The sequence below is a fragment of the Staphylococcus sp. SM3655 genome, from assembly GCF_016917315.1.
Taxonomy (GTDB): Bacteria; Bacillota; Bacilli; order Staphylococcales; family Staphylococcaceae; genus Staphylococcus; species Staphylococcus aureus.
Genome location: NZ_CP070305.1, coordinates 1,614,799 through 1,845,484, shown reverse-complemented (window position 1 = coordinate 1,845,484; position 230,686 = coordinate 1,614,799). Strand labels below are relative to the sequence as shown.

227 protein-coding genes, 2 tRNA genes, 1 other RNA gene, 5 pseudogenes and 3 riboswitches (2 of these 238 running past the window's edge) are annotated in these 230,686 nt (G+C 32.1%); of the genes and pseudogenes, 77 read left to right on the top strand and 158 right to left on the bottom strand.

The window, feature by feature from the left end; all coding sequences use genetic code 11:
* The 3 genes from JQN76_RS09070 to JQN76_RS09060 all read right to left on the bottom strand — a co-directional run.
* Positions 1 to 814: the 5' portion of an alpha-ketoacid dehydrogenase subunit beta gene (locus JQN76_RS09070; protein ID WP_000068176.1), read on the bottom strand. The gene continues 164 nt to the left of window position 1, outside the view; 814 of the gene's 978 nt are visible here — the first part of the coding sequence; its start codon is at positions 812 to 814; its stop codon lies beyond the left edge, outside the window.
* Positions 815 to 817: 3 nt separating this feature from the next.
* The gene (gene pdhA, locus JQN76_RS09065) at positions 818 to 1,930 is read right to left on the bottom strand and encodes a pyruvate dehydrogenase (acetyl-transferring) E1 component subunit alpha (protein WP_205397768.1); all 1,113 of its coding nucleotides are present in this window, start codon (positions 1,928 to 1,930) and stop codon (positions 818 to 820) included.
* 170 nt (positions 1,931 to 2,100) lie between these two features.
* On the bottom strand, positions 2,101 to 2,727 hold the full coding sequence (locus tag JQN76_RS09060; RefSeq protein ID WP_000668339.1) for a YkyA family protein: 627 nt from the start codon (positions 2,725 to 2,727) through the stop codon (positions 2,101 to 2,103).
* 364 nt (positions 2,728 to 3,091) lie between these two features.
* Between JQN76_RS09060 and def the strand changes: the two genes are divergently transcribed.
* The 5 genes from def to rnjA all read left to right on the top strand — a co-directional run bounded on the left by def (position 3,092) and on the right by rnjA (position 7,560).
* Positions 3,092 to 3,643, top strand: coding sequence for a peptide deformylase (gene def / locus JQN76_RS09055; protein ID WP_000957036.1), 552 nt, complete (start codon positions 3,092 to 3,094; stop codon positions 3,641 to 3,643).
* A gap of 177 nt (positions 3,644 to 3,820) precedes the next feature.
* Positions 3,821 to 5,140: an ISL3-like element IS1181 family transposase gene (locus tag JQN76_RS09050; RefSeq protein ID WP_047210372.1), complete on the top strand. Its 1,320-nt coding sequence runs from the start codon at positions 3,821 to 3,823 to the stop codon at positions 5,138 to 5,140.
* 353 nt (positions 5,141 to 5,493) lie between these two features.
* A complete protein-coding gene (locus JQN76_RS09045) occupies positions 5,494 to 5,616 on the top strand; it encodes a hypothetical protein (RefSeq protein WP_001792047.1) in 123 nt (40 codons plus the stop codon).
* Positions 5,617 to 5,644: 28 nt separating this feature from the next.
* On the top strand, positions 5,645 to 5,863 hold the full coding sequence (locus tag JQN76_RS09040; RefSeq protein WP_000257888.1) for a DNA-dependent RNA polymerase subunit epsilon: 219 nt from the start codon (positions 5,645 to 5,647) through the stop codon (positions 5,861 to 5,863).
* Entirely contained in the window at positions 5,863 to 7,560 is a 1,698-nt protein-coding gene (gene rnjA / locus JQN76_RS09035; protein WP_000811375.1) for a ribonuclease J1, read from the top strand. The genes JQN76_RS09040 and rnjA overlap by 1 nt, the downstream gene beginning before the upstream one ends.
* Before the next feature lie 245 nt (positions 7,561 to 7,805).
* On the opposite strand, the gene JQN76_RS09030 is transcribed toward rnjA, so the two are convergent.
* The 3 genes from JQN76_RS09030 to JQN76_RS09020 form a co-directional block, all read right to left on the bottom strand.
* Positions 7,806 to 8,468, bottom strand: a complete 663-nt coding sequence (locus tag JQN76_RS09030; RefSeq protein ID WP_000514290.1) for a potassium channel family protein — start codon at positions 8,466 to 8,468, stop codon at positions 7,806 to 7,808.
* A 132-nt stretch (positions 8,469 to 8,600) separates the two neighbouring features.
* Positions 8,601 to 9,620, bottom strand: coding sequence for a cytochrome d ubiquinol oxidase subunit II (locus JQN76_RS09025; RefSeq protein WP_000638456.1), 1,020 nt, complete (start codon positions 9,618 to 9,620; stop codon positions 8,601 to 8,603).
* Entirely contained in the window at positions 9,617 to 10,978 is a 1,362-nt protein-coding gene (locus JQN76_RS09020) for a cytochrome ubiquinol oxidase subunit I (RefSeq protein ID WP_001836785.1), read from the bottom strand. Before JQN76_RS09020 ends, JQN76_RS09025 begins: the two co-directional genes overlap by 4 nt.
* A gap of 198 nt (positions 10,979 to 11,176) precedes the next feature.
* On the opposite strand from JQN76_RS09020, the gene nrdH reads away from it, so the two are divergent.
* On the top strand, positions 11,177 to 11,410 hold the full coding sequence (gene nrdH, locus JQN76_RS09015; RefSeq protein WP_001289618.1) for a glutaredoxin-like protein NrdH: 234 nt from the start codon (positions 11,177 to 11,179) through the stop codon (positions 11,408 to 11,410).
* 236 nt (positions 11,411 to 11,646) lie between these two features.
* Here the strand turns inward: nrdH and ptsP are convergent, their stop codons facing one another.
* The 5 genes from ptsP to auxA all read right to left on the bottom strand — a co-directional run bounded on the left by ptsP (position 11,647) and on the right by auxA (position 17,276).
* Positions 11,647 to 13,365 carry a phosphoenolpyruvate--protein phosphotransferase gene (gene ptsP / locus JQN76_RS09010; protein WP_000040058.1) on the bottom strand — a complete coding sequence of 573 codons (1,719 nt, stop codon included), beginning with the start codon at positions 13,363 to 13,365 and terminating at the stop codon, positions 11,647 to 11,649.
* A 2-nt stretch (positions 13,366 to 13,367) separates the two neighbouring features.
* Positions 13,368 to 13,634, bottom strand: coding sequence for a phosphocarrier protein HPr (locus JQN76_RS09005; RefSeq protein ID WP_000437472.1), 267 nt, complete (start codon positions 13,632 to 13,634; stop codon positions 13,368 to 13,370).
* Between the two features lie 153 nt (positions 13,635 to 13,787).
* Positions 13,788 to 14,330, bottom strand: coding sequence for a hypothetical protein (locus JQN76_RS09000; protein WP_000505966.1), 543 nt, complete (start codon positions 14,328 to 14,330; stop codon positions 13,788 to 13,790).
* A gap of 53 nt (positions 14,331 to 14,383) precedes the next feature.
* Positions 14,384 to 15,556, bottom strand: a complete 1,173-nt coding sequence (locus tag JQN76_RS08995; protein ID WP_000685070.1) for a class I SAM-dependent rRNA methyltransferase — start codon at positions 15,554 to 15,556, stop codon at positions 14,384 to 14,386.
* Positions 15,557 to 15,980: 424 nt separating this feature from the next.
* A complete protein-coding gene (gene auxA / locus JQN76_RS08990) occupies positions 15,981 to 17,276 on the bottom strand; it encodes a lipoteichoic acid stability factor AuxA (RefSeq protein WP_000009069.1) in 1,296 nt (431 codons plus the stop codon).
* Positions 17,277 to 17,427: 151 nt separating this feature from the next.
* Here auxA and graF point away from each other — a divergent pair, with 151 nt between their 5' ends.
* From graF to JQN76_RS08970, 4 genes are all read left to right on the top strand, one after another.
* Positions 17,428 to 17,562, top strand: coding sequence for a glycopeptide resistance-associated protein GraF (graF, locus tag JQN76_RS08985; protein ID WP_000064214.1), 135 nt, complete (start codon positions 17,428 to 17,430; stop codon positions 17,560 to 17,562).
* A gap of 469 nt (positions 17,563 to 18,031) precedes the next feature.
* A riboswitch (TPP riboswitch) is annotated at positions 18,032 to 18,132 on the top strand.
* Between the two features lie 76 nt (positions 18,133 to 18,208).
* Entirely contained in the window at positions 18,209 to 18,784 is a 576-nt protein-coding gene (locus tag JQN76_RS08980; RefSeq protein WP_000033477.1) for an ECF transporter S component, read from the top strand.
* A 14-nt stretch (positions 18,785 to 18,798) separates the two neighbouring features.
* Positions 18,799 to 20,199 (top strand): ABC transporter ATP-binding protein, encoded by a 1,401-nt coding sequence (locus JQN76_RS08975; RefSeq protein ID WP_000921973.1) that lies wholly within the window; start codon positions 18,799 to 18,801, stop codon positions 20,197 to 20,199.
* Positions 20,192 to 20,998: an energy-coupling factor transporter transmembrane component T family protein gene (locus JQN76_RS08970; protein WP_000273253.1), complete on the top strand. Its 807-nt coding sequence runs from the start codon at positions 20,192 to 20,194 to the stop codon at positions 20,996 to 20,998. The genes JQN76_RS08975 and JQN76_RS08970 overlap by 8 nt, the downstream gene beginning before the upstream one ends.
* A gap of 266 nt (positions 20,999 to 21,264) precedes the next feature.
* Here the strand turns inward: JQN76_RS08970 and purD are convergent, their stop codons facing one another.
* Genes purD through purE form a run of 11 tightly spaced genes read right to left on the bottom strand, consistent with a single transcriptional unit; the run spans position 21,265 to position 32,499 of the window.
* Positions 21,265 to 22,512, bottom strand: coding sequence for a phosphoribosylamine--glycine ligase (gene purD, locus JQN76_RS08965; protein WP_001101924.1), 1,248 nt, complete (start codon positions 22,510 to 22,512; stop codon positions 21,265 to 21,267).
* Positions 22,513 to 22,533: 21 nt separating this feature from the next.
* The gene (gene purH, locus JQN76_RS08960; RefSeq protein WP_001836783.1) at positions 22,534 to 24,012 is read right to left on the bottom strand and encodes a bifunctional phosphoribosylaminoimidazolecarboxamide formyltransferase/IMP cyclohydrolase; all 1,479 of its coding nucleotides are present in this window, start codon (positions 24,010 to 24,012) and stop codon (positions 22,534 to 22,536) included.
* A 14-nt stretch (positions 24,013 to 24,026) separates the two neighbouring features.
* Positions 24,027 to 24,593 carry a phosphoribosylglycinamide formyltransferase gene (gene purN / locus JQN76_RS08955; protein ID WP_000238669.1) on the bottom strand — a complete coding sequence of 189 codons (567 nt, stop codon included), beginning with the start codon at positions 24,591 to 24,593 and terminating at the stop codon, positions 24,027 to 24,029.
* 2 nt (positions 24,594 to 24,595) lie between these two features.
* The gene (purM, locus tag JQN76_RS08950) at positions 24,596 to 25,624 is read right to left on the bottom strand and encodes a phosphoribosylformylglycinamidine cyclo-ligase (RefSeq protein WP_000030811.1); all 1,029 of its coding nucleotides are present in this window, start codon (positions 25,622 to 25,624) and stop codon (positions 24,596 to 24,598) included.
* The gene (gene purF / locus JQN76_RS08945) at positions 25,617 to 27,101 is read right to left on the bottom strand and encodes an amidophosphoribosyltransferase (protein WP_000483720.1); all 1,485 of its coding nucleotides are present in this window, start codon (positions 27,099 to 27,101) and stop codon (positions 25,617 to 25,619) included. Before purF ends, purM begins: the two co-directional genes overlap by 8 nt.
* Complete coding sequence (gene purL / locus JQN76_RS08940; RefSeq protein WP_000032740.1) at positions 27,080 to 29,269, bottom strand: phosphoribosylformylglycinamidine synthase subunit PurL; 2,190 nt, start codon at positions 29,267 to 29,269, stop codon at positions 27,080 to 27,082. Before purL ends, purF begins: the two co-directional genes overlap by 22 nt.
* Complete coding sequence (gene purQ, locus JQN76_RS08935; protein ID WP_000666806.1) at positions 29,262 to 29,933, bottom strand: phosphoribosylformylglycinamidine synthase I; 672 nt, start codon at positions 29,931 to 29,933, stop codon at positions 29,262 to 29,264. Before purQ ends, purL begins: the two co-directional genes overlap by 8 nt.
* 1 nt (position 29,934) lies before the next feature.
* Entirely contained in the window at positions 29,935 to 30,198 is a 264-nt protein-coding gene (gene purS / locus JQN76_RS08930; protein WP_000848350.1) for a phosphoribosylformylglycinamidine synthase subunit PurS, read from the bottom strand.
* Positions 30,198 to 30,902, bottom strand: coding sequence for a phosphoribosylaminoimidazolesuccinocarboxamide synthase (gene purC, locus JQN76_RS08925; protein ID WP_000174053.1), 705 nt, complete (start codon positions 30,900 to 30,902; stop codon positions 30,198 to 30,200). The genes purS and purC overlap by 1 nt, the downstream gene beginning before the upstream one ends.
* 3 nt (positions 30,903 to 30,905) lie before the next feature.
* Complete coding sequence (purK, locus tag JQN76_RS08920; RefSeq protein ID WP_001010407.1) at positions 30,906 to 32,030, bottom strand: 5-(carboxyamino)imidazole ribonucleotide synthase; 1,125 nt, start codon at positions 32,028 to 32,030, stop codon at positions 30,906 to 30,908.
* Positions 32,017 to 32,499, bottom strand: coding sequence for a 5-(carboxyamino)imidazole ribonucleotide mutase (purE, locus tag JQN76_RS08915; protein ID WP_000861572.1), 483 nt, complete (start codon positions 32,497 to 32,499; stop codon positions 32,017 to 32,019). Before purE ends, purK begins: the two co-directional genes overlap by 14 nt.
* 200 nt (positions 32,500 to 32,699) lie before the next feature.
* Between purE and folD the strand changes: the two genes are divergently transcribed.
* On the top strand, positions 32,700 to 33,560 hold the full coding sequence (gene folD, locus JQN76_RS08910; RefSeq protein ID WP_205397767.1) for a bifunctional methylenetetrahydrofolate dehydrogenase/methenyltetrahydrofolate cyclohydrolase FolD: 861 nt from the start codon (positions 32,700 to 32,702) through the stop codon (positions 33,558 to 33,560).
* Positions 33,561 to 34,423: 863 nt separating this feature from the next.
* Entirely contained in the window at positions 34,424 to 34,741 is a 318-nt protein-coding gene (locus JQN76_RS08905) for a DUF5011 domain-containing protein (RefSeq protein ID WP_001037831.1), read from the top strand.
* A 147-nt stretch (positions 34,742 to 34,888) separates the two neighbouring features.
* Here JQN76_RS08905 and JQN76_RS08900 read toward each other — a convergent pair whose 3' ends face one another.
* Positions 34,889 to 35,011, bottom strand: a complete 123-nt coding sequence (locus tag JQN76_RS08900; protein ID WP_001790624.1) for a hypothetical protein — start codon at positions 35,009 to 35,011, stop codon at positions 34,889 to 34,891.
* 301 nt (positions 35,012 to 35,312) lie between these two features.
* On the opposite strand from JQN76_RS08900, the gene qoxA reads away from it, so the two are divergent.
* Genes qoxA through qoxD form a run of 4 tightly spaced genes read left to right on the top strand, consistent with a single transcriptional unit; the run spans position 35,313 to position 39,283 of the window.
* On the top strand, positions 35,313 to 36,413 hold the full coding sequence (qoxA, locus tag JQN76_RS08895; RefSeq protein WP_000032836.1) for a cytochrome aa3 quinol oxidase subunit II: 1,101 nt from the start codon (positions 35,313 to 35,315) through the stop codon (positions 36,411 to 36,413).
* Positions 36,413 to 38,401 carry a cytochrome aa3 quinol oxidase subunit I gene (gene qoxB, locus JQN76_RS08890; RefSeq protein ID WP_001010762.1) on the top strand — a complete coding sequence of 663 codons (1,989 nt, stop codon included), beginning with the start codon at positions 36,413 to 36,415 and terminating at the stop codon, positions 38,399 to 38,401. Before qoxA ends, qoxB begins: the two co-directional genes overlap by 1 nt.
* Positions 38,391 to 38,996, top strand: a complete 606-nt coding sequence (gene qoxC, locus JQN76_RS08885) for a cytochrome aa3 quinol oxidase subunit III (protein WP_000017736.1) — start codon at positions 38,391 to 38,393, stop codon at positions 38,994 to 38,996. Before qoxB ends, qoxC begins: the two co-directional genes overlap by 11 nt.
* An 8-nt stretch (positions 38,997 to 39,004) precedes the next feature.
* Entirely contained in the window at positions 39,005 to 39,283 is a 279-nt protein-coding gene (gene qoxD, locus JQN76_RS08880) for a cytochrome aa3 quinol oxidase subunit IV (protein ID WP_001797236.1), read from the top strand.
* Between the two features lie 536 nt (positions 39,284 to 39,819).
* Here the strand turns inward: qoxD and fmtA are convergent.
* Positions 39,820 to 41,013, bottom strand: coding sequence for a teichoic acid D-Ala esterase FmtA (gene fmtA, locus JQN76_RS08875; RefSeq protein ID WP_000671243.1), 1,194 nt, complete (start codon positions 41,011 to 41,013; stop codon positions 39,820 to 39,822).
* A gap of 450 nt (positions 41,014 to 41,463) precedes the next feature.
* Here fmtA and JQN76_RS08870 point away from each other — a divergent pair, with 450 nt between their 5' ends.
* From JQN76_RS08870 to atl, 4 genes are all read left to right on the top strand, one after another.
* Entirely contained in the window at positions 41,464 to 42,681 is a 1,218-nt protein-coding gene (locus JQN76_RS08870) for a polyisoprenyl-teichoic acid--peptidoglycan teichoic acid transferase (protein WP_001031975.1), read from the top strand.
* 47 nt (positions 42,682 to 42,728) lie between these two features.
* Positions 42,729 to 43,199: an osmotic stress response protein gene (locus JQN76_RS08865; protein ID WP_000088431.1), complete on the top strand. Its 471-nt coding sequence runs from the start codon at positions 42,729 to 42,731 to the stop codon at positions 43,197 to 43,199.
* 154 nt (positions 43,200 to 43,353) lie between these two features.
* Positions 43,354 to 43,788, top strand: coding sequence for a GNAT family N-acetyltransferase (locus JQN76_RS08860; protein WP_000491986.1), 435 nt, complete (start codon positions 43,354 to 43,356; stop codon positions 43,786 to 43,788).
* A 227-nt stretch (positions 43,789 to 44,015) separates the two neighbouring features.
* Positions 44,016 to 47,786 (top strand): bifunctional autolysin, encoded by a 3,771-nt coding sequence (gene atl, locus JQN76_RS08855; protein WP_001836773.1) that lies wholly within the window; start codon positions 44,016 to 44,018, stop codon positions 47,784 to 47,786.
* Positions 47,787 to 47,854: 68 nt separating this feature from the next.
* Here the strand turns inward: atl and JQN76_RS08850 are convergent, their stop codons facing one another.
* Together JQN76_RS08850 and JQN76_RS08845 are read right to left on the bottom strand one after the other, a co-directional pair.
* A complete protein-coding gene (locus JQN76_RS08850) occupies positions 47,855 to 47,965 on the bottom strand; it encodes a hypothetical protein (protein WP_001788579.1) in 111 nt (36 codons plus the stop codon).
* Positions 47,966 to 47,991: 26 nt separating this feature from the next.
* Positions 47,992 to 48,411 (bottom strand): MarR family transcriptional regulator, encoded by a 420-nt coding sequence (locus JQN76_RS08845; RefSeq protein WP_000278015.1) that lies wholly within the window; start codon positions 48,409 to 48,411, stop codon positions 47,992 to 47,994.
* Positions 48,412 to 48,563: 152 nt separating this feature from the next.
* On the opposite strand from JQN76_RS08845, the gene JQN76_RS08840 reads away from it, so the two are divergent.
* From JQN76_RS08840 to sspC, 5 genes are all read left to right on the top strand, one after another.
* Positions 48,564 to 49,574, top strand: a complete 1,011-nt coding sequence (locus tag JQN76_RS08840) for an acyltransferase family protein (RefSeq protein ID WP_000202433.1) — start codon at positions 48,564 to 48,566, stop codon at positions 49,572 to 49,574.
* A 195-nt stretch (positions 49,575 to 49,769) separates the two neighbouring features.
* The gene (locus JQN76_RS08835) at positions 49,770 to 50,924 is read left to right on the top strand and encodes an aminotransferase class I/II-fold pyridoxal phosphate-dependent enzyme (protein ID WP_000777581.1); all 1,155 of its coding nucleotides are present in this window, start codon (positions 49,770 to 49,772) and stop codon (positions 50,922 to 50,924) included.
* A gap of 527 nt (positions 50,925 to 51,451) precedes the next feature.
* Positions 51,452 to 52,462 carry a Glu-specific serine endopeptidase SspA gene (gene sspA / locus JQN76_RS08830; RefSeq protein ID WP_000676548.1) on the top strand — a complete coding sequence of 337 codons (1,011 nt, stop codon included), beginning with the start codon at positions 51,452 to 51,454 and terminating at the stop codon, positions 52,460 to 52,462.
* 81 nt (positions 52,463 to 52,543) lie between these two features.
* Complete coding sequence (sspB, locus tag JQN76_RS08825; RefSeq protein WP_001089094.1) at positions 52,544 to 53,725, top strand: cysteine protease staphopain B; 1,182 nt, start codon at positions 52,544 to 52,546, stop codon at positions 53,723 to 53,725.
* 37 nt (positions 53,726 to 53,762) lie between these two features.
* Positions 53,763 to 54,092 (top strand): staphostatin B, encoded by a 330-nt coding sequence (gene sspC, locus JQN76_RS08820; protein ID WP_000284458.1) that lies wholly within the window; start codon positions 53,763 to 53,765, stop codon positions 54,090 to 54,092.
* 237 nt (positions 54,093 to 54,329) lie between these two features.
* Here sspC and menB read toward each other — a convergent pair whose 3' ends face one another.
* Genes menB through JQN76_RS14210 form a run of 5 tightly spaced genes read right to left on the bottom strand, consistent with a single transcriptional unit; the run spans position 54,330 to position 58,986 of the window.
* Positions 54,330 to 55,151, bottom strand: a complete 822-nt coding sequence (gene menB / locus JQN76_RS08815) for a 1,4-dihydroxy-2-naphthoyl-CoA synthase (protein WP_000184945.1) — start codon at positions 55,149 to 55,151, stop codon at positions 54,330 to 54,332.
* The gene (gene menH, locus JQN76_RS08810; protein ID WP_000150197.1) at positions 55,144 to 55,947 is read right to left on the bottom strand and encodes a 2-succinyl-6-hydroxy-2,4-cyclohexadiene-1-carboxylate synthase; all 804 of its coding nucleotides are present in this window, start codon (positions 55,945 to 55,947) and stop codon (positions 55,144 to 55,146) included. The genes menB and menH overlap by 8 nt, the downstream gene beginning before the upstream one ends.
* The gene (gene menD, locus JQN76_RS08805; protein WP_000526694.1) at positions 55,934 to 57,607 is read right to left on the bottom strand and encodes a 2-succinyl-5-enolpyruvyl-6-hydroxy-3-cyclohexene-1-carboxylic-acid synthase; all 1,674 of its coding nucleotides are present in this window, start codon (positions 57,605 to 57,607) and stop codon (positions 55,934 to 55,936) included. The genes menH and menD overlap by 14 nt, the downstream gene beginning before the upstream one ends.
* A complete protein-coding gene (locus JQN76_RS08800; protein WP_223197981.1) occupies positions 57,594 to 58,916 on the bottom strand; it encodes an isochorismate synthase in 1,323 nt (440 codons plus the stop codon). The genes menD and JQN76_RS08800 overlap by 14 nt, the downstream gene beginning before the upstream one ends.
* Entirely contained in the window at positions 58,882 to 58,986 is a 105-nt protein-coding gene (locus JQN76_RS14210; protein ID WP_001791731.1) for a hypothetical protein, read from the bottom strand. The genes JQN76_RS08800 and JQN76_RS14210 overlap by 35 nt, the downstream gene beginning before the upstream one ends.
* A 150-nt stretch (positions 58,987 to 59,136) precedes the next feature.
* Between JQN76_RS14210 and JQN76_RS08795 the strand changes: the two genes are divergently transcribed.
* Entirely contained in the window at positions 59,137 to 60,075 is a 939-nt protein-coding gene (locus tag JQN76_RS08795) for a 1,4-dihydroxy-2-naphthoate polyprenyltransferase (RefSeq protein WP_000070966.1), read from the top strand.
* A gap of 51 nt (positions 60,076 to 60,126) precedes the next feature.
* Here JQN76_RS08795 and JQN76_RS08790 read toward each other — a convergent pair whose 3' ends face one another.
* Positions 60,127 to 60,678, bottom strand: coding sequence for a GNAT family N-acetyltransferase (locus tag JQN76_RS08790; protein ID WP_000620949.1), 552 nt, complete (start codon positions 60,676 to 60,678; stop codon positions 60,127 to 60,129).
* Between the two features lie 164 nt (positions 60,679 to 60,842).
* Here JQN76_RS08790 and JQN76_RS08785 point away from each other — a divergent pair, with 164 nt between their 5' ends.
* Both JQN76_RS08785 and JQN76_RS08780 read left to right on the top strand, forming a co-directional pair.
* Entirely contained in the window at positions 60,843 to 61,058 is a 216-nt protein-coding gene (locus JQN76_RS08785; protein ID WP_000867357.1) for a TM2 domain-containing protein, read from the top strand.
* Positions 61,059 to 61,121: 63 nt separating this feature from the next.
* Positions 61,122 to 61,253 carry an SAR1012 family small protein gene (locus tag JQN76_RS08780; protein ID WP_001790177.1) on the top strand — a complete coding sequence of 44 codons (132 nt, stop codon included), beginning with the start codon at positions 61,122 to 61,124 and terminating at the stop codon, positions 61,251 to 61,253.
* A 45-nt stretch (positions 61,254 to 61,298) separates the two neighbouring features.
* Here JQN76_RS08780 and JQN76_RS08775 read toward each other — a convergent pair whose 3' ends face one another.
* Positions 61,299 to 62,258, bottom strand: coding sequence for an ABC transporter substrate-binding protein (locus JQN76_RS08775; protein ID WP_001081351.1), 960 nt, complete (start codon positions 62,256 to 62,258; stop codon positions 61,299 to 61,301).
* 487 nt (positions 62,259 to 62,745) lie between these two features.
* Here JQN76_RS08775 and JQN76_RS08770 point away from each other — a divergent pair, with 487 nt between their 5' ends.
* Positions 62,746 to 63,102, top strand: a complete 357-nt coding sequence (locus tag JQN76_RS08770) for a DoxX family protein (protein WP_000766009.1) — start codon at positions 62,746 to 62,748, stop codon at positions 63,100 to 63,102.
* An 88-nt stretch (positions 63,103 to 63,190) separates the two neighbouring features.
* Here the strand turns inward: JQN76_RS08770 and JQN76_RS08765 are convergent, their stop codons facing one another.
* Entirely contained in the window at positions 63,191 to 63,328 is a 138-nt protein-coding gene (locus JQN76_RS08765) for a hypothetical protein (RefSeq protein ID WP_001836769.1), read from the bottom strand.
* Positions 63,329 to 63,468: 140 nt separating this feature from the next.
* Here JQN76_RS08765 and JQN76_RS08760 point away from each other — a divergent pair, with 140 nt between their 5' ends.
* Positions 63,469 to 63,759 carry a hypothetical protein gene (locus JQN76_RS08760; RefSeq protein WP_001795266.1) on the top strand — a complete coding sequence of 97 codons (291 nt, stop codon included), beginning with the start codon at positions 63,469 to 63,471 and terminating at the stop codon, positions 63,757 to 63,759.
* Between the two features lie 87 nt (positions 63,760 to 63,846).
* On the opposite strand, the gene JQN76_RS08755 is transcribed toward JQN76_RS08760, so the two are convergent.
* The 8 genes from JQN76_RS08755 to JQN76_RS08720 all read right to left on the bottom strand — a co-directional run bounded on the left by JQN76_RS08755 (position 63,847) and on the right by JQN76_RS08720 (position 68,907).
* On the bottom strand, positions 63,847 to 64,488 hold the full coding sequence (locus JQN76_RS08755) for an ABC transporter ATP-binding protein (protein WP_000571167.1): 642 nt from the start codon (positions 64,486 to 64,488) through the stop codon (positions 63,847 to 63,849).
* Positions 64,485 to 64,805, bottom strand: a complete 321-nt coding sequence (locus tag JQN76_RS08750; protein WP_000668627.1) for a YxeA family protein — start codon at positions 64,803 to 64,805, stop codon at positions 64,485 to 64,487. Before JQN76_RS08750 ends, JQN76_RS08755 begins: the two co-directional genes overlap by 4 nt.
* A gap of 2 nt (positions 64,806 to 64,807) precedes the next feature.
* Positions 64,808 to 66,772, bottom strand: a complete 1,965-nt coding sequence (locus tag JQN76_RS08745; RefSeq protein WP_000870827.1) for a bacteriocin-associated integral membrane family protein — start codon at positions 66,770 to 66,772, stop codon at positions 64,808 to 64,810.
* A gap of 43 nt (positions 66,773 to 66,815) precedes the next feature.
* The gene (locus JQN76_RS08740; RefSeq protein WP_001797239.1) at positions 66,816 to 67,088 is read right to left on the bottom strand and encodes a lactococcin 972 family bacteriocin; all 273 of its coding nucleotides are present in this window, start codon (positions 67,086 to 67,088) and stop codon (positions 66,816 to 66,818) included.
* A 9-nt stretch (positions 67,089 to 67,097) separates the two neighbouring features.
* On the bottom strand, positions 67,098 to 67,199 hold the full coding sequence (locus tag JQN76_RS08735; RefSeq protein WP_031763719.1) for a hypothetical protein: 102 nt from the start codon (positions 67,197 to 67,199) through the stop codon (positions 67,098 to 67,100).
* 513 nt (positions 67,200 to 67,712) lie between these two features.
* A complete protein-coding gene (locus tag JQN76_RS14205; RefSeq protein WP_228764813.1) occupies positions 67,713 to 67,799 on the bottom strand; it encodes a putative holin-like toxin in 87 nt (28 codons plus the stop codon).
* 314 nt (positions 67,800 to 68,113) lie between these two features.
* The gene (locus tag JQN76_RS08725; RefSeq protein ID WP_001033865.1) at positions 68,114 to 68,716 is read right to left on the bottom strand and encodes a CPBP family glutamic-type intramembrane protease; all 603 of its coding nucleotides are present in this window, start codon (positions 68,714 to 68,716) and stop codon (positions 68,114 to 68,116) included.
* A gap of 14 nt (positions 68,717 to 68,730) precedes the next feature.
* Positions 68,731 to 68,907 carry a YkvS family protein gene (locus tag JQN76_RS08720; protein ID WP_000214898.1) on the bottom strand — a complete coding sequence of 59 codons (177 nt, stop codon included), beginning with the start codon at positions 68,905 to 68,907 and terminating at the stop codon, positions 68,731 to 68,733.
* A 198-nt stretch (positions 68,908 to 69,105) separates the two neighbouring features.
* Here JQN76_RS08720 and lplA point away from each other — a divergent pair, with 198 nt between their 5' ends.
* Positions 69,106 to 70,092, top strand: coding sequence for a lipoate--protein ligase (gene lplA / locus JQN76_RS08715; protein ID WP_000668818.1), 987 nt, complete (start codon positions 69,106 to 69,108; stop codon positions 70,090 to 70,092).
* 80 nt (positions 70,093 to 70,172) lie between these two features.
* On the opposite strand, the gene JQN76_RS08710 is transcribed toward lplA, so the two are convergent.
* Positions 70,173 to 70,391 carry an IDEAL domain-containing protein gene (locus JQN76_RS08710; protein ID WP_000876826.1) on the bottom strand — a complete coding sequence of 73 codons (219 nt, stop codon included), beginning with the start codon at positions 70,389 to 70,391 and terminating at the stop codon, positions 70,173 to 70,175.
* A gap of 209 nt (positions 70,392 to 70,600) precedes the next feature.
* On the opposite strand from JQN76_RS08710, the gene JQN76_RS08705 reads away from it, so the two are divergent.
* The 3 genes from JQN76_RS08705 to JQN76_RS08695 all read left to right on the top strand — a co-directional run bounded on the left by JQN76_RS08705 (position 70,601) and on the right by JQN76_RS08695 (position 71,477).
* Complete coding sequence (locus JQN76_RS08705; RefSeq protein WP_000287265.1) at positions 70,601 to 71,170, top strand: competence protein ComK; 570 nt, start codon at positions 70,601 to 70,603, stop codon at positions 71,168 to 71,170.
* Positions 71,171 to 71,311: 141 nt separating this feature from the next.
* Positions 71,312 to 71,386: transfer RNA gene (locus JQN76_RS08700), tRNA-Asn, on the top strand.
* Between the two features lie 2 nt (positions 71,387 to 71,388).
* Positions 71,389 to 71,477, top strand: a tRNA-Ser gene (locus tag JQN76_RS08695).
* A gap of 179 nt (positions 71,478 to 71,656) precedes the next feature.
* On the opposite strand, the gene JQN76_RS08690 is transcribed toward JQN76_RS08695, so the two are convergent.
* From JQN76_RS08690 to JQN76_RS08660, 7 genes are all read right to left on the bottom strand, one after another.
* Positions 71,657 to 73,168, bottom strand: coding sequence for a bifunctional metallophosphatase/5'-nucleotidase (locus tag JQN76_RS08690; protein WP_000414165.1), 1,512 nt, complete (start codon positions 73,166 to 73,168; stop codon positions 71,657 to 71,659).
* 138 nt (positions 73,169 to 73,306) lie between these two features.
* The gene (locus tag JQN76_RS08685) at positions 73,307 to 74,665 is read right to left on the bottom strand and encodes a TrkH family potassium uptake protein (RefSeq protein ID WP_000021865.1); all 1,359 of its coding nucleotides are present in this window, start codon (positions 74,663 to 74,665) and stop codon (positions 73,307 to 73,309) included.
* A 16-nt stretch (positions 74,666 to 74,681) separates the two neighbouring features.
* On the bottom strand, positions 74,682 to 77,006 hold the full coding sequence (locus JQN76_RS08680; RefSeq protein WP_001795272.1) for a S1C family serine protease: 2,325 nt from the start codon (positions 77,004 to 77,006) through the stop codon (positions 74,682 to 74,684).
* A 218-nt stretch (positions 77,007 to 77,224) separates the two neighbouring features.
* Entirely contained in the window at positions 77,225 to 78,028 is an 804-nt protein-coding gene (locus JQN76_RS08675) for a TerC family protein (protein WP_000928413.1), read from the bottom strand.
* Positions 78,029 to 78,102: 74 nt separating this feature from the next.
* A riboswitch (yybP-ykoY riboswitch) is annotated at positions 78,103 to 78,210 on the bottom strand.
* 119 nt (positions 78,211 to 78,329) lie between these two features.
* Positions 78,330 to 79,892 (bottom strand): peptide chain release factor 3, encoded by a 1,563-nt coding sequence (locus tag JQN76_RS08670; protein WP_001049951.1) that lies wholly within the window; start codon positions 79,890 to 79,892, stop codon positions 78,330 to 78,332.
* Positions 79,892 to 80,143, bottom strand: coding sequence for a YueH family protein (locus tag JQN76_RS08665; RefSeq protein ID WP_000608862.1), 252 nt, complete (start codon positions 80,141 to 80,143; stop codon positions 79,892 to 79,894). The genes JQN76_RS08670 and JQN76_RS08665 overlap by 1 nt, the downstream gene beginning before the upstream one ends.
* Positions 80,133 to 81,617 carry a UDP-N-acetylmuramoyl-L-alanyl-D-glutamate--L-lysine ligase gene (locus JQN76_RS08660; RefSeq protein ID WP_000340119.1) on the bottom strand — a complete coding sequence of 495 codons (1,485 nt, stop codon included), beginning with the start codon at positions 81,615 to 81,617 and terminating at the stop codon, positions 80,133 to 80,135. Before JQN76_RS08660 ends, JQN76_RS08665 begins: the two co-directional genes overlap by 11 nt.
* 432 nt (positions 81,618 to 82,049) lie before the next feature.
* On the opposite strand from JQN76_RS08660, the gene JQN76_RS08655 reads away from it, so the two are divergent.
* Entirely contained in the window at positions 82,050 to 83,225 is a 1,176-nt protein-coding gene (locus tag JQN76_RS08655) for a diglucosyl diacylglycerol synthase (RefSeq protein ID WP_000258645.1), read from the top strand.
* Positions 83,203 to 84,393, top strand: coding sequence for a lipoteichoic acid biosynthesis MFS flippase LtaA (gene ltaA, locus JQN76_RS08650; RefSeq protein ID WP_001154224.1), 1,191 nt, complete (start codon positions 83,203 to 83,205; stop codon positions 84,391 to 84,393). Before JQN76_RS08655 ends, ltaA begins: the two co-directional genes overlap by 23 nt.
* 112 nt (positions 84,394 to 84,505) lie before the next feature.
* On the opposite strand, the gene JQN76_RS08645 is transcribed toward ltaA, so the two are convergent.
* The 3 genes and pseudogenes from JQN76_RS08645 to JQN76_RS08635 form a co-directional block, all read right to left on the bottom strand.
* The gene (locus tag JQN76_RS08645; protein ID WP_001836771.1) at positions 84,506 to 85,015 is read right to left on the bottom strand and encodes a YjcG family protein; all 510 of its coding nucleotides are present in this window, start codon (positions 85,013 to 85,015) and stop codon (positions 84,506 to 84,508) included.
* Between the two features lie 193 nt (positions 85,016 to 85,208).
* Positions 85,209 to 85,967 carry an esterase family protein gene (locus tag JQN76_RS08640; protein ID WP_001836770.1) on the bottom strand — a complete coding sequence of 253 codons (759 nt, stop codon included), beginning with the start codon at positions 85,965 to 85,967 and terminating at the stop codon, positions 85,209 to 85,211.
* Positions 85,968 to 86,111: 144 nt separating this feature from the next.
* Positions 86,112 to 87,098: pseudogene (locus tag JQN76_RS08635) on the bottom strand (alanine:cation symporter family protein); the annotation flags it as partial.
* A 120-nt stretch (positions 87,099 to 87,218) separates the two neighbouring features.
* Between JQN76_RS08635 and JQN76_RS08630 the strand changes: the two are divergent.
* Positions 87,219 to 88,538 (top strand): ISL3-like element IS1181 family transposase, encoded by a 1,320-nt coding sequence (locus JQN76_RS08630; RefSeq protein WP_001808146.1) that lies wholly within the window; start codon positions 87,219 to 87,221, stop codon positions 88,536 to 88,538.
* A gap of 72 nt (positions 88,539 to 88,610) precedes the next feature.
* Here the strand turns inward: JQN76_RS08630 and JQN76_RS08625 are convergent.
* Positions 88,611 to 89,201, bottom strand: a pseudogene (locus tag JQN76_RS08625) (alanine:cation symporter family protein); the annotation flags it as partial.
* Between the two features lie 341 nt (positions 89,202 to 89,542).
* Between JQN76_RS08625 and cozEa the strand changes: the two are divergent.
* Positions 89,543 to 90,628, top strand: a complete 1,086-nt coding sequence (gene cozEa / locus JQN76_RS08620) for a lipoteichoic acid biosynthesis protein CozEa (protein WP_000933105.1) — start codon at positions 89,543 to 89,545, stop codon at positions 90,626 to 90,628.
* 196 nt (positions 90,629 to 90,824) lie between these two features.
* Here the strand turns inward: cozEa and fabI are convergent, their stop codons facing one another.
* From fabI to JQN76_RS08585, 7 genes are all read right to left on the bottom strand, one after another.
* A complete protein-coding gene (gene fabI / locus JQN76_RS08615) occupies positions 90,825 to 91,595 on the bottom strand; it encodes an enoyl-ACP reductase FabI (RefSeq protein ID WP_000933195.1) in 771 nt (256 codons plus the stop codon).
* Positions 91,596 to 91,872: 277 nt separating this feature from the next.
* Positions 91,873 to 93,717: a monovalent cation:proton antiporter family protein gene (locus JQN76_RS08610; RefSeq protein WP_000395153.1), complete on the bottom strand. Its 1,845-nt coding sequence runs from the start codon at positions 93,715 to 93,717 to the stop codon at positions 91,873 to 91,875.
* A 9-nt stretch (positions 93,718 to 93,726) separates the two neighbouring features.
* Complete coding sequence (gene mgtE, locus JQN76_RS08605; RefSeq protein ID WP_000062407.1) at positions 93,727 to 95,112, bottom strand: magnesium transporter; 1,386 nt, start codon at positions 95,110 to 95,112, stop codon at positions 93,727 to 93,729.
* A gap of 20 nt (positions 95,113 to 95,132) precedes the next feature.
* Complete coding sequence (locus JQN76_RS08600; RefSeq protein WP_000669934.1) at positions 95,133 to 95,987, bottom strand: RluA family pseudouridine synthase; 855 nt, start codon at positions 95,985 to 95,987, stop codon at positions 95,133 to 95,135.
* Positions 95,984 to 96,793 (bottom strand): NAD kinase, encoded by an 810-nt coding sequence (locus JQN76_RS08595; protein ID WP_001270834.1) that lies wholly within the window; start codon positions 96,791 to 96,793, stop codon positions 95,984 to 95,986. The genes JQN76_RS08600 and JQN76_RS08595 overlap by 4 nt, the downstream gene beginning before the upstream one ends.
* Before the next feature lie 16 nt (positions 96,794 to 96,809).
* The gene (yjbM, locus tag JQN76_RS08590; protein WP_001077683.1) at positions 96,810 to 97,445 is read right to left on the bottom strand and encodes a GTP diphosphokinase; all 636 of its coding nucleotides are present in this window, start codon (positions 97,443 to 97,445) and stop codon (positions 96,810 to 96,812) included.
* Between the two features lie 16 nt (positions 97,446 to 97,461).
* Positions 97,462 to 97,809 carry a UPF0738 family protein gene (locus JQN76_RS08585; RefSeq protein ID WP_001242102.1) on the bottom strand — a complete coding sequence of 116 codons (348 nt, stop codon included), beginning with the start codon at positions 97,807 to 97,809 and terminating at the stop codon, positions 97,462 to 97,464.
* A gap of 185 nt (positions 97,810 to 97,994) precedes the next feature.
* Between JQN76_RS08585 and JQN76_RS08580 the strand changes: the two genes are divergently transcribed.
* From JQN76_RS08580 to yjbH, 3 genes are all read left to right on the top strand, one after another.
* Positions 97,995 to 98,588: a CYTH domain-containing protein gene (locus JQN76_RS08580; protein WP_000224612.1), complete on the top strand. Its 594-nt coding sequence runs from the start codon at positions 97,995 to 97,997 to the stop codon at positions 98,586 to 98,588.
* Between the two features lie 103 nt (positions 98,589 to 98,691).
* Positions 98,692 to 99,057 carry a truncated hemoglobin YjbI gene (locus JQN76_RS08575; RefSeq protein ID WP_000214070.1) on the top strand — a complete coding sequence of 122 codons (366 nt, stop codon included), beginning with the start codon at positions 98,692 to 98,694 and terminating at the stop codon, positions 99,055 to 99,057.
* Positions 99,058 to 99,079: 22 nt separating this feature from the next.
* A complete protein-coding gene (gene yjbH / locus JQN76_RS08570) occupies positions 99,080 to 99,886 on the top strand; it encodes a protease adaptor protein YjbH (protein WP_000896697.1) in 807 nt (268 codons plus the stop codon).
* A 459-nt stretch (positions 99,887 to 100,345) separates the two neighbouring features.
* Here the strand turns inward: yjbH and pepF are convergent, their stop codons facing one another.
* The 4 genes from pepF to spxA form a co-directional block, all read right to left on the bottom strand.
* A complete protein-coding gene (pepF, locus tag JQN76_RS08565) occupies positions 100,346 to 102,154 on the bottom strand; it encodes an oligoendopeptidase F (protein ID WP_000082725.1) in 1,809 nt (602 codons plus the stop codon).
* A gap of 47 nt (positions 102,155 to 102,201) precedes the next feature.
* Positions 102,202 to 103,188 carry a competence protein CoiA gene (locus JQN76_RS08560; protein WP_000959292.1) on the bottom strand — a complete coding sequence of 329 codons (987 nt, stop codon included), beginning with the start codon at positions 103,186 to 103,188 and terminating at the stop codon, positions 102,202 to 102,204.
* Positions 103,189 to 103,308: 120 nt separating this feature from the next.
* Positions 103,309 to 104,028 carry an adaptor protein MecA gene (gene mecA / locus JQN76_RS08555; RefSeq protein ID WP_001217728.1) on the bottom strand — a complete coding sequence of 240 codons (720 nt, stop codon included), beginning with the start codon at positions 104,026 to 104,028 and terminating at the stop codon, positions 103,309 to 103,311.
* 370 nt (positions 104,029 to 104,398) lie between these two features.
* A complete protein-coding gene (spxA, locus tag JQN76_RS08550) occupies positions 104,399 to 104,794 on the bottom strand; it encodes a transcriptional regulator SpxA (protein WP_000258003.1) in 396 nt (131 codons plus the stop codon).
* Between the two features lie 294 nt (positions 104,795 to 105,088).
* Between spxA and trpS the strand changes: the two genes are divergently transcribed.
* Positions 105,089 to 106,078, top strand: a complete 990-nt coding sequence (gene trpS, locus JQN76_RS08545; RefSeq protein WP_000448943.1) for a tryptophan--tRNA ligase — start codon at positions 105,089 to 105,091, stop codon at positions 106,076 to 106,078.
* Between the two features lie 41 nt (positions 106,079 to 106,119).
* Here trpS and opp4C read toward each other — a convergent pair whose 3' ends face one another.
* From opp4C to opp3b, 10 genes are all read right to left on the bottom strand, one after another.
* Positions 106,120 to 107,001 (bottom strand): oligopeptide ABC transporter permease, encoded by an 882-nt coding sequence (opp4C, locus tag JQN76_RS08540; RefSeq protein ID WP_001180280.1) that lies wholly within the window; start codon positions 106,999 to 107,001, stop codon positions 106,120 to 106,122.
* An 11-nt stretch (positions 107,002 to 107,012) separates the two neighbouring features.
* Positions 107,013 to 107,975, bottom strand: coding sequence for an oligopeptide ABC transporter permease (gene opp4B, locus JQN76_RS08535; RefSeq protein ID WP_000239820.1), 963 nt, complete (start codon positions 107,973 to 107,975; stop codon positions 107,013 to 107,015).
* Positions 107,968 to 108,948: an ABC transporter ATP-binding protein gene (locus JQN76_RS08530; protein WP_000427769.1), complete on the bottom strand. Its 981-nt coding sequence runs from the start codon at positions 108,946 to 108,948 to the stop codon at positions 107,968 to 107,970. Before JQN76_RS08530 ends, opp4B begins: the two co-directional genes overlap by 8 nt.
* 2 nt (positions 108,949 to 108,950) lie before the next feature.
* A complete protein-coding gene (locus JQN76_RS08525; protein ID WP_001067040.1) occupies positions 108,951 to 109,937 on the bottom strand; it encodes an ABC transporter ATP-binding protein in 987 nt (328 codons plus the stop codon).
* A gap of 51 nt (positions 109,938 to 109,988) precedes the next feature.
* A complete protein-coding gene (gene opp4A / locus JQN76_RS08520; protein ID WP_000517161.1) occupies positions 109,989 to 111,704 on the bottom strand; it encodes an oligopeptide ABC transporter substrate-binding protein in 1,716 nt (571 codons plus the stop codon).
* A gap of 211 nt (positions 111,705 to 111,915) precedes the next feature.
* On the bottom strand, positions 111,916 to 113,571 hold the full coding sequence (locus JQN76_RS08515; RefSeq protein WP_205397766.1) for a peptide ABC transporter substrate-binding protein: 1,656 nt from the start codon (positions 113,569 to 113,571) through the stop codon (positions 111,916 to 111,918).
* Between the two features lie 18 nt (positions 113,572 to 113,589).
* Positions 113,590 to 114,531 carry an ABC transporter ATP-binding protein gene (locus JQN76_RS08510; protein WP_000786736.1) on the bottom strand — a complete coding sequence of 314 codons (942 nt, stop codon included), beginning with the start codon at positions 114,529 to 114,531 and terminating at the stop codon, positions 113,590 to 113,592.
* Positions 114,521 to 115,603, bottom strand: a complete 1,083-nt coding sequence (locus JQN76_RS08505; protein ID WP_205397765.1) for an ABC transporter ATP-binding protein — start codon at positions 115,601 to 115,603, stop codon at positions 114,521 to 114,523. The genes JQN76_RS08510 and JQN76_RS08505 overlap by 11 nt, the downstream gene beginning before the upstream one ends.
* 15 nt (positions 115,604 to 115,618) lie before the next feature.
* Positions 115,619 to 116,689, bottom strand: a complete 1,071-nt coding sequence (gene opp3C / locus JQN76_RS08500) for an oligopeptide ABC transporter permease (RefSeq protein ID WP_000829628.1) — start codon at positions 116,687 to 116,689, stop codon at positions 115,619 to 115,621.
* Entirely contained in the window at positions 116,689 to 117,615 is a 927-nt protein-coding gene (gene opp3b / locus JQN76_RS08495; RefSeq protein ID WP_000521533.1) for an oligopeptide ABC transporter permease, read from the bottom strand. The genes opp3C and opp3b overlap by 1 nt, the downstream gene beginning before the upstream one ends.
* 242 nt (positions 117,616 to 117,857) lie before the next feature.
* Between opp3b and JQN76_RS08490 the strand changes: the two genes are divergently transcribed.
* Positions 117,858 to 118,229 carry a DUF3899 domain-containing protein gene (locus JQN76_RS08490; RefSeq protein ID WP_001836776.1) on the top strand — a complete coding sequence of 124 codons (372 nt, stop codon included), beginning with the start codon at positions 117,858 to 117,860 and terminating at the stop codon, positions 118,227 to 118,229.
* Positions 118,230 to 118,283: 54 nt separating this feature from the next.
* Here JQN76_RS08490 and fabF read toward each other — a convergent pair whose 3' ends face one another.
* Both fabF and JQN76_RS08480 read right to left on the bottom strand, forming a co-directional pair.
* Positions 118,284 to 119,528 carry a beta-ketoacyl-ACP synthase II gene (gene fabF / locus JQN76_RS08485; RefSeq protein WP_000081240.1) on the bottom strand — a complete coding sequence of 415 codons (1,245 nt, stop codon included), beginning with the start codon at positions 119,526 to 119,528 and terminating at the stop codon, positions 118,284 to 118,286.
* Positions 119,529 to 119,539: 11 nt separating this feature from the next.
* Positions 119,540 to 120,481: a beta-ketoacyl-ACP synthase III gene (locus JQN76_RS08480; RefSeq protein ID WP_001100526.1), complete on the bottom strand. Its 942-nt coding sequence runs from the start codon at positions 120,479 to 120,481 to the stop codon at positions 119,540 to 119,542.
* A gap of 294 nt (positions 120,482 to 120,775) precedes the next feature.
* On the opposite strand from JQN76_RS08480, the gene JQN76_RS08475 reads away from it, so the two are divergent.
* Positions 120,776 to 120,961 carry a YjzD family protein gene (locus JQN76_RS08475; protein WP_000682089.1) on the top strand — a complete coding sequence of 62 codons (186 nt, stop codon included), beginning with the start codon at positions 120,776 to 120,778 and terminating at the stop codon, positions 120,959 to 120,961.
* 256 nt (positions 120,962 to 121,217) lie between these two features.
* Here JQN76_RS08475 and JQN76_RS08470 read toward each other — a convergent pair whose 3' ends face one another.
* From JQN76_RS08470 to JQN76_RS08450, 5 genes are all read right to left on the bottom strand, one after another.
* On the bottom strand, positions 121,218 to 121,652 hold the full coding sequence (locus JQN76_RS08470; RefSeq protein WP_000769689.1) for an MAP domain-containing protein: 435 nt from the start codon (positions 121,650 to 121,652) through the stop codon (positions 121,218 to 121,220).
* 310 nt (positions 121,653 to 121,962) lie between these two features.
* Positions 121,963 to 122,478, bottom strand: coding sequence for a YbhB/YbcL family Raf kinase inhibitor-like protein (locus JQN76_RS08465; RefSeq protein ID WP_000695342.1), 516 nt, complete (start codon positions 122,476 to 122,478; stop codon positions 121,963 to 121,965).
* Positions 122,462 to 123,580, bottom strand: coding sequence for an MFS transporter (locus tag JQN76_RS08460; protein ID WP_001037436.1), 1,119 nt, complete (start codon positions 123,578 to 123,580; stop codon positions 122,462 to 122,464). Before JQN76_RS08460 ends, JQN76_RS08465 begins: the two co-directional genes overlap by 17 nt.
* Positions 123,573 to 124,214 (bottom strand): L-threonylcarbamoyladenylate synthase, encoded by a 642-nt coding sequence (locus JQN76_RS08455; protein ID WP_000404422.1) that lies wholly within the window; start codon positions 124,212 to 124,214, stop codon positions 123,573 to 123,575. The genes JQN76_RS08460 and JQN76_RS08455 overlap by 8 nt, the downstream gene beginning before the upstream one ends.
* Positions 124,198 to 125,343, bottom strand: coding sequence for a LeuA family protein (locus JQN76_RS08450; protein ID WP_000619360.1), 1,146 nt, complete (start codon positions 125,341 to 125,343; stop codon positions 124,198 to 124,200). Before JQN76_RS08450 ends, JQN76_RS08455 begins: the two co-directional genes overlap by 17 nt.
* Before the next feature lie 109 nt (positions 125,344 to 125,452).
* On the opposite strand from JQN76_RS08450, the gene JQN76_RS08445 reads away from it, so the two are divergent.
* Positions 125,453 to 126,322, top strand: coding sequence for a LysR family transcriptional regulator (locus JQN76_RS08445; protein ID WP_001047069.1), 870 nt, complete (start codon positions 125,453 to 125,455; stop codon positions 126,320 to 126,322).
* Positions 126,323 to 126,380: 58 nt separating this feature from the next.
* Here the strand turns inward: JQN76_RS08445 and clpB are convergent, their stop codons facing one another.
* From clpB to JQN76_RS08430, 3 genes are all read right to left on the bottom strand, one after another.
* A complete protein-coding gene (clpB, locus tag JQN76_RS08440) occupies positions 126,381 to 128,990 on the bottom strand; it encodes an ATP-dependent chaperone ClpB (protein ID WP_000353954.1) in 2,610 nt (869 codons plus the stop codon).
* A 202-nt stretch (positions 128,991 to 129,192) separates the two neighbouring features.
* On the bottom strand, positions 129,193 to 131,007 hold the full coding sequence (locus JQN76_RS08435) for an acyltransferase family protein (RefSeq protein WP_205397764.1): 1,815 nt from the start codon (positions 131,005 to 131,007) through the stop codon (positions 129,193 to 129,195).
* Between the two features lie 547 nt (positions 131,008 to 131,554).
* Entirely contained in the window at positions 131,555 to 131,863 is a 309-nt protein-coding gene (locus tag JQN76_RS08430; RefSeq protein ID WP_000390575.1) for a metal-sulfur cluster assembly factor, read from the bottom strand.
* Positions 131,864 to 131,976: 113 nt separating this feature from the next.
* Here JQN76_RS08430 and JQN76_RS08425 point away from each other — a divergent pair, with 113 nt between their 5' ends.
* Positions 131,977 to 132,801, top strand: coding sequence for a Cof-type HAD-IIB family hydrolase (locus tag JQN76_RS08425; RefSeq protein ID WP_001182436.1), 825 nt, complete (start codon positions 131,977 to 131,979; stop codon positions 132,799 to 132,801).
* 51 nt (positions 132,802 to 132,852) lie between these two features.
* Positions 132,853 to 134,169 (top strand): CoA-disulfide reductase, encoded by a 1,317-nt coding sequence (locus JQN76_RS08420; protein ID WP_001124511.1) that lies wholly within the window; start codon positions 132,853 to 132,855, stop codon positions 134,167 to 134,169.
* Positions 134,170 to 134,339: 170 nt separating this feature from the next.
* Here the strand turns inward: JQN76_RS08420 and JQN76_RS08415 are convergent, their stop codons facing one another.
* From JQN76_RS08415 to JQN76_RS08375, 9 genes and pseudogenes are all read right to left on the bottom strand, one after another.
* On the bottom strand, positions 134,340 to 134,729 hold the full coding sequence (locus JQN76_RS08415) for a YisL family protein (RefSeq protein WP_000902811.1): 390 nt from the start codon (positions 134,727 to 134,729) through the stop codon (positions 134,340 to 134,342).
* 314 nt (positions 134,730 to 135,043) lie between these two features.
* Positions 135,044 to 135,325 (bottom strand): annotated as a pseudogene (locus JQN76_RS08410) (transposase); the annotation flags it as partial.
* A 224-nt stretch (positions 135,326 to 135,549) separates the two neighbouring features.
* Positions 135,550 to 136,452: a fumarylacetoacetate hydrolase family protein gene (locus JQN76_RS08405; protein ID WP_000670752.1), complete on the bottom strand. Its 903-nt coding sequence runs from the start codon at positions 136,450 to 136,452 to the stop codon at positions 135,550 to 135,552.
* Between the two features lie 165 nt (positions 136,453 to 136,617).
* The gene (gene addA / locus JQN76_RS08400; protein WP_000154930.1) at positions 136,618 to 140,271 is read right to left on the bottom strand and encodes a helicase-exonuclease AddAB subunit AddA; all 3,654 of its coding nucleotides are present in this window, start codon (positions 140,269 to 140,271) and stop codon (positions 136,618 to 136,620) included.
* The gene (gene addB / locus JQN76_RS08395) at positions 140,272 to 143,748 is read right to left on the bottom strand and encodes a helicase-exonuclease AddAB subunit AddB (RefSeq protein WP_000172340.1); all 3,477 of its coding nucleotides are present in this window, start codon (positions 143,746 to 143,748) and stop codon (positions 140,272 to 140,274) included.
* 159 nt (positions 143,749 to 143,907) lie between these two features.
* Positions 143,908 to 144,483: a signal peptidase I gene (gene lepB, locus JQN76_RS08390; RefSeq protein WP_000711896.1), complete on the bottom strand. Its 576-nt coding sequence runs from the start codon at positions 144,481 to 144,483 to the stop codon at positions 143,908 to 143,910.
* 15 nt (positions 144,484 to 144,498) lie between these two features.
* Positions 144,499 to 145,023 carry a signal peptidase I gene (gene lepB / locus JQN76_RS08385; protein ID WP_000758204.1) on the bottom strand — a complete coding sequence of 175 codons (525 nt, stop codon included), beginning with the start codon at positions 145,021 to 145,023 and terminating at the stop codon, positions 144,499 to 144,501.
* A gap of 4 nt (positions 145,024 to 145,027) precedes the next feature.
* Complete coding sequence (locus JQN76_RS08380) at positions 145,028 to 145,603, bottom strand: TVP38/TMEM64 family protein (RefSeq protein WP_000007972.1); 576 nt, start codon at positions 145,601 to 145,603, stop codon at positions 145,028 to 145,030.
* A gap of 324 nt (positions 145,604 to 145,927) precedes the next feature.
* Positions 145,928 to 147,259, bottom strand: coding sequence for a glucose-6-phosphate isomerase (locus JQN76_RS08375; protein WP_000148852.1), 1,332 nt, complete (start codon positions 147,257 to 147,259; stop codon positions 145,928 to 145,930).
* A gap of 350 nt (positions 147,260 to 147,609) precedes the next feature.
* Between JQN76_RS08375 and JQN76_RS08370 the strand changes: the two genes are divergently transcribed.
* The 3 genes from JQN76_RS08370 (at position 147,610) to JQN76_RS08360 (ending at position 151,355) form a co-directional block, all read left to right on the top strand.
* On the top strand, positions 147,610 to 148,815 hold the full coding sequence (locus JQN76_RS08370; protein WP_000660045.1) for an argininosuccinate synthase: 1,206 nt from the start codon (positions 147,610 to 147,612) through the stop codon (positions 148,813 to 148,815).
* Positions 148,805 to 150,184, top strand: a complete 1,380-nt coding sequence (gene argH / locus JQN76_RS08365; RefSeq protein WP_000066053.1) for an argininosuccinate lyase — start codon at positions 148,805 to 148,807, stop codon at positions 150,182 to 150,184. Before JQN76_RS08370 ends, argH begins: the two co-directional genes overlap by 11 nt.
* A gap of 241 nt (positions 150,185 to 150,425) precedes the next feature.
* A complete protein-coding gene (locus JQN76_RS08360; RefSeq protein ID WP_000185319.1) occupies positions 150,426 to 151,355 on the top strand; it encodes a glycerophosphodiester phosphodiesterase in 930 nt (309 codons plus the stop codon).
* 521 nt (positions 151,356 to 151,876) lie between these two features.
* On the opposite strand, the gene JQN76_RS08355 is transcribed toward JQN76_RS08360, so the two are convergent.
* From JQN76_RS08355 to JQN76_RS08335, 5 genes are all read right to left on the bottom strand, one after another.
* Positions 151,877 to 153,121: a Glu/Leu/Phe/Val family dehydrogenase gene (locus tag JQN76_RS08355; protein WP_000138487.1), complete on the bottom strand. Its 1,245-nt coding sequence runs from the start codon at positions 153,119 to 153,121 to the stop codon at positions 151,877 to 151,879.
* Between the two features lie 108 nt (positions 153,122 to 153,229).
* Positions 153,230 to 154,420 carry an ornithine--oxo-acid transaminase gene (locus JQN76_RS08350; protein WP_000167314.1) on the bottom strand — a complete coding sequence of 397 codons (1,191 nt, stop codon included), beginning with the start codon at positions 154,418 to 154,420 and terminating at the stop codon, positions 153,230 to 153,232.
* Between the two features lie 307 nt (positions 154,421 to 154,727).
* A complete protein-coding gene (locus JQN76_RS08345) occupies positions 154,728 to 155,855 on the bottom strand; it encodes an NADH-dependent flavin oxidoreductase (protein ID WP_000838034.1) in 1,128 nt (375 codons plus the stop codon).
* 361 nt (positions 155,856 to 156,216) lie between these two features.
* Positions 156,217 to 156,594: a S1 domain-containing post-transcriptional regulator Ygs gene (ygs, locus tag JQN76_RS08340; protein WP_001067294.1), complete on the bottom strand. Its 378-nt coding sequence runs from the start codon at positions 156,592 to 156,594 to the stop codon at positions 156,217 to 156,219.
* Between the two features lie 414 nt (positions 156,595 to 157,008).
* A complete protein-coding gene (locus JQN76_RS08335) occupies positions 157,009 to 157,602 on the bottom strand; it encodes a peptidylprolyl isomerase (RefSeq protein ID WP_000035058.1) in 594 nt (197 codons plus the stop codon).
* Positions 157,603 to 157,665: 63 nt separating this feature from the next.
* On the opposite strand from JQN76_RS08335, the gene JQN76_RS08330 reads away from it, so the two are divergent.
* The 9 genes from JQN76_RS08330 to JQN76_RS08290 all read left to right on the top strand — a co-directional run bounded on the left by JQN76_RS08330 (position 157,666) and on the right by JQN76_RS08290 (position 165,347).
* The gene (locus JQN76_RS08330) at positions 157,666 to 158,049 is read left to right on the top strand and encodes a kinase-associated lipoprotein B (protein WP_000781162.1); all 384 of its coding nucleotides are present in this window, start codon (positions 157,666 to 157,668) and stop codon (positions 158,047 to 158,049) included.
* A gap of 130 nt (positions 158,050 to 158,179) precedes the next feature.
* Entirely contained in the window at positions 158,180 to 160,585 is a 2,406-nt protein-coding gene (gene mnhA1, locus JQN76_RS08325; RefSeq protein ID WP_000054609.1) for a Na+/H+ antiporter Mnh1 subunit A, read from the top strand.
* Positions 160,578 to 161,006, top strand: coding sequence for a Na+/H+ antiporter Mnh1 subunit B (gene mnhB1 / locus JQN76_RS08320; protein WP_001081626.1), 429 nt, complete (start codon positions 160,578 to 160,580; stop codon positions 161,004 to 161,006). The genes mnhA1 and mnhB1 overlap by 8 nt, the downstream gene beginning before the upstream one ends.
* Positions 161,006 to 161,347, top strand: coding sequence for a Na+/H+ antiporter Mnh1 subunit C (mnhC1, locus tag JQN76_RS08315; RefSeq protein ID WP_000402803.1), 342 nt, complete (start codon positions 161,006 to 161,008; stop codon positions 161,345 to 161,347). The genes mnhB1 and mnhC1 overlap by 1 nt, the downstream gene beginning before the upstream one ends.
* The gene (gene mnhD1, locus JQN76_RS08310) at positions 161,340 to 162,836 is read left to right on the top strand and encodes a Na+/H+ antiporter Mnh1 subunit D (RefSeq protein ID WP_000573077.1); all 1,497 of its coding nucleotides are present in this window, start codon (positions 161,340 to 161,342) and stop codon (positions 162,834 to 162,836) included. Before mnhC1 ends, mnhD1 begins: the two co-directional genes overlap by 8 nt.
* A 1-nt stretch (position 162,837) precedes the next feature.
* Positions 162,838 to 163,317 carry a Na+/H+ antiporter Mnh1 subunit E gene (mnhE1, locus tag JQN76_RS08305; protein WP_000290674.1) on the top strand — a complete coding sequence of 160 codons (480 nt, stop codon included), beginning with the start codon at positions 162,838 to 162,840 and terminating at the stop codon, positions 163,315 to 163,317.
* Complete coding sequence (gene mnhF1, locus JQN76_RS08300; RefSeq protein WP_001016306.1) at positions 163,317 to 163,610, top strand: Na+/H+ antiporter Mnh1 subunit F; 294 nt, start codon at positions 163,317 to 163,319, stop codon at positions 163,608 to 163,610. Before mnhE1 ends, mnhF1 begins: the two co-directional genes overlap by 1 nt.
* Entirely contained in the window at positions 163,588 to 163,944 is a 357-nt protein-coding gene (gene mnhG1 / locus JQN76_RS08295) for a Na+/H+ antiporter Mnh1 subunit G (protein ID WP_000590451.1), read from the top strand. The genes mnhF1 and mnhG1 overlap by 23 nt, the downstream gene beginning before the upstream one ends.
* A gap of 248 nt (positions 163,945 to 164,192) precedes the next feature.
* On the top strand, positions 164,193 to 165,347 hold the full coding sequence (locus JQN76_RS08290) for an FAD/NAD(P)-binding protein (RefSeq protein ID WP_000558769.1): 1,155 nt from the start codon (positions 164,193 to 164,195) through the stop codon (positions 165,345 to 165,347).
* 55 nt (positions 165,348 to 165,402) lie between these two features.
* Here the strand turns inward: JQN76_RS08290 and JQN76_RS08285 are convergent, their stop codons facing one another.
* The 6 genes from JQN76_RS08285 to JQN76_RS08260 form a co-directional block, all read right to left on the bottom strand.
* A complete protein-coding gene (locus JQN76_RS08285) occupies positions 165,403 to 165,777 on the bottom strand; it encodes a PaaI family thioesterase (protein WP_000149295.1) in 375 nt (124 codons plus the stop codon).
* Positions 165,778 to 165,795: 18 nt separating this feature from the next.
* Entirely contained in the window at positions 165,796 to 167,112 is a 1,317-nt protein-coding gene (locus JQN76_RS08280) for a Na+/H+ antiporter family protein (RefSeq protein ID WP_000606334.1), read from the bottom strand.
* 410 nt (positions 167,113 to 167,522) lie between these two features.
* A complete protein-coding gene (locus tag JQN76_RS08275) occupies positions 167,523 to 168,998 on the bottom strand; it encodes a M17 family metallopeptidase (RefSeq protein WP_001009688.1) in 1,476 nt (491 codons plus the stop codon).
* Between the two features lie 130 nt (positions 168,999 to 169,128).
* Complete coding sequence (locus tag JQN76_RS08270) at positions 169,129 to 170,337, bottom strand: NAD(P)/FAD-dependent oxidoreductase (protein WP_000046076.1); 1,209 nt, start codon at positions 170,335 to 170,337, stop codon at positions 169,129 to 169,131.
* Between the two features lie 453 nt (positions 170,338 to 170,790).
* Entirely contained in the window at positions 170,791 to 171,150 is a 360-nt protein-coding gene (locus JQN76_RS08265; protein WP_001143495.1) for a HesB/IscA family protein, read from the bottom strand.
* A 12-nt stretch (positions 171,151 to 171,162) separates the two neighbouring features.
* Positions 171,163 to 171,399, bottom strand: a complete 237-nt coding sequence (locus JQN76_RS08260; protein ID WP_001068337.1) for a YuzB family protein — start codon at positions 171,397 to 171,399, stop codon at positions 171,163 to 171,165.
* A gap of 316 nt (positions 171,400 to 171,715) precedes the next feature.
* Here JQN76_RS08260 and JQN76_RS08255 point away from each other — a divergent pair, with 316 nt between their 5' ends.
* Entirely contained in the window at positions 171,716 to 172,780 is a 1,065-nt protein-coding gene (locus JQN76_RS08255) for an NAD(P)/FAD-dependent oxidoreductase (protein ID WP_000794020.1), read from the top strand.
* A 58-nt stretch (positions 172,781 to 172,838) separates the two neighbouring features.
* On the opposite strand, the gene JQN76_RS08250 is transcribed toward JQN76_RS08255, so the two are convergent.
* Positions 172,839 to 173,162, bottom strand: a complete 324-nt coding sequence (locus JQN76_RS08250) for a YuzD family protein (RefSeq protein ID WP_000401414.1) — start codon at positions 173,160 to 173,162, stop codon at positions 172,839 to 172,841.
* A 100-nt stretch (positions 173,163 to 173,262) separates the two neighbouring features.
* Between JQN76_RS08250 and JQN76_RS08245 the strand changes: the two genes are divergently transcribed.
* Entirely contained in the window at positions 173,263 to 173,505 is a 243-nt protein-coding gene (locus tag JQN76_RS08245) for a NifU family protein (protein WP_001141883.1), read from the top strand.
* 262 nt (positions 173,506 to 173,767) lie between these two features.
* Here JQN76_RS08245 and dltD read toward each other — a convergent pair whose 3' ends face one another.
* From dltD to JQN76_RS08200, 9 genes are all read right to left on the bottom strand, one after another.
* Positions 173,768 to 174,943, bottom strand: a complete 1,176-nt coding sequence (dltD, locus tag JQN76_RS08240) for a D-alanyl-lipoteichoic acid biosynthesis protein DltD (RefSeq protein ID WP_001836920.1) — start codon at positions 174,941 to 174,943, stop codon at positions 173,768 to 173,770.
* Positions 174,940 to 175,176, bottom strand: coding sequence for a D-alanine--poly(phosphoribitol) ligase subunit 2 (dltC, locus tag JQN76_RS08235; protein ID WP_000395692.1), 237 nt, complete (start codon positions 175,174 to 175,176; stop codon positions 174,940 to 174,942). Before dltC ends, dltD begins: the two co-directional genes overlap by 4 nt.
* Before the next feature lie 17 nt (positions 175,177 to 175,193).
* Positions 175,194 to 176,408, bottom strand: coding sequence for a PG:teichoic acid D-alanyltransferase DltB (dltB, locus tag JQN76_RS08230; protein ID WP_000613541.1), 1,215 nt, complete (start codon positions 176,406 to 176,408; stop codon positions 175,194 to 175,196).
* Positions 176,405 to 177,862 (bottom strand): D-alanine--poly(phosphoribitol) ligase subunit DltA, encoded by a 1,458-nt coding sequence (gene dltA, locus JQN76_RS08225; RefSeq protein WP_000129653.1) that lies wholly within the window; start codon positions 177,860 to 177,862, stop codon positions 176,405 to 176,407. The genes dltB and dltA overlap by 4 nt, the downstream gene beginning before the upstream one ends.
* Positions 177,863 to 177,877: 15 nt before the next feature.
* Positions 177,878 to 178,030: a teichoic acid D-Ala incorporation-associated protein DltX gene (locus JQN76_RS08220; RefSeq protein WP_000837752.1), complete on the bottom strand. Its 153-nt coding sequence runs from the start codon at positions 178,028 to 178,030 to the stop codon at positions 177,878 to 177,880.
* 47 nt (positions 178,031 to 178,077) lie between these two features.
* Complete coding sequence (locus JQN76_RS08215; RefSeq protein ID WP_001790652.1) at positions 178,078 to 178,188, bottom strand: hypothetical protein; 111 nt, start codon at positions 178,186 to 178,188, stop codon at positions 178,078 to 178,080.
* Positions 178,189 to 178,441: 253 nt separating this feature from the next.
* Positions 178,442 to 179,401, bottom strand: coding sequence for a 2-hydroxyacid dehydrogenase (locus tag JQN76_RS08210; protein WP_000239131.1), 960 nt, complete (start codon positions 179,399 to 179,401; stop codon positions 178,442 to 178,444).
* A gap of 32 nt (positions 179,402 to 179,433) precedes the next feature.
* The gene (locus tag JQN76_RS08205; RefSeq protein WP_000816184.1) at positions 179,434 to 180,213 is read right to left on the bottom strand and encodes a TIGR01457 family HAD-type hydrolase; all 780 of its coding nucleotides are present in this window, start codon (positions 180,211 to 180,213) and stop codon (positions 179,434 to 179,436) included.
* Positions 180,213 to 180,647, bottom strand: a complete 435-nt coding sequence (locus tag JQN76_RS08200; protein WP_000273981.1) for a DUF86 domain-containing protein — start codon at positions 180,645 to 180,647, stop codon at positions 180,213 to 180,215. Before JQN76_RS08200 ends, JQN76_RS08205 begins: the two co-directional genes overlap by 1 nt.
* Positions 180,648 to 180,744: 97 nt before the next feature.
* Here JQN76_RS08200 and JQN76_RS08195 point away from each other — a divergent pair, with 97 nt between their 5' ends.
* On the top strand, positions 180,745 to 181,011 hold the full coding sequence (locus JQN76_RS08195; RefSeq protein ID WP_000566649.1) for a DUF3055 domain-containing protein: 267 nt from the start codon (positions 180,745 to 180,747) through the stop codon (positions 181,009 to 181,011).
* 78 nt (positions 181,012 to 181,089) lie between these two features.
* On the opposite strand, the gene JQN76_RS08190 is transcribed toward JQN76_RS08195, so the two are convergent.
* The 7 genes from JQN76_RS08190 to JQN76_RS08160 all read right to left on the bottom strand — a co-directional run bounded on the left by JQN76_RS08190 (position 181,090) and on the right by JQN76_RS08160 (position 187,973).
* Positions 181,090 to 181,473, bottom strand: coding sequence for a YutD family protein (locus tag JQN76_RS08190; RefSeq protein WP_000598444.1), 384 nt, complete (start codon positions 181,471 to 181,473; stop codon positions 181,090 to 181,092).
* A gap of 129 nt (positions 181,474 to 181,602) precedes the next feature.
* Complete coding sequence (gene lipA, locus JQN76_RS08185) at positions 181,603 to 182,520, bottom strand: lipoyl synthase (RefSeq protein ID WP_000201875.1); 918 nt, start codon at positions 182,518 to 182,520, stop codon at positions 181,603 to 181,605.
* A gap of 83 nt (positions 182,521 to 182,603) precedes the next feature.
* Positions 182,604 to 183,923, bottom strand: a complete 1,320-nt coding sequence (locus tag JQN76_RS08180) for a bifunctional metallophosphatase/5'-nucleotidase (RefSeq protein ID WP_001241236.1) — start codon at positions 183,921 to 183,923, stop codon at positions 182,604 to 182,606.
* 26 nt (positions 183,924 to 183,949) lie between these two features.
* Complete coding sequence (locus JQN76_RS08175) at positions 183,950 to 184,777, bottom strand: sulfite exporter TauE/SafE family protein (protein ID WP_000927632.1); 828 nt, start codon at positions 184,775 to 184,777, stop codon at positions 183,950 to 183,952.
* Between the two features lie 12 nt (positions 184,778 to 184,789).
* Positions 184,790 to 185,638, bottom strand: a complete 849-nt coding sequence (locus JQN76_RS08170) for a DUF72 domain-containing protein (RefSeq protein WP_000608129.1) — start codon at positions 185,636 to 185,638, stop codon at positions 184,790 to 184,792.
* A gap of 213 nt (positions 185,639 to 185,851) precedes the next feature.
* The gene (locus JQN76_RS08165) at positions 185,852 to 186,919 is read right to left on the bottom strand and encodes an NAD(P)H-dependent flavin oxidoreductase (protein WP_000267235.1); all 1,068 of its coding nucleotides are present in this window, start codon (positions 186,917 to 186,919) and stop codon (positions 185,852 to 185,854) included.
* Positions 186,920 to 186,932: 13 nt separating this feature from the next.
* The gene (locus JQN76_RS08160) at positions 186,933 to 187,973 is read right to left on the bottom strand and encodes a hemolysin family protein (protein WP_000582338.1); all 1,041 of its coding nucleotides are present in this window, start codon (positions 187,971 to 187,973) and stop codon (positions 186,933 to 186,935) included.
* Between the two features lie 364 nt (positions 187,974 to 188,337).
* Between JQN76_RS08160 and JQN76_RS08155 the strand changes: the two genes are divergently transcribed.
* A complete protein-coding gene (locus JQN76_RS08155; protein WP_000274036.1) occupies positions 188,338 to 188,652 on the top strand; it encodes a hypothetical protein in 315 nt (104 codons plus the stop codon).
* A 5-nt stretch (positions 188,653 to 188,657) separates the two neighbouring features.
* Here the strand turns inward: JQN76_RS08155 and JQN76_RS08150 are convergent.
* The 6 genes and pseudogenes from JQN76_RS08150 to sufC all read right to left on the bottom strand — a co-directional run bounded on the left by JQN76_RS08150 (position 188,658) and on the right by sufC (position 194,508).
* Positions 188,658 to 188,797, bottom strand: a pseudogene (locus tag JQN76_RS08150) (hypothetical protein).
* 185 nt (positions 188,798 to 188,982) lie between these two features.
* Complete coding sequence (gene sufB / locus JQN76_RS08145) at positions 188,983 to 190,380, bottom strand: Fe-S cluster assembly protein SufB (RefSeq protein WP_001074405.1); 1,398 nt, start codon at positions 190,378 to 190,380, stop codon at positions 188,983 to 188,985.
* Positions 190,381 to 190,530: 150 nt separating this feature from the next.
* Positions 190,531 to 190,995: a Fe-S cluster assembly sulfur transfer protein SufU gene (sufU, locus tag JQN76_RS08140; protein ID WP_001010508.1), complete on the bottom strand. Its 465-nt coding sequence runs from the start codon at positions 190,993 to 190,995 to the stop codon at positions 190,531 to 190,533.
* Positions 190,985 to 192,235 carry a cysteine desulfurase gene (locus JQN76_RS08135; protein WP_001006453.1) on the bottom strand — a complete coding sequence of 417 codons (1,251 nt, stop codon included), beginning with the start codon at positions 192,233 to 192,235 and terminating at the stop codon, positions 190,985 to 190,987. The genes sufU and JQN76_RS08135 overlap by 11 nt, the downstream gene beginning before the upstream one ends.
* Before the next feature lie 105 nt (positions 192,236 to 192,340).
* Positions 192,341 to 193,648 carry a Fe-S cluster assembly protein SufD gene (gene sufD / locus JQN76_RS08130; RefSeq protein ID WP_000205579.1) on the bottom strand — a complete coding sequence of 436 codons (1,308 nt, stop codon included), beginning with the start codon at positions 193,646 to 193,648 and terminating at the stop codon, positions 192,341 to 192,343.
* A 98-nt stretch (positions 193,649 to 193,746) separates the two neighbouring features.
* Positions 193,747 to 194,508: a Fe-S cluster assembly ATPase SufC gene (gene sufC, locus JQN76_RS08125; RefSeq protein WP_000168845.1), complete on the bottom strand. Its 762-nt coding sequence runs from the start codon at positions 194,506 to 194,508 to the stop codon at positions 193,747 to 193,749.
* Between the two features lie 327 nt (positions 194,509 to 194,835).
* On the opposite strand from sufC, the gene popT reads away from it, so the two are divergent.
* Positions 194,836 to 195,687 (top strand): polyprenyl-phosphate transporter PopT, encoded by an 852-nt coding sequence (gene popT / locus JQN76_RS08120; protein WP_001183858.1) that lies wholly within the window; start codon positions 194,836 to 194,838, stop codon positions 195,685 to 195,687.
* A gap of 233 nt (positions 195,688 to 195,920) precedes the next feature.
* Here popT and JQN76_RS08115 read toward each other — a convergent pair whose 3' ends face one another.
* The 9 genes and pseudogenes from JQN76_RS08115 to JQN76_RS08075 all read right to left on the bottom strand — a co-directional run bounded on the left by JQN76_RS08115 (position 195,921) and on the right by JQN76_RS08075 (position 202,801).
* Positions 195,921 to 196,115: a CsbD family protein gene (locus JQN76_RS08115; RefSeq protein WP_000752917.1), complete on the bottom strand. Its 195-nt coding sequence runs from the start codon at positions 196,113 to 196,115 to the stop codon at positions 195,921 to 195,923.
* A gap of 353 nt (positions 196,116 to 196,468) precedes the next feature.
* Complete coding sequence (locus JQN76_RS08110; protein WP_000732326.1) at positions 196,469 to 197,290, bottom strand: MetQ/NlpA family ABC transporter substrate-binding protein; 822 nt, start codon at positions 197,288 to 197,290, stop codon at positions 196,469 to 196,471.
* A 17-nt stretch (positions 197,291 to 197,307) separates the two neighbouring features.
* Positions 197,308 to 198,003 carry a methionine ABC transporter permease gene (locus tag JQN76_RS08105; protein WP_000520233.1) on the bottom strand — a complete coding sequence of 232 codons (696 nt, stop codon included), beginning with the start codon at positions 198,001 to 198,003 and terminating at the stop codon, positions 197,308 to 197,310.
* Positions 197,996 to 199,021, bottom strand: coding sequence for a methionine ABC transporter ATP-binding protein (locus tag JQN76_RS08100; RefSeq protein WP_000571218.1), 1,026 nt, complete (start codon positions 199,019 to 199,021; stop codon positions 197,996 to 197,998). Before JQN76_RS08100 ends, JQN76_RS08105 begins: the two co-directional genes overlap by 8 nt.
* 88 nt (positions 199,022 to 199,109) lie before the next feature.
* A riboswitch (SAM riboswitch) is annotated at positions 199,110 to 199,213 on the bottom strand.
* Between the two features lie 57 nt (positions 199,214 to 199,270).
* A complete protein-coding gene (locus JQN76_RS08095) occupies positions 199,271 to 199,567 on the bottom strand; it encodes a thioredoxin family protein (protein WP_001065801.1) in 297 nt (98 codons plus the stop codon).
* On the bottom strand, positions 199,560 to 199,946 hold the full coding sequence (locus JQN76_RS08090) for a toprim domain-containing protein (protein WP_001018962.1): 387 nt from the start codon (positions 199,944 to 199,946) through the stop codon (positions 199,560 to 199,562). The genes JQN76_RS08095 and JQN76_RS08090 overlap by 8 nt, the downstream gene beginning before the upstream one ends.
* A gap of 908 nt (positions 199,947 to 200,854) precedes the next feature.
* The gene (locus JQN76_RS08085; protein ID WP_000932212.1) at positions 200,855 to 201,733 is read right to left on the bottom strand and encodes a YwqG family protein; all 879 of its coding nucleotides are present in this window, start codon (positions 201,731 to 201,733) and stop codon (positions 200,855 to 200,857) included.
* Positions 201,734 to 201,911: 178 nt separating this feature from the next.
* The gene (gcvH, locus tag JQN76_RS08080) at positions 201,912 to 202,292 is read right to left on the bottom strand and encodes a glycine cleavage system protein GcvH (RefSeq protein WP_000290490.1); all 381 of its coding nucleotides are present in this window, start codon (positions 202,290 to 202,292) and stop codon (positions 201,912 to 201,914) included.
* A gap of 157 nt (positions 202,293 to 202,449) precedes the next feature.
* Positions 202,450 to 202,801 (bottom strand): annotated as a pseudogene (locus JQN76_RS08075) (arsenate reductase family protein).
* A gap of 143 nt (positions 202,802 to 202,944) precedes the next feature.
* Here JQN76_RS08075 and JQN76_RS08070 point away from each other — a divergent pair.
* On the top strand, positions 202,945 to 203,265 hold the full coding sequence (locus JQN76_RS08070) for a thioredoxin family protein (protein ID WP_001190695.1): 321 nt from the start codon (positions 202,945 to 202,947) through the stop codon (positions 203,263 to 203,265).
* A gap of 149 nt (positions 203,266 to 203,414) precedes the next feature.
* On the opposite strand, the gene JQN76_RS08065 is transcribed toward JQN76_RS08070, so the two are convergent.
* Together JQN76_RS08065 and aroD are read right to left on the bottom strand one after the other, a co-directional pair.
* A complete protein-coding gene (locus JQN76_RS08065; RefSeq protein ID WP_000422908.1) occupies positions 203,415 to 203,954 on the bottom strand; it encodes a nitroreductase family protein in 540 nt (179 codons plus the stop codon).
* An 82-nt stretch (positions 203,955 to 204,036) separates the two neighbouring features.
* Positions 204,037 to 204,753, bottom strand: a complete 717-nt coding sequence (gene aroD / locus JQN76_RS08060) for a type I 3-dehydroquinate dehydratase (RefSeq protein WP_000150013.1) — start codon at positions 204,751 to 204,753, stop codon at positions 204,037 to 204,039.
* A 147-nt stretch (positions 204,754 to 204,900) separates the two neighbouring features.
* Here aroD and JQN76_RS08055 point away from each other — a divergent pair, with 147 nt between their 5' ends.
* The 3 genes from JQN76_RS08055 to JQN76_RS08045 all read left to right on the top strand — a co-directional run bounded on the left by JQN76_RS08055 (position 204,901) and on the right by JQN76_RS08045 (position 206,988).
* On the top strand, positions 204,901 to 205,323 hold the full coding sequence (locus JQN76_RS08055; protein ID WP_000974460.1) for an organic hydroperoxide resistance protein: 423 nt from the start codon (positions 204,901 to 204,903) through the stop codon (positions 205,321 to 205,323).
* A gap of 398 nt (positions 205,324 to 205,721) precedes the next feature.
* The gene (locus JQN76_RS08050) at positions 205,722 to 206,216 is read left to right on the top strand and encodes a GNAT family N-acetyltransferase (RefSeq protein ID WP_000569884.1); all 495 of its coding nucleotides are present in this window, start codon (positions 205,722 to 205,724) and stop codon (positions 206,214 to 206,216) included.
* Between the two features lie 154 nt (positions 206,217 to 206,370).
* Positions 206,371 to 206,988, top strand: coding sequence for a LysE/ArgO family amino acid transporter (locus JQN76_RS08045; RefSeq protein WP_000255553.1), 618 nt, complete (start codon positions 206,371 to 206,373; stop codon positions 206,986 to 206,988).
* A 72-nt stretch (positions 206,989 to 207,060) separates the two neighbouring features.
* Here JQN76_RS08045 and JQN76_RS08040 read toward each other — a convergent pair whose 3' ends face one another.
* Entirely contained in the window at positions 207,061 to 207,642 is a 582-nt protein-coding gene (locus JQN76_RS08040) for a histidine phosphatase family protein (RefSeq protein ID WP_001140697.1), read from the bottom strand.
* A 224-nt stretch (positions 207,643 to 207,866) separates the two neighbouring features.
* On the opposite strand from JQN76_RS08040, the gene JQN76_RS08035 reads away from it, so the two are divergent.
* On the top strand, positions 207,867 to 208,103 hold the full coding sequence (locus tag JQN76_RS08035) for a hypothetical protein (protein WP_000368687.1): 237 nt from the start codon (positions 207,867 to 207,869) through the stop codon (positions 208,101 to 208,103).
* On the opposite strand, the gene JQN76_RS08030 is transcribed toward JQN76_RS08035, so the two are convergent.
* Positions 208,100 to 208,303, bottom strand: coding sequence for a sterile alpha motif-like domain-containing protein (locus JQN76_RS08030; RefSeq protein WP_000145163.1), 204 nt, complete (start codon positions 208,301 to 208,303; stop codon positions 208,100 to 208,102). The genes JQN76_RS08035 and JQN76_RS08030 overlap by 4 nt on opposite strands.
* Positions 208,304 to 208,643: 340 nt before the next feature.
* Between JQN76_RS08030 and tsaA the strand changes: the two genes are divergently transcribed.
* From tsaA to JQN76_RS08005, 5 genes are all read left to right on the top strand, one after another.
* Positions 208,644 to 208,904: a type II toxin-antitoxin system antitoxin TsaA gene (tsaA, locus tag JQN76_RS08025; RefSeq protein WP_001059690.1), complete on the top strand. Its 261-nt coding sequence runs from the start codon at positions 208,644 to 208,646 to the stop codon at positions 208,902 to 208,904.
* A 28-nt stretch (positions 208,905 to 208,932) separates the two neighbouring features.
* Positions 208,933 to 209,121 carry a type II toxin-antitoxin system toxin TsaT gene (gene tsaT / locus JQN76_RS08020; protein WP_000052076.1) on the top strand — a complete coding sequence of 63 codons (189 nt, stop codon included), beginning with the start codon at positions 208,933 to 208,935 and terminating at the stop codon, positions 209,119 to 209,121.
* Positions 209,122 to 209,308: 187 nt separating this feature from the next.
* Positions 209,309 to 209,878: a lipoprotein N-acylation protein LnsA gene (gene lnsA, locus JQN76_RS08015; protein ID WP_001106653.1), complete on the top strand. Its 570-nt coding sequence runs from the start codon at positions 209,309 to 209,311 to the stop codon at positions 209,876 to 209,878.
* Between the two features lie 87 nt (positions 209,879 to 209,965).
* A complete protein-coding gene (locus JQN76_RS08010) occupies positions 209,966 to 210,250 on the top strand; it encodes a hypothetical protein (RefSeq protein ID WP_001004394.1) in 285 nt (94 codons plus the stop codon).
* Positions 210,251 to 210,311: 61 nt separating this feature from the next.
* Complete coding sequence (locus JQN76_RS08005; RefSeq protein WP_000005884.1) at positions 210,312 to 210,530, top strand: hypothetical protein; 219 nt, start codon at positions 210,312 to 210,314, stop codon at positions 210,528 to 210,530.
* 494 nt (positions 210,531 to 211,024) lie between these two features.
* Here JQN76_RS08005 and JQN76_RS08000 read toward each other — a convergent pair whose 3' ends face one another.
* From JQN76_RS08000 to JQN76_RS07960, 9 genes are all read right to left on the bottom strand, one after another.
* Positions 211,025 to 211,225 carry a cold-shock protein gene (locus JQN76_RS08000; protein WP_001059082.1) on the bottom strand — a complete coding sequence of 67 codons (201 nt, stop codon included), beginning with the start codon at positions 211,223 to 211,225 and terminating at the stop codon, positions 211,025 to 211,027.
* Positions 211,226 to 211,581: 356 nt separating this feature from the next.
* Complete coding sequence (locus JQN76_RS07995) at positions 211,582 to 212,268, bottom strand: thermonuclease family protein (protein WP_001548082.1); 687 nt, start codon at positions 212,266 to 212,268, stop codon at positions 211,582 to 211,584.
* Between the two features lie 340 nt (positions 212,269 to 212,608).
* The gene (locus JQN76_RS07990) at positions 212,609 to 213,079 is read right to left on the bottom strand and encodes a hypothetical protein (protein WP_000824472.1); all 471 of its coding nucleotides are present in this window, start codon (positions 213,077 to 213,079) and stop codon (positions 212,609 to 212,611) included.
* A 334-nt stretch (positions 213,080 to 213,413) separates the two neighbouring features.
* Positions 213,414 to 214,436 carry an extracellular matrix protein-binding adhesin Emp gene (emp, locus tag JQN76_RS07985; protein WP_000728066.1) on the bottom strand — a complete coding sequence of 341 codons (1,023 nt, stop codon included), beginning with the start codon at positions 214,434 to 214,436 and terminating at the stop codon, positions 213,414 to 213,416.
* Between the two features lie 350 nt (positions 214,437 to 214,786).
* The gene (gene vwb, locus JQN76_RS07980) at positions 214,787 to 216,286 is read right to left on the bottom strand and encodes a von Willebrand factor binding protein Vwb (RefSeq protein ID WP_001836973.1); all 1,500 of its coding nucleotides are present in this window, start codon (positions 216,284 to 216,286) and stop codon (positions 214,787 to 214,789) included.
* A 220-nt stretch (positions 216,287 to 216,506) separates the two neighbouring features.
* Complete coding sequence (gene clfA, locus JQN76_RS07975) at positions 216,507 to 219,344, bottom strand: MSCRAMM family adhesin clumping factor ClfA (protein ID WP_001836967.1); 2,838 nt, start codon at positions 219,342 to 219,344, stop codon at positions 216,507 to 216,509.
* A gap of 262 nt (positions 219,345 to 219,606) precedes the next feature.
* The gene (locus JQN76_RS07970; RefSeq protein ID WP_001167175.1) at positions 219,607 to 220,137 is read right to left on the bottom strand and encodes a GNAT family N-acetyltransferase; all 531 of its coding nucleotides are present in this window, start codon (positions 220,135 to 220,137) and stop codon (positions 219,607 to 219,609) included.
* A gap of 138 nt (positions 220,138 to 220,275) precedes the next feature.
* The gene (locus tag JQN76_RS07965; RefSeq protein ID WP_000608179.1) at positions 220,276 to 220,797 is read right to left on the bottom strand and encodes a hypothetical protein; all 522 of its coding nucleotides are present in this window, start codon (positions 220,795 to 220,797) and stop codon (positions 220,276 to 220,278) included.
* A 7-nt stretch (positions 220,798 to 220,804) separates the two neighbouring features.
* Positions 220,805 to 220,960 (bottom strand): hypothetical protein, encoded by a 156-nt coding sequence (locus tag JQN76_RS07960; protein WP_001790158.1) that lies wholly within the window; start codon positions 220,958 to 220,960, stop codon positions 220,805 to 220,807.
* Between the two features lie 434 nt (positions 220,961 to 221,394).
* Here JQN76_RS07960 and JQN76_RS07955 point away from each other — a divergent pair, with 434 nt between their 5' ends.
* The 3 genes from JQN76_RS07955 (at position 221,395) to JQN76_RS07945 (ending at position 222,799) form a co-directional block, all read left to right on the top strand.
* On the top strand, positions 221,395 to 222,123 hold the full coding sequence (locus JQN76_RS07955; RefSeq protein WP_000757406.1) for a DUF5067 domain-containing protein: 729 nt from the start codon (positions 221,395 to 221,397) through the stop codon (positions 222,121 to 222,123).
* A gap of 118 nt (positions 222,124 to 222,241) precedes the next feature.
* Positions 222,242 to 222,460, top strand: a complete 219-nt coding sequence (locus JQN76_RS07950) for a hypothetical protein (protein WP_001668901.1) — start codon at positions 222,242 to 222,244, stop codon at positions 222,458 to 222,460.
* 15 nt (positions 222,461 to 222,475) lie between these two features.
* Positions 222,476 to 222,799, top strand: a complete 324-nt coding sequence (locus JQN76_RS07945) for a hypothetical protein (protein WP_001058299.1) — start codon at positions 222,476 to 222,478, stop codon at positions 222,797 to 222,799.
* An 869-nt stretch (positions 222,800 to 223,668) separates the two neighbouring features.
* Here JQN76_RS07945 and ssrA read toward each other — a convergent pair.
* The 8 genes from ssrA to gpmI all read right to left on the bottom strand — a co-directional run.
* Positions 223,669 to 224,030, bottom strand: a transfer-messenger RNA (tmRNA) gene (gene ssrA / locus JQN76_RS07940).
* A gap of 90 nt (positions 224,031 to 224,120) precedes the next feature.
* A complete protein-coding gene (smpB, locus tag JQN76_RS07935; protein ID WP_001085185.1) occupies positions 224,121 to 224,585 on the bottom strand; it encodes an SsrA-binding protein SmpB in 465 nt (154 codons plus the stop codon).
* 21 nt (positions 224,586 to 224,606) lie between these two features.
* Complete coding sequence (rnr, locus tag JQN76_RS07930; protein WP_001050063.1) at positions 224,607 to 226,979, bottom strand: ribonuclease R; 2,373 nt, start codon at positions 226,977 to 226,979, stop codon at positions 224,607 to 224,609.
* Positions 226,980 to 227,012: 33 nt separating this feature from the next.
* Positions 227,013 to 227,753, bottom strand: a complete 741-nt coding sequence (locus JQN76_RS07925; RefSeq protein WP_001165962.1) for an alpha/beta hydrolase — start codon at positions 227,751 to 227,753, stop codon at positions 227,013 to 227,015.
* A gap of 115 nt (positions 227,754 to 227,868) precedes the next feature.
* Positions 227,869 to 228,102: a preprotein translocase subunit SecG gene (gene secG / locus JQN76_RS07920; RefSeq protein ID WP_000556760.1), complete on the bottom strand. Its 234-nt coding sequence runs from the start codon at positions 228,100 to 228,102 to the stop codon at positions 227,869 to 227,871.
* Between the two features lie 66 nt (positions 228,103 to 228,168).
* The gene (locus JQN76_RS07915; RefSeq protein ID WP_000785252.1) at positions 228,169 to 228,627 is read right to left on the bottom strand and encodes a hypothetical protein; all 459 of its coding nucleotides are present in this window, start codon (positions 228,625 to 228,627) and stop codon (positions 228,169 to 228,171) included.
* Between the two features lie 350 nt (positions 228,628 to 228,977).
* Positions 228,978 to 230,282, bottom strand: a complete 1,305-nt coding sequence (eno, locus tag JQN76_RS07910) for a surface-displayed alpha-enolase (protein WP_001121760.1) — start codon at positions 230,280 to 230,282, stop codon at positions 228,978 to 228,980.
* 129 nt (positions 230,283 to 230,411) lie between these two features.
* A protein-coding gene (gene gpmI, locus JQN76_RS07905; protein ID WP_001836968.1) for a 2,3-bisphosphoglycerate-independent phosphoglycerate mutase crosses the window boundary here: on the bottom strand, positions 230,412 to 230,686 show its final stretch. Its footprint extends 1,243 nt past the window's final position; only the last 275 of its 1,518 coding nucleotides appear in the window; its start codon lies off the right edge, out of view — the gene reads right to left on this strand; it ends in the stop codon at positions 230,412 to 230,414.

Here is a 230,686-nt window from a genome sequence, read left to right as displayed (position 1 = left end):
CTGCACCAACACCAGCTTGACGTTGTGCTTCTTGAACTACAACTGCACGACCAGTTTTTTCAACTGAAGCTACAATTGTGTCAACATCGATTGGTTGAACAGTACGTAAGTCAATTACTTCAACAGAATAACCATCTTTTTCAAGTTCTTCTGCAGCTTTCATTGATTCTTGAACCATTGCACCGTATGTGATGATTGAAATGTCATTACCTTCTTTTTTCACATTAGCCTTACCAATGTCAATTGTATATTCTTCTTCAGGTACTTCTTCACGGAATGAACGATACAATTTCATATGCTCTAAGTATACGACTGGGTCATTACTTCTAATAGAAGAAATTAATAAACCTTTCGCATCGTATGGGCCTGAAGGAATAACAACCTTTAGACCTGGAGATTGAGCTAAAATACCTTCTAAGTTATCTGCGTGTAATTCTGGTGTGTGTACGCCACCACCAAATGGGCTACGAATTGTTACAGGTGCAGTTTTAGTACCGCCTGAACGGAAACGAGTACGTGCAATTTGTCCAGCAATCGCATCAAATACTTCGAATACGAAACCTAAGAATTGTACTTCCATAACCGGACGGAATCCTTCAACTGCAAGACCCATCGCTAAACCACCAATACCTGATTCAGCTAAAGGTGTATCGAATACTCTATCTTCACCAAATTCTTTTTGTAGTCCTTCAGTAACACGGAAAACACCGCCGTTAACACCAACGTCTTCACCAAAAATTAAAACATCTTGGTCATTTTTAAGTTCAGTTTTAAGCGCATCATTAATCGCTTGAACCATTGTCATTTGTGCCATGGCTTACTTCGACTCCTTCTCTTTGTAAATTTCATATTGTTCTGCTAAGTTTTGAGGCATATCTTCATACATAATTTCCATTAGAGAAGTAACAGTTTGTTTTTCAGTGTTATCAGCCTCTTTAATTGCTGCTTTAATATCAGCTTTTGCACGTTCAATAACTTCATTTTCTTTGTCTTCATTCCATAAACCTTTGTTTTCAAGGAATTTACGGAAACGTACTAATGGGTCTTTTTTCTCCCATTCAGCATCTTCGTCTGAAGTTCTGTAACGAGTTGGATCGTCACCAGCCATTGTATGAGGACCATAACGATATGTCATAGTTTCAATTAATGTTGGACCTTCACCTGCAACTGCGCGGTCACGTGCTTCTTTAGTTGCTTGATATACAGCTAACGCATCCATACCATCAACTTGGATACCAGGAATACCTACAGCAATTGCTTTTTGAGCTAATGTTTCAGCAGCAGTTTGCTTGCTTCTTGGTGTTGAAATTGCATAGTTATTGTTTTGAATAACGAAAATTGCAGGTGCTTTATAAGCTGCTGCAAAGTTAATACCTTCGTAGAAATCACCTTGTGAAGAACCACCGTCACCAATGTAAGTGATTGCAACTGCATTTTTACCACGTTTTTTAAGTGCAAATGCAACACCAGCAGCTTGAATGTATTGTGCACCGATAATAATTTGTGGGCTTAATGCATTAACGCCTTCAGGGAATTGATTTCCTTTGAAGTGACCTCTTGAGAATAAGAAAGCTTCAGTTAATGGTAAACCATGCCAAATAATTTGAGGAACATCTCTGTATCCCGGTAAAATGTAATCTTCTTTTTCTAAAGCGTATTGTGACACTAATTGTGATGCTTCTTGACCAGCAGTTGGTGCATAGAAACCTAAACGTCCTTGTCTGTTTAATGAGATAGAACGTTGATCAAGGATACGAGTCCATACCATTCTTTCCATTAATTCCACTAATTGTTCATCCGTAAGATCAGGTACTAAGTCTTCATTTACGACGTTACCATTCTCATCCAAAATTTGAACCATTTCAAATTTCGATTGAGTATCATTTAAAACTTTTACTGCATCGAATTGGGCTTGTAACTTAGGAGCCATTCAATTCACCATACCTTTCCCATAATTGTATAGAAATTCATTTTATCCTTACTAATTGTACCACAAATAAATGGGACTGTTAAACCATTTGAAAAAGTTCTGTTTTAATAAAAAAAGATACAGATAATAGGAACTGTATTAGTTGTTTCCTACCATCTGTATTATATTAATTATTTAAATTGATCAACGTCTTGCTTTTCTTTACCAACCTTATTTAGTACTTTTGTATACTTATCTGATACTTCTTTTAACTTTTTATAGTTCTGTTCTATTGCTTTTGATTTTTCGTTAACACCTTGTTGTGTCGCGTCATTTTGATTTAAATATTTAAATAATGTTTTCTCTGAGTTTACAGCCTTTTTATATGCTTTCGCGTAATCACTGTGTAACTTATATTTTTCTTTTAATACATCATCTAATTGTTTTACTTCTTTACGTTTAACATCATTATCAATGTTATCAACGTGACTTTTTGCTTTCTTAAAGTCTTGTTCAGACTTCTTAATTGCGTCTTCTTCTTTTTCAAATTCCTTTAGACGATCATCGGCATTTTTAATTAAATCCTTTACTGCTTTACCGCGAACTGCTGTATCTTTACTATTGACATCTTCAGTTAATTTTTTCTTTTTCTCATCTAATTCAGCAATTTTCTTACCAACAGTTTTAATTGGTTCTTCATCATCTTTAATTTTATCCACTTGCTTTAAATATGCCTTAATTTCTTTTTTATCCGTAGTACATCCTGCAAGCAAGACACTAGATGCTAATACTACTGCGATTGTTTTTCCAAATTTCATTACTTGTACCTCCACTTGCTATTTAAATTAAATGATAAATAAAATCTGCTTGGAAATCAATTTTAAACAATTACATTACACATCTTCATTACTAAGTATATCTGTTGACAGTTACGTCATTTATAATATAATTTTTAAAGTCAAGATGATAAATAAATTTCTAAAGTATCATTGCTTGAAACCAACACTTTAATCATTTTTTAAGCAATTAGCATATCTGAAAATTTACATATACTATCTAAAATAAACATTGGCAGTAGTTGGTTAACTTTGTAGATATTTACACATAAAAATGTATGAGTATCTTAACAACCTTTTTACTGTCATTCAACTAAAACAAATTAAAATAAGGAAGGTGCAATATATGTTAACAATGAAAGACATCATTAGAGATGGTCATCCAACTTTGCGTCAAAAAGCAGCTGAGTTAGAATTACCATTAACTAAAGAAGAAAAAGAAACATTAATCGCCATGAGAGAGTTTTTAGTAAATAGTCAAGATGAGGAAATCGCGAAACGATATGGTTTACGTTCAGGCGTTGGTTTGGCTGCACCTCAAATTAATATTTCTAAACGTATGATTGCTGTTTTAATACCAGATGATGGCAGTGGCAAATCTTATGACTATATGCTTGTGAACCCAAAAATTGTAAGTCATAGCGTTCAAGAAGCTTATTTACCAACTGGTGAAGGTTGCCTTAGTGTCGATGATAATGTTGCTGGTCTAGTTCACCGTCATAATAGAATTACAATTAAAGCCAAAGACATCGAAGGTAATGATATACAATTACGTCTAAAAGGATATCCAGCAATTGTTTTCCAACATGAAATTGACCATTTAAATGGTGTAATGTTCTATGATCACATTGACAAAGATCACCCATTACAACCACATACAGATGCTGTAGAAGTTTAAAGCACATTTTTACTAATTATCAAAGCTTAGGATAAATATGATGTCCTAAGCTTTTTCTGGTTCTTCATCTTTTATGGTGGGAAGGTAAAACTTCCTGCTTTTTTTAATACACAAAAAGCGCAATTGCCTCTATAATTTAAAGTGACCAAACCCAAACTAAAGGAGACAAGTGCGCCTATGTGTAATGATACCTTAGAATTACTAAGAATAAAAGATGAAAATATAAAATATATAAACCAAGAAATTGACGTCATTATCAAAGGAAAAAAAGCAACAGTGGTTAATGCTGTACTAACGTATAAGCCTTCGGCCTGTTATTGTTGTGGAGTTAAAAATGAAGGACAAATTCATAAACATGGTAAGCGTGTTTCTCGTATTACTTTACTTAAAACTCAAGGGTATAACACATACCTCAACTTAGCTAAACAACGTTTTAAATGCTTAGAATGCAATGGCACTTTTACTGCTAAAACATCAATTGTTGATGAGTCGTGTTTTATCTCAAGATGTGTTACTCAAAAAGTTATAGAAGAAGCTACTAAAGTTAAAACAGAGATTGATACTGCAGAAGATAACTGTATCTCTCCATCTACTGTAAGACGTATTAGAACTAAAGCGGCTAATTCATTACGAATTAAACCGTTTAATTGTTTGCCAGAAAACATCGCTATGGATGAATTTAAAAGCGTTAAAAATGTAACTGGATCAATGAGTTTCATTTTTATAGATAATGATACTCATGATGTTATAGATATTTTAGAAAATAGAACTACAAGATTCTTGCGTGCCTATTTCGAGCGATTCGATTTAAAAAATCGACAACAAGTTAAGACGGTTACTATTGACATGTATGAACCCTATGTCCGATTATTTCGCGACCTATTTCCTAATGCAGCTATTATTTTTGACAGATTCCATATCGTTCAACATTTAAATAGAGAACTTAATAAGTATCGTGTACAAGTTATGAATGAATACCGTAATAAAAAAGGACCTAATTATACAATTTTTAAGAATAACTGGAAAGTTCTATTGATGGATACTAGTAAAACCATATTTAGTAAATACAGATGGAATAAATCTTTTAAGGCTTATAAACGCTCATCTGACATTGTAGAATTCATGCTTTCAAAAGACGATATACTACGACACTCCTACGAACTTGTCCAAGGATTACGAAAAGACCTAAGGTTATGTAATTGGCCTAAATTTATTAATCGTTTAAATTCAGTTAGTAAAAAGTCTGTGAGTAAGGGTGTATGGAAAGTGGTTAAATATTATAGAAAACATCAAAGGATGTTAAGAAATACAATTTATTACCCAGCATTTAATAATGGTGCTATAGAAGGAATTAATAATAAGATAAAATTAATCAAGCGAATTTCTTTTGGTTACAGAAATTTCAACAACTTTAAAGCACGTATAATGATGATTTTCAGCTTATACAAAGGAGAAAAAAAGAAGACAACCAAGCCCAATAATGGACTGGCCGCCTAATAATAAAAACTCTAAAAGTTGTAATTTAAAATAGTTCTTTAAATTATATACCCACCACATTTGGTGGAGAACCCTTTTTCTTGTACAACTTTTTCGAATAAACAACAGTTAAATATATTCACCTTTCTACCAAACTTTTTATCCCCTCATTTAAATTTTACCGTTTCATATAAAATCCTTTAATTCTTTCTTAACATTAATTTATAATCTCTACATTTATTTTAATAAATAGAACTGCACATTTATTCGAAATACTTAGATTTCTAGTGAGATAAACTGCTTTATTTATTATCATTCATCATGTAAAATAAGATTTAACTGAAATTTTAGTGTTATTTCACTAATTTTTTAAAATGAACGACATGATGAACCTAGTTATTAACCAAATCGTTATTAAGTTAAATTATAGAGATGATTGGAATGAATTTATCGATATATACTCCAATACGATTTTACTAGGGTTAACAATAAATTAAACAAATATTCTTAGGAGGAATTTTTAACATGGCAGTATTTAAAGTTTTTTATCAACATAACAGAGACGAGGTAATTGTGCGTGAAAATACACAATCACTTTATGTTGAAGCTCAAACAGAAGAACAAGTACGTCGTTACTTGAAAGATCGTAATTTTAATATCGAATTTATCACTAAATTAGAGGGCGCACATTTAGATTACGAAAAAGAAAACTCAGAACACTTTAATGTGGAGATTGCTAAATAATGAAACAATTACATCCAAATGAAGTAGGTGTATATGCACTTGGAGGTCTAGGTGAAATCGGTAAAAATACTTATGCAGTTGAGTATAAAGACGAAATTGTCATTATCGATGCAGGTATCAAATTCCCTGATGATAACTTATTAGGGATTGATTATGTTATACCTGACTACACATATCTAGTTCAAAACCAAGATAAAATTGTTGGCCTATTTATAACACATGGTCACGAAGACCATATAGGCGGTGTGCCCTTCCTATTAAAACAACTTAATATACCTATTTATGGTGGTCCTTTAGCATTAGGTTTAATCCGTAATAAACTTGAAGAACATCATTTATTACGTACTGCTAAACTAAATGAAATCAATGAGGACAGTGTGATTAAATCTAAGCACTTTACGATTTCTTTCTACTTAACTACGCATAGTATTCCTGAAACTTATGGCGTCATCGTAGATACACCTGAAGGAAAAGTAGTTCATACCGGTGACTTTAAATTTGATTTTACACCTGTAGGCAAACCAGCAAACATTGCTAAAATGGCTCAATTAGGCGAAGAAGGCGTTCTATGTTTACTTTCAGACTCAACAAATTCACTTGTGCCTGATTTTACTTTAAGCGAACGTGAAGTTGGTCAAAACGTAGATAAGATCTTCCGTAATTGTAAAGGTCGTATTATATTTGCTACCTTCGCTTCTAATATTTACCGAGTTCAACAAGCAGTTGAAGCTGCTATCAAAAATAACCGTAAAATTGTTACGTTCGGTCGTTCGATGGAAAACAATATTAAAATCGGTATGGAACTTGGTTATATTAAAGCACCACCTGAAACATTTATTGAACCTAATAAAATTAATACCGTACCGAAGCATGAGTTATTGATACTATGTACTGGTTCTCAAGGTGAACCAATGGCAGCATTATCTAGAATTGCTAATGGTACTCATAAGCAAATTAAAATTATACCTGAAGATACCGTTGTATTTAGTTCATCACCTATCCCAGGTAATACAAAAAGTATTAACAGAACTATTAATTCCTTGTATAAAGCTGGTGCAGATGTTATCCATAGCAAGATTTCTAACATCCATACTTCAGGGCATGGTTCTCAAGGTGATCAACAATTAATGCTTCGATTAATCAAGCCGAAATATTTCTTACCTATTCATGGTGAATACCGTATGTTAAAAGCACATGGTGAGACTGGTGTTGAATGTGGCGTTGAAGAAGATAATGTCTTCATCTTTGATATTGGAGATGTCTTAGCTTTAACACACGATTCAGCACGTAAAGCTGGTCGCATTCCATCTGGTAATGTACTTGTTGATGGTAGTGGTATCGGCGATATCGGTAATGTTGTAATAAGAGACCGTAAGCTATTATCTGAAGAAGGTTTAGTTATCGTTGTTGTTAGTATTGATTTTAATACAAATAAATTACTTTCTGGTCCAGACATTATTTCTCGAGGATTTGTATATATGAGAGAATCAGGTCAATTAATTTATGATGCACAACGCAAAATCAAAACTGATGTTATTAGTAAGTTAAATCAAAATAAAGATATTCAATGGCATCAGATTAAATCTTCTATCATTGAAACATTACAACCTTATTTATTTGAAAAAACAGCTAGAAAACCAATGATTTTACCAGTCATTATGAAGGTAAACGAACAAAAAGAATCAAACAATAAATAATCAAAAAGCTACTAACTTTGAAGTGAAGTTTTAATTAAACTCACCACACATTGTTAGTAGCTTTTTCTTTATATATGATGAGCTTGAGACATAAATCAATGTTCAATGCTCTACAAAGTTATATTGGCAGTAGTTGACTGAACGAAAATGCGCTTGTAACAAGCTTTTTTCAATTCTAGTCAACCTTGCCGGGGTGGGACGACGAAATAAATTTTGAGAAAATATCATTTCTGTCCCACTCCCGATTATCTCGTCGCAATATTTTTTTCAAAGCGATTTAAATCATTATCATGTCCAATCATGATTAAAATATCACCTATTTCTAAATTAATATTTGGATTTGGTGAAATGATGAACTCTTTGCCTCGTTTAATTGCAATAATGTTAATTCCATATTGTGCTCTTATATCTAAATCAATGATAGACTGCCCCGCCATCTTTTCAGTTGCTTTCAATTCTACAATAGAATGCTCGTCTGCCAACTCAAGATAATCAAGTACACTTGCACTCGCAACATTATGCGCAATACGTCTACCCATATCACGCTCAGGGTGCACAACCGTATCTGCTCCAATTTTATTTAAAATCTTTGCATGATAATCATTTTGTGCTTTAGCAGTTACTTTTTTTACACCTAACTCTTTTAAAATTAAAGTCGTCAACGTACTTGATTGAATATTTTCACCAATTGCCACAATGACATGATCAAAGTTACGGATACCTAAACTTTTCATAACTGCTTCATCTGTTGTGTCTGCAACAACCGCATGAGTAGCGATATCACTATATTCATTCACTCTATTTTCATCATGGTCGATGGCCATTACATCCATGTCTAATGCATTCAACTCACGAACGATACTACCTCCAAAACGACCTAGACCGATGACTACATATTCTTTACCCATACTCGCCCTCCATTAAATGATTTTCATCAATTCATTGAAAATATAAATTTAAAATTATTATAAATGAGTACCCCAACTAAATTATCTAAATGCAGTAATGCAAGTAAATGAAAGTTGGGGTATCGTCTCAACTTATGATTTCTTTCCTTCAACATATTCTTTGTCGAAAACAAATAATCTTAATAATAATATTAACGATGGAAGTAATAAAAGTAAACCTAAAATAAAGACAATCACTAATGTCCAGCCCATTTCTGGATTAACATATGCATCTGTAATTTTTACAAACGGATATAAAAGGTATGGCAATTTACTAATTCCATAGCCAAAGAACGCGAACATCATTTGTAAAATAACAAATACAAAAGCCAAACCATGTTTTTTCTTAAAGAATGTTAACAATGAAGCTAATGCAAAGAATAAGAAACTTATACCAAACATCCACCAATAGTCAAAAACAGCTGAATAAAAATGTTCAGAATTTTGAATGCGTAATGATAGAAATACGAATAAACAAATGATAATCATCGGCGGCCCTAAAAATATGTGCCATTGTCTTGTTAAATTATATGCTGGTTCGTCATTTGCTTTTTTAGCATAATATGTCAAAAATCCTGATGAAATATATAAAACTGAAATAATTGCCAAGAATACTACAGACCAAGCAAATGGGCTTAATAGTAACTGCACCCAATCTAGATCGATAACATTGTTTCGAACATTAATATAGCCACCTTCTGTAATAGTTAAAGCAGTAGATAATGAAGCTGGAATTAATAATCCACTTACCCCATACATGATCATCCATGCTAATTTTGTATCTTGACCATAATTTTCAAATGCATAAAAACTGTTTCTCAATGATATCATAATCAGTGCTATTGAACCTGGTATTAACAATACCGTGCCTAAATATTTGATTGACTCTGGAAAGAAACCTACGAATCCTACGAAGAAGAAAACAAAGAATACATTCGTAACTTCCCAAACTGGGTTCAAATAACGTGAAATTAAGTGATTAATTTTCTTTTCATCACCAGTTAACTTTGAATGCAATGCGAAGAAACCTGCCCCAAAATCTATAGAAGCAATAATGATATAGCAAAATAAAAACAACCATAACACTGTTATACCTATAAATGCATAAATCATTTTTCTATTTCTCCTCCTTGCTTCTTGGCTAAACGATTTACATCTTCATACGCCGGTTTATTTTTAAACATACGAATTAATACGTATGCACATGTATACATTAAAATGATGTACAATATGCCAAATAAAATTGTAACGAAGGTTATTCCGCCTGCTTGTGTTGCTGCTTCTGCCACGCGCATATAACCACGAACAATCCAAGGCTGTCTACCCATCTCTGTTAAGAACCATCCAAATTCTATAGCTAGCATTGAAGCTGGTCCTGTTAATAATATTCCGTAAAGCATCCATTTATGAGTAGAAAATTTTCTAAGCTTTTTAAACATTAAAGTTAAGACATAAACACCTGAAATGACAAAACATAAAATTCCCATTGTTACCATTAAATCAAAGAAATAATGGACGATCATAGGCGGATGTAAACTTTTTGGAAAATCATTTAACCCTTGCACTTTAGTTTTGACACTATTATCTGCTAAGAAACTCAATAGTCCAGGTAATTCAATCGCACCTTTAACTTGCTGAGTCTTTTCATCTAACACACCAAATAATAATAATTTAGCATGGGAAGATGTATCGAAATGCCATTCATAAGCTGCTAATTTTTCAGGTTGGAATTTATGCAAAAATTTTGCAGATAAATCCCCTGCCAACATAGAAAGTAAAGTTGAAAAGAATCCAACAATCATAGACATTTTCAAAGCTTTCTTATGGTAGACAGTATCTTTAGGTTGACGATTACGCAATAATTTAAAAGCTGCTATTGATGCAATAACAAATGCCATCGTCATACCGGCTGTAGTAATTACGTGAAATGATCGAACTATAAACGATGGGTTAAACATCGCTTCTATAGGTTGAACATTGACCATCTTTCCATTCTTCAACTCAAAACCTGCAGGCGTATTCATAAATGAATTCACTGAAGTAATGAAGAAGGCTGAGAAAGAGCCACCAATAATTACTGGTATACTAATTAAGAAATGTGTCCATTTATTTTTAAAACGATCCCAAGTATATAAATATATACTTAAGAAAATAGCTTCAAAGAAGAACGCAAATGTTTCCATAAATAATGGAAGTGCAATAACGTGTCCACCCATTTCCATAAATGTAGGCCAAATCAATGATAATTGAAGTCCTATAATTGTACCTGTAACAACTCCCACTGCTACAGTAATTGTATAAGCTTTAGCCCATCTTTTGGCCATAGCTATATATTGAAGATCATTTTTGCGAATACCTAAAAATTCTGCAATTGCGAACATTAAAGGCATACCAACACCAATCGTTGCAAAAATGATATGAACTGATAAAGTCATAGCTGTCAAAAACCGACTGATTTCAACTGTATCCATTTAAAAACATCACCTTTTTCTTTTTTTTGATGACAACACAATGAACTTAATTATAATTGCTATAATGTGTATTTTTAAAACATTATGCGCTATGAAATTGTGTATAATTTATGTCAGTTCACAATGTGTTCACAAATTTGAATTTCAATGTATAATTGTGTATATTACATTAGAATAAAGCACGAAGGAGCATGATACATGTCAGAAATAATCGTTTATACGCAGAATGATTGTCCACCTTGTACATTTGTAAAAAATTATCTAAATGAGCATCAAATTGATTTTGAAGAGAGAAATATCAACAATCAACAATATCGAAACGAAATGATAGATTTTGATGCTTTTTCAACTCCGTTTATTTTGTTGAATGGCAATCCAATGTACCATGTTGATCTTGATGAAATCAACAAAGTATTAAATATCCAAGATTAATTTTCATCTAAATCAACTTCATCATTTATAGCTATCATAAATTAAATATCGATTTTTAAATTAACTAACATTAATTAAAGAACAACATTTTGTTAATGACACATAGTTGTTTAATTAGTTAGCAACAACATTCCATTGAAATTAACATAAATCATAAAAAAGAACCCGAAGTATTCATAATTACTCACAATGAATACTTCGGGTTTATTTATAATTCTGTCTTTCGAAAGAATTAATTATTTTACGTAGTTGTTAACTAATTCAATAACTTCTTCTTGCGTTGCACAGTCGACTGCACGGTTAGCAAGTTCAGTCATTTCATTTTTACTTAAACCATTAATTTGTCTTCTTGCTTTCAGAATAGACGTTGCACTCATAGAGAACTCATCTAAACCTAAACCAAGCAATAATGGAATAGCTGTTTCATCTCCAGCCATTTCACCACACATACCTGTCCATTTACCTTCTTTATGTGACGCTTCAATAACTTGTTTAACTAAACGTAAGATTGAAGGGTTATATGGTTGGTATAGATATGATACACGCTCTGACATACGGTCAGCAGCTAATGTGTATTGAATTAAATCATTTGTACCGATACTGAAGAAATCTACTTCTTTAGCAAAGACATCAGCTAATGCTGCTGTTGCAGGTATCTCTACCATGATTCCTAATTCTATATCATCCGAAATGTCATGACCTTCATTTTTAAGGTTTTCTTTTTCTTCTAATAATATAGCTTTTGCTTCTCTAAATTCGTTAATTGTTGCAACCATTGGGAACATGATATTTAACTTACCATAAACTGATGCACGTAATAATGCACGTAGCTGTGGTCTGAAAATATCTTGTTGCGCAAGGCATAAACGAATCGCACGGTAACCTAAGAATGGATTCATTTCTTCAGGCAAGTTTAAGTATGATAATTCTTTATCTCCACCTATATCTAAAGTACGTACAACAACACGTTTACCGTCCATTGCTTCTAATACTTCTTTATAAGCTTCAAATTGTTCTCCTTCTGTAGGCATTTGGTCACGACCCATATATAAAAACTCAGTTCTATATAAGCCGATACCTTGTGCACCATTTTCAATAACACCTGGCAAATCATTAGGTGTACCAATATTTGCAGCAAGCTCTGCGTGAACACCATCAACTGTAACAGTATCAGCATCACGTAGTTTTTGTAATTCTTTCTTGTCAGCAAAATAACGCTCACGTTTATCTTGATAAGCGATTAACTCATCTTCAGTTGGATTAACGATTACATCACCATTTAATCCATCTACGATAATCATGTCGCCTTGTTTAACTTCTTGAGTAATTGATTTTGTACCAACAATTGCTGGAATTTCTAAAGAACGACTCATAATTGCAGAGTGACTTGTTCTTCCGCCAATGTTTGTAGCAAAACCTTGTACGAATTCTTTATTTAATTGAGCAGTATCAGATGGCGTTAAGTCATTCCCTACAATAACAACGCTTTCATCAATCATACTCGGATTCGGTAATTCTACACCTAAAATATGTGATAACACACGTTTAGAAACGTCGCGAATATCAGCCGCACGTTCTTTCATGTATTCGTTATCCATAGATTCAAAAATTGTAACAAATTGTGTTGTTACATCCGTTAATGCTGTAGCAGCATTAGCGTTTTCATTTTTAATCTTATCTTGGATTGGTTGAATTAATTCAGGGTCATCTAAAACTAATAAATGTGCATCAAAGATAGCAGCTTTATCAGCACCTAGTTGAACCTCTGCATTATTTCTAATTTTAGTTAACTCAACTTTAGAAGCTTCGATAGCGCTATTGAACTTTGCAACTTCTCCTTCAACATCAGTGACTTTTTCATTTTTGTCGAATGTTAAGTCTGGCTCAACTAATAAATAAGCTTTAGCAATTGCGACACCATCAGATGCAGCAATACCTTTAATTAATTTAGACATGATTATTTAGTCAATCCTTCTTTTGATAAGACGTCACTGATTGCTTGAATGGCGTCAGATTCATCACTACCGTCAGCATAAATTGTAATTTCAGCATCTTTACCAACACCAAGGCTCATAACACCCATGATTGATTTTAAGTTTACTTTCTTACCGTTATATTCTAATTGAATATCAGAATCGAATTTTGAAGCTGTTTGTACTAACATTGTTGCTGGTCTAGCGTGAATACCAGTCTCGTCGATGATTACATATGAATTTTGTTCCATAATTACATTTCTCCTTCGTATAGTTAGAATCTTCAATATTATTACAATACTAACTTAGTTTTATACATTAACTTTACCAAAACCATGCTTTAAATTCAATTCGTTTAAAACCGGTTTCAGTAAAATTTGCAAATTGCAAAACTATTATAGCACCTACATGACATTTTTAATAACATTTTCGCATTTTTGAATGTGATCTTTTCCAATTTTATTCATAAAATAGTAACTAATAGATGCAGACACAGCTTGTCCTACAACAGGAAACCATTTTGTTTGTTTTGCAGCAGTACGTTTAGCTACATCTCTAATAACTATTTTTAAAAATGCACTTGAAATTCTTTTACCAATAAATTGACTACCTTGAATTGCTGCTGCAGACATAATTCTTTCTTTCACATCATCCCCAAGGCTATTAACTTGCTTATGATCTAATCCGTATATTTTATTTACATCTTCGATAATATCTTTCATTAATTTTAAATCAACACCAAAATCTAAACCCGGAATTGGAACAACGCTCATTGTTGATGACATTAAAGACTTTCTCTTTACAATTGCTTCAGCACGTTGTCGTCTTTCTCTCAATTCTTGAATCGTCGTTGGCATTGCACCTTTTCCGTCAACATTTTCTATTTTAAAGACTGAATTACCAATTTTATTTGTTAAATTTGATGTTAAATTGTTTTTGAATCCCATAATATTATCACCCTTCTTTTTCTCAATAAGTTACTATACCCCTTTTTATCAAATTAATGTCTAATATTTACAAAAACAGCTTTTAAATATTTAGATGGCTTATAATGTGGATGCGTTTTAAAATCTTTTGGTAAACCCATAACTTCAGTTAATTCATAATCAACGCCACTCTCTTCAAGCGTCTTTTTAATAGTATTTTTAAATTGCTTTAATGGATATACACTTGCATTTGTACATAACAATAATGTTCCTTCAGATGATAAAATATTTAAGGCGCCATTAATTAATTTGTCATAATCTTTTTGCACTGAAAATGTACGTTTTTTGTTGCGTGCAAAGCTAGGTGGATCAATCACGATCGTGTCATAACTATGTCCATGTCGTGCAGCATATTTATAGAAATCAAAAGTGTCCATGACATAAATATATTGGGATTTAGGATCAATAGCATTTAATCCAAAATTTTCTTCAGTTAAACTACGAGAACGATTAGCCAAATCTACACTTGTTGTTGAAGATGCCTCACTTGCTGCTATTACAGAAAAAGCACCTGTATAACTAAATAAGTTTAAAACATGGCGTTCTTTGGCATATTGACCCCTTAATTTCTTGCGCACTTCTTTTTGATCTAAAAAGATACCTGTCATCAAACCATCTTCAAGGTCTACATTATAAAATGTGAAGTTTTCTTCGATAACAATTGGAAACTCAGGTGCATCGCCTTCAACAAAACCACCACTATATTCGCTGTCTTTAAATCTTACTTTTTCGTAAATAGATTTATAATCAAATACTTTTCTAACCGCTTCAAGAATGGCATATTTAAATTTATAAATACCTTTTGAGTACCATTGAATCAACAAATGACCATCGTAATTGTCGATTGTTAATCCCCCAACACCATCACCTTCAGCATTAAATAATCTAAAAGTATTTGTTCCATCTATATTAAAATAATAATCACGTTCTGCTAATGCAGTATTAAACAATTTCACAAAGAAAGCTGTGTTGATTTCTTGAGCTTTATCGTATGTTAGAACCCAACCTAATCCTTTATGTTGGCGACCAACATAAGCCGTTGCAACATATTGTGATTTATCAGTCACAATTTGAAAAATATCTCCTTCTTTTAAATGATCTTGTGAATAGATATCCTCTTCTTCAATTAAAGGATATCCATTAAAATATTTTGTTTCTTTGCCTTTGTTCAGAGTTGCTATTTTCATCTGACAACTTCCTTTCTGTGTTTCGTTGTAGTTTTATATAGATTAAATTGTTTGCCAAATTTCAATATCATCTACTTCTAATCTTACTGTTGATTTTAACAAATTAGTAATTCGAATGATATATGTTAAATTTCTACAAAGGAAATACTATATATCGTTTCGCAAATTCCATATGTCGCTTCAACTATTTACTAGTTTTCTTGATTTTACAAATGGATAACTTTTCAACTATTTTATTTGCACTAAAACTTTGTATACAATTTTCAATACTTAATTCACATCACCTGAATCAATCAAATCTAGTTACAAAAAAAGTACTATCCATAAACTTCATTGACCTGTATCTAAATAAGTTAGAGATATATCTAACTTATAGCGTACACATCAAAATGTTTAATAGATAGTACTTTTATAATGCTTTTAATTATGGTCGCTCTCGTAATTGTAACGAATAAGAAATGATGATTGCCAATAACATTAATAGTAATGTTGGCGTAATGAACACTGAAAGTAGTAGTCCATGAATCATTATATTTATAAATTCCGTTAACAATTTAAAGAATAAAATGCTCCCCATAAATAGTTGTAAATAATAAAACTTACCTTTCAAGTGGAAAGTTAACGTTGTAGCGATATATGCGATAATAATGAATAACAGAATTAATAATGTAACCCATTCAATAACATATTGTGTCTGTGATAATTTCCAATCACCAGATACAAATAATGCATTACGATTATTAAATTCTAAAAATGTGAATAAAAAGATGACGACACCACAAAATAGTTCGACATACATTGGTTTAACCCATTTCGGTTTTCTCATCCAATCAGGAATATCGTCTTCTTGAATATCGATAATATCATTAACTTTCTTTTTGAATTTATCTCTTTTAGCTCTAATTTTATCTAAATCGACACTTCTTCTTGTCTTACGTGCATATTCTGTAGTCTTATCTTGGAGTTGTTTCAAGTGAATTTTAGTTTGATTCGTGACATTCCCTTTACTTGTTCTTGATAATTCTGGCTCCTCTTCACCTAATTCTTGCTTTGTTAAAGGTAAAGCTCGGCGCAAGAACAAGAAATTCCAAATAGCCATTTGACCAAGTAACCACATAATTATAAAGAAAGCATTGACACTTAAGATATCAATTGACTCTATTTCATTAGCATCAATTCTGCCATACAATGCAATTTGTGTAATTAAGTAACTTATACCATAACTCACAATTATCCACATGAAATGATTTTTTACATTTTCCTGATTCAATTCATCTTTATAGACGATATATCCTATATGAATTGTAAATGGAATAATGAAAATCACTGCAAAGAATCCATAAACTTGAGTCATTAATATAAGAGTAATAATAAAGTACATGATACCGATAACTAAGAAAAAGATAGAAATATCATAGTCATACTTAATAGTTCTAAGTAATGTATGACCAATCAACATAACTAAAATACCGAATATAATTATCACAATTGCACTAACTATAGGGAAATTACCTATAAATCGACTCATTACTTTAATAATTTCACTGAAAAATGCATTCAGAAATTCCCACACATTATGAACATGTGTATCAACTTTTTTACCACCATTTAATTGTTTAATTAATGGCAAGTTAATTAAAATAATGAGACCAGTGAAGAGTGAAACGATACCGATTAAATAGCTAAAAATAATTTCGGCGTGTTTCCTAAGAAAAGACATTATGTTCACCTCAAAATCATTATATATTAATCTAATGTTGTTGTCTTTAGATAAATGAATAAATAGTGCTATAGACTTAGAAAAGTTTAACGAAAGTACAACCGGGTAAGATTTATATATAAATAATTATCCAATTTGGGAGGAATTAATCATGTCTAATGAAAATCAAAATAAAAAAGCAGCAGAAAAAGCTAAAGAAGTTGAAGAAAAATTAAAAGATAAAAAAGAAGAAAAAACAGAAGATATTAATCAAACAAAACAAGATATCCAAGATACACTAAATTAATTTAAAGCCCCTTACAACCTTTAGTTGTTAGGGGCTTTTTTGCTTGCGCTCGGTGCATGTATCCCTCTTTTACCTTACAACTTTTAGTTGTTAGGGGATTTTATGCATGTGCTCGGTGCATGTATCCCTCTTTTACCTTACAACTTTTAGTTGTTAGGGGCTTTTTTGCATGTGCTCGGCGCATGTATCCCTCTTTTACCCTACAAACTATAATTCGTAAGCCATTATGCACGGGTTCTTCACTGTTGTTAAAGAGGTATGATTGATAAGTATCCCTCTTCATTTATCAGCTCAATCTTATTACATGTCACATATTTTTATATCTTTAATTACTAACATTCCTACTACATCTTCAATTTAAATCCAATGCTAATATTATAAATTTTAAATCGAATTAAACGAAATTTCATGAAGACAACCTATTGACATAAGTTTACAAACGTCTTACAATATAATTAATTAAATAAATCGCACACACTAGGGGTGTTTTATACTGAGATGAGGCTTGCCCTCAAACCCTTTGAACCTGATCTAGCTTGAACTAGCGTAGGAAAGTGTTACTATACATATGTTTTACTAATATATATTGTGAACGCATAACTTTCCTATGGATGGTTGTGCGTTTTTTTATTAGGAGGATGTAAAAATGTCAAAAGGTTTAAAGCTATCTGAAATACTAGTAACCGTACTTATTTCAGTAGTATTCGCAGTTATTTACAATTTATGGTGGTTTGTTTACAATGGTGTGCAAGCTACAGGCCTTCACCTCGAACAATTAACAAACGGGGTTTGGTTCATGGCAGCGATTGTCTGCTATCTAATTATTCCAAAACCAGGTATTGCTTTACTGGCTGAATTTGCTGCAGGTGCCGGCGAAACTATCATTATGGGTCGTTTCGATATTCCGACAATCGTTTACGCTTTCATACAAGGTTTAGCGTGTGAACTTGTCTTTGCAATTTTTAAATATCAATCTCGTTCAGTTATGGTAGCTATGTTAGCAGGTTTTTGTACAGCAATCGCGGCTTTCCCTATAGATTATTTCTATGGTTATTTAAATGAAGTTGCAGGTTGGAACTTAACATTATTCATCGTATTTAGATTAATTAGTGGTGCAGTAGTCGCCGGCGTCCTATCTTACCTTTTAGTAAAAGCTTTAGATAAGACAGGCGTAACAAAATTATTTAGACCAGCTGCTAAAGAAGATTACGACAACTTATAAGAGGAGCATTCAGAGTGTTAAAAGTAAGTGATTTACGATTAAAATATCCAAGTGGTCAGCGTAAAATTTTCGATCATTTAAATATCACTATTCAAGACAAAGAAAAAGTACTTTTACTCGGTCCTTCTGGTTGCGGTAAAAGTACACTTCTGAATGTATTAAGTGGTATTGTTCCTAATTTAATTGAATTACCTATGAAATATGATGAACTAATCGTTGACCCATTAAGTGGCGTTATTTTCCAAGACCCTGATAGCCAGTTTTGTATGCCAAAAGTATACGAAGAACTTGCATTCGTTTTAGAAAATAGACAAGTACCACGTGAAGACATGGATGCGTTAATTATCAATGCTTTAAATATGGTCAATTTAAATGTTACCCCTGAAACGTATATCAAAGATTTAAGTGGCGGGATGAAACAGAAATTGGCAATTGTTGAAACCATTCTTCAACAATCAAAAACATTGTTTTTAGATGAACCGACAGCAATGTTAGATGTTCAAGCAACAGAAGATTTATGGACTAAACTAATTGAACTTTGGGAAGATCAAACTGTTGTAATCGTTGAACATAAAGTTAAACACATCTGGAATCATGTCGACCGCGTCATTTTGATGGATTATAACGGAAATATCATTGCCGATGAATGTCCTGAAATCATATTACAGAAGTATGTTCATTTACTCAGTGAATATGGTGTGTGGCATCCACGTGCATGGGAATTCGCACCAAGTCGTGTTGACTTTCCAACAACAAACTCACACTTATTACAATTTAAAAATGGACGTATTATTCGCGGTAAATCAACCTTGCTCTCATTCTCAGATTTAGAAATTGGTCTAGGTGAGTGGATTACAATTACAGGGGCAAATGGTAGTGGTAAAACAACCTTGCTTGAATCAATTATGCAATTGATTAAATATCAAGGTGATGTTTATTTTGAAAATCAGCGTTTAACAAAAATTAAACATGCAGCAAAACACATGTACCTAGTTTATCAAAACCCAGAATTACAATTTATAACAAATTCGGTTTATGATGAAATTAACATTCATTTTAATCACCTTTCTAAAGATCAAAGTGATGATGAAACGATACAACTTTTAAAACTTTTAGATTTACAAAATGTAAAAGATCAACATCCTTATGAGTTGTCTATTGGTCAAAAACGACGCCTTAGCGTAGCTACCGCACTAAGTTCTAAAGCTGATATTATCTTTTTAGATGAACCGACATTTGGACTTGATAGCCATAATACATTCCAGTTGATCAAACTTTTCCAAAAGCGAATTAATTTGGGACAAAGTATTGTCATGGTTACACATGACGATGAAATAATTGAACGTTATCCATCAAGAAGACTTAAAATTTCAGATGGTGCGTTACTAGATTGTGATGGTGATACGAATGTATGAGCAATGGAAAGTTCGGCAATCATTTGTTGATGATGTCAACATTATAACGAAACTATTTCTTGGAATTATACTATTTTTCTTTATTATATTTGTGCATAATTTCGATTTTATGCTTTATATCACTATCTTAATGTTAGTTTTCTTATTGATGTTTAATGGTACTCAGTTTAAAATTACAGCAATTTTTATAACTATAAGTATTGGCTTTGCATTACTCTCTTCCCTGTTCATGATTTTATACGGGAATGGTAGCCATACAATTTTGAAATTCGGATTTATCCATATTACAACAGAAAGTTTAGTTCGTGGTTTACATGTATCATTAAGAACCATTGCTATTTCATTTTTCGGTATCTTAATCGCACTTACATCTCAGGTTGTCATGATATTTTATAGTTTAATGCAACATTTAAAGGTTAAATCAAAAGTTGCTTATGCATTCATGGCTGCCATTCGTATGATACCTTTAATGATTAGTTCTTTAATACAGCTTCGCAGATCTTTAAAAATGCGCTATCAGATGATAGACGCAGCAAATTATAGAGGGTTAAAGCGATTTAAGCATTTAATTATACCTCTATTAAGCCAAAATATTAGAAAGGCACATCAATTATCAGTTGCGATGGAGTCGAAAGGATTTAGAGATGGTCCTCGTACTTACTATTACAACGTACCTTTCTCATATAAAGATATAATCTTTATTATAGTTTTAATTGCCATTATTACTATGGCATATTATTGTTCAATCACCTTACCCATCACGGGCATAGATGATGTTCGTCTTGGTCGTGTAGGTTAAATTTTATCCATAATTGTATAGATACTAAATTAGAAATTCATTGTATAGAAAAAGAAAACCATTTATTCCATACTAAACAAAAGAGGTGCCACAAACATGTTATTTTGTTCATCCAAACATGTTGTGGCGCCTCTTTTGTATTACATATGCATAATCACAAATTTGGTACAGAAATCAATGTCCTAGACTCTACAACTAAAAAAGCTATGAAAAAAACTATCGTTATAGATTTCTTCATAGCTAATCTTAGTATTTTTTAAATATACTTATTTAAGTTGTAGTGCTTTATTCGCAATGTCATGACGATAGAATAAATGGTCACTTTGTATTTGAGATACTTTTTCGTATGCGTCTCGCTGTGCATCTTGTACATTGTCACCTTTTCCGATGGCAAGTATAACTCTACCACCTGAAGTAACAAAGGTATCACCTTGCTTCTTTAATCCACTAACAAAATAGTTTTCATTTAAATCAAAGCCACTTACTTTATGCCCTTTTTCATATGCATCAGGATATCCTTTTGATGCCAACATGACCCCTACAATAGATTCATTTTTCCATTTGAATTCAGTACGTTTTCCTTCATCTAAATCAATAATATGCTGCATTAAATCACTTTCCATGCGACTTAATAATACTTGAGCTTCAGGATCACCAAAACGGGCATTAAATTCTATTACTTTTGGACCATCTTTAGTTAAAATAGCACCAATGTATAATACACCGAAGAATTGATAACCTTCATTAAGCATTGCCTTTGCAATGGGTTGTGCAATTGTTTCATTTGTAAGTTTTAAAACATCGTCACTAATATGTGGTACTGGACAATAAGCCCCCATACCACCAGTATTTGGTCCTTCATCATGATCAAATGCGCGTTTATGATCTTGTGCAATACAGTCGAAAGGTACTGCTAAATCACCATTAACAAATGTCATTAGCGAGAACTCTTCACCTTCTAAAAACGTTTCAAATACAACAGTACCTTCTTCTTCATCACCATACATAATCTCAATAGCACTTCTGGCTGCTTCAATAGTATCTGCAATAATAACGCCTTTCCCAGCAGCTAACCCATCTTTCTTGACAACAACGGGCAATTCACAGTTTTCAATATATGTTAAAGCATCCTTTTTTCGCTCAACTTCTTTATAATCAGCAGTTGGAATATTATATTTTTTCATTATCTTTTTAGCAAATAATTTTGAGCCTTCGATTTGAGCTGCTTGCTTATTTGGACCAAACACTTTGAAACCATTCGCTCGTAAAATGTCTGCTAATCCATCAATTAGCGGCTGTTCTGGACCTATAACTACCCAATCAACATTTTGCTGTTTAGCAAAATCTAGTATCCCTTGATGATTAGATTCTGAAATTTCAGTGTGTACTTCAGCTATAGGTGTCATTGCCTCATTACCTGGAATGACAAACACTTGTTTAACTAGATTCGATTGATTAAGTTTATATGCAAGTGCATGTTCTCGTCCACCAGCACCAATTACTAATACATTCATTTATGTTACGCCCCTTTAAAATTAGTGTTTAAAATGTCGAGTGCCTGTGACTACCATTGCAATACCATGTTTATTAGCCATATCAATTGAATCTTGATCTTTAATCGAACCACCCGGTTGGATAATTGCCTTTATACCATGTTGTGCTGCAAGTTCAACTGTATCTCCCATAGGGAAAAATCCATCAGATACTAACGCTACATGATCATTGATTTCAATAGCTCTCTCTAACGCAATTTTAGCAGCACCGACACGATTCATTTGTCCAGCACCTATACCTACAGTTTGTTTATTATTACTTAAAATAATTGCATTACTTTTTACTGATGGTACAACTTTCCATCCTAATAACATTGCTTCCCATTGTTCATCAGTAGGTGCTACTTCTGTAACAACTTTCATTTCTTCTTTTGGCACGACATAATTGTCTTTATCTTGAACTAAATATCCGCCAGATACTGAAACAAACTCTTCTTCGTTACTGTCTATAGTCATATCAATTTCTAATAATCTTACATTCTTCTTTTGTTTTAAAATATCTAATGCTTCATCTGTAAATTTTGGTGCAATAATGACTTCCAAAAAGATACTATGCAATTGCTCTGCTAACTCAGGTGTTACAGCTCGGTTTAATGCAACAATTCCACCAAATATTGATTGACTATCCGCTTCATACGCATGTTGAAATGCTTGTTCAATCGTGTCACCGATACCAACACCACATGGATTCATGTGTTTAACCGCAACTGCAGCAGGTGTATCAAACTTTTTAACTAAAGCTAGTGTAGCATCTGCATCTTTAATATTGTTATAGCTTAATTGTTTCCCATGTAATTGTTTAGCGCCTGCAATCGTGTGCTTAGCATTCGAAGTTCTCACAAAATACGCTGATTGTTGTGGATTTTCTCCATATCTTAAAGTTTCTTTATCCCCTTTAAAGAAACGTACAATCGCTTCATCATATTCTGCAGTATGCTCAAAAACTTTAATCATTAATGGTTGTCTATATGACTCATCTAACGAATCGTTTCTTAATCGCGTCAATACTTCATGATAATCTGCCGGATGTACAATTGTTGTTACATGTTTATAGTTTTTAGCTGCAGCACGTAACATTGTTGGACCACCAATATCAATATTTTCAATTGCTTCGTCCATCGTCACATCAGGGTTTGCAACAGTTTGTTGGAATGGATATAAATTAACTACTACCATATCAATTAAATCTATATGTTGTTCTGATAATTCATTTAAATGCTGCGGTTTATTTCGATCAGCTAAAATGCCACCATGAACAGCCGGATGTAATGTTTTAACACGGCCATCCATTATTTCTGGAAAATGTGTTAAGTCTGAAACAGAACGAACTGGTACATTTGCTTCATCTAATATACGTTTAGTACCACCAGTTGAATATAATTCATAATTTAATTGCGTTAACGCTTTAGCAAACTCTACAATACCTGTTTTATTTGATACGCTCAAAATAGCTTTCTTCATCACATACATACTCCTTATTTTACAATTTTAGCAATAACACTTGGATATAACTCATATTCCAATTTTTTTACTTTCTCTTCTAATTGTTCTTTTGAATCGTCCGGTCTAATATCACATTGTCTCTGTTCAATAATTTCTCCCGTATCCATACCACAATCAACATAATGTACTGTCGAACCAGTAATAGTATCGCCACTATGATATGCTTGGCCTATTGCGTCAATCCCCTTATATTTCGGCAATAGAGATGGATGTATATTCAATATTTTACCTTCAAATGAAGCTAATAAATCTGGACCAATTAGACGCATGTAGCCAGCTAAAATAATCCACTCTACCTTATCTTTATTTAATAATGTTACTAAATGTTGTTCATACGCTGCTTTTGAATCAAATTGTTTTGGTTCATTAATATAAACAGGAATATCGTGCTTTTTTGCTCTATCTATACAAAACGCATTTTGATGATCCGTATATAGCGCCGTAACTTCAATATTTTCAAGTTTTCCTGATTCAACATGCTCAACTATATTTTCAAAGTTACTTCCTGAACCTGATGCAAAAATCGCAATTTTAACCATTGTTATACCCCCAACAATTCAATTGCAGTTGACTCATTTTTCACAATATGACCAATTTGATAAGCTTCCACATTTTGTTCTGCTAAAATCTTCAAAGCGCGTGATGCATCTTTTTCATCAACGATAACCGTATAGCCAATACCCATGTTAAAAATGTTATACATTTCATTTGTGTCTATATTGCCTTGTTGTTGTAACCAATCAAATATTTTTGGCGTTGGAAATGATGTAGTATCAATTCTAGCAGCATATCCGGCTGGCAATGCACGTGGAATATTTTCATAAAAACCTCCACCAGTAATATGATTCATTGCCTTAATAGAAACTTCTTTTTTTAAAGCAAGTACAGGTTTGACATATAATTTAGTTGGTTCTAAAAAGACATCTATAAATGGACGATTATCGAAGTTTGATGCCAAATCAATGCCTGATTCATTAATTAATTTGCGCACTAAACTGTATCCATTTGAATGAATGCCACTTGACGCAAGTCCTATAACAACTTGTCCCTCTTTCACTTCTGAACCATCTACATAGTCATCCTTTTCAACTGCTCCAACAGCAAATCCGGCTACATCATATTCACCTTCGTGATACATTTCACCCATTTCAGCAGTCTCTCCACCGATAAGTGCAGTATTCGTTTCAACGCATGCATCACTAATACCTTTAACAATTTGTTCAATAACTTCAGGAACAACTTTATTTGTAGCGATGTAATCTAAAAAATACAATGGTTCTGCACCTGTCGTTAAAATATCATTAACACACATTGCAACTGCATCGATACCTATCGAATCATGTTTCCCATAGTCGATAGCTAGTTTTAATTTCGTACCTACTCCGTCTGTTCCAGAAACTAAAACTGGCGCTGTCATATTTAATTGTGATAAATCAAATGTAGCACCGAATCCACCTAAACCACCGATAACTTCTTTACGCATCGTACGTTTAACATGACTAGACATTCTTTCTACAGCTTCATAACCAGCATGAATATTTACACCAGATTGTTCATATGCTTTAGACATTTAAATTTCCCTCGCTATCAAAAAAGTGTTTGTTTTTAGAAATATATTGCTTTTGTCGATGACTTAAATGTGCTTTATAATTTGCTTCATAATCATATAACCCTGCAGGATAATCTCCAGTGAAACTTTCTACACATAAGCCACTATATGGCGCGTCATAATCTAAACCAATTGATTCAATTAACCCATCTACAGATAGATATGCTAATGAATCAGCGCCAATATAATCTTTAATTTCTTCAGGTGATTTGCTTGCAGAAATTAATTCTGCCGTAGTTGAAACATCGATTCCATAAAAACTTGGGAACATAAATTCCGGTGATGCTATACGCACATGCACTTTATTTGCACCAGAATCTTTTAACATTTTCACAATGCGTCGAATTGTCGTACCGCGAACAATGGAATCATCAACAAGAATGATATTTTTCCCATCTACTATATCTTTTACCGCAGATAACTTCACTCTCACACCTTGCTCACGTAATTCTTGAGTTGGTTGAATAAATGTTCTTGCAACATATTGATTTTTAACTAGTCCCATTTCATATGGCAAACCTATTTCTTCAGCATAACCACTCGCAGCTGATAGCGATGAATTGGGTACACCGATGACCATATCAGCATTTACAGGGCTTTCTTGGGCTAATTTTTTACCAGAAGCTTTACGTACTGCATGGACATTTTTACCAGCTATTGTTGAGTCTGGTCTAGCAAAATAAATATATTCCATCGCAGAAATTGCAGTTGTCGTATGATGTGTATAAGATTTAACTGTAATACCTTTATCGTTAATCACGACATATTCACCTGCATGAATATCTTGAACAAATTCTGCACCTAACACATCTATTGCACATGTTTCACTTGCAAGGATGTATGTACCATCTTTCATTTTACCTACAACAAGTGGTCTGATAGCATTTGGATCTACTGCGCCATATAACGCATCTTTAGTTAATATCGCAAATGTAAAACCGCCTTTAACTTTTCGCAAACTTTCTTTCAACGCTTCCTCAAAAGTAGGAGCTTTACTTCGACGTATCAAATGCATAATGACTTCAGTATCTGAAGACGAATGGAAGATAGCACCTTGTTTTTCTAAATTCTGACGCAATGATTTAGCATTAATGAGGTTACCATTATGACAAATACCTACACTCATATCATAAAAGTGATACAGAAACGGTTGAATATTTTCAATACCTTTATTACCTGAAGTAGCATAACGGACGTGACCAATTGCATGTTGATATCCTTTTAATCGTTCCATTTGATCATCGTTAATCGCTTCAGTTAGTAAGCCTAATCCTCGCTCGCCTTTTAATTCATTTTGATCAGAAACAACTATACCTGCACCTTCTTGACCACGATGTTGCAAACTATGAAGTCCCATATATGTTAGTTGCGCTGCTTCAGGATGATTCCAAATACCAAACACGCCACATTCTTCGTTTAATCCTGAGTAGTTAAACATTGAGCAATTGCCCCTTCCCATATTTGTTTAATATCTGAAACATTTTCACTAATCTCTGTATATGGTGTTGTTACTTTGAAATTATCACTATCTGTTAAAAGTCCAATTTCTATTGCATTATCAATATTTAAAGTTTTACCTGATTTAACAGAAACAACATATCGGCCTTGTGTCTCACTAAACAATTGTGCATTTGTTATATCTATTGAAGATTTTAATCCTAAACCGTAATGCGCACTTAGTTTAGCTAAGGTAATCAGTAAGCCACCTTTACCAACTGTTTGAACATGTGATAATAGTCCTTCACGAATAGCGGTCTTGATTGATTCACCTTTTTCAACTTCTGAACTCAAATCTAATGACTCAAATTCATGATTAACTTTGCCATAAATTAACTTTTCAAGTTGACTACCACCAAAGTCGTCCTTAGTATCACCGATTAAATATAATTTATCTCCAACTTGAGGTTCAAAATCATTTAAATAATTTACATTTTCAATCAAACCTACCATTCCAACAACTGGTGTTGGGAAAATAGAAGTACCTTTCGTTTCGTTATATAAAGATACATTTCCAGAAACTACTGGTGTCTTAAGAATGTCGCATGCTTCTGCCATACCTTTCGTTGAATCTATCAACTGTTGATAGATTTCTTTCTTTTCAGGAGAACCATAATTTAAACAATCTGTCATTGCTAATGGTGTTGCACCCACGGCAATTAAATTTCGATAAGCTTCAGCTACTACCATCTTTCCACCTTCATATGGATTGTTATATACATAACGCGCTTCACCATCAATTGTTGAAGCAATTGCCTTATTTGTGCCTTCCACACGTACTACCGATGCTTGAAGTCCTGGCTTAATTATCGTATTGGCACCAACTTGTTGGTCGTATTGATCATATAAATAGTGTTTAGATGCTATAGTCGGATGCTTAAGTAATTTAAAGAAAGTATCTTTAACATCGATGTGTGTATAATCATTTTTAGAAGTATTATAATCTTTTTCTTCTCCTTCTAAAATATATACAGGTGCTTCATCAGCTAGTGGTTCAACTGGAATGTCAGCATAAACTTCATCATCATATGTTAAAACAAAACGATTTGTATCTGTAACTTCACCTATAACAGCACTATCCAATTCGTGCTTATCAAATAAATCTAAGAATTTTTGTTCATTACCTTTTTCAACAACTAGTAACATACGTTCTTGAGTTTCTGAAAGCATCATTTCATAAGGAGAAATACCTGGCTCACGTGTTGGCACTTGTTCTAATCTCAAATGTAACCCACTACCACCTTTTGCCGCCATTTCAGACGATGAAGATGTTAAACCAGCAGCACCCATATCTTGAATACCAACTAATTCATCAAATGTAATTGCTTCAAGTGTTGCTTCCATTAATTTTTTACCTACAAATGGATCACCGATTTGTACAGAAGGTCGTTTACTTTCGCTTTCTTCCGTCAATTCTTCAGATGCAAAAGTAGCACCATGAATACCATCTCGACCAGTTTTCAAACCAACATAAATGACCGAATTACCTACACCTTTTGCTGTGCCTTTTTGAATCATGTCGTGATTGATAACACCAACACACATTGCATTAACAAGTGGATTGCCATCATAACGTTCATCAAATTCGATTTCACCAGCAGTTGTTGGAATACCAATGCAGTTACCATAACCTCCGATACCCTTTACAACCCCTTTAAGTAATCTTTGGTTTTGTTTATTATCTAATTCTCCAAATCTAAGACTGTTTAACAAATTAATAGGTCTAGCCCCAATAGAAACAATGTCACGAATGATTCCACCAACGCCTGTAGCAGCCCCTTGATATGGTTCAATTGCTGATGGATGATTGTGAGACTCTACTTTAAATACTACGGCTTGATTATCACCTATATCGACTACCCCTGCACCTTCACCTGGACCCATAAGCACATGCTCACCTGACGTAGGAAATTGCTTTAAAAACGGTTTAGAATGTTTATAAGAGCAATGTTCACTCCACATAACAGAAAAGATACCTGTTTCTGTAAAGTTAGGTTGTCTGCCTAAAATATCGCAAACTTTTTCATATTCTTGATCACTTAATCCCATATCTTGATATACTTTTTCAAGTTTAATTTCTTCAACGCTTGGTTCGATAAATTTAGACATGTTGTTCCCTCCAACTTTTTACCATCGCTTCAAATAATTTCACACCACTATCAGTACCTAACAACGTTTCTAAAGCTCTTTCAGGATGTGGCATCATGCCACATACATTGCCTTTTTCGTTAACAATTCCTGCAATATCATCATATGAACCGTTCGGATTATTCACATATTTCAGAATAATTTGATTGTTAGCTTTTAATTGTTGATATATTTCATCAGTACAATAATAATGACCTTCACCGTGAGCTACAGGATATATAACTTTTTCACCTTGCTCATAAAGATTTGTAAATGCCGTTTGATTATTCACTATTTCTAACTCTTCATTTCTACTAATAAATAAATGTGAATCGTTATGCAATAATGCACCAGGTAATAAGCCTATTTCAGTTAAAATTTGAAACCCATTACAAACACCTAATACTGGCTTACCTTCAGTTGCAAGACGTTTAACTTCCGAAATAATCGGCGCTACACTAGCCATTGCCCCAGATCTTAAGTAATCCCCGAATGAAAATCCACCAGGAATAAGTACGCCATCAAATCCACTTAGTGATGTTTCTCTATAATCTACATATTCCGCTTCAACACCACTTTTAATAGCAGCATTAAACATGTCTCTATCACAATTCGAACCTGGAAAAACAAGAACCGCAAATTTCATTTTATGCATTCTCCTTTTCATCATCTAACACTTTATAGCTATATTCTTCAATCACTGTATTTGCAAACAATTTTTCACTTAGAGTTGTAATAATGTTGTGTACCTTTTCATCACTAACCTCATCCACTGTCATATATAATACTTTTCCTACACGAATATCATTCACTTGTGCATAACCTAAGTCATGTACAGCTCGAGTAAGCGTTTGTCCTTGCGTATCTAATACTTGTGGTTGTAATGTGATATGTAGTTCAATTGTTTTCATTATTTTAAATCCTCCAATTTGTTTAAAAATATTTGATATGTTTCAATCAGTGATCCAGTGTTATTTCTATATACATCTTTATCAAAGTTTGCATTGGTAGCTTTATCCCAAATTCGACATGTATCTGGAGATATTTCATCCGCTAACAAAATTTGACCAGTCTCAGTCTTTCCAAATTCGATTTTAAAATCTACTAATTTTAAATTCATAGCATCCATTAATTGTTTCAACACATTATTAATCTTTAATGCTTTGGATTTTAGTATTTCAATATCTTCATCTGATGCTATATTGAGCAATTTAACATGGTCATCCGTTATCAACGGATCATTTAACGCATCATTTTTATAGAAAAATTCTACAAGTGGTTCTCTAAAAACTTCACCATTTTCAAAACCTAAACGCTTTGTAATAGATCCACTAGCAATATTACGAACAACTACTTCTAATGGAATTATTTTCACAGGCTTAACTAATTGTTCTGTTTCAGATAATTGTTTAATAAAGTGACTTTCTATTCCATTTTCTTGTAAATATTTAAATATAATAGAAGTAATTTGATTATTTAATCGCCCCTTACCTGCCATTGTGTCTTTCTTAGCCCCGTTTCCAGCAGTAACTTCATCTTTATATTCAACTCTTAATTCATTTTCTTGATTTGTTGAGAAAATGCGCTTCGCTTTTCCTTCATATAATAATGTCATGCTTTAATTACTCCCCTCAAATTTAGCGTACATATCTTGTTCAGTTTGGTTTACATCATTCGTTAGTACAGTCATATGCCCCATTTTTCTGCTATCTTTACGCCCAGACTTACCATAAATATGTAAGTGCCACTCTGGATGTTCATTAAATTCATTTTCCAATAAATCTAAGTCTTTACCTAGTAAGTTCATCATGACTGCAGGCTTTAATAATTCAATTGAATTTGGTAATGATTGTCCGGTAACTGCTAAAATATGAGTATCAAATTGTGAATAATCACATGCTTCAATTGAATAATGTCCTGAATTGTGAGGCCTTGGTGCAATCTCGTTCACATACAATTGGTTGTTACTATCTATAAAAAATTCCACTGTAAATGTTCCAATGAAATGAATCGATTGGATAATTTTATTAACTTGCTCTTTCGCCTCAGCTGTTTTATCTATTCTCGCTGGAACAATTGTTTTGAAAAGTATTTGATTTCTATGCTCATTTTCTTGTAATGGGAAAAAAGTGATTTGATTGTTGTTTCCTCTTGTAACAGTAAGAGATACTTCTTTCTTGATATTCAAATATTTTTCAGCTACGCATTCACTAGTTTCAATTAATTTAAAACCTTCTTGTAAGTCTTTTTCGTTGTTAATTAAAACTTGACCTTTGCCATCGTAGCCACCAAATCTAGTTTTTACAATAAAAGGATATCCTAATGTTTCAATTGCTTTGTCAATATCTGTAGATTCTTTTACTGAAATGAACGGGACAACTTTGGTACCAGCACTTTTTAATGTTTCTTTTTCAGTTAAGCGGTCTTGTAATAACTGTATAGCTTGGTAACCTTGCGGAATATTGTACTTTTCACATAATAGTTTTAATTGTTGGGCTGAAATGTTTTCAAATTCATAAGTAATCACATCACATTTTTGTCCTAATTGATTGAGTGCCTTTTCATCGTCATACTTGGCTTGTATAAATTCGTGTGCAACGTATCTACATGGACAATCTTCAGCAGGATCCAATACAACCACTTTATAACCCATTTTTTGAGCTGATTGTGCCATCATCTTTCCAAGCTGACCACCACCAATAATGCCAATAGTCGCACCAAACTTTAATTTATTGAAGTTCATTTTGCATGTCCTCCACTTTTTGAATTAACGAAGATTCATACTGATTTAGTTTTTCAACTAAAGAAGGATTTTGAATACTTAACATTCTTGCTGCAAGTATACCTGCGTTTTTAGCACCTGCTGCACCAATTGCAGTCGTTGCAACCGGAATACCTCCTGGCATTTGAACAATTGATAATAAAGAATCTATACCCTTTAAACTTTTTGTTTCAATCGGCACTCCAATAACTGGTAGCGTCGTTAATGATGCAACCATACCTGGTAAATGTGCCGCACCGCCAGCGCCTGCAATGATAATGTTTATACCTCTTTCTCTCGCTTCAGAAGCAAATTGAACCATCATTTTTGGCGTACGATGTGCGGATACTACTTGTTTTTCGTACGGAATTTCAAAATAATCCAACATGTTACAACTCTCTTGCATAATTTTCCAATCGGAAGAACTGCCCATAATGACTGCTACTTTCACTTTGTACACCCTTTCAAAAGTTTGAATTGTGAATTACTTTAGTTGTATATTATAGATATAGCATAACAAGCAATTTCTGCTTTTTCAATCAAAAATCGAACTTTATTTTTATTTTTTGTTTGAATTTACGTCTTTTGCTATGTAAATTAGTTTTATGAACTAACAAAGTTAGGATATTGACAATAGGAGGAGAAGTTTTTATGGTTGCTAAAATTTTAGATGGTAAACAAATTGCCAAAGACTACAGACAGGGGTTACAAGATCAAGTTGAAGCGCTAAAAGAAAAGGGTTTTACACCTAAATTATCCGTTATATTAGTTGGTAATGATGGCGCTAGTCAAAGTTATGTTAGATCAAAAAAGAAAGCAGCTGAAAAAATTGGTATGATTTCAGAAATCGTACATTTGGAAGAAACAGCTACTGAAGAAGAAGTATTAAACGAACTAAATAGACTAAATAATGATGATTCTGTAAGTGGTATTTTGGTACAAGTACCATTACCAAAACAAGTTAGCGAACAGAAAATATTAGAAGCAATCAATCCTGAAAAAGATGTGGACGGTTTTCATCCAATAAATATAGGGAAATTATATATCGATGAACAAACTTTTGTACCTTGCACACCGCTCGGCATCATGGAAATATTAAAACATGCTGATATTGATTTAGAAGGTAAAAATGCATTTGTAATTGGACGAAGTCATATTGTCGGACAACCAGTTTCTAAGTTACTACTTCAAAAAAATGCATCAGTAACAATCTTACATTCTCGTTCAAAAGATATGGCATCATATTTAAAAGATGCTGATGTCATTGTCAGTGCAGTTGGTAAGCCTGGTTTAGTAACAAAAGATGTGGTCAAAGAAGGAGCAGTAATTATCGATGTTGGCAATACGCCAGATGAAAATGGCAAATTAAAAGGTGACGTTGATTATGATGCGGTTAAAGAAATTGCTGGAGCTATTACACCAGTTCCTGGTGGCGTTGGTCCATTAACAATTACTATGGTATTAAATAATACTTTGCTTGCAGAAAAAATGCGTCGAGGTATTGATTCGTAAAGAGCCTGAGACATAAATCAATGTTCTATGCTCTACAAAGTTATAATGGCAGTAGTTGACTGAACGAAAATTCGCTTGTAACAAGCTTTTTTCAATTCTAGTCAACCTTGCCGGGGTGGGACGACGAAATAAATTTTACGAAAATATCATTTCTGTCCCACTCCCTAATAACTGAGTTTTAATGAACTCTTTTAACCCACATTAAATATTATTTTGCAATTGCAATGAATAACAAGAAAAACCTGGGACATTAATCGATCAAATGCTCCCTTCAAAGTAGACATTGAATAAATGAAGGCTTTGAAGGGAGCATTTCACTTTGTTCTTGGCTCAACAATTTTATATAGACAGTAGTTAATTGAATGAAAATAAGCTTGTAACAAGTTTTCAATTCTAGTCAGGGGCCCCAACAAAGAAGCTGACGAAAAGTCAGCTTACAATAATGTGCAAGTTGGGGAGGGGTCCCAACACAGAGAATTTCGAAAAGAAATTCTACAGGCAATGCGAGTTGGGGTGGGGGCCCCATCACAGAAGCTGTGACTATGATAAAGTACTACTACATAGTTAATCATTAGTGGTTCTTTATCATTTTCGCCTCCCTTTTCTTATTGTTTTGAAACACAAAAATTTAAGTTCAAACTGTCGAATAAAGTTATATTTGATTTCAAATTATCCCTAAATTATTAATTTTACAATTGTGGCAGATTTTCAAAATAATAATTATTTCCTCATTATTTATAAATTTATATTTAAATTTCATTCTTTATAGGGTAAGATTAGGACTATAGTATGATGTGTAAATAATATAAATTAAGGTATAGTAAAGCTAACTCAGAAATGACTTATCATTCGGAGGTTACATTATGAATAAACTATTACAGTCATTATCAGCCCTCGGTGTTTCTGCTACACTAGTAACACCAAATTTAAATGCAGATGCAACGACGAATACTACACCACAAATTAAAGGCGCTAATGATATCGTTATTAAGAAAGGTCAAGATTATAACCTTCTAAACGGCATAAGTGCATTTGATAAAGAAGATGGAGATTTAACCGATAAAATTAAAGTCGATGGCCAAATTGATACATCTAAATCTGGTAAATATCAAATTAAATATCATGTCACTGATTCAGATGGTGCAATTAAAATTTCCACTAGGTATATTGAGGTTAAATAGCCCTCATCACTATACTGCAAATAAAATGGTAGCAAACGAACATGTTTTGCTACCATTTTATTTGTTATTCTAACTTCATCTGCAACTTTAACCCAAATATTGTATTTTTTCTGTATACCAAAGGACTACCTATCAAATTATTAAAACTTAACTGCTCTTTTTAAAAAAATGTTTTGATTTTGAACAAACAAATTTCCACTTTTCATTGTTTAACGATAAATTACTTTTGGCAAATTCCTTATTAAAATGTTTGCGCTTCCTTTCAATCAACTAGCCATCATTTTCAATTTATTAGACAATTTCAAACTTTTTTTATTTTCATTCAATTAACCTTTAATTGAAAGCTATTCTCAACTTTCCTTTTAAATATGAAGCAATTTTTTCAAAAACGCTATTAGTCACAAAATGTACACATAATTTTAACAAATGTGTGAACCCACGTCACACCTTGATTTATCAACATTTTTGATACAATTTTATTAATTTTTTTTCCATAAGCCCTTGTAAATATTGTGTAATAACTTAAAATTAATGTTAAGCCCTACATTTGTAGTATTAGGAGGTCAAAAAAGTGTCAAAATTTAAGTCTTTGCTTCTATTATTTGGCACACTAATTTTACTTAGTGGTTGTTCAAATATAGAAATTTTCAACGCAAAAGGGCCAGTAGCAAGTAGTCAGAAGTTCTTGATTCTTTATTCAATCGTCTTCATGCTTGTTATTTGTTTCGTTGTACTTGGCATGTTCGCCATTTTTATTTACAAGTATAGTTATAATAAGAATGCCGAATCTGGTAAGATGCACCATAATGCCATCATTGAAACAATATGGTTTGTAATACCTATCATAATCGTTGCTGCTTTAGCTATTCCTACAGTTAAAACTTTATACGATTACGAAAAACCACCGAAGAGTGAGAAAGATCCAATGGTTGTATATGCAGTAAGTGCAGGATACAAATGGTTCTTTGCTTATCCAGATGAACATATAGAGACTGTTAACACATTAACAATCCCTAAAGATCGTCCTGTTGTATTTAAGCTTCAAGCTATGGATACAATGACAAGTTTCTGGATTCCACAATTAGGTGGTCAAAAATATGCCATGACTGGCATGACAATGAATTGGACGTTAGAAGCATCTCAAACTGGTACGTTCAGAGGTCGTAACTCTAACTTCAATGGTGAAGGATTCTCACGTCAAACATTTAAAGTAAATGCCGTTAGTCAAAAAGACTACGACAAATGGGTGAAAGAAGTTAAAGGTAAGAAAACGTTAGATCAAGATACATTTGATAAACAATTATTACCAAGCACACCTAATAAAGCTTTAGAATTTAATGGTACACATATGGCGTTTGTTGATCCAGCAGCCGATCCAGAATACATCTTCTATGCATATAAACGTTTCAATTTCGAATTGAAAGATCCAAACTTCACTAGTGAAGAAAATATGTTTAAAGATGTATCAGACAAACCATTAATACCTGCTCGTAAAGCTCAAATTACAAATGCGAACTATAAACGACATGGTATGAAGTTGATGATTCTTGGAAATGACGAACCATATAACAATGAGTTCAAGAAAGATGAATCGAAAAATGCGAAAGAAATGAAGAAAATTTCAAAAGATGCGCAAGATCAAGACAATGATGATCATGGAGGTGGACATTAATGAATTTTCCATGGGATCAATTACTAGTTAAAGGTAACTGGATGATTACAATGGCACAAATTGGTGCCCCATTCTTAGTTATTGGTTTAATCGCAGTAATTACTTACTTTAAATTATGGAAATATCTTTACAAAGAATGGTTCACATCTGTAGACCATAAGAAAATCGGTATTATGTATTTAATCTGTGCCGTATTAATGTTCGTCCGTGGTGGTATTGATGCGTTACTTATTCGTGCGCAATTAACAGTACCTGATAACAAATTTTTAGAATCTAACCACTATAACGAAATTTTTAGTACACATGGTGTAATCATGATTATCTTCATGGCAATGCCATTTATCTTTGGTTTATGGAATATCGTTGTTCCATTACAAATTGGAGCACGTGATGTTGCATTCCCAGTATTAAACAACGTAAGTTTCTGGCTATTCTTTGCAGGTATGATTTTATTCAACCTGTCATTTATTATTGGTGGTTCACCAGCAGCTGGTTGGACAAACTATGCGCCACTAGCAGGTGAATTCAGTCCTGGTCCGGGTGTTAACTATTACTTAATAGCTATACAAATTTCAGGGCTTGGTACCTTAGCTACAGGTATCAACTTCTTTGTAACAATTTTAAGATGTAAAACACCAACTATGAAGTTTATGCAAATGCCAATGTTTACAGTAACAACATTTATTACTACATTAATTGTTATTCTTGCTTTCCCTCCTTTAACAGTAGCGTTAGCATTAATGACAACTGATAGAATATTTGACACAGCATTCTTCACAGTTGCACATGGCGGTATGCCAATGCTTTGGGCTAACTTCTTCTGGGTATGGGGGCACCCTGAAGTTTATATCGTTATCCTTCCAGCATTTGGTATTTACTCAGAAATTATCCCGACATTCGCTCGTAAGCGTTTATTCGGACATCAAAGTATGGTATGGGCAACTGCCGGTATCGCGTTCCTTAGTTTCTTAGTTTGGGTTCACCATTTCTTCACAATGGGTAATGGTGCGTTAATCAACTCATTCTTCTCAATTTCAACAATGCTGATTGGTATTCCAACTGGTGTGAAATTGTTTAACTGGTTATTAACATTATATAAAGGACGTATTACATTTGAGTCACCAATGCTATTCTCATTAGCATTTATCCCTAACTTCCTTTTAGGTGGTGTTACGGGTGTAATGTTAGCAATGGCATCAGCTGACTATCAATATCACAATACGTACTTCTTAGTAGCTCACTTCCACTATACATTGGTTACTGGTGTTGTATTTGCCTGCTTAGCTGGTTTAATCTTCTGGTATCCAAAGATGATGGGTTACAAATTAAACGAAACATTAAACAAATGGTGCTTCTGGTTCTTCATGATCGGATTTAACGTTTGTTTCTTACCACAATTCATTCTTGGATTAGATGGTATGCCACGTCGTTTATACACTTATATGCCATCAGATGGTTGGTTCTTATTAAACTTAATTTCAACTATCGGTGCATTATTAATGGCAATCGGATTCTTATTCCTTGTTGTTAGTATCGTATACAGTCACTTCAAATCTCCACGTGAAGCAACTGGAGATAACTGGGATGGCCTTGGTCGTACTCTAGAGTGGACTACTGCATCAGCAATTCCACCTAAATACAACTTTGCCATTACACCAGATTGGAATGACTACGACACATTTGTTGATATGAAAGAACATGGTCGTCATTACTTAGACAACCATAATTACAAAGACATTCATATGCCAAACAATACTCCTGTTGGATTCTGGATTGGTATCTTTATGACTATCGGCGGTTTCTTCTTAATTTTCGAAACTGTAATTCCAGCATTAATTTGTTTATTCGGTATTTTTGGTACTATGATTTATCGCAGTTTCCAAATCGATCACGGATATCATATCCCTGCTGCTGAAGTTGCTGAAACTGAAGCTAGATTAAGAGAAGCGCGTATTAAAGAAAGGGAGGCTGTAAGTCATGAGTCATGATACAAACACTATTGATTCACGCACACATGAAGGCGAATTAAATAAGCTTGGCTTTTGGATTTTCATTACAGCCGAATTTGCGTTATTCGGTACCCTATTTGCGACACTATTAACTTTGCAACATGGTGGCGATTATGCAGGTAAAATGACTACTGAGTTATTTGAATTGCCTCTTGTTTTAATAATGACGTTTGCATTATTATTCAGTTCTTACACATGTGGTATTGCTATTTACTACATGCGCCAAGAAAAACAAAAGTTAATGATGTTTTGGATGATTATTACGTTACTTTTAGGTTTAGTCTTTGTTGGATTCGAAATTTATGAATTCGCACACTATGCATCAGAAGGCGTTAACCCAACAATTGGTTCTTACTGGTCTAGTTTCTTTATCCTATTAGGAACGCATGGTTGTCACGTATCGCTAGGTATCGTTTGGGCCATTTGTTTATTAATCCAAATCCAACGACGCGGATTAGACAAATATAATGCGCCAAAATTATTTATAGTAAGTTTATACTGGCACTTCTTAGATGTTGTTTGGGTTTTCATCTTTACTGCCGTATATATGATAGGGATGGTGTATAGCGGATGAGTACAATAATGAAACATACTGTAGGATTTATCGCATCTATCGTATTAACGCTTTTAGCAGTTTACGTAACACTATACACGTCATTAACATTCCACGCGAAGTTGACAATTATCTTTGGCTTTGCATTCGTCCAAGCAGGACTTCAATTATTAATGTTCATGCATTTAACTGAAGGTAAAGATGGACGTTTACAAACATTCAAAGTTATCTTTGCTCTTGTAATTACACTTTGTTTCGTTGTCGGAACATATTGGGTTATGCAAGGCGGTCACTCTTCACACTTATAAACAACATTTTAATAATGTAAAGTTTAACCAGCTAACACTTTTGTTAGCTGGTTTTTATTTTCCTTCAATTTTTAAATGGTTAAGTCCCCTTCTATATCTTATAAGACAATCATTATAATCAATTCAATTAATACATTAACAACCACAACTAATAAATATAGTAACTTCAAAATCCATATTTATGTCTAAAGATAATCTCAATGTTGTTCACGTCAATAAAATTATCCCTAGGTTTTTAAAAATTGTACATGTTTAAACAATCAAAAGTGTACATTATTAAATTATCATTTCCAGTTAGATTTAGAAAACATTCACACCACGCATGGACCAACGTATTCGTCTTCATTCATTTTAGTCTGATGCCAACTCACCAAATGATTTCCCCTTTTATCAGTTAACACATATTTTTAAACTCATCCTTCTTCAACCTTATACTTTAAACTTTTTACCACTATAAAAAAGAAGATATAACTCGTATACTGGTCAGATAAGGTCGATGCCTTAATGCCATATACATGTTATATCTTCTATATTAATTATTGAACAATAACACCCTTCGTATTGTAAGGTTTATTTTGTTTTAAAATATCATTATAAATATGTTTGATTCGAACTTCATTGTTTCCTTTTACATTTAATGCAAGTACAACTACATACTTATCATTATAGTAAACAGTAAAGACTTGTCCAAAGAATCCCCCGTTAAGTCTATTCAATGTTGGCTTAGCATAGAAACCATATCGATATTCATCTGGATACTTTTTCGTACCAAACTCATGTAATAATGGATTGGTTATTTTAGGACTGAATAATTTATATTGTTGTATTTGAGTAATTAATTTACCCATATCTGTTGGTGTCATATATAAATTACCTGCACCATAGTATTGGTCCAAAATATTAGGTCTTAAGAATGAAAGTCCTGTACTATTATAAGCATAACCTTTTGCTAGATATTTTTTAAAAGGTTGTTCATCATAAAATGCTGTGTGCTGAAGTTTTAAAGGATCTCCTATTTTTGTATAATAATTCTCAGCATAAGATTTACCTGTAACTTCTTCAATTACTTTCGCAAGTACTAAATAATTCCCATCGTTATACATATGCTTTTTGTATTTCTTAGGATCAATACCACGTTTTTGAATCGCTTTAACTGCTTGATCTAAATTTTTATAATCTTTTGAGGATTTATATTTATATAATCCACTTTGATGCAACATTAAATCTTTCAATGGGATAGGCTTAGATGTTTTAAACCATGGAAGGTATTTACTTACTGGATCATTGATATTTATTTTATGTTCTTCTTCTAACTGTTTTAACAGTAACCCTGTTGAAAATTTTTGAGCTGAACCTATTAAAAACATCGTATTCGGTGTGTTTTTAATACCTTTTTCAAAATCTTGATATCCATAACCTTTACTCATTTTCAATTTGCCATTTTCATATATAGCTACTGAACCGTTAAATAATGAACTTTGTAAATACTTGTCAATTTTCTTATATTTAGGATCCTTGCTATTATATACCTCTTTTAGTTTAGACGGCGCAACCTTTTCCTTATTACGATCCACTAAATATTTTTCATTGTCTGATAATTTTGTTTCCTTATGTATTGGGTCTATAGAATGTGTCTTCGTCTGTAATCGATGAAAAATTAACGCTATAGAAATAATGATAAATAATAGTACACACGCATGAATAACTAGTTTTACTTTATTAAATTTCATTTGATAATTGCCTCACAATGTATTCATTTTATATATTTAAATCGTTAAAAATTTGAACCTAGATGCCTAATAATACAACTTACAAAAATTAACTTATCATTCATTTATGCTTTACGCTACATAGTAATAAGTTTTTCTAATATGTTATCTATACAACAAAATTAATTATACCTTATCACTTTGTATAAATCACTCGAATTTATATTACGCCTTTAAATTTTTTAAGACATCATACTAAAGTCGCATTATATTTTTAAAAATGCTTTTTGATTTTAACAAAACATTCAAATTACAAGGAACTTTGACATAACATTTGTATTTTTTACTATAAAGTACTACAATTTAAGGCTATAATGTATTAGTAATGAAGTTGTATAAATATCGTTCAACTAATTATATTTTAAAATTATGATTATGATTTAACAAAAATTTAATATAGGAGCATCAATCATGAATAAATTTTTAAAATACTTTTTGATCCTTCTAGCATTGGTTCTCATTGTTGTTCCAATAGTCTTCGCTACGTTACTTTTTAAAACGTCCCAAGATGCATTCGAATCTTCTCAAGACAGCAAAAATGCTAATCGTCAATCCAACTTAAGAGATAATAAAGTCAATCCCGAAGAACAACCTATCTCTATTCTTTTCTTAGGTATCGATGATAACGATGGAAGAAGAAAAAAAGGACAGGATGCTGAACACTCTAGATCAGACGCTATGATTTTAACTACTTTTAATCAATCAAAACATCAAATTAGAATGCTTAGTATTCCACGTGATACTATCAGCTACATTCCTAAAGTTGGCTATTACGATAAGATTACCCATGCACATGCATATGGTGGTCCAATTGCCGCAATGGATTCGGTAGAAGCTACCATGAATGTACCTGTTGATTATTATGTGAGAGTCAATATGAAAGCATTTGTCGAGGCTGTAAATGAGCTTGGTGGCATATACTATGATGTGCCATACGACTTAAATGAACCTAACACAGATGATACTGGTAAGATTAAAATTAAAAAAGGGTACCAAAAATTAAATGGTGATGAGGCTTTAGCAGTTGCTAGAACTAGACATCATGATTCAGACTTAAAACGTGGACAACGTCAAATGGAATTAATTAAGATTTTATTCCAAAAAGCACAGGAAGTTGATTCTATTGATAAACTTGATAACGTGATTCAAATTGTAGGTAAAAATGCAAAGCATAATTTAACTAACTCTGAAATTAAAGCTTTAGCAAAAATGTACTTAACAAATGATGTTGAAATTAAAACTGCGCAATTAAAAGGTAAAGATGATATGTTAAATGGTATTTACTATTATCATCCAAGTGTTGAAAGCATTCAAAAATATGCAAACTTACTTCGTAAAGACTTAGAATTATCACCTATTAATGATAAAAATGATTTCTTAGATCAACGTGTCATTAATCATTATGGTTCATTAATACCATTAACGCCTTTAGATAATAGTTTATTGAGAAAAGAACAAAATGATACGACAGATAAAGATAAGACATCTAACGAGAACAGTGATTCAACTAATAACAGTGATTCCAGCAATCAACAACAACCTGCTACAGATCAAAACTCAAATCAAAATCAAGGTGGCACACAACAAGCGCCACAAGCTTCAAATAACCAAAATGGTGTTGTAAATTAATATTATATGACGATTAACATTTACTATTTATGAAAGGAGCATCATACATGAGTAGAAAAACATACGAAAAGATTGCAAATATAAATGGCATGTTTAATATGTTAGAACAACAAATCATTCATAGCCAAGATATGGCTCATTTTAGAAGTGAATTTTTTTACGTCAATCATGAGCATCGAGAAAACTATGAAGCACTCCTAATTTATTACAAAAATAGTATCGACAATCCTATTGTAGATGGTGCATGTTATATTTTAGCCCTACCTGAAATTTTCAATAGTGTTGATGTTTTCGAATCAGAGTTACCATTTTCATGGGTATATGATGAAAATGGCATTACCGAAACAATGAAATCACTTAGCATTCCATTACAATATTTAGTTGCAGCAGCTTTAGAAGTAACTGATGTGAATATATTTAAGCCTTCAGGATTTACAATGGGAATGAATAATTGGAATATTGCTCAAATGCGAATCTTTTGGCAATATACAGCAATTATTAGAAAAGAAGCACTATAACATTAATAATTAATTAGCTATAAAGATGATTCACAACAATCATCTTTATAGCTTTTTTATGTCTAATTATTTTTGAGGAAAATAACAATCGTTATTCTATGTTATTATTAGTAAATTAAATGTAAATGATTTTGTTAGGATGTGGAGGAATTTTATGTTTTCAAAAGTAAACAATCAAAAGATGTTAGAAGATTGCTTCTATATAAGAAAGAAAGTGTTTGTAGAAGAACAAGGCGTCCCTGAGGAAAGTGAAATTGATGAATATGAATCTGAATCTATTCACCTCATTGGATATGATAATGGACAGCCAGTTGCCACTGCTCGAATACGCCCTATTAATGAAACAACTGTCAAAATAGAACGAGTAGCTGTGATGAAATCACATCGTGGACAAGGAATGGGTAGAATGCTTATGCAAGCTGTAGAATCATTAGCTAAAGATGAAGGTTTTTACGTAGCTACTATGAATGCCCAATGTCATGCTATCCCATTTTATGAAAGTTTAAACTTTAAAATGAGAGGTAATATATTTCTTGAGGAAGGCATCGAGCATATTGAAATGACAAAAAAGTTAACCTCGCTTAATTAAAAAAAGTTGTATCTATTTTAGAAACATTTGTAATAAACCAATTCTTAAATTGACATCAATTCTATTTGATTTGTCACGTCACCATTGAGATTCAAAATTTTTTTCATTTTTTTACAGTGAAAATGTAAATTAAGAGTATATTACAAATTGGTTAAATACGCACAGGTATATAAAACAGGTACTATAATGTTAGTAATAATTAATAAATGTTAGGAGTAATAAATAGAATGGCGAAAAAATTCAATTACAAACTACCATCAATGGTTGCATTAACGCTTGTAGGTTCAGCAGTCACTGCACATCAAGTTCAAGCAGCTGAGACGACACAAGATCAAACTGCTAATAAAAACGTTTTAGATAGTAATAAAGTTAAAGCAACTACTGAACAAGCAAAAGCTGAGGTAAAAAATCCAACGCAAAACATTTCTGGCACTCAAGTATATCAAGACCCTGCTATTGTCCAACCAAAAACAGCAAATAACAAAACAGGCAATGCTCAAGTAAGTCAAAAAGTTGATACTGCACAAGTAAATGGTGACACTCGTGCTAATCAATCAGCGACTACAAATAATACGCAGCCTGTTGCAAAGTCAACAAGCACTACAGCACCTAAAACTAACACTAATGTTACAAATGCTGGTTATAGTTTAGTTGATGATGAAGATGATAATTCAGAAAATCAAATTAATCCAGAATTAATTAAATCAGCTGCTAAACCTGCAGCTCTTGAAACGCAATATAAAACCGCAGCACCTAAAGCTGCAACTACATCAGCACCTAAAGCTAAAACTGAAGCGACACCTAAAGTAACTACTTTTAGCGCTTCAGCACAACCAAGATCAGTTGCTGCAACACCAAAAACGAGTTTGCCAAAATATAAACCACAAGTAAACTCTTCAATTAACGATTACATTCGTAAAAATAACTTAAAAGCACCTAAAATTGAAGAAGATTATACATCTTACTTCCCTAAATACGCATACCGTAACGGCGTAGGTCGTCCTGAAGGTATCGTAGTTCATGATACAGCTAATGATCGTTCGACGATAAATGGTGAAATTAGTTATATGAAAAATAACTATCAAAACGCATTCGTACATGCATTTGTTGATGGGGATCGTATAATCGAAACAGCACCAACGGATTACTTATCTTGGGGTGTCGGTGCAGTCGGTAACCCTAGATTCATCAATGTTGAAATCGTACACACACACGACTATGCTTTATTTGCACGTTCAATGAATAACTATGCTGACTATGCAGCTACACAATTACAATATTATGGTTTAAAACCAGACAGTGCTGAGTATGATGGAAATGGTACAGTATGGACTCACTACGCTGTAAGTAAATATTTAGGTGGTACTGACCATGCCGATCCACATGGATATTTAAGAAGTCATAATTATAGTTATGATCAATTATATGACTTAATTAATGAAAAATATTTAATAAAAATGGGTAAAGTGGCGCCATGGGGTACGCAATCTACAACTACCCCTACTACACCATCAAAACCAACAACACCGTCGAAACCATCAACTGGTAAATTAACAGTTGCTGCAAACAATGGTGTCGCACAAATCAAACCAACAAATAGTGGTTTATATACTACTGTATACGACAAAACTGGTAAAGCAACTAATGAAGTTCAAAAAACATTTGCTGTATCTAAAACAGCTACATTAGGTAATCAAAAATTCTATCTTGTTCAAGATTACAATTCTGGTAATAAATTTGGTTGGGTTAAAGAAGGCGATGTGGTTTACAACACAGCTAAATCACCTGTAAATGTAAATCAATCATATTCAATCAAACCTGGTACGAAACTTTATACAGTACCTTGGGGTACATCTAAACAAGTTGCTGGTAGTGTGTCTGGCTCTGGAAACCAAACATTTAAGGCTTCAAAGCAACAACAAATTGATAAATCAATTTATTTATATGGCTCTGTGAATGGTAAATCTGGTTGGGTAAGTAAAGCATATTTAGTTGATACTGCTAAACCTACGCCTACACCAACACCTAAGCCATCAACACCTACAACAAATAATAAATTAACAGTTTCATCATTAAACGGTGTTGCTCAAATTAATGCTAAAAACAATGGCTTATTCACTACAGTTTATGACAAAACTGGTAAGCCAACGAAAGAAGTTCAAAAAACATTTGCTGTAACAAAAGAAGCAAGTCTAGGTGGAAACAAATTCTACTTAGTTAAAGATTACAATAGTCCAACTTTAATTGGTTGGGTTAAACAAGGTGACGTTATTTATAACAATGCAAAATCACCTGTAAATGTAATGCAAACATATACAGTAAAACCAGGCACTAAATTATATTCAGTACCTTGGGGCACTTATAAACAAGAAGCTGGTGCGGTTTCTGGTACAGGTAACCAAACTTTTAAAGCGACTAAGCAACAACAAATTGATAAATCTATCTATTTATTTGGAACTGTAAATGGTAAATCTGGTTGGGTAAGTAAAGCATATTTAGCTGTACCTGCTGCACCTAAAAAAGCAGTAGCACAACCAAAAACAGCTGTAAAAGCTTATACTGTTACTAAACCACAAACGACTCAAACAGTTAGCAAAATTGCTCAAGTTAAACCAAACAACACTGGTATTCGTGCTTCTGTTTATGAAAAAACAGCGAAAAACGGTGCGAAATATGCAGACCGTACGTTCTATGTAACAAAAGAGCGTGCTCATGGTAATGAAACGTATGTATTATTAAACAATACAAGCCATAACATCCCATTAGGTTGGTTCAATGTAAAAGACTTAAATGTTCAAAACTTAGGCAAAGAAGTTAAAACGACTCAAAAATATACTGTTAATAAATCAAATAACGGCTTATCAATGGTTCCTTGGGGTACTAAAAACCAAGTCATTTTAACAGGCAATAACATTGCTCAAGGTACATTTAATGCAACGAAACAAGTATCTGTAGGCAAAGATGTTTATTTATACGGTACTATTAATAACCGCACTGGTTGGGTAAATGCAAAAGATTTAACTGCACCAACTGCTGTGAAACCAACTACATCAGCTGCCAAAGATTATAACTACACTTATGTAATTAAAAATGGTAATGGTTATTACTATGTAACACCAAATTCTGATACAGCTAAATTCTCATTAAAAGCATTTAATGAACAACCATTCGCAGTTGTTAAAGAACAAGTCATTAATGGACAAACTTGGTACTATGGTAAATTATCTAACGGTAAATTAGCATGGATTAAATCAACTGATTTAGCTAAAGAATTAATTAAGTATAATCAAACAGGTATGACATTAAACCAAGTTGCTCAAATACAAGCTGGTTTACAATATAAACCACAAGTACAACGTGTACCAGGTAAGTGGACAGATGCTAACTTTAATGATGTTAAGCATGCAATGGATACGAAGCGTTTAGCTCAAGATCCAGCATTAAAATATCAATTCTTACGCTTAGACCAACCACAAAATATTTCTATTGATAAAATCAATCAATTCTTAAAAGGTAAAGGTGTATTAGAAAACCAAGGTGCTGCATTTAACAAAGCTGCTCAAATGTATGGCATTAATGAAGTTTATCTTATCTCACATGCCCTATTAGAAACAGGTAACGGTACTTCTCAATTAGCGAAAGGTGCAGATGTAGTGAACAACAAAGTTGTAACTAACTCAAACACGAAATACCATAACGTATTTGGTATTGCTGCATATGATAACGATCCTTTACGTGAAGGTATTAAATATGCTAAACAAGCTGGTTGGGACACAGTATCAAAAGCAATCGTTGGTGGTGCTAAATTCATCGGCAACTCATATGTAAAAGCTGGTCAAAATACACTTTACAAAATGAGATGGAATCCTGCACATCCAGGAACACACCAATATGCTACAGATGTAGATTGGGCTAACATCAATGCTAAAATCATCAAAGGCTACTATGATAAAATTGGCGAAGTCGGCAAATACTTCGACATTCCACAATATAAATAAGCAACATGAACATAGGATCAAAAGTCATCCCCCACTATCAATCATGGGGGATGACCTTTGATCCTTTTTTATACATACACAAGCAAAAATAGCGGTGATTGTTTACCATCAATTTTAACAATCACCGCTACTTTTGCTTGTAATTCATGATTCAATTTTTGTTGTGTGCACAATGACACTAAATTATGTGTTTGCTATTGTCATGTTACAACGATATGCGTCGTTGATTTAACTTATCAAGTAATTGATTTAAATTGTCTAATTCGACTTCCGATAAACATTGACATCTTGCTTCAATCAATTCGCAACGTGCATTATTTATTTGTGAAATTAATGTACGTGCTTGATCAGTCAAAATTAATTCTTTACATCTTAAATCTTCGCTAGATTGTTGACTTGTGATGTACCCTTTCAAAACTAATTTCTTAATCCACCTTGAAACTATAGATTGTTCCCTGCTAATCTTCATCGTCAAATCATACTGTGATAAGCGATCGTAATTAAATAAAATACGGAGAAGTTCTAGCTGTTCAGATGTGATATCCGTGCGTTGTCCAAATCTTCTATTCACTAAGTTTAAGTCATTGTTAGTCAGTGTAATAAGTTTTTCAAGTTGTTTATACATGTTGTTCTACTCCACTACATATTATTTATAATATTATATGCTTTTTTTATAATTTTTACAATACTATTCGACACAATAGACAAATTTGTTGCATAACTAATACAAAATATAATAAATTAGTAAGAGTCTTATGGACATAAAGGAGATAAAATATGACTTCATTAAAAGAGAGAGATTATTTTTTTGACAACGCAAGAGCAATTTTAATATTATTAGTCGTATTTGGACATATGTTACAACCCTACACTAGTGGCGATAAATATTTATCAGCATTATACCTAGTTATTTATAGTTTCCATATGCCAACATTTTTGTTTATATCTGGTTATTTCGCGAAAAATATTGATAAACCATACTATTTAGAAAAAATTTCAAAACGTTTGATAGTACCTTATATGATATTTTTTGCATTCTTTTCAATTTATTATTTCTTAACAGGTAAAAGTGACGAATTACAACTTGATCCTTTTAACCCAGTATTTGCGTTATGGTTTTTGATCACGCTATTTTTCTTTCATGTCATTTTAGTAATAGTTAGAAGATTTAATCCATATAAAGTGCTATCAGTTTCAATTATTATATCTATTGGAGCAGGTTTTTCAGATAACATCGATAGCTACTTGAGCATTTCAAGGACAATCGTATTTTTCCCAATATTTTACCTAGGTTACATTTTCACCAAAAAACATACGGCTATTTTTAAAAATAAAAAACTAATACCAGTATCTATCATTACCTTTATTTTGTTTTTTATCATTTACGTGATTCATCCTATCAATGCAGATTGGTTATTGGGAAGTTCACCATATACTTCACTTGAAAATGAAGGACAGAGTATATTCAGTCCTTTTAAACGACTTATATTATATGGAATTATATTAATCGCAATGACTGCGTTTCTAAATTTAATGTCAACAAAGAAAAAATTATATACTTATATTGGTAGTCGTACGCTATACGTATATTTATTACATGGTTTAATTATTGGCATTGTTAGAGGATTTGAATGGTACCCATTCGATAATCCTATATCATTAATGACTTATCTTTATTTAATAAGTATATCTGTAATCATCGTATATGTATTATCTACAAACTTTGTTTGTAAATGGACAAATCCAATAATTAATTTACAAAGACCATCACAGTTTAAAGATTCATAATTTTATACTGTCTAAGTACATTAACTGTAACCACTTTATTCATTTTGAAAAGTAGTTACTACAGTGTATTTAGACATTTTTCGTTTTTCAAATAAAGCTTAAGTAATTTACCCTTTTTTGCTTTAAAAGTATGTTATGATATTATTAATTTCTAAATTTTTAGACAATATTTGATTTATATTTGAGGTGTCACAAATGAAACTTTCTTTAAATTCTAATTCTAAATATTTAAGAGCACCAAGTATTCGCCAATTTTCAAATCGTATGAATAATTTGGATGATTGTGTTAATTTAACTATTGGCCAACCAGACTTCCCGATGCCTGATGTTGTGAAAAAGGCATATATTGATGCTATTAACAATGACAAGACATCATACTCTCACAATAAAGGGTTATTAGAAACTCGCGAAGCAATTAGTCAATACTTCAAAAATCGTTATCATTTTTCCTATGATCCTGAAGAAATTATTGTGACAAATGGAGCAAGTGAAGCAATAGACACAACGTTACGTTCTATCATAGAGCCTGGAGATGAAATTATAATACCGGGACCAATTTATGCAGGCTACATACCACTCATCGAAGTACTAGGTGGTAAACCAATTTATATTGATACAACAGCAACACAATTTAAAATTACACCTGATGCATTAGAAAGTCATATTTCTCCAAAGACAAAAGCTGTCTTGTTAAATTATCCGACTAATCCAACTGGCGTAGTTTTAAAAAGAAATGAAGTTTTAAATATCGTAAATGTATTAAAAAAATATCCGTTATTTATTATTAGCGATGAGATTTATGCTGAAAATACATTTAGTGGTAAACATGTATCCTTCGCTGAATTTGAAGACATTCGTGATCAATTAATATTAATTGGTGGTTTAAGTAAATCACACTCAGCAACCGGAATAAGAATTGGTTTTCTATTAGGACCTCAATATTTGATTGATAAATTAACATTTATGCACGCCTATAATTGTATTTGTGCCAATGTTCCAGCTCAAATAGCATGTATAACAGCACTTAACGAAGGATTAGAAGCTCCTAAATATATGAACGAAGCTTATGTAGAACGAAGAAATTATTTAGTATCTGAATTAACTAAATTAGGTTTTGAGATTACCGCTCAACCTGAAGGCGCGTTTTATATTTTCCCAAGTATTAAACATATCACCGATGACGATTTCGAATTTTGTGTCGATTTACTTGAATCAACACATTTAGCAATCGTTCCAGGCTCATCCTTTACAGAATTCGGTAAAGGATTTGTAAGGATTTCCTATGCTTATGAAATGGATGTTTTAAAAGAAGGTATGAAGAGACTTGCTAAATATTTAAATACTAAATAAAAATGATATGTTGAACTGGACGTCGTGAACTAAATTCATAGTACGTTCAGTTTTTTATATTCTATAAGTTTTAAATAATACTCTATAGAGACTGTAAATACTACCGAGTTATATTCCTCTCCTTTAAACACCTCACTCAAAATGATTCTATCAAAAGGTTTTAATATGCTAACTTATAATTGTTCTTCGAAACTTAAGCACTCAAATAATATATCACCATTCATATTAATCTACCTTTGGCCAAACAATTATTATTCAAAAGTTACTATTTATTATTATAAACAAATACTTTCCATTCGCTCTCAATTCCTTTCTTATTTATTCTTTTAGATAAATGCAAACAATTGACGATCTTATCAATTTAACTCAATTGAATAAAGTATAATACAATTCAATTTTAATTCCCTTAATGTTTTTGTAAACTCTAATCTTTACAAAAACATTTTAATTTATTTATATATTCTTATTGACTTAAAAATTTTTAGTGTTATATTTAACTTGTAAATAAATTTTTTGGAGGTTTTTAGATGAAAGGTAAATTTTTAAAAGTTAGTTCTTTATTCGTTGCAACTTTGACAACAGCGACACTTGTGAGTTCTCCAGCAGCAAACGCGTTATCTTCAAAGGCTATGGACAATCATCCACAACAAACGCAGTCAAGCAAACAGCAAACACCTAAGATTCAAAAAGGCGGTAACCTTAAACCATTAGAACAACGTGAACACGCAAATGTTATATTACCAAATAACGATCGTCACCAAATCACAGATACAACGAATGGTCATTATGCACCCGTAACTTATATTCAAGTTGAAGCACCTACTGGTACATTTATTGCTTCCGGTGTAGTTGTAGGTAAAGATACTCTTTTAACAAATAAACACGTCGTAGATGCTACGCACGGTGATCCTCATGCTTTAAAAGCATTCCCTTCTGCAATTAACCAAGACAATTATCCAAATGGTGGTTTCACTGCTGAACAAATCACTAAATATTCAGGCGAAGGTGATTTAGCAATAGTTAAATTCTCCCCTAATGAGCAAAACAAACATATTGGTGAAGTAGTTAAACCAGCAACAATGAGTAATAATGCTGAAACACAAGTTAACCAAAATATTACTGTAACAGGATATCCTGGTGATAAACCTGTAGCAACAATGTGGGAAAGTAAAGGAAAAATCACTTACCTCAAAGGCGAAGCTATGCAATATGATTTAAGTACAACTGGTGGTAATTCAGGTTCACCTGTATTTAATGAAAAAAATGAAGTGATCGGAATTCATTGGGGCGGTGTACCAAATGAATTTAATGGTGCGGTATTTATTAATGAAAATGTACGCAACTTCTTAAAACAAAATATTGAAGATATCCATTTTGCCAACGATGACCAACCTAATAACCCAGATAATCCTGATAACCCTAACAATCCTGATAACCCTAACAACCCAGATGAACCAAATAACCCTGACAACCCTAACAACCCTGATAATCCAGACAATGGCGATAACAATAATTCAGACAATCCTGACGCTGCATAAACTTCATCTTAATTTAGATTTAGTAAATAGAAGCAAAGTCTTAGCAACGCAAAATATTTTGATTTAAATGGAGGGTATTATATGAATAGTTCATATAAATCTAGAGTATTCAATATTATAAGCATCATAATGGTTTCAATGCTTATTTTATCACTAGGCGCATTTGCTAATAACAATAAAGCCAAAGCCGATTCACACTCTAAACAGCTAGAAATTAATGTTAAGAGTGACAAAGTACCTCAAAAAGTAAAAGATCTAGCACAACAACAATTTGCTGGTTATGCTAAAGCATTAGATAAACAAAGTAATGCAAAAACTGGTAAATATGAACTTGGCGAAGCTTTTAAAATTTATAAATTTAATGGTGAAGAAGATAATAGTTACTATTATCCAGTTATAAAAGACGGTAAAATTGTTTATACTTTAACACTTAGCCCTAAAAATAAAGATGATTTAAACAAATCAAAAGAAGACATGAATTACAGTGTTAAAATTTCAAACTTCATCGCTAAAGATTTAGACCAAATTAAAGATAAAAATTCAAATATCACTGTTCTTACTGATGAAAAAGGGTTTTATTTTGAAGAAGATGGCAAAGTTAGATTAGTAAAAGCTACGCCACTACCTGGTAATGTAAAAGAAAAAGAAAGTGCTAAAACAGTTTCAGCAAAATTGAAACAAGAGTTAAAAAATACAGTAACACCTACTAAAGTTGAAGAAAACGAAGCGATACAAGAAGATCAAGTTCAATATGAAAATACATTAAAAAACTTCAAAATTAGAGAACAACAATTCGATAACTCATGGTGTGCAGGATTTAGTATGGCAGCATTATTAAATGCAACTAAAAATACAGACACTTATAATGCACATGATATTATGCGTACATTATACCCTGAAGTAAGTGAGCAAGACCTTCCTAATTGCTCAACATTCCCTAATCAAATGATTGAATACGGTAAATCACAAGGCAGAGATATTCATTATCAAGAAGGCGTACCATCATATGAACAAGTTGATCAACTTACAAAAGATAATGTAGGAATTATGATTCTTGCACAAAGTGTATCTCAAAACCCTAATGATCCACATTTAGGACATGCCCTAGCAGTTGTTGGTAATGCTAAAATTAATGACCAAGAAAAACTTATTTACTGGAATCCTTGGGATACAGAATTATCAATCCAAGATGCAGATTCAAGCCTATTACATTTATCATTCAATCGTGATTATAACTGGTATGGTTCAATGATAGGTTACTAAAAAGTAATATAGATATTGATTAAAGGCAGGTAAAACTATGTATCAACTACAATTTATAAATTTAGTTTACGACACAACCAAACTCACACATCTAGAACAAACCAATATCAATTTATTCATTGGTAATTGGAGTAATCATCAATTACAAAAATCAATTTGTATACGTCATGGCGATGATACAAGTCACAATCAATATCATATTCTTTTTATAGATACGGCACATCAACGCATTAAATTTTCATCTATTGATAATGAAGAAATCACTTATATTCTTGATTATGATGATACACAGCATATCCTCATGCAAACGTCATCCAAACAAGGTATTGGCACTTCGCGCCCAATCGTTTATGAGCGCTTAGTATAACTAATTTAAATGATTTCACTTCATAAAGCGGGTTGGCGAGAATTCAATTTCTCACCAGCTCGTTTTTTCATTGTAATAATAATCTTTAACATTTATTCTTTCTCTATTAATTTACTCAAACCATCTTATCTTTATGATAATTAATTAAAATTCTCTTTTAAATTCTTATAAAATAAAAAAGCCACCTATCGTCGCTAATAAACGACGCAAGTGACTTAATATCATATTCAAAATAACTTATGGGAATTTAGGGAATTGATCGAAGTCAGGATCACGTTTTTCTTTAAACGCATCACGGCCTTCTTTCGCTTCATCAGTTGTGTAATAAAGCAATGTTGCATCCCCAGCCATTTGTTGTAAACCAGCTAAACCATCTGTGTCAGCATTCATAGCTGCTTTAAGGAATCGTAAAGCTGTTGGTGAGTGTTTCATAATCTCTTTACACCATTGCACAGTTTCATCTTCAACTTTATCTAAAGGTACCACTGTATTTACTAGGCCCATATCTAAAGCTTCTTGTGCATTGTATTGACGACATAAGTACCAGATTTCACGTGCTTTCTTATGTCCAACGATACGTGCTAAATATCCTGAACCATAACCTGCATCAAATGAACCTACTTTAGGACCAGTTTGTCCAAAAATAGCATTATCAGCAGCAATCGTTAAGTCACAAACAACATTTAGTACATTACCGCCACCTACAGCATAACCTTTTACCATCGCGATAACCGGTTTTGGAATAATACGAATTAAACGCTGTAAATCTAATACATTTAAGCGAGGGATTTGGTCTTCACCTACATAACCACCATGTCCACGTTTCTTCTGGTCACCACCAGAACAGAATGCTAAATCACCTTCACCAGTTAATACGATAACTGAAACGTTTTGATCATCACGTGCACGTGAAAATGCGTCAATCATTTCAGCAACTGTTTTAGGTGTAAACGCATTGCGTACTTCAGGGCGATTTATTGTTACCTTAGCAATCCCTTCGTAAAATTCATATTTGATTTCATCATATTCTCTAAGTGTTTCCCATTGTCTGTTAGTCATTTTGCTCCTCCTTTAAAAATCCTAATATCATTGTATCAAATTCATCACTATCTTCCACATGAATTGTATGACCTGTAGCAGAAATTAATTTACATTTACTATTAGGAATTAAATTTGCCATTTTTTTCGCAATCTGTACAAATTTTTCATCATATTCTCCAGCTAATATTAATGTTGGTACTTTAATTTCTTTCAGGCGCGGCCATAAGTTTGGCATTTGACCTGTACCATAATCTCTTAATGCTTTGGCCATTTTCTGTGGCGATTGAGACAATCGTTGTAGTCTTATTTGATGTTGTATTTCAACTGGTAATTCTAGTTGCGATTGAAATAATGGCAACTTTTCCCAATCATTAACAAATAATTCAATACCTGCTATGTCTAATACTTTAGCACGTGCATCATCAACAAGACGGCGTTCCAATTGATTTGCTTCTTCTTTAATACCTGGTGACGTACTTTCTAATATCAAATTAGATATAGGGATGTGACCATTAATTGCATAATATAATGCAACACGCCCACCCATTGAATATCCAAACAATGTTATTGATTTATCTTTATATTTATCTAAAATTCGGTCTAACAACGTCGTAATATAATCAAAATTCCACGTTTCATCCATTGAAGACTGATCTTCGCCATGGCCTGGTAAGTCTATAGTGATGACATGACAGATATCAGTATATTTATCGATGTGATTATAATAAGTACGACTGTCGCTAAGAAAACCATGCAGTAATACTAAAACTTGATTGGTCTCAACGTTTGCTTCATAGTATTTATAATGTGTCATGAATCATTTCACTCAATTTCTGATATAAAATTTGATGCTGTTTAAAGTTATCTTCGCGATTCGTTATCAATTCATAAATCGTCGAAGTTTCAGATAACAATGTGGCATTTTTAAATTCTGAAACACTGTTAAAACGTTTAAAATCGAATTGATATAACTTAGCTGTATACTCGAAATCCAATCCCGTCGGTGTGCCAAACAACCGTTCAAAATAGTCAGTTGCACTTTCTTTTTGTGGTAAATATGAAAAAATACCGCCACCATCGTTGTTCAATAATACAATATTCATCTGAATATTATTTAATTTTGACATTAATAGTCCATTCATATCATGATAAAATGACAAATCACCTATCAATAATGTTATTCGTTTATGCACAGCCATACCCAGTGCAGTTGAAACGATACCATCAATACCATTCGCACCACGATTCGCATAGACATCTATATTTTTATTCAATAACAAGTTATCTACATCTCTGATAGGCATACTATTACTAATAAATAATGCATCTTTTTCAGATGTTTTCTTAATCAATTCACCAACGAATGCACTCTCATCTGTAGCTTGTTCCAAATAACATTTAATTTCTTTACGCCCTTTTTTCTCTAAGCATTGCCATTTTTCTAACCAACTTACGCGATTGATGGTCGTGTCTTCCATTAATGATCTAAAGAAATCATTTGCAGAAATCTCATATGAAATATCTGGCGCTATAGGAAAGACATCAATCTTATCATTGTTTTGCACTAATATTTGAAATGCATCAGTTTTCTTTAACCATTGATTCAACTTTTTAGAAATCACTGGTTTCCCAACACGAATTACGAAATCCACATTTAAGTCTAAGCCGCTTCTAAACAGCAAATCATATGTACAGATAACATTCGGATGATCAAATTTTCTTAAATGACTTAAAGGATCAGCTAAAATAGGCAAATCATATATCGTTGAATACGTTAGTATTTGATCAACTTCTTGGTGCTGCATATCCCCTACAATAATTAAACCTTTTTTCTTATTTAAAATGTGTCTTAATGCCGATGCATCTATACTTTTTTGATAGTGCGGTAAAATCTTCATCTCAGAAGTTAACAATTCTGTTGCATTCAAATCAGGTGTTAACGGATCTCTAAATGGCAAGTTAAAATGAATTGGCCCTTTATGTGGTCCATATAAATATTGACTAGCAATTTGCATTTGATAATAAATTGCATTAATGGTCTCTTTACTATCATCCGCAATAGGCATATCGAACTCATAACTTACATAATTATTAAACATATTTACTTGATTAATCGCTTGTGGTGCGCCTACACTTCTTAATTCATGCGGACGGTCACTTGTTAAAACGATTAATGGAATTCTACTAATTTGGCTTTCAGCAATTGCAGGCGTATAATTCGCTGCTGCTGTACCTGACGTACATAATATAGCGACAGGTCTTTCACTGCCTTTAATTAACCCAACTGCAAAAAATGCTGCACTTCGCTCATCGGGGTGTATCCATGTTTTAATATTTGGATGTGCTTCAAATGCAAGTGCAAGTGGCGTTGAGCGTGATCCCGGACTGATAACTACTTCCCTTACGCCGTACGCATATAACTCAGATGCAAATGTAAAAACTTGCTTCGTTAAAGCTGCTTTATGATTTCCCATTCATATCGACTCCTAATGCATTCATCATAGGTGTGAACTTAAGGTTCGTTTCTGCCAATTCACTATCTGGATCAGAATCTTTAACAATGCCACACCCAGCAAATAAAGTTGCTTGTGCTTTCTTAATAAGCATCGAACGAATTGCAACAATAAATTCACAATCATCATATATATCTATATAGCCAACCGGCGCACCATATAATCCTCGTGTACCAAATTCTTTCTGTTCAATAAAATCCATCGCAAATTCTTTTGGATAGCCACCTAAAGCAGGTGTTGGATGTAAATGATCAATTAAACTAATATACGAATCATCCTTCAGTGGCGCCTTTATTTCAGTGTACAAGTGATATAAATGATCATTTTTTAGAATTTTAGGCGTCTTATCATAATGTAATTCAGTGATATAAGGTTTAATATCATGTAAAATACTGTCAACAACAAATCGATGTTCGATTAAGTTTTTATTATCTTTTAAAAATGCTTCAACATTTTTTGTATCTTCGTCCTCATCTTGTGAACGTTTAATTGTACCTGCTACAGCTTTAGTCGATAGTATTTTATTATTGACCTTTATTAATTGTTCAGGTGTTTGTGAAAAGAAAATAGAATCTTGTGATTCTAACAAGAATATATAACTGTTTTTTTCTTTAGAATATGCTTGCTTTAGAATATATGGAATACTGATATCTTTATCGAACTTTATTAACCGTCTACGTGCTAGTACAATTTTTTCTTCATTATTAATAGATTCTATAGCTTCTACTACAAGTTGACGCCAGTCATCTTTATAAATATCTTCATTTCTAGTAATTTCCCCAATTTGCTCGTCCACATCTATATCCGATATATTGTTGAACAAATCCATTAAATCGTTCAATGCCTCAACAGTAAAACTTTCCCTTTTAACTGTATAAGTTAAAAATGTCCCATTATTATCAGTTGAAATTAAAACTTCAGGTAATACAAAATGATTTAGTCCAAACTCTCGCCATTCATCATCTGATTTATGACTTGAAAATTGAAACCCTCCAACAACTCGAAGATGATGTTTCTCAGATTGCGGATGTATAAATGTGATGTTATGTTTTAATTTTTCCCAGTCTTTAAAAATAGATTGTTTATTTTTAGAATTATTTTTGAATAATTGAATTGCTTTGTAGCCAAAATATGACGTTCGATTATCATTCAAACGCATATAAAAGCGATCTCCTGCCTCATTGTCAGTGAGATGAAATAATGTGCTCGGGTCTAGTGACTGTGATAATTTCACTTCAACTGAAACCCATTCCTTTGAGCTGCCATATATCTCTTTGACAATATCGTCCTCTAATACGCCCGTAGCCATCCATTTCACTTCTTTCTTCGTCTTTTTTCACTCATTATTATATTGTATCATTTTTGGATAATTGTGTTACAAGAATTGCTTAAACTTATCTTGCAATTTTTCACGTCAATTGACCTTTATGCTACTTTCTATTAAAATATCTTTGTTATAAAAAATATGATTTAAAGAGGTTTTGTATTCAATGAGTAATCAATATCAGCAATATTCTACAGTTAAGAAATATTGGCATTTAATGCGTCCTCATACATTAACTGCTTCCGTAGTACCCGTTTTAGTTGGTACAGCAGCATCTAAAATATATTTTCTTGGTAGCGAAGATCATATTAAAATCAGCCTATTCATTGCCATGTTACTAGCATGCTTACTTATTCAAGCAGCAACTAATATGTTTAATGAATACTATGATTATAAAAAAGGCCTTGATGATCATGAATCTGTAGGCATTGGTGGTGCCATTGTTCGCAACGGTATGAGCCCAGAGCTTGTGCTACGATTAGCCATTGCATTTTACATCTTAGCAGCAATATTAGGTTTGTTTTTAGCTGCTAACTCTTCATTTTGGTTATTACCAGTTGGATTAGTATGTATGGCTGTTGGTTACCTATATACAGGTGGCCCTTTCCCTATTTCATGGACGCCTTTCGGTGAATTATTCTCAGGCGTATTTATGGGTATGTTTATTATCGTTATTGCATTCTTTATTCAAACTGGCAATATTCAAAGTTATGTAATTTGGTTAAGTGTACCTATAGTAATCACTATCGGTTTAATTAATATGGCTAACAATATTCGCGACCGTGTCAAAGATAAAGCAAGTGGTCGCAAAACTTTACCCATTCTATTAGGTAAAAATGCTTCTTTAACATTTATGGCAATCATGTACTTTATCGCTTATGCCTTTATTGTACTTACGATCATTATTAAACCTGGTGGCTCATTATTTTACTTACTTGCGTTGTTATCATTCCCAATGCCTGTTAAAGTTATCAGACGTTTCAAGAAGAATGATACACCGCCTACAATGATGCCAGCAATGGCTGCTGCTGGTAAAACAAATACATTTTTCGGTTTATTATATGCATTAGGTATTTATATTAGTGCATTATTTGCAGGCATTTAATAGAAAATGATACTACTCGGCAATCGACTTACATCGAACTGTCGAGTTTTTTTATTTAACAATTAAATGATGATACATGTGCTTGTATAATTCAATCTGTCCATCAGATATAAAGCCTACTTTTTTATATAACTTTAATGCTGCTTCATTATTAATATCGCAATTCAAACTCCATTTAACATGTGTATTTGATTCAAGTAATGACGTTAATAACTTTGTCGCGATGCCTCTACCTCTATATGCTGCAAATGTCGCAATTGTTTCTATATAATACTCATCGTCTTTAGCTTCTTTTACAGGTAATGGCGTGCCATATTGTTTTATTTCTTCTGGCAAGTCAAGTAGTTCCCATGCTTTTTCGTATTTCAATTCATTTTCACCACTATAGCTAATAATACAACCTGCTACTTTATTTTCTACTTCATAAACTAAAATATGCTGATAAAAAGTTCGATATGTTGCATCAACACAGCTTTTTTCAATTGCATCTAATACCATGTCTTTAGGTAGATGCTTTACCAATTCTAATTCCATATCATCCCAAACCATATAAACTAACTTCGCAATATCAAATCGGTCCTCTGGACGTGCTTGACGTATCACTATGTCATCATTCCCTTTTACGTTATTAACATTTATTATATAGAAATTCTAGCTTATTTTAAAAAGATATACTTATAATTTTAGAAAGTTTGAAAATTCTAAAGTTAGAAATATTGGTTTTCACAACGAATTTAAGTAGAATTATAGTTAAGGAGGATTTACAAATGAAAGTCAATAAAGCCATTTATGTTATTGTTGCATTATTTCTTGGAGGTTTAGGTATTCATAAATTTTATGCTGATAAATTTGGACAAGGTCTTTTTCACTTATTATTTTTCTGGACAGGTATCCCTACCATCATCTCAATAATACATGCAATTTTTGTCATTTTTACTAAAAAAGCAGATAAAGATGGTTATATTATATTCCCTAAAAATTAAATTGTGACAATGACGTTTAAAAAGCATATATGAATGGGTATATAGTTCGTAAGATATAGAGAAATGAGGTATGTAACGATGCGCCAATTCATTAAAAGAACTGTTAAAACAATCCTTGTCGGTTATGTAATTAAATTTATTCGAAATAAACTTTCAGGTAAATCATCACATCCGACAGATAATAAACATAATTAAAAATACAGCGCCACTCTTATATGATTTACGAGTAGCGCTGTATTTTTATTTTGCTTTTTCTGCAATTTTTTCTAAATCTTCTGCCATACTTTCACTTGCGATAATCCCCCTTGATTTCAACCACTTATTTCGGTCAACGTCATAAACTTTGTTATCTTTCACAGCTTTTAATGATTTCCAAACTGCAGGATCAATGAATTTCGTTCTATTTTTGTCCGTTTTTCCGTCAGTGGCTAAAATCATAACTTTTGGATTGATATTGGCAAGTTCTTCATTATTTAAATATATATAAGGACCACCCTTGCGTTCACCAACATGCGTAGTTTTGTCTTTTGTGACTTCAGGTTGAATACCCATTTTAATTAAGAATTGTCCCATAAATGTATCTTCATTATTAATAAACATACCTGCTCTTGAGATACCGAATGCAAATGCAGATTTTAACGTACTCTGTTCAATTTTCTTTCTAATCTCCGCTAATATTTTATCATGCTTTTCCAGACGCTTCTCGCCTTCTTTCTCTTTGCCTACTGCTTTAGCGACTGTTTTAAATGCTTCAATATTTGCATTATAATCTCCCGTACCGCTAACTAACATGATTGTCGGAGCAATTTTGCTCAATTCTGATTTGATTTTCTTATGTCTGCTAACATCTGCAATGATCAAATCCGGTTTTAATTTACTTATCACTTCCATATTCGGTTGCGGTCTAGATCCAACCGATTCATATGCCCCAATCTTATCTCTTACTGACTTTGTTATATTTTTAGTGCTGCCATCATCTGCAATACCAACAGGTTTCATATCTAATGCTGCTAAATAATCAGCAAAACTATATTCTAATACAACAACACGTTTAGGATTTTTCTTAATTTTTTCAGTTCCTAATTCATCTTTTATTGTCGTCATTTCAGTTTTCTCTTCAGTATCTTTTTGACCACAACCCGCTACTGCTACAACTAAGATTAGCATAAACACAACTAATTTAACGATATTCCTATTCACATATTTACCTCCAAACAACTTTAATAGAAAACTGCATTATTATTTTATCATTTAATTTGTTTATGATATATTTGGTATGCTATTATTTTTTCTTATCATAGTTTATTATCAAATCTTCTTATTATAAACAGCAAATGGCCTCTAATTTTGAAGATGACGCACTGGTTAATAATACTCATTTATCTCAAACCATCATTCTAATTATCCATACTACTCTCGCAATTTCATAATAGTGTTTACGATTCATAAATAGCGATGCAATAGTTAATTCATTTCCCTATAATCTTTGCACTATGCTGTACTAATCTTTATTTATAAATACAAAAAGTAACTGATGACTTAAACATCTTTCTACAACAATTGTTCAATACAATAGAATATTTAATAAATATTTAATAATTAATCTTATAAAAAATCTTTACTTTCCACATGTTTACAAATATAATTTGGACTATGTTTTAAAAATATGAATGTTGGAGGTGACATGATGAAATTAGGTATGCTTTTAATTAGATGGATGTTAGCAACATCATTCTTAGTGCATGGTACTTTGAAATTTGTTGATTTAGATGGAACAATTCACTTCTTAGGCTCTTTAGGTTTACCACCTACCATCGCAGTATTGATGTCAATTGGTGAAGTTGTTGGAGGTTTAGCACTTATTATCGGCTTTTTAACGCCTTATGTTAATGTTTTTTATATTTGTGTTATGTTAGGCTCAATCTTCACACTTAAACTTACAAGAGGATATGTAAGTGGTTATGAATTTGAAATCATACATATCGTAATGAACTTAGCTTGTATTAGTAGTTACAGCTGGAAGAAATGGCTACAATTTTATTAACTATTATTTGAGAGGACTATCCTCTCTTTTTTTGTATATATCATGCGTAAAAATCCTAGGTACTCATGAATACCTAGGATTTTTTCATTTAGCTATTGAAAAGATTAAACCATTTTTCTAATATTGATTCCGTTGAATATTTTTCTATAATGTTTTCTCTCGCTTTCGAACCAAACTCCTCTGCTAAAACATCATTATTAACAAGCTTTAGTATTTTATCAGCCATGTCTTTAATATTATGTTTTTCTATTAAATAACCATTTTTATTAACTTCTATAAAATCACCTTTTAATCAAGCCAATTCAATTTAATTTCAAATTCTTCTACCGCACAATTTAATTTTATTGTATGATGTATTTAAAATGATTGTTTTACGCATGTCATTTTAAAATGAAAATTGGAGGTGTAATTTTGACTAGAACTTATAATATTATTGGTATCCTTTCTTGTCTTATATCTTTTATTATTATGGCGTTACCAATGATTTGGTACACAGCTTCAGCATTATGGTTCTTCCCAGGTGCAATCATGATATTGTTGTTATCTTTAGTCATTGTTTTTTGCTATATTAAAACGAAAAATCAATTACATTTATTACTAATCGTATTAAATATTATTATATTGCTTTTTTTCAGTTTACCGTTGTTACTTTCATAACTTAGTAACACATTATAAAAGCCAATCAAACGGAGTGTTGAAGTCAACATTTCCCATTGATTGGCTTTTAATTTTATCTTTTGGATATCACATAGATGCTACTTTACTATACTGTTCTAAATCTATTATTTCGTCACATTGATTTGCAATAGCCATATCATGTGTTGCTAAAATCAGCACTTTATTTTCATCGACCAAATCAAATAATGATTGAATAATCATCTGTCCTGTTTTAGGATCTAACGCACCCGTTGGTTCATCAGCTAACATAACAATCGGATCTTTTAACATCATTCTAATTAAAGCGACACGTTGTTGTTCACCTCCACTTAGCGTATGAACTTTTCTTTTTAAACTGTTTGACAGACCAAACTGTTCTATATAACGTATCTTTAATTGTTCTTTTTCTTTCTTACTTATTTTTTTATATGCTAATCCAATATCTAAATTTTCATTTACTGTCAAATTATCGATTAATCCATAATTTTGAAATAAATATCCTAATTTATCTCTGTAAAAATTAGATTTAAATTGTTCTAATTGACCATTAAAATAGACATATTGTTTCCCCGTTTTTTCAAGTCCAGCAATAGTATTTAATAATGTAGATTTACCGCATCCACTTTTACCAATAAGTGCATATGATTTTCCACATTGAAATTTCAAATTAAGTTTCTTCAAAATATGTATATTACCTTTTTGTATGGTTAAATCTTTTAATTCTATCATTCTTGTCTTACCTCTTTTGGTATATCCTCTTTTTCAACATATGTGATCGATATGACATATTGCCCTTTATGCTTTATTTCGACATACGTTCTACTAGGTGAAAATCCATTAAATGTTAATTTATAATCAAGCTTTTCCCCTCTTTCACTATAAGCCGTAATATTAACATATTGTTGCGTACCTTTTGGCACTTTGGCATAACTATACTCCGTTTTTAAGAAAGGATTAAAACGATCAAGTATAGGATGATGTATGATTGTAAAAGCAATAGTAATGGATACGATTAATCCTAATAATATTGCAATGATAAATTTCATAGTTAAAACTCCTTGATAACTTCATTAAAACGTCGGCCATGATAGTATAGGCTGCAAATCTGCAATAATATTTGAACGACAAGAATCGTTGCAAATATCATCATTATATACTGAGAGTGTAAAATTACATTCGTCAATATTCCAATAAAAACAACAACTATATTATTTATTAATAAGTATTGGTAATTGGCTCTTAATGTTGAATAACCATATAGCTTTTTGATTACGAGTAATTTTCGATGCTGTTCAAAATAATATTTCACATCAAATAAAATAATAATTATTAAAATGATTGCGATAATGATTTGTGAAAAGTTGAGTACTGTTAATTTCAAATTGTTTTCATGATACATTTCCATCACGCTATCTTTATAATTGGTTATTCCACTGATTTCCCCATCAAGATGATACTTTTCAATATTTTTTACTAGCGCGTCATAATTTTTGAATAAATACCCGCCTTGACTGATCATGGCATAATAAAAATCATTCGATAAATCTGATGCCTGAACATTCACAATGATTGGCGCCTCTATAAATGACAAATGGCGACTATCTCGTGCATCAAATGAAAAAATTCGATAATCATTTTTGTTGATAAACTGTATAGATAACTTATTCTCTTTATTATTTTTATTTTGTACAAATTCAAACCATGAATGATATGCTTGATTGATTTCATTACGCATTGCATGAAACTTTTGTGGAATAATTACTTCGACATTATTTTTTTGATTTTTTATCGGAATATCAGGTTGAAACTGCTTGTAATAAATCGACCAGAACTGATTATTTACTAATATTACATTCCCCTCATCAGGCGAAAAGTTGTCATTGTCAACGGAGTCACCCTTTGGTTTGAATAAAATCGCATTATTTTCTGCTTCACTAGCCTTTACTAATTGTTCTGATCGCAGCATATTATCAATCAAACTTTGTTTCGTTTCGTGATAAGGTGCAAATTCAATCGTGTAATAATCATCTAATACATTCCAATATTTCTCAGTTTCCTTTATTTTATTCAAATCTTTAATAACACTAGTATTTTCTATCATTACACTAGCTATTAGTACTAAGAGAATACTTTTACAAACTGTATTAATAAAACGAATTGTTTTAAAGTGCTGCTTACCTTTAATCATATTAGCAATATTTAAATTTAGTAACATTAAGAAAGTCCATAAATTAATAACACTAATCGTTAAAATGAAAAGACATGAAAGCAGAACTAATCTTAATATGAATAAATCTAAATTACCCGTGTAATTTAATATCCAAAGTACACTTGTAGTTAAAAGAATTTGACTTATGATTAACGTTACCCAATACGTGCATTTTTTTGAAAAATTTTCAAAAATTATTTTTCTTAATGTAAAACCATTTAAATACTTAATCGCATACGCTTTGAAATTAATGTTCTTTTCGAAAATATAATAAATAAAATAAACGATTAAAAGTGCGGATAACGGAACTTCTATATTCATTTGTTTAATGACACCAACGGCAATCATCATATGATCTATTTTGTATGATTCAGCAGTAACACCATATTCTTTTAAAAAATTTATGAATTTAGACACGTCAAAATTTTTGTCTTTTACAAAATAACTTCCTTTGATATCTTTTTTTAATAATTCGTCGTCACTTAAATAATGAATGTTATATTTAGCGTTAAAAGGAGTGATAGTTGTTGCTTTTGATTTATTAAATACATATATATCTTTATCTACGTTTTTGTTTGTATAATTTGAAGTTGATTTATAGATTGCTACGTTCTCATTTTTAGCGAATTGATTTATACGTTTATAAATCTCATTTTTACTATATTTTTTATTCCAGTCAGTTACCGCTATAGGGTATTTAGTATCAGGCAATATTTCTTCGTTTTCTTTATATGTATAAACAAATAACAATATAGCAATCAGAATGAAGGTTGTAACATCAAGTATTAATTTGAACCATTTCATGTTGTACCTCTTGCGTTGTTTATTTTCTATGATTTTTTAGTATTTAATAAATGTTATAATACGCTCTATTGACCCAGCAATTATGTTTAGTAGCTGATGCTTTTGCTTTTACACCAGCTCTTGTATAACCACTAAATGATCTATATTTTCCAATAGCTGTTGCACCATGTCCTTTATGACCATGATAATAATAAGACCAAACATACTTACTGCCGACACCGTGACTCCAAGTGCCTCCTTCTGCGTATTCTGTAGATGCATAAGCTGCTGTTGATAATCCAAGTGCTAAAGTTAAATATAATATAGTGCCAAAAATTTTATTCTTCTATAAAAACACCTCTTCATATTTAATCCATATCTCTTTTTCGTTATTTATACAGAATTTTCTGAAAATAGTCAAGGTTAATTTATTTGCTACAAATTTCAACCACTTTATGTTAAATGGACATCAAAGTATAATTGTATTATTGTTAAATTGCGCAGTGCATAAATAGACGACATGCAGGAACATGTCCCCTATTGAACCCGTTAAAAAGACGGTGACTAAATGAGATTTTCTTTAACCATCATTCGTTGTCAAAGTTTTGAAATGATGGTTGTTTTTTATTGTTTAAATTAATCATTGCGACTTCTATATCAATGAAAGTTATATTAATATATGAACTTCATTACATATTCAATAGAAATCACTTATTTATAAGTACTACCATATAATCATAATTGATTTCTACCACAGTATGATTTTCCTTTCAAATCTGACATGTTTAGCAGGCAATATACGGAAAATACTTCAAAATTTTGTTACACATCTAATAAAAATAGACAATTAAATAAAAGATATGTTACTATAAAAATGTAAAAAGACGACATGCAGGAACATGTCGCCTAATGAGCCCGTTAAAAAGACGGTGACTAAATGAGATTTTCTTTAACCATCATTCTATGTCAAAGTTTTGAAATGATGGTATTTTTTATTGCTTAAATTTATTATTGCTACTACTATACCAATGAAAGTGACGATAAACATACCGAAACTTAACATTAAATGTAATGCGTTTGCAATAGATATCACAATAGGCTTTTCCTTTCAAAAGTGTTAAGTAATGCCATAGGCACCACCCCCCTTTACTCAGATAGCCACCATCAATTCAACTTGCCCACAAAATATTATACTATTTTTATAAAATATTTAGTAATAAAAACTGACTAAAATATAACCTCAATAATAACTGCTTGCCGTTAAAAATGTATACACTATAATAAAGCATGCCTTGAATCTTCGTATTGCTTTTCTAAAGCAAAAAGCTTTTCTTAGAACACAGACGTCTAAGAAAAGCTTATTTAAGCATTAAAAATTAATAACAATATAATAGCAACAATTTGCGCAACGGATGTTGTTGCTATGCGTCGAGTATACTCATAACTTAATGATAATATCACTTGTGCAACAAATATAAATGTTACTATCCACCAATTATCTAAATAAATAAATAATGAACTAGAACAAATTGCAGTTATTAATATAGCTATCCATTTCGGTATTGAAAAATGTGTTAATTCTTTTTGTAAAACAGTTCTCATATATAACTCGTGACATGGAATGACAAAAAGTAAAGTTACTAACATTTGCCACTTCCAATTGACACCTGTTCTTGCTAATTCTTTAATTAATGAACTATAACTTAAATTAGAAGTTATAAGTGAGAATAAAAGTTGAAGCATAATTAAAATAATTGCCGTAATAATACCAACACCAATTGATGTAAGCAACCGCTTAGATTCAATATCTCTTTGATAAAATACATAACTGATACCAGCAATTAGCATTATACCTGTATATAAATACCAGTATTCTTGGTGTTCGCCCCACATAATAAATAATATGAGATGAAATATAATGAAACTTATAATAAACCAAGTTAAAGCCTTCGAGATTTTATTCATTATAACTTACCTTCTTATTCAACAATCTTATATCGTTTATGATTGATAACAGTTTTTTCCGGTAAATCAAGGTCATTAAAATTTTCCATAATTGTTAAGTCAACAATAACAGAGTTATCGTTGATTTTTTCAACACGACCTCTTAATCCATCCATAAACTCAACAATGTTACCCACTTCTGCAACAGTCATTTTAAGTCCTCCTTAAATCATAACTAAATTATATTGTACTAAAATTCACTTAACAAATAAACTATTAACAATCAAAAATAATAAAATGTAACTTTAAGCCGATATTTAGAATGATTTGTGAGTATATAATTGGCATTTTGAGCAAAGTTAAGGCATAAATAAGTAGAGAATATATATAGATATAAGGGAGAGATTGTAATGAAATTCATTAGTAATAATAATATTACAGATCCAACTTTAAACTTAGCAATGGAAGAATATGTTTTAAAAAATTTACCAGCAGAAGAAAGTTACTTTTTATTTTACATAAATAGACCATCTATCATTGTTGGAAAGAATCAAAATACGATAGAGGAAGTAAATCAGACATATATAGATGCTCATAACATCGATGTAGTTAGAAGAATTTCTGGTGGTGGCGCTGTTTATCATGATACTGGCAATTTAAACTTTAGTTTTATAACAGATGATGATGGTAACAGTTTCCACAATTTCCAAAAATTCACTGAACCAATTGTTCAAGCATTACAATCTTTAGGCGTAAATGCTGAATTAACTGGTCGTAACGATATTCAAGTTGGACAAGCGAAAATCTCAGGGAATGCTATGGTTAAAGTTAAAAATAGAATGTTTAGTCATGGTACGTTGATGTTAAATAGTGATTTAGACGAAGTTCAGAATGCACTAAAAGTTAATCCAGCTAAGATTAAATCAAAAGGTATTAAATCTGTTCGTAAACGAGTAGCAAACATTCAAGAATTTTTAAATGACCCTTTAGAAATTGAAGAATTTAAAAAAATCATCTTGAAAACTATCTTTGGAGAAACTGAAGTAGAAGAATATAAATTAACGGATGAAGATTGGGAAAATATTGAAAAGTTAAGTAACGACAAATATAGAACTTGGGCATGGAATTATGGTAGAAACCCTAAATATAACTTTGAACGCGAGGAAAAATTTGAAAAAGGATTTGTACAAATTAAGTTTGATGTTAAACGAGGTAAAATCGAACATGCAAAAATTTTCGGTGATTTCTTTGGTGTCGGAGATGTCACTGATCTTGAAAATGCATTAGTTGGCTGTCTACACGACTTTGAGCACATAGAAGAAGCACTATCAGAATATGATTTATATCATTATTTCGGTGACATAGATAGACATGAATTAATTAGATTAATGTCATAAACGATTAAAGGACTATTCTTACATGTATGAGATGTTAAGAATAGTCCTTTTATGATTGCGTTATGGAATTCGAATCAATGTTATTCACCGAGAAATGCCTCCAAATTTTTGTATTCTGCCGTATATTGATTAAATGCTGCTTCATCTTTATTGACGAGTGCGTCATCTATAAGTTCTATGAGCTGTCGTTTTCTTACCTCTCGAAGTGCTTCATTGATAATTAATTCAATACCCAAATCATTGACAGTTGTGACAAACGCTTCTAAAGTTGTATGTTTAACATTAGTATTGTATTTCATAGAAACCACTACCTTTCTTTAATTTATAATAAGTATACATTTTTCTAATTTTGAAATCAATGAATATTCTGACTATTAGTTAAAAATTATTGTACATTTTCACCAAAATAATAACTTGACAACTCAGAATTTTATTATAAAATATCTTTATATCATTAATTGTATTTTTATATTAATGGTTTAAAACTTAATAAAGCGAGGTTTTGCTTATGTATTCTCAAAATATTTATGTGATACGCAAAGGAGACATGGTTATTCGACCAGCATTTGATGATGACGATCAAAGAAACGGTAGTGAAATAATTCGGTTTGACAAAACGCGTATTCAAAATCCTTTTAAAGTCCAGAAAATCATTGAACGCTCTTGCAAATTTTATGGTAATACTTATCTTGGCAAGAAAGCAGAGACAAACCGCATTACTGGCATTTCTAGTAAACCACCTATTTTACTAACACCATTATTTCCAACTTATTTTTTCCCAACACATTCTGACAGACAAAATGAAAATATTTGGTTAAATATGCATTATATCGAAAGTATTAAAGAATTAAAAAATCGTAAATGTAAAGTGACATTTATTAATAATGAATCTATCATTCTTCATGTTTCATACCACAGTTTATGGCATCAATATAACAATTCCATTTTTTACTATTACATGGTAGATAAACAATCTCGCATGATATCAAAAAATCCCGACCAACCAATAGATTATAATAAAGCCACATTGAATGTGTTTGAAGCATTGACACGCTATTCTTTATTTGAAGATAAATAAATTGTTTATTTTTAAAATATGCGGAATGTTTTATAAATATAGTGTAAATGTTCTGCATATTTTTTTAAGGTATCTATTGCAAATTAACTTAATCTTGTTATAATAATATTTGTGCTTGATATTCAAACACATACAAATTAATCCACAGTAGCTCAGTGGTAGAGCTATCGGCTGTTAACCGATCGGTCGTAGGTTCGAGTCCTACCTGTGGAGCCATTGGAAACGTACTCAAGTTGGCTGAAGAGGCGCCCCTGCTAAGGGTGTAGGTCGCGAAAGCGGCGCGAGGGTTCGAATCCCTCCGTTTCCGTTACTTGCTAAAATGGTATATACCATTTTAGCTTTTTTGTTTACTTATATATAATGAATGAGAATTTCACTGTTCTTTTATATCAATTTTAAAATTCTAAAAACCTTTCCTAGATAATCTTCTCTAAGAAAGGTTTTTATACTTGTTGAACTTATAATTAATTTATTACATAGCAATATTTACCTGTTTTTAACTACAAAATTATCACTACATGAAATACGATAATTCGGATCTCTTAACTTCTCTGCAATTAATGTACTCATTGTTTCATCGTACGATTCATGTATAATAGCATTTTTTAAATAATTCTTGTAGTTACGATAACAATAGTCAGTCATTGTAACTCTATAACTCTTAGTCAAATCAATTTGATCTAACATTACTCGTTGCCCAGGTTCTTGATTCATATCAATCTCATAATTGAATCCTTGCCACATTGTACATAACGTTTCATCAATAATTGTTAAGCTTAATTGCTCGTTAACAAAATCTAAATGTGAATAACTATACTCCAATATATCTTTGATATTTTGACCACTAATTGTCATATCCATTGGCTTATCTGGATATGGGTATGCATGATACAAATCTTCATTTCGAATCTGTCCACTCAACCCCTTCTCTCCGTTCATAGGCACGTGGACACATGTTATATCATTATCAAATGCAAGCTGAATTGCATCATGTAATAATTGCGAAAATGGATGTGTTTGACAGACTAAATCTTGTAACCCATTCACTGATAACATCAAACCTTTATCACTTATGATTTCCTGTGACCAATAAGCCACTGCTTTTCTATCATAGAATGTTAAATCTAATAATTCTTGATCCTCTTCATACTCATTTAAGTCAATCACTTTAGAATCAATGCTTTCAACATCATAAGTTGTTGTTCTCTTTTTAAAATTAATCGAAAGATGTACAAGCTCTTTGGCATCCTGACCAGCCTGAACATAATACGTTTCATGATCTTGACCTACTATTGTTTGATGCTGATGAGCTGTAATCATTAAATCTATAACACCGAGTTCTTCCATTAATTTTTCAGCTTCATTCGAACTTGCCTTTTTATTTTTCGTACTATTACTAATTTTATTCAATCCACCATGATAAATTACAATCAAAAAATCTGGCTCTTCAACTTCATGGATATATCTAATCCAACGTTTTGATGCCACTAATGTCTTTTCAATAGATACATCTTGCTCCATTTCAGAATACTCATTTTCCATTAAACCATCTGCTGTGACGCCTACGATAGCAATTTTTAAGTCACCAAAATGTTTAATACAATATGGAGTTGAAAAATAAGGCTCCTTAGTAACATTGTATTCAATATTTGCTGATAACCATGGAAAACGTGCCAAAGCAATTGAACGAGTTAAAAATGATAAACCAAACTTGAATTCACTTGGACTCACACCGCTAGCATCATAATGCATTCTGTTCATTAACTTTATCATTGGATGTCGTTTATAAGGTGCAACAATAGCATAATAATAGGCCGCTAACGAGCCAGCTAAACTTCCGCCACTATCTAATAAAATGACGCGATGATTTTGTGCTCTTATTTGGTTAACATAAGTACCAGCTCTATAAATATTTGAACCATAATCACCATTTAAGAAATGACTATGCATATCTGACGTAGTTAAAATCTCTACATTAATGTTTTCATTTTTTTCCATCATGTTACACCTCTCATTGTTACTAGTTTACCATTTTGAAAACCAATCGTCTTATAAAATAAGTTAAAAATACAAACTAAAAAAGCAATCTAAGTTCCAGTTAAAATCTATATTAACTAAACTTAGATTGCTATTATATTATCCTATTTGAATACGTTCTTTTGGATAATGGAATTTATCTGGTTCTCGACGTCCTGCTATCATAATGATAAATGATATTAAGCCAACACGTCCTATAAACATGAGTACCATTAGTACGACCTTAGAAATATCACTAATATCACTTGTGACACCAAGCGATAGTCCACAAGTTCCAAATGCAGACATGACTTCAAAAAATACTTGTAAAAATGTAAGCTTACCATTTTCAGTAGCTGATATAATTAGCATTCCTAAAAATGTTAAAATTGTCGCCATTGTAAATACTGCAAATGAACGTTGAATATCCATAATGTGTACTTCTCTATTGTAAACTTTAATGGATGTTTTATCGGCATTATTACTAAAGTTAATTAAAAACAAAATTAAAATAGCGAAAGTTGTTGTACGAATACCGCCACCAACCGAACTTGGCGAAGATCCTATAAACATTAAAATACCCATGATAATATTAGTGGGGTCACTTAGTGTTGTCACATCAATTGTTTGAAGACCCGCACTTCTTGTAGTCGCTGATTGAAACAGCGAATAGAATAACGATTGATGCCAACTTAAACCTTTGAACGCATGGTTATGTTCAAATAATAGAATGGCTAATACCCCAACAATAAATAGGAATAAATATGTTGATGTCGTAATTTTAGTAAATAATGAAAATCTAAAATTAGTAACCCTATTTTGAATATAAGCTTTAACTTCTAATAATACTGGGAAGCCGATTGATCCTAAAATTATTAAAAATATAACTATCGCTTGTACAAAATAATCATGTGCATAAGGAATTAATGACTTACCTGTAATATCTAATCCACCATTGGTAGTGGCAGAAATAGAAACAAAAACACCTTGCATGATTGCATATTTTAAATCTGGATTATCTCGATAAAAGTAAAATGCTAATAACATGGCTCCTACGAGTTCGATTACAAATATTGATTTTACAATATCAATAATCAATTTGACGGTACCACTCATTGTGTTTTTGTTATTATCTAACATAATTAACTGACGTTCTCTAATTCCAATATGTTTACCTAGTACCACCCATAACATCGTACCAATTGCCATGACGCCAATTCCACCAATATTTAATATCACGAGGATAATTAATTGTCCAAATGTAGAATAGGTATCGACAATACTTATCGGAGACAATCCAGTAACACTAATTCCGGATACGGCAACAAATAATGTGTCAATTGGATTTACTTCTACACCTGGTTTATGAACATACGGTAAGTTTAATAATAAAAATGCAATGACAATTGCGACGATATAGTACAATACAATACCTTGTTGAGGGCTTGATCTTTTTAAAAACTGGCTAAAAATTGACACGTTGTTCACCTCAACATTATTTTAGTTTAATATTAATTTCTTTCTCTTTACCATCTCTATAAATCTTCGCTGTAATTGATTTCAAGTCATCTTTATGACTAAATATAATCTGCCTAAAGCGTAAATCATCTTCTAAAAGTTTGCCATCTAATTCAGTAATTACATCACCTTTTTTCAGACCAGATTGATCTGCTAAACCATTGTTGTCAACTTGATCTACAACAACACCGTTCTTAACTTTTCCTGGCAATTTAACTGCTTGTCTTTCAAAACTATTTAGACTGGCAATATTCTTCATTTTAACACCTACATCGGGATAGTCAATTTTACCTTTTGTTTCTAAATCTTTTACAATCTTTTGTACTTCATTAACAGGTATTGCAAATGACATATTTTCAACGTTTGGCATACTAATTTTAGCTGCAACTACACCTATTAATTTTCCTTCTCTATTGACGACAGCACCACCCGAGTTACCTGGATTTACTGATGCATCAATTTGGAAAGCTTTCATCAACATATCATATTTATTATCTTTATCGAAATCAATAGGAACATTTCTGTTCAGACCTGAAATAATACCTTCTGTCACAGTGCCTTTAAAGTCTACACCAAGTGGATTACCTACGACTAATATTGGCTCTCCTAACACTAAATTATTTGAATCTCCAATAGCTATCTCTTTCACTGAACTGTCTGAAGAAGTTGCTTTAACAACAGCTAAATCTGACCATTTATCTTTACCAAGCACTTTCCCAACAACACTTTTATTATTCGAGAAAGTTATTTTTTGATTTTCTTTATCACCGACAACGTGTGCATTCGTAACAATATATAACGTATCTCCAGATTTTTTATATACAACACCTGATCCCACTTCGTCTTGAGATGCTTTATCTTTAGGTAATGATGAATCTTTTGATGTTTCATTTTCAACTGTAACGACCGATTTAACTGTGTTATTGGCATTTTTCATCGTTGTCGTATATTTTTGAGCATCTGCATCATTATTATCATTCATGCGATCATTTTTGTTCACATTATTAAAAATGGCATTCAAAATAACAATTAGAATAATAATACCCATTAGAATAACTAATTTAGGCCAATACATCATCCAAAACTTTTTCAAAATGTCACTATAATTATTATTCGTAGCGCGCCCTTTGTTCAATTTTGATGTAGCCTTTTTTTGATTATTATTTGCCGATGTCTTTGTATTTGTTTTTTGACCGTTTAATTTATCATGGTCATTAATAGAAATATTTCTTTTTTCAGTGCTACGATGAGATGCAGTTGACTGACTTTGATATCCCACCGTTTCAGACGAGTCTGCATTTTGTTTATGTTTATCTTCAACATGAATTTTTTCATCAAGTTTTCGATCGTCATCTATTTTTGATAATGATAGTGTATTGATATCATTATCAGGATTATCGTCAACAATATGATTTTCTCTCATAACGTTATCTTTATCATCACTTATCGATGGTGTATGATGACTTAAATCATTTTCATGATTAGACTTGTCATTTTGTTCGCTATCACCATATGTATAGGTTTTTGTTTGCTCATTTTGACTTTGCTGTCTTTTCAATTTCTGTTCTTCCGGTAAAGTTAATGGCTTCTGATTATTTACTTCATCATCAGATTCCGACAATTTTGGTACTGTATTTGATTTGTCTGATATTACTTCAGATTTCAGATTACTACTTTTATTTCCATCTGAACTGTCTTTTTTTATTTTCTCTGTCTGCATCGAGCTGTCTGAATCAGTTCTTGAAGACTCAGAATCAATTCTAGTCTCTTTATCATGTTCTGAAGGTTTAGAAAGTACATGTTGCTCTTCATGACCAACTTTGTTTTTATCTGAACTTAGCTTTCTCATTTCAGTTGATTCTACTTTATCGGTTGATTTAGTTGATAAAGTCGCTTCAGAATTTTGCTCATAATATTTTGATTTCTCTGTATCTTGGTCCACTGAATCTAATGAATTTTGTTTTTTAGATACATCGTCTGTTAAATAATGATCTCTGTTATATGCTGACTTACTATCCTGATTACTTTTACTTTCTTCAGCTTTATTCTCATTAACATCACGGTTTCTCTGTTCTAAATGCGATGATAAACTATTTTTAAAACGTTCGTGCTTATCAATTGAATCTTTATGTATTTGCTTATCTGCTTTTTTTGATGTTGTATTATCTATATTTTGTTTATCTTGATGTTGATTTAAATTTTCTTCTCTGTCTTCGTTGTGGAAGAATTCACGACGCTTACGTCGGTACTGACTTTTAGGAATTACATGTTTTTTACCAATATCCACTAATGTCCACTCCATTCAATAAAATCACTTATCATTATGACACATTAACACCTAATTTGCTTTAAAATCTATATAATTTCTATTGAAAAAATGCTAAATATAAAAGGCACATTTTCTTAATACTATATCGCATCTTTTGATTCACATTCTTCAAAATCCATTTTTCATAAATCACTCAATTAAATGAAAAAGGACAACCTTAAACTAAATTAAGATTGTCCGCTTCACATCAATTATTTATGCGATTTTTTATTTTTAACAACTGAACCTAACCAACCGATAATTACTAATCCAATTAGTACTGTCCAGAAAATAGATTGCCATAATACGCCATGTGGGAAGTGCTCAGGCAATACAGCGATGTCTGGGTGCGCTAATACCATGACAACTAATTTAACACCTACCCAACCAACGATCGCGAAGGCTGCACCTTCAAGTCCTGGATATTTGTTTAATAGCTCTACAAACCATGTTGCTGCATAACGCATTAGAATAACACCAATCATTCCACCTAGGAACATGACTACGAACTGACCTAAGTCCATACCACCAAAGTGAATACCAACTTTAGGAAGTGTTACAGCAATAGCTAAAGCAGCAAGCATAGAATCAATGGCAAATGCGATATCTGCAAATTCTATTTTCAACACAGTTCCCCAGAATGATTTGTTACTTGCTTTAATCTCTTCACCAGATTCATCATAATGATGATCATCTCCAGCTTCAGGACTTTCAATTTCTGGGTGTTTAAAGAACTGCCACAGATTTTTGATTGACATATAAATTAAGTAAACCGCTCCTGCAGCTTGAATAAACCAAAAGTTCGCGATAATACTAATTAAGAATAATGCTAAAAATCTAAATACAAATGCACCTAACAAACCGTAAAACAAAGCTTTTTTACGTTGTTCGGGTGGTAAGTGCTTAACCATTACAGCCATAACAATCGCGTTATCTGCTGCTAATAAGCCTTCTAAAAATACTAAAACGACAAGTACCCATAAATAAGGTAAGATCAAACTTGGATCCATTAACATGTACAACTCCTTTAAATAAATAAGTTAAGTACAAACAAAAAGACCTATGCTAAATAAATAGCAAAGGTCTCACTAAGCAATTTAAATTGCCCACTTTACCGGAAGATATCTTCGTAATGACGATAAAGTGTCGAATCATTTATACGGTCATGATTCTTAAGTTACTCCCCTCTGACAAAATGCCATAGGTTATTCATTTGATACATCATAGTATACCTTTTTCTTTTAAAATATACAATTTATTTTTCTTCAACGAAACAATTATTTTTAATGTAACAAATTCGATTATACAATTGAGCTGTTAAAGTAAACTATACAATTTAATTTCAGGGAATTTCTCTTCAAACCATCTTGTTGCAAATTCATTTTCAAATAAGAATACTAAATCGTCATATCTATCTTTCACTAAAATCGATCTTGATGTGTTCATCTTATCTGTAATTTGGTCTTCATTTTCAATCCAACGTGCAATTTTACGGCCTACTGGCTCCATAACAACATCAACATTATATTCGTTTTTCATTCTATGTTCGAAAACTTCAAATTGTAACTGACCAACAGCACCTAAAATAATTTGGTTTGTGTGTAATGTTTTATAGTATTGAATCGCACCTTCTTGTACTAATTGTTCAATACCTTTATGGAAATGCTTCTGTTTCATGACGTTTTTAGCAGAAACTTTCATAAAAATTTCTGGCGTAAATTGTGGTAAATCTTGGAAACTGTAGGTTTGTTTTCCACCAACTAAAGTATCTCCAATTTGATAATTACCAGTATCATATAGTCCAATGATATCGCCTGCTACAGCATGATTCACAGTTTCTTTATCGTCTGCCATAAATGACGTTGAACGTGTGATCTTTTGCTTTTTATTAGTACGTTGCAAAGTAACATCCATACCACGTTCAAATGCACCACTAACGACACGCATAAAGGCAATTCTATCACGGTGTTTAGGGTCCATGTTGGCTTGAATTTTAAAGATAAATCCTGAAAATGAATCATCAAACGGGCTTACTTCAACGTCTTCTTTTGTTTGTCTCGCATTTGGCATTGGCGCAAAATCAACATATGCATTTAAGAAATTTTGTACACCAAAGTTAGCTAAAGCTGAACCGAAAAATACAGGTGTTAAGTCTCCACTCAACAGCGCGTCATTATCAAAGGCTTCACCCGCTTCTTCAACCAACATTAATTCTTCAATCGCTTGTTCAAAAGCACTATCATTTGTAATTGCATGATCTTCTTCCAACTCAAAATCATCATTCAAATGTAATATATTTTCTTCATCTCTAAATGGTTCAATTGTTTTAGACTTTCTATCAATGATGCCAAAGAAACTTTGTCCCATACCAATTGGCCAATTCATAGGGTATGTTTCAATATTTAATGTCTCTTCGATTTCATCTAATAATTCAAATGGTTCTTTACCTACTCGGTCTAATTTATTAATGAATGTAAAGATTGGAATACCACGCATTTTACAAACTTTAAATAACTTCAATGTTTGTGGTTCAATACCTTTTGCACAGTCTATGACCATGACAGCACTGTCAACTGCCATTAATGTTCTATACGTATCTTCTGAAAAGTCTTCATGTCCTGGTGTATCTAAGATATTGATTTTATAATCATCGTAATCAAATTGCATTACTGAACTAGTTACAGAAATACCACGCTCTTGTTCAACTTTCATCCAGTCACTTGTCGCAAATTTACCAGTCTTCTTCCCTTTAACTGTACCCGCTTCACGAATAGCACCACTGAAGTACAATAGTTTTTCAGTTAACGTTGTTTTCCCTGCATCGGGATGTGAAATAATCGCAAAAGTCTTTCTAGACTCAACTTCTTGCTTTAAGTTCATTAGTCTTTCTCCTTTTTATATGTTTCTATCCAATCTGTTAGTTGTGATGCAATCGATTCTGCCTCTTCCTCTTCTTTAAAAACAAACAATTGCATGAGTATTGCTTCAAAACAAGTTTCTTCATCTAATGTCATTGCCATCTGATATGACCAAAACCAATCTGGTATAGCAATGATTATCTGGTTATTTAATGCTTCGAATAAATAAACATCAATAGTTTTACCTTCATCAATAAATCTTTTATTGATCAACAGGGCCACCACCGAACTTTTTGTAAGCTGCTTCAAGGCCAATTAAATCATCTCGATGTGGCACCTTAATATGCCCTGGCATGATTTGATATGGTTCTCTTCCTTTTGATGCTAAAACGACAGTATCCCCAGGCTCAGCTATGTCAATTGCATGTTTTATCCCTTCTGCACGATCATCAAATTCAATATAGTTTTGATGTGTTGCACCTTTGGCTAATTCTGCCGTTAACATTTTCGGGTCATCATTTGCCGGATTATCCGGTGTGAAAATGACATAATCTGCACGACAGGCAACTCGCCCCATTTCAGGCGTTTTAGTTAAATCACGTTCGCCTGCCATACCAACTAAAAATATCAACTTTTGCTTTACAAAAGGCTGTACTGCATCGATTAATTTGTTCATACCATCAGCTGTATGTGCATAATCGATAATTAAATCAATAGGTAACGAAGGATCTAAAACTTCTAATCGCCCTTCAACAGGTTCTAAATTTTCAACAGCTTTAATAATCGTTTCTAAAGATGTACCTTTACTCCACACCGCAATCATTGCCGCCATAATATTAGAAATATTAAACTTACCAACATAAGGCGATTTTACTGGGTAAGTTCCAAAAGGCGTTACAAAATCAAAGCTGACACCTTGTAAAGATTCTTGAATATTTTTAGCCATAAATTGGGCTTCCTCATCAATTCCATAACTAAATACTTCATAAGGCGTCACTGTTCTTAAATACTCAGAAAATGAATCGTCATTGTTTAACACGACATACTTTTCTTTCGACAAATCTTCACCTAATTGACTAAACAATAAAGACTTCGCGTGTCCGTATGCTTCCATTGTGCCATGAAAATCTAAATGGTCTTGTGTTAAATTTGAAAATATTGCAACGTCAAATTCAACGCCTCGCAGTCGTCCTAATACTAAGCCATGGCTTGATACTTCTAATGTCATAGATTCAGCGCCTGCATCAACTGCTTCTTTAATTTTCTTAGTTAAAGAAACTGTTTCTGGTGTCGTATTTGCACCTTTTGTCTTTGTTTCATTAATTTGGAAACCATTAGTTCCTAAATATGCACTATTTTTTTGTAACTTTCTTTGAATTAAATGAATCATCGTCGCAATAGAAGTTTTACCATTTGTACCCGTTACACCAAATGTCACTAACTGATGACTCGGATAATCATATAATGTGTGTGCTAGAATACTAGCTACTCTTAATGTGTCCGGCACAACCACTTGTGTTACGTTAGCTGGTAATGATTGTTCTTTATTGACCACTACCAACTTACACCCTTGATCAGCTACATTTTGACAGAACTTATGACTGTCTACAGTATATCCAACTGAAGCGACAAAAATGCTACCTTCTCTCGCTGTACGTGAATCAGTAGTGATATCATCTATTTGTTGTTCTAAAGAACCCAATACACGCTTTACTTTTACTTTCTTAAACAACGTACTTGCATCCAAACTGAACCGCTCCTTTTTCTACAATATGTTTATTATACACGTTTTGTTGATGTTAATAAATTTATAATTTCACTGTTATATCCTACTAATCAGCATTTTCTAATTTCTACTATTAAAAATAAAACATACGGTATTATGAATTAGTTTTACAATTATGGCTCATCTTAAATTATTAAAACCATCTTGTAACATGGTATAATATCATAATTGTTTCCAAAAATATGCTATAATTGTATACTGGATAATTTTAAATATACAAATAAAACATAGAACAATAAATTGCTTTATAAAATAACGTTTTATTTTGTATCAATTCATCTATTGATTAAAATTGCTATAAATGTAACGACTTTGCGTCTTTATTTCTTTTATAATGCCGTAAAATAAGTTACACTTAAATAAAATTTTCAAACTAACGGAGGGTGGCTATTAATGGTTACTCAAAATAAAAAGATATTGATTATTACTGGCTCATTCGGTAACGGTCATATGCAAGTTACACAGAGTATCGTTAATCAACTTAATGATATGAATCTAGACCATTTAAGCGTCATTGAGCACGATTTATTTATGGAAGCTCATCCAATTTTGACTTCTATTTGTAAAAAATGGTATATCAATAGCTTTAAATATTTTAGAAATATGTACAAAGGGTTTTATTACAGCCGCCCAGATAAACTAGACAAATGTTTTTACAAATACTATGGACTTAATAAGTTAATTAATTTATTGATAAAAGAAAAGCCAGATTTAATATTATTAACGTTTCCTACACCAGTTATGTCGGTACTAACTGAGCAATTTAACATTAATATTCCAGTTGCTACAGTGATGACAGACTATCGCTTACATAAAAACTGGATTACGCCGTATTCAACAAGATATTATGTGGCAACAAAAGAAACGAAACAAGACTTCATAGACGTAGGTATTGATCCTTCAACAGTTAAAGTGACAGGTATTCCTATTGATAACAAATTTGAAACGCCTATTAATCAAAAGCAGTGGTTAATAGACAACAACTTAGATCCAGATAAGCAAACTATTTTAATGTCAGCTGGTGCATTTGGTGTATCTAAAGGTTTTGACACGATGATTACTGATATATTAGCGAAAAGTGCAAATGCACAAGTAGTTATGATTTGTGGTAAGAGCAAAGAGCTAAAGCGTTCTTTAATAGCTAAGTTTAAATCTAACGAGAATGTATTGATTCTAGGTTATACCAAACACATGAATGAATGGATGGCATCAAGTCAACTTATGATTACGAAACCTGGTGGTATCACAATAACTGAAGGTTTCGCCCGTTGTATTCCAATGATTTTCCTAAATCCTGCACCTGGTCAAGAGCTTGAAAATGCCCTTTACTTTGAAGAAAAAGGTTTTGGTAAAATCGCTGATACTCCAGAAGAAGCAATAAAAATTGTAGCAAGTTTAACGAACGGTAATGAGCAATTAACTAACATGATTAGTACAATGGAACAAGATAAAATTAAGTATGCTACACAGACAATATGTCGAGACTTACTTGATTTAATCGGTCATTCATCACAACCACAAGAGATTTATGGAAAGGTTCCTTTATATGCAAGATTCTTCGTTAAATAATTACGCTAATCATAAAAATTTCATTTTAATGCTTATTATCTTATTTTTAATGGAATTTGCGAGAGGCATGTATATCCTAAGCTATATTAATTTCTTGCCAACAGTTACATCCATTGCTGTAGCAATAACGTCTCTAGCATTTTCAATACATTTTATTGCTGATGCATCTACAAACTTTGTTATAGGATTTTTACTGAAAAAATTCGGCACAAAAATCGTTTTAACGACTGGATTTATTTTAGCATTTACAAGTTTATTTTTAGTTATTTGGTTTCCAGCATCACCTTTTGTAATCATATTTAGTGCTATGATGCTCGGTATTGCAGTTAGTCCTATTTGGGTCATTATGTTATCCAGTGTTGAAGAAGATAAACGTGGCAAACAAATGGGCTATGTTTATTTTTCATGGTTGTTAGGCCTATTGGTAGGTATGGTTTTTATGAATCTACTTATCAAAGTGCACCCAACACGCTTTGCCTTCATGATGTCTTTAGTCGTTTTAATTGCATGGATATTATATTATTTTGTCGATGTAAAGTTAACAAATTATAATACTCGTCCAGTTAAAGCTCAATTGAGACAAATTGTTGATGTGACAAAGCGCCATTTATTGTTGTTCCCTGGTATTCTTTTACAAGGTGCCGCAATTGCTGCCCTAGTTCCTATATTACCAACATATGCTACTAAGGTTATTAACGTAAGCACAATTGAATATACTGTTGCAATCATTATTGGTGGTATCGGCTGTGCAGTTTCGATGCTATTTTTATCGAAACTAATAGATAACCGCAGCAGAAACTTTATGTATGGTGTTATTCTAAGCGGATTTATTTTATACATGATATTAATTTTTACTCTATCTATGATTGTTAATATTCACATCGTGTGGATTATCGCTTTAGCTATCGGTCTAATGTATGGCATCTTATTACCAGCATGGAATACCTTTATGGCACGATTTATCAAATCAGATGAACAAGAAGAAACTTGGGGTGTTTTTAATAGTATCCAAGGATTCGGCTCAATGATAGGGCCATTATTTGGCGGATTAATTACACAATTTACCAACAATTTAAACAATACATTTTATTTCTCGGCATTAATCTTTTTAGTCTTAGCTGTATTTTATGGAAGCTACTTTATAGCAAATAGAGAAAAAGCTAAGTAAGGTTAAAACGTATTTTAAAATAAAGAAAATGGTCATTTTTATTACATTCAATAAAAATGACCATTTTCTTATTAATTCAAACATACTACGATTAACAATACTATTATGTTACTTAAGCTAATTTAAACGTTTCAATAACTTTCCATTTATCTTCGTCATCGTCAAAACGTAACAAAGTTAATTCATCGATAATTTCTTTATGGTCTACCCCAGTTAATGCTACTTGACCAAAAATATCTTCGAATTCTTGGCTAGATAGTCCTTGTGCTATTGTAAAGTGTGGCACAAAAACATGTTCAGCTTCTCCATAGAAATCTTCTCCATTAAAGCGATTAAACAATTCTTCTAAGTCGTCCGTCTTCGCAACTTTAAAGTAAATCACATTGTTCGTTGGTTTGAAGCTAGAAGCTTTTGTAGCATGAACTTCTACTGCTGGTATACCATTAATACGAGCTCTAACCTGTTCAATGACAGAATCTAAATCACCATCTTCAATTTCAAATGGCGCTTTAATTGTCACATGTGGTTTAATTCGTGAATACTGTTTATCATATCTTTTACGGTAAGAATCCACCGCTTCTTGAAATGACTTTGATGGAATTAATGCTAATCCTAAAATCATCTGAATTCCTCCTTTGTTTAACCTATTGCTATTATATCAAATTTCTTTGAAAACCGTTACATTAAAAATAATTCATTATACATCTTTTGCAATTTCGACAAATTTAAATTAAATCAAACAGTAAAATCTTTTATAAATTATATTATAGACCAAACTATATGAAGACAATTCATACTAAATCTACTAATGTAAATTACTCATAATGTTGATCATCTGTGTTTTTACGTAAAAAATACAATAATATATCTGACAGCAATGGTTTCCAATCTTTCCATTGGTGACCACCTTCAAATTCATCGTAATAATAAGTTATATTATATTTCTTAATTTGTTCAGCTAATTCTCTATTCGGTGTTAAGAAATCGGCACGCTTACCATTTGTTGGTAAAGTAAAATCTTTTTCATCTAGACCAATGACATGCCAAATTGTCAATTGTTCTTTATTAGCACATTGATTTAGCTTATCTAATACTTTGTCATCTGAATGTGGACTTAACATTGCTACACGACTAAAAATCGTTGGATAGGTCAACGCCGTTAATAAGACAATACTACCCGCTAAACTATCCCCTACTAATAACCTTGCATTACCTACTTTCAGTGTAGAAAACGTCGAGTCAATAAATGGCAATATTTCTTTACCGACTGATTGAATAGTTAAATGAGAACGACTTCCTTGTGGATGAAATTCCTCTCTACGCTTATCAACGTCTTCATAATGGAATCCAACAATGATCGCATCATCAATACGCGCTTCTTTGATTAACGATTCATATGTACGTTGTATTCTCCCGAAACGTAAAAAATCTAATCCGTCAAAGCAAAGAATGACATTATATTTAACAAGTTGATTATAAGATTCTGGTAAATAAATACTTATCGTGACATCTCTATTTAAAATATTACTATATAAAACATGTTTATTAATCTTACCAGTTTTAAATTCTGACATAAAAAAGTGCCCCCTAGTAGTTGTATTGTTATTGTACCAAGAGACACTATATTTTTAAAATTCAAATTTCTGAGCACCTAAAATTATCAATGCTGTTTCTTTTTTTATCAAATGATCACTACATATACTATAAACAAAAGTAGATTACTTTTTGGCACGTGCTTGTTTTAAACGTTCTGGATATGTCTTCAACCAAAAGACAGCATTAGGTAATTTATTCGGATCAGGTTGATAAACTGCATTATAACCGTTTCCTAAACGTTTCTTTTGAATTTCATAATCTTTTAAAGCATTTACGGCAGGCTTATGTAAAATCCAAATCGCAATGATATTTAACCAAGCCATTAGACCTACACCTAAATCACCGAATGCCCATGCTACATCAGCTGTTTTAACTGCACCGTAAAATGTAGCGAACAAAATAATCACACGAGCAATATTAATAAATATCGATGAAACTTGATTATTTTGATTACGCGTTAAATAAGCAACATTTGTTTCTGTAATGTAGTAGTACGACAAAATTGTAGTAAATGCAAAGAAGAATAAAGCAAATGCAATAAAGTACGAACCTACGCCAGAGAAAGTAGGATCAAATTGATAACCACTGCCATGGAACGCTTTATCAATGCCGGCTTGTGCATACATCGCAGTACCTGAATAATCTTTACCTGTTGCATTTTCAACATAAATACCGCCATCTTTAATTAAATGCGGTGTGCCATTCGCATTAACCGTACCATCAGTCACATTATATGTACCAGAAATAAGTATAATCAGAGCAGTTGCAGTACATACAAATAATGTATCAATATAAACTGAAAATGCTTGTACTAGACCTTGTTTACTTGGATGTGATACTTCTGCTGCCGCTGCTGCGTGTGGACCTGTACCTTGACCAGCCTCATTTGAGTATAATCCACGTTTAACACCAATCTCTATCATTGCGCCAACGATACCACCAAAAGCAGATTGTAATCCAAATGCTGATTTGAAAATTAATGCAAATAACGCTGGCACTTCTTGTATATTGATACAAATGATAATGACAGCCATCAGTATGTAAATAATTGCCATAAATGGTACAACGGCTGTTGCAACATTGGCAATACTACGTACACCACCAAAAATAGGTTCTTCATCTTTTATGGTGGGAAGGTAAAACTTCCTGCTTTTTTTAATACACAAAAAGCGCAATTGCCTCTATAATTTAAAGTGACCAAACCCAAACTAAAGGAGACAAGTGCGCCTATGTGTAATGATACCTTAGAATTACTAAGAATAAAAGATGAAAATATAAAATATATAAACCAAGAAATTGACGTCATTATCAAAGGAAAAAAAGCAACAGTGGTTAATGCTGTACTAACGTATAAGCCTTCGGCCTGTTATTGTTGTGGAGTTAAAAATGAAGGACAAATTCATAAACATGGTAAGCGTGTTTCTCGTATTACTTTACTTAAAACTCAAGGGTATAACACATACCTCAACTTAGCTAAACAACGTTTTAAATGCTTAGAATGCAATGGCACTTTTACTGCTAAAACGTCAATTGTTGATGAGTCGTGTTTTATCTCAAGATGTGTTACTCAAAAAGTTATAGAAGAAGCTACTAAAGTTAAAACAGAGATTGATACTGCAGAAGATAACTGTATCTCTCCATCTACTGTAAGTCGTATTAGAACTAAAGCGGCTAATTCATTACGAATTAAACCCTTTAATTGTTTGCCAGAACACATCGCTATGGATGAATTTAAAAGCGTTAAAAATGTAACTGGATCAATGAGTTTCATTTTTATAGATAATGATACTCATGATGTTATAGATATTTTAGAAAATAGAACTACAAGATTCTTGCGTGCCTATTTCGAGCGATTCGATTTAAAAAATCGACAACAAGTTAAGACGGTTACTATTGACATGTATGAACCCTATGTCCGATTATTTCGCGACCTATTTCCTAATGCAGCTATTATTTTTGACAGATTCCATATCGTTCAACATTTAAATAGAGAACTTAATAAGTATCGTGTACAAGTTATGAATGAATACCGTAATAAAAAAGGACCTGATTATACAATTTTTAAGAATAACTGGAAAGTCCTATTGATGGATACTAGTAAAACCATATTTAGTAAATACAGATGGAATAAATCTTTTAAGGCTTATAAACGCTCATCTGACATTGTAGAATTCATGCTTTCAAAAGACGATATACTACGACACTCCTACGAACTTGTCCAAGGATTACGAAAAGACCTAAGGTTATGTAATTGGCCTAAATTTATTAATCGTTTAAATTCAGTTAGTAAAAAGTCTGTGAGTAAGGGTGTATGGAAAGCGGTTAAATATTATAGAAAACATCAAAGGATGTTAAGAAATACAATTTATTACCCAGCATTTAATAATGGTGCTATAGAAGGAATTAATAATAAGATAAAATTAATCAAGCGAATTTCTTTTGGTTACAGAAATTTCAACAACTTTAAAGCACGTATAATGATGATTTTCAGCTTGTACAAAGGAGAAAAAAAGAAGACAACCAAGCCCAATAATGGACTGGCCGCCTAATAATAAAAACTCTAAAAGTTGTATTTTAAAAATAGTTCTTTAAATTATATACCCACCACATTTGGTGGAGAACCCAAAAATAATTAATCCCAAAATAACTACAACAATAGCACCCATTAACCATTGTGGAACATGAATCGCATTATGCATAGAACTTGCTATAGCGTTAGATTGCACACCAGGAAGCAATAGACCTACTGAGATAATCGTAACAATAGCAAAGATAATTCCGTAAATTTTACCAAATTTACCACCAATACCATATTCAATATAATACGCTGGTCCACCACGGTATTCATTATTTTCAACTCTCTTGAATATTTGACCAAGTGTAGATTCAATAAAAGCACTACTTGCACCTAAAAACGCAGTAATCCACATCCAAAATACTGCACCAGGTCCTCCTATAAATATTGCAGTAGATACACCGACAATATTACCTGTACCAACCCTGCCTGCTAAAGACATGGCTATCGCTTGAAAACTTGAAATACCATTAGGAGACTTCTCTCCTTGAAACATTAATCGAATCATTTCTTTAAAATGTCTAACTTGAAAAAATCGCATACGCAATGTAAATAGCACACCAGTAATTAGCAAACCATAAACTAATGGCTTACTCCAAACAACCTCATTTAAAAAGGTTACTAATTTTTCAATCATAAGATTCCCCCTATTGTTTAAACATAAAAATATTATACGATTAAGCACGAGACACTTCAATATATTTTTCAGAATATTCTTATAAATATTAATATGATCATTTCATTATTTAAACACGTTTAATATTAAAATAAGTTATTCATATAAACTGGTGCTGTTTGATCCAATTGCAGACTTACGAGTCATTGAAAAGTCTCACAAACTATTGAAAGTAAATATCTTAAAATAGAAAGTGAATGGTTAATTTAAGTATATTTAAAAAATATTAACCTTTTTAAGCACTGCTATTTAGGATATACTAAATAATAACTAAGTTTAGAAAAATAGGAGGAACATCGTTTATGTTAAACAAGGTTTGGTTCCGAACTGGCATCGCTCTGATTATGCTGTTCATTCTCATCAAACTATTTATGGAAGTGCACGAAGTATTTACTCCAATAGCTACAATCATCGGTTCTGTATTTCTTCCATTTTTAATTAGTGGTTTTTTATTTTATATCTGTCTACCTTTTCAAAACTTACTTGAAAAAGTCGGTTTTCCAAGATGGGCTAGTATAACAACAATCATGTTAGCTTTGTTTGCTATTATCGGCTTAATTGTTGCGTTTGTTGCACCAATCATCATTTCAAATATCAACAATTTAATTAGTCAGACACCTGCCCTACAAAAAGAAGCAGAGCAAATTATTAAATTCGCACTAGCTCAAATGGATAAATTACCTGAAGATGTAACAAGTAGAATTACAAATATGGTTAAATCAATGGGTGATGGCGTTACTAATATTTTATCTAATTCATTACAGTACATTACATCATTAATTTCAACCATCTTCTTATTGATTATGGTTCCATTCTTCTTAATTTATATGTTAAAAGACCATGAAAAATTTATCCCAGCTGTTGCTAAATTTTTCAAAGGTGAACGTAAAGTATTTTTCGTAGATTTATTAACTGATTTAAACTTTACATTAAAATCTTACATTCAAGGTCAAGTAACTGTCAGTGTTATTTTAGGTATATTCTTATATATCGGTTATTCAATTATTGACTTACCATATATTCCTTTATTAGTTCTATTTGCTGGTGTCGCAAACTTAATTCCTTTCTTAGGTTCATGGTTATCATTTGCACCTGCAGCAATACTCGGTATTATAGATAGTCCTACTACATTTATATGGGTTTGTATCATTACATTAATTGCACACCAACTTGAAGGTAATATCATTACGCCAAATGTAATGGGTAAATCTTTAAGTATCCATCCTTTAACAATTATCGTTGTTATTTTAGCAGCAGGAGATTTAGGTGGCTTTACATTAGTTCTGATTGCAGTGCCATTATATGCTGTACTTAAAACGGTTGTTAGTAATATTTTCAAATACCGCCAACGCATTATTGATAAAGCAAACAGTAATGTTAAGGACTAATTCTGTGGATGTCTTTTAAGAATATAAGATACTATCTCCTCAAAAGTTGAAACTACAGCTTTTGAGGAGATTTTTTTGTGCATAAAAAAAATCAGTCAGATGAAATATCAAATAATTTTCCATCAGTCCGATTATTATAAAAGCAAAAAAGCTTTGCTCACATATATGATAACGTGAACAAAGCTGTTGAATGATATTATTTAATTGCGTGGAATCCGCTATCTACATGAATATTTTCACCTGTAACGCCACTTGATAAGTCACTTAATAAGTAAGCCGCTGTTTTACCTACTTCTACTTGATCAACGTTACGTTTTAAAGGTGCACGCTCTTCGATTTCTTTAAGAATTGTATTGAAACCACCCACACCTTTTGCACTTAATGTACGGATTGGACCAGCTGAAATTGCATTAACGCGAATATTATCAGGACCTAAGTCTAATGCTAAATATTTAACATTTGCTTCTAAGCTCGCTTTAGCAACACCCATCACATTATAATTTTGAACTGCGAATTCGCCACCTAAATATGTTGTTGCAACAATGCTACCACCTTCTGGCATTAATTTTTTAGCTTCATGAGCCACAATTGTTAATGAGTAAGAACTAATGTCTTGAGCTAACAAGAAGCCTTCACGTGAAGTTTCAGAAAAGCGTCCGCGTAAGTCTTCCATATTAGCAAATGCGATTGAATGATATACACCATCAATATTGCCAACATCTTTACCAATTTGCTCAAAACCATTAATAACCTCTTCATCGCTTTGAACATCAATTTGATATAAGTGCGCTTCTGGTTGATTTAATTGTTCTAATAATTTTTCAAGCTCTTTACGGCTACGTTCTTTACGGTAAGTAAATACTAATTTAGCACCTAATTGATCTAAAACTTTAGCGACACCAAAAGCAATACTACGCTTATTAGCGATTCCCATGATGACATATGTTTTGTTTTCAAGATTTAACATGTAAGATAACTCCTTATAATAATTAATTTAACGGATAGAATATCTAATCCCAGTTTTAACTAACTTTTTATTCGTCAATACATTTTAACACTATTATGACTTTTTAATAAAGTTATTTAAACGTATTACAACGATAAATGTTTGATTTAGTCCTTTCTGTATCAAACTTGATTTACGTAAAAAGCATTTATTTATCAAAATCATATACATACTAGCATTTTAAAATCATTAATTTTACGTCGTACTAAAATACGTCTGCATTTTAATATCATTATTGTTAAAAATAAAATTCTAACTCTTGCTTCAATTCATCAACGTATTCTTTAGCACCGGTAACAATTAAGCGATCTCCATATCGCAATTGTGTATCTCCATGCGGAACAATCGACTCATTATTACGGATAATACGCACGAAGATGATGTCTCCTCCGAATGGGAAATTACGTAATTGAATATTTTCATATTTATAATTTAACATTTGAATTTCATATAGTGACGTTTCAACATTACTTAATAAATTCAACATGTTAGGTGTTTCAATTAAACCTTTTAATAAGATTTTATTACTTAAGTAGCTACTGAAAATTTCAATACCTGAATCAACTAACTCTGTATCGTCCGTTGTGCTTTCAAGTCTGCAAATGACACGCTCAACTTGATGTGCTTTGGCTAATTTAGCAACTTTTCGGTTAATATCATCGTCATTCGTAGCACAAACAACTATGTCTCGGTCAAACAGACCTAGTCGTTCTAAAACATCTTGTTCATAATCAGCAATTTCTATCATCGTGATATCATCTGACAATTGACGACGATCACTCAAGTCTTTGCGATAATATAATGTCACGTCATATAACTGAGATGTTAAATTTTGCGCTATAGGAATCGTTAATTGATTTTTACCAATTAAACTAACTTCAATTTTACGGTTAAACTCATCTGGAACTGGAAACAGTTTTTTGAAAATAATCGGAACGAATACACATGTAATGACTGCGCTTAAAATTAATATACCTGACGTTTCAGCTGAAATAGCATTTAATCTTTCTGAAATTTTGGCTGCAGCTATCACGAGCGATAATGTTGATGTTAATAAAAATGCTGATGCAATCGTTGTTTTCATATCAAACCAACGTCGAATAAACATGACTGGAATTAATTTTGAAATGATAAATGCAACGATTAAAATCGGTATGATAATTAGTAATTTCGGTTCTTTAATTAATGAAGGTATGTTTAAATCTACACCAACCATTATAAAGAAAATAGGAATAAAGAACCCATAACCAAATGAGTCTAACTTTTCAACCATTTCTTCATCTGGATTTAATAATGAAACAACGACACCTGCTAAGAATGCACCTAATATATTTTCTGCGCCAACTCCCTCTGCTAGGGCTACTAATAATATTATTAATGCAAATACCGCACGAATACCGATTTGCGTCGTACCATCCATCAATTTTTGTAAAAATGACATTCTTTTAAATTGAACACCTAAAATATATGAAATTGCTGTGAAAACAACTAATATACCTATTAACCATATTGTACTGCCGCCTTGACCATTGATTGCGCCATAGACCGTTAATAAAATCATAGTTACTAAGTCCGCAAGTACTGCTACTAATAGGATAAATTGCCCTATAGTTGTTCTCATAATATTCATTTCTTTTAAAGTTGGAACAACTACGCCTAAGGAAATAGTTGAAATGATAATGACCATTAATAACACATCATCCACTAATCCAAGCCATTTAAATACATACGCTAAAAGAATCGAAATAATCATAATAAATGCAAATACAGTTAACGCTAGATTAAGATGCCCTGGAATTGAGGATTCATCATCATTTTGTCCTTGACGTGCGCGTTTATCTTTTTTAAAAGCTTTAAAATCAATTTCTAAACCACTTAAAAACATTAAAAAGATAAAGCCTAACGTTGATAAAATATTTAGAATTGAATCCCTTTCTACTATATTTAGAAATGAATTTCCAATCACAATCCCCATCAAAATTTCTGCAACAACAACTGGCAAGAAATTAATATTTAATCGATTGACAATTATTGGAGTTAAAAACGCTGCTAAAACAACAATAACTAAAGATAAAAACTCCATAACTCCTCCTTAAATTAAGTAAGCCATAAATGATGTAGCTAAACCAAAATAAATCAACATACTAATAATATCATTAATTGTTGTAATAAATGGTCCACTAGCCACTGCTGGATCGATATTTAATTTATTCATCAATAATGGAATCATCGAACCTACAAACGTCCCCACCGTCATCGCACAAGTTAAACTTCCTGCAACGATTAATGCTAAAAGTGGCTGATGATATATTGCAACAATAATTGTAAATAATATTGTTGAACATACAACGCCCGATAATACACCACTTCCCGCTTCTCTTAATGCAATTCTAAATTTACTTTGCTCATTAATTTCCCCTGTCGTAATGTTACGAACTGAAACGGCTAAAGATTGTGTACCTGAATTTCCTGACATACCACTAATAATAGGAATAAACGCTGCGAGTAGCGCTACATTTTCTAATGTTTTTTCAAATCTCCCTAAAATTGTCGCAGTAATCATTCCTAAAAATGTTAAAATAATCAACCATGGTAAACGTTTTAATGCTGTTTTAATGATTGAATCATTAGTCGAATCGATATCTGATACCCCGGCTAAACGAGAGTAGTCTTCACTAGCCTCTTCATCCATAACGTCTAAAATATCATCAATCGTGATGATACCAAGCAAATGTTCTTGGTAATCTATAACAGGTACAGCCATGAAATCATAGTCTCTCATAACTTGAGCAACATCTTCTTGGTCGTCTGCTACATTCACACTAATGACACGTTCATTCATAATATCTTCAATATAAGCATCATTTTCAGCTACAATTAAATCTCTTAGTGATAAAACACCTACTAATTTACCATCATCATCAACGACAAATATAACATATATTGTTTCTGCGTCTGGCGCTTGCGCTTTGACCAATAATAACGCTTCTTTAACAGGCGTATGCGCTTTAAGTGATAAATACTCCGTCGTCATAATACCGCCGGCCGTATCCTCATCATAGTGAAGTAATGCTTTGATTTCATTCGCGTCATCTTTATTCATCAATGTTAAAAGACTAGCAACTTTTGGTTTAGTCAACTCATTTAAAATATCTACTGCATTATCGTATGACATTTCTTCTAATATGTGACTTGCGTATGTCGCATTCATTTTATCAAATAGCAACTCATATTCATCGTCATCAATATCTAATTGATCAAAGAAATTTGCAACCTCTTCAGGTGATAAATATTGAAAAATCTTTTGTCTATTTTCATCGGTAGTATCTTCAAAATACTCACTTTGTTCATATGTGTGTAATGCTAGAAATTCATCTCTAAATTGATCAATATCATCATTTTCTAAGTATTGATCTAATAATGTCTCATCATATAATTCCTCTTGAACACGCTCTTTTTCATCTGTGTTCATTGACATACTTACACCCCCTGTGTGAATTAGAGTTGATTGAATAATTTAAGTAATTGCTTATAATCAATTGTAATATAAATATTGTTCTTATTGATTGGATGAACAAAATATATTTGCGTACATTGCAGTACTTGACCATGAATTTTGTCATGAAAACCATCATACAAAGAATCTCCCACAATTGGATGCCCAATATGTTGAAAATGTACACGAATTTGATGTGTACGTCCCGTATGCAAATGAACTTTGCATAAACTGTATTTATCATTCTGATTTATTACTTCATAAGATGTTTTAGCGTATTTACCATCCGAGGCAACTTCTCTAGTTATAATACTATCCTTTGACCGTCTAATATTAGCTTCAATAATACCAGATGTATGGGTTTTACCATATACAAGGCAAGTATATATTTTTTTCAAGTTTACTTTAGAAAATAAATGATGGATATGTCCATATTTAGCGAATATCACAATACCAGTTGTATTACGATCTAGACGCGTAACAATATGTGGGTTAATATTTTCACCATGTTCCTGACAATGATATAGTACTTGTTCGATTAAACTTTCATGAGGATGTTCTCTCGAAGGTGTACAATTTTGATTGTTTGGTTTAGTAACTATGATGATAAAAGCATCTTCATACAATACTTCTAGCTTACGAGCATAAGGTATTAAATTAACACTCGGTATTTCTCGTGGTAAATGAATTTCTAATATATCATTTGGCATTAATTGCTTACGCACTGTGACTGGTTCATCATTAACAATTAAAGCGCCATTATTTTTAATGGCGCTCACTGTCTTCTTAGAAAAATCATGTCGTGCTAAAAAAGTTTTAACAGTTTCCTGTTGTGATATATGATACTTAAATTTCATCGTTCTTCATCACTTGATATGAAAGAATCGTGTACACGTTTCCAGAATGGGAATGGTCTAAAACGTGCAAACCTCACTTTTTCATTTGCTACACGGTATTGTATTGAATTAACATTTTTATGTTTGATACTAACATGATCTATCGTCATTCTAATGGTATCATGATTAACTGGTGATATTAAACATGTATGATGCTTTGGTAATACAAGTGGTGATCCTACCGTTCTAAACACACGATTATTTATTGAGGCAATTTCTGTAATTTGCATTGCTTCAAGTGAAGGATGTATCAGTGCGCCACCTAGCGCTTTGTTATAAGCCGTTGAACCCGAAGGTGTTGATACACATAATCCATCGCCTCTAAATCGCTCAAAGTGTTTCCCTCTTAAGTTAACATCCACAACAAGTGTTGAGCCATTTTCAGTTTTCATCGTTGCTTCATTTAATGCTAAATACCTTGTTTCATAGCCGTTGTCGTTGTATCTCATAATAATTTCAAGCAATGGATATTCAATGACCTGAAACTCTGAATTATTAATTTCGATGATTAATTTTTCAACTTCATGAGGTAACCAATCCGCATAAAATCCTAAATGACCTGTATGAACTCCAACAAATGCCACTTTTGATAACATGTGGCTATACTGATGGAATGCTTGTAGTAATGTACCATCACCACCAACTGAAATAACAATTTCAGGATTTTCACTATCCTCAATCATGCGAAAATCTTTCATATAGTTCATCATTTTATGCTTTAAGGCATTAGACTTGGAGTCACCTTTAGTTAAAATTGTATAACGCATGATTTATAACACCTCGTTAATCATTTTCATGTTTTTTAGAACGTTTTTGCGTGTAATATTTTTGAGCTTCCTGAATTTCATCTTTAATTTCAGACATCTCTTCATCAAGTAAATACGCTGCTTCTGCCGCTCTTTCCAAACGATGTTGAATTTCATCCGGATAAGCACCATCATATTTATATCGTAAAGTATGTTCAATCGTTGCCCAGAAATTCATTGCTAATGTACGAATCTGAATCTCAGCCAATATAAATTTTTGGCCTTGTAATGTTTCAATTGGATATTCAATAATGACATGATACGAGCGGTAACCACTTTCTTTAGTGTTACGAATATAATCTCGTTCTTCAATTACTTTAAAATCTTTTCTTTGTCTTAAAATATTGACGACAACATCAATATCTTCAACAAATTGGCACATCATTCTTAAACCAGCGATATCGTACATTTCTTCTCTTAACCTATCAAATGGTATTTGTCGTTTGTTTGCCTTATCTATAATACTAGCGATTGGTTTAACACGACCAGTAACAAATTCTATTGGCGACGCTTGTTCACCAACTTCATATTGTTTGCGCATGCCTTTAAGTTTCACTTTCAACTCATCAACCGCTTGCTTATAAGGTGTTAAGAACTGATCCCATTGATTCATAGTGCTTCACCCCGCTTTATTCAATGTCGAATGTTTCTTCAACGGTTGCAACAAATTCCTTACCATAATTATTATTCCCTTTTATGTTGTCTAAAATATAAGTAAGTTCTTGGTGGAATTCAGTCAATTCTAGTTCATCATTGATAATAATTTTTTTAGTCATGTTTTCATGCAACATCGTCCATGTTTCTTGTACGAAAATGAGATAAGCATACGCTTTACCATCATCTAATGTATACGCAAAGGCATAATTATCACTATCAACGAGCATTTGTCCTACTTCAGATAATCCTTTAATAGAATCTTCTGTATAACAATAAAGTATGTCATCTTTAATTTTAATTTCATTAATATATAAACGCATGCTTAATCCTCCTCTTATTCCATAACATTTTAACACAATTCAATAATACAAAACACTTACGAACACTATTTTTAATGGTCAAATTAACATTGATAATAGATAAAGGAAATTGCTTTTAAAATTCAACTTTGTCATTCATAATATAGTTAAGATAAATTGAATTTGATACGAGGTGTATACATATCATGGCAACAAATCATGAAATAGAATTTAAACAAATGATAACTGCATCAATCTATAATAAATTGCAAGAGAAATATTTTAAAGACAGTGTGCTTTTTAAGCAAATCAATTACTATATTGATACACCCGATTTCAAATTAAAGGAACATCGCTCTGCACTACGCATAAGAGTTAAAGACAATCAATATGAAATGACTTTAAAGACACCAGCAAAGGTTGGTCTATTAGAATACAACTATATCGTCGACATTAAACCAGAGATGAACTTGATTATTTCAAACGACAATCTTCCAGATGACATTCGTCAAATTATAGTTGAACAGTTTGGTGTAAAGGATACAACTTTATCAATACTTGGTGCATTAACGACATATCGCCAAGAAACTAAATATAAAGGTGATTTACTCGTTTTAGATAAAAGTGAGTATTTCGATACTACGGATTATGAGTTAGAGTTCGAAGTTAAAGACTATAATCAAGGTTTACAAAAGTTCCAATCTTTATTAAACGAACTAAACCTCGAACATCATCAACCTTTAAATAAAGTTCAACGTTTTTTCAAGAAAAAAGAAACACTTTCAAACAATATAAATTAAATTGGCAAATATGCATATTTCTTTCAAATGTTTAAAATCATGTTATATTAGTTATATATTAACTTAAGTTCGTAACAGTAAATTTTTGAAAATGGGTGATTAAATGACAACAACACCATATGACATCATTGGTAAAGAAGCGTTATACGATATGATTGATTATTTTTACACCCTTGTAGAAAAAGATGAACGACTTAATCACCTGTTTCCAGGAGATTTTGCAGAAACAAGTCGTAAACAAAAACAATTTTTAACACAGTTTTTGGGCGGTCCAAACATTTATACCGAAGAACACGGACATCCTATGCTAAGAAAAAGACATATGGATTTTACAATCACTGAATTTGAAAGAGATGCATGGTTAGAAAATATGCAGACAGCAATTAATCGCGCTGCGTTTCCACAAGGTGTTGGAGATTATTTATTTGAGCGCTTAAGATTAACTGCTAATCATATGGTGAATTCCTAAAATTAATTGTAGGTGAATAAACATGGCTGGAGAATTACGAATAATGGAAAATAAGAGTCGTGAAGATATTAATCTATCACCTGTAAGTAAAATCGAAATTTATTCATTTTTCGATCCATTTAGCTCCGATTGCTTCAAATTATCAGCAATCTTATCCAAATTAAGAATTGAATATAATCAATATATACGTATCAGACATATATTAAATCCTTCGTTAAAAGTATTAACGAAATGCCAAGCTCAAAGTACATCCAACTTTGATAACATCGCCCTAGCTTATAAAGCAGCTGAGTTACAAGGTCGTGTACGTGCCGAACGATTTATACATTTAATGCAAAATGAAATCATACCTAAAAGAGATATTATTACAGAATCAATGATTTGTGACTGTATTCAAAATGCAGGTATTGATTTAGAAGTATTTAAAGACGACTTACAAAAAAGTAAACTAACCGAAAGCTTGAAAATTGATTTGCATATTGCAAGAGAAATGGAAATCGAACAAGCCCCTTCTCTCGTTTTCTTTAGTGAAGATGTTCATGAAGAAGGTTTAAAAGTCGAAGGATTATACCCATATCACATCTATACTTATATAATTAATGAATTGATGGGTAAACCTATCGAAAAGAATCTTCCTCCTAAATTAGAAACTTATATACAGCAACAACAACTTGTAACGATGGAAGAATTACTTACTATTTATGAATGGCCAGAAAAACTTTTAAACAAAGAGTTAAAGAAGTTAGCCATTCAACAAAAAATTGAAAAACTTAAATATCCAGATGGCGATTTCTGGAAATCTAAAATGCCTAAAATCAAATCAAAATAAATAAATTAAAGACCTCGTACACCATAAATGTAACGAGGTCTTTTTACTGACTCTTAATTTTGCAACATTAAATTATTAGAACGTAATGTTACACATCGATCTAAATATATTAGTGATATTTTCCGAATTTAACCAGTTCGAAAATTATACAAATTATAAATTTGGTACATAATAGACTTATATTAATCGTTAATGTATAAAAAGTGCATATTTAATACATTTTTATACAACTTCACTTCCCTCTTATTAAAAAAGAACATAAAAAAACGTCGTGTCTGAATACACGACGCTAAACAAAGGGGATGGGAGAAATTTTTCACTTCAAACAAAGGGGTATGTTTGTTATGTGATTAATTTCATGTTCATAATATAACATGCTATCTCTACCATTTCAACCTTTTAATAGTACTTAATTTAAATTGTCACAATCTGTTCATAATGTAAGCGAATACAATAGTACTAAGCTTTCATTAATTTTTCAAAAGCGTTCAATTTTTGTTCAAAAACTTCACAAGCTTGTTCAATTGGTTCAGGTGTTGTCATATCTACACCAGCATTTTTTAATATCTCAATTGGATAATTTGAGCTACCTTTTTTCAAGAATTCATTAATATATCTATCTACTGCTGGCTTACCTTCTGTTAAAATTTGATGACTTAAGCTTTGAGCTGCACTGTAACCAGTTGCGTATTGATATACATAATAATTCATATAGAAGTGTGGAATACGTGACCATTCCTTACTAATATCTTCATCAGTTTCTACAGAATCACCGAAGTATAATTTATTTAATTTGGCATATTCTTCATTCATTCTAGTTGGTGTTAAAGGTTCACCTGCTTCTTCAATTGCATGAATTTTATGCTCAAATTCTGCGAACATTGTTTGTCGGAATAATGTAGCTCTGAAACGTTCTAATTCTTGGTTTAATAATAATAAGCGTTTTTCATCATCAAGATGTTTATCCATATAATCACTTAAAAGTGCTTCGTTACAAGTTGATGCAACTTCAGCGACAAAAATAGTGTAGTCACTAGAATTTGACGGTTGGAATTTTCTACTGAAGTAACTATGTGCTGAATGCCCAAATTCATGAACTAATGTGTATAAGTCTGAAATAGTATTAGACCAGTTAAGTAGAATAAATGGATTAGTTAAATGTGCACCTGATGAATAGCCACCTGAACGTTTACCTTTATTCTCATAGACATCGACCCAACGATTGTTTAAGCCTTCTTTAACTACATTTAAATATTCTTCACCCATTGGTTCTAAAGCTTTTAACATCCACTCTTTAGCTTCTTCATAAGGCATTTCAAACTTAATATCTTTAATTAATGGTGTATATAAATCATACATTTTCAAGTCATCTAAACCTAGCAATTCTTTGCGCAATTCAGTATATCTATGTAGCAATGGTAAATATTTATGTACAGTTTTTACTAGATTGTCATATACATTTTCTGGAATATGATTATTACTCAATGCTTTTTCTCTTGCAGTTTTGTAATTGTGTGTACGAGCATTAAATACATTTTTCTTCACTTCACCTGCTAGCGTAGCGCCAAGCGTATTATTATGAGCACCATATGCTTTATATACATTTCTAAAAGCACTTTCTCTTAGTTTGCGATCATCTGATTCTAAATACTTAATAAATGTACCTTGTGTTAACGGGTGTGCATTTCCATCTTTATCAATCGCATCTTCAAATACTAAATCAGCGTTGCTAAACATACCGTATACATTTGATGGCGTTGATAACGCGTCCTGCGCTTCTGTTAATAACTTTTCAGTTTCAGCATCTAAAATATGAGGACGTTTTTCATTAATCAACTTCAAATCAAATGCGAATTTTTGTAATTTATCATATGAATTTACAAATGATTGAATTTTATCTTCATCAATTTGTAAAATCTCTGGCACTAAGAAACTCCATGCCGAGCTAAATTTAATAATTAATTGATGTGCTCTTGACTCCATACCAGTATACTTGTCGTTCGTTGTATCTTGGTCTTGTTTTAGGTGCGCGTATACATATACTTTTTCTAATTTAGTACCTAATGTATCTTCTAATTCTAACGCATTGTATAATGTCTCAGCACTATCACCAATGTGTCCTTTAAATTGTTCTTCTTTGCCTAACTCATTTTCAACTTCTTTAAATGCAGCCTCAAAAGCTTCATCATCTTTGAAAATTGTTGTTAAGTCCCATGTATATTCAGGATATTTACGTTCCTGTTCTTCTCTCGATAATTGTTGACTCATATGTAGTAAACCTCCTAATAAAATATAATTGATATAATTTTCTCATTTTAGAACAAAATTTGCACGTCATTACCTTTATCTGAACAAATATTTAAATAATTGTTAATAAGTTTTTCTATAATTGCTGTTTTACTTTCTAGAGCAACAATAAATTTTTTCAGTTTAAAATAATTAAGATTGTCATTTACTAATTTGCTTTTTCCATTCTTTAACCATAAATCAACTTGTAATTGCCACTCAATAGGATGATTTTTAATATAAATTTGCTCTGGAAAAATATAACCATAATTGTGCACTACTTCTTGATCAGTTAACTGTAATTGATACATTGCACTTAAAGTGGGTTCTAAAACAGAATTTTGCCAGCGACAATATTTGATATATTGATTAATTGCGAACTTTGATAATTTATAAACAGCATGATAATCACAAGGCGCCTCATTAAACAACTCACTAATTTTGGCATTTCTTTTTTCAGCGACATATTTGTGCCCGCCTAAATATTGTATTTGTTGAAACATCATTATTTGTTTTTTCTCTAAATTGAACGTATGAAGTTTTCGAGTGAATGGATTAATAAACATACTTTGAAAATGATTGAACTTCACTTTATTATGACAATAATCAACATCATTTAATAACCAACTTACTTTATATCCCATTTTCTTTAAACCTTCCGTTCGTTGAAGAATCTGTTTATAAGGAATTGGCGAATACTGTAGCTCAATAACATATTTATTATTAATCAAAATATCCGGAATTTGTTTTATTTCTTTTAAAAATGGCTCTATCTCTACTTTAAATCCTTGTTGCTGTATCATCTGTGCTAAAATCAATTTACTTTTATAATGTTTAATCGTTTCATTATTAAAACATTTTTGTTCCGCTAAATGTTTATGTGCAAAATGACTAATTACTTTGAGCCCACGCTTTAAAATAACTTGCTTGCCACACACCGGACAAAAATATTGTGTCTTTCTCAATGCAGTAGTTGCTAACACACGTTCCTTTTCTTCATTTAAAGCTACTAACATATCTTCACCTCAAAATATTACACGTAAGTTTAACTACTATTACTTTTTCAGCTTTTGAAATCAATAAAAAAAGAGACTCCAAAGAGTCTCCTTTCATAGTGCGTTGCTTAATTAATATCGTTATTCAGTTGTCTCTGGAAAATAACGTCGAACTTGAGCTGTTACGTTATGACTCATAATTATTTTAGCATAGTCATTTAAATAAACTTCTGTTCTGTCTGTTGGATAAGCAAATTCAAGCAATTGACTGTAACTATCATTAATGACTTCTTGATCAACATGACTATCAAAATGTACAGCATAATAATAAGTACCATCAACCATATATAACAAATCTTCAAACTCTGTAGTTATTGGATTGCTATGATATGCATAATTAATAACATCTTCTAAATCGTTAAATTTCACAATAATTGTTCTTGTATTTTTACGTGCTGAAGACTTTTGACGTTTAGAACCTTGAGCTTCTTTTTCTTTTGTTCGTTGCTCGAATAATTCTTCTAATTGATCTTCACCTTCTAATGTTTGAGCTAACAATTCTTGAACTTGTTCATCAAATTGATCAGTTGCATCATCATCAGACATATTCATCATATCTTCATTTTTAGATTTAGAAATTGTGACTTCGACACCTTTTTCAAAGGCATGTACTTGAATCCATAATGGACCTTCTACAACAAAATCTTCTTCTTCGTTAATTTCATCCATCATTGACCAAAAGAATTCTTCGCCACGTTTGCGATTTGTCCATAAATCTTCACGACTAAATCCACGGGCCTCGATATCGCTATATGTTATAAACAATTTTACAGTTGTATCATCTACTCGTTCTATTCTCATATCATCTCACTCCTTACAGTCGATGAATAGTATCCACATTGTATTAAAGCATCAAACAAAATACAATTTATTTGTTTGATTTCTTTCTCTAAAATATTTTGGTAACTTATAATAACATATTCGTTGTAGCAAAACTATTTAAATGATTTATACAGTTAAAGCATTAAAGCACTTTCTTAATTTAATTTTACCTTATCATAGCAAATGTTTCATCCAAAACACTCTAATATAGAGCTATATTAACAATTGCACATTTGATTTAAAAGATACTAAGCAATTATTGTAAAATTAAAACCAAAAAAGCAACACTATAGAAATAGTGTTGCTTGACATATCTTTTAGTAAAGTATGACACATAGTTAAATGGTTATTAGTCAACCATACGTTGTGCTTCTTGTAATTGGAACGTACGAACTTTTCTAGGTAAGAAACGTCGAATCTCGTCCTCATTATAACCAACTTGTAGTCGTTTATTATCTAAAATAATTGGACGACGTAATAAGCCAGGATTATCTTGAATGATTGAATATAAGTCTTGTAATGGTAGTGAATCAATATCAACATTTAATTTTTGGTATGTTTTAGAACGTGTAGAAATGATTTCATCAGTACCGTCTTCAGTCATTTTTAATATTTGCTTAATTTCATCAATTGTTAAATGTTCAGAAAAAATATTACGCTCCGTATACGGAATGTCATGTTCTTGTAACCATGCTTTCGCTTTACGGCAAGATGTGCAACTTGGTGAAGTAAATAATGTTACCATACATCTCACTCTCCTATTTGAATGAATAAAATTCATTACTTAAAATTTAGTTATAGATCAAGAAAAAACATTTTTTTCTAAAATTCTTAATCGTTACTATTTATTATAACTATCTAACATTAAAATTAAATGAGAAAAACCTAATTTTTCAGATAAGTTTCTACACTTATAAAAAAGATTATTAATCCCTTTGTTAGTAGTAAGTTATACGTATATTCTAACACATCTTACATTTTTAAGAAATACTGTTATAATGATAATTATTAAAATATTACTAAGAAAGTAGGCATTTAAATGGAGACATTATTTTCAGGCATTCAACCTAGTGGAATTCCTACTATTGGAAATTATATTGGTGCATTAAAACAATTTGTTGATGTGCAAAATGACTATGATTGTTATTTCTGTATCGTTGATCAACATGCAATTACAATGCCACAAGATCGTTTGAAATTACGTAAACAAACAAGACAATTAGCAGCAATATATCTAGCTTCAGGTATAGATCCAAACAAAGCAACACTATTTATTCAATCTGAAGTTCCTGCGCACGTTCAAGCTGGATGGATGTTAACAACTATAGCTTCTGTTGGAGAATTAGAGCGTATGACACAATATAAAGATAAATCTCAAAAGTCAGTGGAAGGTATTCCAGCTGGATTATTAACATATCCCCCATTAATGGCAGCAGACATAGTTTTATATAACACTAATATTGTTCCTGTTGGTGATGACCAAAAGCAACATATGGAATTAACACGTAATCTTGTAGATAGATTTAATAGTCGCTATAATGATGTGCTTGTGAAACCTGAAATTCGTATGCCTAAAGTTGGTGGCCGTGTCATGAGTTTACAAGACCCAACAAGAAAAATGAGTAAGAGTGATGATAATGCTAAAAACTTCATTTCATTATTGGACGAGCCGAATGTTGCTGCTAAAAAAATTAAAAGCGCAGTAACTGATTCAGATGGTATTATTAAATTTGATCGTGACAACAAGCCAGGTATAACAAATTTAATTTCAATATACGCTGGATTAACCGACATGCCAATTAAAGATATTGAGGCAAAATATGAAGGGGAAGGTTATGGTAAATTTAAAGGTGACCTTGCTGAAATAGTTAAAGCATTTTTAGTAGAATTCCAAGAAAAATACGAAAGTTTCTATAACTCAGATAAACTTGATGATATTTTAGATCAAGGTAGAGATAAAGCACACAAAGTTTCATTTAAAACTGTCAAAAAAATGGAAAAAGCGATGGGTTTAGGACGTAAGAGATAAAATAAAGAGGTACTAGAATTAACTAGTGCCTCTTTTATTATTTAACGTCTACCTCTAGGATTAAAAGCATCTTTAAGCCCTTCCCCTACAAAGTTTATACTTAATATAGTTAATGTAATCATTATAGCAGGTGGCATCCATATCCACGGTTTACCACTTATAACATCCCCTTCTTGAGCATCACTCAACATATTACCCCAAGATGGTATTGCTTTACTAATTCCGAATCCTAAAAAGCTCAATCCTGATTCCACTACAATCATACCGGCAAATAACAATGTTGCTTGTACGATAACTACACTTAATATATTCGGCAAAAGATGTTTCAAAATAATTTTATATGTGGGTGTACCAATTGATTTTGCTGCCAAAAAGTATTCATTTTCTTTTTCTTGAAGTACTTTACCACGAACAAGTCTTGCAATACCTCCCCAACTTAATACGATAATAACTAGAACAAGAATTATGGCAGATCCATAAGGATTTTTAATTTTATCTCCAAGTGCAGCATTTAATACAATTGCAAATATTAAAAATGGAAATAACATAACAAATTCGGTTATTCTCATTAATAATGTATCAACAATACCTCCAAAATAACCAGAAATCACTCCAACTGTAATTCCAATCAAAAGCATTCCTATTGTAGATGTAATTCCAATGGATAATGAAATACGACCTGCATATAACAAACGACTAAAGTTATCCCTACCACCAGAGTCTGTACCAAGAATGTTTTGTGCTGTCATTTCACCTTTTATATTTAATAAATCTTGTTGGTTCACTGGAAAAGGAGCTATTAATGGCGCTATAATTGATACAATAGTTATGATTAATAAAAAAATAATCGATAACATTGCAATTTTATTATGAATAAATCTAGACAATGCAATTTTAAAAGGCGATTTTGACTTATTTTGCATTCCAATCCCCCCTAGTTACTTCTAATTCTTGGATCTATAAATCCATAAGTAATATCAGAAATCAAATTACCCAGTAAACCTAAAAATGAGAAAAACAACGTTAATGCCATCATTAATGGATAGTCTTGACCTATTACCGATTCTAAAAATAATTTACCGATACCGTTATATGAAAAGATAGTCTCAGTAATCACAGCTCCACCTAAAATACTTACAATATCAGCACCTAAAAATGTAATAATAGGTATTAAAGAATTTCTCAATATATGTTTATTATAAATTTTATTCATAGATAATCCTTTTGACCTTGCCGTCAATACATAATCTTTTTTAGAATTTTCAATAATATCATTACGTAAATATTGAATATAACCAGCAGTAGATAATAATCCTAAAGTTAATGCAGGCAAAAATGTATGATAAATTTTACTCATATAATATTCAAAAGTACCTTCTTTAAGGTTAATATCAACAGAACCTTGAAACGGAAACCATTGTAATTCAAAAGAAAAAATAAAAATTGCAAATACTCCCGCAATAAAAGATGGAATAGCTAACATCAAATAATTAAATATTTGCACAGTATAATCAGTCAAACTGTAAGAATATCTACCTGACGTTATTCCTAAAGCAAATGAGATAATATAAGTAATAATTAATGACATAGCACCGAGTAATATTGTATTTGGAATTCTTTCCTCAATAACATCAATTACCGGCCTTTTATATTTGATTGACTCCCCTAAATCACCATGTATAACATGATTGACCCATCTAATGTATTGATGTGATATAGAGTCGTTGAGGCCTAACTTTTCCCTTTGTGCATTTATCGCTTCTTGTTTTATTTTTCCGTTTTGTAAATCTGAAAATGGATCTCCTGGTTGAATGATAGCTAATGAAAATACAACAATAGAAATTAAAATTAGTAACGGAATCATTAAACCTAATCTCTTTAATATTAATTTAACCATTTAAATCACCTACTTTATTTACATAAAAACAAGCAACTTGATGTTCATCACCAATGTCCTTTAATTGTGGTATATTTTCTTTACATTTATCTTTTGCAATCGGACATCTTGTATGAAAAGGACAACCTTGCGGCGGATTACTTGGCGAAGGTAATTCTCCTTTTAATATAATTCTATTGTTATTATGTTTATCAATTTGTGGTATTGATGAAATCAACGCTTTTGTATATGGATGTTTGGGATTTTCATAAATTTCTTTATCAGATGCGATTTCAACTATATGACCTAAATACATAACTCCAATGACATCACTTATATGTTTTACTACACTTAAATCATGTGCGATAAATAAATAGCTTAAGTTAAATTGTTCTTGTAAATCTTTTAATAAATTCAGTACTTGAGATTGAACAGATACATCTAATGCACTTACAGGCTCATCAGCAACAATTAAACTCGGACGCAAAGCCAATGCTCTTGCAATTCCCACTCTTTGTCTCTGTCCACCTGAAAATTCATGTGCATATTTATAATATGCATCTTCACTTAGGCCAACACATTTTAATAAATATAGTACTTCTTTTTTTATTTCTTCTTTTGGCAATTTTTTATAATTTAAAATAGGTTCTGAAATGATATCTCCAACCATTTGCATCGGATTCAATGATGCATACGGATCTTGAAATATCATCTGATATTGTTGTCGTGATTTTCTGAGTTTTTTACCTTGTAATCTTGTTATATCTTCACCATTAACAATTATTGAGCCTGAAGTTGCATCTTCAAGCCTGATAATCACTTTACCTAACGTTGACTTACCACAACCCGATTCTCCTACTAATCCAAAAGTTTGTCCTTTTTTTATTGAAAACGATACGTCATCAACAGCTTTAACGTACTGAGTTTTTTGTAATAATCCAGTTTTAATTTTGTAGTATTTTTTTATTTGGTTGACTTCTAAAATATTTTCCATTCTTATATCTCCTTATATTCATTTTTGTACAAATGACAACGTACAATGACGTCTTCACAAACATGCATTTTAGGAGATTGATTATTACAAATATCCAGTTTTTTGTTACATCTATTTGCAAATCTGCACTTATTAACGTGAAATGCTTGGATTGATGGCACAATTCCTTCTATCGTTTCAAGTCGTTTCTGCTCTTCTTTAAGTTTTGGAATTGTTGATAATAATTTTTGGGTATAAGGATGTTTCGGATTGTGTAGTATTTCTTTTATGCCTCCAAATTCTACAATTTGACCTGCATACATAACTAAGACTTTATCGCAAAACTCAGCAACTACACTCAAATCATGTGTAATCATCATAATTGCCATTTGCGTTTCCTTTTGCAATTCTTTTAATAAGTCTAATATTTGCGCTTGAATCGTGACATCCAATGCTGTTGTAGGTTCATCAGCAATTAATAATTTAGGAGAACATGAAATGGCCATTGCAATCATTACTCTTTGTCTCATACCACCAGATAATTGATGAGGATAGCTATTTAATATTTCATCTTGTCTAGCAATTCCAACTTTTTTTAGTAAATCTTTTGCTAAGTTATTTGCTTCTTTTTTAGAAATTTTTTTATGTGATTTTATAGATTCCACAAGTTGATTTTTTATGGTAAATACAGGATTTAAAGCAGTCATAGGTTCTTGAAAAATCATAGCAATATCATTTCCTCGAATATCTAGCAATTGCTTCTCATTGAGCGTATCGATTCGTTTACCATCAAATATAACTTCTCCATTACTTAGTTTAGATATCTTTTCTGGTAATAATTTAATAATTGACTTACTTAATATGGACTTACCGCAACCAGATTCCCCTACTATACCCAAAACTTCTCCTTTAGATAATTCAAAAGAAATATTTTCAACAGTTGCTAACCATTCATTATTTATTTTTAATGATGTTTCTAAATCTTTAACCTCTAACAATACATTATTCATAACATCCCCCCCATATAAGTAAACCTCGACAAAATCGTCGAGGTTACATTACTAAGCTTCTTTAGTTAAATTATATAAACTTTGATCAGTTCCAATTTCAATGTCTAAGTTTCGTACTTTATCGTTAACAATAGTTATCGATTTACCTTGGAACATTGGTAATCCAGGTAACTCATCATTCATATATTTTTGCCATTTAACATAAATATCTTTACGTTTCTTTTCATCAATGCCTACTTTTTCGAAGTCTAATGCATCATCTAAATATTGATCTGATTTTGGTAAAACTGTTCTCATTTCATTTTGAGGTCTATCAGTGTGGTATAAATCTGATGGATCTGGATCTGTACCTCCTGCCCATGATCTGAAGTACACTTCCATATCTTTAGATGCATTTGCTAAGTCTTCATTATATTTACCGAATTCTACTAACTTCACATTTGTTTTCAAGCCAACTTTTTCGCAGAAATCTTTTATCGCTGCAGTTCTTGGTTCAAAAGTAGGATTAGAACCTGAATAATGTTTAAAGTTAATCTCAAATTTATTACCTTTAGGATCTTCTCTAAATCCGTCACCATCTCTATCTTTATAACCTAACTTATCTAAGATTTTTTTAGCTTTTTCAGGATCATATTTGTAATCATTTAGGTCCTTAGGATTGGCTGCTATCCAATGCATAGATGGTACAAAACTATTGATTTCACTAGCGTAACCATTGAAAAACGCTTTGATCCATTTTTCTCTATCAATTGCATAAAGCATTGCTTTACGTAATTCTTTGTCTTCATATTTTGGTCTCACTTTACCAGTTTTATTAGCTTTTTTATCGTAATCATGAGATACGAATCCTATTAAACCGTAGTCTAAGCTTGGCGCAGATAATACCTTGAGACCAGCATTAGATGACTTAGCATCTTTTGCCATTGCACCGGTAGCATCATTCGCAACATCAATATCGCCTTTTTCCATTGCCTTAATAATTTGAGCTTGATCAATAACTTTTAAATTGATTTTGTCTAGTGCAGGCTTACCTTGCCAATAATCATCAAATTTAACGAGTTGAACAGCCTCACCTGGAACGATTTTCTTAACTTTATACGGTCCAATACCAATAGGATATTTTCGGATTTTATCTGATTTCGCTAAATCTTTAATTGGTACATCTGATAAATATTTTTTACTTAATAAAGGTCCAGTAATAAATCCTGTTAAGTAATTTTCTTGTTTTTTATCAAATGTAACCTGCATAGTGTAGTCATCTATTTTCTTCAATCCGCTAATATGATCAGTTTTTCCTTCATGATAATCTTTCGCACCTTGGATATTTTCTACACTTGGATAATAAGCACCTTCGTAGTCCTTGTTAGCTAAGACTTCAATTGAATAAATCCAATCATCAATTTTCAATTCATTACCATCATGCCATTTAATACCTTTTTTAATTTTAAATTCTATTTTCTTAGCCGGCTCGATGTCCTTCCATGAAGCAATATATGCCTTAGGACGTATTTTTTTATCAGTTGCTAATAAGCTTTCGTTAAAATATCCCTCAACTACAGCATCCGCATGTGTACTATTTAATAACGAAGAATAAACACCACTTGGAGGTGCTGTTAATGCTACATTTAAGGTACCACCTTTATGTTTTGAGGTTTCTGTTTTAGTAGCATCTTTTACTCCTTCATCTTTATTACTGCTTTTTCCGCAAGCACTCAACACTAAAACGATAACAATAAGTATTGAAATATATTTAATTAGCTTCCCCATTTATATGCCTCCTACTTTCAATCTAATTTTTTCTTTTTAGTTTACTCATAGAAAAAATTATTACAAGTTTATTTTTAGAATATTCAGTTATTTATGCATTTAATCAATTTCAGTAATTTAAAAAACGACTTATTTTAAATTTTTATTCCCAAAGTTTTTATCCAACACAAAAAGACTGGAGATATGTCTCCAGCCTAATTTACAAAGCATATTATTTTTTCTTCTTACCTGTTTCTTTATCTATCGATTTATCAATATATACATGTTTAAGTGAGTTATTTGGACCAAATTTATGGTAAATTAATCCTTTTACTTGAGGATTTGTTAAATGTGCAACACCTTTTTGATAAATTGGTGCTACCGGTGCATCTCCTAGGAACATTTCTTCTGCTTTTTTCAAGTTTTCATATCGTTCGTTCGGTTGAAGTGCCAATTTGGTTCTTGCTACTTTAAGTAATTGATCATATTCTTTATTACCCCAGTCTGTATTATTTTGTGCGCTACCTGTGGTCATTGTTTCTAAATAAGCCATAGGATCAGGGTAATCTGCAGACCAACCACTAAGTGATGCTTCAAAATTGTTACTCAGTTCTAATGATACTCTTTGTTTAAACGGTAATTGCTTAATTTTCAAAGTAACTCCTGGTAAATTTTTCTCAACTTGCGATTTGATATATTCAGCAGATATTTTTGCATCTGGTGTATCTTCTGTGTTCATTGAAAATGTCACTTCATTTTTACCTAACTCTTTTTTAGCTTTGTCCCAGTGTGCTCTTGCTTCTTTAGGATTATATTTTAAAGGCGAATTCATGGTACTCGCATAATCTTTGCCATTAGGCGCTTTCGCAATTCCTTTGGCTGTTAGTGTATCGGAAGGAATTGAGCCATTGTTTTTCACTGAATCAACGTATCCTTTTTTATCTATTGCTTGTGCGATAGCCAGTCTTAAATTTTTGTTTTTAAAATCAGGATATTGTTTTTCATTCATTTTTACAAAAAATGTCCCAGTCGTTAACACAAAGTTTAATCCTTTGTTATCTTTATATTTATTTACTTGATCTGCAGTAATAACTGCGTCATCTACTGATTCAGTATCATACAATGATGCACCGGCTTGTAAGTCTTTAATAACTTTATAATTCACTTTATCTAATTTTACATTCTTTTTATCCCAATAATACTGATTTTTAGATAGTAAGGTTTTATCTTCTTGTTTCCAATCATCAACTTTAAATGGACCATTGTATACCGCTCTATCAGCTGCCGTACCGTAATTTTTACCATATTTTTTGGCAACTTTTTCATTTTGAGGTGCAAAGGTATTAAGTGCTAATAATTGATTAATATATGGAACCGGCTTTTCTAAATCAATTTGTAATGTTTCATCATCTAATGCTTTGATACCTAATTGCTCTACAGGTTTCTTACCAGTACTAATATCACTCGCATTTTTAATGTCCCCCATAATGTATGCAAATTCAGAACCTGTTTTAGGGTCAACTGTTTTTCTCCAAGCATAAACAAAATCTTGCGCAGTCACTTTGTCACCATTGCTCCATTTAGCATCGCTTCTTAATTTAACCTTTAAAGTTTTACCACCTTTACTCTTTTCAGGAAAAGCTTTCGCAACACCTAACACCGGTTTGTCACCTTTTCCTAATGTGTATAAACCTTCGAATGTTTGCGCAGTCACTTCAAAAGATATTGCATCCGTTATTAATGATGTATCAAGGGATGTTAAGTCTGATGACAAAATTTTTCTGAATACTTGACCTTTATCTGAATAAATACCATCATCATTAGCACAACCACTTAATGCAATTGTAGCAATCAAAATTAAAATAAGTGTTCTAAATTTTCTCGTCATTGCATTTCCCCCTTCCCCTTAATTTTGTGTCACCAATTTATTTTCTCGTAGTTGTGCCGCTTCTTCTTCAGTACTAAAGACAAAATGCTGTGGTCTTATTTCATGTAATTGTCTTAAATGATTATTTGCTTCATCATGAATATAACTAAATCGTTTGCGACTGCGTTCTGATTCAGGATCAGGTTGTGGAATGGCTGATAATAAAGACTTAGTATAATCGTGTAATGGATTTTGATAAATTTCTTCTGCCGGTCCAATTTCAACTATTTTCCCAAAATGCATCACTGCAATACGATCTGAAATATACTTCACCATTGATAGATCATGAGCTATAAATAGGAACGTAATCCCTCTTTCACGTTGTAATTTTAATAATAAATTAACTACTTGAGCTTGGATTGAAACATCCAATGCCGATATTGGTTCGTCCGCGATAATAAATTCTGGTTCAACGGCTAATGCACGGGCAATTCCAATACGTTGGCGTTGTCCACCTGAAAATTCATGAGGATAGCGATTGGCATGTTCTTTACTTAATCCAACAGTTTCAAGTAAATCATAGACACGTTTTTTACGGTCACGTTTATCAGTTGCTAAATGATGGATATCAATACCTTCAGCTACTATATCCATTACTTTTAACCTAGGATTTAAAGACGCATATGGGTCTTGAAAAATCATCTGTATCTTTTTATTAAATTTAAGCAAATCTTTACGTTTACGAATCTTTTGTATATCAATACCCTCATACAAAATTTCTCCACTTGTAATATCATTAAGTTTAATAATTGATTTACCAGTTGTAGATTTACCACACCCCGATTCTCCTACTAAACCTAATGTTTCCCCTTTGTATATATCAAACGAAATATTTTCAATCGCTCTCACTTCGTTTTTCTTTCCTGCGTTAAAATATTGCTTTAAATTTTTAATGGATAATAGCACTTCATCATTTTTCATTGAACGACACCCTTTCTACCTTGAGTGGTTTTTCATAATTATTAGGCATCGGTTTCATACGTTGTTTTACCAGCTCGGGTAGTTCAACTTTTGGTGCACGTGCGTCTAATAACCAAGATTTCACAAAATGTGTCGGTGAAACTTTAAACCACGGTGGTTCTACTTTAAAATCAATATCTAATGCATATTGACTACGTCTCGCAAATGCATCACCTTTAGGTGGGTGTAATAAATCAGGTGGCGCTCCAGGAATCGCTAGTAATGGTGTGTCATTTGTTGTTGATAAATCAGGCATTGACGATAATAATCCCCATGTATATGGATGCTTTGGATCATAAAATATTTCGTTAACATCTCCTGTTTCAACCATTTGACCACCATACATAACTGCCACTCTATCAGCAATATTCGCAACAACCCCTAAATCATGCGTTATAAAAATAATTGCTGTATCGATTTTTTGTTGTAGTTCTTTCATTAAATCTAAAATTTGTGCCTGCATCGTTACGTCTAATGCAGTCGTTGGTTCATCAGCAATGAGCACTTTAGGTTCACAAGCTAATGCGGTTGCAATAACAATTCTTTGCCTTTGTCCACCTGAAAATTGATATGGATATGCTTTAAATCTTTTTTCTGCATTTGGTAAACCTACAAGATTTAGTATTTCCAATGCGCGCTTTTTAGCTTGTGCTTTACTATAATTTTTGTGCTTAATTAATGGTTCCATGACTTGTTTACCAATTTGCATCGTTGGGTTTAAAGATGTCATTGGATCTTGAAAGATCATTGAAATATCTTTGCCACGTAATTTAATTAACTCATTTTCAGGTTTTTTTGCTAAATCTTCCCCTAAAAATAAAATTTCTCCCTTTTTAATTCTTCCTGTGTCCCCTTGGAATAATTTTGTAATTGCTTTTGTTGTTACAGATTTACCTGAACCTGATTCACCAACAATTGCCAATGTTTCCCCTTTGTTTAAATAAAAATCTACACCTCTCACTGCCTGCACTTCCCCTGCTGTAATATCAAAGGAAACATGCAAATCATTTACTTCTAATATTCTTTCAGTCATATGCTATGCCCCCTTTTATTTACGCATTTTCGGATCAAATGCATCACGTAATCCATCACTAAATAAGTAAAAGAATAGAATTAATAAACTTAAAATCATTGCTGGTATAAATAATTCATGTGGATAAATTAATAACATTGCGCGCCCATCATTTACTAATGACCCTAACGATGTTTGAGGTGCGGGTACACCTATACCAATGAAACTTAAAAATGCTTCGAAGAAAATAGCACTAGGTACTGTAAACATTGATGTAACCACGATAGCACCTAATGTATTAGGTAAAATATGCTTAAATATCAATTTGAATTTTGAAGCCCCCAATGTTTTCGAAGCCATGACAAACTCTTGATTTTTTAATTTTAAAAATTCTCCACGTACAACTCTGCTCATGCCTAACCAGCCTGTGATAGACATAGCCAATATAATTGTCCAAATGGATGGTTCAAAAATTAATACAAATAAAATTACGACAATTAAATTCGGAATAGATGCTATGACTTCAAGTATACGTTGCATAATCGTATCGACACGTCCACCGAAGAATCCAGAAATCGCACCATATACAACGCCAATAAAAATATCTAACATCGCTGCAACAACACCGATAAACAATGAAATTTGAGCACCTTTCCATGTTCTTGTCCATAAATCTCGACCCAACTGATCAGTACCAAACCAATAATTTTCTTTAGCATTTGCTGCTTTATAAGCATCCTTGCCATCTGCATCTTTACCATCAAAAGGTAAAAATGGAACTTTGTCTAATACAGGTATTTTTGCCGGAAGATTTCTATGTTCTACATTTTGTTCAGCATAATCATGTTTATTTATAACTGGACCGATAAAAGCAAATATTACAATGATAATTAAACCTATCATACCGACAACAGCTAACTTATTTCGTTTTAACTGAGCCCAAGCATCTTGCCAAAAGTTTTTGCTTTCTCGTTGCATTTCAGGTTCCTGATTCAAATCTAAATCTCTAATAATAAAATCAGATGATGCGATAGCGTCAGAGGTATGCGTCATAGCTGCATTAGAATGATCGTCGTTAATCGACAAATTGTTTTTATTTTCAGCCATTATTTTTTACCTCCTTGAACACGAATTCGTGGATCTATCACACCGTACAAAATATCTACAATAAAAATAGAAACGATAAACAGTGTGCTAAATAATAGTGTGATTGCCATGATTACTGAGAAATCATTTGTTGTAATTGAACGTACGAATTGATCCCCTAATCCAGGAACCCCAAAAATATTTTCAATTGTTAAAGTGCCTGTTAAAATACTTGCTAACATGGGAACGATAATTGTAATAATTGGAATTAAAGCATTTCTAAGTGCATGTCCAAAAAGTACACGCATTGTCGAATTACCTTTAGCTCTCGCTAATAAAATATAGTCTGAACTTAATACCTCTATCATCTCTGCTCTTATGTATCTGGCGACAGTTGCTAAAACAGCTGCAGATAATGCAAGTGACGGTAATACCGCGGTCGAAAAACCTTCCCATCCAGCTACTGGGAACCATCTTAATTTAACTGCAAATACATATTGTAAAAGTACAGCAAGTACAAAAGATGGTACAGATACAGCAATAACTGAAATAACTGTAGTTGTATAGTCAACCCAAGAATTTTGTTTAGTAGCTGCTGCAACACCTAAAATAAGTCCCAGTATCACACCGATGAACATTGCTGTAAGACCCATTTCAAAAGAAGGTAGTAGTCTCGGTTTAATCAAATCCCACACAGGTTGATTATGATACTGGAATGAATTACCAAAATCGCCTGTAACAACATTTTTTAAATAATGTAAATACTGCGTAGCTACAGGATCATTTAATCCATATTTTTCATTTAAAATTTCTTTTTGTTCAGCATTTAATTTAGCATCGTTAAATGGCGAACCTGGCATTAATTTCATTAAGAAAAATGTAATTGTAATAATAATAAATAAAGAAATAAGCATATAAATAAATCGTTTGAAAATATATTTCCCCATCTAATCCCCTCCTCTAACAAATTCCGATTTCTAAATTTCCATTCCCTTCAAAATTTTCTGAAATCTTAACTAATATTATATATACAATATTTACTATATATCAATATTTTTTTGCTTTAAACTAATGAAGAATGTTTGATTTTAGAATTTCAATAAAGTTGAAGAAATTAAAAAATCATTCCTCAATGTCTCATTTTAATGTAAACTATGCGTAAGAGTTTTCTATAAGTGGGAGTGATCAAATGTTGAAAAAATGGCTTGGAATGGCACTAATAACCCCAATGTTAACGTTTATTATATGGGTTTTTAATAGCCATACTATCATTACATATTTAAATATATTGTTTTATGTTTCATTAATTATTTTTATTAGCATATTTTTGATTTTACTTGTACAAGAAGGCATTTTTGATGCGACAAGTTATGGTTTTAGAAGATTAAAGTATCAAATGTCATCTTCGAAAAAGAAGAAGTCTATCTCTGATGATCCATTTTTCAACCCACAAGAGGTAAAAAAAGAGCATTACTTTGTTTCTACATGGATAATCCCCTTATTATTAATAAGTATTTTATATTTTATTATGACGATTGTGCTGTCGCTCATCTTAGTATAAAGAAACTGAAAAAATCTTCAGTAACTAAAACAACGTTACTGAAGATTTTTATAGTTATGCTTCAAATTTCTTGAATACTAATACTGCGTTATGTCCACCGAATCCTAAGCTATTACTCATTGCATAAGTAATATCAAGGTCTTGCGCTTCATTTGGAACAATATCCAAATCACATTCTGGATCTGGTGTTACCGCATGAATTGTCGGTGCGACTTTAGAGTCTTTAATTGAAAGCGCTGAGAAGATTGCTTCAATTCCACCTGTTGCACCAAGTAAGTGACCAGTCATTGATTTTGTTGAGCTAACTTTTAAGTGTTTAGCTGCTTCACCAAATGTATTTTTAATAGCTTTAACTTCATTTAAGTCACCAACAGGAGTACTTGTACCATGGGCATTTAAGTATTGTACATCTTTAGGTTCAATACCAGCATCATCCATAGCTGCTTGCATTGCTCTAGAACCGCCTTCACCTTCTGGAGCTGGCGCTGTAATATGATAAGCATCACCTGTAGTACCATAGCCAACTATCTCAGCATAAATATTGGCACCTCGAGCTTGTGCTGATTCTAAAGATTCGATTACTAAAATACCAGCACCTTCACCCATAACAAAACCGTCTCTACCTTCTTGGAATGGACGACATGCTGTTTCAATGTCATCATTTGTAGAAAGCGCTCGACTTGCACTGAAACCTGCAATTGCCATATGAGTAATTGGTGCTTCTGTACCACCAGTAATCATTGCATCTGCATCACCGCGTTGCACAATTTTAAATGCTTCTCCGATTGAATTTGTACCTGTTGCACATGCTGTAACTGTTGCACCATTTGGTCCTTTTGCACCTAAGTCAATTGATACTTGCCCAGTTGCCATATCAGGAATTAACATTGGTACGAAAAATGGACTCACACGTCTTGGGCCTTTATCCATTAATTGTTTATGTGCAATTTCAAATGTTTCCATACCACCGATACCAGAACCAATCCATACACCGATTCGATCTGCAGTATTTTCATTGATATCTAATTGCGCATCTTTAACAGCCTCTCTAGCTGCTACAATTGCATATTGAGTAAATCTATCCATACGACGCGCTTCTTTTTTGTCGATATGATCTTCAATATTAAAGTTTTTAAGTTCTCCTGCTAAGTGAACGCTATAAGGTTCAGTATCGATACGTGTAATTTTATCGATACCATTTACGCCTTTTAGAGCATTCTCCCATGTTGTTTTGACATCATTACCGATTGGAGAAAGGGCTCCCATACCTGTAATAACTACTCTTTTATTTTGACTCATTCGTTATCCTCCTATTTTCCCCATTTTATTGTCATTGCGCCCCAAGTTAGGCCGCCACCGAATCCGACAAGAACAATTGTATCATCATCTTTGAGTTTACCATTTTTTAATTCTTGATCGATACTTAAAGGTATTGACGCAGCTGAAGTATTTCCATATTTATTTACAGAAACACTCATTTTGTCTTTTGAAATACCTAAGCGTTCTCTAGCTGATTCCATAATTCTAATATTAGCTTGATGAGGAATAAATAAATCTATATCATCTGATGTTAAATTCGCTTTTTCAACTACACGTGTTGATGCATCACCCATAATTCTAACAGCAAATTTAAATACTTCTCGACCATTCATTTTCAGTTTACCAGTATCTTTATCTAAATATAAATGTTTACCACCAGTGCCATCAGAACCCATTTCATAACTTATAATACCTCTGCCTTCTGAAACTTCACCGATGATAACCGCACCTGCACCATCTCCAAATAGAACTGCAGTAGAACGGTCAGTTAAATCTGTTATTTTAGATAATTTATCTGCACCGACAACTAAAATATTATGATAATCTCCAGATTGAACATATTGTTTAGCTGTAATCATTGAATACATAAATCCAGAACATGCTGCAAGTTGATCCATAGAGGCAACTTTGCCCGTCCCTAAACGTTCTTGCAACATATTTGCGACAGTTGGAAATGGCATATCTCCAGTTGCTGTGGCAACAATTATCATATCTATATCTTCGGGCTGAATACCAGCGTCAGCGATTGCTTTTACACTTGCTTCATATGCTAAATCTGAAGTATCTTGATCGTCATCTGCCCAATGTCTTTCTTTAATTCCAGTCATCTTAGAAATCCATTCATCAGATGTATCTAAAAATTGCTCAAAATAGGCATTGTCAATAATCTTTTCTGGTGCATATGCACCAAAACCTTTAATACCCACGTTCATAGTTGAACACCTTCTTAATAAAATTTTTAATACCAGGTATTAATTTAACATAGATTACTTTTTAAACTCAAGTCAGAGGTAGGAATATTGACTAGTTAATAAAATTTTAATGCTTTATTATCGTCAAATTTCAGTATGAAATTGGTTTTAATGCGCTTAAATTAGAATAGCCATTCAGATAAAATCATTTATTTAAACTGTATAATATGGTCAAAATATATGAGATGTTACTATACAAATTTCTAACTTTCACTTAAAATAAAATATATATAATTAAAGTGGAGGTAGAATGACATGAAACACCTCGTAACATTCTTTTGGGCATTATTATTAATGCAAATGGTTAACTTTGTACTTAATAGCCTAGTAGGTGGAGACAGCTTAAATGTAGTGAATCCAATTATCATGGCAGTATTGTTCACGATTTTCACAGCAATTTTTGCTGCAGTAATTAAACCGCCGAAAGATTCATCACAATAACTATTTAGTATAAAATGAAATATGTCTTTCTTATTATTGAAGCTGCCCAGATAAAGGCGGCTTTTATTTTTGGCCATTAATGTTTTGTATTTTGAATATTTTAAAGCTCAATGACCTCTAACCCATCACTTTTAAATTTAGAAAAAGCCTTAATACAAAGATGTCATTTACGAGTAATCTTTGTATCAAGGCAATTATTTTATAATCATCACTGTAAAATTAAATGCTTCATGATGAATTTGATAATTTTAAGTGTTTATTTAGTTTTTACATTAATATCAATTTGTTTAATTGAATTTGAATCAAACAAGTTTGCTGTATAACTATCTTTCTTTAAATCCACTTCTTTTTTACTGCCATCTTTCCAAGTAATCGTGTAAACGGCAGATTTTGCATTTCGAATCTTCTCAGGTGTTACACCGCGTTCATCATATAATAAAGCTTTAACTTTATTTCCTAAATCTAAATATGATAATTGGCTATCTTTTGGTAAATTTAAGTAAGATTGATTGAAAGCCATAATGCCATCTACTGCAATTGTATATGGAACATTTTGCATTTCTTTAGCTTTTTGAGTTGCCGGTAGTTTGTCCTTTTCTGCTGCAGATACCTCATTACCTGCCACAGTAGCGCCAGTCGTTGCGATCATGCCCAGTGCCAAAGTTACAGTTATAAATGATTTTAATTTCATATAATCTCTCTCCTTTGTGAGTTAAAGTATCTTACAAAATCAATATAACACAAATTGAAAAGTTTCAAAAATTATAAGTATGTAAATTGTTTACTTGTTTTTAAAAATAAATTTTAATTAATGTAAAAGCTATAATTGTTAATACTTTCTATTTTTTCAAATAAATTCACATTACAATAACTAAGTTTACATTTCTTAAATTTAATTACTTCTTTGCATTATAGCGAACGCCGTACCTAATATATAAATTAAAACCTTTGTTTCTTTGTACTTTTAATTGAACATTTTTATATTGATGAGATATTTAGTATTAAATTTTTCTTCCTATAAGGTTAATACTTGTTTGATCAATTTTATGTTGATTTACTTCTTTTAAAAATTCATTCAAGTAGAACCCATTCTTCAAATTTAAAGAATGATCTAACGCATAAACTGTTAATTCATATTGATGATCTTGATCAGGTGGTGTAGGTCCTACATAGTGATTTTCTATTTCTGAAAAATCTTCAGCCAATAACCCACTAGTAAAGCTATTTTTACCTTGTACATAGTCACCCTTTGTTCTTGATAAATCTGCTTTTATAGAAATTGAATTGCCACTAACACTTACATTAGCAACACTCCAATGAATCCATGCAAAGCCACACACAGGAATTGCATCATAGTCAATTAAAGACCAAGCAAGATATTTAGTCCCTTCCGGTAATTCAATTACTTCAAATGGAAATGACTTAATTGGATTCCCGTTAATAGAATCACTCACATCTGCACCTGCTGCGTATTCATATGGTATATTGTTCCCTTTAAATTCAGTTTTTATTTTCATGTTGCTCTCTCCTTGTAAAATAAAATATTATTATTAAATATATAAAAATTAATAACGAAATAAATAATATTAAGTATTGAATAGTTCCTATTGTATATAAGTAACCACCCATAAGTAAAAATGCGATATTAAAAATAAAATATAACGTTTCTGCATAATTAAGCATCACTCTTAAGTTACTACTGCTAGAAAGTTTATTTATAGTTTGTGGACGAGTTAACCCTGAAGAAATACCTAAAAATATCATAGAAATAGTAACTGCTATGAAACTTTGATATGTATATATTATTAAAAATATTACTAAACAAATTTCTGACACAAACTTATAATTCAAGTATTTAGTTAAATAACGTGAAGATACAAAACCCATAACTGTGTAACAAGTTAATACTGAAATAAATTGTAAATTATTCAGTTTTAAATCATTATATATATTAATTGGAATAAATCCTATAAAAAATCCTAATATTAACGCTCTTAAAAAAGAATAATGCAATATCCAAAACTTCTCTTCTGGTAGAAATTTCTTTATCTTTCCCTTTGTTTCTCCTATTAAATTTAATTCCCTATTTTCAACTAATGTGCATCGAATAATTATAATTGTTAGAATTGAAAATATACCAGTCATTATTATAGGCCATTTAATATTTATTCCATAAAGATAACTACCTATAATCCCTGAAATTAATAATGATAGGAACATATAGCTATTTGACTTATTTTGTACGTATTTCTCATTTGTTATATTTCTTTTAATTATTGCGGTATCAACACCCGCCATCATTGAGTAACTTAACCCTAATAATATTTGTGCCACTACTAAAATTAAATATTGATTTTGATATAATAACAACAATAAACCGATGATTTTGAATATTTCACTAACAACTAATTTATTAGAATCTTTTAAGTTACAAATTTTAAAACACTTCTCTTTGTATAGAGAGAATAAAAATGCTGCAATGCCATAAGACGCCATTAATATTTCTAATTGTATTATGGAATAACCTTGAATCAAAAAGTAAATTAATAAAAACGGTAAATAAAAGTATGCTCGTGAAAAAATTCGGTATAAATAAATCCCAAGTATTAACTTATTCATAAATAATACCTGTACCTAGTCTTTCTTTTATTTCTTCAAACTTTATATCTCCTTCTCTTAATAATTCAATTTTATTATCTGTCACTTTAATAATCGTACTAGATGTTTTATAGTTAGTTTTATTTTGACTTCTTAGCATATATCTTACATTTTCGCCCATGTGCTTAATTGCTTCATTTTCAGTTATTAAAATATCATCGGCAGTTCCAGATATATTTGCTGAAGTAATTGCTATAGGTGAATTAATATATGAAATAAATCTTCTCATCGTTTTATTTTGTACACATCCTATAGCTATACTATCTGAATTATTGAGCATATAATTATAGCTTGTTTTATTTTTTAAAATAATATTTAATGGTCCAGGCCAAAATATTTCAACTAGTTTATCAACTATTTCCGTATTTTGATTATCTCCATACAATTTCCAATCCTCTGGCTTATCAATAAATAATGATAATGGCTTATCTTTCGATCGCTTTTTATATTCAAATATTTTATCGATACAAAGATCGTTGTTAGGTAAACTACATAAATTATAATTAGTATCAGTAGGAACAATCACTGGAAAACCATCTTGTAATTGTAAATAAAGTTTTTCAAAACTTTTTACAGAATCATTTAAAATTTCCATCTTTACTCCTCCTTTTTATTATCTGAAGTAAATCCACTGTATCTTCAGGTGCTACTTCAGGTGAAAACTTGTTCACAAGTTTATAGAAAGAAATATTTTCATCAATTTCTTCAGTGTTAACTATTGATTTAAATTTATTGTGCAAGATTTTCTTACTAGAAATATTACTTATTGGAAACTGAACAACTTGTGAATTTTTCAATCCTAAATCACTAGGAACTAAATATTGATACATATTTATATTTTTTTTAGTACCATCTTGATGAATTCCTGATTCATGTTTAAATATATTTTCACCAATTATAGGTTTGTTTTCTGATATTTGAAAATCGAGAATTTTAGAAATATTAATACTAGTTTTATATACGTCGGGTAAAGTGAATTCCGTACTTTCTATTTGTTTTTTTGTCAAAATAGTAATTATTTCCTCAATAGGAGCATTACCCGCTCTCTCACCAATTCCCAAAAATGTAGTTTCTATTTGCTTTGCACCATTTAAAATTGCAGCTAATGTATTTGCAGTAGCCAACCCTAGATCGTTATGACAATGAGCAGAAAAAATTATGTTAGAATATTTTTTTACAAAGTAATTAAAAATATCTCCGTATTCTAATGGTGTCGAACATCCTACAGTGTCCGCAAATGTAACTGTTCTAACTTGATATTTTGAAATAATTTCCATGTATTCTTTCAATTTTTCTCTAGAAGTCCTTGTTGCATCTTCAAAACAAATATCTACTCCTTTTTTATCTTTCTTTAATATATCCAAGCAGTCTTTGATTTTCTGAATATAATATTTATTTGAAAAATTAAGCTTTTCTTTTATATGCAAGTCAGATATTGGCAATAGTATTTTTACCACTAAATTATGAATTTTCAATTTGACTATTTTTTTTATTTCTTTTTCATTAAGCCTAGTCAATACTACTAATTCTTTTTCAGGACTTAAAATGTCTCTGAATTGATGAATATTAAATTCATCCTCGATAGTTGTACACATGCCTACTTCAACAGAATTTATATTTAACTTGTTAATTTGTTTCAATACTTCTTTTTTTATAATTAGACTTTTTCGAACATTACTTTGTTGCATACCATCCCTTATTGTATTATCTTGAATTCGAATCATATTACTTCACCCCCTCGATAACCTCTGATATAATATTAATATTATTTTTATGCAATAAAAATTAAATATTATCTAATGAATTATTAACTTTTTTGAAAGAGGTAAGTTCATGAATTTGGATTGGTACTATACATTTGTCATTTTAGCGAAGACGTTAAACTATCGATTAGCTAGTGAAGAAATTAATCTCACTATACCTTCTATACATAAGCAAATTAAAAATTTAGAACAGCATCTCAATGTGAAACTATTTGAAACTTATAAAAATCAAATTATCTTGACTGAAGATGGTCATACATTTCTTCCAATTGCGCAAAGTTTTATTGAACAATATGAAAGTGGCATCAAACATATCCAACTTAAAAAAACGATGTTTCAATCGAAATTAAATGTTGTCGTGTCTTCATATATCGCGACATTCATTATGCCCAAATTTTTAAAATCTTTCTTTAACGAGCATCCGTTTATCGATGTTTCTCTCCATGTCAAAAATGAAAATATTGAAAAAGATATTAATAATCATACGTATGACATCGGGATTAGCAGAAATCAACCTAAACTAAGAGAAGTTCATTCTGAAAAAGTATGCGAAGGTAAAATTGTATTGATTGCTCCCAATAAAGAGAATAATCATCTTCTAACTGAGGCATCTTTATTTGAAAAATACAAAATAATAAGTGATAACCATCCAGAATATTGGTCATCACTTAAAAATAATATTTTAAATATTTATGGAAAAGCACAATTTCTATCTATCAATGATGTGCATACTTCAATTAAATTAATCGAAATGAATCAAGGTATATCATTCCTGCCTATTTATATAACAACAGATAGTGATTACAATATTTCGGTTATTAACACGAAAATTTTACAAGCGCCTATTTCATTTACATATATATACAGCAAAAAAGAAAGCCCAGAAATATTGGTTTTTATTAAATCATTTAAAAAGTATATTGCCAATGAACAATTATAATAAATTTCAAATCTAAAAAACCAAGAATGCGATTAATCATCACATTCTTGGTTCAATTTTATTCATGAATTTTTTCAACATTAAACGTTAAGTTATTGTCTGAATTTAAATTAACTTTAATCGTTGTACCTTCTGGGAATCCCTCTTTAATCATCATACGTGCTAATGGTGTTTCAATTTGGCGTTGTACAAAACGTTTTAATGGTCTTGCACCGTATTGAGGTTCATAAGCTTCTTGACCTAGCCAAGCTTTAGCATCATCAGAAACTTCAATTGAGATTCGCTGTTCTAATAATCTTATATTTAATTGCGTTAATATTTTGTCTACAATCATACTCATGTCATCAATAGATAGAGGTTTAAATAATACGATGTCATCCATACGATTCAAAATTTCTGGTTTGAAATATGCATTTAAATTTGTCATAACAGCTTTTTCTGTTGATTCTGTAATTTCACCAGTCTCTTTTACGTTTTCTAATAAAACTTGAGATCCAATATTACTTGTCATAATAATAATAGTATTTTTAAAATCAACGCTACGTCCTTTAGAATCAGTTAAACGGCCTTCATCTAAAATTTGCAATAATACATTAAAGACGTCAGTATGCGCTTTTTCAACCTCATCTAATAAGATAACTGAGTATGGATTACGACGAACCGCTTCAGTTAATTGACCCCCTTCATCATGTCCAATATATCCTGGAGGTGCCCCTATCAATCTTGATACTGCATGTTTTTCCATATATTCACTCATATCAATACGAATCATATGTTTTTCAGAATCAAATAATGATGCAGCTAATGATTTAGCTAATTCAGTTTTACCTACTCCAGTTGGACCTAGGAATAAGAAACTACCAATAGGTCTGTTTGGATCTTTAATACCTGCTCTTGCTCTAACTACTGCATCTGAAACCAGGTCAACCGCTTTATCTTGACCTACAACACGTTTATGCAAGATGTCACTTAAGTGAAGTAATTTTTCACGTTCTGTTTCAACTAATTTTGAAACTGGTATGCCTGTCCATTGGCTGACAATATCGCCAATTTCTTCGTCTGTTACAACTTCACGAATCATTCGATCTGTATCTTCACCTTGCTCATCTTGGAAATTATCCTCTAATTCTCTAAGTTCTTTTTCCAATTGAGGAATTGTTCCATATTGTAGTTCAGCAGCTTTTTCTAAATTGTTATTTGTTTGTGCATCTTCCAACGCTTGTCTACTTTCATCTAGTTGCGCACGTTTTTCTTGTAAATTTGCTATTTTTTCTTTTTCTGATTCTACACGAGATTGAAGTGCTGCTTGTTTCTCTTTTTCATTGGCAAGCTCTTCTTGTAGTTCTTGTAATCTCTGTTTGCTCGCATTGTCAGATTCATTTTTAAGTGCGCTTTCTTCAATTTCTAATTGCATGACACGTCTATTAACTTGATCCAATTCAGTTGGATTTGATCCCATTTCCGTACGAATTGTTGCACATGCTTGGTCAACTAAATCAATCGCTTTATCTGGTAAAAAACGATCAGTGATGTAACGATCAGACAATTCAGCGGCAGCAACTAAGGCTCTATCTTGAATACGCACACCATGATACACTTCATATCGTTCTTTTAAACCACGTAAAATTGAAATTGTATCTTCAACATCAGGCTCACTAACTGCTACTTTTTGGAAACGACGCTCTAATGCCGAATCTTTTTCAATATATTCTCGATATTCATTTAAAGTTGTTGCACCAATACAATGTAACTCTCCTCGTGCTAACATTGGTTTTAGCATGTTGCCTGCATCCATGGCACCATCTGTTTTACCAGCACCTACAAGCATATGGATTTCATCAATAAATAATATAATTCTACCATCAGACTCTTTAACTTCTTTTAGGACTGCTTTTAATCTCTCTTCAAATTCACCACGATATTTAGCGCCCGCTACTAATGCGCTTAAATCTAACTCAAAAACAGTTTTATCTAATAATGATTCTGGCACATCTTTCTTAACTATACGTTGCGCTAATCCTTCAACAATTGCAGTTTTACCAACACCTGGTTCACCAATGAGCACAGGGTTGTTTTTAGTTTTACGACTTAAAATACGAATCGTATTTCGAATTTCTTCATCTCTTCCTATAACAGGATCCATTTTACCTTGTCTAACTTCTTCTACTAAGTCGCGGCCATATTTAGCTAATGCTTCGTAATTAACTTCTGGATTTTGTGATGTCACGTGATTTCCCCCTCTTACTTTTTTAATAATTTCTTTGATAACTTCTACTTTATTATTTATATAATGTTTTGTTGTTTGATCAATGTCCATTGCCGAACGTAAAATATGCTCCATTGAAATATATTCATCTTCATATTCTTTCATGTATGATTCAGCCTTAGTTATCAATTGGTTTGCTTGTTGGCTAATATATTGACCATATTGTATATTGTCACCTTCTACAGATGCATACGTGTTTAGTTTGTCTTCATAAGCTTTGTTTAATTGATCTACCTCAATATTTGCTCGTTCTAAAATACTTTTATATAAGCTTTCACTTTCATTTAAGGCAGCGCTTAAAATTGCCTCAATTTCTATATTTTGTAATTTATGTTGCTGACTCAGTTCAACTGCTTGTTGTAAAGCACTTTGAACAGCATATGTCATTTTATTTATATCCATATAATTTCACCTCTAATTTGTAGAGTTGGTCAAGTTGCACTTTTGACTTTGACTTTCTTTGACCTTAATTATATTATAGTCCCAATATAATCATTTATCAACTCTTTTACACTTAAATTTCCTAATATTTGTAAATATTTTTTTGAATAAAAAAATCTAGCTAATGTTACGTTACACATTAACTAGACTTATTAAACATATGTTATTTCTTTTTAAGTGCTTTTAATATTTCATCTTTTAAAGCTAGGACTCCTTTGTACTCTAAATGTACACCGTCTGGTGCAAAATATTCACTATGTCCTTGTGATCGCTTATACCAATCAATTAATGTGACATTGGACTTTCGTTTCGCCGCGTCAGCTAATAATCGATTTACATTTGCTTCATAAATTCTTGGAACACGTGTATTAACTAAATAAATCTTGGCTTTTCCAAATTGATTAAGTAAATCGTCGAGCTGTTTGACAGTAAAGTCGCCATTTGTACCTAATTCTAATACGACTTGATCAGATGATTTTTTATATTGTGAATAATTCGCTTTAACTAAAGGTAAGGTTTGATACAATTGACGCCCTACTTTTCCATCAATTCTAGACTTAGGAACTGATGACTTAAATGACTCACCGATATCAACCATTACTGAATCACCGATTAAAAGAGGTTTAATATTATTATATACGTCGGAAGATTCCTTTTTCTTCTCACTTACTAAGCCATCAATGTGTATGTTATCAATTGGTGCTATCCGCATTAAATAATTATCTTCAATTGTGGTATCAAAGCTATTCGCTTTTTCTCCAATAATGTCTTTACCATATTTATTGAATGCACCTACTAAAATCAACATAAATGGAATTAACAAGGTTACTACAATTGCCATTCTTATAAATTGTGGTATATAAGAAGGTCGCCAATTTAAAGCTTTAATACCTTCTTTTCTAAATGGAGTTTCTATAAAGCGATATGATAGCTCTGCAAATATAATTGTTAAACTTATATCTATAAAGTACACATATACAGGTATCTGTCCGTCTACATAGTAACTATGTACGAAACTAATTACTGCAAAATGCCATAAATATAAACTATAAGACCTTTTCCCGATAAATACTAACACTGGATTTGAAAATATCTTCGCTATCCATGTAGATGGATGAACGACACTAGCAATAATAAATAACGTTAATATGGATATTAAATAGAAACCACCATCATATATCCAATTCGTCTCATCATTAATAATGAAAAATAATAACATAAGTACTATAAATGATAAACTACCTATGCTATCAATAACATATTTTACAACTTTAGGTGGATCATTTTTCAATTTAAACGGTGGCCATAAAAAAGCTAAAATAACACCCAGTAACAATGTCTGTAATCTAGTATCTGTACCAAAATACACTCGTGAATGATCCCCATTAATACTGTAGATAAACATCATTAACCCTAAAGAAATTATTGATACTCCCAAAAAAATAAATCCTATTTTGTATCGCTTTTTAATTGTTAACAATAATGTAACCAAAATAACTGGGAAAAATATGTAAAACTGTTCTTCAATTGCTAAAGACCATAAATGCTTTAATGGCATAAATGAAAATTGCTCAAAATAATTAACATCTTTTGCTATATACCACCAGTTTGATACATAAAATATCGCAGCAATAATATCATGTTTAACCCTAATGATATTATCTGATTTTAATAATAAGGTTGCTGTCCCTACAACCATTAATAAAACTATGACTGCTGGTAATAAACGTTTTAAACGACGTATCCAAAAGCTTTTCAATTTAATGATACCTGTGTCATCATACTCTTTGAGTAATAAGCTTGTAATTAAATAACCAGAGATCACAAAAAATGTATCCACACCTAAAAAGCCACCTGTCAACCATTGCTTGTTTAAGTGGTAAATAATAATTCCTAGAACAGCGATTGCCCTCAAACCATCGAGCCCTGGCATATATCTCATTTTCTTATACTTTGTAAAACCCTTTGTTTTGTTCATTTTTGCATTCTTCCCTTTTAAAACTGTTCTTCTTAGATGCTTAATTAAATTTAGTTATGCTGTTTAAAAGAATATTGAAATGCATATGTATATTATTGAATTACGACATCATCAAAATCATATTGACTAAAATACTGTTAAATTAAAAAAATTACCAATGATGATTCTTACTTCGAAATCCAATTTGTAATGCAACTCGGCAACTTAAAAACTATGAAATATTATGTATTGTAATATAACTGTAATATAAATTCAATTTATTATAAAAATTTTCAAGAAAATATTCAACTAGAAAATGAATTTTGCACTCTTGGAAGTGCAAGTCACTGTCTTAATTCATATTTTTTGAAACAAGTTAGATATAAATTTTCAAAATGAAATCAGAACCTAGAACATAAATAAGGCTCCCTTCAAAATTTTCATTTTTCAATGTCTACTTTGAAGGGAGCTTATTCACAATGAATTATACTCTACAATGTTATATTGACTGCGGGGACCCAACACAGAGAATTTCTAAAAGAAATTCTACAGGCAATGCACGTTTATGTTAGCTCACACCAAGTGCAATCTTAGCGTAACGTGACATCATATCTTTTGTCCAAGGTGGACTCCATACGATATTCACTTCAGTATCCTGAATTTCAGGAATCTCTGCTAATACTGTTTTAACTTGATCAATAATTTGAGGTCCCATTGGACATCCCATTGATGTTAAAGTCATATCAACTGTACATACGCCTTCATCATCAACATTCACTTTGTATACTAAACCTAAATTAACGATATCAATTCCTAATTCAGGGTCAATTACCATTTCTAATGCACCTAAGATACTATCTTTCAATGCCTCTTCCATCCATATCACCTCTTTAATGTCATATTATTCATAATATATCAAATATCCGACAAAACGCCAATAAAATGCTATGATGTATCTATATGAACTAAGCAACTTATGAGGAGAGAGATATGCAACCACATTTAATATGTCTAGACTTAGACGGAACATTATTAAACGATAACAAAGAAATTTCATCATATACTAAACAAGTATTAAATGAATTACAACAACGTGGACACCAAATTATGATTGCGACTGGCAGACCTTATCGTGCAAGTCAAATGTATTATCATGAATTAAATTTAACGACACCAATTGTTAATTTTAATGGCGCTTACGTACATCACCCTAAAGATAAAAACTTCAAAACTTGCCATGAAATTTTAGATTTAGGCATCGCACAAAACATTATTCAAGGATTACAACAATATCAAGTATCGAATATTATAGCAGAAGTGAAAGATTATGTTTTCATTAACAATCATGATCCAAGATTATTTGAAGGTTTTTCAATGGGTAATCCAAGAATTCAAACTGGTAATTTACTTGTCCACTTGAAAGAATCCCCTACCTCAATTTTAATTGAAGCCGAAGAAAGTAAAATACCTGAAATCAAAAATATGCTTACTCATTTTTATGCCGATCATATTGAGCATCGACGCTGGGGCGCACCATTCCCTGTCATTGAAATTGTAAAACTTGGTATTAATAAAGCAAGAGGCATTGAGCAAGTTAGACAATTTTTAAATATTGACCGAAATAATATTATTGCATTCGGTGATGAAGATAATGATATTGAAATGATTGAGTACGCCCGCCATGGTGTTGCTATGGAAAATGGTTTGCAAGAACTTAAAGATGTAGCGAACAATATTACATTCAACAATAATGAAGATGGCATTGGTCGATATTTGAATGATTTCTTTAATTTAAATATTAGATATTACTGTTAATTTATAACTAATCATTTTATAATATTTTAAAACAATAGGAGGTAAGTTACGATGCCCAAAATAGTCGTAGTCGGAGCAGTCGCTGGCGGTGCAACATGTGCCAGCCAAATTCGACGTTTAGATAAAGAAAGTGACATTATTATTTTTGAAAAAGATCGTGATATGAGCTTTGCTAATTGTGCATTGCCTTATGTCATTGGCGAAGTTGTTGAAGATAGAAAATATGCTTTAGCGTATACACCTGAAAAATTTTATGATAGAAAGCAAATTACAGTAAAAACTTATCATGAAGTTATTGCAATCAATGATGAAAGACAAACTGTAACTGTATTAAATAGAAAGACCAACGAACAATTTGAAGAATCTTACGATAAACTCATTTTAAGCCCTGGTGCAAGTGCAAATAGCCTTGGCTTTGAAAGTGATATTACATTTACACTTAGAAATTTAGAAGACACTGATGCTATCGATCAATTCATCAAAGCAAATCAAGTTGATAAAGTATTAGTTGTAGGTGCAGGGTATGTTTCATTAGAAGTTCTTGAAAATCTTTACGAACGTGGTTTACACCCTACTTTAATTCATCGATCTGATAAGATAAATAAATTAATGGATGCTGACATGAATCAACCTATACTTGATGAATTAGATAAGCGGGAGATTCCATACCGTTTAAATGAGGAAATTGATGCTATCAATGGAAATGAAATTACATTTAAATCAGGAAAAGTTGAACATTACGATATGATTATTGAAGGTGTCGGTACTCACCCCAATTCAAAATTTATCGAAAGTTCAAATATCAAACTTGATCGAAAAGGTTTCATACCGGTAAACGATAAATTTGAAACAAATGTTCCAAACATTTATGCAATAGGCGATATTGCAACATCACATTATCGACATGTCGATCTACCGGCTAGTGTTCCTTTAGCTTGGGGCGCTCACCGTGCAGCAAGTATTGTTGCCGAACAAATTGCTGGAAATGACACTATTGAATTCAAAGGCTTCTTAGGCAACAATATTGTGAAGTTCTTTGATTATACATTTGCGAGTGTCGGCGTTAAACCAAATGAACTAAAGCAATTTGACTATAAAATGGTGGAAGTCACTCAAGGTGCACACGCGAATTATTACCCAGGAAATTCCCCTTTACACTTAAGGGTATATTATGACACTTCAAACCGTCAGATTTTAAGAGCAGCTGCAGTAGGAAAAGAAGGTGCAGATAAACGTATTGATGTACTATCGATGGCAATGATGAACCAGCTAACTGTAGATGAGTTAACTGAGTTTGAAGTGGCTTATGCACCACCATATAGCCACCCTAAAGATTTAATCAATATGATTGGTTACAAAGCTAAATAAATGAATCATGCGATTCAATCTAATCTTAATTGTCTAGGTTAGAATTATGTTGGACTGGTACTACTATCCAGTCCATTTTTTATGTTTAACATTTTTAGAATCAAAAAAGACATAAGGTCTTGGACTAATAATTGTCCATGCCTTATGTCATATACTATATGTCTTATCAATTAGCCAATACCGAATAATTTTGATATAGGCCCTAACGGTAGAATGACACCTAATACCATTGTGATGATAATTAATGCAATTGTTATCCAAAACATTGTGTGACTTTGTTCATGTCTCTTTCTTTTAGCAATCGACACTTCCATCAATCCAACTACTGCAACACCACACAGCATTTTCAATGTAAGCAACATATGATTTGCCCCGCCATTCATAAATGACTGAATTAATATCCAAAATCCTGAAATTAACGTCAACAGCATAAATAAGCGTAAAATCATGTGCAACGGTTTGAAATATGGCGTACCACCTTGATTTTTTGAAATGTTTAAGTATGTAGCGATAAATAAAATAATCGCTAATACCCAACTTAATATATGTAAATGTAACATACTGATTCCCCCCACTTTAATAATTTATATTATTAAATTAAAGCTTCTTGGGATTAATACCCACTTGCTTGTAATTTAATCATGATTTGATTATACACGAATATATATTCTACCACACTTCTATATTTGAGAGGAAGAACATGACATTTTATTCCTTATTAGAATATTGTGCATCTGCTGTAAAATAATCAACTACTTCTTAATATCAATATTTCACTTTCATCTCAAAATGGTAACATTATAAACAATTATCTTTAACACCTTTTTAGAAAAGCAAGAAAAAACCAGGCTGGGACATTAAGTTCTTAGGCAATTTAAAAAAGCTGTTTTCTATTAATTATTTGATAGAAATCAGCTTTTTTGATATGTATTTTATAATGTACAGCTCGTTGAGCTGCTATTTTCCTTATATTAAGTACCATTAATACAAAACCTAGCTCTCGTTTAACTTTATTTATTCCTCGAACTGACATTCTAGTGAAACCCAAAATAGCCTTCACAAATCCAAAAACAGGCTCTACATCAATTTTTCTTTGACTATTGATTTTTTTCGTTTCTGGTTCAAAAAGCTTTTGATTAATTTGGGCATTAAAGTATTTCAAAGTAAAATTACATGTTAATACGTAGTATTAATGGCGAGACTCCTGAGGGAGCAGTGCCAGTCGAAGACCGAGGCTGAGACGGCACCCTAGGAAAGCGAAGCCATTCAATACGAAGTATTGTATAAATAGAGAACAGCAGTAAGATATTTTCTAATTGAAAATTATCTTACTGCTGTTTTTTAGGGATTTATGTCCCAGCCTCGCTTTTTAAATGATAATTATTTAGCGATATAAGTTGTCAGTGTTCCAATATTATCAATAGTCACTTTAACTTCATCACCTGGTTGTAAAAATTTAGGTGGTTGCATACCTGCACCAACGCCTGCTGGTGTACCAGTTGCAATAATATCTCCCGGATGTAGTGCAACATATTTTGAAATTTCTTCTATTAATTCATCAATTTTAAGAATCATTTCGCCAGTGTTACCATCTTGTCTAATTTCATTGTTAACTTTTGTAACAATATTTACATTTTCAGGTAATGGTAGTTCGTCTTTAGTAACGATATAAGGACCCATTGGGCAACCGCCAGTTAAACTTTTTGATAAAAATGCTTGATCTTGTTCACTTTGTGCTTTGCGATCAGTGATATCGTTAATAATTGTATAGCCGTAAACATAATCTAAAGCTAATGCTTTTGGAATCTTTTCACCAGACTTACCAATAACAATACCTAATTCACCTTCATAATCTAATTGATCAGTAATATCTTTATGATTTGGAATTGTTGCATTATCTCCTGTTAAAGATGACGCTGCTTTTGTAAATACATATAATTTTTCTACTTCATGATTTAATTCGTTCGCATGATCTTTGTAATTTCTACCAAAAGCAATCACATTATTCGGAGGTGTTACTGGTGGTAAGAATTCAATGTCATTAAATGAAATTTTATAGTCTTCAGCTTTGCCGCTATCTTCTGCTGCTACAACTGCTTTACGTACTTGTTCTTGAAAATCTAAAGTATGATTTTGTTGTAAACCAGCTAACAATGTTTTAGGATGGAAATCTCCTTCTGCAAAGTCAGCAAATACTTGTGTTAAATCCCATACAGCATCTTCGCGTTTTACTTTAACGCCATATGAAGTTTTGTCATTATACTTGAATGATAAGAATTTCATTCATTCTCAACTCCTCATCTTTATCTTAATTCACATTATAACTTTTTTCGTTATCAAATAACAAATAAATAAGTAAGACAATTTTGAAAATGAGTTATGTTCATTCTGCTACAAGGGCTTTGCACTTAATCGAAATTATTTTTTATTCTTTTGAAAATCAAAATACTACAGTTGCAATGTACCAAATTTGAAGAAGTATAAATAACCTTTAACTTCTTTATTAAGAATCGTTTGAAGCGTATTTTGATAATATTTCATCTGTATCTTATATTTATTTTTTAATTGTGTACCAATTTCTTCATCTGTCATCCCACGACGACGATTAAATGCATCGGTTTTATAGTCTACAAAATAATGCACACCGTCTTTAACAAAGATCAAGTCAATCATACCTTGAATAATTGAGACGTCTTCGTCTCCTTGTGGCAATTGGTCAACTAATGCTTGGTTAACTACAAACGGTAATTCACGATAAACTTGCTCTGCTTCAGCAATAATCGAATATAACTCACTATTGATAAATGTCATTATTTCATCCATACGGATATCTTTTTTCGCATCTGCTTCGATAATATGTTTATCGATTAATCCATCGATATACTGATGTAACTCAACTTCAGATATGCGCTCTTTTTTGAATGGTAAATGTTGCATCACTGTATGCATTAACGTACCAATTTCATTCGCTTTTCGTTTACCTTGTTCACTTAGAAATTTAGGTCGTTCATACGTTGAAAAACCGATACGATATTGCCTTACTCGTTCGTAACTTGTGCCACTTTCTTCTGTTTCATATTGTCTTTTCAATTCAGAAACAGATTGTTTTGAGGGCTTTTTAGTATCATTTACATATGGATATCGATAATCAAGTTGGTGTTTAATTTGTGCTTTAACATCTTCATTACCATTTTGCATAGTTTCTAATTGATTAACCGAACGATATTCATCATTATCTAAAATGGTTTCTGTAGACACATCTTCAAAGTACACAATTGAAATATTTACATTCGGACGACTACTATCTTCAATTTGTGCTATATCTTTTTCAAATTTTAAATCATCTGGAATTGACGCAGATTGATGTTTAGATAAAATACTATAAATAAGATGGAACGGATTTGGTGAAGTTAATCGTTCATTGACAGCAATGTGCTCACCAGAAATAGACAATTGCTCTAGTTCTAGTAATGATTTATCATTTTTCACTCTACCAATTAAATAAAGTTGTTCTTTCGCTCTTGTTAATGCTACATAGACTAATCGCATTTCTTCTGACACAAGTTCTTTTTCGGCAACAGCTCTATATGCAACCGAAGCTAAAGATGGAAATGCCATTTCTTTATCCACATCAAAATAATCCATTCCGAGACCAAATTGCTGATTTAAAATAACTGGTTGTTTCAAATCACGTTTATTAAAATCTTTTGACAATCCAGAATAAATGACAAATGGAAACTCTAGACCTTTACTACTATGAATTGTCATCATTCTAACGACATTATCGTTTGGACCAACTACATTTTCCTCACCAAAATCTTTGCCTCTTTCAATCAATTCATCGATAAAACGAATAAATTGATATAAACCTCTAAAACTTGAATTCTCAAACTCGATAGCTTTATTAAATAAACCATAAAGATTTGCACGTCGTCCACGTCCACCAATAAGTCCACTAAAGTATTGAATAACATAATGATCATTATAAAATTTATCAATTAACTGATACACCGGATGATCTTTACTATATTGTTGGTAACTTTGAATATCTGATAAAAACATTTTTAATTTATCAACTAAAATTGCATCTGCTGCTTCGTCATTAATGTAATTTACAATCGATTGATAGAAGTAGTCATCATTTGGACTCAATATTCTAATTTGAGCTAATTCGTCTTCTTTGAACTGATATATAACGGAGCGCATTAACCCAACTAAATAAATATCTTGTAATGGATTATCTATCGCTCTTAAAAATGATAATACTAAGCGGACTTCTGTTTGTTCAAAGTAACCTTCACGACTATTCACATGGAATGGAATATCTTCATTTTTAAAGGCTTGTTGTAAATTGCGAGCTTGTCCAAAGCTGCGTTCTAGAATAACGATATCCTTGTATGTCGCACTTCTATAGCTTCCTGTTTTCATATCATAAACTTTTTGATGTTCTAAGATATCTTTAACTTGTTCTACTATAAAATGCGCTTCTTGTTCACTACCAGTTAAATCACTATGTTCTTGATCCGCTTCAACAAGGACTTTTAAGTTTACTGGATGGTCCGATTCATCATATGGTGCACCATAATACAACTGTGCCGCTTCATCATATTTTACTTCACCGACTTGTTCATCCATCATATGTTTGAATATATAGTTAGTCGTTGACAGTACTTCTTTTCGAGAACGGAAGTTTTGCGACAAATCAATTCGACGTCCAGTGCCATCTCCATCTATAGTAAAGCGTTGATACTTTTCAATAAATAAACTTGGATCAGCTTGTCTAAATTTATAAATGGATTGCTTAACATCTCCAACCATAAATAAATTACCATTATGTTCATCACCCGTTTTGATGCAAGATAGTATTTTCTCTTGAACTCGGTTCGTATCTTGATACTCATCGACCAATATTTCTTGGAAGTGTTGACGGTATGATTCGGCAATTTCTGAAGGCGAACCATCCTCATTAGTTAAAATTTGTAATGCAAAATGTTCATAATCAGAAAAATCCAAAATATTTTTGCTACGCTTTTTTCGATTGAATTCTGACATAACATCTTTCACAATACGCGCAAGGTACTTTACTCGTGGCGCCAATTGTTGCATATCAGCTTTCAAATCATCAGCTTCTCTTGAAAAGTAATCACTCTTCACTTTATCAATTAATGATTTATATTTTTTATACTGAAGTTTAGCATCTTCTAAGGCATCGACCATCATTTCATTTGCTTCTTTAATTTTCGCTGTTACATTAGGCAAACGCGCGCCAAATTCGTGACCAGTTAAATAAGGTATATCAATAAAGCCACCTTCTAAAACACGCCCCATTAAACGTCGTTCATCTTCTATAACAGCTAAATGTTTATCGACGCTATCCATCATACTAAACAAATCATACGCCTTATTTAAAGCATCATAAGCAGCTGTGATAAATACTTTAGATAAGTCTGTTAGTAGTTGAATAAGTTGCGCTTGTTGTGCTTCTTCTTCGTATGGTGTCACCAATTGATCCAACCAATTTGTAGGATTTGGATTTGCAACGCTAAAGAAATACAATTGTTTAATAATCATTCGAAACTGATCATCACTTCTATCTGAAGACAATTGCTCTGTTAATTCAATAAAAGCAGGATCAAGGATATCGTAATGTTGTTCTATGACCTCATCTATCGTTTGTTCTAATAATAAAATATTTTCAGCTTCACTGCTTGTTCTAAAGTTCGGGTCAATATTTAATACATCATAATGCTGTTGAATTAATTTCAAGCAAAAACTATGGAGTGTAGATATTTGTGCTTGATGAATTTTGATGCGTTGGTTTTTCAAGTGTGCATTTGCAGGATCAGCAATCGATGCCTCTTGAATACGTTGGTCTACACGATGCTTCATTTCACGTGCGCTTAAGTTTGTAAACGTTACGACTAAAAGTCGATCGACATCAATGCCATCACGTAAAATCTTTTGGATAATACGCTCAACTAGTACAGCTGTTTTACCTGAACCTGCCGCGGCTGCAACAAGTACATCTTGTCCAGTTGCGTAAATACTTTGCCATTGCGCGTCAGTCCAAATCACGCCTTGTGGTTTCTCTGGAATTGTCATCTATTGCTCACCCCCAAATTCATCATTAATGTTAATATTTTGAATTGCTTCAATTGGATTTATTGTTTCATCTACAGTTCGATATCGCTTACTATCAATCATGCCATCTACATGACATACCGATTGATAACTACAAAAAGCACATGGCAATTTTTGTTTGTACTTTAATGGTGCAACTTCAGTATGTCCATCCATAATATTTGAAGCTGTTTCTATAAAATTCTCTTTGTTATGTTGGATGAATTTATAAATCGTTGCTTCATCTGCCACTTGGCTGCCTCGTTTACTCAAAGAGCCATCTTTATTCAAACCAACTGGTACAATATCTGAAGTGAATTTAGGTTCTAAACGAATATCCAATGCATCAATAACAGTTTGGTCTGCATTAACTAAACCACTCAACTTAAACTTTTTAATTAAATCTTGTTCTAGTTTATCTTCATCAATATCAGACCATGATTTAAATTTAATTCTAGGTTCATGTACATGGAAGTATAATAATCCACCTGGTTTCACAATATCTGTTAATCCAAGGCGTTGTTTATTTTGTAAAACGATATCCATGTATGTCATCATTTGCATTTGCATACCATAATATACTTTCGTTAAATCAAGTGTCGCACTACCTTCAGAGGATTTATAGTCAATGATATTAACAAAACTTGTATCATTCTTTGTATACGTATCGATACGGTCAATTTGCCCTCTAATATTAATTGGAATACCTTGAGTTGTCGTTAATGTTTGTGCAATTAATTCGTCATTTGTTCTTGGTTTCCTTCTAAAACTTGTCTCAAAATGTTTTGGCATAAACTTTGAATACGTGCCTTGATATTTTAATGCGCTTAGTGTTGTTTCTACAATAGCGCCAATGCGTCTTGATAAATAACGATAGTAAGCTGAAGAATTTAATAAATTAAACTGAACTTTAGGTAAAATTTCTTCCAATGCTTCATTCGTTAATTGTCTTATTTTTTTCAGGTCTAATTGTTTAAAATCGCCATTAATACGTTCAGATATATATTTTAAAACAGAATGGAAAATATCACCTAAATCAAAGTTTTGAAGTTCATACTTCGTTCGCTCATTTAGTTTCAGACCATGTGACGCATAGTGTTTAAATGGGCATTGTTGATAACCTTCAAAACGGGATACACTGGCATTGATTTCCTTACCATATAAATCTTTAGACAACGTTTCACCTAATTTTACAGTTTCATTGTCAAACGTTAATGCTGACATTAAATAATCTAAACCTTGATTTAAATGATCGCTATCTCTAATTACTTGATAAGCATCTAACCAACTATCAGCCACAATTTCATCATATAACCAAGCACGCAATGCTTCAAATAATGTAATTTTGGTTTGCTTAACATGTTGCATTAGTGACAATGGGTTAACTTCATGGTATTGAGGAATGTTAGTAATTTCCAATTGGTTGAACAATGATTGAATTTGATTTAAAAATGGGCTGATCTCCTTATCATCACCACTTGATCCCATTAGACTGTAAGAAAATGTAACATCTCCCTTAGCTCTAGTCATAGCAACATAACAAACAAATGCTTCATCCATCTGTAAAATATCTGATGTTGGACTTAACTCGACATTAGCCTGCTGTTCAAAGTATTTCTTTTCTTCATCTGTAATCAAGCTTGACGCAGTTACTGGTTGTGGCATCGTACCATCATTCATTCCAACTAAGTAAACATGTTGCTTATTGTCGACTTTAGCCAAATCCATCGTACCAATACTAACTTGGTCCAATGTTTGCGGAATCATAACAAATTCTAATTGTTCTAAACCAATATCAAATACTTCTAAAAAACGTTCCATCGACATTGGTTCATCTCCAAATACTAGAACTAAGTCGTCAAGGATTTGAATTAAGCCATTCCATATTTGATCAATTTCCTCCGCCTTTTCATGATTACCATTTAAATCAAGTTCATCTCGCTCTGTCATCAATTGATTTGGCAGTTCGAAATATTCCATACTTTCATAAAAAGCAGTTGCAAAGTCTTTTACAGTTTCCGCTTGTGACATTTGCTTTTCAAAATGTAAAATTTTATCAATGACATCTTTCTTTAACTTAACGACTTGTTCAAATGTGTTACGTTCATCTTCGGTCAGTTTATGCGCTTTACGCCCCATTTTGCTAAAATGTTCGACATTAAATAGCTCATCATCTAACCAACGTTTACCGTATATACCACGTTCAAGTACAAAATTTTCAAGTAAATCAACTAAGTATGCACTTTTTAGATATGATGCCGTTAACACATCAGTCTTCAATAAGCGTAGCATTGGATTCACTTGCCAATTAGATTGAATAACTTCAATCAATGAACGAATCATTTCCATGACCGGATGATGTGTCATCGAACGCTTTGTATCAATGTTATAAGGAATATTATAAAGCGGTAATATGGAATCAAATAAATAAGCATAAGACTCGTCACGATATAAAATTGCAATATCTTGATATCGTAATTGCTTATCACGAATATCAACGATGATACGTCGCGCAATTTCATTTATTTCCTCTCTCATAGTCGCAGATTCTAAAATATTGATATGACCTTGACATGCCACTCGATTGATTTGAAGTGCATCAAATTCTTGTTCAAGATGCTTTAAATCTTGATTATTGAAGCGATATAATTGCTTGAAATATTGACGTTCAATAGAAATATTGAGTTCATTTGCTATTTCTTCAATATGTCGTAACACTTCCGATGGTTTTCTAAATAAACTAAATTGATCGTGGTTACCATCTGTCGTCAATATAATTGTGACACTCTTCGCATATTTAATTAATCCTTTGATTATTAAATACTCAATCGTTGAAAAGTTGTGAAAACCATCAATATATATATCAGCACGTTTTAGCCACTCTGATTTCGGCATACAATCAATAAAATATTGTAATGAATCCTCACCCGTAATAAACTCGTTTTGAATGCGTTGTTCGAACTCACGGTATATTAAAGCAATATCCTCTAACTTATTTTTAGTTCGAGTTTGCATATTTTTATCAGCAATAAAGTGTTCTAAATGTTCAGGCGTTACTGCATATTTTTTAAAATCTTGAATTTGTTCTGTTAATTTTTCACTAAACCCATAATATTTTGCTTGTGATTGATAAAGTTTTAAATACTTTTGTTGTTCTTGAACAATGTTATAAATCATCATTTCCGTTGCAGCTTTAGATAACTTTTGTTCGCTATAACTACCAACTTCTTGGAAAATACGATGACTTAATCGTTCAAAATGCAACACTTCTGTTCTTAAACTACCATTTAATTCCGGATCATTGACAAAGGCTTGTTCTAATTGAAATGTACTTTGAGTTGGCGCAATTAAAATGATTGGATCTCCAAGCGGATCTGCTTTCATTTTTTGTTTTATTTCGGTCAACATTTTCGTAGACTTACCTGTTCCCGCTCTACCTAAATAAGCATGTAATGTCATGACAAACCCTCACTTCCTTTGACACATATTTTAACACAAAGTGATTGTGATTGATTTATTATAAGTTCATTTCGAACTTAGCTTTTATTGTGGTACTAACAAAATAAAACATCGTTTATCAGTATTAAAACCGACAAACGATGTTGTATTTGTTTCATATTAATTTTTAGTATTTTCAGGATTGAAATTATGTTTAAATTCACTAAATGGCCAGAATCTAAATGAAACTTTACCAACAATTTGGTCTTCATCAATGAGGCCAAACGCACGGCTATCTTTACTTACTTCACGATTATCTCCAAGCACTAAATATTTACCTTTTGGAATGACATTTGATTTAGGATTCGCATTCGGTAAATCTTTAACTTGGAAAGTCCCAGTAATGTAATCACCTTGTTTATGTTTTAAATTGTAGTTTAAATATGGTTCATCTTGTTTTTTACCATTGACATATAATGTATCATTTTTATATTCTACTTTATCGCCAGGAACACCGATGACACGTTTAACATAGTCATCATTTTTGTTTGCATGGAAGACAACTACATTACCTTTTTCCAAACCACCTGTTTTATATCCAATAATGTTTACAGCTACTCGCTCGCCATCTTTCAAAGTTGGATCCATTGATTCACCTTTAATCGTATATGGTGTAACAATAAATTTACCTACTATAAATAAAATGACAAAAGCGACTGCAATTGAAATAATCCATTCCAATAATTCTTTTTTCAATTTTGACACCTCTTTTTAAGATTTGAACTGAATCGTCCATTTTGAAAAAGGATAATATCTCAAACTTATATTACCAATAATATCCTTTTTATCAATTAAACCAAATTGTCTTGAATCATGCTGATTGTTATCATGATCATTTAGCACAACAAAATTGTTAGGCGGTATAATATCTCCATCTAATTCTTTAAAATTGCGCAAACTAAAATCTTTAATTTTTCTGTTCTTGGCATAAGATGCGTCAACCGGTCGGTCATCACGGTATAATTGTCCCTGACGAAACGCCATTGATTGACCAGGTTTGGCAATAATTCGACTAGTATATATCTCGTTACCACGCCTATATGTAATGATATCACCATTATTCAATTGATTAAATGTAACTTTAATTTTATTTACAATAACACGATCCCCTTTGTTAAGGCTTGGTGACATATCATTATTCGGAATGACATGACCAACTATTACAAAAGTTTGTACGAACAGTACAATGATAATAGCAAGTATCAATGAAATCAAATATTTTACAACTTTTTTCACGATGTCACTCCTTTTTCGACCCCATAAAATGCTGTTCTAACTTTTTTCCAACAATCCAAAATACAACCAACACAACTAACATTAATATCCCTCTTAAAGGATGCGTTAAAATTGTAGTAATTTCCTTTCCTAAATAACCTAAAATAATTGTTGAAACTAACTTTGATGATGCCAAAACAATGAAATAATATTTAGGTCTAATATGAGATAGACTCGCTACAAAATTTATTAATGTATTTGGCGTAAAAGGAAAACAAAGTAAAATAAACAATGGGATTAATCCTTGGCGATCAATAAAACTAATCAAGCGTTGAACAGCAGTACGTTGTTTAATTCGCTGCATCCTCTCAGTGTTCACCAATCGTTTACAGATCAAATAGACTGTAAATGTTCCAGAAATTAATCCAAGCCAACTAATCACTATACCTAAAATAGATCCATAAGCTTGAATGTTAATTAAAATATAGAGTGCTAAAGGAAATACTGGAATTATCGCTCTAATATATAACAATATAAATCCAGGTAAATAACCAAACTGTCGAAATATCTCAAACCATTCTTCTACTTGATGAAACGACAAATCATCAATCCCTTTCTTTGGCTGAAGATAATTATTCTTACATTATAAAGTTAATTACTAAGTAAAGAAACATTAACATGTAATCATGCTAATAAATCAGTCTCTAGTAGTATAACAATATTATTGTATGACAGATGTTATTTTTTCTTTAATTTTCTCTTAACATCTTGTCACATTAGCTAGTAACCTAGTTCTTGCATATAAATAAAAACGAGGTTGTCATTACATTTTTACATTTGTAATGACAACCTCGAAAATATGCTTTAAATAGTTAACGTCTAGTTCTATCTTTTCAAACTTCACTAATCATTGAAGTAATGTATTTTATAAACGCTCTTCTAATTCTTTTTTCAAGTCTTCAAAACCAGGTTTACCTAATAATGCGAACATGTTTTGTTTATATGCTTCTACACCAGGTTGGTTAAATGGATTTACACCTAATTGGTATCCACTCATTGCACAAGCAAGTTCGAAGAAGTATACGACATAACCGAAAGTTTCTTCATCTAATTGTGGAATGTTCACTACCATGTTAGGAACACCACCATCAGTATGCGCTAATAATGTACCTTCGAATGCTTTTGTGTTAACTTCGTCGATTGTTTTACCAGCCAAATAATTTAATCCGTCTAGATCATCACTATCTTTTTCAATAGTAATATCATATTTAGGATGATTTACTTTTACCACTGTTTCGAATAAGAAACGACGGCCTTCTTGTACATATTGACCTAAAGAATGTAAATCAGTTGTGTAGTTGGCACTTGAAGGATAGATACCTTTGAAGTCTTTACCTTCTGATTCACCAAATAATTGTTTCCACCATTCATTAAAGTATTGCATAGATGGTTCATAGTTAATCAACATTTCTGTTGTATAACCTTTTGCATATAAAATGTTTCGAATTGTCGCATATTGGTATGCAATGTTGTCTTCTAATTTATCTGAAGATAATTCTTCACGTGCTTTTGCAGCACCAATCATCATAGCTTCGATGTTAATTCCAGCTGTTGCAATTGGTAATAATCCTACTGCTGTTAAAACAGAATATCTTCCACCTACATCATCAGGTACGATAAACGTTTCATAACCTTCGTTTGTAGCCAACTGTTTTAAAGCACCTTTTTCTTTATCCGTTGTTGCAAATATACGTTTTTGTGCTTCTTCTTTACCGTATCTTTCTTCAACTAATTGTTTGAACAATCTAAATGCAACTGCTGGTTCTGTAGTTGTACCAGATTTAGAAATAACGTTTACAGAGAAATCTTTGTCTGCTAAATAATCAACTAACTCTTTCGTATATGTTGATGATAAGTGATTACCAACAAATACAATTTCAGGGTATTCATTGCTGTTTCTAAATGATGACGTTAACATTTCGATTGCTGCACGTGCACCTAAGTAAGAACCACCAATACCGATGACTACTAAAACATCAGAATTTTCTTTAATGCGTTTTGATGCTTCAACAATTCTTGAAAATTCTTCTTTGTCGTAATCAACTGGTAAATCAACCCAGCCTAAGAAGTCACTACCTGCACCAGTACCTTCATGAATTGTTTTGTGAATTGATTTAACAATTTCTTGTTGTTGTTTTAATTCGTGTTCACCGAAAAATTCTAACGTCTTACTAAAATCTAATTGAATATGAGTCATCTATAAAAGCCTCCTGTTTCATTTAATATCTTAATTTTACTAAGTTTACGTTTGCGATTCAATTCACAAGTTTGTACTTAATCAATAAAATTGATATTTATGTGACGTTTCACACCTATTTTTCAACAAACATTTCAAACTGGCGTCAAACACTCAAACATTTTTTATACAATTTGCATGTTTTTTAAAATACTTTTAAACATTGATAAATAAGCATTTATACTTACAACTCTAACTATCTCTATCGCATTTTATGAATAAATATGTAAAATAATGGTTTTATTTTCATCAAAAGTTTGCTATCATGTGTTCATACGAAATATTCAGATAACTACAATGAGGTGAATTTTATGAAAGAGAAAATTGTTTTAGCATATTCAGGAGGACTAGATACAAGTGTGGCCGTTCAATGGCTTATCGACAAAGGATACGACGTTGTAGCTTGTTGCCTAGATGTTGGTGAAGGTAAAGATTTAGACATCGTTTATAAAAAAGCTTTAGATATGGGAGCAGTTGAATGTCATATTATTGATGCAACAAAAGAATTTAGTGATGAGTATGTAAGTTATGCAATCAAAGGAAATTTAATGTATGAAAATGCATATCCATTAGTTTCAGCTTTATCAAGACCATTAATCGCTAAAAAATTAGTAGAGATTGCTGAGAAAACAAATTCAGTAGGTATTGCACATGGTTGTACTGGTAAAGGGAATGACCAAGTACGTTTCGAAGTTGCCATTAAAGCATTAAACCCATCATTGAAAGCATTCGCACCTGTACGTGAGTGGGCATGGAGTCGTGAAGAAGAAATCGATTATGCAATTAAACATAATATCCCTGTATCAATCAACCATGATTCACCTTATTCTATCGATCAAAATCTATGGGGCAGAGCGAATGAATGTGGTATTTTAGAAGATCCTTATGCTGCGCCACCAGAGGATGCGTTCGATCTAACAAATGCTTTAGAAGAAACACCAGATACTGCTGATGAAATCATTTTAACGTTTGATAAAGGCATCCCAGTTCAAATTGATGGCAAAACATATGAATTAGACGATTTAATTTTAACGTTGAATGCATTAGCTGGTAAGCATGGTATCGGAAGAATTGACCATGTAGAAAATAGACTTGTAGGTATCAAATCAAGAGAAATTTATGAGGCACCTGCTGCAGAAGTTATTTTAAAAGCGCATAAAGCATTAGAAACGATTACGTTAACGAAAGATGTCGCACACTTTAAACCAATCATTGAGAAGCAATTTGCTGAACAACTATACAATGGACTTTGGTTCTCACCTTTAACTGATAGCTTGAAATTATTTATTGATAGTACTCAGCAATACGTAAGTGGTGATGTCAGAATTAAATTATTCAAAGGTAATGCCATCGTGAATGGTAGAAAATCACCTTACACATTATATGATGAAAAATTAGCAACTTATACAAAAGAAGATGCATTTAATCAAGACGCTGCTGTTGGCTTTATCGATATCTATGGTTTACCTACTCAAGTAAATGCGATGTTGCATGGAGGCTATAGCAATGAGCAATAAAGCTTGGGGCGGTAGATTTGAAGTACAACCTGAAGAGTGGGTTGACGACTTTAACGCATCCATTACTTTTGATCAAACGCTCATAGATCAAGATATCGAAGGCAGCATTGCACATGCAACTATGCTTGCGAATCAAGGCATTATTAGTCAACAAGACAGCGAACAAATTATACAAGGACTAAAATCTATTCAACATGATTATCATCAAGATCAAATTCAATTTAGTGCATCATTAGAAGATATTCATTTAAATATTGAACATGAATTAATTAAACGTATCGGTGATGCTGGTGGTAAGTTGCATACTGGACGCAGTAGAAACGATCAAGTTGCAACAGACATGCACTTGTACACTAAGAAACAAGTGCAAGATATCATCGCATTAATTAAGTCGTTACAAAGTGTAATTGTAGACATCGCTTCCAATAATGTTGATACAATTATGCCTGGTTATACTCATTTACAGCGTGCACAGCCAATTTCATTTGCACATCATATTATGACTTATTTTTGGATGTTACAACGAGACCAACAACGATTTGAAGATAGTTTAAAACGAATCGATATTAATCCTTTAGGTGCAGCAGCCTTAAGTGGTACCACATACCCTATCGATAGACACGAGACAACAGCATTGTTGAACTTTGGCAGTCTCTATGAGAATAGCCTAGATGCTGTTAGTGACAGAGACTATATTATTGAAACATTGCATAATATTTCTTTAACGATGGTTCACTTATCACGCTTTGCAGAGGAAATTATTTTCTGGTCCACAGACGAAGCTAAATTCATTACATTATCAGATGCATTTTCAACTGGCTCATCTATTATGCCACAAAAGAAAAATCCTGATATGGCAGAATTAATTAGAGGTAAAGTTGGTCGAACGACTGGTCATTTAATGAGCATGCTTATGACTTTAAAAGGATTACCTCTAGCATATAACAAAGATATGCAGGAAGATAAAGAAGGTTTATTCGATGCTGTCCATACAATTAAAGGTTCTTTACGTATTTTCGAAGGTATGATTCAAACGATGACAATTAATAAAGAACGACTCAATCAAACTGTTAAAGAAGATTTTTCAAATGCAACGGAACTAGCAGATTATTTAGTAACTAAAAATATTCCATTTAGAACTGCACATGAAATTGTAGGAAAAATCGTCTTAGAATGTATACAACAAGGTCATTATTTATTAGATGTTCCTTTAGCAACATATCAACAACATCATTCTAGTATTGATGCCGATATTTACGATTATTTGCAGCCTGAAAATTGTTTAAAACGACGTCAAAGTTACGGTTCAACAGGTCAATCATCGGTCAAACAACAACTTGATGTTGCTAAACAATTACTATCACAATAAATACGTTAATCTACCTACCCACAATGTCTATTAAAATTACATTGTGGGTATTTTAATGCTCTCTTCGTCTTGTTGAACATCACATTTTTAAGATTCCTAAAATGTTTGATAATTCTTTTAAATTTATATTACAAAAATGTTATAAATTGTAAAAGAAATGTGTAAAGCGTTTTCACAAGCAGGTTTTTGTAGTATTTTAAAATTGTTAGACTACAAATAAAGAGATGAAAGGATAAAGACTATGACTAACTCTTCGAAAAGCTTCACTAAATTTATGGCTGCTTCTGCTGTTTTTACTATGGGATTTTTATCAGTACCTACTGCTGGCGCTGAACAAACAAATCAAATTGCAAATAAACCTCAGGCTATTCAATGGCATACAAATTTAACGAATGAGCGATTCACTACTATCGCACATCGTGGCGCAAGTGGCTATGCACCCGAGCATACGTTTCAAGCATATGATAAGAGTCATAATGAGTTAAAAGCATCTTATATCGAAATTGATTTACAACGTACCAAAGATGGCCATTTAGTTGCTATGCATGATGAAACTGTTAACCGTACAACAAATGGACACGGTAAAGTTGAGGATTATACCCTTGATGAATTAAAACAGTTAGATGCAGGAAGTTGGTTTAATAAAAAATATCCAAAATACGCAAGAGCAAGTTATAAAAATGCTAAAGTACCCACTTTAGATGAAATTTTAGAACGTTATGGCCCGAATGCAAACTATTATATTGAAACAAAGTCACCTGATGTATACCCAGGAATGGAAGAACAATTATTAGCTTCATTGAAAAAGCATCACCTTTTAAATAACAATAAATTAAAAAATGGACATGTAATGATTCAATCATTTTCTGACGAAAGTTTAAAGAAAATTCATCGTCAAAATAAGCATGTGCCATTAGTAAAATTAGTTGATAAAGGTGAACTACAACAATTTAACGACCAACGCTTAAAAGAGATACGCTCTTATGCGATTGGATTAGGTCCTGATTATACAGATTTAACTGAACAAAATACCCATCATTTAAAAGACTTAGGATTTATAGTACATCCTTATACAGTGAATGAAAAAGCTGATATGTTACGATTAAATAAATATGGCGTTGATGGTGTCTTTACAAATTTCGCTGATAAATATAAAGAAGTCATTAAGTAGTAATGTTAAACTAGAAAACATAAATACAAAAATATAGCTATTACTATAAAAAACAGCAGTAAGATATTTCCAAATTGAAATTATCCTACTGCTGTCTTTTTGGGAGTGGGACAGAAATGATATTTTCGCAAAATTTATTTCGTCGTCCCACCCCAACTTGCATTGCCTGTAGAATTTCTTTTCGAAATTCTCTGTGTTGGGGCCCCGACTTTTTTTGGAAAGAGCGTGTTACACGGGCATTGTTTTACAGTCAACTACTGCTAAAATAACTTCGTAGAGCATAGAACATTGATTTATGTCCCAGCCTGGTTTAATTAAAAATTCTCAGTGTTGGGGGCCAGCCAACTTGCACACTATTGTAAGCTGACTTTCCACCAGCCTCTGTGTTGGGGCCCCGACTATTTTTGAAAAGAGCGTGTTACACGGGCATTGTTTTACAGTCAACTACTGCTAAAATAAAATTAACGAGCTTAGGGCTTTGTTTTCTGTCCCAAGCTCGTTAAATCACATATGATAATTAATTATGCCCAACCACGATATCTAGCTGCTTCTGCTGTACGTTTAATACCTATGATATATGCTGCAAGTCTCATATCTATTTTTCGGTTTTGAGACAATTCGTAAATCGTATCAAATGCCGCTTCTAATTTTTCACGTAGCTTTTCATTAACTTCTTCTTCAGACCAATAATAACCTTGATTATTTTGTACCCATTCGAAGTAAGAAACCGTTACACCACCAGCACTTGCTAATACGTCTGGAACTAATAATATACCACGTTCAGTTAAAATACGTGTTGCTTCTGGTGTTGTAGGTCCATTAGCAGCTTCAACAACGATACTAGCTTTAATATCATGTGCATTGTCTTCTGTAATTTGGTTTGAAATAGCCGCTGGTACTAAAATGTCACAATCTAATTCAAACAATTCTTTATTTGAGATTGTTTCTTCAAATAAATTTGTTACCGTACCAAAACTATCACGACGGTCTAATAAATAATCTATATCTAAGCCATTTGGATCGTGTAATGCACCGTAAGCATCAGAGATACCTACAATTTTTGCACCTAAATCATATAAGAATTTAGCTAAGAAACTTCCGGCATTACCGAAACCTTGAATAACAACCTTGGCACCTTCAATTTGCATATTACGACGTTTTGCAGCTTGTTCAATTGCAATAACTACACCTAGTGCAGTAGATCTGTCGCGTCCATGAGAACCACCCAATACAATTGGTTTACCTGTGATGAAACCTGGTGAATTAAATTTATCCAATGCACTATATTCATCCATCATCCAAGCCATAATTTGTGAGTTTGTAAATACATCTGGTGCTGGAATATCTTTGTTCGGACCTACGAATTGTGAAATTGCTCTTACATATCCGCGTGATAAACGTTCAACTTCATGAATGCTCATTTGACGTGGATCACAAACGATACCACCCTTACCACCACCGTATGGTAAGTTTACAATGCCACATTTCAAAGTCATCCACATTGATAATGCTTTTACTTCTTCTTCATCAACATCTGGGTGGAAACGCACGCCCCCTTTTGTTGGTCCAACAGCATCATTATGTTGCGCACGGTAACCTGTGAATGTTTTAACAGTGCCATCATCCATTCGTACAGGGATACGCACTTGTAACATTCTTAAAGGTTCTTTAATTAAATCGTACATTCCTTCGTCAAATCCCAATTTATGCAATGCTTCTTTAATAATTCCTTGAGTAGAAGTTACTAAATTATTGTTCTCAGTCATGATCCTTTTCGCCTCTTCTTTACCTAATGATTTCGCTTTCAAACATATTGTAACATAACGTATTCCTTTTTAAAGCCCTTACAAACTGATTGTTACAACTTTTTGACATTATTGAAATACATGTCTTATTTTTTCAAGTGCAAGGTCCAATTCTTCTTTAGTAATAATTAATGGTGGTGCAAAACGAATGACAGTATCATGCGTTTCTTTACATAATAAGCCTTCTTCTTTCAAAGCTTCACAATATGGTCTAGCACTTTCATTAAGTTCCACACCTATAAATAAACCACGTCCACGGACTTCTTTAATTGATGGATGATCAATTTGCTTTAATTGTTCTTTAAAATAATCTCCTAATTCTAAAGAGCGACCTGGTAAATCCTCATCAACGATAACATCTAATGCAGCAATTGATGCAGCACAAGCAAGTGGATTACCACCAAATGTTGAACCATGTGAGCCAGGTGTAAAGACATCTAATACTTCTTTATCTGCTAATACAACAGAAATTGGGAAGACACCACCACCTAGTGCTTTACCTAAAATATAGACATCAGGTTTTACATTATCCCAATCTGTAGCAAATAATTTACCCGAACGACCTAATCCTGCTTGGATTTCGTCAGCAATAAATAAGACATTATGTTCATCACATAATTCTCTAATTGCTTTCAAATATCCTTCTGGCGGTATATTTATACCCGCTTCACCTTGAATTGGTTCTACTAAAACTGCTGCAGTATTTTCATTAATTGCAGCTTTCAATGCATCTACATCTCCAAAATCAACTTTTCTAAATCCATCTAATAACGGACCATAACCACGTTGGTATTCTGCTTCTGAAGATAATGAAACTGGCGCCATTGTTCGACCATGGAAGTTACCATTAAATGCAATGATTTCTGCTTTATTTGGCTCAATTCCTTTAACATCGTATGCCCAGCGTCGTGCTGCTTTCAAAGCTGTTTCTACTGCTTCAGCACCTGTATTCATTGGTAAAGCTTTATCTTTACCTGCCAGTTTACAAATTTTTTCGTACCATTCACCTAAGTTATCACTATGAAAAGCACGTGAAACTAGAGTCACTTTATCAGCTTGATCTTTTAATGCTTGAATAATTTTCGGATGTCTATGACCTTGGTTAACAGCGGAATATGCAGATAACATATCCATATATTTATTGCCTTCAGGATCTTTAACCCATACCCCTTCAGCTTCTGAAATGACAATTGGCAATGGTAAATAATTATGTGCTCCGTAATGATTTGTTAACTCAATAATTTTTTCAGATTTAGTCATCATATCTCCCCTTTTCATCATTTATAACTATTATACATGAAACATTATCCAAATAATTACATTAGTTTTCAAAGCAGATACTTTTCCACCAAAAAAGATGAAATAATCACTAAGTTTCATTAAATTTGTCTATTTTGAAAACCCTTACATTTATAATGACATAATTACTTAAATGATTACAAGCAAAAGAATTGATAATTTTACACTTAATCAAAAGTATATTTTACTAAGAATATTTTTATTTATAAATATTGAAAACCACTAACAAATTGCATACACAATATCATTAGTGGTAACAGTTAAACACTTATTTATCTTTACGTGGTAATGGATAGAATCCTTCATTAAATTGATGCCATAAATTAGGAGTTAAGTGATGATTATCTTCTCTCTCTGGATCAAAGTAATTAATAATTTCATCTTCCCGTCCATCTTTAATTTTTTCAACAAATTGATAATCCAGTAGTAGCTCTCTACCAATGGCTACTAAGTCAACACCAACATTTTCAACTGCATCTAAAGCTTCGTCAGCTGTGAAAATTGAACCAATACCGATAAGTGGCATACGACCATTTATCCATTTGTGAATTAAAGGCAGTCTTTCTTGTCCAGCGTATTTACCTTCACGTGTCGTTGCATGCGTATCCATCATCGAAACATGAATATAGTCGATTGGCATATAGCTAATTTTATTAACGAGTTCCTCTGTAATTTCCATTGTGATTCCTGGAGACTCCGCTTCCTCTGGAGATAATCTGTATCCAACTATAAAGTCTTTATTGCCATACGCTTCTTTCGCTTTAAGCACCTCTTCAATCACAGCGACCGGGAATTTATATTGATTTGCCCAAACATCATTTCTTCTATTATAGTATGGTGATACAAATTGATGAATTAAGTAATGATTCGCGCCATGTATTTCAACACCATCAAATCCTGCTTCAATTGCACGTCGCGTTGCTTCACCAAAATCCTTGATTGCTTGTTCAATCTCTTCATTCGTCATTTCTCTAGCACTATGTTCTTGTTTCTGACCGAAACTTTTTAAAGAAATTGGACTTGGTGCTACGACGTCTCCACCAGGTGTTAATTCAGGCAATGCTTGTGCACCGCCATGATGTATTTGTACGAGTGCTTTGGCACCGTTTTTCTTCATTGCTGTAGCTAATCGTTTTAGTCCTTCAATATCACTGTCATGCGCGATTGATGGCTGTCCTGGAAATGCTTTTCCGACATCACTCACATTACTCGCAGCATTAATTGTAATACCAACATCTTGTGAACGCTTTTCAATATAAGGAAGTTCTACATCTGAAATAGTACCATCATCATTTGAAGAAATATGTGTTAAAGGGGCTAACACAAATCGATTTCTCAACTCTACTCCATTTGGTAATTCTACTTTATCAAACAATGGTTCGTATTTACTTTTCATTACTTAATTCCTCCTTAAAATTATTGAGTTGACTATAACATGTAATTTTTTCATTCTCCAATTATCTGTTTATATAGTTGCAATTCGTTTAATACTTTAAGTTGTAGTTCTCATTTCTAAAATAAATTAAAAAAACAAATCCACATACAATATTGCAAATCAATGATTCTATCTATCAAAGATAATGGATATATCCCCTTAAACCATTTGTACGTGTAAATAGAATCAATCATATTACGTTATCGTAGACAAAAAGAGATTAGTATCTAATAAAATTTAATAGATACTAATCTCTTTTATAGTCTAAGAAACTTTCATTTCAGACCCTTTGTATGATTTTCGGTACGATTTATCTGTTCCTTTAGTCGTTTCGAATTGCTCGCTTTGACTGTTTTATCCAGATTGGTAAGCGTTCTTTAAGTGTTTGAAACCCATATTTTTCTGTTTCTCTGATTTCATCTAATACTGATTGTTTTTCCTTCTTACGCTCATAATTTTTGAAGTAATCATTATCCTTTAATGATAGATTAAGCTTTCCTTCATCATCTATAGACAAAATTTTAGCTTTAACAATTTGGCCTTCTGATAGAAATTTCTTCAAATTATGAACGTAGTCATCCATAATTTCTGATATATGAATCAGTCCTTCAGTATGATTAGGGGTCTCAACAAACGCACCGTATGGTTGAATACCAGTTACACGCACCTTGATATGTTGGCCAATTTTGTAGTTATTCAACTTAATAACCCCTTATTTCGTTTACTTAACACTATTATCATAGCACAAATCGAAATGGTGGACTAATTAAAACATCAAATCATACGAATATTATTTTATAAATGAATAAGAATTCTACAAACTTGGATTTACAAATAAAATTAGCAACAAACTCCTATCTAAATCAATATGATATCCAGCTACTTTGTTTTCAATTTATTAACTATTTGAATAGCAATTCTCTTTAAAAACATAAAAAGCAACCTCAACTATTATCTTTAGAATACACATCTATTTAAAAACTGTGCTTTCTTGATAAATATATTGAGATTGCTCATCATGTTAGTTTATTTGTTTCGTTGGAATATATACTAATCCATTCATAAATTAGCTTTATCCGAGTTTAAAATGTTGGTAGTTAATTATGTTTAGATATTATTCTTCAACATCAATAGATTCAATTACAACATCATGAAGTGGTTTGTCTTGTGGTCCCACTTTTGTATTTGCAATATCTTCTAATGTAGTTTCACCATCAATGATTTGACCGAATACTGTATGTTTTTGATCTAACCATGGTGTACCACCCTTCTCGCCATATGCATCAACGATTGGTTGTGGCCAACCACCATCTGCAAGTTGACTTAACATATTTTGAGGTACTTCTTTCATTTGAACAATGAAAAATTGTGAACCATTAGTATTAGGTCCTGAGTTAGCCATTGATAATGCGCCATATAAGTTAAATGCATTTAATGAAAATTCATCTTCAAAAGCACCGCCATAAATACTTTCGCCACCCATACCAGTAGCTGTTGGATCGCCACCTTGAATCATGAAGTCATTAATGACACGGTGGAATGTTATTCCATCATAATAACCATTTTTTGCATGTGTCACAAAATTTTCAACTGTTTTTGGTGCAATATTTGGAAATAATTTGAATGTCATGTCACCTTTATTTGTGTGCATAACCACTTTAATTTCACCTTGTTGTACTTCTTTGTTTAACTGTGGATAGTTAGCCATTTATATTCTCCATTCATGTTATGATACATATATATTAACATACTTTTAAGGGAGGAAAATAGCATGAAGCTATATCGATTTTCACACAAAACAGGTAGCTATGGTGTCACGATTGTTGAAGAAAATGGAGACGATGTCCTTGTTAAAGTTGAACAAGTTATCAAACACCCGAAACAAGGTGATTTACATAACCCTACTGAAACTGAAGGTGTATTTTTCCATGAACGCAAAGCATTAAGCCATTTTGAAAAACGCTATACGAAACGTTCACAATTACGCGACTTCAATGTTGATGTATTGCGCTATGAAGATTCACTTCAACAAGCAATTACAGATTTAGAAACTAAACTTAAAGCTCAGCAAACAAAACATGCTGAAATGTCTTTAGCTAGTTTAGCACGCTTAAAAGAAGATTATTCACTTCAATACAAAGAAAATTTTAAATAAAAAATGACGTGTTTCTTCTTATTTAAATACTTCTGAAAATAAAGCACAACAAGGAGTGTGTACGTTTTTCAGAACTATATCATTCATGTATAATGAATAACATAAATATTTTTTAAAGGAGGACAACATAGTGAGTTTGTTACATATTGCGGTGATATTACCGTTAATATTCGCACTCATTATTCCTATCCTGTATAGATTTTTTAAACGTATACATTTAGGATGGTTCGTATTACCTGTCCCTATCGTCATATTTATTTATATGCTTACATTAATTAAAACGACGATGTCAGGTAATACTGTAATGAAAACCTTAAATTGGATGCCTCATTTTGGTATGAACTTTGATTTATATCTTGATGGCTTAGGTTTACTCTTTAGTTTGCTTATTTCAGGAATCGGCAGTTTAGTAGTATTATATTCAATCGGCTACTTAAGTAAGTCAGAACAACTAGGGAATTTTTATTGTTATTTATTACTATTTATGGGTGCAATGTTAGGTGTCGTACTTTCAGATAATGTTATTATTCTATATTTATTCTGGGAGCTAACGTCATTTTCTAGTTTTTTACTTATTTCATTCTGGCGCGAACGACAAGCATCTATATATGGTGCTCAAAAATCGCTCATAATCACAGTATTTGGTGGTCTATCATTATTAGGTGGTATCATCTTACTCGCTATACCAACGCAATCATTTAGCATTCAGTACATGATTCAACATGCTTCTGAAATTCAAAATAGCCCATTCTTCATTTTTGCGATGATTTTAATCATGATTGGTGCTTTTACAAAATCTGCTCAGTTTCCATTTTATATTTGGCTACCAGATGCAATGGAAGCACCTACACCAGTCAGTGCTTATCTTCATTCAGCAACAATGGTTAAAGCAGGGTTATATTTAATCGCTCGAATGACACCAATCTTCGCAGCATCGCAAGGTTGGGTATGGACTGTCACACTCGTTGGTTTAATTACGTTATTCTGGGCTTCGCTAAACGCAACAAAACAACAAGACTTGAAAGGTATACTGGCATTTTCAACAGTATCCCAATTAGGTATGATTATGGCGATGCTTGGAATCGGTGCCATTAGTTATCACTATCAAGGCGATGATAGCAAAATATATGCTGCTGCATTTACGGCTGCAATATTCCATTTAATCAACCATGCAACATTTAAAGGTGCCCTATTTATGATTACAGGTGCAGTGGATCATTCTACTGGTACACGTGATGTTAAGAAATTAGGTGGCTTACTAACAATTATGCCTATTTCATTTACAATCACTGTTATTACAGCATTAAGTATGGCTGGTGTACCACCGTTCAATGGTTTCTTATCAAAAGAATCATTTTTAGAAACAACATTTACAGCAAGCCAAGCAAATTTATTCAGTGTTGATACATTAGGCTACCTATTCCCAATCATTGGTATAGTGGGCAGTGTCTTCACATTTGTATATTCAATTAAATTTATAATGCATATATTTTTCGGACAATATAAACCTGAACAATTACCTAAAAAAGCACACGAAGTATCAATATTAATGCTTTTATCACCAGCTATTTTAGCTACATTAGTAATTGTATTCGGTTTATTCCCTGGCATTTTAACTAATTCGATTATTGAACCAGCTACATCTTCGATTAATCATACGGTAATTGATGATGTTGAATTCCATATGTTCCATGGATTAACGCCTGCCTTTTTATCAACATTAGTGATTTATATTTTAGGTATCTTACTAATTGTGACATTTAGTTATTGGGTGAAATTGTTGCAACGACAACCTGGTAAACTAACATTCAATTATTGGTACAACAGAAGTGCAAATGTTATTCCAAACTACTCTGAAAAGATGACGAATAGCTATGTTACCGATTATTCACGTAATAATTTAGTTATCATTTTTGGTGCATTAATTTTATTAACATTTGTCACTATATTCTCAGTACCTTTCAACATTAATTTTAAAGACGTTAGTCCGATTAGAATTTTCGAAGTTTGTATCGTAATTTTATTATTAAGTGCTGCCTTTTTAATTCTTTTCGCTAAATCAAGATTATTTAGCATCATTATGTTAAGTGCAGTTGGATATGCTGTGTCTGTATTGTTTATATTCTTTAAAGCACCCGACTTAGCATTGACACAGTTTGTCGTTGAATCTATTTCAACAGCATTGTTCTTATTATGCTTCTACCACTTACCAAATTTAAATCGTTATAATGAAAAGCGCTCATTCCAGCTTACTAATGCTTTAATTGCTGGTGGTGTTGGTTTGTCCGTCATTATTATCGGTTTAATTGCATACGGAAATAGACATTTTGAATCGATATCTAAGTTTTATCAAGAGCACGTTTATGATTTAGCTCACGGTAAAAACATGGTAAACGTCATACTTGTTGATTTCCGTGGTATGGATACTTTATTCGAGTCATCTGTGCTTGGTATCGCAGGATTAGCTGTATATACAATGATTAAATTACGTAAAAAGCGTCAAACGCAAGGTAACGAGGTGAAAAATCATGAATAGACAACAAAATGATCTAATTTTGCAATTTGCTGCAGTTATTATCTTTTTCATGGTAATGGTCTTTGGTTTTTCACTTTTCTTAGCAGGACATTATACACCTGGTGGCGGTTTCGTCGGCGGATTATTATTCGCAAGTTCACTTGTTATCATTACGATTGCATTTGATATAGAAACAATGCGTAAAATTTTCCCGTTAGATTTTAAAATCTTGATAGGTATCGGATTAGTTTTTTGTATTGCGACGCCTATCGCAAGTTGGTTTTTAGGCAAAAATTTCTTTACGCATGTCACATTTGATATACCGTTATTTATATTAGAACCTGTTCATATGACAACAGCAGTATTCTTTGATTTCGGTGTTTTATGTGCAGTAGTTGGTACTGTCATGACAATTATTATTTCGATTGGAGAGAACGAATAGTGGAAATTATTATGATTTTTGTTAGTGGTATTCTCACAGCAATTAGTGTCTATCTCGTTTTGTCTAAAAGTCTGATACGAATTGTTATGGGAACTACACTATTAACACATGCAGCAAATTTATTTTTAATAACTATGGGCGGACTTAAACATGGTACTGTTCCAATTTATGAAGCGAACGTAAAAAGCTATGTTGATCCTATCCCGCAAGCACTTATTTTAACAGCAATCGTTATCGCCTTTGCGACAACAGCCTTTTTCTTAGTATTAGCATTTAGAACATATAAAGAATTAGGCACAGATAACGTTGAGAGTATGAAAGGAGTTCCAGAAGATGATTGAAAGTAATATGCTTGTGTTAACGCTAGTTATTCCAGTAATTACAGCCATATTACTTGTCTTTATTGGAAAGCGTCCTATTATAAAGCGTTATGTCGCACTAGGCGGTACATTATTAACCTTGGTCGCGGCAATTATCAATTTAGCAAATGTTGTTAAACATGGACCAATACGCGTAGAGCTAGGTTCATGGAAAGCACCATACAGTATTGTCTTTGTATTAGACATATTCAGTGCGCTACTAATAATTACTAGTATTATTATTACAGCTATTGTGATTTTATATTCATACCAAACAATTGGTATTGAACGTGAAAGATATTATTATTATTTTTCAGTACTATTTATGTTAATAGGTATCATTGGTGCATTCACAACTGGTGACATTTTCAACCTATTCGTATTTTTCGAAGTATTTTTAATGTCATCTTATTTCTTATTAGTAATTGGTTCTACAAAAATTCAACTACAAGAAACAATAAAATATGTTCTTGTTAACGTTGTATCGTCATCCTTCTTCGTAATGGGTGTAGCGATTTTATATTCAGTAGTAGGAACATTGAATCTAGCAGATATAAGCAATAAATTAGCTAACCTTTCAGCGCATGACAGTGGCTTAGTCAATATCGTTTTCATACTATTTATCTTTGTTTTTGCTACAAAAGCTGGCGTATTCCCAATGTTTGTTTGGTTACCTAGTGCATACTATGCACCACCAATTCCAATCATTGCATTCTTTGGTGCTTTGTTAACAAAAGTTGGTGTTTATGCAATCGCTAGAACATTGAGCCTATTCTTTAGTGATAATGTAAGCTTTTCACATTATGTCATTTTATTCTTAGCACTATTAACGATCATCTTTGGTTGTGTCGGTGCTGTTGCATATGCCAACATTAAAAAAATCATCCTATACAATGTCATGATTGCTGTAGGTGTGATCTTAGTCGGCGTTGCAATGATGACAGAGTCAGGTATGATTGGGGCTATTTACTATACATTGCACGACATGTTAGTAAAACTTGCATTATTCTTGCTTATCGGAATTATGATTAAAATTACAGGCACTGCTGATTTAAGACAATTTGGTGGCTTAATTAAACGATATCCTGTACTTGGTTGGTCATTCTTTATCGCAGCATTAAGTTTAGCTGGCATTCCCCCACTCAGTGGCTTTTATGGAAAATTTTTCATTGTCCAATCAACATTTGAAAGAGGATTTTATTTAAGTGGTGTCATTGTCTTATTATCAAGTTTAGTCGTATTATATTCTGTCATTCGCATATTCCTACAAGGCTTTTTCGGTCAACCAAAAGGATATGATCTTAATAACAAAGTCGACGTCAAATATTTAACTACGATTGCAATCGTTGCAGTTGTGATAACTGTTTTATATGGATTGTCAGCAGATTACTTATATCCAATGGTAAAAGCTGGTGCAGAAACATTCTACAATCCATCAACCTACGTTAAAGCTGTATTAGGAGGTAAATAACATGGCTGTACAATTAGTATTAAACTTTATTATCGCAGTGTTTTGGTTGTTTGTAACAAATAGTTACACAACAAATAACTTTGTGTTAGGTTTCATCTTTGGCCTAGTTCTTGTTTACCTCTTACACAGAGTGTTACCAGGTAGATTTTATGTCATCACGCTATATCGTATTATTAAATTAGTTATTATTTTCTTAATCGAACTGATTAAAGCTAATTTTGATGTTTTGAAAATTATTATTAAACCTTCGATTAAAAATGAACCAGGATTCTTTGTTTATCACACAGATTTAAAAAAAGATTGGCAAATTGTCTTGCTGTCTAATTTAATTACATTAACACCTGGTACTGTAGTGCTTGGTGTAAGTGACGATCGTACAAAAATTTATATTCATGCCATAGATTTTTCAACTAAAGAGCAAGAAGTAGAAAGTATTAAAACATCATTAGAGAAAATTGTAAGAGAGGTGGGCGAAATATAATGAATCATAATGTTATTATCGTTATTGCATTAATCATAGTTGTCATTTCTATGTTAGCTATGCTCATTCGCGTTGTGCTAGGCCCATCACTTGCCGATCGTGTTGTCGCATTAGATGCGATTGGTCTTCAATTAATGGCAGTTATAGCATTATTCAGTATTTTATTAAATATTAAATACATGATTGTCGTTATTATGATGATTGGTATATTAGCTTTTTTAGGTACTGCAGTATTCTCTAAATTTATGGACAAAGGTAAGGTGATTGAACATGATCAAAATCATACTGATTAGTCTTGCACTTATCTTTGTTATCATCGGTGCTTTAATTAGCGCCCTAGCAGCTATAGGATTATTGAGACTTGAAGATGTATATTCACGTGCACATGCTGCCGGAAAAGCATCAACATTAGGTGCAATGTCATTACTATTTGGTACGTTTTTATATTTTATTGCTACTCAAGGTTTTGTAAATATGCAATTAATCGTTGCGATTATCTTTGTATTAATTACAGGTCCTCTTTCAAGTCATATGATTATGAAAGCAGCATATAATATTAAAACGCCTTATACTAAAAAGACTAAAGTCGATGAAATTTCGGAAGACTTAAAAGACACAAAATTGTAGATTATATAACAAAATCATGAATATAAATCAACAACAAACAGCAGTAAGATGATTCCAAATTAGGAATGATTTTACTGCTGTTTTCTTTTGACATTGTTACCTCTTTTTCAATGATTTTTTCTTTGACTACAGATTCGCCCTATCTATATATATCTCTTTAATTTAATTGCCTTTCATGTCGTTATGTATTATGATAATAATAATTATAAATCGTAACGATTACGTTTTAAAAAGAGAGAGGTTTTATTATGCATTGGACAATTATCGGCGGTGGCATACAGGGAACTGCAATCGCACAAAAACTATTATCAAGCGGATTAACAACAGACCGATTAACAATCATTGACCCACACGAAACTTTTTGCCAAAGGTTTAACTCATATACAAATCGAATAGAAATGCCTTATTTAAGATCACCGATTGTACATCACGTACATCCACAACCGTTCCATCTAAAACAATTCGCTAAACAGCACCAATATACAAATGCTTTTTATGGTCCTTATCAACGACCTGAATTGACAATGTTTATGGATCATATTGCACATGCTTCTAAACAATATCAATTAGAGGATTGCTTGGTTCAAGGTTTAGTTCAAACTTTAGATAAACAAGAAGACAAATGGCATATCAAGTTAGAAGATGGACAAATTATCACTACAGATTGCGTCGTTATTGCAATAGGCAGTACAAATATTCCGTTTATGCCTGACATTTTAAAAGACAAACAGAATGTAAATCATATCTTCGAGAAAGAACTTGATCAAGTAGTATATGATAAGACCGATCATATCGTTGGTAGCGGCATTACTGCTGCACATCTTGCACTTAAATTGTTAAATCATGATAACGATAAAAAGATTCATTTATGGCTAAATAAAGATATTGAAATACATGACTTTGATGCTGATCCTGGTTGGTTAGGTCCGAAAAATATGTCTTCATTTTTAAGTACTAAAAGCATGCCTGAAAGAAATGCCATTGTACAACGCGAACGTCATAAAGGATCAATGCCTCACGAACTGTACTTACGCCTTAAAAAACATATTAAAAATGGTCGTATAAATGTGCATAAAACACCTATCACTCAAATTAGTGGTGGTGTAATTAACACTGAAAATGATTCTGTTCCATATCAACAGATTATGGTTGCAACTGGTTTTGAACAAGATTTTATGTCACAACCACTTATTAAGCAATTAATACAAAATTATGATGCACCTATCAACGAATGTAATTACCCTGTTATTTCCGAAAAATTAGAATGGATACCAAATCTATTTGTCGCAGGATGCTTTGCAGACTTAGAATTAGGACCATTTGGTAGAAATGTTATGGGTGGCCGTAAAGCTGCCGAACGCATTGAACAAGCATTTCTAAAACTACAACAATATAGCGCATAAAAAAACTGCTAGCCGTAGTTATGAATATCTCATAACATTTCAGCTAGCAGTTCTTTTATTTTAAAGGTTTAATAGCAACTGTACCACGCATAACTGTAATTAATTGTTCTTTGTCATTCTTAATTTTTATATCCCATACATGTGTCGACTTACCTCGATGAATAATTTCAGCTGTCGCAGTAACACGACCATCTTTAGCAGAATGAATATGGTTAGCATTCATCTCTAAACCTAATGGAATAAATTTGGTTGTATCAATTAAATTAGCAGATCCTAATGAACATGCTGTTTCACCTAAAGCAATCGAAGCCCCACCATGTAAATATCCAAATGGTTGTTTTACTTTATCAGTAACAGGCATAGAAATAACAACTAAACCATCTTCCTGGTGATCTATTGACATCTCAAATGTCTCTAATAAATGAGTCATATTTTCACCTCTTTATGCTTATAGTACCATAGCAGCAATAGTACCGAAAATCATTAAAGGAATATTATAAAACAAGAAGTTTGGTACACATGTATCACGTATATGATCATGTTGGCCATCAACATTTAATCCCGCAGTTGGTCCTAATGTTGAATCACTTGCAGGCGAACCTGAGTCACCTAATGCACTCGCTGTTCCAATCAATGCGATTAATGCCATTGTATCTAGTCCAATTGACGCTCCAAAAGGAATGAATAATGATGCGATAATAGGAATTGTTGCAAATGATGATCCAATACCTAAAGTGACAATTAAACCTATCACATACATCATGATAATGCTAAATAATTTATTATCACCAGTAATACTTGTTAAAGTTTTAACTAATTCATCTATATCACCAGTAGCATTCATTACACCAGCAAATCCATTTGCTGTTAAAATAACTACACCAATATAAGCCATAATTTTAATACCTTCAACAAACTTAGCATCTAATTCATACCAATTATATGCACGTGAAATAAAGAATACGAGTACCCCTGCCAGTGCACCAAAAATCATTGAATCTGTAAATGTTTGTACTAAAAATGTAGCTAGTATTGCTACAATTGTTACTATTAAGATATATGGTTTTAACTCTGTAACATTGTCACTATCTGAAATTTTACGTGTTTCATATTCACGTGGTTTACGATATACATATAAACCGATAAGTAAGCCAACAATATACCCCATTGAAGGAATAAGCATTGCTTTCCAAATCATATTAAACTCAATTGGGTGATTTGCCTTTGCAAAGCCACTTTGAATAATTTGCTGGAAAATTTGACCGAATCCATATGGTAATAACACATACGGGAAACATAAACCAAAACCGATAATCAAACCGATTAAACGTCTATCTATTTTTAAGTCATTAAACAGACTTAACAATGGTGGGATGACAATTGGAATGAATGCAATATGTACAGGAATTAAGTTTTGACTCATGATACTCATAGCTAATAATGCAATAATTATTGTCACTTTTACTTTAACTCTTGACCATCGACTATTTTCAGCGTGTATTGCATTTATAATTTTTCCTACTAAATAGTCTGTGATACCACTGTATGAAATTAATGCTGCAAATCCACCTAATAAGGCATAGCTTAATGCTACCTCAGCACCATCGACTATATTTTTTCCGAATACATTAATTACTTTTTCAATGCTCATACCTGATACTACGCCACCAACTAGCGCACTGATAAATAAGCTTATAACTACGTTTAATCGACATAAACATAGCACAATCATTAAAATTACTGCTATTACTACTGCATTTATCATATGACAACCATCCTTTATCACTCTATCGAACTAAAGCGTTTATAGACTACATAGTATCAGTAGCTTTAACACCTGTCAATAGCAAACTATACCAATAATCTTTATTTTTTAGTTAATTGTCTTTCTTAAAATAATTTTAGCTTTCATTAAATTAAACAATTTTACAAGCTTGGAACACCAATCAAAATCCTAAGTTCTAAAATGTAATATTAGTAGTCGTTGACTGAATGAACATATGCTTATAATATTTTTTTGCAATGCTAGTCAAGTTGATTTATGCTCACAAGGATATGCGATTTATATTTTCTTACAACAATGAAAATGCCTGATACAATGCGATCCTTTATACTTTCAAGAGTTAAATTAGAAATGTATATCAAGACACAAGTTGTATCAGGCAAATAATTAAATTATTGTTGTTTTAACCATTGTACTATCGTCGGAATCATAAATCCTGTTGGCCCTTTTGGACCATTATATGAAGCTTTATTAGTCGTTGCTGGACCTGCAATATCGAAATGAATGTGAGGTGTTTGACCACTAAAATGTGTTACAAAACTTGCCGCAAATAGCGCTTTACCTTGTCCATTCGTATGGTTAACTAAATCAGCGATATCACTGTGTTTAATACTTGCACGTTCGGTTGCAGTAATCGGTAATTCAAATACCATTTCATCGACTTTAGAACTTATTTGTAATATATCGTTTAATATCACTTTACTATTCGATTCAAATGCAGCAGCTTTATCATCGCCTAGTGCAACAATTGCTGCACCCGTTAATGTAGCAAAGTCCATAATCACACTAGGCTGATATTGATTTGCATAATACACAGCATCTGCAAGGACTAATCTACCTTCAGCGTCTGTATTCATTACTTCTACAGTTTCACCACTTAATGCTGTAAATACATCATCTGGCTTCATTGATGCTTCATTTATCATATTTTCAGCACAAGCAAGCACTCCGACAATATTTACAGGCAGTTGTAAACGACTAGCCGCTTCAATGATACCAACGACATTCGCAGCGCCACACATGTCAAACTTCATTGTAGCCATGCCATTCTTCGTTTTAATACTATAACCACCAGAATCATACGTTATACCTTTACCAACTAAGGCAATTGGTGCTTCATCTTTGTCTTTGCCATTATATGTGATGGTTACTAATCTCGGTTTATGCTTACTACCTTTACCTACTGCTTGTAAAAGTCCGAATCCTTCAGAAACTAAAGTGTCATAATCTTTAACATCTACTTTGACCTTTGTATTTTTAAAATGATTAACAATATCTTCTGCAAATGTTTGTGGTGTTAATACATTCGGTGGCATATTACTAAAGTCTCTTGCCAAATTAATGGATTGGCCAATACTGATACCCTCATGAATGAAATCTAATTCAATTAATGATTCACTAATAAGGTTTAAATTCGTCTTAAACGGTGCCTTCTTACTTGATTTATAATGATCGAATTCATATGTTGCACGCTCACTTTGAATACCGCATGCCATTAATACATCTGATAACTGATCATATTTTGAAATAAATGAATCCATAAGTAAATAAGTATCTTCAATGTGTTCTGACTTTATGTATTGGAAAAGATGTCCCCATATTTTCAACATATCTTGATAACTACGTGCTTTTAAGTTTCCTAAACCAACTGTAATTAAACGATATGTTTGATCTTGTACATCAAATGCAGTTGTATAAATCTTCCCAACTTTACTACCAATAATATGTTGATGTTTTAGTCTTTCAAGTGATTCTGTAATATCGATATGATTAAAACTAATGCGCTCTAACTGATTTAAATGTTCTGGTATACCAATAATCAATGTATTTATTTCGTTGCTTAGTGTGTTATTTAATTTAAAATTCATAATGTACCTCCTTAGATTTGATATGTTACTCACTTCAAATTGTACAACAATAAAGCCCTTCAGTGACACTGAAGGACTTTATAAATGAATAATTTAATTTTATGTGTTTAGCTGAAACTTTATTTAAAGCCTAGAATTTACCTTTTTTGAATGCTAAACCGATACCACCGATTTTGAATACCGCACGTGTATCAATCACTTTTTTCATGAATGCTGCTTTTTTACCAGCGATAGGTTTACCAAATACCATACCTACACCGTCATGTGAACCTAAAGAACAAACAGTTCCACGATCAACGTATTCGAATTCTTCAGTTGATTCACCGTTTAAGATGCGTTTAATGTTTTTAGCAACACTTTCACCTTGTTGCATTGCAATTTGTGCTGTAGTTGGTAATGGACGTTCTTCTCCAGCTGGGATAAACGCTGAACAGTCACCAATAACAAAAATGTTGTCGTAACCATTGATTGTTAAATCTTGCTTTGTAACGATACGTCCACGTTTAACGCCTTCAAATGATTCTTCCATTAATTTACTACCACGTACACCAGCTGCCCATACTGAAGTACCTGCATTTAATTGTTGTTTTTCACCATCTACTTCAACTACAAAACCTTTTTCGTTACAAGCAACGATTGGTGTAGCAATTTTAAATTCAACACCGCGGTCTTCTAAGTAGCTAACTGCGTGGTTAACTAATTCTTCTGAGAACATTGGTAACATTTTAGGTGCTGCTTCAACACAAGTGATTTTAACTTTATTTTGATCCACACCATATTTGCTACATAATTCAGGAATTCTGTCTGTTAATTCACCTAAGAATTCAACACCAGTGAATCCAGCACCACCAACTAAGATAGATAAATCGTTATCATCTTTTTCTTTTGATGCTGCATAGTTAGCAAATTTGTCTTCGATATGACGTGATAATTCACGTGCTGTGATAACATTTTCAATTTGGAAAGCATGATCTTTCATACCTTCGATGCCGAATGTTTCACTAACGAAACCTAATGCTACTACTAAAATATCAAAGTCATAAATACCTTGATTTGTTTCTACCTTTTTAGCATCACGGTCAATTTTTGTTACTTCTGCTTGAACAAAGTTCACTTTGTCTTTCTTCAAGACACTTTCCACAGGATATAATACATCTTCATAGTTTAGTGTACCTGCTGATGCTTCATGTAACCATGTTGCTTCATAGTGATATTCATTTTTATTAATAAGCGTAATTTCTGCTTCTTCTGTTGATATCGCTTTTTGCAATTTAGTTACAGTTTGTAAACCTGCATAACCAGCACCAAGTACAAGTACTTTTTTACGATCTTGAGCCATTTAATTTCACCTAAGCTTTCATATTTTTTTAACCAAATGCTGATAATTACTAGTAACAACTGGTCATTACTACTTTTACCACAATGTATACTAGTTTATCATCATTTTGTTATTTAAGTCTTTTAAATTATGTAAAAACCTGTGATGTTCACAAAAAAGACATTTTTAATCCAATACTAATTCTATAGCTTTTATGTTATATTTTCAAGCAAGATTCAGTCAGATTGTGAAAAAATTAATTAATTTTTTCGTAGCCTGATTTCGATTAAAAATGTATCCGTTATCACGATCATTTAAAATACTATTTATAGTGAGATTCTTAATTTTCAATAAGCTTTTTAATAAAACAAAATATCTTTACGTAAAAATAGGACATAATCAAATATGTCCCTAATCATAATTGATATCAATTTGTATCCCAAAAATTGGGTTAACCATTAAAAAGTTATTTTATTAGCAATTTTCAGGATTACCTGCAACTTTTGCAGTTCTAAATGAACTACCACAGCCACATGAAGCAATTGCATTAGGATTGTCGATTTGGAAACCGCCACCCATTAATGATTGCTTAAAATCAATAGTCGTACCATTTAATACGGGTGCATCTTCTTTGTCTACTAATACTTTTAATCCAAAGTATTCTAAGACTTCATCATTTTCACCAGGCGCTTCTTCTGCACCCATACCGTATGTTAAACCAGTGCACCCGCCACCATTCACTTTAATTTTTAAATAGCCATCTGGCATTTCATTTGCTTTAAGCATATCTTTTACTTCGTAGGCAGCTGCTTCTGTTAATATAACTGTTGGCATGATAACTCCTCCTTAAAAAATCCATGTTTCTTTTATATGTGCATATATATTTTGTAATAATTCTTCCGGCGAATCACCTTCAACAATATCACCATTTACTAAAGCATACAACCCGGCTGAACATATACCACAATGTGTCAGGCAACCATACTCTAACACATCGACATCTGGGTCATTTTCCAGTTGATTAAAAACATAATCTCCACCTTTTGCCATGTTAGAGAGACAAAATTCTACGATCGGATTCATACTTCACCTTCTTATTTCATTTGTTACAATATTATAGCATTTTAAAACTGGTATTTTAACATGATGTGCTCAATTACCAACAACTGATGTTTCTTATCCCAGTTATGTAATAGTGCCTTAGTTAGTACAAATATTTATTTGTAGTCATTTTCAAAAAAATATATAATAAGCATATAAATACATATTTACTTTTTTAGGGGTTATTGATGAATCAAAGACACTTGCATTTTATAACTGTTCATTAACAAATATATCTATGCACTTTGATCTTTTCAAAATTAAAGTAAATATTAACATATAAAAGGGGTACTTCATTATGAAAAACTTAGTTTTGTTAGGCGGCGGATATGGTAATATGCGTATCATGTCACGCATTTTAACTACTTCTTTACCACAAGATTATACAGTCACATTAGTTGATCGTATGCCATTTCATGGATTGAAACCAGAATTCTATGCTTTAGCTGCGGGCACGAAATCAGATAAAGATGTTCGCATGAAATTCCCTAATCATCCACAAGTGAATACAGTTTATGGTGAAATTAACGACATAGATTTAGATGCTCAAATTGTCTCAGTCGGTAATTCTAAAATTGATTATGATGAGCTAATCATTGGTTTAGGATGTGAAGATAAGTATCATAACGTTCCAGGAGCCGAAGAATATACACATAGTATTCAAACACTCTCAAAGGCTCGGGATACTTTCCATAGTATTAGTGAACTACCAGAAGGTGCTAAAGTTGGTATCGTTGGTGCTGGATTAAGTGGCATAGAACTTGCCAGCGAATTAAGAGAAAGTAGATCAGACTTGGAAATATATCTTTATGACCGTGGGCCGCGAATTTTAAGAAATTTTCCAGAAAAATTAAGTAAGTATGTTGCGAAATGGTTCGCCAAAAATAATGTTACCGTTGTTCCAAATTCAAATATTAATAAAGTTGAACCTGGTAAAATATATAACTGTGATGAACCTAAAGATATTGATTTAGTTGTATGGACAGCAGGAATTCAACCTGTTGAAGTTGTTCGTAACTTGCCGATTGATATAAATAGTAATGGACGCGTGATAGTTAACCAGTATCATCAAGTACCAACATATCGTAACGTCTATGTAGTTGGTGATTGTGCTGATTTACCACATGCGCCAAGTGCTCAGTTAGCCGAAGTTCAAGGTGATCAAATTGCCGATGTGCTTAAAAAGCAATGGCTAAATGAACCATTACCTGACAAAATGCCGGAACTAAAGGTACAAGGTATCGTTGGGTCATTAGGAGATAAACAAGGTTTTGCATATATCATGGACCGCACTGTAACAGGACGACTCGCTTCTATTTTAAAATCCGGCGTACTTTGGTTATATAAATATCATAATGGTTAAAATTAAAAAGCAATGTCAGTTCACACTATTACTGACATTGCTTTTTGTTATGTGTATATTATTCATTCACAAGCTTTTGGTCTATAAATCGAGTGATTTGCTTTGTTTGTATATAACCATCTGCTACATATTCATCGTTCATTGTAATTAATGGATAAAATAGTTCATCTTGTTCTATTCTTTCAATAAATTGTAAATCATGATCTGTTAAGTTGTCATTATCTTTTGTAATATCTATATACGTATATTTAAATGATATATTTGGGTATTTTCTTTTTAATAGCGGCTGTAGCCAGTCATAAATATCTTTCGATGTTGGCGCATTAACGCAACTTGCACATATAACATCTGCCCCATATACTACCACACTCACGTGCTCCATATATTTATCCCCCATTGGTTTGATAGATTTTTATTACACTATCTATTATAATATACTAATAAAGATTATCAAATTCATCTCTCGAAAGGAGACTTGCCTGATGCCTACTGAAGATACAACGATGTTTGATCAAGTAGCAGAAGTTATTGAACGTCTTCGTCCATTTTTATTACGTGATGGTGGCGACTGCTCATTGATTGACGTGGAAGACGGTATTGTTAAATTACAATTACATGGTGCATGTGGTACATGCCCAAGTTCTACAATCACTCTTAAAGCTGGTATTGAGCGTGCATTACACGAAGAAGTGCCTGGTGTAATAGAAGTAGAACAAGTATTCTAATATAAAGATATTAAGTTAACAGAACATATTATGAATAACAACAAAGACAGGAATACTGAATTATTTATAATCAGTTATTACCTGTCTTTTTTCGCTGTCAAATTGGACTGATGGGAAAGTTATTTTATACTATTTATCTGATTAATTATTTTATTATTGCCACATATCCAAGCGTATATTTCTATTCTATTCTATGAAATTTAAAATATAAAAATAGCACATACGCTCAATCAAAATCGTTGAGTTATGTGCTATTTGTATTTTAATTTTTAGGTTTATCTACTTCAGGTTGTGGTTCACCTTTCATATGTTTCGCAATTTGCTCATCCATATAAACCCAACCTTTCCAACCGATGTGTACGGCATCACTGATAACATATTTTTCATAATCTTTATCAGTCATATCGTAAATTTTACCACCATTATCTACAACAGTAGAATGGATTTTTTTATAAACTGCTTGACGACGTTCTTTATCGATACCAATGTGGTCATACCATACACCGTTTGATGGAATACTTACATATTGAACATCTGCACCAGCAGCACGCATTGTTTTTACAAGTAATTCTAAATCTTGGAATTCTGGAGAATTAACATTGAATTCGTAGTCACGTCTAACTTTACGCTTACTTTCTTGAATTAATTTCCAGTATTGATCTCTAATACCAAATTTATTCGATGTAGTATCAGCTTTACCAATTTCAACTGCTTTTTGTTTCATCTCATCCCAAGAAGCGTCTGGTTTTGTAGCAGGTTTAACATGTTCTAATGGAGATTTATCCATTGCAAACAATGATTTAATCGCTTCTATTTTAATCAATTGATTCTCTTTAAAACCAGAAATATAACTATCTTTAGTTTCTTTAGGGTTTTTAGCATAAGATTTCAAGTATTCTTTATTGTGTACATGTGGAAACTGTAATAAACGTTGTGCATAACGACGTTTTAATTCAGTAGACATGTTTTTCTGCTGGAACATTTGATTAATTTGAGTTTGAGACATACGAGCATCAAAGTTTTGATTCGTTAAACCATGGTTTGTAAACCATTGTGGTGAAATAATAAATGTTAATTTCTTACCTTTTAATTTATCATACTGTGATGCAAGTTCAACTGCGTTAATTAAGTCTGTAGAACCACCAGCACCTAATAAGAATGCTTTTTTGTTGGCGTTATGCTTATTTAATGCAATTGCAGGATTAAATGGGTCATCTTTACCTAATTCACTAGAGCCGTATATAGGATAATACTTGTTTGATTCGTATAACTTATCTTGAGTGAGTGTGCCTTTTAGTACTTGATCTGTCAATGAAGTTCTATTATCTTCTACAGTCTTTTCATTTACTAATCCTGTAAACCAACTAGCAGGTAATAATAGAAAGACAATGAATACCGCTCCACTAATTAAAATGGGTAAAAAAGGTTTTAATTTCATCGTAACTCTTCTAATGCTTCAACGATTTTATTTGGTGTTGCCCACTCATCTCTATCAAAGTCCATAATAGATACTTCGATATCAAGTTTATTTTGAATCTCTAATAATAATCCAACTGTTTGGAAAGAATCAATAATACCTTCTTCAAAAATTTCTACGTCTGGATTTTCTTTTACAATATCATTTTCTGCTACTTCTGCTAATAAATTTAATACTTGTTCTCTAAATTCCATAATTAAATTCTCCTTTATTATATAAGTTTACCTGAGAAGATTAAAAAGCCAAATGTTACAAAGTGGAATGTAATCACAATGCTAAGTGCTGTTGTGAAACCATTTTGCCAACGTGGCGGATGTTTCTTACGCCAACGTTCATAATAGCCATAACCTATAAACAATGCTGCATGGTATAAACCATAAACAATGTAATACACTTCGATACCATGCCAAATTCCCATTATGAAGAAGTTGATTAAGAATGCCACGTTAGACATTGCAAATTGACTCTTCAATAATTTTTTACGAGACATGTAGAATAAAGATCTCATGTAAATACAATCTCTGAACCAGAATGATAATGTCATATGCCATCTATTCCAGAAATCTTTAATATTTTTCGCTTTGAAAGGTTTATCGAAGTTTGGTGGTGTTTTAATACCGAATAAATAACTAAATGCTATCGCAAATAAACTATAACCTGCAAAGTCAAAGAATAAATATAAGCTGTATGCGTACATATATAACCACAAATTGACAAAGCCATGTAAGTCTAATTGTAACGGCATGATTGCATATGTGTTAATAAAGTAAGCAACAATATATTTATACAAGAAACCAAGCATAATCATGTGAATTGCTTTTAATACTAATTCACGATATTCATTGCCTGTTGGTACTTTTTTATCGTCTTTAACGAAACGTTTGTAACGATCGATTGGTCCAGATGAAATCGTTGGGAAGAATGAAATAAATTGAATTAATTTCCATACTTTAATTTCTTTGATAGAACCATCACGAATTTCCATAATTAACTGCACACTTTTGAATGTAACATAAGAAATTCCTAAGAAACCAACAAATTCAATTAATTTACTTTCATGGAAGTGAATCTGATGTCCACCTAACCATGTACTTTGTAACACTTTCACAAGTGCTAATGGCAATATTGATAAAACCATTACAGTTACAAATTTTGAAAATGAATTATTTTTTGGTTTTGAATGATAATAAAACATTATCAATAAAACTTGCCATACGACGTAAATAATAAAACTAATTAATTGAACACTTAAATACTTTTGGTCAAACAGATTATGTTTATCAGAAGAAAAGATTAACACAATCATAAATGCTGTAACTACGCCATTATAAATGTAACTTCGCTTACCTAAAAATCCAAGTATAATGACTGGTAATAATGCAATTAAGGCAATTAAGAAGAATGTAAAATCACCATATGGAATCATCCGTTAATTACCTCTGCAATTTTCTTTCTGTCAATTTTACCATTTGAAGTCAATGGCAATTGTTCCATCCATTCAAACTTTCTAGGAATCATATACTCTGGTAAGCGTGATTTCAAGTCATTTTTAATATTTTTAGTCATTTCTGCATTGTCCGTAACTTCAGTCGTTGGCACAATTGCACCAATTAAATGAATAACTTTATCATTTTTATATACAGGTACAACAATCGCTTCTTTTACGAACTCAGACTGGCGTAATTGTGTTTCAATTTCTTCTAATTCCATTCTGTAGCCATTCAATTTGATTTGGAAATCAATACGACCTTGAATGAACCATTGACCATTTTCAAACTTCGCTTTATCACCAGTGTGATATGTACGAATACCGTCATCGAAATTAAATACTTCAGCTGTTTTTTGGTCATTTTTTAAGTATCCTAAACTTACACTTTGACCTTCGATAACAAGTTCACCTTCATCTGTAGTAGATAATCTTGCGCCTGGTCTTTCAACGCCAACAGGTAATGTCGGATATTGATCTAAGATTTCTTGTGTAATTTGAATACTTGTAACTGCTACCGTAGCTTCAGTTGGACCATATGTGTTGTAAATCGTCGCACTTGGGAAACGGTTTACTAACGCTTTTGCTGCTCTGTGAGGTAGAATTTCACCACAGAAGAAGAATTCGTTAAGACTACCATATTGTTCTTCATTAAGCGTTGGTAATAATAAACACATTTCCATAAATGATGGTGTTGATACCCAAATGTTAATCGGTGTTGCTGTTAGCATTTCATTTAATAATTTAGGTTTATTAATCATGTTTTTATCTACAAGATTTAATGTACCGCCTGATGCTAAACATGGATAAATAGCCATTACAGATAAATCAAATGAAAATGGCGCTTGGTTAAGCCATTGTTGTTCATTTCCTGATTTATTAAGTTCTAACATCCACTCAGTAAATTGAACTAAACTTGCATATTCAATTTGAACACCTTTAGGTTCCCCAGTAGAACCAGATGTAAAGATTGTGTATACTGTGTCGTTATCTTTAATCTGACTATCAAAAATTACTGGGTCTTGAGATGTTTTAATATCTTCTATTGTAAATACTTCGCCTTCTAAACTTTCAAATGATTCATCAGTCGTATTAAATACAAACTCTGGTTGAACCTTGTTAATAATCATTTTAATACGGTCTTCAGGAATTGAAGTGTCTACAGGTACATATCCACATCCTGCTTTAATGGCACCAATCATCCCAACAATCATATATGGTGACATGTGACCGAATAAAATCATCGGTTTCTTACTACCTTGTAATCGATGTGCTAATTTACTAGACTCATCCATTAACTGTTGATAAGTTAATTCATCAGTTGTGTGTCTAACAGCAATGCTTTGTGGATTTGCATCCGCAAACGCTTGCAGCTTGTTAATAATATCTGTCATATTAAGTCTCCCTCATTAGAACTCATTATAAATGAAGTTATTGTGTGTGTCGCCACTGCCATAAATTAAATATAAAGTAATAAATATTGCCAAATACAATAGTGTTAATAAATATGGTTTGAATGCTTCAACATATTTATTAGGTGGCTGTTTACTTTTAGATTTCATATTGCACCTCTTAAAGTTCTTAGTAAAAACGCCTTTATAAAGACCGTTCAATATAAAATACGTTTTAAAATTTGTTTTTTACAATTCATTATATCGATATTCATAATGAAATTCAATTTTAATTTTATAGATTCAACATAGTAATTGGTTGTCATCACTCAATTATTGTAAATGATACACTTTGTTGAGAACATCATTCATTTTAAAGGTTATTTAAACAATAAACAATTACAGTCTATATAACAATTTTGTTATATACGTCAAAATCAAATAAACTCATCACATTAATATGACGAGTTTATAATGTTATTGAATTATCATCAGCGCAAATATATACATTCGCAAGTCAAGCATAACATATTTAACAATTGCTTTGCTTGTTTTACCAATGATTAAAAACCATACTTATTTTCAATTTACTGGAGTATGTGGTACCTGATTTGTCATAACCGCTTCTATATTATTAATACATAATTGAATCATATTGTCCCGTGTTGTTACTGATGCGCTACCAATGTGTGGTGTAATCAGAACATTATCACGTCCCATTAATGGATGTGTATGATCAATCGGTTCATTTGCTAATACATCTAAACCACATGCTAAAATTTCTTTATTGTCTAGTGCATCGATTAATGCTGTTTCATCTACAATTTGTCCTCTACCGATATTAATAAAAATTGCATCATTTTTCATTTGTTCAAATGCTTCAGCATTAAATTTATGATGTGTTTCTTTTGTAAGTGGCGCTGTACAGATGATAAAATCACTTTCTGCTAACAACGTTTCAAAAGAAACATATGTTGCATTAAAGTCCGCCTCTGCATCTTTATGTCTTGATCGATTATGATAAAGAATATTAGTATTAAACCCTTGCAACCTTCTTGCAAAAGCTTTACCAATATCTCCCATACCATATATTCCAATAGTTGAATTGAAGACATCTTTACCTGACAATAAATAAGGACCCCAGCTTTGCCATGCATCTGCTTCTACATATTTTTCAGCTTCTACAATACGGCGTGCTATAGCAAGCATTAATGTAAATCCTAATTCTGCAGTTGTTTCAGTAAGTACATTTGGTGTATTCGTGACAACCACGTTATTCGCTGTTGCACTTTCAACATCGATGTTGTCATATCCTACAGCCATATTCGCAATTACTTTTAAATTTGGTGATTGCGCTAAAATTTCTGCATCGATCTGTTCACTTAATGTAATAAAACAAGCATCTGCGTCACGAAGTGCTGTCACAAATTGATCTTTAGGCATAGGCACTAATGATTTTTGCCACATAACAACGTCACCAAGTTTACTTAATTGTTGATAAAATTTATCTGGGATTTTCCTCGAAACAACTATTTTTACCAAATCAATTCACCTACTTTATAAAATGACTATATCTATTTTTCTAATTCAGCTATTGCTTCATTTAAATCTTTAAAAGAATACGTTGGTGGCACATTTTTATTTTGCACATCTTCTAACGTAGATACACCTGTTTGTACATGAATCGTATCCATACCTACGTTAATACCAGACATAATATCGGTATCGTACAAATCGCCTACCATAGCAACTTCGGATTTATCTAATCCTAAAATTTCTAATGCTTTAACCATAATAATCGGTTCTGGTTTACCAATAAATTGTGGCGATACACCTGTCGATACACTTACAACACTTGTAATAGCACCATTACCAGGTAATAAACCACGCTCTTTAGGAATTGATACATCAGGATTTGTAGAAATAAATGTTGCACCATTTCTTACACCTAACGTTGCAATCGCAAGCTTTTCATATGTAACTTGTTCGTCAAGTCCAATAACTACATAATCAACATGCTCGTCATTTTTAATGACAAGTCCCGCTTCGGTTAACGCAGTATTTAAACCACTCCCACCTAACATATATACTGATGCTCCTGGTGATTGTTCTGAAATATAATCAGCAGTGGCTAACGCTGACGTTACAACCTCTTCTGGTTTAGCATCAATGTGCATTTCACGTAATTTTTCAGTTACTTGCTCAGGTGTTTTTGTTGAATTATTAGTTACGTATAAATGAGGAATGCCTTTTACATTTAAATAATCGATGAATTGTTTTGCTCCATCAATCTCATCTGTTCCCATATACATTGTGCCATCTAAATCGATTAAATACGCTTTATACTGTTTCATTATTGATTTTCTCCTTTACCAAAAGCTGTTACTGGTACATTTTCTTGATGTAAAAATGTCGTTACTTCTGTAATAAATTGTTTGTAATAAGGTAATGCGTCATCAAACATTGGCATGATAATCTTAATATCTAAGGCTGTGTAATCATATGTAAATTGTTTACGAATACCGACAGTTTTATTAATCGCCTGCTGTGTTTCTTTAGTAATAACATTTTCTAGTTCTAATATATCAATCACATCTTTATAATTACCAGGATCCCTTAAAATAAATGCATCGATAATCATATTCCCTATATCTACCGATGATTCTATCAACATTTGAGCAATGCGTTCAAATGCATAATGATTGTGCTTGCTCTCATGATAATCATCAGTTAATGCTTGTAAATAGGCTAATTTCTGAGTTAGTTTATCTTTGTCTACAAAATACATTCCTTGTCACCTCTCACTTATATATTATCATAATTTTGCAGTATACTTCATTTGTCGTTATACTAACTTTACTACTTTTAAAAGGAGTCGCTACAAAATGATTGATATGTATTTATATGATGACAACGAAGAGAGTCAAGTTCAGTTTGTTGGTTTTGTTGGCGAGCATAGTCGATATGATTTGATGTTAGTCCATACAAATAGACATTATGGTAAGACACTCGTACTTAATATGCAAACAAATAAATTCGGTATTATCGGTACTGATGATTTAAAAGAAGAAGGCTATATCGCTCATATTTTAGGTGTAAATGCTGAAGAAGGCGATGAAATTACTGAGTATTTAAATGAAGTCATTCATTAAAGATAAAAACCCCTAACTAGATTACAGGTCCATGCTTGAATTGCATGATTCCCATTTTCAATCTAGCTAAGGGTTTTATTAATGTTCAGTATCTTGAATGGTTGGCTTAATCTTCACATCTTGAAGTTTATTGTCGTCATCTATCACATCAGACGGATGAACTTCTTCGATTAACTTTTTAACCTCTTGTTTAGACAAATGTCTTAATACAAAGTAAGGACAACCAAAGTTACAATATTCAAATATGTAATCTTGAATATTTGAAAAACGTTTACTCATCTCTGCTTTTTTATTAGAATCTTTGTAAAAACCTTTTAATCGTAATTGATCGTAACCATAGTCACCAACTATGTAATCATATTTATCTAAAATATCTGAATACCTAGCAATAAATTGTTCTTCATTAAAACATTCGCGATAATTTTCTATTAATTCAAAGTAATGTTGATCTACTTTTATCAAATTCTTCACCTATCTATGACAATGAAAGGCTCAGTTTATACTTTTAGTGTTTCATAAAAATAATGATTACTTCTATGACACGTTCGTTTTGTACAAACTAAGCCTTTATGCCTTATTAATGGTTAAATATTAACTATTTAACTGTGCCTCACCTTGGCGTTGCTTTTCTTTAGCAGCTTCATTTACTTGCTCATCCGCATGATAAGAACTACGTACTAAAGGTCCAGCTTGGCAATGTTTAAACCCTTTATCCATTGCCACTTTTCTTAATTTACCAAACTCTAAAGGCGTGTAATATTTTTGAACCTTTAAATGTTTACGTGAAGGTTGTAAATATTGACCAATCGTTAAAATATCTACATCATTCGCACGTAAATCATCCATCGTTTCATAAATTTCTTCTATAGTTTCACCTAATCCAACCATAATACTTGATTTAGTTGGGATATCCGGTTGTAATTCTTTTGAACGACGTAAAAACTCTAATGTTCTGTCGTAAGTCGCACGCGCACGAACTCTCGGTGTTAATCGACGAACAGTTTCAATATTATGGTTTAAAATGTCAGGTCTTGAAGCCATTAATGTTTCTAACGCATCATAGTCCCCGCCCATATCTGATGGTAAAATTTCAATCGTTGTAAATGGATTTCTTTCTCTAACTTTACGTACTGTCTCAGCATAAACATTTGAACCAGCATCTCTTAAATCATCACGCGCAACAGCAGTGATAACAACGTGTTTCAAGTTCATTAATTCAACTGATTCAGCTACACGTTCAGGCTCATTTAAATCAAGTTCATTAGGTAAACCTGTCTTAACCGCACAAAAACGACAAGCTCTTGTACATACGGCACCTAAAATCATAAATGTCGCTGTACGACGTGCACCCCAACATTCATGTATATTAGGACATTTAGCTTCTTCACATACAGTATTAAGATTTTTTTCCCTCATCATCTTCTTAAGTCCTGTATAGTTTTCGTTGGTATTTAATTTTATTTTCAACCAATCCGGTTTACGTAATATTTCCTCGTTTTTTGTCGCCATAACAACACATACCCTCCTGTTAAGTGTATCTTTAAACATTATATCGAAATTCATGACAAATGAAAATCCAATAATCTTACTTTTTAATATTCCAATAATTTTTCTTTAAATATATCTCTTAAAAACTCTGGCATTAAATACTCTTTTGGTAATTCTTTCAATGTTGGGAAATAACGACCGAACGTATACATATCTATCGTACCTAGTACATATTCTTTGTCGTCTTCGATTTCTTCTCCATTCAGATAGTAACGCCCTGTAGAATGAATGTACCCTAAATTATAAAGAATATATCCTCCAAATATATTCCCTCTGAAACCCAAACCTTGTGCATGTTCATACATATATTCTTGTTTATTACTTTTAGCTATAATCTCTTTTAATTTCACACCAGAAAGTCTAACCCTTACCATATTAATCGGATGCGGTAACATTTGATGAATGTCATATTCTGTCACTTCATCTTTTACAATATCTTTAACGAGTAAGCCAGCATTGATGATGGCACATTGTGCATGTGTATACTCACAAACACTTTGAGCTAATAAGTATGCAGCTTCAGTTATGTGATTCATACTACGCTTAAGCACTACTGGATGTTGAATTACTGAATTGGACATTAACGTTTTTCCTTCTTCTTCAAATGAAGTTTCAACTTCAGGTAATATTTCTAAAGGAATAATCTTTGCAGTTTTATGTACTACTTTATGTGCCTCAAAAGTTAAATTAACCTCTCCAAGATAATTACCATACTTTCCAGCTGCCGCCATCAGTACACCATTATTGATTTCACCATGTTCAAAATAATGATGCGTATGACTACCAAAAATGACATCAATTTCAGGCAATTCTTGGCATAATGTTTCATCGAAGAAAATGCCACAATGACTTAGCACGATTAATACATCAAATTTACCTCGTTGAAGTTCAATTTCTTCTTTTATAGATTCAAGTGGATCGGTAACAATCCAATTTAGTGCACGATAAAATGGGGTAAAAGGTGCTGTCGCTGCAACGAATAGTATTTTCACACCGTCTATATCCTTAATATAAGAAGAAACGATATTATTTGGTAAATGACCTGATTCATCTATAACATTGCTACATGTCACTATAAATTTTGCTTCGTCGTAAAGGTGATTTAAAGCTTCGTGTGAAATGGTCATCCCTTCATTATTACCGATTGTTGCAACATCACATTTTGCTTCATTTAGTAATGCCACATTCTTTTTACCTAAAGTTGCTTCAGTTATAGGTGCGGATAAATCTACATGATCACCTAGATCAACATATAAAGAAGGATGATTAAGTCGTGGCCGTTGTTCTGCCATATATGCTTTAATGCGTTCGTATTCATGTAAATGACTATGAATATCGTTCGTATGATAAATTGTAAGCCTCAAATTGACGTCCTCCTTTTAAAGTTGTATTAAATCAACGCACGAATAATTAAATATATACCCATTAACAACATTACTGTTCTCAATAATGTTACTACCGTATCTGACTTAATTGATTGATTCACTTTGACACCGATTTTCGCACCAAAATAACTAGAAATAATTAAAATGATTGCATAACCCCAAGCTACGTGACCTTGAGCAATGTGCCCTATAGAACTCATGACACTTGAAAAGAAAATCATCATCATACTTGTTCCAACAGCTACATGAGGTGGAAATCTAAATACAATAAGCATTAGTGGCGTCATTAGTGCGCCACCTCCAATACCAAATAAACCTGTCAATATACCAATTAAAAACGTTGTAATAAAAGCAAACAATGGTGGCACACTATAATGATATGTTTTACCTTTAGCGTCTACATAAGTCTTTTCATACTTGGGTTTATCGAAAATTTTAAACGGTTTAATCTTATTTCTTACCATTAATAAAATAGCTACGAAAATTAAAAAGATACCAAAATATAAATTAAATGACTCAAATGTTAAATATCTACTAATGAAGGACCCAAGCAATGAACCTGGTAATAGTCCAAATAAAAAGATGGAACCATTTTTAATATCAACTTGTTTTGTTTTTAAATATCCAAGTGATGAAGAAAGTCCTGTCACAATTAGAATGACTGAAGACGTCCCTATCGCTACTTGTGTTGTAATATTATGTAGTAATCCATGTTCAACACCGAGGTAAACCATTGTTGGAACGATAATAATACCGCCTCCAATGCCTACGATTGACCCTATAATCGCTGACAAACCTCCGATTAAAACCAATAATGTAATTGTTAATAACATAGTCGTCGCCTCTTAAAATAATTTTAATTGTTGTGGTGCTAACCCTTCATATTCTATATTCAATAATCGCTGATATGTTTTGGCATTATTTGCTGCATGACCACCAGAATTATTGTTAAATATGACGTAAACTTTCTTAGCTTTTTGTGCTAATATTTGTGCCTTTTGTGCCAAGTCTATTAATTCTTGCTCATTATAATCATATAAATAGCGTACATCTCGCCATTCTTGATCTGACATATCTTTCTTAGTCCAACCGTAATGATTACGTCCATGATAACGTACAAACGCAATTTCATTTGTGATTCGATTGACTAAAGGTACACTGCCATCTTTCACTTGTGGTTCATCAACTACTGCATGAATGATTTGATGTTCTGTTAAAAATGCCAATGTTTGTTCTTTAAATGCATCACTAAACCATGATTGATGCCTAAATTCTACACACATTGGAAATGCTTGTAATTGCTGTCTTACATACAAAATATATTTGATATTTTGTGCATTGCAGTCAAACCATGGCGGAAATTGAACCAATACCATTGCTAATTTTTTCTGTGTATGTAAGGGCTCTAACATATTCTTAAATTGATCAAATAGTTCTTGCCTTGTATCTGCAAATGTTTTGTAGTCTGCATGCAATGTGAGTGCTTGATGAATTTTGACCACAAATTCAAATGTATCAGGCGTTTCTTTTATCCATTTCAATATATTTCTTTCCGGTTGTATCGCATAGTATGTCGCATCTAATTCGACAACCGGAAAATGTCCAGCATATGTTTTAAGTTTATCGGTTTGGCGTTCTAAATCTTCATATAATGAATAGTGATCACCCCAACCTGTTAATCCGATGTTTATCATATATATCACCAATGTCATCATACCATATAACTTTTATCATAATCATTTCAGCGAACTTTAGTTTGATGTTTTCGTTTGACTATAATCATTTCAGCGAACTTTAGTTTGATAATTTCGTTTGACTAGATTGGTAAAATAGAAACGCAATCCACAAAAATGGCAAGCACTAAAATAATGTTTGGGGGTGCTTGTGCTTTTGTGGATTGCGGTCGATTATTTATATTGCATGATTTGATTAATTTGATTGATTATATTGGACATGATGGTGTTGGCGGGATGCGTTGTTGCTAGTCGCGGGCTTTGTCCACTCCACATATGTGTTAACTCTTTGTCGCCGATGTTTGCTGCGGCTTTTCTTATGCTACTTGTTAGCTCATTTTGTATTGGATAATCTGGGATGTCGCCTTCGTATTGGGACATTTCTTCGATAAACCTATTGTTGATACCGCGTGCAAGCTTTCCACTAAACGCATTTGTAATGACTGTATCTGTTTCTTTACTATTTATAATTGCGTCTCGCAGTAGTTCTGATGCATTACTATCTTGTGATGTTAAAAATGCAGTGCCCATTTGTACCCCTTCTGCACCTAAGACAATACTTGCCAAAACTCCTCTACCGTCCATAATTCCACCAGCGGCAATGACCGGAATTGAAACGACATCTACAATTTGTGGCACTAAAGATATTGTTCCAACCATAGGTAATTGATTTTTAGGTTTTAAAAATGAACCACGATGTCCACCTGCTTCACTACCTTGAGCAACGATAGCATCCATACCCGCTTTTTCATTCGCAATAGCTTCATCAACACTTGTTGCTGTACCTATTAGCTTAATGTTTGCTTCTTTCAATCTTTTTATAATAAATTCGCTTGGAATTCCAAAAGTAAAACAACATACAGGCACTTGCTTTTTAATTATCGTATCAATATGACACTTAAATTGTTGTTCTTCGGTAATTTTTACAACCGGCTCTTCTAAATGTAATGCGCGTCGATAAGGTTTTAACCATGCATTCATATTTTCAATTTGAATACTGGTATATGATTGTTGACTTGGTACAAAGACATTTACGCCAAAAGAATTTGACGTTAATTGGCGTACATAATCTATTTCATCTTCCAATTGCTGCGTATTAAAGTAACCTGCGCCTATTGTGCCTAACCCACCACTGTTACTTACTGATGCAACTAATTTCGGTGTCGTACTTCCTGCCATACCTGCTTGTATAATTGGATATTCAATACTTAACATTTGAGTAAGTCGATTCTTATTCCACATAGCTGTTCGCTCCTTATATAGATACGTTGCGATTTTTCCGTTGTTGAAATTGAATTTGCTGTTGAGAAAGTTTTTCTTTTTCCTTTTTATCCATCTCATCTTCAATTTCCATACCTAATAATTCTTCAATTAAGTCTTCATGTGACACTATCGCTTCGGTACCACCAAATTCGTCCAACACAATTGCTAAATGTTTTCTAGAAATAGTCATCTTACGTAATACCCATTCAGCTTTATTGTGTTCATTCACAAATAATGGCTTAGCTGAATAGTTTGTAATTTGATCTTCTTTTTTATTACTCCAAGCCAACAGATATTTAGAATGAAACACCCCAATAATGTTATCAATATCTCCCTCGTACACTGGATATCTAGTGTATGGCTTATTCATAACCGTTTCATAAACTTCTTCGTATGTCGCATTTGAAGCAAATGCCGTCACATTAATTCTAGGTGTTGTATCTACATCTTTTACTTTTAAATTTTCAAAATTAATGACACCTTCCAACCTACTCGTCTCAATTTCATTTAAAGCACCTTCATGTCCAGCAATTGCTAACATTGTTTTAAATTCTTCTTTTGAAAATTGATGTTCTTGAGGTTGACCCTTAGATAAACTTCGATTAATACTGTCCGTCAACTTATTTAAAAGTAATGTGATAGGGCGAAACACAATGACACAAATATTAATAACTGGATATACAAGCCTTGTTATTTTATCTGGAAATGTTGCAGCGACAGACTTGGGAATCACTTCGGAAATCAAAATGATAACAACTGTTAAAACAGCTGATGCAATACCAACGCTAATCCCCCAACGTAAAGCCATAATTGTAACAAGTGTTGGTAATAAAATATTCGCGACATTATTCCCAATTAGAATCGTTGTAATAAACTCACTTGGTTTTTCAAGTAACTTTACAATGCCTTTTGCTTTTTTATCACCTTTGTCAGCTTCAGTTTTAAATTTTGTTTTATTGGCAGCCGTTAATGCCGTCTCGCTTCCTGAAAAGAAAAACGAAATAAATATCAATATAATTATGGCAATGATCACGCGTGTAGTCTCCTTATTGTCATATCTTATTTTTATTGTAGTTACTTAATTCCCGACGTTCTCGTTTAATAAACCAGTTAAAATTCATTATATATAATAGTCTTAATGATGATAATTAATATGCATTTTTAGTCATAGTTACTTTAATGCATTCATTAGTAAAATGATGCTATAGTTCGAGCTGTTTGTTATTAATAAATTTACATAATGAAAAATTTTAACAAATTCAGTTTATGACATAGTTATAATGAATTGAAACCATTATAATGATAACAATAAGTTTCTCATAAATTTATTCTAATTATCTTTTAAATAACTTTAGACAAGTACTTGTTTATATCCAAATATAGAAAGAAGGATTAACATGTATTTTGTTTTAGCAATATTTACAATAATCAGTGCCAGTGTAAGTTTAGGTTATTCAATTCAAGCATGTTCATCTAGCCATAATATAAATGCATATTATGCACTTAGTCGAAGCTTACCTTTATTTTTATTAGCTATTTTTTCTTTAGTCATTCATAGTGCTATATTTTTGATAACTATATCCATTGCAATGATTTTAGTTCAATTTTTAGATGCGATTGTTGGTTATAAAAGTAAAGATGTCTTTAAAACTTACGGTCCATTAGCAACATCTGTAGTGAACTTAATATTATTAATAGTTTTCTTATTTTAACTCAGTTATACAACGAATCTTAATCGAACTAATATCGAATTATCTTTAAAGAATATTTGATGTAGTTTTCAATTAATTTAATAAAGACCAGCACTCTAATGCCACAATCATGTTGTATTTGTGTTGTCGCTTTATCCACCATCAATGATTATTTTTTACAATAATCAAAAAATCGGACTAATATAAATAAGTACAAAGCTTATCTATCAATCCGATTTAGTTATAAAACAAAAAAGCCACAGTAATGTGGCTTTTTGTTATATTCAGTATCAAAATGGTATCAATAGCCATTTCCGGAAGTCAAGAATAGCTTAACATCGCGGTTTAAAGCTATCCAATACTACCTTCCATTTCGAACTTGATTAAACGGTTCATTTCGACCGCGTATTCCATTGGAAGTTCTTTTGTAAATGGTTCGATGAATCCCATAACAATCATTTCTGTCGCTTCTTCTTCAGAAATACCACGACTCATTAGATAGAATAATTGTTCTTCAGAAACTTTTGAAACCTTTGCTTCATGTTCTAATGATATTTGATCGTTGAATACTTCGTTATATGGAATTGTATCTGATGTTGATTCGTTATCTAAGATTAATGTATCACACTCAATATTTGAACGAGCGCCTTTTGCTTTACGTCCAAAATGTACAATACCACGATAAATAACTTTACCACCATTTTTAGAAATAGATTTAGAAACAATCGTTGAAGATGTATTTGGTGCTTTATGAATCATTTTAGCACCGGCATCTTGAACTTGTCCTTTACCAGCAAATGCAATAGATAATGTACTACCTTTTGCACCTTCACCTAAAAGAACACAGTTTGGATATTTCATCGTTAACTTAGAACCTAAGTTACCATCTACCCATTCCATATTTCCGTTTTCATAAACAAAAGTACGTTTTGTAACTAAATTGTATACATTGTTCGCCCAGTTTTGAATCGTAGTATAACGAACGTGCGCATCTTTATGCACAATGATTTCCACAACAGCAGAGTGTAAAGAACTAGTTGTATAAACTGGTGCAGTACAACCTTCTACGTAATGTACAGAAGCACCTTCATCAGCAATGATTAATGTACGTTCAAATTGACCCATGTTCTCAGAGTTAATACGGAAATAAGCTTGTAGTGGCGTATCTAGTTTGATATTTTTAGGTACATAAATGAACGAACCACCTGACCATACTGCTGAGTTTAACGCCGCAAATTTGTTATCTGCTGCAGGTACTACAGAAGCAAAGTATTTTTTGAATAATTCTTCATTTTCTTGTAAAGCACTATCTGTATCTTTAAAGATAATACCTTTTTCTTCAAGTTCTTTTTCCATATTATGGTAAACAACTTCAGATTCATATTGAGCAGAAACACCAGCTAAATATTTTTGTTCAGCTTCAGGAATTCCTAATTTATCGAAAGTTCTTTTAATTTCTTCTGGCACTTCATCCCATGAACGTTCAGCTTGTTCTGAAGGCTTTACATAGTAAGTAATGTCATCGAAATTCAATTCTGATAAGTCGCCACCCCATTGAGGCATTGGCATTTTATAAAACAATTTTAATGATTTAAGACGGAAATCTAACATCCATTCCGGCTCATTTTTCATGTTAGAAATTTCTCTAACGATATTCTCAGTTAAACCACGTTCTGATCTGAAAATGGACACATCATCGTCGTGGAATCCATATTTATAATCCCCAACATCAGGTGCTTTTTTAGCCATTTCAATCACTCCTTAAAAATATATTTACAACGGCGTGCGTAAGTTTTTAATTCATGATGTAAACCATATTATAACAATGACATGACATCTTATAAAAATTTTTATACTTTTATATGTCTAATATCAAAATTATCTATGATTAACAGCATTCTATTCTTCTTCAGTCGTACCTTCTGCTTTACCTTCTTTAGCAACAGTACCTTTTTCCAATGCTTTCCAAGCTAATGTGGCACATTTAATACGAGCTGGGAATTGAGATACACCTTGCAATGCTTCAATATCTCCCATTTCTTCTGTAATCACATAGTCTTCACCAAGCATCATTTTCGTAAATTCTTGGCTCATTTGCATTGCTTCTCCAAGTGAATGACCTTTAACAGCTTGTGTCATCATCGATGCACTTGCCATTGAAATCGAACAACCTTCACCTTCAAACTTAGCATCTTTTATAATGCCGTCTTCTATATCAAATGTTAGTCGTATACGGTCACCGCATGTCGGGTTATTCATATCTACTGTCATAGACCCGTTATCTAATACACCTTTATTTCTAGGATTTTTATAATGATCCATAATGACAGATCTATATAATTGATCTAGATTATTAAAATTCATAAGAGAAAAACTCCTTCGTTTGTTTCAAGGCATTTATTAACTGATCAATGTCTTCTTTCGTGTTGTATATATAAAAACTCGCTCTAGCTGTTGAAGACACATTTAACCATTTCATTAACGGTTGCGCACAATGATGCCCAGCTCTAACCGCTACACCTTCTGTATCTACGGCTGTAGCAACATCGTGTGGATGTACATCTTGTAAATTAAACGTTATTACACCTGCACGACGATCCTTTGGCGGGCCATAAATTTCAATTCCTTCAATTGCAGACATTTGCTCATAAGCATATATCGTTAGTTCTTGTTCATATTTATGAATTGCATCAAAACCTATGCGTTCTAAATAGCGAATAGCTTCTGCAAGCCCAATTGCTTGTGCAATTAATGGAGTACCCGCCTCAAATTTAGTAGGTAAATCAGCCCATGTTGCATCATACTTACTTACAAAATCAATCATGTCGCCACCGAACTCAATCGGTTCCATTTTTTGTAGTAACTCACGTTTACCAAATAATACGCCAATACCTGTTGGTCCAAGCATTTTATGACCACTAAAACTATAAAAATCAGCATTCATTTCTTGCATATCAAGTTTCATATGTGGTGCTGCTTGCGCCCCATCAACACTGATAATTGCACCATGTTGATGAGCTATTTCTGCAATGGTTTTAACATCATTAATTGTACCGAGTACATTAGAAATATGTGCAATAGCAACGATCTTTGTTTTATCATTAATCGTTTGCTTAATATCTTCGATGTTTAATTCACCGTCAGCTGTCATTGGTATAAATTTCAATGTCGCATTTTTACGCTTTGCTAACTGTTGCCAAGGAACAATATTGGCATGATGTTCCATTTCAGTGACAACAATTTCATCGCCCTCTTCAACATTTGCATCACCATAGCTATGTGCTACAAGGTTAATCGACGCAGTTGTTCCGCGTGTGAAAATGATTTCTTCAAAATACTTCGCATTAATAAAACGACGAACAGTTTCACGGGCATTTTCATAACCATCAGTTGCCAATGATCCTAATGTATGAACACCACGATGAACGTTTGAATTATAACGCTTGTAGTAATCCTCTAAAACATTTAACACTTGCACAGGCGTTTGACTTGTCGCTGTTGAATCAAGATATGCTAAACGTTTGCCATTGACTTTTTGATCTAATATCGGAAAATCCTTGATTACTTCATTAACGTCAAATGAGTGTTCGGCCACTTCATTCACGACCTTTCTTAAATAAAAATCCTAATCATTTAAATACTGACGTTGTATTAGTCTTATACCAATATCGACAGTCTATATCTATTACAAACTTTTATTTTCAAAATATTATTTAGAAACTTTGCGTTCAATTACTTCTCTCAATTGACGTTTAACGTCTTCGATAGGTAATTCACGTACTACTGGATCTAAGAAACCATGTATAACAAGACGTTCCGCTTCTCTTTGAGAAATACCACGACTCATTAAATAGTAAAGTTGATCTGGATCAACACGACCTACTGATGCAGCATGACCAGCTTGTACATCATCTTCATCAATTAATAAAATAGGATTCGCGTCACCACGAGCATGTTCAGATAACATTAATACACGTGATTCCTGATTAGCAATTGATTTAGTTCCACCATGCTTAATGTAGCCGATACCATTAAATACAGACGATGCATGTTCTTTCATAACACCATGTTTAAGGATATAACCATCTGTTTCTTTACCATATTGTACGATTTTAGATGTTAGATTAATTTTTTGTTCGCCTGTACCTACAACTACTGATTTAAGTGAACTTGTTGAACGATCACCAAATAAATTTGTTGTATTATCAATAATTTGGCTACCCTCATTCATTAAACCTAGTGCCCAATTAATTGAGGCATCCGCTTCAGTAATACCACGTCGAATGATATGACCTGTAAAGCCTTTATCCATATAGTCCACTGAGCCATATGTGATATTTGAATTTGCACCAGCAATCACTTCAGAAATAATATTTAATTGATTTCCTTCACCAGATGCATTTGATAAGTAATTTTCAACATATGTGACTTCGGCGCTTTCTTCAGTAACGATGATAACATGGTTATAAAAGCTTGCATTTTTGTCGTCGTGCAACACAACGTATTGTACTGGATGTTCTACAACTACATTTTTAGGAACATAAACAAATACGCCACCATTAACTAATGCCGTGTGTAGCGCTGTGATACGATGTTCATCTACTGTTACTGCATCTTTCATAAAGTACTTTTGTACTAAATCACTATGGTTCATAAGAGCGTCTGCTAAACCTTCAACGATAACGCCATCTTTAGATGCATTATCATCAACTTGTGTGTACGCAATCGTATTATTATGTTGAATTACTAAGTTTTTAGAATGATCTACGTCAATAATTTCTCTTACTGACTCAGGTAATTGTGATAAAGATTGATAAACATCACCTTTTACATCGTGTTGTTTAAAAGAATCAAAATCCCATTTTCTTAATTTTGTTTTATCAGGTTTTGGCATTTCTAAAGTTTCTGTTAATTTCAAAGCTTTTTTACGTAATTCTGTCATCCAAGAAGGTTCATTGTGGGCTTTAGAATAATCAACAAGTTGTTCTTCAGAAATGTTCAAAATATCAGTTGTCATAACTTTTTCCTCCTACTTGATGAAATTTACTATTTCGTATAAATGTTCATTTTCATCATATATAGATGAACATCTCATGGATACTGTATTAATTAAGATTATTCAGCTGAACCGAACTCTTCTTTAACCCATTCATATCCTTCTTCTTCAAGACGTTTTGCTAATTCTGGACCACCAGATTTAACGACTTTACCAGCATACATTACATGTACTTTATCAGGAGTAATGTAATTTAATAATCGTTGATAGTGTGTAATCATTAATGCACCAAAGTTTTCCCCACGCATTTGGTTAATACCTTTAGATACAACTTTTAATGCATCGATGTCTAACCCTGAATCGATTTCATCTAAGATTGCAAACTTAGGTTCTAACATCATTAATTGTAAGATTTCGTTACGTTTCTTCTCTCCACCTGAGAAACCTTCATTTAAATAACGTTGTGCCATGTCTTTATCTATGTCTAGAAAATCCATGTTTTTATCTAATTTCTTAATAAATTGCATTAAGTTGATTTCTTGTCCTTCTTCACGTTTCGCATTGATTGCTGAACGCATGAAATCAGCATTTGTAACACCTGTAATTTCTGATGGATATTGCATTGCCAAGAATAATCCTGCTTTTGCTCTTTCATCAACTTCTAATTCTAAAATATTTACACCGTCTAAAAGTACTTCTCCTTTAGTTACTTCATAGCTTGGGTGTCCCATAATTGCAGATGATAAAGTTGATTTACCTGTCCCGTTTGGTCCCATAATCGCATGTATTTCATCAGTGTTAATTGTCAAGTTAACACCTTTTAAGATTTCTTTATCCTCAATAGACACATGTAGGTCTTTGATTTCTAATGTTGATGCCATTTTATATTCCCTCCGTAAAATATAAAGTTTTCTTAACTAGTTTATAATAATTTTAATTTGTAGTCAAAAAGACTTTGTAATAATGCGTTCAGTTAATTATAACTTACTTATACCTTAATATAAACAACTTAAACCCTTTTTATTATTTTTAATAACTCTAAAGTACAACTCTAATCCGCTCTCTTTAAAAATATAAATGATAATAAGTGCACATAATTTCTCAATGGATTTTATGAATTTAAAATATGTTATCATTTCACTAGGACATTTGTAATATGGTATGATGCTATTTATGATTTTATTCCAATCGTTTGAAAGGAGTTATTCATGCAACAATTTAAATGGATTAATATTCTAAAAGGTTTTGCTATGGGAACGAGTGACTTGGTACCTGGTGTTAGCGGTGGGACTATCGCATTATTGTTAGGTATTTACAATCAATTTATCGCTTCAATTAGCGGCATATTCTCACGACGTTTTTGGCCAAGTTTTACATTTTTAATCCCCATTATAATTGGAATGTTACTGGCAATGGGATCACTAAGTAATCTTTTTAATTATTTATTAAGCCAACACCATATTCCAACTATGTTTTTCTTTGGTGGATTAATCATTGGTATCGTTCCATATTTATTGAAAATTTCTAACTATAAAACGTCATTTACAACTAAACATTACATGATGGTTATAGCTGGTATCGCTATCTTAATTGTTATTACATTAATGAATAATGGTGATAAACATGCTGGAGAAACACTTACTCTATCAACTAGTCTTATTATTAAATATTTTATTGCAGGTATGTGTGCATCTAGTGCTATGTTACTCCCAGGTATTTCAGGGTCATTTATGTTATTAGTATTTGGCGTCTATGGTACGGTCATGCTAGCAATATCTGAAGTTGTTAAACTTAACTTTGCAGGTCTTCCTATATTACTTGCAGTCGGATTTGGCGTGCTTGCTGGATTCATTATTTCAAGCAAAATTATCCAGTATTTCCTAACACATCATAAACTAATGACTTTTGCATTAATCATTGGTTTTGTTGTTGGCTCCCTCTTTGCAGTATTTCCAGGTTTACCAACTAATATCGTGATGTGGTTCGTTTCATTAGTAGTATTTATCATCGGTTTTATTGTAAGTTTGACTTTAGGTCGAATTACCGCTGAAAATGAATAATCATTTTAGGGGTGATAAAATATATTCAGTATCTCGTTAATCATATGCAATATATGTCTCGTTTTGTATACATATTATTGGATATCATTAGCGAGTTTTTATTTAGTTTTTTTCTAACATTAAAATAATTATTAATAAATTTTGGTATCCACTTTTTTAATACAAAAACCACCTAGCCGATGGTTATACCGACTAAGTGGCATGTGCAGTGTATTAGGAATAAAAAAGTAAAATTACTCGCCTTTGTTACCTTTTACTTTATCAATAAAATCAGTTGCTTTTTCTTTTGCATTTTCAACGAATTCTTTCGCTTTACCAGAAGCTTTATCTTCTTTACCTTCGTTTTCTAAATTTTTATTATCAGTAACATTACCTACTGTTTCTTTAACATTACCTTTTGCTTGTTCAAATTTACTTTCGTCTGCCATAATAAATGCCTCCTCGGAATAATTAAATGTTATATATAATACTTACCCACTGAAAAATTATCTAAACATTTTACTTAAATAATTTTTGATATTGATTTGACGTCATTTTATAACTAGCGAAATAGATTCATCATTAACTTGAGGGAGTGGGACTGAAATAATAAAGAATCACTAATGATTTATGATGTATTAGTCACTAGCCATGTGAAATTAAAAATAAGAATAAATGAGTAGCACGCATGCATATAGGATTTTACTTTATCCGTAATAGCATCTCATTCCTAAATATCATATAAATACCTGTTTAAATTAAAAAGCCCAGCAACATCACGTTACTGAGCCATTAATATGATTTATTTAGCAGGAATAACTGCACCATTGTATTTTTCATTAATGAAGTCTTGAATATCTTTAGATTGTAATACTTCAATTAATGCTTTGATTTTCTTATCATCTTGATGTCCTTCTTTAACAGCAATTAAGTTTGCATAAGGATTATCTTTCGCACTTTCTACAGCAATAGAATCTTTTTTAGGATTTAGTTTTTGTTCGATTGCAAAGTTCGAATTAATGATAACAGCATCAGCGTCTTCATTTTGATAAATTTTAGGTAAGAATTCTGCTGATTGTTTATTATTAAACTTAATATCTTTTTTATTCTCTGTAATATCACTAAACTTAGCATCTTCAATTTTTACGCCTTTTTTGATTTTAATTAAACCTGCATCAACGAAGAATTTTAAGAAACGTCCTTGTTCAGCTGGATTATTAGACACATAGACTGTTGCACCTTTTGGTAATTCTTTTAAACTTTTATACTTTTTAGAGTATACAGCCATAGGTTCTAAGTGAACATCACCGGCACTTACGATTTTGTAACCTTTATCCTTTTTCTCTGTGTTTAAATATGGTGTATGTTGGAAATAGTTTGCGTCAATTTCACCTTTGTCTAGTAATTTATTAGGTGTAGTGTAATCGTTAATTGTTTTAATATCTAGTTCATAACCTTTTTTCTCTAATAATGGTTTTGCTTTTTCTAAAATTTCAGCATGTGGTGCTGGTGAAGCACCTACTGTTATTTTCTTGTCGTCACTGCCACTTTTGTTTCCATTACCGCAAGCTGCTAATACAACTGCAAATGTTAATACTAAAATAAGACCAAATAATTTTTTCATAAAATGAAACCCCCAATTTATCGTTTATCAAGTTTATTTGTAAGCCAATCCCCAATGAATTGGATTATAAATACAATAATTAAAATAAAAACTGTTGATACTAAAATGACATCATTTTGATTTCGAGTGAAACCTGTTAAGTATGCTAAATTTCCTAAACCACCGGCACCAATTACACCTGCAACTGCTGTTGAACCAACTAAAGCGATTGCTGTAACTGTAATGCCAGACACTAGCGCTGGCATAGCTTCAGGTAAAAGGACTTTACGAATTACTGTCCAAGTATTAGCGCCCATTGACCAAGCCGCTTCGATGACACCTTTATCAATTTCTTTAAAAGCAATTTCTACGAGCCTTGCATAAAACGGTGCTGCGCCAATGATCAAGGCTGGTAACGCACCTGTCGGACCACTTATCGTTCCAAGTATCAAACTTGTAAATGGAATTAATAATAAAATTAAAATAATAAATGGTATCGCTCTAAATAAGTTAACAATGAAAGAAACGATAGAATAAAATAACCTTGCACCGATAGACTTACCTTTAGCAGACAAGAATAATAACACACCTAAAATAAGACCAAGTATAAATGCAAATATAGTTGAGACGACTGTCATGTATAGTGTTTCGACTATTGCAGTCCAAACTTCTGGCCACTGAATATTAGGCATTGTAATCATTTCATTTATAATTTCACTAAATGATTTACCCATGTCTTAACACCTCCATTTTAACTTGTCGCTCAATTAACTCTTTTTCGAATTTTCCGAAATCTACACTTGAAATATATGGAATATGCAGAACTAAAAAGCCGACTGTTCCATTTTTTGTATTTTTAATATTTGCTTCTAAAATATTAATTTTAATATCATAGGCAGTTGATAGACTCGATACAATAGGCTCGGTTGTTGTTGAACCAGCGAAAACTAATCTAACGATATATGCATCTTTTTCTAATGGCTCTAATTCTGTTAAAGATGTTTCGAAATCATCATTTAAATCGTCTTTCACAAATCGTTTTGTCACAGTGTGTTGCGGATTTTCAAAAACCTGTGTCACCGGTCCTTGTTCTATCACTTTACCACTTTCCATAACTGCAACTTCATCACAAATACGACGAATGACATGCATTTCATGCGTAATTAGTACAATTGTTAAATTTTGTTGTTCTCTAATTTTTAGTAGTAGATCTAAAATTTCATCTGTTGTTTGCGGATCAAGTGCACTTGTTGCCTCATCACAAAGCAAGACCGTTGGATCATTAGCTAACGCTCGTGCAATCCCAACACGTTGCTTTTGTCCACCTGATAACTCTGATGGATAAGCCTTTTCTCTACCTTTTAAACCGACGAGTTCGACAAGTTCTAATGCTTTTTGCTTAGCTCTCCTTCTAGGGACACCTGCAATTTCAAGCGGAAACATAATATTTTTTAACACAGTCCTTGACCATAACAAATTAAAATGTTGGAAGATCATACTTACTTTTTGTCTTTTTGCTCTTAATCCATTTTTGGACAATTGACCTATATGGTCTCCATCTATAATAACTTCACCTGATGTAGGCGCTTCTAAATGATTAAACATTCGAATCAAAGTACTTTTTCCTGCTCCAGAAAAACCAATGACGCCATAAATCGATCCTGCTCGAATCGATAAATTAACGTGATCTACAGCAAGGACTTCTTTATTTTTAGTCCGATATTCTTTAACAACTTCTTTTAATTCAATCACGTTGATTCCTCCCTGTGTTGCTTAATAAAATAAAAAATGCTTTCTCAATATCGATAGAAAAATTGAGAAAGCAATAGTAGTATTGTTTCTCTCATCTTCAAAAGTTAAAACTTTATGTGAATTGGCACCATTTCTATATAAGACGGTTGCCGGGCTTCGTAGGGCACATCCCTCCACCACTCTCGATAAGAGTTTACGCATCATTTAATTTGTATTAATCCTAACACCTTAGTAAAATTTCGTCAATAACTATTTTAAATTTTCTAACAAATCAGTCACCGATTTAAATGCATAAATTCGTTTTACTTCTTTATCTTTATTCATCAACAATAAAATCGGCGTAGACATGATTTGCATATCTTTACAAAACTGAGGATAAAAGTTTAAATCTATTTTCAATAATGGTAACTGCAATATTTCATTAGCAATGTCTAACATTCTTTCTGAAACCTTACAAGTACCACACGTTGGTGTATAACCAAAGATTAAATGTTTGTCTTCCTCATAAAATGTAGTTACATCTTTGATGTCTAATGAATTATTCATTTACTAAAACTAACCTTTCATTATTTATATTCGGTAAAAGAGGTGTTTCTTTCTTACAAGTAAAGCCATGTTTTGAAAGTACATGCGCCAAATATTGTTTGGGGCAATTCGCAACTTGACAGTAAGTTTTATCAATAAATATATGTTCACTTTCACTCAAATAACGTTTAAACCAATTTCTAATTCGATCTCCTTCGTCATCAGAATCGGCTAATACAAAAACTTGTTTATCATACAGTGATTCTATCATATCATCAAGCTTATCTATACTCATTGTTCCATGAGTACAAATAATATTGACTGGTTCTGCAATAACCTGTTGCACCCTTTTTTTATCAGATTTTCCTTCAACAATTATCACTTTATTTACAATAGCCATCATCATCACCCTTTAAAATCAATAAACATCTGTCACTGTATCATTTCACAAAATTGGTATGAATAAAACATAAATCACAAAAAATTTAAACTAGCTTAATATAATAATTACAAACTCAATGTTTGACTAGCTGGAACATTTAACATAAGCAGACAAAGGCTAAGTCAAAAATCAACATCCTAAAATCTACAATGTTATATTAACAATAGTTAACCAAAAGAAAATACACCTATAACAAACTTTTCAATTATAGCGGGGCCCCAACACAGAAGCTGATGGTAAGTCAGCTTACAATAATGTGCAAGTTGGCGGGGCCCCAACACAGAAGCTGGCGGAAAGTCAGCTTACAATAATGTGCAAGTTGGCGGGGCCCCAACACAGAAGCTGGCGGAAAGTCAGCTTACAATAATGTGCAAGTTGGCGGGGCCCCAACACAGAAGCTGGCGGAAAGTCAGCTTACAATAATGTGCAAGTTGGGGGGCCCCAACATAAAGAAATACTTTTTCTTTAGAAATTAGTATTTCTTATGCATGAGTTTTACTCATGTATTCCTATTTTTAAATACACATTAGCTGTGGCTTATGAAAACAGGCTGGGACATAAATCAATGTTCTATGCTCTACGAAGTTATATTGGCAGTAGTTGACTGAACGAAAATGCGCTTGTAACAAGCTTTTTTCAATTCTAGTCAGGGGCCCCAACACAGAGAATTTCGAAAAGAAATTCTACAGGCAATGCAAGTTGGGGATGGGCCCCAACAAAGAGAAATTGGATTCTCAATTTCTACAGACAATGCAAGTTGGGGTGGGACGACGAAATAAATTTTGCGAAAATATCATTTCTGTCCCACTCCCTAGATTGATCTATAGATACTACACTTATTAAAGTAATATATTTTTATGATTCTCTTAGCTGCAATCCCATGAATACATGTAATCATCAAACTTCATAGCCTCAAGGTCAGTAGATTTTACTAAGATATTGGCAATACCTAAATCACCCCATATAATCGAAGAATTACCATCTCTTGTAGAATCAATTTGCAGTAAGACTCTATCATACATTTTCAGTTCTTGATCGTTCGTTCTTGGATCTATTTGGTCAAAATATGGATAACCACCAAGTTGATTAAATGGTTCCTTAGCAGTAAATGTGTTACACACAGGTTCCATCAATTCATCATAACCACCAAACATTGATTTTAGCGCGAAGGATGGATTGACTTTATTCCACAATGCAAGCACGTCCTCATCGTACTTATAATCAGTACATGTAATAGTTTGTTTCGACAATCTAAATTTTATAGAAAATGCTCCACTGAACGGGATATCCTCATTATCAGCATCTAATGACTTCAAATGCTCTTGAATATTTTCGAGTGATAAATCTGTAATTGGCTCTTTTATATAAACAAGCCTTGAGTTTATATTGTTTCCCTTTAAATTTTCAGACATACCATACATTTGATCTTCTGAACTAATCCAAAACTGCAATATCCCTTCTTTTACAGGAAATAATTCTTGTTGTTCTGGAAGATTATCCAAATTAATCTGTGCTAACAATACCATTGGTACATTATTTTCATCTAATGGTATATCTTTAAAAGATTTTAAAAATGGCATTCCACCAATCTTACTCTGGTTTAATGTTTCTTCTTTCATCTCTTTTAGATCCATTTCAATACATGGTAGTACTGGTAAATTACCGTTTTCTACAGATTCTACGAAACGGTTATATGCTTTTTGCTCCTTTTTAGAAAGATGACTAACGTCTTGAATGTTTAGCATATTAACTTCCCCCAATTTTTATTTTTAAAATAGCTAAATTCATTATTTTCATCATTCTTGAATAATAAAATGTAGCAATACTCCAAATAATAGTACCTAATAAATTTTCTTTCATATTATTTACTTACTCAGACTAAAAATAAACTCCTCAATCTTAGATTAAGGAGTTACACGGTGATTATTCACCAATCATTTTTGAATATTTTTCAGCTGTTAATAAAGCTTCAATCTGACTTTCATCACTAATTTCTACTTTTACCATCCATGCTTTTTCGTATGGAGATTCATTTACAAATTCGGGACTATCTTCTAGTTCTTCGTTGACTTCAACTACTTTACCAGAGATTGGTGCATATAATTCTGATACAGTTTTAACTGATTCTACGCTACCAAACGTATCCCCTTCATTAATTTCATCATCTGTTTCTGGTAATTCAACGAAAACAATATCACCTAACTCGCTTTGTGCGTATTCTGTGATTCCAATTGTTGCTACATTACCTTCAACTTTAACCCATTCATGCTCTTTTGAATATTTCAATTCATTTGGTACTGCCAAGAGAATCCCCTCCTAATTAATCTTTACATCATTAATGATGCCATAAGGCTAGATGCTATTCAACTATATTTATAAAAATTAACAATTGTATAGCTTATTTCATTTTACATGTAATGAATCTAAATATCGAGATATTTAGTAAACGTTTACATTTCACTTACGCTAACCAAGTCTCTTTATATTGATCTTCTTTAAATCCTAATGTTATCTTATCGCCCATTACTGCTAGAGGACGCTTTACTAACATACCATCAGATGATAACAACTCTAACTTTTCATCATCTGATAAAGTTTGTAATTTATTTTTCAAATCAAGCTCACGATATTCCGTGTGTATTAAACAATTTATTAATTTCTACGCCTGTATTTGCAATTATTGTTTTAAATTCATTTATTGTAGGTGTATGTTGAACGATATCAATTGGTTCATAACTTACGCCATATTCATCTAAAAACTTTGCTGCCTTTTTACAAGTTGTACAATTCTTATATTGGTAAAATTTAATCATACGACTGCAACCTCCTTTATGTATTTAAAATAAATATATCATTTTCCATAGCAAAAGGCTTTCATTTTGAAGCTAAAATTTTTTATTATGATATAAATTTAGCTATAATAAAAATTATTAAACTATCTAGAGGAGTTGTTACAATGCAATCAATCAAAAGTAATGAATCATTTAAATCTGTAATTAATAGCGATACACCTGTAATTGTTAAATTTGAGGCAGGATGGTGCCCAGACTGTCGTGCTATGGATTTATGGATTGACCCAATCGTAGAACAATATAATGATTACCAATGGTATACTGTTAATCGTGATGAATTAGAAGATGTAGTTGTTGAAAATGAAGTTATGGGTATCCCTAGCTTGCTAGTATTTAAAAACGGCGACAAAATTGCACACCTTCATTCAGCAAATGCTAAGTCACCTGAGCAAGTTGAATCATTTTTAGCAGAAACTTTTAAATAAATACTAAAATAAAAATGTGTATATACTGCACAATAAAAAGCTGAGACTGTGATTGTACCGACTCTAGTAAGTTAGATTAAATCTCTAACTCGATAGATGTCCATCAATTCATGACTCAGCTTTTATTAATGTTTCTATAATTATACATATTAATATAATGTAATTAAGTTTCTATTTTTACGCGGTGCTTTAGGCATATCTTCTTCTAAATCCGTTAAATATAAGAATCCAGCAAGAACTTCATCTTTCTTTATACCAAGTGTTTTTCTTACTTTAGGATCATAGATATATAATGGCGATTTCCAACATGTACCTATTCCCGCTTCATAAAGTAACAACATAAGATTTTGTGCATATGCACCAAATGCAAAGTAGTTTTCATCATTTTGACGTTGTCTTGGATCTGTTTTTAAAATAAGCAATAACATGCCACCTAGTTTCGTAACTGCATCATAATGACATTGTTGCTTATCTAATTCATTAGGAAATGCAAATTTAGAAATATCCTTACTCATATCTCCTAATCTGTCTTTCGGAACATGCACAACTCTCCATGGTTCCCTCATTCCGTGATTTGGAGCATCAGCAGCTTTCTCAATTGCTTGATATAGCAATGCGTCATCTATGTGCATATCTCTTTTAAATTTTTTCACACTTCTTCTATTAGCTATTGCTTGTTGTAATTCCATCTAAAATCGCTCCTCCACGAACAATGATAATACTTCTCAATTATAAGACAGCACTTACACAAAAGCAACCTAATTCATTTTATTAGTATAAAGTCACTTGTGCTTTTAAATCAGTAACATCAATCTGTCCTGGAGCTTGTGGTTCTCCGATACAACCATAAGTCAATGCACCACCAAAAACGCCTTGAGCCGTTCTACTTATTAGTCCAAGTTTAGACATTGAAATACCAACAACTTTGCAGTCCATAGTATCTGAAAATGTAGACATTGCCTGCAATAAATTTAACACATCATTTTTATTATGTGGCATTACTGCTAATTTAACGTATTCTGGGTTGAATTTTTGCATTTTAAAAAATATAAATTGCAATTCATCTAATGGAGGCGTACTTTCGAAATTATGATGTGATATAACCACCTCTTTATTATACTGTTGCAAATGTGTAATGATTCGTTGATGTTTTTCAATGTCAATATCTGCTTGCCATTCTATATCAATCATATCTATGCCATTGATATTTGCTAAGTCTGATATTAAATTAAGATACAAGTCATTTGTAAATTGCCCATAGCCACCTTGTAACTTTGTACGATACGTAACTAATAATTTGAATGAATCTTGCATAACCTTCAGCTTTGTAATCATTTCTGCCACTTGATCAACTGTGACATTTTCAATTTGATCAATTCGTAATTCTAATACGTCTATTGCATCAATACGATGATTAATTTTTTGAATTAAAGTTTCTTCGATAGATAATTGTGGCGCGATAGTCGCTACTACTTCCACATGTGTCATAGTGAATCCCTCATTTCAGATACTCATTATTTTTATTGTAAACAACAACTTTTTATCCTTCAATCAAACAATGCTATAAATGAAAATGATTAAGGTATTTTCGAATGGGTAAAGCATAAATGTATTTTAAATTAGGAGGTTATAAGTATGGCAATACATTATGAAACTAAAGCGACGAATGTTGGCGGACGTAAAGGACATGTTTATACTGATGATCGAGCATTAGATATTGATATCGTTCCGCCTGCTCAAGCAGATGGTAAAGCTACTAACCCCGAACAATTATTTGCAGCAGGTTATGCATCTTGCTTCAACGGTGCTTTCGACCTAATTTTAAAGCAAAACAAAGTGCGTGATGCTCATCCAGAAGTAACACTAACAGTGAGACTAGAAGATGATTCAGACTCAGAAAGTCCTAAATTAAGTGTTTCAATTGATGCGACAATTAAAAATGTTATATCTCAAGAAGAAGCTGAAAAATATTTACAAATGGCTCATGAATTTTGTCCATATTCAAAAGCGACTCAAGGAAATATTAATGTCGATTTAAATGTAAATGTTGTAGATTAGCATTAACTTAAAGAGATTATTCAACGTTATTAATAAAATTCACATAAAATTCAAATTTGCCAACCAAAAATTTTTGGTTGGTTATTTTTTCTATTCGTGATTGAAATTTCTGGCAATATTTAACTGAAAAAGATTGTACCTTAGTCATCATAAATGTGACCGGTTCCAATACTGGCTTGACTTCTTCGCATACCGTCTACAAATAAAAGTCCAGTGTCGACCAATAACCAATTCCATAATTTCCTGAACTTAAAAATAAATATAATTAAATTGATAATCCATTTACAAGAATGTGCATATAAATCAGTGATTGCAAAATTTTAATAAACATTTTAATATGTAATTAAGAAATTTTTTTAGTACAAAATCTTTCTTAATAATGATTAAGGAGGTCAGTAATGATTGAAATTAAAACATTAACGAATAATGATTTTAATGAGTATAAGAGACTTGTTTCGACAGTCAATGAAGAATTCACTCAAGATTCACATTATAGTCAAACAATGACTGACACCTTAATACATGACATTTTAAATCAAGGTTCACCGAAATGTATTGTATTTGGCTGTTATGAAAACGAAACACTTATCGCAACAGCTGCCTTAGAACAAATTCGATACGTTGGAAAAGAACATAAATCATTAATTAAATACAACTTTGTTACTAATAACGATAAATCGATTAATAGCGAGCTCATTAATTTCATTATTAATTATGCACGGCAGAACAATTACGAATCTTTACTTACATCAATTGTGTCAAACAACATAGGTGCTAAAGTTTTCTATAGTGCACTAGGATTCGACATTCTTGGTTTTGAGAAAAATGCAATTAAAATCGGAAATACCTATTTCGATGAACATTGGCTTTTTTATGATTTGATTAATAAGTAATACAGTTTTATATATTCTACATTTCTCATAAATTCAAATCATATAGGTTCTATTTTTCATACAACTACTCTACTATTGAGTAGTTGTTTTTTATTTGATATGATAACAATAAGTTTTTTCAGAATATTCTATTTTTTAGGGGTGTCAAAACTTAATGGTAACCGCAATTATTCATGGATTTATCTTAGCGATTGGTCTAATTTTACCTTTAGGTGCACAAAATGTATTTATTTTTAACCAAGGAGCTAATCAACCAAAATATAGATATGTATTGCCTGCAATAATTACAGCCGGGTTGTCAGACAGCTTACTTATTATTATTGCAGTGGTAGGAGTATCTATCATTATTATGTCTTTACCTGTACTTCAAGCAATTATTTATATAGTTGGTTTAATTTTCTTGATGTATATGGCTTGGACCATTTGGCATGATAAACCCTCAACAGATGGAGAAGCTCAAATTATGTCTCCAATGAAACAAGTAAGTTTTGCTTTATCAGTTTCATTACTCAATCCACATGCTATTTTAGATACAATTGGTGTAATTGGTAGTAGTGCTGCATTATATAGTGGTAGCAATAAAATTGCGTTTACAATCGCTTGTATTAGCGTTTCATGGTTATGGTTCTTTTTACTCGCAATTTTAGGAAAAATGGTTGGATCAATTGATAAAACCGGAAAATTATTAACAATAATCAATAAAATATCAAGCATAATAATTATTATTGTTGCTCTAATGATATTACAAAAACTTATTCAATTAATATTCTAAAGCGTTTTATAGTTGTATTTTAAAAGCGTTATACAAAAAACATACTTGTGTCTATGTATAACGCTTTATTTATTATAAATTTGGATCAATTAACTCAACAAATTTAAATGTTCCATTGTCATATTCAAATTTCAGGATATTACAATTACCGATATTATGCTTTAATGCTTCATCTAGTTTAAGGCAATATCTTAAAAATACTCCCATTATTGTCCCATGACTCACGACTAATGCATTATTCTTTGTTTGAGACATAATGTCATGTAAAGTTTTCACAATGCGTTCTTCAACTTGTTGCCTTGCCTCTCCTTTGAAAGGAACAATTCGATCTCCGAATAAGTCTTCAGGCTTGTATAGATTATCAAATAGATAGACTGACTCACCTTCAAATAATCCAAAATGCCATTCCTTCAGTCCCTTAAAACGTTGATACGATTGGTTAGGTGCAACATTTTCAAGTGTGTCACTTGCGCGTTCTTGCGTTGATGATGCATATAAATCGAAGTTTATCCCCTTAGTTTCATAATAACTACGTGCCTTTTGAGCTTGAGCAATTCCAAGTTCTGTTAGCGGCGAATCTCCAAATCCCTGAATTAGTCCCTTAAAATTAAACAAAGTTTGTCCGTGGCGCATTAAATATAACGTTTTAGCCAACAATAACACCTCTTCAATAAAAAGTATTGATAGCTCAAAATGTATTCTCTTTTTATTAAAATGAGTACCAAATATATTAAACCATTATTTAAACTTTTTCGGTAGCGAAAACCTTTGCTTTTGATGTACATTTTTTTCATAAGTAATGATGATTTTAGTTTAAAAGATAATGTGACGGGGTAAAACGCAATGAAGAGTACAGAATTTTAAAGGAGTGAGTGTTTATGGATAATCATAATCAATGTAATTATGTGAATCCACAAAATGTTTCACTTGACTGGGAATGTTTTATAATTAGTAAAAGTGAAATGTTGTTAGATGGTGTACCAAATGAACTTATCAACACTTGGTTAGATAAAGACATTATTACACCATTTTCGATAAGAAATGATGAAATAAACTTTAAAACAAAAGATATTTGGGATGCACTAATACATCATAATTGGTACTACTCAAATTAATTTGCCATATATAAGCTAATAGCTCTATTTGTAGTTTCAATTAATTGATGATCTGTGTAATTAGACATCACATATGCTCTAATTACTTGGTGTCTTTCTTCTAATCGAGGGAATGCTTTATCTTCACTAACGTGTTCGGCCAATATACCAAATGGTGTGTTATCATTTTGAAAACCCATGATGAAATTGTAAAACGTCATAAGACTTGCCCCCTTCATTTATTAAGCGCTATTTAAAGTGTTATTATTAATCTTATCAGAAAACTAGTATTTGTAAATGTGCAAAAGTGATTTTGCACATTTTTTTGATATCTGATTCTAAAAATATTAACGAATTATACAACTTTAAGAGTTTTTAGTATGTAAATATTCTTTTCATATTAATACTATACATCCCTATATATGCTCACTTGTTTGAATTAATAAACTTTAGCATTCTACAAATAATATTTTAAAAATAACTATACTTTTTATTTACCTATTGGAAAATAGTGTTATCATATTTATTAAGAAACTATTTTTATACTAGTAGGTGTCAGTCATGAATAACATTTTGTTAAATGCTATCAATATAGTTATTACTACCACTTTTGTTATCTTTAATATTTTAATCACATATAATAAAGATTTAGATGATTTATGTTGGCTCCTGCCTGGTATTATCATTTGTGGTGTGATACTCATCGTATCCTTTACCATTGCAATGATAACTAAAAACTGGTTAAGTGAAATATTATTTTTTATAAATATCGTACTCGTTCTATATTACATTTATCCTATTTTTTATAGTTTTATAGGTTAATAATTACGGTATATAAGGAGGGTTTCACATGTCTTTACATTTTGCAATTCTGTTTTGGCTAGCATTAATTTTCTTAGTTGCCGCTACGTTTATACTCGTATTAATGAAAAAAACTGGCAAAGAATCTAAAAAAGAGTCCTATTTAAGTTTCACTGTCATTCTCTATATTTTTGGATTCGCTATATTAATATACACATTTATATTTGGTGTGCTATAAATGAAATTCATTTTATATCCAGTCTGAAACGTCTCAATGATGTTTCAGACTGTTTTTTATTCTTAATAGACATTTCACACTCTCATACTTTAATATTTAAGGTATGTTTTAGTCTTACAAGCTTATTAAAGATTACAATTCTAATTTAAGACTATTTACATATATTTCTTCAACAAGGAGCTTTTAAGTGAACTATATTAAACGAACGATAATTTTACTTATATTATTCGTTGTCGTATCCCCTATAAACTCACCAAAAACAATTGCAGATAATAAGTATTCAGAAATTCAAGATGACAAATTCCAATTACAACCTGGTGATATTATTGTTACAAAAGGCCCTGTCATGTGGGGATTTTTTGGTCATTGTAGTATCGCGATTGATGATAAAACGATTTTACAAATTGAGGGGCCTGGCGACAAACCAACTACACAATCCTTCGAATCTTTTAAATATAATTATGCAAGTGGCAAAAATGATTGGATGAAAGTTTATCGTTGCAGCTATCCTGGTGCAGGTAAAAAAGCGGCTGACTGGGTTAAGAAAAACTATGAAAATACAAATCATCGTTATCTAGTTACATTAAATTTGAACAGCAAAAAATTTACGTATTGTACTAAAATTATCTATCAAGCTTATAAATTTGGTGTAAGTGAAAAAACAGTTAAAAGTTATGGACTACATATTATTTCACCCTATGCAATTAAAGATAATTTTATAGATCCATACAAACTAAGGCTTGTTAAAGCTTATTAACACAGTTTCATCAAATAGTTAAATTAGTTTGTGTTTTGCAATAAATTGGGTATAGATTACAAATGATATTTCAGGAGGCCCAATATTTTGAATGAACTAACTAAAGAACAAAAGTATACAATAGCTAAATTTTACAAATTATATATTGAACGTTCGAATAAAGGAGAAACAGAAACAGTCGCTAACTTTTTTGGCGATGCTAAAGATGCACGTGAAAACTATTTTTGCGATCGTGATTATCAAGACTTCTTAACTAACTGCCAAATTTTAATTCAAAACAAATACTTAACTGGTGAAATTTTGGACGATAACATTTACAATATTTCTATTTTAAACAAGACATTTATTGAATTTGAACAAAATTTTGGTTGAACATGAATGTCTCAACTATAAACTTTTTAACCCTATTTTAAAGCAGGAGTGAAAAACATACATGAGTGAATGGCATATTAATAATCAATCTACAAAACCTTTTTTAATACAACAAGCGGAAAAGCAATTGTCTATTGTTAAACCATTGCCTAATGGTAGCTTCCAAATACTCACAGAAATAGATTTGGAGAATGGCAATGTTAGTAACATCGATCATTCTCTACTTGTTTCAGTAGACCCCAAAGCATTAGAAATAAGTATATTTGACGCTGTAAATTAAACGCAATATTTTTATTTAATTATTTTAATGTTCCGCCTTTTAAATGAAAACAAGATTACTGAATTATTATGAGATTTTAAAAACAATAAATATTCTCAATAATTAATCAGTCTTAATAAAAAATTAACAAAAAGTTGATTAGTTAAATTATTAATTAAGTAGTAAGATATTATGCGATGTGGTATCCTATTATTGTTAAACATTTTGAGTGTTTAACATTACTTCTTGTTATCGCCATATACAGACTTTAATTCTCGTCATTATTAAAGTTCTGTATTGGCGCTTTTTTTATTCAAAATCAAAAGTCGGACAGATGAAAAGTAAAAAACTTTTCCATCAGTTCGATTTATTTTAGAACCATTATATATTGTTAGATCTCCACCTATATTTATTGGACAAAAAAATAACAGCTAGTGCTTTTACCACACCAACTGTTATCGATTTAAAGCATAAAAAAACAGCCCTATAGTAAGGACTGTTTGAATAAGTTAAAATTACATTTTAACTACGTTTGCAGCTTGCTCGCCACGGTCGCCTTCAACGATGTCGAATTCAACTTTTTGGCCTTCTTCTAATGATTTGTATCCATCTTCAGCGATTGCTGAGAAGTGTACGAATACGTCGCTACCATCTTCTCTTTCGATGAAACCAAAACCTTTTTCTGCATTAAACCATTTAACTGTACCGTTATTCATATTGAATACCTCCGTCGTGCTTTTGCACTAAATATTTTGTAACAAATTCATAAATGAAAAGGAGAATATTCTATATAAATAACTCACATTTTTCTTCACGCTCTTTATTACTTAACTTTCATTATACACTTTTAAATATAGAAGTAAAGCATTATTTTATTTTCTGTGATAATACACATTGAACTATATAGTAACATTCCATTTTAATACTAAATTTAAAATTTTTATTTTCTAATATTAAATACACTTACTTTTGATACTATTTACTTTTTTAATTCTGAATTGATAATAAATCATATCGTGATCTAAAAATTATAAAAGTGCCACTAGCAGCAGTGACACTTTTACAATGAGCATTATTGACCTGAATCAGCGTTGTCTTCGCTCCAAATATTTAATTTCTCTTTTTTTGCTTGTGCTTCACTTTTTCTTAAAAGTTGTTCATGTGTATTGTTAGGTTTATAAACATAAGCAACTTTAGCCAAGCCTTGACGAACTAAAGCTTCGTTTACCATTTTTCCATCAGCATAAATATACGCTAAGCCACGTCCATATTTATCAGTTCTTTGACCTTTGTCAAACTCGACTTCAATTTTCTTTGCATTTTCTACCATTTTTTTCGTAAATGCACTTGCTTCAGGACCATATTTCTCTACACCTTTTTTAGGATGCTTTGTTTCAGGTGTATCAACCAATAATAGTCTGAATGTCATTGGTTGACCTTTGTACATTAATTTAACCGTATCACCATCAATCGCTTTAATTAATGTCGCAGGTTCTTTATGTAATTTTTTAGTTGAAGTTGCACTATATACTGTTGGATCTTCAGAACCACTTCTATTTACGCCATTATCTGTTTGTGATGCATTTGCTGAGCTACTTAGACTTGAAACTACAACTAAAGTTAACACTAAGCAACTAGTAGCGAAATAGAAAAACCTCTTTGCGTATTGCCCTTTCGAAACATTACTGATAGCCATCCCTATAAGTAATATTGAAACGATTGCCATACATATGCCAGCACTTAATAAGTATTCTGTCATAACTAACACCTCTTTCTTTTTAGTTAATTTTAATATTAAACGTTAATTAATTATAATTCTACATTTTTACAATTAATTAATAAAAATTTAATAATTATAATAAAATAACTATACTTACTTTTATGTATTTTCTATATTTTAGGTGCCAGAACTTATATATTTAGCCTTATTTGTAAAATTAAAAAGCCTACAACATGAATCGTTGCAGACTATCATATCGAGACAAAGAGGTTTATTAGTGTCTCTATATCTATGTGGAATTTGAAAAGATTATTTATAATATTTACGGGGATAAATTGTCATTTAAAAACGAGATGTATAACTTATAATTTACTTTGGATTAGCGTTGTAATCCATTATAAACCTTATCAATTTGTTTATTGAAATAGTTTTGATGCGGTTTGCTTAATGTGTTAACTTTTTGTTTGGCTTTCATCCTAGCATCAGCACTTTGTGTATCTTTATAGTTCTCTACTAAGCTTTGTGCTTCTTTAACATGATCACGTCTAATAACGCGTTTGTCACGGTCTGTGAAATGTGATGAGTCAATTTCACTATAACCAACCATAGCTCCTGATTTACCGCCCATTGTTAATATGTTGAACTCCATCAGGTTTGAATTGCTATTAGATTGAAAAATATTAATTTGAGCATGTTCAACTGTTATAACTTTCTCTTCCGATACAATTTCAGTAAATTGCTTAGTATCATTTGCGCCACTCTCTGTTACTAATGCGTTTGCGTGATTAGAATGCCATAATTGAGTTGCACAAATTACACCCATTGTTAGTACTAATACTTTCCTTTTCATTTGTTTATGCTCCCTTATTTGCTTTGATATAAAAACCGACTTTTTCACCCTGTTTTCTTCGCCATTGAAAATTATATACCAATATTTTAGAAACAATAATTAACTTGCGATGAACAAACTATTAACAATAATCTTGAGTATTATATTTATCTTAATTAATAATATATTTATTTAAGATTATGTTACTTCCAACTTTCAAAGTAGAAAAACGGTATAATTTGTTGATGGGTGTTTATTGATAAACTGCAAAAAATACAGCCTACAACCACATAGATTGTAGACTATATTTAAAATAATAGGTATTTATCATATCTCGTAAACTTAGTGCCAATTTTTATACTCGTGGTGCTGGTAAGCTACCCTTAAATTCAGGAACGTAGTGTGTAGGGCTATAACTTGGAACAGCATATTGATAATTTACATTTTTGATATTTAATGATGGTTTCCCAATTTTATAACCATTTGATTGTGAAAATGAGAAATATTTCTTCACACCTTTAACTACTTTATAAGAATAGAAGTATTTATAGTCATATGCTTTATTTACTTTAGCATTTTGATGTGTTGCTGTTGTGTTATTTTGGAAACTTGGTACATGCATACGATGTGAATTGTGACCATATGGTGGAATTACCTTGAAACTATTTATTTGTGGCACAACACAAAAGTGATTAATTTTAATGCTAGCATGCCCTGGTGTAACAAATTTATGCGCGTGATATCCAGGAACTGCAAAATGATGCTTGATAATTAAAGATTGAGATGGATGTGTATATCTAGGCGATTCTGATGGTTTAACAATAAAGTGTTTATTAATAGAATCCTTTGCATGATTTACATGTTTATGTACATGTGTTGATTTGTATGAAGTAATAACTTTCTTGTAGTGGGTTTGCGTAGTAATGAAGTGGTGGTTTACTTTGTTTTGCGTAATAAATCTATTTACTTCTGGGCCTTTAGCAACAAAATGCTTATCAACTTGTTGTGAAGCTGGATTGTTTGTTGCTACATTCACGCGATTATTGATTTCTTTGTACTCTGGCACAATGTTTCCTAACTTTGATTCAGGTACGGCAAAGTTTTTATCTACAATTTTACTAGCTGCCGATGAATCTGCAATCTTATTCAATTTATCTTCAGAAGCTACAAAGTTTTTATTGTCAGTTAAATTACTAACATTTACTTTTGGCGAATTCTTAAATTCATCGTAAGCTGGAATAATTTTATTAATTCCTGATTCTGGAACTACAAATTTTTTGTCAACACTCTCTGTCACTGATGCTTTAGCGTGATTTGAATTGATAAGTTGTGTAGCAAATAGCGTGCTCATAGTTAAAACTAATAATTTCTTTTTCATCTGTTATTTCTCCTTTATATAGACTCAATATTATAACCAATTTAATTTTCCTGTTATATTCACTAACAGCATTATATACCAGAATTTTCAGTATAATAATTAACTTGAAGTAAACGTTGTCTTAACATTTTTATTGTTTTTCAGCTTAAAATTAATTATTGATATTGATAGTTAAGCATAATAATTTTTTCGTAATATAAAGTGAAAAAAGTAATAGTCCACACCTGTTTAGAATGTGGACTATACTAGATTGCATCATTGAAATGATGACTTTGATATTATTTATTGCTAGTTTAAAATGTTGTTATTTTTACGACAAACTCATTATTTGCTTTGCAGCCATGCATTAATTATTTGCCATTATATACTTTATTGATTTGTTTATTAAAACGTTTTTGATGACCTTCACTTAAAGTATTTACTTTTTGTTGTGCATTTAATCGGTCTTTATAACTATGTGTATCTTTATAATTATCAACTAACTTTTGAGCTTCTCTAACGTGTTCACGCTTAATTACACGCTTCTCACGTTCAGTTAGATGAGAAGAATCAATTTGACTTATACCAACCAGTGATCCTGATTTTCTACCAGGTAAAGCAGACGTTTCTTCAAATTCAACAACATTATTATGCGTGTGATTTGAAGTTGTTGGTGATTGATGCGTTGTTGTGAAATCATGACTTTCACCATTTAATCCAGCCAATTGTTTTGGTGCATTATAAATAATTTGTTGCTGAGTTTGACGCTCAACTGTAGGCATTGGTACCTGTGTCGTTGTTTCAGTATATGTAGTCGGTGTTGTTGGTTTCTTTGTTGGTGCAGAAACCACAAGTTGCTTGTCGTTTTCGTTGTCGTCTTCGTCATCGATTAGTGAAACCACTGGATTATCTTTGTTCTTAGCTAAAAACTTTTCTTTTCTTTCTTCAGCTTTTCTTTCGTATTCTGCTTTTTGTTCTGCAGTTACTTCTTGAGATGCAGATTTGTAATTTTGAGTATTTAAACTTCTTTTACTTCTCTTAGCATTATTTGTTTTAGCTTCTTCTGTATCTGCTTTTAACTTTTTTGCCATTTCTATATTTTCTTCATTGCTTTCAACTAATGCCGGTATATTCAACGGCCTATTTTCATTGATTTCAACAAAAAATTCATCAATAATTGATTCTAAATCTTCAACTCGTTCTTTAGATAACCTATCATTTTGAGGATGCCTTTCTTCTCTCTCATCATCACTACGGCCAACAATCAAATCTAATTTATTATAAAGATTCTCTCTTGCTTCATGTTTATTTGGAAAAGCGTGTCCAAGCATTAATACTTTATTTTCTAGTTCATTTAATTTTACTCTAACTTCGTAATCTTTATCTCTATCAAATTTTTTCAAATCAGGATTTCTACTTTCGATATCTTGTGTCTTTCTTTCAAACTCATTTTTATTTTCCTTTATTGCTTCATGAATAGCTAAATACCTTTGATGTGTTAAGCCCAATACACCATTTGCAACTTGGTTGTTATTTTTTTTACTACTTTCTATTTTTCTCTCTTCATCTAAAAACTTGTTAAGCGCATCTAATTCAGCAAATAATTTTTTTCGGTAAGTATCCATCGCCTCTTTATATTCAGGTTCATCATATCCATCATTTTTATTAATTTCTGATGTGCACATAACTGTTCGAAGACTATCTTTATATTGACCTAAATTCCATGAATTTGTCTTTTGACCTTTAATTGATAAAGCTTTTGATACATATGGATTCTTCTCCCCAGAAACCACTGCACTCGCATGATTACTTTCCCAAATTTGTGATACACATAATGCTCCCAATGATAAAACTAGCAATTTATTTTTCAACTGTATTTTCTCCTTAATTTTCCCTAATTAACAACCTACCTTACACCCTATTTTTTCGCCAAGCCAAATTATATAACATCTACCTTTTTAAAATAATTAACTGTTGATGAATTAATTATTAATTATATTCAAACAATATATTTGGAAAATTCAAGTAAAAAAGCCACCTTTTAAGGTGGCTTCTTCATGAATCATATGATTAATTTAATATTATTATTACTTATTTCTTATCTTTATTTTCTTTTTTTCTTCTGAAAAGTAGTAATGAACCTAATGATGCTAATAATCCCCAAATTAGTGACGAATTCGCTTCATCTTCAGAACCTGTATCTGGTAATGGTTCTTTACTATCTTTAGCCTCATTTTTATTAGAAGCATTAGTACCATTTTTAGGTGAATTAGGCGGAACTACATTATTGTTAGAACCTGACTCGGAATCGCTATTTGAATCACTTTCTGAGTCGGAATCACTTGATGAATCGGAGTCACTATCTGAGTCTGAATCACTCGCTGAATCCGAGTCACTATCTGAATCTGAGTCACTGTCTGAGTCGGAATCACTGTCGGAATCCGAGTCACTGTCTGAGTCAGAATCGCTATCTGAATCCGAGTCACTGTCTGAGTCGGAATCGCTGTCTGAGTCTGAGTCGCTGTCTGAGTCTGAGTCACTGTCTGAGTCTGCATCGCTATCTGAGTCTGAATCACTGTCTGAATCTGAATCGCTATCTGAATCTGAGTCACTGTCTGAGTCTGAATCGCTGTCTGAATCTGAGTCGCTATCTGAGTCGGAATCACTGTCGGAATCTGAATCGCTGTCTGAGTCGGAATCACTGTCTGAGTCAGAATCGCTGTCTGAGTCGGAATCACTGTCGGAATCTGAATCGCTATCTGAATCTGAGTCACTGTCTGAGTCAGAATCGCTATCTGAATCTGAGTCAGAATCGCTATCTGAATCTGAGTCTGAATCGCTGTCTGAATCTGAATCGCTGTCTGAATCTGAGTCGCTATCTGAGTCGGAATCACTGTCGGAATCTGAATCGCTATCTGAATCTGAATCACTGTCTGAGTCGGAATCGCTATCGGAATCTGAGTCACTGTCTGAGTCTGAATCGCTCGCTGAGTCGGAATCACTTGCTGAATCTGAATCACTTGCTGAATCTGAATCACTTGCTGAATCTGAATCACTCGCTGAGTCTGAATCACTTGCTGAATCTGAATCACTCGCTGAATCTGAATCACTCGCTGAGTCTGAATCACTTGCTGAATCTGAATCACTCGCTGAATCTGAACCACTATCTGATGTAGAATCACTGCCAGAATCTGAACCGCTATCTGAATTAGAATCGCTGCCAGAATCTGAACCTGGGTCAGAATCTGAATCCTCTGGAATTGGTTCAATTTCACCAGGCTCATCAGGTTGTTCAGGAACAACTGGTTTATCGATACCGTCACCAGAACCTGATCCGTTATTAAATGCTACTTCGTTGTCCCATGACATAGAGCGCCAAATTATATTCGAGTTATACCCATATAAAGTTGAACGTAAAGCTAAATCACCTTTGCTATTCGGATCAATATGACCATTAACAACTACTATATACGGTGTTGTAATTTGATCATCAGGCGTATTAAACTCTACTTTATATTGATTTGGATTTGGGAATGTAATATTCACACTATTAGTGACATCCTCAAAGTTTTCTGGATTCACAAAGTAACTTTCAGATAAATCAGCTGCATTATCTACTTTATATACTTTAATACTTGTATTTTGCTGATCTATTAATGCATTACTATCCGTATTTGGTTTTAAATTACCTGTTAAAACCGGCGCAATAACGTTATCTCCACTTGGATTGACATAAATTGTCTGACGATACGTATTATTTGTTTTATCGATTTGGTCAATTGTACCTTTAATAGATAAGTTATAAAACTTACCATATTTTTCATAATCTACTAATACTGTTTTGTTTGCTGTTGTACTACCTATGCCAGTAGCCAATGTCACATTACCTGTCTTTTTAACATTTTCAGGGTCAATATAAGCGGGCATGGTCAAAGTTGCTTTTACATCATCTTTAGTATTTACATAGTCTGTAAATGTATAAATAACATTACCATCACTATCGATTACACCATTTGCCAATACTTGATCTCCAGCCATAATTGGTGGCACTTTAGCAGTTGAAGTTACACCATTTAAGTTTAATTCTTTAGGTACAGTTATTTTGAATGTGTCACCTTTAACAGCAGAATTAGGCACTGAAAAACCATAATTCAGTTTGACATAACCTGCTTGGTGCGGATACACAGTCGTACCAGAGTCAATACCAACTGTCACATTCGTCAACTGATTCGTAATATCTGTGCCAGCTGCCGGTGCATCTGCAGCTACTGCCGCTAAACTAAATGCTCTCATTCTAGGCGCACTTGTATTAACCGCTTGATTAACTACATCTTTATTACTTGCATCTGTACTCTGTGGAGCTGATTCATTGTTTGAAGGTGTTGCTTCAGTTGAAGTATCTTGCGTTGTTGAAACATTTTCCGCATTTGTAGAATTTTGAGGTGAATTTACAGATGATACTGTATTAGTATCATTAGAAGTCGTTTCATTACTTGTTTGATTCACTAATTCCTCCGCATTTGTATTGCTTGATTGAGTTGTTGCCGGTGTATTAGCTTGATTCGTTGTCGTAGTAGTAGCTTCACCAGTTACCGGCGTTTCTTCCGTAGTTGCATTTGTTGATGATGATTGTGTCGTTTCCTGTTGTGCTGGATTTTGCGCCACACTCGTTTCGCCATTATTAGTGTTTGACGATGTTTTAGTATCACTCACGTTTGTGTCGTCTGTTTTAGGTGCAGCACTAACGCTACTTGAATCATTACTTTTGCTTTCGTTACTTGCGCTATCAGATTGCGTAACACTATTTTCACTTGCATCTGCTTCTTTACTGCTGAGTAGTCCAAAACCGATTAACGTACCTACAAGCACTGAAGCCACGCCAATCGATTTTTTCCGAATTGCGTGTTTTTCTTTTTTCTTCATATTCATTTTATTCCCTCTTTTTAAAAAGTCATTTTATATTAACTATATACCCTTTAAAGATATATTTAATCTCTGTTAATGGAATTATACACTAAAATTGCATTATAGCAATTAATTTGTATCGATATTTTATTATCCACAATAATACTTTACTAACAAACATTTTATTTATTGCTATTTTAAGAATTACAAACGACAACGTACGATTTGATTGCAAACATTTTTTATTATTAATATGAACTCTACCTAATGTAATCCTAGCTTGAAATCATATTTTTTCAAAAGCAGATGTGTAATTTATGGTACCTGTTTTTCCCGCTAAACTGTTCACTTTTAATTCTTTAATTAAAAACGCTTCGTCTGGTATACCATCATATGGTGGATAAATGTCGTACATACTTGCGCGTTGATATCCTAGATTGGCATAATACGTCGGCCATCCTAATACACTGATAAAATTATATCCTTTTAATATTGCTTCTCGTTCTAATGCTTGAATCAATCGCTTCCCAATACCTTTATTTTGATGATGAATATCAACAGATACAGGTGCTAACACTAATCCAATTTCCCGTTGTGCCTCGTTATCAAGATAAACTTCACTTAGTAAACCGTGCCCTACAACTTCATTTTGAAGAACAGCTACTAATTCTAAGGTATTGTCATACGTATCACTTAGACGAATTTGGTCTACTAGCTCTGATTCATTACCATAACCATGTTCACTATTTTCAAATGCCGTTCTAATTAACTGGTCCACTTGAGCAAAGTCATGTTGATGTATTTGTCTAATTTGCATCTTTGCCCCTCCTTTTAGTTCTATCTTATAGAAAAATGCATTACAACATAAAGTAATATTTTATAGTAATGACGCCATTATTTCATTAAAATTGAATGATATTTTTCGCAATAAACAACTACCCTCTTAAATCAATTTTTAGATAAACTGCAAATCATAAATTTCTTTATTATTATAAGTATTAAAACGGTCGATTTGACCTTTTAATATAACTTCCTGTTGTTTGCGACTTACATTATGATAATAAGTCATACGTACATTCAAATCAGCTTCATGACCATTGTTCTCAATCGTTCTTTCTAATTCTTCGTACACATTTTTATTAATTGGTAACATGTACCCTTCTTTACTAGGTAAAATATGCACGTATTTTTTCTGAATGACTTTATCCTTCCCCAATAAAACCTCTATTGCAATTTTTTTAGCAGCACCGCCACCTAAATTATATAGTTTAATATAATCTTTATGATGATGCTCTTCTGTTGCCGAATTCATTATATTAAGTTGATCCTCCTCCCTTTCTAATAAAATTTGGTTAAAACCTAAAGCTGGCAGAAAGCTAATTTTCATTTGATAAAGTTGAACTGAAACTGATACAAAATAAAATAAAGCCATAATAAATGTTCCAATAGATCCTATAGCTGAAATAATGTTAATCATTAAGATATCAACCCTCCCATAAGAAATTTATATGATTAATTTCAAACTGAAAAAGCATTTTACTTAATCGTTTATATCCAAAAACAATCATTTTAAACGTTATATTCGACTGCTCATATAAAAAGTTTTGCTTTATAGCCTTAAGTAATTTTTTAACCATCAAGTACGATTATTATTACGGCAATCTATTTGTATTGACTAAAAAATACAATAACGCTTTTAAGAGCTCCCATCTTTGACCAGTATTTTCCAAATTAATAACACGTCTTCTTCAATACATATTTATCTCATACAAATAAGTTGATTTTTTTATTTTTACAAACGTAATTTCTTAACAAATCAAAATTTTACATTTAAATCTTTCGATATATTACAAGTTTTTTAAAAAAGTAATATATTTCTATCAATAAAAGTAATATAATATTAGTAATTATAGTTTCATTAATTTATTGCAACAATACATAGGATCATTATTACAAGAATTATTTAATATCATCTTAGAATCTCACAAAATATCAACTTTGTTTAATTACTCAAAATGATAAGTCATTTAGAGTTTTTAAAATAAATTTTTGCGAAATAAAGGAGACATGTTAAATGAAAAAAGTAATGGGGATATTATTAGCAAGTACACTTATCTTAGGTGCTTGTGGACATCATCAAGATAGTGCAAAAAAAGAGAGCACTAGTCACAAAAAGAAAGAAAATGACAATGAAGAATTAAATGAAGAACTTAAAGAATTTAAAAGCAAAAAAAATATGGATATAAAAATTAAAGGCGATACTATTGTTAGTGACAAATTTGAAGCTAAAATAAAAGAACCGTTTATCATCAATGAAAAAGATGAGAAAAAGAAATATATCGCTTTTAAAATGGAAATTACTGCTAAAAAAGACGATAAAGATTTAAATCCATCTTCTATTTCTCATGACTATATTAATATCACTCAAGATGATAAAAATACAGTAAATAAATTAAGAGATGGTTATCTTTTAAGTGATAAAAAATATAAAGATTGGACAGAACATAACCAAGATCAAATTAAAAAAGGCAAAACTGCACAAGCCATGTTTATCTATGAGTTAAGAGGTGATGGAAATATTAATTTAAATGTCCATAAATACTCAGAAGATAAAACAGTTGATTCTAAATCATTCAAATTTAGTAAACTTAAAACCGAAGATTTTTCTCATAGAGCGGAAACAAGAGAAGAAGTAGAAAAGAAAGAAAAAGAATTTGAAGAAGAGTACAAAAAAGAACAAGAACGAGAGAAAGAAAAAGAAAAGCAAAAAGATGACGACCACAGTGGTTTAGATGAAGTATAAATTTGGTTTGTTGATTGTCTTACATTCAGTTATTTAATTTTTAGAGAAACTGACTTATTTATAGCTTAGCCAACATGATACTATAAAGCTATGATTAAAAATAAAAAATCTGTGTTTAATGGTGTTAAAGAAATCAGTCCCCGTGCCGGAAAATCATAAAAAAAGATGGGATAAATTTGTAAATCCCGCATTGAATAATGCATTAAAACAAGAAGAGGCTACATGGGGAAATGTACAAGGTCAAGTTTCACAAGCATTGATGGGAACTGGTATTAAAGATTCTACTGCAAGAAGCATAGGGTTTTGGGTTTCCCAAGTTGGTCAAGCATTAATATAAAAAGAGTGTGATAAAATGAATAATGAAGAATTAGAAATGAGATTGTTATTAATGAAACAATCAATAGAACAATTACAAGAAGAACTAGCGCCTAACTTAAAAACTAGAGATTTAGTGTTATTAAGATATATGTATTCATATAAAGAAATTAATATGCTAGATTCTTACTTGTTCCAATTGGCTACAAATAAAGAGCAAATAACAAAAAAACAATTTAAAACAAAATTGGAAAATATTAGAGAAGTACCAGAAATACCTATTAGACAAGTTAATGATATATTAGAAGGTTATAAAAATAGTGAGTTATATGTTGAGTTGATAAATAGCATCCTAAAATAAAAATAAACATACTAAGATTAGCTATGAAGGAATCTATGACGATAGATTTTTTCATAGCTATTTTTTATAGTTATAAAGAGGAGTAGTCTGTTCTGACTCTTGGATTTTAAATATGTATAATAAACAAGTAAGCTTTACTCTCGCCTTTTAAAATTCGTTTGTAGTATGTTGGGTTCTTAAAATCGTGAATAGGAAAATGCAATGAGAAAGGTTAAGTAAAGTTTTTAACTTCTCATTTATTCAATGGAAAATTTTTTATCGATTACTTAGACATTAATATTAGTAAAAGAAGTAGTGTAGTTGCAAATTATAAAAACTAAAAATTCCAAAAAGAGTTTATCATCCAAAACAATAAAAATGGCTACAATGGTATGTTGTGAAATGCATTTCTTAACTACGACTTCTTTTATTTCCGTCTCGTCAACTATTGCTGATTGTGTTAATAGGCATATTGATTCTAATGAAAATATCAAAACTCGGCTCATCTTTTTATAACTACACCCACTTAGTGACGTAACAAAAATGAAAAGTTCTTTTTCAGTAGCCATTTATCCAATTAAGTGTAGACGATTCACATTTTTATATTGACATATATAACATGGAGAATTTTTTGCGTATAAAGAAGTTTCTTCATGAACAATGTTGAATGTAAAACTCAGAATCCAACTTTTTTGACACTTATTTGACACACATCACTGTCCCCTTATATCTCAAAAACTAATTCATAATCACTTATTACTCTTTCCTCCATCAAATAAACACCTATACAAACACTGCTATATCAATACTCACAACAAATTCTGCAATGCATTATCCCCTGAAAAACACATAATAAAAAAGCCCACATCCACAAAAGTTGTAGGCTACAAATATGGAGACGGCGGGATTTGAACCCGCGTCCAGAGGTCCTGATACACATCTTTCTACGTGTGTAGTTTATCGAAAGGTTTCGCATCATGAAAAGTGATAAACAACCAACATGATGCTAGCTTGATTAAGTTTCTTCTAAACAGACTTCAAACGGCAGTGTTTAGCATATCCTATTAAGGTTGAATCGCGTTAACAGCACATAGGAAATGCTGTTAGGCGATGCAGAGTGCGATTAGGCAGCTACTGCGAAATTATTGTTTGATTTGCCAGTTATTATAAACTGTGTGTGTTGATGACGAAGACAACCCTCCGACACGCTTAATGAGCTCGGGGGACCCCTGTCGAATCCATGAACGTCCCCGAAATAATAAATCAAACAAATCATACTTTTGTAATTTACAAAAGCACATATAACTATATCAAATATAGCCCGATTAAGCAACTAAATCGCTTAATAACGGGCTTTCATATCGCGCGCAACATCTCGTTTGACTGCTTTTTCTTTCAAAGCTTGACGTTTATCATATTTTTTCTTACCTCGTGCAACACCAAGTAATACTTTACAATGTCCATGCTTCAAATAAAGCTTTAACGGCACAATCGAATAACCAATCTCACGTGTTTGATCACCCAATTTAATGATTTCACGCTTGTGCAATAATAATTTTCGAGAACGAAGAGGATCGTGATTAAAACGATTCCCTTCTTCGTATGGTGCTATATGCATATTATTCAAATACATTTCACCGTTTTTAACTTGCGCATAACTATCTTTAAGGTTAGCACTACCTCGGCGAATCGATTTTATTTCTGTACCTTGTAATACGATTCCCGCTTCAATCGTGTCTTCAATATTATAATCATGTCTTGCTTTACGATTTTCCGCTAATGTACCTGGTGATTTCTTCTTAGCCATTCATACTCACCTCATTGCTGCTTATTTTTTCTTACGACGTGCTTTCTTTTTCACACTTTTATCTTTATAAAATGGCTTATGCTTACTATTACCTGATTTATCATTATTACGTTGGTTTTTACCTTTACGTTGCTTACCTTTTTTCTTACGACCCTTATCATCAGATTTCGATTTATCTAAAGATTTGCCACGCGTTTTAGCTTGAATCGTTTTACCTCTTGCTGGTCGCTGTGAGCGGTCATTTTTAGGTAAAGGCATTCCAACAATTTGAAAATCAATTAATCGTTCATCTACATCAACATGCGTCACTTTAACCTTAACTGTGTCACCAATTCTAAATACTTTAGCTTGACGCTCACCAATTAATGCCATTTGACGCTCTTCAAAACGGTAATAATCATCAGTCATATTCGCAATATGAACCATACCTTCTATCGTATTTGGCAATTCAATGAACATACCGAAGTTAGCTACTGAGCTGACAATACCTTCAAATTCATCACCAATATGTTGAATCATATATTCTGCTTTTTTCAATTCATCAGTATCACGTTCTGCCTCAATAGCACGACGTTCACGTTTAGAAGTATGTTCAGCTAACTCAGGCAATTTGTCTTCCCAACGCTTCACTTCTTTGTTATCCATTGATTTCTCAATTAAATACTTACGGATTAAACGATGAACTGTTAAATCAGGATAACGTCTAATTGGTGATGTAAAATGCGTATAATATTCAGCTGATAAGCCAAAATGTCCCAAGTTCACATCATCATAATGCGCTTGTTGCATTGAACGTAACATCATTGTTGAAATGACCATTTGTTCAGGTCGACCTTCTACTTCTTCTTGAACCTTTTGAAGTGTTGTTGGATGAATATCTTCGCCAGTACCCTTAATCATGATGCCAAAGTTTGTAATAAAATCAAAGAATTGTCTTAAGCGATCTGATTTAGGTTGCTCATGCACTCGGTAAATAAAAGGTACATCTAACTTACTAAAATGTTCAGCAACTGTTTCATTTGCAATTAACATAAATGATTCAATTAGACGTTCACCCTCGCCACGTTGTCTTAATTGAACATCTGTTGGTATACCGTCCTCGTTAACTAATACTTTTGCTTCACTAATATCAAAATCGATTTCACCACGTCGTTTTCTCATTTGAATCAAACGATTAGATAAATCTTGTGCTAAATCTAACATAGGCGTAATTTCTTTATATTGTTCGCGAATGTTAGGATCCTTTTCAGTAATAATCTGATTTACCGCATCATACGTCATTCGATAATCAGAATGTATAACACTATCAAAAATTTCATGTTTAACAACGCGACCACTAGCATCAATTTCCATGCGACAGCTTAACGTTAAACGATCAACGTGAGGATTTAATGAACAAATACCATTGCTTAATCGATGTGGAATCATCGGAATCACACGGTCAACAAGATATACACTTGTCGCTCTATCATAAGCTTCTTTATCTAAAGCTGAATCTTCAGTTACATAATAACTGACATCAGCAATACTTACAGTCAACTGCGTATTACCGTTCGCTAACTTTTTAACACTAATTGCGTCATCTAAGTCTTTAGCATCAGCACCATCAATTGTGATTGTCAATTCATCACGTAAATCATGACGGCCTTTAATTTCAGTATTTTCAATATGATCAGGTACTGCTTCAGCTTCTTGTAACACTTCATCAGGAAATTCAATTTCTATGCCATGTTGATAGATAATAGATAAAATATCTACGCCAGGATCATTTTTATGTCCTAAAATAGCAGAAATATGTCCTTCTGGATTATCTGAACCATCAGCATATTTAGTAATTTGAACAAGTACCTTATGCCCATCTACTGCACCTAAACTTTGTCCTTTAGGAATGAAAATATCTTGCATAATACGTTTATCATCTGGAATAACAAATCCGAAATGTCTAGCTTCACTATACGTACCAACAACTTGAGTTACTGAATGCTTCTCAATCGACTTAACTTCCCCTTCAATTTTACCTTTATGTTCACCTTTAGATTGATGTGTTTCTACAATAACAGTATCTCCATCCAAGGCACGATTAATTTTCGTCGGGGGAATAAATATATCTTCCATATCCTCATCTTCAGGTCTTAAGAATGCAAAGCCTTTTTTATTTTGACTTAACGTTCCTTTTATCAATTTTGATTGACCTCTAGAACTATGCTTTTTTTGGTATCTGTCTGTTTTTGTACGTTCGATTAATCCTGATTGTTCTAACTCCACAAGCACCTTAATTAAATCTCTAAACGAGTCGGCACTGCTTAAACCTAATGCATCTTGAAAATCTGACACTGACATAGGTTCATATTCAGGTTGATTAATAATCTCTTCTATAGATTGCTTTAAATTCATTATGCCCCTCCTTTCTAATGTTAAAATCTCTTTTTATTCTGACCAGTCTAATGACTCTAAAAATTGATAAATATCTTCAAATACTTGTTCTTTCTCTTTATCAATCGTAATAACATGTCCAGATTCACTGTACCACTTGATATTTTTGTCATCAGAATCTACATGGTCATATATATAATTTGCGGATTGTGGATCAATCATATTGTCGTTTTCTGCTTGAATCACTAAAATAGGATCCAACACTTCATCAACTTGCTCTTTAATCGTATCTAATGATTCACTTAGTTCTTTTAAAGTTTCAGTTGGTTTAAAATGATCCATTTCATTATCAATAGTCTCTTGATCTTTACCTTCATACTTTTTAAAGTTACGTGCATACTCTAAAAAGCCTTCGTAAATGGTACCTTCAGTTTTGCCACCCATTGGTGCACACATCGTTACAATACCCTTTACATCTCTATTTAAGCTTAATTTTAAAGCAAAATCCCCACCTAATGATAGACCAGCAACAACAATTTCATCATAACCTTGTTCAACAAGATAATCATAACCATCTAACGCATCTTTAAACCAAACGAAAGGACTAGATTTCAGTATTTCCTCTGGTGGTGCCGCGTGACCTTCATATTGTGGTGCATACGAAGTATATCCCTTTTTTTGTAAAAATCGACCTAATTGACGTACATCAGACGAATTGCCTGTAAATCCATGTAATAATAACACGGCACGTTTGCCTTCTTCAAAAAAGAAAGGTTTTGGTAATTTTATCTGCATAAATCTAACGCTCCCTTTGCATACTTAACTAGGCTATATATTTTACATAGCTTATTGTTAAACTATTACATTCTTAATTATAAATAAAAAAGCCCGACATTTACATCGCCGGACCTTACATACCAAGATAACTTATGCAAATCATAAGTACAAAAAATAATATTGATAAAATAATTGTTAATCTATTTAAGAATAAATCGACGCCACGTTGTTTTTGTTTACCGAATAACTGCTCAGCACCACCACTGATGGCACCTGAAAGTCCACTGCTTTTACCTTCTTGGAGTAGTACAACAGTTATTAATGCAATACAATCAATGATTAATAATACGATTAAAAATGTATGCATAAATTGTCCTCCGTTCCTTATATACGACAAGTAGTATATCATATTTTTATTGTTAAAATCAATTTTCTAGCGATTAAATGTACTTTTACGTTTGATAGAAACAACAAGCATATAAATCGCTAATGCAACCGAACCTATAATAACGATTAAAATTGGCAATGTTAAGTACGCACCGTGTGCAGCTTTTATTGCTTGAATTGTGATTGATAAATTAATCAACGTAAACAAACTATTTGATACATAAACTGCAAACATAAACCACCACACATAAGTATGTCGATTCCAAAAAGTGATGAAGCCTGCTAGATAAGCCAAAATATACATAATACCAGTGAATCTAAAGCTGTTTAAAATGTAATCAATCGCTTTATCTGAAGTGTTTTGATTCGTTAAATTAAGTAATGCTTTGGCAGTCGCATTATCCAACGAAACAAAGTAATGAATAATCAATAATATTGAGAATACGATTGATGCAGTTGCAATAAAGCGTCCTGTTTTAATTTCTTTATTCGTTCTATCAGCCATTTGTTTACTCCTCATATATTTAAATACGTTCTATAAAACCTTTATTTAATTTTACCTTTTAATAAAAGTGAATACCCTGTCATACAATATTCATTTCAACATAAATTTATTATACCAGTTTAAGAATACAAGTTAAATATGTGTTATTGGCTATCTCACGATTTATCAAGCCCCTTATAAATCATGATTTGAAGCCATCCAAAATAAAAAACCTACCACAGTCTCAACTCTGTGGCAGGTTATAAATACAAGCGTGAACTTTTTAAGCGTGAACTCAAAAACTTTATTCAATTTATACCGACATAATAATCCTCAACTAAAATTATGACAGTACTTAATGTTTAAAATGATTATTTATCTAAGTTATAGAATGATTTGATACCGTCATATTTAGCAGTTTCAAATAATTCATCTTCGATACGTAATAATTGATTGTATTTAGCAATACGGTCAGTACGTGATAATGAACCAGTTTTAATTTGACCAGCGTTTGTAGCAACAGCGATATCAGCAATTGTTGTATCTTCTGTTTCACCTGAACGGTGAGAAACTACTGCTGTGTAACCAGCTTTTTGAGCCATTTCGATTGCATCAAATGTTTCAGTTAATGTACCGATTTGGTTAACTTTAATTAAGATTGAGTTACCAATTCCGTTTTCAATACCTTTTGCTAAAATTTCAGTGTTTGTTACGAATAAATCGTCACCTACTAATTGTACACGGTCACCGATACGTTCTGTAAGTTGTTTCCAACCATCCCAGTCGTTTTCGTCCATACCGTCTTCAATTGTAATGATAGGATATTTGTCTACTAATTGTTCTAAGTAGTCAACTTGTTCTGCAGCTGTACGTTTTGCACCGTGTTCGCCTTCGAACTTACTGTAGTCATATACACCATTTTCATAGAATTCTGATGATGCACAGTCAAATCCTAAGAATACTTCTTCACCTGGTTTGTAACCAGCTGCTTCGATTGCTTGGATAATTGTTTCAACAGCATCTTCAGTACCTTCAAATTTAGGAGCGAAACCACCTTCGTCACCTACTGCAGTTTCTAAACCACGTTTGCTTAAAATTGATTTTAAGTTGTGGAAAATTTCAGTACCCCAACGTAATGATTCTTTGAACGTTGTAGCACCTACAGGTAAAATCATGAATTCTTGGAATGCAATTGGAGCATCTGAGTGAGAACCACCATTAACGATGTTCATCATTGGTACTGGTAACTGCTTACCATTAAATCCACCTAAATATTTGTAAAGTGGTTGACCTAATAAGTCAGCTGCTGCACGTGCTACTGCGATAGATACACCTAAAATAGCATTTGCACCTAATTTACCTTTGTTTGGAGTACCGTCTAATGCGATCATCATTTTATCAATAGATACTTGATCTAATACTGAAAATTCACCTTCAATAATTTCTGGTGCGATGATTTCATTAACGTTTTCAACTGCTTTAGTAACACCTTTACCTAAATAACGTGATTTGTCTCCATCACGTAATTCAACAGCTTCGTGTTCACCAGTTGAAGCACCTGATGGTACTAATGCACGACCAAATGCGCCACTTTCAGTTAATACTTCTACTTCAACAGTTGGGTTACCACGAGAGTCTAAGACTTCGCGAGCGTAAACATCTGTAATAATTGGCATGTTTATAATCTCCTTTAAATAGTTATTCTATAATTATTATAGCTTTATTCTTTCATTTAACAAAATGATATTACTATTATTTTCAAAAAATAAGTGTCATTAAGCGTTTACTTAACATCTTTTACAATATTAGTGTTTAATTAAAGATTCACCTGTCATATCTTCAGGTTGTTCTACATTTAATAAATCTAATAATGTAGGTGCTAAGTCACCTAAGCGACCAGTTTCTCTAAGTGTAACGCCTTCTTTTGTTACAATCACTGGTACTGGGTTCGTTGTATGCGTAGTCATTGGTTGATCATCATCCGTCAATACTTGATCAGAGTTACCATGGTCAGCAGTAATAATTGCATAACCGTCCATGTCTAAAATCTTATCAACCACTTCTCCTAAACATTCATCAA

Coding starts and splice junctions, on each gene's coding strand:
- argH (WP_000066053.1), top strand. CDS start 148,805: ATGAGCAATAAAGCTTGGGGCGGTAGATTTGAAGTACAACCTGAAGAG.
- mnhF1 (WP_001016306.1), top strand. CDS start 163,317: ATGAATCATAATGTTATTATCGTTATTGCATTAATCATAGTTGTCATT.
- emp (WP_000728066.1), bottom strand. CDS start 214,436: ATGAAAAAGAAATTATTAGTTTTAACTATGAGCACGCTATTTGCTACA.
- JQN76_RS08905 (WP_001037831.1), top strand. CDS start 34,424: ATGAATAAACTATTACAGTCATTATCAGCCCTCGGTGTTTCTGCTACA.
- purF (WP_000483720.1), bottom strand. CDS start 27,101: ATGTTTAACTACTCAGGATTAAACGAAGAATGTGGCGTGTTTGGTATT.
- JQN76_RS08630 (WP_001808146.1), top strand. CDS start 87,219: ATGTGTAATGATACCTTAGAATTACTAAGAATAAAAGATGAAAATATA.
- JQN76_RS07995 (WP_001548082.1), bottom strand. CDS start 212,268: ATGACAGAATACTTATTAAGTGCTGGCATATGTATGGCAATCGTTTCA.
- JQN76_RS08645 (WP_001836771.1), bottom strand. CDS start 85,015: ATGATTTTAGGATTAGCATTAATTCCATCAAAGTCATTTCAAGAAGCG.
- JQN76_RS08115 (WP_000752917.1), bottom strand. CDS start 196,115: ATGGCAGACGAAAGTAAATTTGAACAAGCAAAAGGTAATGTTAAAGAA.
- JQN76_RS08285 (WP_000149295.1), bottom strand. CDS start 165,777: ATGACTCATTTATTAGAGACATTTGAGATGTCAATAGATCACCAGGAA.
- JQN76_RS08490 (WP_001836776.1), top strand. CDS start 117,858: ATGTTGAAAAAATGGCTTGGAATGGCACTAATAACCCCAATGTTAACG.
- purM (WP_000030811.1), bottom strand. CDS start 25,624: ATGTCTAAAGCATATGAACAATCTGGTGTAAATATTCATGCTGGTTAT.
- JQN76_RS09005 (WP_000437472.1), bottom strand. CDS start 13,634: ATGGAACAAAATTCATATGTAATCATCGACGAGACTGGTATTCACGCT.
- JQN76_RS08260 (WP_001068337.1), bottom strand. CDS start 171,399: ATGAATCCGATCGTAGAATTTTGTCTCTCTAACATGGCAAAAGGTGGA.
- JQN76_RS08755 (WP_000571167.1), bottom strand. CDS start 64,488: ATGATAGAATTAAAAGATTTAACCATACAAAAAGGTAATATACATATT.
- JQN76_RS08165 (WP_000267235.1), bottom strand. CDS start 186,919: ATGTGGAATAAGAATCGACTTACTCAAATGTTAAGTATTGAATATCCA.
- lipA (WP_000201875.1), bottom strand. CDS start 182,520: ATGGCGACAAAAAACGAGGAAATATTACGTAAACCGGATTGGTTGAAA.
- clpB (WP_000353954.1), bottom strand. CDS start 128,990: ATGGATATAAATAAAATGACATATGCTGTTCAAAGTGCTTTACAACAA.
- qoxC (WP_000017736.1), top strand. CDS start 38,391: ATGAGTCATGATACAAACACTATTGATTCACGCACACATGAAGGCGAA.
- JQN76_RS08690 (WP_000414165.1), bottom strand. CDS start 73,168: ATGGAAAAAAATGAAAACATTAATGTAGAGATTTTAACTACGTCAGAT.
- JQN76_RS08575 (WP_000214070.1), top strand. CDS start 98,692: ATGACAACAACACCATATGACATCATTGGTAAAGAAGCGTTATACGAT.
- JQN76_RS09000 (WP_000505966.1), bottom strand. CDS start 14,330: ATGGGATTCAAAAACAATTTAACATCAAATTTAACAAATAAAATTGGT.
- JQN76_RS08420 (WP_001124511.1), top strand. CDS start 132,853: ATGCCCAAAATAGTCGTAGTCGGAGCAGTCGCTGGCGGTGCAACATGT.
- JQN76_RS08870 (WP_001031975.1), top strand. CDS start 41,464: ATGAATAAATTTTTAAAATACTTTTTGATCCTTCTAGCATTGGTTCTC.
- addA (WP_000154930.1), bottom strand. CDS start 140,271: ATGACAATTCCAGAGAAACCACAAGGCGTGATTTGGACTGACGCGCAA.
- menB (WP_000184945.1), bottom strand. CDS start 55,151: ATGACTAACAGACAATGGGAAACACTTAGAGAATATGATGAAATCAAA.
- JQN76_RS07990 (WP_000824472.1), bottom strand. CDS start 213,079: ATGAAAAGGAAAGTATTAGTACTAACAATGGGTGTAATTTGTGCAACT.
- JQN76_RS08255 (WP_000794020.1), top strand. CDS start 171,716: ATGAAAAACTTAGTTTTGTTAGGCGGCGGATATGGTAATATGCGTATC.
- dltA (WP_000129653.1), bottom strand. CDS start 177,862: ATGACAGATATTATTAACAAGCTGCAAGCGTTTGCGGATGCAAATCCA.
- JQN76_RS08470 (WP_000769689.1), bottom strand. CDS start 121,652: ATGAAATTAAAATCATTTATAACTGTAACTTTGGCACTGGGCATGATC.
- sufC (WP_000168845.1), bottom strand. CDS start 194,508: ATGGCATCAACATTAGAAATCAAAGACCTACATGTGTCTATTGAGGAT.
- sspC (WP_000284458.1), top strand. CDS start 53,763: ATGTATCAACTACAATTTATAAATTTAGTTTACGACACAACCAAACTC.
- JQN76_RS09030 (WP_000514290.1), bottom strand. CDS start 8,468: ATGGGTAAAGAATATGTAGTCATCGGTCTAGGTCGTTTTGGAGGTAGT.
- mnhE1 (WP_000290674.1), top strand. CDS start 162,838: ATGGCTGTACAATTAGTATTAAACTTTATTATCGCAGTGTTTTGGTTG.
- JQN76_RS08195 (WP_000566649.1), top strand. CDS start 180,745: ATGATTGATATGTATTTATATGATGACAACGAAGAGAGTCAAGTTCAG.
- JQN76_RS08505 (WP_205397765.1), bottom strand. CDS start 115,603: ATGACTGAAAGAATATTAGAAGTAAATGATTTGCATGTTTCCTTTGAT.
- rnjA (WP_000811375.1), top strand. CDS start 5,863: ATGAAACAATTACATCCAAATGAAGTAGGTGTATATGCACTTGGAGGT.
- JQN76_RS08970 (WP_000273253.1), top strand. CDS start 20,192: ATGTATGAGCAATGGAAAGTTCGGCAATCATTTGTTGATGATGTCAAC.
- clfA (WP_001836967.1), bottom strand. CDS start 219,344: ATGAATATGAAGAAAAAAGAAAAACACGCAATTCGGAAAAAATCGATT.
- JQN76_RS08090 (WP_001018962.1), bottom strand. CDS start 199,946: ATGGCTATTGTAAATAAAGTGATAATTGTTGAAGGAAAATCTGATAAA.
- JQN76_RS08710 (WP_000876826.1), bottom strand. CDS start 70,391: ATGAAATACAATACTAATGTTAAACATACAACTTTAGAAGCGTTTGTC.
- fmtA (WP_000671243.1), bottom strand. CDS start 41,013: ATGAAATTTAATAAAGTAAAACTAGTTATTCATGCGTGTGTACTATTA.
- JQN76_RS08170 (WP_000608129.1), bottom strand. CDS start 185,638: ATGATAAACATCGGATTAACAGGTTGGGGTGATCACTATTCATTATAT.
- JQN76_RS08445 (WP_001047069.1), top strand. CDS start 125,453: ATGAATTTGGATTGGTACTATACATTTGTCATTTTAGCGAAGACGTTA.
- spxA (WP_000258003.1), bottom strand. CDS start 104,794: ATGGTAACATTATTTACTTCACCAAGTTGCACATCTTGCCGTAAAGCG.
- purL (WP_000032740.1), bottom strand. CDS start 29,269: ATGTCTAAATTTATCGAACCAAGCGTTGAAGAAATTAAACTTGAAAAA.
- qoxB (WP_001010762.1), top strand. CDS start 36,413: ATGAATTTTCCATGGGATCAATTACTAGTTAAAGGTAACTGGATGATT.
- JQN76_RS08055 (WP_000974460.1), top strand. CDS start 204,901: ATGGCAATACATTATGAAACTAAAGCGACGAATGTTGGCGGACGTAAA.
- JQN76_RS08275 (WP_001009688.1), bottom strand. CDS start 168,998: ATGAATTTTAAATTAAATAACACACTAAGCAACGAAATAAATACATTG.
- JQN76_RS08000 (WP_001059082.1), bottom strand. CDS start 211,225: ATGAATAACGGTACAGTTAAATGGTTTAATGCAGAAAAAGGTTTTGGT.
- sufD (WP_000205579.1), bottom strand. CDS start 193,648: ATGACAACTGATATTTTGAACATTTCTGAAGAACAACTTGTTGATTAT.
- JQN76_RS07965 (WP_000608179.1), bottom strand. CDS start 220,797: ATGATTAACATTATTTCAGCTATAGGATCTATTGGAACATTTATTATG.
- JQN76_RS08220 (WP_000837752.1), bottom strand. CDS start 178,030: ATGAAATCTAAAAGTAAACAGCCACCTAATAAATATGTTGAAGCATTC.
- mecA (WP_001217728.1), bottom strand. CDS start 104,028: ATGAGAATAGAACGAGTAGATGATACAACTGTAAAATTGTTTATAACA.
- JQN76_RS09020 (WP_001836785.1), bottom strand. CDS start 10,978: ATGGATACAGTTGAAATCAGTCGGTTTTTGACAGCTATGACTTTATCA.
- JQN76_RS09050 (WP_047210372.1), top strand. CDS start 3,821: ATGTGTAATGATACCTTAGAATTACTAAGAATAAAAGATGAAAATATA.
- JQN76_RS08375 (WP_000148852.1), bottom strand. CDS start 147,259: ATGACTCATATTCAATTAGATTTTAGTAAGACGTTAGAATTTTTCGGT.
- JQN76_RS08085 (WP_000932212.1), bottom strand. CDS start 201,733: ATGCTAAACATTCAAGACGTTAGTCATCTTTCTAAAAAGGAGCAAAAA.
- purS (WP_000848350.1), bottom strand. CDS start 30,198: ATGAAAACAATTGAACTACATATCACATTACAACCACAAGTATTAGAT.
- tsaT (WP_000052076.1), top strand. CDS start 208,933: ATGTCTTTACATTTTGCAATTCTGTTTTGGCTAGCATTAATTTTCTTA.
- JQN76_RS08745 (WP_000870827.1), bottom strand. CDS start 66,772: ATGAAATGGTTCAAATTAATACTTGATGTTACAACCTTCATTCTGATT.
- JQN76_RS08840 (WP_000202433.1), top strand. CDS start 48,564: ATGACTTCATTAAAAGAGAGAGATTATTTTTTTGACAACGCAAGAGCA.
- JQN76_RS08200 (WP_000273981.1), bottom strand. CDS start 180,647: ATGTATTTTGTAGACAAAGATAAACTAACTCAGAAATTAGCCTATTTA.
- JQN76_RS08330 (WP_000781162.1), top strand. CDS start 157,666: ATGAAGCTATATCGATTTTCACACAAAACAGGTAGCTATGGTGTCACG.
- JQN76_RS08705 (WP_000287265.1), top strand. CDS start 70,601: ATGTATTCTCAAAATATTTATGTGATACGCAAAGGAGACATGGTTATT.
- dltD (WP_001836920.1), bottom strand. CDS start 174,943: ATGAAATTAAAACCTTTTTTACCCATTTTAATTAGTGGAGCGGTATTC.
- mgtE (WP_000062407.1), bottom strand. CDS start 95,112: ATGTCAATGAACACAGATGAAAAAGAGCGTGTTCAAGAGGAATTATAT.
- JQN76_RS08980 (WP_000033477.1), top strand. CDS start 18,209: ATGTCAAAAGGTTTAAAGCTATCTGAAATACTAGTAACCGTACTTATT.
- JQN76_RS08205 (WP_000816184.1), bottom strand. CDS start 180,213: ATGAAACAGTATAAAGCGTATTTAATCGATTTAGATGGCACAATGTAT.
- JQN76_RS09060 (WP_000668339.1), bottom strand. CDS start 2,727: ATGAAATTTGGAAAAACAATCGCAGTAGTATTAGCATCTAGTGTCTTG.
- JQN76_RS08360 (WP_000185319.1), top strand. CDS start 150,426: ATGACTAACTCTTCGAAAAGCTTCACTAAATTTATGGCTGCTTCTGCT.
- JQN76_RS08610 (WP_000395153.1), bottom strand. CDS start 93,717: ATGGAGTTTTTATCTTTAGTTATTGTTGTTTTAGCAGCGTTTTTAACT.
- JQN76_RS08795 (WP_000070966.1), top strand. CDS start 59,137: ATGAGTAATCAATATCAGCAATATTCTACAGTTAAGAAATATTGGCAT.
- eno (WP_001121760.1), bottom strand. CDS start 230,282: ATGCCAATTATTACAGATGTTTACGCTCGCGAAGTCTTAGACTCTCGT.
- secG (WP_000556760.1), bottom strand. CDS start 228,102: ATGCATACATTTTTAATCGTATTATTAATCATTGATTGTATTGCATTA.
- JQN76_RS08835 (WP_000777581.1), top strand. CDS start 49,770: ATGAAACTTTCTTTAAATTCTAATTCTAAATATTTAAGAGCACCAAGT.
- purQ (WP_000666806.1), bottom strand. CDS start 29,933: ATGAAATTTGCGGTTCTTGTTTTTCCAGGTTCGAATTGTGATAGAGAC.
- JQN76_RS08405 (WP_000670752.1), bottom strand. CDS start 136,452: ATGAAATTCTTATCATTCAAGTATAATGACAAAACTTCATATGGCGTT.
- JQN76_RS08430 (WP_000390575.1), bottom strand. CDS start 131,863: ATGGAAGAGGCATTGAAAGATAGTATCTTAGGTGCATTAGAAATGGTA.
- JQN76_RS08065 (WP_000422908.1), bottom strand. CDS start 203,954: ATGGAATTACAACAAGCAATAGCTAATAGAAGAAGTGTGAAAAAATTT.
- JQN76_RS08510 (WP_000786736.1), bottom strand. CDS start 114,531: ATGAAAAATGATGAAGTGCTATTATCCATTAAAAATTTAAAGCAATAT.
- JQN76_RS08765 (WP_001836769.1), bottom strand. CDS start 63,328: ATGGCTGATAAAATACTAAAGCTTGTTAATAATGATGTTTTAGCAGAG.
- opp3b (WP_000521533.1), bottom strand. CDS start 117,615: ATGGGGAAATATATTTTCAAACGATTTATTTATATGCTTATTTCTTTA.
- JQN76_RS08095 (WP_001065801.1), bottom strand. CDS start 199,567: ATGAATAATTCATTAGACATCAAAGATGTAACTACATTTTATGAGGAA.
- nrdH (WP_001289618.1), top strand. CDS start 11,177: ATGTCAGAAATAATCGTTTATACGCAGAATGATTGTCCACCTTGTACA.
- JQN76_RS08675 (WP_000928413.1), bottom strand. CDS start 78,028: ATGTTAATGGATCCAAGTTTGATCTTACCTTATTTATGGGTACTTGTC.
- JQN76_RS08050 (WP_000569884.1), top strand. CDS start 205,722: ATGATTGAAATTAAAACATTAACGAATAATGATTTTAATGAGTATAAG.
- yjbH (WP_000896697.1), top strand. CDS start 99,080: ATGGCTGGAGAATTACGAATAATGGAAAATAAGAGTCGTGAAGATATT.
- JQN76_RS08105 (WP_000520233.1), bottom strand. CDS start 198,003: ATGGGTAAATCATTTAGTGAAATTATAAATGAAATGATTACAATGCCT.
- opp4C (WP_001180280.1), bottom strand. CDS start 107,001: ATGCAAAATAAGTCAAAATCGCCTTTTAAAATTGCATTGTCTAGATTT.
- JQN76_RS09040 (WP_000257888.1), top strand. CDS start 5,645: ATGGCAGTATTTAAAGTTTTTTATCAACATAACAGAGACGAGGTAATT.
- smpB (WP_001085185.1), bottom strand. CDS start 224,585: ATGGCTAAGAAGAAATCACCAGGTACATTAGCGGAAAATCGTAAAGCA.
- def (WP_000957036.1), top strand. CDS start 3,092: ATGTTAACAATGAAAGACATCATTAGAGATGGTCATCCAACTTTGCGT.
- menD (WP_000526694.1), bottom strand. CDS start 57,607: ATGGGAAATCATAAAGCAGCTTTAACGAAGCAAGTTTTTACATTTGCA.
- purH (WP_001836783.1), bottom strand. CDS start 24,012: ATGAAGAAAGCTATTTTGAGCGTATCAAATAAAACAGGTATTGTAGAG.
- graF (WP_000064214.1), top strand. CDS start 17,428: ATGTCTAATGAAAATCAAAATAAAAAAGCAGCAGAAAAAGCTAAAGAA.
- JQN76_RS08560 (WP_000959292.1), bottom strand. CDS start 103,188: ATGTTAGTAGCTTTAAATGAAGAAAAGGAACGTGTGTTAGCAACTACT.
- menH (WP_000150197.1), bottom strand. CDS start 55,947: ATGACACATTATAAATACTATGAAGCAAACGTTGAGACCAATCAAGTT.
- lplA (WP_000668818.1), top strand. CDS start 69,106: ATGAAATTCATTAGTAATAATAATATTACAGATCCAACTTTAAACTTA.
- JQN76_RS08250 (WP_000401414.1), bottom strand. CDS start 173,162: ATGGAGCACGTGAGTGTGGTAGTATATGGGGCAGATGTTATATGTGCA.
- mnhB1 (WP_001081626.1), top strand. CDS start 160,578: ATGAATAGACAACAAAATGATCTAATTTTGCAATTTGCTGCAGTTATT.
- sspB (WP_001089094.1), top strand. CDS start 52,544: ATGAATAGTTCATATAAATCTAGAGTATTCAATATTATAAGCATCATA.
- cozEa (WP_000933105.1), top strand. CDS start 89,543: ATGTTAAACAAGGTTTGGTTCCGAACTGGCATCGCTCTGATTATGCTG.
- JQN76_RS07950 (WP_001668901.1), top strand. CDS start 222,242: ATGGTGTTAAAGAAATCAGTCCCCGTGCCGGAAAATCATAAAAAAAGA.
- JQN76_RS08465 (WP_000695342.1), bottom strand. CDS start 122,478: ATGAAAATAAAAACTGAATTTAAAGGGAACAATATACCATATGAATAC.
- JQN76_RS08070 (WP_001190695.1), top strand. CDS start 202,945: ATGCAATCAATCAAAAGTAATGAATCATTTAAATCTGTAATTAATAGC.
- JQN76_RS07915 (WP_000785252.1), bottom strand. CDS start 228,627: ATGGCTGATAGAACGAATAAAGAAATTAAAACAGGACGCTTTATTGCA.
- tsaA (WP_001059690.1), top strand. CDS start 208,644: ATGAATAACATTTTGTTAAATGCTATCAATATAGTTATTACTACCACT.
- JQN76_RS08045 (WP_000255553.1), top strand. CDS start 206,371: ATGGTAACCGCAATTATTCATGGATTTATCTTAGCGATTGGTCTAATT.
- JQN76_RS08345 (WP_000838034.1), bottom strand. CDS start 155,855: ATGAAAAGTAAATACGAACCATTGTTTGATAAAGTAGAATTACCAAAT.
- JQN76_RS08845 (WP_000278015.1), bottom strand. CDS start 48,411: ATGTATAAACAACTTGAAAAACTTATTACACTGACTAACAATGACTTA.
- JQN76_RS07945 (WP_001058299.1), top strand. CDS start 222,476: ATGAATAATGAAGAATTAGAAATGAGATTGTTATTAATGAAACAATCA.
- JQN76_RS08005 (WP_000005884.1), top strand. CDS start 210,312: ATGAGTGAATGGCATATTAATAATCAATCTACAAAACCTTTTTTAATA.
- fabF (WP_000081240.1), bottom strand. CDS start 119,528: ATGAGTCAAAATAAAAGAGTAGTTATTACAGGTATGGGAGCCCTTTCT.
- aroD (WP_000150013.1), bottom strand. CDS start 204,753: ATGACACATGTGGAAGTAGTAGCGACTATCGCGCCACAATTATCTATC.
- JQN76_RS08425 (WP_001182436.1), top strand. CDS start 131,977: ATGCAACCACATTTAATATGTCTAGACTTAGACGGAACATTATTAAAC.
- JQN76_RS08245 (WP_001141883.1), top strand. CDS start 173,263: ATGCCTACTGAAGATACAACGATGTTTGATCAAGTAGCAGAAGTTATT.
- qoxD (WP_001797236.1), top strand. CDS start 39,005: ATGAAACATACTGTAGGATTTATCGCATCTATCGTATTAACGCTTTTA.
- JQN76_RS08270 (WP_000046076.1), bottom strand. CDS start 170,337: ATGGCTCAAGATCGTAAAAAAGTACTTGTACTTGGTGCTGGTTATGCA.
- JQN76_RS08415 (WP_000902811.1), bottom strand. CDS start 134,729: ATGTTACATTTACATATATTAAGTTGGGTATTAGCGATTATTTTATTT.
- JQN76_RS08530 (WP_000427769.1), bottom strand. CDS start 108,948: ATGGAAAATATTTTAGAAGTCAACCAAATAAAAAAATACTACAAAATT.
- JQN76_RS08580 (WP_000224612.1), top strand. CDS start 97,995: ATGGCAACAAATCATGAAATAGAATTTAAACAAATGATAACTGCATCA.
- JQN76_RS08335 (WP_000035058.1), bottom strand. CDS start 157,602: ATGGCTAACTATCCACAGTTAAACAAAGAAGTACAACAAGGTGAAATT.
- addB (WP_000172340.1), bottom strand. CDS start 143,748: ATGACATTACATGCTTATTTAGGTAGAGCGGGAACAGGTAAGTCTACG.
- JQN76_RS08780 (WP_001790177.1), top strand. CDS start 61,122: ATGAGGTATGTAACGATGCGCCAATTCATTAAAAGAACTGTTAAAACA.
- JQN76_RS08035 (WP_000368687.1), top strand. CDS start 207,867: ATGGATAATCATAATCAATGTAATTATGTGAATCCACAAAATGTTTCA.
- ptsP (WP_000040058.1), bottom strand. CDS start 13,365: ATGTCTAAATTAATTAAAGGTATTGCTGCATCTGATGGTGTCGCAATT.
- popT (WP_001183858.1), top strand. CDS start 194,836: ATGCAACAATTTAAATGGATTAATATTCTAAAAGGTTTTGCTATGGGA.
- mnhG1 (WP_000590451.1), top strand. CDS start 163,588: ATGATCAAAATCATACTGATTAGTCTTGCACTTATCTTTGTTATCATC.
- dltC (WP_000395692.1), bottom strand. CDS start 175,176: ATGGAATTTAGAGAACAAGTATTAAATTTATTAGCAGAAGTAGCAGAA.
- JQN76_RS08480 (WP_001100526.1), bottom strand. CDS start 120,481: ATGAACGTGGGTATTAAAGGTTTTGGTGCATATGCACCAGAAAAGATT.
- JQN76_RS08460 (WP_001037436.1), bottom strand. CDS start 123,580: ATGAATAAGTTAATACTTGGGATTTATTTATACCGAATTTTTTCACGA.
- yjbM (WP_001077683.1), bottom strand. CDS start 97,445: ATGAATCAATGGGATCAGTTCTTAACACCTTATAAGCAAGCGGTTGAT.
- sspA (WP_000676548.1), top strand. CDS start 51,452: ATGAAAGGTAAATTTTTAAAAGTTAGTTCTTTATTCGTTGCAACTTTG.
- JQN76_RS08585 (WP_001242102.1), bottom strand. CDS start 97,809: ATGCGTTTATATATTAATGAAATTAAAATTAAAGATGACATACTTTAT.
- JQN76_RS08265 (WP_001143495.1), bottom strand. CDS start 171,150: ATGCCAACAGTTATATTAACAGAAGCAGCTGCCTACGAAGTAAAAGAT.
- sufB (WP_001074405.1), bottom strand. CDS start 190,380: ATGGCTAAAAAAGCACCTGATGTTGGGGATTATAAATATGGATTCCAC.
- opp3C (WP_000829628.1), bottom strand. CDS start 116,689: ATGGCTGAAAATAAAAACAATTTGTCGATTAACGACGATCATTCTAAT.
- purD (WP_001101924.1), bottom strand. CDS start 22,512: ATGAATGTATTAGTAATTGGTGCTGGTGGACGAGAACATGCACTTGCA.
- ltaA (WP_001154224.1), top strand. CDS start 83,203: ATGCAAGATTCTTCGTTAAATAATTACGCTAATCATAAAAATTTCATT.
- JQN76_RS07925 (WP_001165962.1), bottom strand. CDS start 227,753: ATGCAGATAAAATTACCAAAACCTTTCTTTTTTGAAGAAGGCAAACGT.
- sufU (WP_001010508.1), bottom strand. CDS start 190,995: ATGAATTTTAATAATCTAGATCAATTATATAGATCTGTCATTATGGAT.
- pepF (WP_000082725.1), bottom strand. CDS start 102,154: ATGAGTCAACAATTATCGAGAGAAGAACAGGAACGTAAATATCCTGAA.
- auxA (WP_000009069.1), bottom strand. CDS start 17,276: ATGTCTTTTCTTAGGAAACACGCCGAAATTATTTTTAGCTATTTAATC.
- JQN76_RS08640 (WP_001836770.1), bottom strand. CDS start 85,967: ATGTCAGAATTTAAAACTGGTAAGATTAATAAACATGTTTTATATAGT.
- purK (WP_001010407.1), bottom strand. CDS start 32,030: ATGAACTTCAATAAATTAAAGTTTGGTGCGACTATTGGCATTATTGGT.
- atl (WP_001836773.1), top strand. CDS start 44,016: ATGGCGAAAAAATTCAATTACAAACTACCATCAATGGTTGCATTAACG.
- JQN76_RS08455 (WP_000404422.1), bottom strand. CDS start 124,214: ATGGAAATTTTAAATGATTCTGTAAAAAGTTTTGAAAAACTTTATTTA.
- JQN76_RS08785 (WP_000867357.1), top strand. CDS start 60,843: ATGAAAGTCAATAAAGCCATTTATGTTATTGTTGCATTATTTCTTGGA.
- JQN76_RS08670 (WP_001049951.1), bottom strand. CDS start 79,892: ATGAACTTAAAGCAAGAAGTTGAGTCTAGAAAGACTTTTGCGATTATT.
- JQN76_RS08350 (WP_000167314.1), bottom strand. CDS start 154,420: ATGACTAAATCTGAAAAAATTATTGAGTTAACAAATCATTACGGAGCA.
- JQN76_RS07970 (WP_001167175.1), bottom strand. CDS start 220,137: ATGCAAATTAGACAAATACATCAACATGACTTTGCTCAAGTGGACCAG.
- JQN76_RS08515 (WP_205397766.1), bottom strand. CDS start 113,571: ATGACGAGAAAATTTAGAACACTTATTTTAATTTTGATTGCTACAATT.
- JQN76_RS08680 (WP_001795272.1), bottom strand. CDS start 77,006: ATGGAGTGGACATTAGTGGATATTGGTAAAAAACATGTAATTCCTAAA.
- JQN76_RS08435 (WP_205397764.1), bottom strand. CDS start 131,007: ATGAACAAAACAAAGGGTTTTACAAAGTATAAGAAAATGAGATATATG.
- JQN76_RS08995 (WP_000685070.1), bottom strand. CDS start 15,556: ATGAAAATAGCAACTCTGAACAAAGGCAAAGAAACAAAATATTTTAAT.
- JQN76_RS08750 (WP_000668627.1), bottom strand. CDS start 64,805: ATGAAATTTATCATTGCAATATTATTAGGATTAATCGTATCCATTACT.
- fabI (WP_000933195.1), bottom strand. CDS start 91,595: ATGTTAAATCTTGAAAACAAAACATATGTCATCATGGGAATCGCTAAT.
- purC (WP_000174053.1), bottom strand. CDS start 30,902: ATGACATTATTATATGAAGGAAAAGCGAAGCGCATTTTCTCAACAAAT.
- JQN76_RS08655 (WP_000258645.1), top strand. CDS start 82,050: ATGGTTACTCAAAATAAAAAGATATTGATTATTACTGGCTCATTCGGT.
- JQN76_RS08600 (WP_000669934.1), bottom strand. CDS start 95,987: ATGAAATTTAAGTATCATATATCACAACAGGAAACTGTTAAAACTTTT.
- folD (WP_205397767.1), top strand. CDS start 32,700: ATGGTTGCTAAAATTTTAGATGGTAAACAAATTGCCAAAGACTACAGA.
- purN (WP_000238669.1), bottom strand. CDS start 24,593: ATGGTTAAAATTGCGATTTTTGCATCAGGTTCAGGAAGTAACTTTGAA.
- rnr (WP_001050063.1), bottom strand. CDS start 226,979: ATGAATTTAAAGCAATCTATAGAAGAGATTATTAATCAACCTGAATAT.
- JQN76_RS08595 (WP_001270834.1), bottom strand. CDS start 96,793: ATGCGTTATACAATTTTAACTAAAGGTGACTCCAAGTCTAATGCCTTA.
- JQN76_RS08860 (WP_000491986.1), top strand. CDS start 43,354: ATGTTTTCAAAAGTAAACAATCAAAAGATGTTAGAAGATTGCTTCTAT.
- trpS (WP_000448943.1), top strand. CDS start 105,089: ATGGAGACATTATTTTCAGGCATTCAACCTAGTGGAATTCCTACTATT.
- JQN76_RS09045 (WP_001792047.1), top strand. CDS start 5,494: ATGAACGACATGATGAACCTAGTTATTAACCAAATCGTTATTAAGTTA.
- JQN76_RS08475 (WP_000682089.1), top strand. CDS start 120,776: ATGAAACACCTCGTAACATTCTTTTGGGCATTATTATTAATGCAAATG.
- JQN76_RS08450 (WP_000619360.1), bottom strand. CDS start 125,343: ATGATTCGAATTCAAGATAATACAATAAGGGATGGTATGCAACAAAGT.
- dltB (WP_000613541.1), bottom strand. CDS start 176,408: ATGATTCCATATGGTGATTTTACATTCTTCTTAATTGCCTTAATTGCA.
- JQN76_RS08370 (WP_000660045.1), top strand. CDS start 147,610: ATGAAAGAGAAAATTGTTTTAGCATATTCAGGAGGACTAGATACAAGT.
- JQN76_RS08030 (WP_000145163.1), bottom strand. CDS start 208,303: ATGACGTTTTACAATTTCATCATGGGTTTTCAAAATGATAACACACCA.
- JQN76_RS08725 (WP_001033865.1), bottom strand. CDS start 68,716: ATGAATAAAATCTCGAAGGCTTTAACTTGGTTTATTATAAGTTTCATT.
- opp4A (WP_000517161.1), bottom strand. CDS start 111,704: ATGGGGAAGCTAATTAAATATATTTCAATACTTATTGTTATCGTTTTA.
- JQN76_RS14205 (WP_228764813.1), bottom strand. CDS start 67,799: ATGTTTATCGTCACTTTCATTGGTATAGTAGTAGCAATAATAAATTTA.
- JQN76_RS08720 (WP_000214898.1), bottom strand. CDS start 68,907: ATGACTGTTGCAGAAGTGGGTAACATTGTTGAGTTTATGGATGGATTA.
- JQN76_RS08865 (WP_000088431.1), top strand. CDS start 42,729: ATGAGTAGAAAAACATACGAAAAGATTGCAAATATAAATGGCATGTTT.
- JQN76_RS08110 (WP_000732326.1), bottom strand. CDS start 197,290: ATGAAAAAATTATTTGGTCTTATTTTAGTATTAACATTTGCAGTTGTA.
- opp4B (WP_000239820.1), bottom strand. CDS start 107,975: ATGGTTAAATTAATATTAAAGAGATTAGGTTTAATGATTCCGTTACTA.
- JQN76_RS08770 (WP_000766009.1), top strand. CDS start 62,746: ATGAAATTAGGTATGCTTTTAATTAGATGGATGTTAGCAACATCATTC.
- JQN76_RS08155 (WP_000274036.1), top strand. CDS start 188,338: ATGTATTTTGTTTTAGCAATATTTACAATAATCAGTGCCAGTGTAAGT.
- JQN76_RS08175 (WP_000927632.1), bottom strand. CDS start 184,777: ATGTTATTAACAATTACATTATTGGTTTTAATCGGAGGTTTGTCAGCG.
- JQN76_RS08355 (WP_000138487.1), bottom strand. CDS start 153,121: ATGACTGAGAACAATAATTTAGTAACTTCTACTCAAGGAATTATTAAA.
- pdhA (WP_205397768.1), bottom strand. CDS start 1,930: ATGGCTCCTAAGTTACAAGCCCAATTCGATGCAGTAAAAGTTTTAAAT.
- JQN76_RS08290 (WP_000558769.1), top strand. CDS start 164,193: ATGCATTGGACAATTATCGGCGGTGGCATACAGGGAACTGCAATCGCA.
- JQN76_RS09025 (WP_000638456.1), bottom strand. CDS start 9,620: ATGATTTATGCATTTATAGGTATAACAGTGTTATGGTTGTTTTTATTT.
- JQN76_RS08525 (WP_001067040.1), bottom strand. CDS start 109,937: ATGAATAATGTATTGTTAGAGGTTAAAGATTTAGAAACATCATTAAAA.
- JQN76_RS08280 (WP_000606334.1), bottom strand. CDS start 167,112: ATGATAAATGCAGTAGTAATAGCAGTAATTTTAATGATTGTGCTATGT.
- JQN76_RS07955 (WP_000757406.1), top strand. CDS start 221,395: ATGAAAAAAGTAATGGGGATATTATTAGCAAGTACACTTATCTTAGGT.
- mnhD1 (WP_000573077.1), top strand. CDS start 161,340: ATGATTGAAAGTAATATGCTTGTGTTAACGCTAGTTATTCCAGTAATT.